Here is a 230,686-nt window from a genome sequence, read left to right as displayed (position 1 = left end):
GCGCGTGGGGCATGTTGTGGCTAGCCGCATGGAAATGCCTGCGCTGATGCGGTTGGTGACGCGCGGCATGGTCATGATTGCAGGCGTAACGCCGTCAGATGCGAGTCATGTTTTGGGGCGTGTCGACGTATGGGATGCTGCTGCGTCAGAGAAGGCGCTGACGTTATTTGCGCGAAGACGTATGGGGAGCGGTGATCGGGTCGCGTCTGGTGCTGCTGTGATGGCGCAAATGATTGTTGATCAGCTGACGGATCAGACAGTGGATTGTTTGTTGGAAGCGGCGTTTGATGAGGATGATCGCGAATGGGGGCAGAGTGTTGCGGGGCTTGCGCGGCATCCGTTGACGATGGCTGGCATGGATCAACATCGCGGGGTTGTGCAGGTTGATTTGAAGCTTGGTGTGCCTGTGATCGGGTTGGGCGCCTCGGCTCATGCATATTATGGTGCTGTGGGTGCGCGGTTAAACACGCGCATGGTATTGCCTGAGCTTGCGGGGGTGGCCAATGCAATCGGGGCTGTTGTGGGGCAGGTGTCGATGCATGCGTCTGGGACGGTGACAAGCCCGGGGGCAGGCGTATTTGCGGTGCATCTGCCGGATCGGGTTCAGCGGTTTAATGGTGCGTCAGAGGCGATGGACGTGTTGGAGGCAGCGTTGACAGTGGAGGCTGGCGATAAGGCGCGCGAGGCTGGTGTTGAAGAACTGCGGTTCACAACCGAAAGAGACATCAAGCAAGTTGATATCGAGAACCAGCCCATGTTCATCGAGGCGCACATCAAGGTCACGGCAAGTGGTAGGCCAAGGATCGCGACCGGGTAAGATTTCAGTTAGGTCGCGTAGCGTCACAATATTGTGGGGTTGATTGCGCAGTGGTGTGTGATCCGTCAAAATGGAAACATACATTGAAAGAATATCCTGATGCTGGACCGCTATGCCCGTCGATTAATTGATCCGCCGCTAAATTATGCGGGACGGATGATTGCGCTGCGTGGTGTGACGGCAAATGGTGTGACGTCAGTTGGCCTGTGTTTGGGTCTAAGCTCGGCAGTTATGATCGGGTTTGGCTGGACAGTTTATGCGTTAATTCCGTTGTTGTTGGGGCGTGTTGCGGACGGTTTGGATGGTGCGGTTGCGCGTGCGTCGCGCAAGACCGATTTTGGCGGATACTTTGATATTACTGCTGATTTTTTATTTTATGGGGCAGTGCCATTTGCATTTGTGGCTTTAGATCCCACCAACAACGGTGCAGCAGGCGCGTTTTTGTTGACTGCATTCTACTTTAACGGTGCCAGCTTTCTTGGATATGCTGTTCTGGCCGAAAAATATGGGGAAAGCACCGAGAGGCAGGGTCAGAAGTCGCTGTATTACTCAAACGGTATTCTGGAAGGGACAGAGACGATTGTATTCTTTGTCCTGCTTTGCCTGAACCCTGTCCACTTTGCCCTATTGGCGTGGATATTTGGTGCTCTATGTTTCGTGACGGCGCTGTTGCGCATCTATGCAGCATCTCAAAGTTTTATTGATTAAGGACATGACAATATGAAATATCTTGCGGTTTTAGCGACCCTGATTACACCTGTTTCGGCTTTGGCAGACCCTGATCCAAGCAATTGGGATGCAGTCGTGGCCGAGGCCAGTGGGCAAACCGTTTACTGGCATGCTTGGGGTGGATCGACCACAACCAATGCATTTATTGAATGGGTCGGTGACCGCGTTGCGGCAGATTACGGGCTCACATTGGAACATGTGAAACTGACAGATACTGCCGATGCGGTGACCCGAGTTTTAGCCGAGAAGCAGGTTGGCGAAGATGATGATGGCGCGATTGATATGATTTGGATCAATGGTGCAAATTTCAGTGCTATGAAGGGTGCGGATCTGCTGTTTGGCCCCTATGCAGAACAGCTGCCGAACTGGTCGATTGTGGATGTTGGTGGTAAAACGGTGCAGGCCGATTTTACTGTTCCGACAGAGGGGTACGAGAGCCCTTGGGCCATGGCGCAGGTGGTGTTTATCCACGATACGGCCGATTTGCCTGAACCTTTGGGCGATATGGCGGCGATATTAGAGTGGTCTGCGGGCAATCCAGGCAGGTTCACCTATCCGCAACCTCCGGATTTTTTGGGAACGACGTTTTTGAAGCAGGCACTGGTAGATGTGTTGGACGATCCTGCTGTGTTGGCGATGCCCGCGACGGATGCGAATTACGAAGATGTGACCGCGCCACTATGGGCATTTCTTGATGCATTAACGCCGACGCTGTGGCGTTCTGGACGTGCCTATCCTGCGACCGGTCCTGCGCAGTTGCAGTTGATAGCAGATGGCGAGGTTGATTTGGCGATCTCGTTTAGTCCGGGTGAAGCGACGGCGGCGATTGCAAATGATCAGCTTCCGGACACTGTGCGCACGTTTGTTCTGGATGGTGGCACTATTGGTAATGCGTCTTTCGTCGCGATCCCATATAATTCAGGTTCCAAAGCCGCTGCTATGGTTGTCGCGAATTTTCTTATGTCCCCGGAAGCACAAGCGCGCGCGCAAGATCCAGAAATTCTAGGCTACGGCACCGTGCTTGATATGGCGGCGATTTCATCAGAGGAGCGCGCGGTCTTTGATGCGTTAGAATTGGGTATTGCCACGTTGTCGCCCGCTGCATTGGGAACCGTGCAGGCCGAGCCGCATGCCAGTTGGATGACGCGTATCGCTGATGACTGGATGGACCGTTACGGTGTCACACAGTAAGGCAACGCGGCTGCTTCTTATTCTGCCCCTGCTTATGATCGGTGCCATGTTAGGGCCGATTATAGCGGGGCTGATTGGTACGATTTTGCCCGCGTTCGGGCATTTGCCTGCTGCGGGAATTACGGGGCCGTCATTAGAGCCTTTCGCGCGTGTGTTCGCATGGAACGGTTTTGTGCGGGCGGCGATGCTGTCGATATCGACGGGGGTGCTTGCGACCGGTATTTCACTGCTGATTGTAACCTTGCTGACTGCTGGCTGGTCTGGCATGCGTCCGTTTCGCATGCTTGAGCGGTTGTTGTCCCCGCTTTTATCAGTGCCGCACGCCGCCGCTGCGTTTGGTCTTGCGTTTTTGATTGCGCCTTCGGGGTGGATTGCACGGTTTTTATCGCCTGCGGTGACGGGGTGGGATCGTCCGCCTGACCTATTGATTTTGCAAGATAGTCTCGGGCTGTCTTTGACGGCTGGCTTGATCGTGAAGGAAGTGCCGTTTTTGTTGCTGATTACCTTGTCAGCCTTGGGGCAGTCGGATGCGCCGCGCAGTCGTGTGATTGCGCAGGCGCTTGGATACGGGCGCGTGACGGGGTGGCTAAAAACGGTTTTTCCGCGTGTTTACGCGCAGATACGATTACCTGTTTACGTCGTCTTGGCCTACGCAATGTCAGTCGTGGATATGGCCGTTATTTTGGGACCGAACACGCCGTCAACGTTGTCGGTTCAGGTCGTAACGCTAATGTCTGACCCTGATTTGACCATGCGACTGGAGGGCGGTGCGATGGCGCTGTTGCAGCTTGCTTTGGTGCTAATGGTGCTCGCGTTCTGGCGTGCCGGAGAATGGGTCGTTGCCGGACTGGGGCGGCGTTGGATCGCGTGCGGGTCGCGGGGAAAAACAGACACTATTGCGGCTATATTTGGCTTGAGTGCTGGCATAATTTGCGCGTTAGCCGTGTTATTGGGGCTGGCTGTCTTGGGGGTATGGTCTTTTGCTGGATATTGGGGGTTTCCAGATGCGATGCCAGATACAATCTCGCTCAAGAATTGGAGCCGCCACGGTGAAGGCACGATAGCGGCGCTGGGCGAAACGGTCCTTATTGCTGGCAGTGTAACCATTGTCGCGTTGGTGTTGGTCATTGGCAGCTTGGAGGCAGAGGTGCGTTATGGATTGCGCATGTCTTCGCGGGCCATATGGTTGCTTTATCTGCCCTTATTAGTGCCGCAAACGGCGTTTTTACCGGGATTACAGACGCTGATGTTAAGCCTTGGAATTGCTGTGGGGCGGGTCCCAGTGATGATGGCGCATTTGGTGTTTGTGTTGCCTTATGTTTTCTTATCATTGGCAGATCCGTATCGTGCGTGGGATGCGCGCATGGGGACGATTGCCGCGGCTTTGGGGGCACCCGCAGGTCGCGTGTTGTGGCGTGTGCGCCTGCCGATGCTTTTGCGGCCTGTATTGACGGCGACTGCCTTGGGGCTTGCGGTGTCTGTCGGGCAGTATTTGCCGACGCTATTGATAGGTGGTGGGCGGGTCGAAACCTTGACCACCGAAGCGGTGGCGCTTGCGGCTGGTGGTGATCGTCGCGCGATTGGTGTTTATGGATTGATGCAAACGGCGGCGGCGCTGGTGCCGTTTACGCTTGCATTGCTGGTGCCTGCGATTGTTTGGCGCAATAGAAGGGGGTTGCGGCATGGATAAAGGATTGGCGTTGCGTAATGTTGTCATCACCAAGGGTGGTGTGCCGTTTGTGTCATTATCGCGAGAGATTGCGTCGGGCGAGGTGTTGACGATTATGGGGCCGTCAGGCGTCGGAAAATCGACGCTGCTGGCGTTCATTACGGGCACGTTGACCAGCGACTTTGCTGCAAGTGGCACTGTGATTTTGGATGGGCATGAAATCACGCGCACCTCCGCGCATCAGCGGCATGTCGGGATATTGTTTCAAGATGATTTGTTATTTCCGCATTTGTCAGTTGCGCAAAATTTAGCGTTTGGGCTCCGTGCAGGCGGCACAATCAGCGGGCGCCGTTTGAAAATTGAGAATGCATTGGAAGAGGTCGGCTTGGCCGGGTTCGGGGATCGTGATCCAGCGACATTATCGGGTGGTCAAAAGGCGCGTGTTGCATTGATGCGAATGTTATTGTCGGAGCCTTGTGCATTGTTGTTGGACGAGCCGTTTGCACGTTTGGATGCGGAGTTGCGAGCGCAGGTGCGTGAGTTGGTTTTTGATCGTGCAAAAGTGCGCGGATTGCCTGTTTTGATGGTGACCCATGATCTTGAGGATGCGCAGGCGGCCGGTGGTGACATTGTCACGTTCTCGCCTATCTAGATCCCAAAATTGTGTCGGCGTGATCACGCATATAGATCCGCAGCCAAGGGGTGAAAATTTCGGGGCTTAACGCGATTTCGACGTTGAGCGCGTCGGGTGAAATCCATCTGACGGCCTGCACTTCGTCTGGGTTAGGATCGATTTTTAATAGGTCCGGTGCCTTTGCAAGATACGCGTCGACGACTTCATGCTCATACATTCCGCCCCCCACATCAGCGCGGTACTCAAGTTGACCGCGATGTGTGCATTGCAGGTCGGTTATTCCCAACTCGTCTTGTAGCCGACGCACTGCGCATTCTGCGGGATCTTCGTCCCAGTTGGGGTGCGTGCAGCAGGTGTTCGCCCAGAGATTTGGGGTATGATATTTATGAGCGGCCCTTTGTTGCAGCAGGATGCGACCTTGGTTGATCACAAATACGCTGACTGCTTTGTGCCGCAGGCCATGGGTATGCGCGTGCAGTTTATCGACGGGGGTAAGTATGCCGTCGACCCAAGTGGGGATGAGAATCGTATCTGTCATGCCGCGTGTCTAAATGGTTGGTAGGCGTTTTTGAACCTGTCAGTTTGTTACGCAGGTTGTGAGGCGTTGTTTGTAAGGCTGCGATCTTGCGTCCGATGTGAAAGAGGGTCAGTCTGATTGTCGTATATGGAAAGATTATTTTAATGCCTCAACCCCCGCAGCCTGCGATATTTTTCCACCCTGATGCAATTGAAAGCAAAGGTAAGGAACTGGTCGGGCGTCGTTCGTCGGGACAGTCGTTTCTGAAGGGGTTTTTAGCACATGTGCCGGGTGACATTGTTACGGCGGTGGCAGAGGGGCCGAATGGGGCCAAGGCGTTTGAGGCTGTGGCGCGACAATTGGGTGAGACCCGCGAGATCAGGACGCGAACGTTGCGCGGCCAAAAGGGCTTTCTTGATGCAGGCGCAGTGTTTTTCCCCGGACCCGGATATATGGGGGCGAGTTGGCGCAGACAGCGGTTTGATCCGACTGCGGGATCGTTGATTGGCGTCACCCACACGATGTCGACCCGTCGTGTGATCGAGAGTTTGCATACGTTATTGGCAGAACCGGTTGAGCCTTGGGATGCGATTATTTGCACGTCGCATGCGGTGAAGTCAGTTTTGCAAACGCAGATGGATCTAGAGGTGGCTTACTACCGTGCGCGTTTTGGTGCGTCCCGTGTGCCGGTGCCGCAATTGCCTGTGATCCCGTTGGGGATACATGTGGCGGATTTTGAGCGTTCCGATAAGGCGCGCGCGGCGATGCGTGCGAGGTTTGACACGCCTGAGAATGCGACGGCTGTGATGACGATGGGACGGTTTACCTCGGTCGAGAAGGCTAATCCTGTGCCTATGTTTTTGGCGTTGGAACAGGCGGCGCAAGCGACGGGCAAGCCTGTGCATTTGTGGATGGTTGGCTGGTCTAATCGCGAGGCGGAGATGGAGTTGCATGTGGACGGTGCCGCCGCACTTTGCCCTTCTGTGGTGACCCATGTGATTGATGGCCGTGCGCCCGAAGTGCGCCGTGATATTTGGTCAGGTGCGGATATTTTCACACTCCCTGTTGATAATATCCAAGAGACATTTGGCTTGGTTCCTGTGGAGGCGATGGCGGCTGGTTTGCCTGTTGTGATGCCTGATTGGAACGGTTTTAAGGACACTGTTGTGCATGGCCAGACGGGTTTTTTGATCCCGACGATGATGCCTGCCGGTGGCGCGGGGCCGTTGATTGCCCAGCGCTATGCCGATGGTACAGATGATTATCTGCGCTATTTGTCGATTGTTCAGCAGCAGACGGCGATTGATGTCCCGCAATATGCTCATGCGTTTGAGATTTTGATTAACGATCCAGAAAAGCGTCGTGCGATGGGAGCAGCGGGGCGTCAACATGCGGCGCGGACGTTTGATTGGTCCGCTGTTATTCCGCAATATCTGGATCTGGCCGCAGAGTTGGCATTGATGCGAAAAGGCGCGACATCGACCACGCCCCGTTTGTCGAAATCGGTTTTAAGCCCGATCGAGGTTGATCCGTTTACCTTATATCGTGGCTATGTATCGGGGTCTCCGACGGCGCAAAGCGTTGTCACCCATCGTCGCGTTTTGACTGCGGTGGACCTTGCTGCATTGGATAAGTTGAACGGCCGTGATTTATATGGGCGCCGCATTGTGGCGGATGAAACTGTGTTGCGAATCTGTGCCTTGTTAGAGACTGGGACGCAGATGACGATTGGCGATATTTCCGCCCAAACCGAGCTAGGGCTAGGTGTTGTGACAGCGTCCATACTATTTCTCGCAAAATTTGATTATGTGATCATTTCGGGGCTCCAGCCAAATTAACGCCGTATTTATCAATTATATGGCAGATGAAGCAGGCGTTCCCAAAGACCCTGAAACATCCGGGCTGGGTAATAAAGGAAGAGACAATGCAACTTTCTGTGCATTTCGAGAATACGGCTGGTACCGGCAAGGCAAGCGGACCTGTGACGGTTGGCTGGTTTTATAACCAGAAAAAAGCCAGCATTGTTTATTTCCCGCCTGAGCGTGTGCGTTCGGCCGAGATGAATAAGACCCATGCAAAGTCAGCGTCGCGTTGTCCTGCGGTGATTGGGATGGAGAGCCGTTATTTTATGGTGCGGTGCCCATTTGACCTGCATTTAGAGTTTGTGCGCGACAAGGATGGTCGTCCTGCCTTGCGTAATTTGAACGGCGATAAGTCGGGAATTCGTGCCAATAAGCTGCGTGAAAAACTGCATATCGCCGCCGAGCATGAATGGCGTTATCCCGGTGTGCCGACGTTGCAGTTACAACTTCCCTATGTGTTTATTTCTGACGAGCCGGTTTATGCCAGTCAGGTGGCCCCGTTTATGCATTACTCGCGCAATCCGATGCCCGGCACGATTTTTGGTGGTAGGTTCCCGATCAATGTCTGGCCTCGACCATTGATGTGGGCGTTTGAATGGCATGATACCGATCGTCCATTGAAAATTAATCGTGGTGATCCACTGTTTTATGTCACGTTTGAGACCATGCCGCAGGATCGTAGCATTGTCTGCGTCGAGACAGAGCTGACCGAAGAGTTGAACGACTATATGGAGATGATTTCGGGAGCGGTGAATTACGTTAACCAGACGTTCTCGTTATTTGAGGCTGCTGAGAAGCGCCGCCCCGAGACATTGATCAAGCCGGTGAAGCGGCGCGGTGCTGACTAAGGCGGTGAATATGTCCGAGACGATAAAAGACATGCGCGCGCGCGCTATCAAACTGCATCAGGCGGGTGAGCATGCGGAGGCGTTGATTGGTTATGCACGTTATCTCGCGCTTGTGCCGGATGATGCGGGGGCGTGGTCAAATTTAGGTGTGCTGCACCGTGTCAAAGGTCGCCATATGCAGGCATTGCGCGCGCAGGAACGCGCAGTGGCGATTGCCCCTGACGACGTGAGCTTGCGCAGTAACTATGCCAATATCCTGTCGGATGTTGGTCGGTATGAAGAGTCTATCGCGGCCCGTCAAACTATTCTGGCGCGTGAGCCTGACAGTTTAAATCACATCGCGATGGTCGGTCGCTGTTTGCGCGGTATGGGTCGTTATGATGAGGCTGAGGTCTATTTGACAGATGCGATTGCCCGTTTTCCTGCGGATGTCGAGTTAAAGATGCAATTGGCGTTTGCCCAGTTGGGTACCGGTGATTACCGTGCTGCGTTCCAAACCTATAAGGTCCGTTGGCAAGCGGGAGAGTTGAAACCACGCGATTTGCTATTTCCCGAGTGGGCGGGCGAGCCGTTGCAGGGTAAGACCGTTTTGGTCATGCCTGAGCAGGGTTTTGGTGACGCTGTTCTATTCGCCCGATTTATTCCGGTTCTACGTTCAATGGGTGCCAAAGTACATTGCTTGGTAGAGCGCCCTCTGCTGCATTTGTTCACCGCGTTAGACGGTGCGGATTGGGTGGGTCATTCACTGCCGCGAGAAGCAAGTTTTGATTACTGGGTCAACATGATGGATCTTGCCGCGTTGCATTTCACCACATCTGTTACGATCCCCGCCCCAACCGCGTTACATGTTCCGGCGCAAAGTAAGGAGCGAGCTGAGCGCATTGTTGCACCGTTTGCGAACAAGGTGAAAGTGGGCGTAATCTGGACCGGTTCTGTCACCTATAAGGGAAATGCCTTCCGCTCTTTTAGCCATACTGATTTCCTGCCGCTGACCCAGATCGCCGGGGTGCAGTTGTTTTCTTTGTATAAGGGGCCGATGTTAGAGCCTTATTTTGCGGATGGTAGTTCGTCGTTTATCGTGGATGCAGGAAGCGACGAGAGTGGTTTTGCCGATACGGCAGCGACGATGAAGGCGATGGATTTGGTGATTACCTCCGACACAGCGACGGCGCATATCGCGGGATCATTGGGCGTGCCGACGTGGACAATCCTGCATTGGGACCCGTTTTGGGTCTGGACGCACAAAGGTGACACAACGGGATGGTATCCGCAGATGCGCCTGTTTCGCCAGAAAACACCACTGGATTGGTCGGGCGTTATGGCGGAAGTTGAGGAAGCATTGGCATTGAAAATGAAAGTGGCATCATGAATGAAATTTTAGTGCCAACCGCGCCGGGTGAGTTGATTGACAAGCTGACGATCCTGCGGCTGAAATCCGAGAAGATATCGGATTCTGCAAAACTGGCGAATGTGCGTCATGAGATGAGCGTGTTGCAGCAGACGTCCGACGCTGCTGTGGAGATGACAGATGCGCTACGCAAGCTTTGGGACGCACTATATGCGATCAATGCCGATCTATGGGTGATCGAAGATGACATCCGTGCATTCGAGGCAGCGCGTGACTTTGGTCCCGGATTTATTGCATTGGCGCGCGCTGTTTACGTCACAAATGATGAACGGGCTCGTATTAAGAAGGAGATTAACCTGCTCCTTGGGTCCGCAATTGTAGAAGAGAAGTCGTATTATGATTTTGGAGGTCTGGCATGACAATTGAAGAACGCATCCGTGCAGCGCGTAAAGAACTTGCTGAGGTCCAAAGCGAGCTGGCTGCCAAAATTTCCACCGAGCGGACGCGCGCGCGTGGGCTTTTGACCCGTCAGCTTCATGAGGTACGTGGCTTGTTAAGCGCCGCATATTCGTATCCGTCGCAGGCCGGTCAGGATTGGGTTGTTGACCGCGTGATGAAGCAGAAACGCGGTGGCACCTTTGTTGATATCGGCGCCTATGATGGCGTAACTGGTTCAAATACCATGTTCTTTGAGCGTGACCGCGACTGGACTGGTGTATTGGTCGAGCCGGTCGCCGCGCATCGTGCCACGGCCGAAAAACTACGAAAGTCGCCCTGCCTGCCCTATGCGGTTGCCGATAAGAAAGGCAGCGCCAAGTTCATGGCCGTGACCGAAGGGTATACCCAAATGAGCGGTTTGGTGGACACATATGACCCGCGTATTCTGAGCCGTGTCCGCGCCGATAAACGGCATGCAGAGAAGGTGATTAGGGTGCCAACTCGTACGCTGTCACAGATTTTGGACGAAGCGAATATTCCGAACCCAGATTTTGTATCGCTGGATATCGAGGGTGGCGAGTTGGCCGCGCTGCGCCGGTTCCCTTTTGAAAAGCATAACGTCAAAGTTTGGTCGATTGAGAATAATCTTGGTGACCCTGCGTTACCTGCCCTGATGCGTGAAAAAGGCTATGATCTGATCGAATTCTGCGGCCCTGATGAAATTTATTCTAAATCTCGATAAAGTCCAATTCGTCTACAATTGAACCGTTAAGAACACCTTCATATGCCGCCCTTTAAGACAGAGGTGGGTGGACGAAAGGTGGTACTAAATGAGTGGAAATGCTCCAGTAATTATTATCAAACGCAAGAAGGTCATTGCGAGTGGTGGGCATCACGGTGGTGCATGGAAAGTTGCTTATGCGGACTTTGTGACCGCGATGATGGCGTTCTTTATGTTGATGTGGTTGTTGAATGCGACAACCGAACAACAGCGAAAGGGCATTGCAGATTACTTTACCCCGACGATCCCGATAATTCGTATCTCGGGTGGCGGTGACGGTATATTTGGTGGCGATGATATTTTCTCGCAAGATATGTCGGCGCGCGCGGGAATGGGGGGGGGTAGAGGCCGAAACTGAAGGTGACGCAGCTGCGCAATCAGCCGAGGTTGCCGCGTTGCAAGATATTGAAGAGGTTCTGCTTGGCATTGGTGGCGAGAGTGCGCTGGCCGAAGCTGCACTACGACATATCGTGACCCGTGTGACCGACGAGGGCTTGGTGATCGAAGTGTTCGACCTGCCTGATGCGTCTCTGTTTAAAGACGAGACTGCGGAGCCGATGCCTGTCACCCGAGAAATTGCTGCGCTTTTTGCCCGCCTTTTTATTGCGGTAGAAAATGATGTTGCGCTAACCGGTCATTTGCGCACGCGATCAATTTTGGTCTTGAACAACCCGATCTGGGACCTTTCCACTGATCGTGCGGCGATGATGCGCGTGATGCTAGAGGATGGGGGCCTTGATCCGGCACGCATAGCGCGCATCACGGGAACTGGCGATCGCATGCCTGTGGTGACTGATGCCACCGCATTGCGCAACAATAGGTTGGAAATTATTTTGTTGCGATCGGATGTCTGATTGGTCTTGTTAGGGAGCCGTTAAGGCAAAGTTGTTAGATCTATGGAAAGTTCACGTCATTTCCCGATCCTGAAAGGCCTTGCCATGACGATTTCATCTTCCTTAAATGCCAGTGTCGCCGGCCTTGCCGCCAATGCGACAAGGCTTGCAACGATTTCCGACAATATCGCAAATTCTCAAACCTACGGGTATAAGCGCGCAGAAACCGATTTCCATTCTATGGTGATCGAAAACGGGCGCGGTTCCTATTCCGCTGGCGGCGTTCGAACCACAGTTTCGCGCTTAATTGACCAAAGTGGCCCGTTGGTGGACACTAATAACCCGACTGATCTGGCGGTGCGTGGTCGCGGCATGTTGCCTGTCACAACAGCCGCCTCTGTTCAGGCTACCAATGGTGGAAATCCGATGTTATTGACTACCACCGGCTCATTTCGTGCCGATGATCAAGGGTATTTGACCAGCCCTGGTGGCTTGGTTCTGATGGGATGGCCGGCCAACGCGGATGGTAAAATTCCTACCTTTCCACGAGATTCGATAGACGGGCTGGAACCGATCAGAATTAACGCAAACCAGTTTGCTGGTGAAGCGACGACCCAAATCGGTCTGGCCGTGAACCTACCTGCTACTGCAACGGAGGCCGGTTCTAATGGTGATGCTGAAATTCTATCGATCGAATATTTTGACAACTTAGGTAAGCCCGCGAATTTAAGCGTAAATTTCACCCCAAATGTCCCAGGCACAGGTTCCTCAAACCAATGGACTATGGTGATCACAGATAGCGCGTCTGCTGGTGCTATAGTTGGCGAGTATACGTTGCAGTTTGACGATACACGGGGCCTAGGTGGAACACTGTTGTCTGTGACCGCGGTTTCCGGCGGTGCTTATGATCCTGCATCAGGCGCGATCGCTGTAAATGTCGATGGTGGACCTCTGGAAATTGAAATTGGTGAATTGGGTGAATCGACTGGCTTGACGCAGCTTTCGAATGCCTTTGCGCCTGTTTCAATAACCAAGAACGGGACCCCGGTGGGCAGCTTGATGGGTGTGGAGATCGATCCAAATGGTTTTGTACGCGCGTCTTTTGATACCGGAATTAACCGTGTTCTCTATCAAGTCCCGCTGATCGACGTCTCGAACGTCATTGGGTTAGAGGCATTGGATCAACAAAGTTACCGCGTCACACCTGATAGTGGCTCGTTCTTTATGTGGGATGCGGGCGATGGCCCTACAGGTGATATCGTCAGCTTCGCGCGAGAAGAGTCTGCAACGGATGTTGCCGGTGAATTGACTGATCTCATCCAGACGCAACGAGCCTATTCATCTAATGCAAAAGTCATTCAGACCGTGGATGAAATGTTGCAAGAAACAACGAACATCAAACGATAACCGGTTTTTAGAAAGGATGCTTTGATGAGCATTTCAAGCGCTCTAAACAACGCTATTAGTGGGCTGACGGCAACATCGCGCACCGCAGAAGTTGTATCAAGCAATCTATCGAACGCCCTCACCGAAGGTTATGGCCGCAGGCAGCTGGAGACATCTTCTGCAAATGGAGGCGTGCGGGTCGACGGCATTTCGCGCAACGTAGATAAAGGGCTCACTGGCGATCGAAGGTTAGCCGAGGCGCGACTGAACGCCGAACAGCGCACTTTAGATATGCTGAGTAAGGTAGAGAGCCTACTTGGTATTCCCGGGGATCCTGATGGCCTTGCTGGACAGTTGGCAAGCTTTGAGCAAGCACTCATTTCAGCGGCATCTGATCCTGCGTCCGATCAAAGGCTCTCTGTCGCGAATACGACACTGAAACGTTTGGTAAGTAGCCTGAATGACGGTTCCGCCGCCGTCCAGGTTATGCGACAGAGTGCCGATGCAGCAATCGTGCGCGATGTTAGCACGTTAAACACAAGCCTGCGGATGCTTGAGACCTTAAACGCGGATATCACGCGAGCAAAATCTGTGGGACAAGATCCGTCAAATTTATTTGACGCGCGGCAACAGGTCGTGGATGAAATTGGCGGTATCATTCCCGTGCGTGAACTGGATCGCGGAAACGGCCAGATTGGCTTAATGACGACGTCTGGGCTTATTTTGATCGATGGCACTTTCACTGAATTTGAATTCAATCCAACGCCGACGATTACACCTGATATGACGCTTGCGTTGGGCGGATTATCTGGGATTACGCGAGGTGGCATTTCGCTTAGCGACGACAATGGTTTCGGACGGCTATTGGGCGGATCACTAGAGGCTGCTTTTAAGTTGCGTGATGAAACTCTTGTCGCGACGCAACAAGGGTTAGATGATATTGCGCTTGATCTGATAACACGATTTTCTGACACATCTGTAGATCCAACTACGGGAGGAACCGGATTATTAACCGACGCGGGTAATCCAGCAGATCCAGCTGACTTTATTGGGTTATCTTCCCGTATTGCTGTTAATAGTTCAGTCGACCCAGCGCAGGGTGGCGATCTGTCAAAGTGGCGCGATGGCGTATCTGCAACTTCATCCGGCCCAACGGTAAACGCGGCCCAATTAGATAGATGGCATCGCGCGTTAACAGGAGATTTGGGTCCGATTTCGATGTCTGCTGCGGAACGGATTTCTCTGGTTTCATCCTCAGCGAGCCAGGACCGCGTTTCTGCGGAAAGACAGTTAAGTTTTACATCAGCGCGCTGGGATAGCTTACATAATGCCGAGCTCGCGGGCGGTGTTGACTCGGATGTTGAGTTGCAAATTTTGCTACGTGTCGAACAGGCCTATGCGGCAAACGCAAAGGTAATTCAAACTGTCAGCGCGATGATCCAACAATTAATGGAGATTTAATCATGCCAATTGTTTCGATAGGCGACATGTCACAACACTTTATGTCTTTGAAAAGTGGAGGCGCGATTAAATCTGATCTGGCTCGATTAGGGCAAGAACTTTCAACAGGAAAAGTGGCGGATATCACTGCGCACCTCGGTGGCGACACCAGGCAGTTTTCAGGAATCGTTCATAGTTTGAGTGTATTGGATGCCTACAAGGTTGCAGCGAAAGAAACCGCAACGACACTTGATCAAATGCAAATTGTTCTATCGCGTGTGGATGATAGCCGATCGGATGCAGCGGGAAAACTGTTGATGATCTCGGGTGATAGTCAGCCCGAACTTGTTGAGCAGGCCGGTGAAATTGCTAGGCTTGCATTCAGTGATATCGTCAATACGCTCAACGGACAGTTTGCTGGACGCAGTTTGCTGGGTGGTTCGAATGTCGATGCGGCGCCGTTAGCTGCACCCGATGCGATGTTAAATGACCTGTTGGCGGGCATCAGTGGCGTAGCAACTATTGCTGCAGTGGAGTTAGCGGTCGAGGCGTGGTTCGATGATCCAGCTGGCGGCTTTGCAACTTTTGCCTATCAGGGCGATGATGGCGAAATGCCGTCCAGAAGGATTGCCGAAAACCTAAAGATAGATATGGATGTCCGCGCTGATGACCCTGCAATCAAGGAATTGCTTAAGTCAGTCGCGTTAGGGGCAATAATGACAGAGCTGGGATCCAGCCTCTCCACACGCGACCGCGGGGTCTTGCTTAAAAAGGCAAGTATCGGGATGCTGGAGTATTCGGCTTCAATTATTGCGTTGGAAGCAAAGGTGGGCAATTTGCAATCGATCGTTTCAACGGGCCTGACGCGTCTGGAAGCGGAACGTACCTCCCTCAGTATCGCGCAAAATGGATTTGAAGCGGCTGATCCATTTGAGACTGCTACGCGCTTAGAGGCGGTTCAAACACAGCTTGAAATTCATTTCACCGTGACGTCGCGTCTGTCGCAGTTGAGCTTAGTGGAGTACATTTAATGGCCGTATTGCGTAGCCTTTCTGTCGCTGTCTTAATGGCCGCTCTACCTACCAGCTTGCTTGCATCCCCGATTAGATTGAAGGATCTGGTGGAGTTCGACGGTGTGCGATCAAACGATTTGGTCGGATATGGTTTGGTCGTTGGTCTAAACGGCACCGGGGATGGCTTGCGTAACTCTCCGTTTACCGAAGAAATTATGACGAATATTCTTGAGCGTTTGGGGGTCAATGTAACTGGTGAGCAGTTTCGCCCGAAGAATGTCGCTGCTGTTTTGGTCACCGCGAGCCTGCCTCCGTTTGCACGCGCCGGCAGCCCTATCGACGTAACTGTTTCGGCGATCGGAGATGCAAATAGTTTGCTAGGTGGCACACTTATTATGACACCTCTGAATGCGGCGGATGCAGAAATTTATGCCGTGGCGCAAGGCACGATCATTGCAGGAGGCGTTCCGGCGACCGGCGATGGTGCGCCAGTGGTGCAAGGTGTCCCGACCTCAGGTGTTATTCCCTCAGGAGCGACTGTTGAGCGTGAAATTGATTTTGACTTCGGGTCGCTAACGTCAGTGCGGCTTGCCCTCCGCACCCCCGATTTTACGACGGCTGGTCGGATCGAGAACGCTATCAATCAAAACTTTGGACGCGCTGTTGCCGTCATGTTGGATTCTGGAACCGTTCAACTCGATATTTTGGCTACAAAAATGCAATCACCAGCTCATGCGTTGGGACGGATTGAGAATATTATGGTCGAACCAGAGCGTCGTGCACGAGTTGTTGTTGATCAGCGTTCAGGCACAATTGTGATGGGCGAAGACGTTCGAATTAGCCGGGTTGCGGTGAGCCAGGGAAACTTAACACTTCGGATTGAAGAGGCTCCGTTGGTTGCACAACCTAACCCGTTTGCCCCCGGCGAGACAGTTGTTGTGCCCCGTACCACGGCGGCAATTACAGATGAACCAGGCATTGGTTTGGCGGATGTCAGGGGTGAAACGTCATTGTCTGAGGTCATTGCTGGTTTGAATGCACTTGGTGTCGCTCCGCGTGACATGATTGACATTTTGAAGAGCATCAAGGCGAGCGGCGCACTTCATGCCGAATTCATTGTCCGGTAGTCAATCAAGTGTAGCTTCGAACAAGACTTGCGGCAATTAATCCCCACCCGTCGGCGACGACGAAAAACGCCAATTTGAATGGAAGCGAGACAATTGCAGGAGGCACCATCATCATGCCCATGGACATCAGCACTGCTGCGACGACAAGGTCAATGATCAGAAAAGGCAAAAAAACCAAAAAACCGACCTGAAATGCGCGCTCAAGTTCACTTAACATGAAAGATGGTATGAGGACGGACAGTGGCGCGTCGGCCACTTCCAGATCTGGAAGCAAGTCGCTACGAAGTGCAGCGAGATCCTCAAAGGTTTGGGGGTCAACGCGATTCGACATAAACCCCTGAAGTGGTTCCATAGTCTTAGAAAAAGCCTCTTCAATTTCGAGTTCCCCCGCAAGAAGCGGCGCAACACCTTGTGTGTAGGCCGCAGATAGAACAGGCTCCATTACAAAATATGTCAAGAACAGTGCGAGTGACACCATGAGCATATTTGGAGGTGATTGCTGAAGTCCGATGGCTTGTCGCAAAATTGCCAATACAGTAACGATAAACGGAAAGCATGTTACCATGATTGCGATCCCCGGTACGAGACTAAGGACCGTAATCAAGGCAAAAAGCTGCACCGATTTTGTTGTTAACGATCCGTCGATTCCAAGGGAAGATGACAGATCTTGTGCTGCAACAGGCATCGCGGAAAATGCGAGTACTGCAAAAAATGCGATGAATGAAATCCGCATTTAATGGAAGTCCCCTTTGTGCGTTGCAACTTCGGTCAAGCGAATAGCAAGCTGGCCAGCTTCACCACCTTCCAGTTCCTGCAATTCGCCGCGGGCAATCAGACGATCACCGACATACAACTCGACAGGGTCATCAATTTTGCGGTCAAGTGGCAGCACTGCGTTTTCCTTAAGTTTGAGTAAATCCCGCACGAGCGGTCTGGCTTTGCCGACGGAAACCGTTACTTCGATCGGAATACTGTGCAGCGGGTGCTCGTCGTTAAGTGGATCCACTTTTGTGTGAAGGTCAGCCATGTTTTATTTTCCTTTCATGGGGATCAGAGTAAGCGCGCAGTGCGGTCTGCACGGCGGCAAAAGTATTTGCGAAATCAATCATCGAATCGTGGTCATTTACGGACAGCCATGCCGCATGGGATGACAGCGAAGGGTCCGCTAAAACCTTTGTTTTAGAAGGTAAACCCACAGCTAAAGCTGTGGATACCGCATCAAATTGGTCAGGGTGAACGCAAACTGTTGGCAAAGTTGATAGTTGCGATTCTGCTGCCCGCTCCAAAATTTCGCAAATTAGGGAGCTTAGCCCAAGTGTCTGAGTGGCCGGCAAAATGTGCGTCGTGATTGCCTCTAATAACGGAGCCAATTCTGACAAAATTGTTTGCCGCGCTTCGGTGAAAGTAAAATGTGCGTCCGCAATAGAGTTAACCAAGCTGGCATTGAGTTGCTGTTGCTCTGCTTCTGCACGCTCTTGCTCCGCCTTTACCCCCTCCTGAAAACCGCGTGTGTGTTCTGGATGTGATTGCGGCGTGCTGCCTAGATCGTGATCGAAAGATTCTAATGTAAGTGCGATAACCATTATACTTTCTCGACTTCGTCAGGCTGCTCCATCCAATCTTGTAGGATTTGTATGGTTTCGGTTTCACGTTCTGAAATCATTTGACGCAGTCGGCTCACAGGATCTACTTCGTCTTGCTGATGATCTGACAAGGCGTTGCCGAGCGCTAGTGCGCCCCCGGATTTCGAACCAGCCGAGGTGTTTCCTATCGAGAGTTGCGTCGCAGTTTGTTCCAGGATGTTTGCGCCAGATGGGGCTGGCAATGACGGTAGTCGTGATGGAGACAAAATCGGTCTGACGACAAACAGCCCCAAAACCAATGAAACAACGGCAAGCACTGCGATTTGAATGAGCCGCATTAAATTCAGAGGCGTCCCCGTAGATGAGACACCATCTGTGCCAAGGTCAGAAATTGGCTCAAATGCCATGGATCGAAGCGTGATTTCGTCACCACGTTCCGCATTGTATCCTACGGCAGACGCGACCAGCGCTTCGAGTTCTTCTGGGGGGCGAGGCGTTGTTGTTTGCACACCTTCCTGGTCGATGGTGACAACATCATTCACCAGCACGGCGACGGTCAATCGGCGAACATCACCCGGACCGCGCGTCAGTTGGCGTTGCGTTTCATTGACTTCGTAATTTGTCAGCGCACGGCTTTCAGTGTTCTCGTTGTTTGAGCTTCCGGATCCGCCAGCAGCGTCACCATCAGGTAAATTCGAGGCAACGGTAACATCACCACCACGACTATCTTGGGATTTTCCGGCGCTTTCGCTTACTTCGGTGCTAATCGCGACACGTGTGTCCGGATCGAATTTCCGTTCAGTTATCATTTCCGATTCGGTTACGGTTTCAACGGTCACTTCGACAACCGCATTGCCAGGCCCCACGCGTGCAGCGAGAAGGCGCTCCGCCCGGTTGCGCAATTCTATAGCGCGTTCATCTCCGTTTGTTCCGTTAGATTGTCCTTCCGTATCGGAGATGAGGCCGCCATTTCCATCGATAATTGCAACATTGGCTGGCTCTAACCCCTGCACGGCCGCGGCAACGAGGTATTGTAGTGCCTTGATATGGCGCGAGGATACCGAGCCGCCGGTTGTCGTTACGTTTACGGCGGCTGTCGGGGTTTCTTCGCGACGAAATGTGCGCGTGTTTGGTGTCGATATGTGAACGCGCGCAGTTCTAATCTGTGGGCTTGAAAGGATAGTGCGTGCCAGTTCGCCTTCTTTTGCACGCCAATAGGCAGCATCGAACATCTGTGAGGTAGTCCCGAAACCTGACAACGTATCAAGCAGTTCGTATCCTTGTGATCCGCTCGCGGGAAGTCCTTCGCCGGCCAAGGTCATGCGCAATGCATCTCTACTCGAACTTTCTACATAGATCGCGATCATCCAAACTTTGTGCGGATCGTCGTGGACGTCCCTAGAGGGTCTGATTGGTCTGTTGATCGTGTATCAGACGGATTTTCTGTTAAAGTTGAAGGCGTAACAGAGTACGAAACCGCTGATGTCTTTTCGCGTATTTCGACTTCACGAATAACCAAGATTGAGAATAAATTAGACTCGGGAAAACTGCTATTGTTTTCCGATTGTGATTGTCATGCGACAGCATTTTTGTGGAGACCCGACAAGCTCGTCATTGATGTTAATGACGGCCAAGCTTTGGCCGGAGCCATCAATGTGATTGAATCTACTCCCAAGCCAGAGGCATTAACTCTTCCTGTTTTGGCGTTATGGCCCACAGACTTAACTGCAAATGTTCTTAATTTCGCCCCAGTATTTGATTTCTCAGAACGTTCCAAAACGTGACGCAACTCGATGACCTTGAGCAGATTATTGTTGAAAGCCTCGCGCGCGCGACCACTCAAGGTTTGCTTGCACCGACGTCAAACTTAACGTCAGTGGAGGCAGCACCAATACATATAGACGCCCATTTCGGGAGAAATGAACCAGGGTTATCGGCTCATACCAGCATTGATTCGGCCATCACCCCATCAACGGCGGCAATTGACTCGTCAGGGACATGCTTGCCCCCAGAGCACTTTGATGTGTCTGACTGGGTGACCGATAAGACATTTGTAGATCGGGTAGCTCAAGCACGTGCGCATATTGTTAGCGAGTTTGACAAAACTGACCCAAATTTGGTCATTGAGCTTGCGCGGACATATTTGTTGTTTGGATTTGGGCGCGAAGCCAGGAGCGCACTTCTTGTCGACGGCGCAAACTCGAGAGAACGTGAGATTCTCATTCTTATGGGAACGATCGTCGACGGTGACGCGATCCTGCCAACGATGTTGAAACCCCAACTTAAGTGCCGTGGCGGTGAAGCCCTTTGGGCGTTTTTGGCGCAGCCCGCTGGATCAAGGGCTGTAGGTGATCGAAGCAGTATCCTTCGAGAATTCAGGCTGCTTCCCATGGATTTACAGAAACTCCTTGGCCCAGAATTGTCCAGCCGCTTTCGAAAGGTGGGTGATTTCGATGCTGCTGAAATGTTGCTAACGGCTCATTCCGACGAACTTGGCCAGACATTCGAGACAACAATTGCGAAGACCGAACTTCTGAACGATTTGGGAAAGAATGAAGAGGCCGCAGGAATTCTTGGTGAACTGGCGGCATCAGATTCTCGAATGACGCCAGAAGCGCTTATAGATTATCTTACTCATGCACCTGAAACAGAACTCGGAGTAGATCCCGAGGCAATCGCATTGGGCGACATTTTGCGCTATGAAAATAAGGGGAAATCTGTTGTTGGAGATTTAGCTGCGGCGCAAATCGAAGCACTAATTTCAATCGCAGATTTGAGTGCTGCTTTTCAGCTGCTGGAGGAGGAATCAGAGGCAATTGGCGCGCTGCGTAAAAATGAAATGAAATCCGCAGCGGTGCTTTCGGCGGCGGACAGCTACGAAGATGCCGTGTTTCTCGAATTTGCATTTTCTATGGATTTTGAAAATGTGGCGGCGGAGTCTCAAAATATCGTCGCAAGTAGATTGCTTGCTTTAGGGATGCCAGAACGCGCGGCAACGCTGGTAGATGGACCAGCGACAGGAACTACGATGATGGAGCGTCGCTATTTGCGAGCGCAAGCAGATGTTGATGTTGGTGACAGTAAAGCGGCCATGAGTGAACTGGCTGGTTTGTCAACTGAACGCGCTCAGAAATTACGTAGTCAGATTGAACTTGCCGCATCGGGACGCGAGGGGATTTCCCTAGTTGCTTATGGTGACGATTGGAAGTTGGGGAATTGGGCCGCGTTGTTGCAAGGCGATGATACGTTATTGCAAGGTATCTCACACTCAATGTTAAAAGAGATAGACCTCGCTGCTGACTCTGATGAGCCTCTCGCAGATGGGCGCCGCTTATTAACGCAAAGTTCCGAAATGCGAGATTTATTAGTCGATATGTTGTCTCGTTTTGAAGTCGTGGATTCAGACGCGCACCCTTAGCGAATTCCTTCGTTAGAAAATTATATCAGCCTTAGAGCTTATTTAGTCATTCTGAATCTGTCCCTTTGTCGTGACGTCGTAAGTGATCATTTTAGGCATCTTTCGTTTGATAGCGACAGGGCTTTTCCATTGAATGCTGAGTGCCGCCGCCTCGGACTTTAAACGCCATTGAAGTATTCGAAGATTGCCCCCTTAACCGAACGATGGGTTTCCTATGTATCGCGCCAGATCAATTCGGCCTTGATGGTTTTGACAAGCGTGAGGAAGATCAGGAACCCGTTCGGAAGATTGGTTCCACCAATGTAAAACAGCGTCGCTCTGTGCCCCGAATCTGGACTATTTTGAATTGGAGTTCCGACTGCTATTTTTGTGGCTGGAGCGTTGAAAGCATCCAAATTCACGGACGCCCAAAAGGCGGTTCTTGTTAAGTTGGACGATGAATTCACGACGGTTGCGGAGATTTGTCGCCTGTCTGGGATAAATCCGGCAACGTATTTCGATTGGAGTGTCGGTAGTAAAGAAAAGCGTCCTGTGGGCGGTTTTCCCGCCAAACAAATGTGAAAGAATGATGCCGTCAGAGATGCGCCGGTTGCGCGATTTGGAAGACGAGAAAAATCGGTTGAAAAGGATTGTCGCTGATCTGACGTTGGATAGAGAAATGTTGTGAGGCACGTTATCAAGCGAAACATCTAGGGCCGGATTGAAAGCGAGAGCCCGCCTTTCGAATGTGTTCTGATAGGCGGATATCGATCCGAAAGGCATGTAGTGTTTTGCGGTTTGACGGGCAGACATATCATGAGAAATCCCTTAGCACCGACCCGGCCGCGTTAAAAAAGCACATTAAGGGAATTTGCCGAACGGGTTTGCGATATGGATATCTGGTGTTCATTTTTTTGCTTCTATAAGAGGGTTGGCATGTGAATATTGAGAATACTTGTCGCATTTACAGTGAAATGGGGCTTCAATCGCGTAACAAAACGTCAAAGCTGCGGGTGAAAACCACGTTGCGAGATGACAGGCAAAATGCTGTCACAGGCAATGATGTTTGGGCGATGTGTTTTGTGCACGCCAGCTGGCAACGGGTCGCAACTTTACGCGTCCTGACGGTTTTCGACACATGTCGGTCATTACGTTCAAGTTATCGCGGCGAAGATGTCATAGACTCCTTGGAAAGGGTTGTCTTGAGATTGGTTGCCCCAAAACCATTCGCGTCGATGATGGGCCGGAATTCATCTCACGCGACTTGGATTTGTGGGCATATCACAAGGGCGTGGTTTTGGATTTTACCAGACCAGGCACGCCGACGTACGACGACTTCATCGAATGCTTCAGCCGCAAGCTCCGGCAGGAATGCTTAAATGCGCGTCGCCATTGTTGCTCGGACCAATCGCGTAACACTGACAGCTTCTTGAGCTTTGCTGAGGTGGCCGAAAAGTTGGAGCCTTTGCGTAAATAATACAATGAAGAAAGACCCTCATTGCGATCGGGAGCAAGTCACAGATCATGATCGTAAAATCAGAAGGTAAAGCCAACCCATCGATCTGACCAAAGCCGGAATTCTATCACCTACCTGTCGGCCCAGCCGCAAGTTGTTTGGGTGAGGACAGGAATTGAAGCACAGTCCTTTCGGGGTGTTTCGAAGGTATTCTCTTTGGCTGTGAGCGACGCTGGGTCTCCAAAAGCAGGACGGATTGATGTCACCTCGCCAGCGCCAGAAGGCCGGGCACGTCCAGATGCGCCTCCAGATGTTCGGCCAGCGCGTCGAGCGTTTCTTCGATGCGCAAGGCGTATGACGTGTTCGACGGTTGCGCACCAAGATCCGCCAGCCATGCGCGTCGAAACGCATCATCCGCGAACATGCCGTGCAGATAGCTGCCTGTAATGAGCCCACACGGCGATACCGCACCCTCTGGTCGTTCGTTCACATGGGCGAAGGGACGCGCACAGTCTGGTCCGTCGCTGCGGCCGATGTGGATCTCGTAGCCGGTGAAGGGCAGGTTCAGCATTGTATGATGTGCGCAAACTTCGGTCAGGCGTTTGTCGCCGCCCATAATGGTCGATATATTCAAGAGGCCAAGGCCCGGTGTGTCGCCCGGCGTGCCCTCAATGCCCATGGGGTCTGAGATGCAATTGCCCAGCATCTGATATCCGCCGCAGATCCCTAGAATGCGTCCGCCGCGCCTGTGATGTGCGATCAGGTCGATGTCCCAACCCTGAGCGCGCAGAAAGGCCAGATCACCGCGTGTCGACTTTGACCCCGGCAAAATGACCAGATCCGCGTCCGCCGGAATGGGTTGGCCTGTGGACAGTATTGTGACACGCACATTGGTTTCCTGGCTGAGGGGATCGAGATCGTCGAAATTAGCGATGCGTGACAGGCGCAGACAGACGATATGAAAACCCTCACCCCTCGACGTGTCCGCGATATCAAGCGCATCCTCCGCAGGCAGGCGCCACGCATCCGCAAACCACGGAGCGACTCCGAAACCGCGCCAACCGGTCATCTGCGAAATCGCCGCGTAGCCGTCGTCAAACAACGCGGGATCGCCGCGGAATTTGTTGATGATGAACCCCTTTATCCGATCTGCATCAGCTGTCGGCATCACCGCTTGCGTTCCGACGATCTGTGCGATCACGCCGCCCCGATCGATATCGCCGCACAGTACGACGGGGACGTCTGCGGCCTCGGCAAAGCCCATATTGGCGATGTCGGCCTGCCGCAGATTAATCTCGGCAGGGCTGCCGGCACCCTCGACAATTACCAGATCGTACTGCGCCCGCAGGCGTTGAAAACTGTCCAGAACGGCACCCATCAGCGCGGGCTTCAGCGCTGCATAATCGCGCGCTCGTGTCGTCGTCAGACGCTTGCCCTGTACCACCACTTGCGCGCCCATTTCAGTTTCGGGCTTGAGTAGGACCGGATTCATATCGGTATGTGCGGCCAACCCGCAGGCCATGGCCTGAAGCGCTTGCGCGCGTCCGATTTCGCCGCCATCTGCCGTCACGGCGGCGTTGTTGGACATGTTTTGCGGCTTAAAGGGCGCGACGGATAGGCCGCGCCGGCGGGCGGCACGGCAAAGCCCCGCCACCAGCATTGATTTGCCGACGTTCGAGCCGGTTCCTTGTATCATTAATGCGCGCGCCATGTCGCACTACATCTCGATGCCGTTTTGCGCCTTGATCCCCTCGCGGAAGGGATGCTTGACCAGCGCCATTTCGGTCACAAGATCGGCAGCCTCGATCAGCTCGGGCTTGGCATTGCGGCCGGTCAGGCACACATGCGTCATCGCGGGCTTTTGGTGCAGCAGAAAATCTACCACTTCGTCGATGTCCAGATAATCATAGCGCAGCGCGATGTTGATCTCGTCCAACAACACGAACTGAATTTCTGGCTTCAAGATCTGCTCTTTAGCGATTTTCCAGCCGTTTTGCGCAGCGGCGATATCGCGCTCACGGTCCTGCGTTTCCCAAGTAAAACCTTCGCCGGAAACAAAGAACTGGCATTCATCCGCGAAATGTTCACGCAAAAGGGTTTTTTCGCCGGTTTCCCAGTTTCCCTTGATGAACTGTACTACCGCGCAGGGCATGCCATGCGCGATGCAGCGCATAATCATTCCGAATCCGGACGAGGATTTACCCTTACCCGCGCCAGTATGGACCATGATCAGTCCCTTTTCTTCGGTCTTGGTTTCCATCATCCTGTCGCGAGCGGCCTTGATCTTGCGCATTTTTTCAGTGTGACGGGCGTTCAGATCAGTGGACATAGGATTTCCTTCGGCTTGACAGGGTGTTGGCTTTCGGCGAAAGCTGCGATTATGTTGGTGCCTGCCTCGGCAGGTGAAAAGGGAATGTGCAGCCGCGATGTGTCGCGGTCAAGTGCAGCCGCCCCCGCGACCGTGAACGGAAAGGCCGATCAACGCCACTGGCAACCGCCGGGAAGGCAGATCAGCCATAGGGCCACCCGCCCTGAATCCGTAAGCCGGGAGACCTGCCAGCACACGACGACGTAACCGGACGGGGTGTTCTGGTGTCGGGGTGATTCCGACTGTCGGAATATCCTCGCCATCTATACCTTCGTCCCATAATATGTGGGGCAGAGGACCATGAACGATCAGACAGAAACGCCAGTCAATCAAACTGAAGTGCTGGTTTGTGTCAAATGCCGGCGCGGCAGTGCCGAGCAGGGTGACGATCGCAGGCCCGGCCAGATGCTTTATGATGCGCTGGACGCTTTGCCGCTGCCCGAGGGCCTGCGCCTGACGCCGGTTGATTGCCTGCAAAACTGCGATCACGGCTGCACCGTTGCGCTGCGCGGTGGCGCGCGCTGGACTTATATATTCGCCAATGTCGACGAGATGGCAGGTCCCGCCATGATCCTTGACGGTGCGGCGCGATATCATGCGACCGCCGACGGGTTAATTCCGTGGCGCGAACGCCCCGAACATTTCAAGCGTAACTGCGTTGCACGCATTCCCCCATTGGAGACCACAAATGTCTGACCTTGCGAAACTCCCCGTCACAATCATCACTGGCTTTCTCGGCTCGGGCAAGACCACATTGGTGCGCCAGCTGATGCAGAATCCGGGCGGCAGGCGCCTTGCTGTGATCGTCAACGAATTCGGCGATGTGGGCGTCGATGGCGATATCCTGAAATCCTGCGCGATCCCCAATTGCCCAGCCGAAAACATCATAGAATTGGCGAATGGCTGCATCTGCTGTACCGTTGCCGATGATTTCATCCCGACTATCGAGGCGCTGATGGCACTCGACCCACGGCCCGATCACATCGTGATCGAAACCTCCGGGCTGGCCCTTCCCAAACCGCTGCTCAAGGCGTTTGACTGGCCTGACATCCGCTCGAAAATCACCGTTGATGGTGTCATAGCTCTGGCCGATGCCGAGGCGGTTGCGGCAGGACGGTTTGCGTCTAACGTGGCGCGCGTTGAGGCTCAGCGTCTGGCAGACGAGAGCATCGACCATGAAACGCCTTTGTCCGAGGTGTTCGAGGATCAGATTTCCTGCGCTGACATCATTCTTCTGACCAAACCTGATCTTGCCGGTCCCGAGGGCGTGGTCCGTGCGAAGGCGGTCATCGCGGCACAATCCCATCGCGTGGTCCCCGTGGTCGAAGTGGCCGAGGGTGTCATTGACCCGCGTATTATTCTGGGGCTTGAGGCTGCGGCCGAAGATGACACCGATGCGCGTCCCTCGCATCACGACGGGGCGGATGACCATGAGCATGACGATTTTGAAAGCATTGTCGTGGACATCCCCGAAGTCACCGATCCTGCCGACCTAGTCCGCGCTATCGAAGCGTTAGCCAATGACCATAATATCCTGCGCATCAAGGGCTATGCTGCTGTAGCGGGCAAGCCGATGCGCCTGCTGGTTCAGGCTGTGGGAGCGCGTGTGCGACATCAATTCGATCGCCCGTGGAAGCCAGATGAGGCTCGTGCAGGCCGGTTGGTCGTGATCGCCGAGCATCATGATATCAAAGCGGATGTGATTTGTGCGGCATTGGGCGCGGCGCGTACCGAGGCGGCTGAGTAACGCCATGCATGTTATATTCCGCGAAAGCCACGGGCTGGAAGAGACCGAAGCGCCAATGGATCTGGGGCAGATCGCCGCTGATCTGGTGGTGCTGTCGCTCTCGGATTCCGACCTCGGCGCTTTCGCGGAAGGCTGGCATCGCGGGGGAGGACCGGAGGGGCGGCTGCCCACGTTACGGCTGGCAAATATAGTCGCGCTCAAGCATCCGCTGTCGGTTGATACCTATGTTGAGCAGACGCTGAGCGGGGCCAAGGGGATCCTGATCCGCTTGATTGGCGGCGTGCCCTATTGGCCATACGGATTGCAGAGCATTCGGGCGCTGGCCCAGCAAAAAGGTATTGCGCTCGCCGTGTTACCCGCTGACGGTCGAACCGATACGCGATTGGACGAGATGTCGACGCTGCCGAAATCCACGCTGCGGCGGTTGGCGCATTTGTGCGACACCGGCGGCGCGGTCGCCGCGCAGGCGGCGCTGGCGCAACTCGCGCTAGCCGCAGGACTCTATGCCGGGCCTGTGCAGGGCACCAAATCATTGCCGCAGGTGGGGGCATGGACGCCCGAGCAGGGCGCATGCTGCCCGATTCTGGCGCTGGGCTCTGCACAGGCATTGGCGGGCCAGCCGCGCGTATTGCTAGTCTTTTACCGCTCGTATCTGGTGGCCGCCGATCTTGCGCCGATCACGGCTCTTTTTGACGCCTTCCGCGCGCGGGGCTTTGACGTGGTCGCACTCTTCGCGCCCTCGCTGAAATCGCCGGATGCTGCGGGCTGGCTGCGCCGCCAAATGGCCACGCTTGCTCCTGCAGCAGTCGTCAACGTCACAGCCTTTTCCGGCAAGGGGGCGGGTGGCACATCGCCGCTGGACGCCGCAGAGGTTCCGGTGTTTCAAGTGGCGCTGGCAACGTCCACGCGCAAGGCGTGGGCGGGGGCCGAGCGGGGTCTGTCGCCCGCCGATCTGGCGATGCATGTGGTGTTGCCAGAAGTGGACGGGCGCATCATGGGAGGTGTTGCCAGCTTTAAGGATCCGGGCAAGCGGGATGAGTATCTGCAATATTCCCGCTTTGCCCATCGCGCCGAGCCAGGCCGCATCGCGGCGATTGCCGACCGCGTTCAGGGCTGGACCCGTCTCGCGGCGCTACCTGCTGCTCAGCGGCGCGTTGCGCTGGTTCTTTCAACCTATCCCGGCAAAGATTGGAATATGGGCCATGCCGTTGGACTGGACGCGCCACAATCGGCGGAGGCGATTCTGGAGGACTTGCGCGGAGCAGGCTACAGTGTCGGGGCAAGTGGCGCATCGTTGCAGGAGGCGCTTTTGTCGCGCGTCACCGCTTGGCCGCTGGCAGATTACCAAATCGCTCTGGCGCGGCTACCCGAAGCTTTGCGCGATAGGCTGGTCAAAGACTGGGGCAATCCAGAGCAAGACCCAGATGCTCACGCAGGCGCATTTCACTTTGCCGCCACCCGCCGCGGCAATGTATGGATCGCGCTTCAACCCGAACGGGACACGCCCAAGGGTCGCGAAGACAGCTATCACGATTTAACCCGCACGCCGCGCCATGCCTATGTCGCCTTCTACCTTTGGCTGCAAAATCATACAGATGCGTTGGTGCATATTGGCGCGCATGGCACGCTGGAATGGCTGCCGGGCAAATCGGTGGCACTGTCTGACACGTGTTGGCCCGAGGTTCTCACCGGCGCGCTACCCGTGATTTATCCGTTCATCGTCAACGACCCCGGTGAGGCCGCGCAGGCCAAGCGGCGTATCGGTGCTGTCACGCTGGGCCATATCCCTCCGCCCCAGCGCACCAGCGGCACGCCAGAGAGGCTGGCCCGGCTTGAGGCGCTGCTGGACGAGTTTTCCAATGCCGATGGCCTTGATCCGCGCCGACGCGACCGGCTTCAGGGTGATATCCGGGACGAAGCGCAGGCGCAGGGGCTTGAGCAGGATCTGGGCCTTGATCGCGCCGGATGCAGCGCCGAGGCCATTACGCGGATTGACCGGTTCGTCTGTGATATCAAAGAAAGCCAGTTTGGCGAGGGGCTGCATATCTGGGGCCGCGCGCAGCAGGGCACGTCGCCCTTTGCCACAGCGCAATCGGTCGCGGGCGAGCGGCAGTCGCTGCTGGACGCGCTGGACGGGCGGCGCATTGCTCCGGGTCCGTCCGGCTCGCCCTATCGCGGTCGGCGCGATGTGCTCCCGACGGGCCGCAATCTTTACACCACTGATCCGCGCGCGGTGCCGACAAGGGCCGCACATGCGCAGGGCATTCGCTTGGCCGATGAGCTGATCCGACGTCATCTGCAGGACGAAGGTGACTGGCCACGCGGCCTGATCGTGGATCTGTGGGGTTCCGCCACGATGCGCACGGCGGGCGAGGAATTCGCCATGGCGCTGCATTTACTGGGGGTGCGGCCCGTTTGGGATGCGGGGTCCGAGCGTGTCTCTGGCATCGAAGTACTGCCGCTGGCCGAGATGGACCGCCCACGCATCGATGTGACGTTGCGCGTCTCGGGGCTTTTCCGCGATGTGTTTCCGACGCTGTCTGCGCTGTTTGCGCAGGCCGTACGCGCACTTGCTGCCCGCGACGAGGCACCTGACTGGAATCCTTATGCGGGGCAGAGCGATCCGACCCGCGTCTATGGCCCCGCGCCGGGGCAGTTCGGCCTTGGCATGGGCGCTGCACTGGACGACTATACCGATGCTGGCCGCGAAAAGGCGGGTCTGGCATGGCTCAATGCCAGTGCTTGGGCGCTGGATGGCGAGGCGGCGAAGCAAGATCTGGCCGGTATTCGTAGCCGTGTCGCGAAAGCCGACAGTTTCGTCCATCCACAGGATCTGCCGGAAACCGACCTCTTGCTAGCGAGCGATTACGCGGCGCATGAGGCCGGCTTTGCCGCAGCTCAGGCGATCACGGGTGGCAGGGCAGCTCTGTATCATTTGGACAATACTGATCCCGATCGCCCCCGCACGCGAAGCTTAACCGAAGAGATCGCCCGCGTCGTGCGTGCCCGCGCCGGCAATCGCGGCTGGATTGACGGCATGAAGCAGCACGGCTTTCGCGGGGCTGCCGAAATTGCGGCGACGCTGGATCACATGGCCAGCTTTGCGCATCTGGCGGGTGCTGTACCAGCGCATCTGTTTGACCTCTACCACGACGCGACATTGGGCGATCCGGAAACCGAGGGTTTTCTGCAGGACGCCAACCCCGAAGCGCACCGCGCAATGCAGGCGCGGTTTACCGCGCTGCTGGAAGCCGGGTTGTGGCAGACACGGCGCAATTCGGTGATGACCGGTTTGGAGGCGCGCGGATGAGCGTACCTATGGTAAAGGGCTGGTGCCCAGGCGCCTATCGCCCAATGATGGCAGCGGACGGGCTGGTCGTGCGCATCCGTCCGCGATTGGCGCGGCTGACGGCAGTGCAGGCGTTGGGCCTGTGCGATTTAGCACAGCATTTCGGTCATGGCTATCTGGACCTGACGAACCGCGCCAATCTGCAAATTCGCGGGGTGGCCGCAGGCGATCATGCAACGCTGTTGCACAGCTTGGGCGATCTCGGCCTACTCGATCCCGATCCCGCACTTGAGGGGCGCCGCAACATCCTTGTCACGCCGTTTTGGCAGACAGAAGACAGGACCCACCGCCTCACTCTCGCCTTGCTGGAGCGACTTAACGATCTGCCGGAGTTGCCTGCGAAGGTGGGCTTTGCGATAGATTGCGGAGCGCATCCGCTGTTGACAAACGACAGCGCAGATATCCGGATCGAGCGCGCTGCAGGCAGCTTGATCTTGCGCGCGGATGGTGCATCTATGGGGCGGGCAGTTACCGAAGAAAACGCAATCCCGGCACTGATCGAAATGGCGCATTGGTTGGCGAAACATAGCACGCCGGATCGGCGTCGCATGGCGCGCGTACTTGCCACGACATCATTGCCAACAGACTGGTGCGATGAACCCGCCCTGCCGGCCGCATCGCAACCGCAGATTGGCAAGCAAAATGGCGGCGCATTCATTGGCGCTGCATTTGGCCATGTGGATGCTGCCGCACTGGCGCGGGTGATCCGCGCGCAAAAGTTGACCGCAATTCGCCTCACACCGTGGCGCAAATTGTTTCTGGAGGGCGGTGCGCCCACGGATGAACCCGCTTTCGTCACCGATCCGGATGACCACCTGATGCGTGTAGACGCCTGCCCCGGCGCACCCTTTTGCCCCTCTGCTAGCGTCGAGACGCGCGCCCTTGCGCGGCGCATTGCGCCGCATGTCAGCGGCACGCTGCATGTCTCCGGCTGCGCCAAGGGCTGCGCACGCCAACGGCCTGCGGACCTGACGCTGATCGGGCGGGAGGGCAGGTTTGACATGCTGCGCCATGGCGTCGCAAGCGACACCCCCGAGCGATACGCGCTAAACTCCGACGAAATTCTTACCAAAGTGAGCGTAACAAGATGAGTTATAAATACCAGACTGATGGTGCCGCGATCTACGCGCAATCCTTCGCCATGATCCGCGCCGAGGCTGATCTGGGTCGTTTTAATCCCGATGAAGAGCCGATTGCAGTACGCATGATCCATGCGGCCGGAATGGTGGGACTGGAGCAACATATCCGCCTATCTGCGGGTTTTGCCCGCGCGGCTCGCGCCGCGCTTGATGCTGGCGCACCGATCCTGTGCGACGCGCGGATGGTCAGCGAGGGCGTGACGCGCACCCGTCTGCCTGCCGATAATCAAGTGATCTGCACACTCTGGGACCCCGCTGTCCCGGACCTGGCGCGCAAGATGTCGAACACCCGCTCTGCCGCAGCGTTGGAGTTGTGGCGCCCGCACCTTGGGGGTGCGGTGGTTGCCATCGGTAATGCGCCAACCGCGTTATTCCATCTACTGAACATGCTGGAGGATCCAGGTTGCCCGCGCCCCGCCGCGATCATCGGCTGCCCTGTCGGATTTGTTGGCGCTCGCGAGAGCAAGGACGCTCTCTGGGCCGATCAGCCGGTGCCTTGCTGCATAGTCGAGGGGCGGCTGGGCGGTAGCGCCATCACCGTGGCCGCGATCAACGCCATCGCGAGCCGCGCGGAATGAGCGGTACAACCCGGACAACCGGCACGATCTACGGCGTCGGGCTTGGCCCTGGCGATCCCGACCTGATGAGTGTGCGCGCCCACCGCCTTGTGACCAATGCCCGCCATATCGCGTTCTTCCGCAAAAAGGGACGGGCGGGCCGCGCACGCGGCATGGTCGAGGGGATGCTGCCCGAAGGCACTGTGGAGTTTGCTATGGAATATCCCGTCACCACGGAAATTCCGATAGCGCATCCTGACTACAACGCCGTCCTTTCGACTTTTTATGAGGACTGTACGGCCCATCTACGCAGTCTGGTCGAAAGTGGCGAGGATGTCGTTGTGCTCTGCGAGGGGGATCCATTTTTTTACGGCTCGTTCATGCATCTTTACACGCGGTTGAGCGGGGAGGTGCCCGTGCAGGTCGTTCCCGCAACAACTGGCATGTCGGCGGCGTGGACGGCCTCGGGCCAGCCAATCACATGGGGCGACGATGTGTTGAGCGTGCTGATGGCGACCCTGTCCGAGGATGACCTGAGCCGTCACATGGTGGCTGCCGATGCGCTGGTCGTGATGAAGATCGGGCGCAACATCGACAAGGTGCGTCGCGCCTTGCGCCGCGCGGGCAAATATGACGACGCGTGGCTTGTGGAATACGCCAGTATGGAAGGCGAGACCGTGCAAAAACTCTCAGACGCCGAAGGGCGTGTCACCCCTTATTTCTCTATCGTCGTCGTGCATGGCAAAGGGCGGCGGCCATGACCGGATCACTGACCATCGCAGGTCTGGGTCCGGGTGCAGATGATCTGGTGACACCGCAGGTGACTGGCGCGCTTGAACAGGCAACCGATGTCGTCGGCTACATTCCTTATGTGGCGCGCATCGCGCCGCGTTCAGGGCTGGTGCTGCATCCCAGCGACAACCGAGTAGAGCTGGATCGGGCGCGCCACGCGCTGGAAATGGCTGCGGCGGGCCGCCGCGTGGTTGTTGTATCCTCGGGCGACCCTGGGGTTTTCGCCATGGCAGCAGCGGTGTTCGAGGCGGTGGAGGCGGGGCCAGACATATGGCGTACCCTGAATATCGAGGTGCTGCCGGGCATCACCGCCATGCTAGCCGCTGCCGCGCGCGTCGGGGCACCTTTGGGGCATGATTTTTGCGCCATCAATCTCAGCGATAACATGAAACCCTGGTCGCTGATCGAAAAGCGCCTGCGCCTAGCCGCTGAGGCGGATTTTGCCATGGCTTTCTACAATCCGCGTTCAAAAGCACGCCCCGAAGGGTTCGCCCGCGTTCTGGACATTCTCAACGATGCCTGCCGCGATGCCCGTCCGGTAATTTTCGCCCGCGCAGTCTCGACGGAGGATGAGTGCATCCGCATCGTTGCCCTGCCGGACGCGCGCCCCGAGATGGCCGATATGCGCACCATGGTGCTGGTGGGAACATCGGCTACCCGGGTGATCGAAAGGGATGGCGCACCTTTCGTCTATACACCAAGGTCGGTGCCTGTATGACCCAACCACTTCAGTACTTCTTGCACGCAATGCGCTTCGGGCCGCGCCGGAAGGACGGGGCGGTCGATCATGAGGACGGGCAGACCCAACCGGCGAGCAGCGGCGATCTTGGCGAATGCGCCGGTGCCGCCGGAGTTTTTCGAAACAACAAGATTGATGCGGTGCTCGCGCATCAACGCCAGATCGCCCTCACTGCTAAAGGGGCCACGATCCTGCACGATCCTGCAGTCGGGAAAGGGCAGCGGCGCATCCGGCAGATCAATCATGCGCAGCAGGTAGAAATGCTGCTGGTTCACAGCAAACTCGGCCACATGCATGCGCCCGATGGCCAGCATGACGCGCAGCGCCGGACGGACCAGCGCCGCGACCGCGCCGGCAATATCCGGCACATGAGTCCACTCATCGCCTGGCTCGGCGTGCCATGCCGCGCGCGTAAGCGCGATCAACGGCACATTCGCAGCAGTGCAGGCGGCCACGGCATTGGCGCTCATCTGTGCGGCGAAAGGGTGGGTGGCATCGATCACATGGCTAATCGCGTGATCCTCAATGTAGCGCTTCAGCCCTGCTACACCACCAAAACCGCCGACGCGCTGCGGCAATGGTTGCCGCAGAGGTCGATTGACCCGGCCCGCAAAGGACACAGTGCCGTCGATTCCCGCCTCGCTCAGTCTTTGGCAGAGCGCTGTTGCCTCGGTCGTGCCGCCGAGGATCAGAAGGTTGTTCTTCATGGTTGACGCTCCGTGGTTGACCATCGTAGGAATGGGTGAAGATGCGCCGGACGGCCTGTCGCCTGCAAGTAATAACGCGCTGGCGGCGGCGGAAATCGTCATGGGGCCGCCAAGGCATCTAGGATTGCTGCCGGACCTCAAGGCGGAGACGATCGCATGGCCTGTGCCCTTCGTTGACGGCATAACGCGACTGCTGGAGTTGCGCGGGCGGCGCGTCGTGGCGCTGGCCTCGGGCGATCCGTTCTGGTTTGGCGCGGGCACTAGCATCACGCGGCATCTGACGCCGGGGGAGTGGACAGCTTTGCCCGGCCCATCGACTTTCTCGCTGGTAACCGCGCGGATGGGCTGGCCGCTGGAATACACTGAGTGCTTTGGTCTGCACGCAGCGCCGCTCACGCGGCTGCGCCCTGCGCTAGCAGATGGCGTTCGCATTATAGTGCTGCTGCGCGACGGTTCGGCACTGCGGGAATTGGCGGATTATCTGTGTCAAGCTGGGTTTGGCGCGTCTAATATGACTGTTTTCGAGGCTGTCGGCGGCCCACGCGAGCGGCGCACAGACAGTAAAGCGGCGGGTCTGCCGAATGTGGCTTTTGCCCATCCTGTCTGTGCCGCCGTTCAATTTTCTGGTGGAGGCGCTGCTCTGCCACTCGCCAGTGGAAGGCCAGATGTATGGTTCGACAGCGATGGCCAGATGACCAAGCGGCCGGTTCGCGCCCTTACCCTGTCGGCGCTGGCGCCGCGCCCGTTCGAGCATCTGTGGGACATTGGTGGCGGCTCCGGTTCGGTTGCCATCGAATGGCTACTGGCGCATCCCAGCCTCAATGCCACCACTATTGAACCACGCGCGGACCGCGCCGCGCGGATCGCGCAGAACGGGGCGAGGCTGGGCGTGGACCATCTGATCGTCGTGCAGGGCGCGGCGCCCGAGGTACTGTCAAATCTGCCTCTCCCCGATGTGGTCTTTGTTGGCGGAGGGCTGAAGCAACCGCTGTTGGACTGGCTAGTGGCGCATTTGCCCGAAGGCACAAGGATCGTCGCCAATGCCGTGACGCTGGAAACTGAGGCGTTGCTGACGCAAGCCCACGCGCGTCTGGGTGGCGATCTGTTGCGAATCGAGCTGGCTCAGGCGGCGCCGCTCGGGGCAAGAACTGGTTGGAAATCCAGCTATCCGGTCGTTCAATGGAACGCCACACTATGATCGTGGCTGGGTTCGGATTTCGCGTAGGGGTCGGCTTGGACAGCTTGCGTGCGGCGTTGGCTTTGGCGTGTGAAGGCGTATACCCTGACCTGTTGGCAACGGCGGCTGGCAAGGAGCACAACGCCGCGTTGCGGGCCTTGGCGGATGAGATGGGTCTCAGAATCCATCCTGTGATGCCCGAGCGACTTATAGCCCAGATGACCTGCACTCAGTCGCAAGTTTCACAAGCCGCCCATGGCACCGGCAGCGTAGCCGAGGCGGCGGCGCTGGCGGCGGCCGGCTTCAATGCGCGGCTGATTGCAGCGCGGCACATCTCACCCAATCGCATGGCCACCTGTGCCATGGCAGAAGGAGACGGACATTGACCATTCATTTCATCGGAGCTGGTCCCGGCGCGCCGGACCTTTTGACCCTTCGGGGGCGCGATCTGATCGCGTCCAGTCCGGTCTGCCTTTATGCTGGATCGCTGGTGCCGGAGGAGATCTTGGGCCATTGCCCGGAGGGCGCGCATATTGTCAACACCGCGCCAATGGATCTGGAGGCGATCATCGCTGAAATGCAGCGCGCGCATGGTGCGGGACAGGACGTGGCGCGGCTGCATTCGGGCGATCTATCCATCTGGTCCGCGATGGGCGAGCAGATGCGCCGCCTGCGCGCCTTGAATATTCCCGTGTCGGTCACACCCGGTGTTCCGTCCTTTGCCGCCGCTGCGGCCGCGCTGGGGGCCGAGTTGACGTTGCCGGGCCTTGCGCAATCGGTGGTGCTGACCCGCACGCAGGGGCGCGCATCGTCGATGCCTGAGGGCGAGACGCTGCTAAACTTCGCCGCTACCGGTGCGACGCTGGCCATTCACCTGTCGATCCAGAACCTAGACCATGTGACAGACAGCCTGACGCCCGCCTATGGCGCAGATTGCCCGGTTGCCATCGTGTTCCGTGCGTCATGGCCAGATGAACGGATCATACGCGGTACACTGGGCGATATCGCCGGACTGATGGATGCGGACATCACGCGCACGGCGCTGATCCTTGTTGGGCCTGCCTTGGGCGGGGAAGGGTTCGCGGAAAGCTGCCTTTACGCTAAGGATTACGATCGGCGCTACAGACCGCAAACTGCAGGTAGCCCTTGGACCAATTGGAGTGACAAAGATGAGTGATGCACCGGGAATCATGATTTCGGCCCCGTCCTCGGGGACCGGCAAAACAACGGTGATGTTGGGCCTTTTGCGGGCGCTGGCAGAGGACGGGATGCGGGTGCAGCCGTTCAAATCGGGGCCGGATTATATCGACCCGGCGTTTCATCTGGCCGCTGCCGGCCGCGCGTCCTTCAACCTTGACACATGGGCAATGGGGGAGGGATTGCTGAACGCCATCGCGGCGCAGGCCAAGGGAGCCGAGATTTGCGTCGCCGAGGGGGCGATGGGGCTTTATGATGGCGTCGCCACGCGTGGGCAGAGTGGCTTTGGCACCAGTGCTGAAACCGCGCTGCGCATGGGGTGGCCCGTGGTGCTGGTTGTCGATGTCAGCGGGCAAGCGCAATCGGCGGCGGCGGCGGCGCTGGGATTTCGGATGTATAACCCCGACGTTCCTTTTGCCGGTGTGATTTTGAATCGCGTCGCGTCGCCACGTCACGAGCGGCTGGCGGCAATGGGCATGGAAAAGGCCGGATTGAAGGTGCTGGGTGCCTTGCCAAGGCGCGGTGATTTGACCCTGCCCGAGCGGCATTTGGGCTTGATACAGGCAGTCGAGCATCCCGATCTGGAGGCAGCCATCGCGGGCTATGCCGTATTCCTGCGCGAATATGTAGATCTGGAGGCAATTAAGGCTGCGGCGCGCGGCAAGCCCGCTGGACAAGGAGGCGTGTTGCCTGCGCCGCCAGCACAACGCATCGCGTTGGCGCAGGATGCGGCGTTTTCCTTCACATATCCGCATCTGGTGGAGGGTTGGCGCGCAGCGGGCGCCGAGGTGTTGCCATTTTCGCCGCTAGCGAATGAAGCACCGGATCCCGACGCGGATTTGATCTGGTTGCCCGGCGGATACCCTGAACTGCACGCGGGTCGACTGGCGGCGGCAAATCATTTCCTTGCCGGTCTGCGGCGCCATGCCGAAACGCGGCCCGTCCATGGTGAATGCGGCGGCTACATGGCGCTAGGTGCGGCGTTGATCGACAAGGAGGGGCAGAGTCACGAGATGGCTGGACTTCTTGGGCTTGTGACTAGTTACGAGAAACGCAAATTCCATCTGGGTTACCGGCAGGCCGAACTGCTTGCGCCCGTTCCGGGATATCCGAAGGGGACGCGGCTGCGAGGTCACGAATACCATTACTCCACGATCCTTGAGCAGCCTGATGCGCTGCTGGCAGCAGTCGCAGACGCCGACGGCAATCCCGTGCCTGAAACCGGATCGCATCGCGGTCATGTTACCGGCACTTTCTTTCACCTGATTACGGCGGAGGGCGCATGACCGGTTTTGTTAGCTTCGTCGGGTCCGGCCCCGGAGATCCGGAGTTGTTGACGCTGAAGGCCGTGGACCGTTTGCGCCGCGCCGATGCGGTGCTGTTCGATGATCTGTCCTCGGGACCGATCCTGGGTCATGTGCGCCGCGGTGCGGATCTAATTGGCGTGGGCAAAAGGGCCGGCCGCGCCTCGCCGCGCCAGCATCATGTCAGTCGGCTTTTGGTAGAATACGCGCAGACCAATCAACGCGTTGTACGGTTGAAATCCGGCGATAGCGGACTTTTTGGCCGGCTAGAGGAAGAACTGATTGCACTGCGTGAGGCGGGCATTCCTTATGAAATCATTCCTGGCGTGCCATCGGCCATTGCAGCGGCCGCCGCCGCTGGCATTCCGCTGAGCCGGCGGCTGAGCGCGCGGCGGGTGCAATTTGTAACCGGTCACGACATCACGGGCCAGTTGCCCGAGGATATGAACCTGCCTGCACTGGCCGACCCTATGGCCTTAACCGTAGTTTTCATGGGTAAGCGCACGTTCCCCAAGCTTTATGAGGTGCTACACGCCCACGGTCTACCGGCCGATACGCCTGCGCTATTAGCCGAGGATGTCAGCGGCCCCGATCAGCAGCTGACCCGGATGAGCGTTGCCGCACTGGCGGATCAACTGAAGGCCGAGATTGGCGATGCGCCTGCGCTGATCCTCTACGGTCCGCTGGCGGAGGAGTGAATTATTGTTTGCGGGAGCCGGCAGTTTGTCGTAGCGTTAAATTACGGTGCCACACCTGTGGCTTCAAAGGGAATCGGGTTAAAGACCCGGACTGCCCCCGCAACTGTAAGCGGTGAGTGCAAAGGCGACACCACTGGCCGAAAGGCTGGGAAGGGCCCGCGCGTATCGACCCGCAAGTCAGGAGACCTGCCGTGAAACCGAAGGCCCGCTTGCCTTTATCTTATCCAACGTCGCCGGAGGGGCGGCATAACAAGGGACTTTCTCATGCATATCGAACCGGGCGTCGTTGACGGCGCCAAAATGGTATTTGCCTATGGCACCGCCGCAGCCGCTGCTGCCTACTCTGTCAAACTGGTCGTTGATGATCTGGCTGGACACAACATTGCATCTTTTGCCATCCGAACTTTGCTGGCTACGGTCGGCGTTTTTGTATTCTTTGAAGTGCTGCCGCATTTTGCCGTCGGCGTGTCCGAAGTGCATTTCATCCTTGGCACGACTTTGTTCCTGCTGCTCGGCGCTGCGCCATCGGCAATAGGGCTGGCGCTGGGCTTGCTGGTGCAGGGCATGTTCTTTGCGCCGTCCGACATGCCGATGTATTTCGTCAATGTCACAACTTTACTAGTGCCACTTTTCGCCATTTATTCGCTGACGCATCGCATCATTCCGCAGGATCGTGCTTATGTTGATCTGGCCTATGCGGACGTGCTCAAGTTGTCGGTCGCGTATCAAGGCGGTGTTGTCGCGTGGGTCGCATTCTGGGCATTCTACGGCCAGGGTTTCGGCGCGGATAATCTGAACGCCGTCTGGACTTTTGGCGCGGCCTATATGCTGGTTGTCCTGATCGAGCCAATTGCTGATCTGGCCGTTCTGGCAGGCGCCAAGGCACTACGCGGCGGCGGTATGCGGGAAATGTTCACGCATCGCCTATATAACGCGTCCTGATTTCAGGTTTTTATCTCCGGGTCCGGTAACGGGCCCGGTTTTTTTATGGAATGACACTATGATCCGAGATCTTTGGCTTATCGGAATCGGCACTGGTAGCCTCGGCCATGTGACTGGCGAGGGGATGCGGGCGCTGTGCGATGCGGCGACTATCCTTGTTCCGGAAAAAGGCGCGGGCAAAGATGATCTCGCAGAATTGCGCCGCCGCATCCTTACCGCGAGTGGCTCGGCGGCACGGATCGTTCCATTTGAGTACCCGCTGCGTGATCCGGACCTGCCCTATATCGCGCGGGTTTCGGCATGGCATGACCAGATTGCGGAGCGCTGGCAGACGGCTATGGGCAGTGCTGGCTCAGATGGCCCCGTCGCGCTGATGGTCTGGGGCGATCCATCGCTCTATGACAGTACCATGCGTATTGCCGCGCGCCTGCCTTCGCCGCCTCAAATCCGGGTGGTGCCGGGGATTACCGCAATTCAGGCCCTGACGGCGGCCCATGCTATCCCGCTAAACACGGTAAATGGCCCTGTGCAGATTACCACCGGGCGGCGCCTGCGCGATCATGGTTGGCCGAAGGACGCTGAGACGGTCATAGTCATGCTCGACAGTGAATGCAGTTTCCGAAATCTGGACGCCACAGGTATTGATATCTGGTGGGGGGCCTTTCTGGGGATGGCCGAGCAGGTATTGTATAGCGGGCCATTGGCGGATGCTGCGGATCGTATCGTTGATATACGAAGAGCCGCACGTGCTGAACATGGATGGATTATGGATACCTACCTGCTCCGCAAGAAGTGACGCATGTGCCTTTTGCGCACAAAGTAGTTGCGGTGATTTTACCCGCAGTGCTAGCGCAGACGCGAGAAGAGTTAGGCGTCCTGACCTAAGAACGCTAGCGTAGTCTAGGATAATTTAACGACAGCATAGATGATGTCATTATACTAAAGCGTAATAGGTCCAGTTTTTTAACAGTGAGTAAACAATACCAATTGATCAAAAGCGGGGGCTTTTGCACTTAAAGGCAGTAGCAACGCCGGATCATGTAGCGGAATGTTTTCCCATTTTGGGGCCAACGACAGCCCACGCGATTAGCGCGATTGCCAAAAATGCACCTACGACATTCACGAGCCTGCCCAGTTCCACGCCTTGCAGGGGCATCATTAAACATGAGGCGGCGATGATATAGAAGGTGCGCGCAATCGGCCCAAGCCGGCTTAGGCCGTATCCTATCACGCCCGCAGCACCCAGAGTTACGCCCACAACGGCCATCGAGACATCAACAGCAATGAGCCAGATTGGGCCTTGCAGTAGCAGGCTTGGTGATAATACGAACAGAAACGGTATGATGAAAACGGCCCAACCAAAACGTACCGCCTCAAAACCTGTCGCAAGCGGGTCTGCACGCGCGATGCTGGCCGCCGCAAAGGCACCAATCGCCACGGGTGGTGTGATCATCGACAAACAGCCGAAATACAGGATGAACAAATGGGCAGCCATCGGCTGTATGCCCATTTGAATGAGAGCTGGTGCGATAAGCGTTGCCAGTAGAATGTAGACGCCTGTTGTCGGCATACCCATCCCCAGAATGATGCATGCAACTGCTGAAATCATGAGCAATGCAATGAGGCTGCCGCCTGATAGCTGGACCATCGCAAGTGTAAGGCCGAAACCCAGACCTGTGTAGTTGAGAGTGGCGATAACAACCCCTGCCGCCGCCGCGACCATAAAGATATCCAGCACCTTAAGGCCTGTATCGCGAAAGATGAAAAACCAATCCGCAAGGTTTGGGCGCTTGCCACGAAAACCGAAGATTGTCGCAGTGATGACAACTGAACAGGATGCGAGCAAAGCGGCTGTTTCCGGGCGGTATTTTAGAACAAACAACGCTATGATCAGTACGATAAAGGGAACCGGAAAATACCATCCGGCTTTTAAAAGCTGCCGTCCGTCCGGGATTTCGCTAGGGTCAAGGCCCCGCATGTTAGCGCGCGCTGCCTCTAGATCGGCTTGGATGAACAATGCCATATAGAATAGAAGTGCCGGAACAAGAGCCGCCAGCGCTACAGCTGAATACTCCACCTGCAAGAACTCGGCCATCAGAAACGCGGTAACCCCCATCACCGGCGGCAATAACTGACCACCGGTCGAAGCTACCGCCTCGATTGCCCCTGCGAGCTGTGGTCTAAATCCTGCTTTCTTCATCATCGGGATCGTCACAACACCTGTGGTTACGACATTTGCGACTACTGAACCTGAGATCGATCCAAAGAGTGAAGACCCCAAAATGCTGATCTTTGCCTGCCCTCCTCGATACTTGCCCATCAAACTCGCTGAAGCATCAGTAAAGAAATCCGCACCCCCTGTTTTAAAAAGAACGGTGCCAAAGAACACAAATGCTACGACAATTGTTGTAACGATCGTCAGAACAGAGCCAAGGATTGCCGTGGAATCCCACAGCAGAAAATAGATGAAGTGGTCAGGCAGGATACGGCGTCCTGAAATTTCGGTGGGCAGGAGATGACCAACAAATGCGAGCACCAATGCGCCGAGGACGACTAGAGTGATGATCATGCCTGATGTCCGCCTGACGCCCTCTAGCAACATAGCAAGCATGATAATTGCCGGAATTAATCCGTCTAACGGGCGCTTTGCGGTCAGTTGCGAAAGGTCTGGAAAGCGAACCATGACGTATAAAGACAACGCGCAGCCCAGAACGGCCGCCAATATGTCAAACCATGGAACGCGGCGTTCGGCCTGACTGAACTCGTGTTCATCGCTGGCTTCTCCGTTCTTTGCCTTGCGCGCGGGCATCAGCAAGAAGATTAGCGGAAAGGCAAATGCCAATAGCAACGAGATATACTGTTCTGTGTAGACTGCGATCCCCACCAATCGAAGGATGTCAGCGGCCCAGATCAATGCGATCAACGTCATCATCGCAGCCATGGCATTCGTCAGTTTTGTCACGAAATTCTCCAGCAGATAAAGGCGTCGGAACCGAAATTCCGACGCTTACTTAAGTTATTAAAGGCGTCTTAATGTCCTAGGCTCTGATATCAGGGCCAGATGTTCTGTTCACGGTAAAACGCTTCTGCGCCAGGGTGGTAGCTTACGCTGGCATATGGTTTCGCCATTTGGTCAGGATCGAACAGGTCCAAGCCAGGGAATACCTCTAGAAGCGCTGCTTTGTTCGCATAGATCGTTGCCGTGATTTCCTGTACAACTTCGTCAGGGACATTGACGTTCGCAAACAAAACCAGATCGTTGACAAGAACATCAGTCGCTTCGGCAAAACCATCCAATGCGGGATTGGCTTCGACACCCATACCATAGATCTCAGGGACGATCTCTTGGGCTTTTTTGAGGGATTCTTCATCCGTCGGGAACGGCAATGCACGCAGACCGCCAACACTTGCTGCAACTTCTTTCACTTTACCCGCGCCGACCGCGAAATAAAAGGCATCGGACTGACCAGAGGAGAGTAGATCGGCAGAACCGGGAATGTTTTGCGTTGGCACACATTCGATGTCTGTTGTCTCAAATCCACCAACGGCGCGCACCACTTCGAGCATGGGATTTCCAGAAACCTGCGCTGCATATTCACAGGGCATACGGTTTCCTTTGATTTCGGCGTAGGTTGTGATGGGCGAGTCGGCGCGCACAAAAATTGCCCCCCGAAGCGCAGTCATGCGGGCCACGATCCGAAGGTCGGACTGGGGGCCATTTTCTGCGTAGTCGTTGGTGCCTGCGACGGCAAAGATAACATCGGGAATCGTGGTAATCCCAAAGTCGGCGATGCCTGCATTGATATCAGTTAGACCCGACGATTGCTGCGGCGTTATCACGGCGCGAACGCCGCCAGCATCACCAAGAACTTTGCCGATGGCGGCCCCTGTCGAGTTAGTGAACCCACCAGCTGCAGTGGTCACAATTGTAACGGTTTGCGCATTAGCCGCTGATACAGCCGCTGTTGCGAGAGTTGCCGCGAGCATACCAGCATATAGTTTATTCATTGTCATTGTCTCCTCCCAAAGGTTTTGCAGATTTGTGCGAACAGCATTTTGTGTGCTGATCGCCCGCCCCATGTTTGATGAGGATCTGACATACGAAACTTGACATGAAGTTTGCCATTTGCGCCAATCACAATATAGCGGTTATCCATAAGTAGAGCTAATGGAATTTATACTACGTTTGTCACGAATTTTTTGCCAGCAAGCCGGTGAGGTAAAACGCCCGTCATTTCAGAGGTCTCGGTCGAGCAAGCTGTGCTGCGTCAGGAAAATTCCCTGACGCAGCACAGCTTTAGTCAGTGGATGCAAATGGGCCGTATTCTGTGACAGTTTGGGTTTGCGGTTCGCATGACATCATCAGATCGAAATATGAAATCTCTGGCGGATTGCCGCCTGTCCGTGCCAAAACGCCCTCTCGCCATTTGTCATCATGCGCGCGTTGCGCCGCCTCTTTTGACGGCCAAAAATAAACTGCGCCGCCAAATTCGCCGTTACGGATAAAGTGCTTTGCGATCAGGTCGGAATTGGCAAGCCATGCCTGTGCGCCTTTCTGCGCGTCTGAATACTCTTGCTCGAGGGTGATCCCTTCGCGATTTTTGATAAGTACCAACTCAACGATCATTCAGTATCCTCCCGCATATTTTCGCCAGAATTTAGTCCCTCGCTGCCGAGCTTATGTACTGAGGCCCAGGTTCCAAATCCGCTTCACTTCTGACCAGTGTGTCTCGCCAGCCTGACGTGTTTTATCTGCGACTGCCGAAGGGATATGTTGGGCTATGGCGATCTCATAACTCGGGCGCGCTTTCATACGCTCAAGCCATCCGGTAACTTGTGACCCTTCGCTGTCCAACAGGCCAGAGAAGCCGAGCCGATCAAGGCGGTCAATGTAAGAAAGCAGCGCAATATCTGAAATGCCAAACTCTGCCGACGTGATCCATTCTTGTTCCGTCAAGGCAGTTTGCATATCTTTAAGAGCCCGCTGCAACTGCCCGAATGCCTGTGTCACATATGTAGAATTCAGCCCGTGCGCCAGTAAATCAATACGCTTCAACCGGGCAATCGGATCCGGCATCTTTGAAATCGACGAGGCAATTTCGTCTGGCGTTTTGCTTGCCAGAATCTGATCGCGCGCAGCGGTGCTAAAGGTGATCGTGTTGATTGCAGAATGAATTGCTAATGTACGCAACAGCCAGTGACGCGCGGTAGTAGCAAGCTTGCGATCCTTTGGGATCAATTTGCAGTCGTTGTAATATGTATCCAGATATTCAAGGATCAAGCTGGATTCGGTAACGACAAAACCATCATCAATAAGTGTCGGCACCACGCCATCGGGGTTGAGTTTCAGATAGGTTTCGCCATGCTGCTCGGATGATGAGAAATCGACTATCTTGCTTTCATAGTCCAAGCCAATTTCGGCCAAGCCCAGGCGGACTTTGATTGAACAAACACTAGTGGGCGTGTGGTATAGTTTCAGCATAAAGGCATCCAGTGCGGTCTGAGGTTATGGGTCATGAGCGGTCGGGGTATTCTTGTCGCAGGGCGAATGGCATGTCTACAATTTTCAAATGCCGTGCGGGTTTTGACCAAAAAGGGGCGCGTTCCTGCCACCGTTCGGGAGTCTTAGTCGCGTGCATAGCGCCCTAACAGACTAGTGGCCTTGAGGCCGTGGTCGGTGATTGCATTGAATAACTCCTCGCGGGTCATGCCCGCGTCCAAGGCGTCTGGTGCAAGATCTGTTGCAATCAGCACAAACTCGTAGTTATGAGGAACATCGCCGACGTCAGGGCAGGGGCCAAAGTAAGTAGGTGTATTAATACGGTTTGTACCCCCGATGTAATTGCCGTCGACGGGTTCGCTGCTAAATGCACCTTCGGCCAATGATGTTGTCGTGCCAGAAATACCGTATCCAACCCAGTGCGTGACACCTAAACCGTAGTTGCCAACGGCATCATGCATAACCACTGCAAAGGATTGGGTATTTTCGGGTGCGTTTGACCATTCGAGAGGAGGTGAAATATTTTCGCCATCACAATTACGCGGGCCACCTTTTGCCGCGTATTTTCTATCCAGAATATCATTATTGGCAAAGGCTGGCGAAGTTAGCGTGAAGGCGTCTTGAGCTAGCGTTGCTGTAGGTATCAATCCGCAAGCAGCAACCGTCGTCACAGCCACTATTTTTTTTAATGACGATTTGATCATGATTTAGTTTTCCCGTTTAGATTGACGCAAGCAGCGCCGGTTTTTCAAAGTTCAAAAATCTTCTTTTCGGTTTTATGCAGGCAAGCACCCGGCCCGTCCGCTTCAATCATATAGTTATCGCAGATCACGGCAAAGACGCGGCCGTCGTCATAACCGGGATGCACTGCCAGAAGCATACCTTCGGCCAATGGCATCGTTTCATCCTGCCGGATCAGCGGCCGTTCAACCATCTCGCACCCTTGCCCGTGCGCGTACAGACGGGTCTCTTCGGGTAAGCCTTTTTCGGCCATCCAGATGTTGTGCTTGGCAAAAATATCGGCAGGTTTTGCGTCGGGCTGCATCAATGAGAGGGAGTAGTTTTGGGCCGCCAGCACATTTTGAAAGGCCTGTAACAGATGGTCATCTGCCGCGCCCAACACCATTGTTCGGGCAATTTCCAGATAGTGGCCGCTCGGACCGTTGATTTCAATCAGCATTGACAGATGGTCGCCCTGTGCCAGTTCGCGATTTTGAAAATGCCGGCCCGCAAAGCGCGAAGGTGTGCCCAATTCGGCCGAGCATCCTAGGAAAATACCTTGGTCGCTTCCAAGGCGGCGGCCAACAGCTTCGGCGTGGGCCATCACATCGCGATCATTCAAGCCGGGGCGAATATAGTCACATACCTCGGCAAAAATTTGGTCTTGCAGCGATGCGGTCGCTTGGATCAGCTTGATCTCCTCCGCGCTTTTGATCGCTTTCACCCTGTCCATTTCATCAGTGATATCTTTGAGTCCGGACTGCGGCAGGCGTTCTCCAAGCATCTTGATCAAGGAATGCGGCATGGCGGCCCCTGCAAGCAGGCCAATCGATTTGACGCCGTGCTTTAGCAGATCTTTGACTGCCAATTCGGCATCATATTCAAGGGTCTGCAAAATCGATACAAAGGATGGCGTGCCAAATACCTTGTCAACACCGCGCATATCCTGGTTGGTGCCACCAAGTTCCCTCAGAGCGCCAAACGCTCCCATTTCGACAACGACCATAGGTGCATCAGCATAAAAAATGACCGTCTTTGGATAACCGTTCAGCGCGGGAACATCGGTGAACCAGCGGACATAACCGCCCATCCAATCCTCGCGTGCGTGCATGATGATCGCATCGACGCCAGTCTCTTTCATTACCTGCCGAGCCAAAGCCCAACGCCGCGCCATTTCATTGTCCGAGACAGGGGAAATCGTGGTCATAATATATTCTTTCGGTTACGTTTTACGAGACCACTTAGGGCCGAAGGTCCGCTAGCAGCAAAGGTGTCCAAATTGCGCACCACTAATGGCAAGGCTTGTTGTTTGTAGATGTCAGCCATGCCACCAATGTGTGGTGTGATAAGTATATTTGGTGCGGACCAGAGTGGATCGTCTACAGGGAGTGGCTCTTTGGCAAAGACGTCCAAACCTGCGCCAGCGATATCGCCATTGTGCAGTGCAGTCAGCAACGCGGCCTCATCCACACATCCTCCACGCGAGAGGTTAACTAAGTGTGCGTGTGCAGGCATTGCCGCAAAAACATCGGCGTCGATGATGTGGTGCGTGCTTGCGTCATACGGTGTCAGCACAACGAGAAAGTCACATTCTGCTGCGGCGGATGAAAGTGCGCTCCGCTTGACCATCTTATCGAAATTCGGTGCTGCGCCGCGGCCATCAGAAACACCAATCACCGTCATATCGAAAGCCTTGCAGCGTTTGGCCAAGCTCTCGGCGATAGCCCCTACGCCAACAATGGTTATGGTCTTATGAAATAACAAACGCTGCGGCCAGCGCTCCCAAGTTTTCTGGTCTTGGTTGCGGTTCATGCGCGGTGCATCACGGTTCAGGCTTAACATCATCAGGAAAACCAGCTCTGACATTTGCGGGCCGTGAAAACCGTTGCAATTCGAAAGTGTCACATCCGCGTGTAGCGCAGGCATAGCGAGCAAATTATCGACACCGGCAGTAAGGGCCTGCACCCATTTCAAGCGTGTTGCGGCGGCAATTAAACTCTGGTCCAGATAAGGCGCAAGCCCAATGATTATATCTGCCTTTTCGGCGTGTATAAGGGCGGTCTCGTTGTCGACGGCTGATATATAGGTGTATTGGGGACAAAGCTCTTTCAGCTGCCCAACATACCAGTCTGCATCCACATCTCGGATAAGAACAGTTTTATCAAAAGAAGCGCTCATGCTAATTTGACCGATCTGCCCGCAAACGGATAGTTTGCGGACTTGTCATCGGTCGGAGTAATAGCTTGGCGCGTACAATATGTGCTAAAGTTCACGGTATGCTCCCAGTATAACGTATTTTAGTTTGGCGCAGAAACGCCTCTTACAGAGATCCTGCAAAGCTGGAGAAAACGTCTGATCGTGGCCCCGTGGTTCAAACTTGACATGAAGGCTAGTATTTGTGCCAATACCAATATCGCGCATATCCATAAGTAGAACCAATGAACCTTGAATCACGCCAACTTCGACATCTTGCCGCAATCGGGCGTCATGGAACGTTCGTCAGTGCAGCAAAGGCGTTGGGAATGTCTCAACCGGCGTTGTCGCTCAGCATCCAGCGACTGGAAGATATTTTAACAGTGCCGCTTGTCGTGCGTGGTCGCAGCGGTGCGACATTGACAGATGCAGGGCGGTTGCTGGCCGGCAGGTCAGAGGAAATGGATGAAACGATTTCAGCCGTTGTGCGAGAAATCGAGTTGGCGTCGCTGGGCATCAAGGGCACGTTGCGTATCGGGGGCACGCCGCTTGCGACGCATAACATCATTCCGGCAACAATTTCACTTATTCTGGATCAAACCAAGGACGTGGCGTTTGAGATTGTAGAGGCTACGGACGAAGATCTTTTGGATTTACTTGACCGCGGCTTGCTTGACCTTGTCATCTGCGCTGATGCTCAAATTGCAAACGCTGGCACCCATTCGTTCACACCGTTGTTCGAGGCAAAAACCGTTGTTGCCATGCGCAGCGATAACCCGCTTGCCAAGCAAAGCAGTCTGTCTCTTGATGCATTGCAAAACGAGATCTGGGCATTACCACCAACTGGCGGCACGTTTCGCAAGCAAATCGAGGCGCTTTATGTGACGAACGGTTGGGCGTTTCCGAAACGGGTCATTCAAACCGCATCAATTGCCACCTTGCTAAAAATAGTAAAACTGACCGATGCGGTCTCGCTTCTTTCCGAGCAACTTATCCTCGATGAATTAGAGTTGGGTTTGATGAAATGTATCGAGATCAATCATCCTCTTGCTCCAAGGGTATTTGGGATATTGAGGCGCAATGACCGGATGCCAAACAACTTGGCCAACCTATTTTGTAGAACAGTTATCGATAAGGTTTGCCACTAGCTTTGCCCAATTTAATTGAATAAAACTCTACGCGGTTTTAAATCTATTTGAACCGGATTGATGACGGTGCGCTATGCTAACATGGGTTTTTTGAGTGATAAAAACGGTCGGCGGTTAAAATGAACAACTGTGATTAAACCTTACATCCAGCCTAGCTTAGAGCGGGACGAAGGGTCAAGACGTGGCGCACCAATGTGAACGTAGACTGGATAGCAGAGCACATTTGGTGCAACAGATCGACCATCTGGTCTTGTCCCGCTTACGGGCTGGTCTCTCGCCTCATTTATGTGGCCTTCCGCCCGAAAGCCAAGGGGCTTTTGCCTCGGAGCGATGAGTGGCGACGGCGTTGGTTCTAAACGCCGTTAATGTAGTGGAGTATCGCATCCTCGGCCTGACGGAGTGTTTCCCAACGGTGCCGCCAGATTAGCTTGGCCTTAATGGGCTTAAATAACGTTTCCACCAAGCGCTGCCTGGCAGGCGATTTGCATCGCAAATCTGCGAGAAGTGACTTGTCGTAACAATTGCCCCTGCCATCTCGACTTTATTTTTCCTTATACTCAGTCTAATGTACGTTCAAAATTCAGTTTATTTGTTGAGAGGACCGCTATGTCAGATGATGTCTTAAACAAAGGTAAATGTCCGGTGTCACACCTGACAACTGCCTTCGGTGCTCCGGTCGTAGATAACCAGAACTCGATGACCGCTGGCAAGCGTGGCCCTGTATTGGTGCAGGATATCTGGCTCAACGAGAAGCTGGCTAATTTCGTACGCGAAGTCATTCCAGAGCGGCGTATGCACGCCAAAGGGTCGGGCGCGTTTGGCACGTTCACTGTGACCAATGACATTACCCGCTACACACGCGCCAAGGTATTTGGTGAAGTAGGGAAGACGACCGAGATGTTCGCCCGCTTCAGTACTGTTGCAGGAGAGCGCGGTGCTGCGGATGCCGAGCGTGACATCCGCGGGTTTGCGCTTAAATTTTACACCGAAGAGGGTAACTGGGACATGGTTGGCAACAACACTCCCGTCTTCTTTCTGCGCGATGCTAAGAAATTCCCGGACCTCAACAAGGCTGTAAAACGCGATCCACGCACCAACATGCGTTCTCCCACAAACAACTGGGATTTCTGGACTCTTTTGCCCGAGGCCCTGCATCAGGTCACAGTGGTGATGTCTGATCGTGGTATCCCCAAAAGCTATCGCCACATGCACGGCTTCAGCAGCCACACGTATAGTTTCTGGAACGACGTGGGTGAGCGTTTTTGGGTTAAAATGCACTTCCGGACACTGCAAGGTATCGAGAACCTGACCGATGCCGAGGCCGCAGCAGTCGTGGCAGATGATCGCGAAAGCAATCAGCGTGATTTGTTCGACGCAATCGAACGGGGCGATTTTCCGCGCTGGAAGATGTTCGTCCAAATCATGCCGGAAGCCGAGGCAGAAACCTACGGTGTCCATCCGTTCGACCTGACCAAGGTTTGGTACAAAGGCGATTACCCGCTGATTGAAGTTGGCGAATTCGAGCTGAACCGTAATTCTGAAAACTACCACGTCGATGTCGAGCAGGCCGCCTTCTCGCCCTCGAACCTCGTCCCCGGTATCAGTGTTTCACCCGACAAAATGCTTCAGACGCGCTTGATAAACTATCCGGATTCGCAGCGTTACCGCTTAGGCGTGAATTACCAGCAGGTGCCTGTTAACGCCGCGAAATGTCCGGTTATGAGCAACCATCGCGATGGTCTTGGTCGTGCGGACGACAATTACGGCAGGTTGCCACACTATCAACCGAACAGCTTTGGCCAATGGGTCGATCAGCCCGAATATGTAGAACCGCCGCTAAAAATTGACGGCCATGCCGCGATGTTCGATTTCCGGGAGGACGACGACGATTATTACAGCCAGCCGCGCAAGCTGTTTCAGTTGATGTCACCGGAGCAACAGCAGGTTTTGTTTGAGAACACCGGGCGAAATATGGGCGATGCGCCGGATTTCATCAAGCAGCGTCACATCGACAACTGTACCCGTTGCGACCGCGCTTACGGCGAAGGTGTGGCCAATGCCTTAAGTATGTCTACCAAATCGCCAGAACAATTGTCTCCAAACCCTGAATTGGCTGAATAGCACCGCAGTTTAATTTTGGGCGGGATGCCTTTCAGCCCGTAGACGGAACATGTGGCGGAACGCTGGAATGTCACCATCGAAGGCGCCAACAGGCGCTTTCGGTGTAATGCTGACAATGTGCTGCGAGAGTTATCTGCCGGCTGGTAAACGTGGCTGGAAGGAATGGCGCAGGACCCATGCAGGACCTAAAACTTGGCGGAGCTATCATTATTTGGTCAACTAAGGTCGAACGCCCACTGCCGATGACTTTGACGTTTAAAGGGACATTTCGTTTCAGGCACTGAAATTCGATATCCTTGCATCATGAACCTTTGACGGATCTAGGACTCCCTAGAAAGCAAGAGGTTCGCGGGCATCCACATCTTGGCAATGTATTTAGGCAGGGCCGTACGGGGATTACACTCAAACGCGTTTGCCCCAGACCGTCCCTATTCAGCATTTCGGAAAATACCGCTCCAAACATTTCCCCTTTGCTTTAGCTATGCCTCCAAACGTGCAAGGATTGTCGTTCCAGTAGCACAATCATTCTTGGTCTTGCTCGATCAGCATCAGGTGCTGTGGATCCGATCGGGTTTCACCAGCCATTAAATCGCGTCGCAGGAAGCGTCTCGCGGAAAGGCACGGACAACGCCGCATTGCTGATAGTCATCGCACTTGATTGCCACCATTTCAATTGCAGGACCGTGCGACGGTGCCGTTTGATATCATGAAAGTGATGGGCGAGGTGGAGTTCTGCTTCCGGTCCCTTGAGCGTGGTCAAAATCGCTTCGGCAAAGCCGCTGGCGCCTTTTCCATCGCAATCTTGTGGAAGCCGCCCAAGGCTAAGATTCCGCTCTGGCGTCGATCAAGGACCGCGACCATTCGCGTATCATCCCGACAGGCGCGCACCAAGCGCACGCTGCCCGGATCAAGAAACATGGGTAGGTTCATGAGCCAGCCTAGCATCTCGTCCGCTTCCAGTTTTCCAACGGAAAGTCATCGACGGCTGTCTGGGCTATGTTCTTGGCAGAATGGGCCGCTTAAAACCGTCATCGGTGCCGTAGGCGATCAAGTCGCACCTATGATGGAGACGCGCTTTCAGTTCGTGGTTGTCGATGATTGCGACATCACTCCGCAGATCAAACATGGCGCGGACGAGGTTGAGGACAGCTCTTTTAGGGCAGCCATATTTATGAAGTTCCAAAAAAACGAGACGCCCCCTCCGGAGGTGCCAATGCTGAGTGGTCCGTCACGTAATAGAGCCTCAACAGGGTTTGCCTCAGGCGATCCATCTCAGCATTGATAGCGGGCATTATCGTCTTGAGTTACCACTCTGTGAGAGTTTGATATCGTATATGTTTATTATTTAATAAACTCCACTGCGAAGCTCTTATATCAATCGATAGCGTTGTCGCAAAACTGTAACAAAACGATAACATAATCGTCACAGAAGCTCGTTATCGAACAGGCATGGTCGCATTGGCGGCCTTTGCAAATCTAGGAGCAAATATGTCTTACTTGAAACTGACGGCGTCTGCATGTGCGGTTGTTGCCATCTCCACAACAGCGTCTTTCGCTCAAAGCCGTAACGAAGTTCGTATCGTGGGTTCATCCACAGTATTCCCATACACCCAAGCAGCTGCCGAACAGTTCGCTAACAATACTGGCTCCCCTTCGCCGATCGTTGAGTCCACAGGTACTGGCGGTGGCATGCAGATTTTTTGTGGCGGCATCGGTGAAGCTCACGCCGACCTCACAGGCGCTTCGCGCGCAATGAAAGCATCCGAGTACCAGCTTTGCGTAGATAATGGTGTTACTGACATCACAGAAGCTCTGATCGGATTTGACGGTTTGTCTCTCGCAATTTCTCGCGATAACGATTTCGCCTGGGATTTGACACTTGGTGAAATCTACCTCGCGCTTGGCGCACAGGTTCCTGTCGACGGTAAATGGGCTGATAACCCTTACAAAACGTGGAACGAGATCAACCCTGACTTGCCAGCAACCGCAATTCTCGCATACGGGCCGCCGCCAACATCCGGTACACGCGATGCATTCGTTGAACTTGCAATGCACGCTGGCTGTGAAGAGCTGGATTTTGTTGCGAACGGCGACTACGATGGTGACTGGGTTGGCGAGAACTGCTCGCGCATGCGCACAGATGGTCCATTCGTTGAAGCTGGCGAAAACGATAACTTGATCGTCCAGCGGCTTGATGCTGATGCAAACGCATTGGGTATCTTTGGTTATTCTTTCTTGTATGAAAACCTGGATAAGCTGAAAGGCGTTATGATCGAGGGCGTTGAGCCTTCTATCGACACAATTGCTGACAAGTCCTACCCAGTATCACGTCCGTTGTACTTCTATATCAAGAATGCACACCGTGGCGTTATCCCGAACCTCAACGAATTCATCGAAGAGTATATGTCCGATGATGCGCTGATGGCTGGTGGTTATCTGTCCGAGCGTGGTCTGGTTCCACTTGCCGAAGCCCGTATTGTTGAGCTTCAGGACGCTGTTCTTTCCAGCACCACGATGGAAGCTCCAGCAAAATAAGCTGAGGCAACTCTCCCAAAGTCCGGGTCGGATTGTGCCGACTCGGACAACTCTATTCAGCGAGTACTCCTAATGACGACTTTGGCCTTCGCTATTCTTTTAATTGCCTGCATGGCTGCTTACGCTCTTAACCGGCGTGCCGCGACGGGCATTCGGGACGGCGGGCAACGCCTTCACTCTGTGTCTGGCTACCATGGGCTTTTCGCTCTTCTCTTGATTTTAGTTCCGGTTCTTGTTATCATTCTGTTGTGGCTGATACTGCAAGGCGCCGTGGTCAACACATTGGTCATGTCCAGCCTGCCTGATGGAACGCTTAATGGCCTTGGAAAAGGTCAGATTGACCTGATCCTCGCAGAAATCCAGTCTATCGCCGGTGGCCGCATTTTTGGTGAACCAGAGCCATGGAAAATCGAAGCCGCTAATCGTTTTACGGGCCTCCTTCAAACTGCGTCACTTGGCATGGTTCTTGTGACAGCGTTGTTAAGCATCGCGATTATGTTGTTAGCGCGCAGCAAAGTTTCCGCCGACTTTCGCGCGCGCCAAGGTGTCGAAAAAATCATTTCAGGCCTAATGATCTTTTGCTCGGTTGTTGCGGTCTTCACGACCGTTGGCATCGTCGCCTCATTGGCCTTTGAAACTATCAAGTTTCTGAAACTTGTTCCGCTGACCGAGTTCTTGTTTGGCACAAGCTGGGAACCGCAAATTCCGATCCGCGCGGATCAGGTCGCAGCGAAAGGCGCCTTTGGCTGGCTTCCTGTAATTGTTGGCACAATAGTCATCACTATAATCGCGATCGTCATCGCTATCCCAATTGGCTTGCTGTCGGCGATCTACCTAAATGAATTTGCGCCCAAGGTCGTGCGGTCTGTTTGCAAACCGATCCTCGAAGTTCTCGCAGGTGTTCCAACAGTTGTGTACGGATTTTTCGCGATCCTTGTGGTGGCCCCTGCGATCCGTAGCCTTGGGGCCGCATGGGGGATTGATGTTGCACCCAACACCGCACTGGCGGCGGGTGGTGTGATGGGGATCATGCTGGTTCCTTTCATCTCTTCATTTGCCGATGATGCGCTTTCTGCAGTCCCGGGTTCGCTTCGCGACGGTGCGCTTGCGCTTGGAGCGACCCGCGCGGAAACGGTAATGAACGTGCTATTCCCCGCTGCGATCCCCGGCATTGTCGGTGGTGTGCTGCTGGCTGTTAGTCGCGCGATTGGTGAAACGATGATCGTGGTGATGGCCGCTGGCCTGATGGCGAACCTCACCCTCAATCCACTTGAAAGCGTCACGACCGTCACCGTTCAAATCGTCACGCTGCTTATCGGCGACACGTCCTTTGACAACCCCAAGACACTCGCCGCTTTCGCATTGGGGATGATGCTGTTCATCGTCACACTCATTATCAACATTTTCGCGCTCCGGATTGTCCGGAAGTATCGCGAAGCATACGATTGAGGCTCGATTTATGACCGATATTTCATCTGACTGCGTAGCCCTAACGACCACTGAAAAGGTGCAAGTATCTTTGGGACGCCGTCGCCGCAAACAATTCATCCTTCAAGGTTTTGGAATCGGCGCGATAAGCATCGCGTTCTTGATGCTCTTTATCCTTTTGTGGTCCCAAATCGCGACAGGCTACAAGGCCTTCATGCAGACCAACATAACTTTGGAAATCTTCATTGATCCTGAACAAGTTCCAACCGACGGCCTCCCGCTCGGCAATTATGATGATGTTCTGGCAGCGGCATTGATTGCAAACCTACCGGACGTAGACGCTTCAAACCGTGCGGCTGTTCGCTCGGCCAGCAGCATCCTTTCCAACGGTGCGCAATTCGATCTGCGCGACCGCATCGTCGAAGACCCCGCATTGATCGGGCAAACTATTACGATGCGCATGCCAGTGTCGGACCCCTACGATCAGCTTTACAAAGAGCTTCTTGATCGCAGCACGCCAGAAAAACTGCGCCGCCTGGATGACATCCAAATCGGAAACTTTGACAGATTGTTGGAAATCGGCGCGATCGGCTCGCGCCTAAATACCGGCCTGATCACCAACGCAGACAGCCGTTTTCCTGAACTTGCTGGACTTAAAGGCGCGTTAATGGGATCTTTCTGGGCGCTGCTGACATGTTTCGTTATCGCCTTCCCCTTGGGTATAGGCGCTGCGGTGTACCTCGAAGAATTCGCACCAAAGAACAAACTTAGCGACTTTATCGAGGTGAATATCAACAACCTTGCTGCCGTCCCTTCTGTTGTGTTCGGTCTTTTGGCGCTTTCGGTCTTTATCGGGTGGTTCGGCCTACCCCGTTCGGTCCCGTTCGTTGGTGGTTTGACCCTCGCCTTGATGACCATGCCGACGATCATCATCGCGACCCGCGCCGCATTAAAAGCGGTTCCACCATCTATCCGCGAAGCCGCTTTAGGTGTGGGGGCGTCCCAGCAACAGGTGGTGTTTGGCCACGTTGTGCCACTGGCAATGCCGGGTATCCTCACAGGAACCATCATCGGTCTGGCGCAAGCCTTGGGCGAAACGGCACCGCTTTTACTGATTGGGATGAATGCATTCATCACTTCCGCGCCGGGGTCGCCGTTCGACAGTGCAACTGCTCTTCCAACACAAATCTTTATCTGGGCAGATAGTCCCGAACGCGGGTTCGTCAGCCGAACATCGGCCGCCATCCTCGTTTTACTGACTTTCCTCATCATGATGAACGCAATCGCAATCTACTTGCGCAGCAAGTTTGAACGCAAATGGTAAACTCGAAAGGAGAGGCCGTGGACGACCTCAGAGCTATTAAGAACAATGTTGACACCAATGCCACCAAGATCAGCGCTAGAAACGTTCAGGTCTATTATGGTGACACTCACGCCATCAAAGACGTAAATGTCGAGATCAAGGAACACACGGTCACAGCATTTATCGGGCCGTCTGGCTGTGGTAAATCCACCTTTTTACGCAGCATTAACCGGATGAACGACACGATCGATATTTGCCGCGTTGAAGGTGACATTCGCATTGATGGTGAGGACATTTACGATCGCAACATTGATCCAGTGCAATTGCGCGCGCGTGTCGGCATGGTTTTCCAAAAGCCTAATCCGTTCCCCAAGTCCATCTATGATAACATCGCTTATGGCCCCAAAATCCATGGTTTGGCTCGGACCAAGGCGGACATGGACGATATCGTCGAAAAATCGCTGCGTCGCGGTGCAATCTGGAACGAAGTGAAAGACCGCTTGCACGCGCCCGGAACGGGATTGTCTGGTGGGCAACAACAGCGTCTTTGCATTGCTCGCGCTATCGCGACCGAGCCGGATGTATTGCTGATGGATGAGCCATGTTCGGCGCTTGACCCGATTGCCACGTCACAGGTTGAGGAACTGATCGATCAACTTCGCGAAAACTACACCGTCGTAATCGTCACGCACTCCATGCAACAAGCAGCCCGCGTGAGCCAAAAGACAGCCTTCTTCCATCTAGGCAATTTGGTCGAATACGGCACAACCGATGATATTTTTACGAACCCCAAAGATAGCCGCACCGAAAGCTATATCTCTGGCCGGATCGGATAGGAAAACACCAATGTCTACTCAACATATCGTCAGCGCGTTTGACCGCGACCTTGAAGGTGCGCAGGCCATGGTCATGAAAATGGCCGGCTTGGTAGAAAACGCGATGAGCCAATCTGCCCTAGCATTTGAAACCAGCGATCTGGAATTGGCAAAGAAAGTTCGTAGTAACGATAAGGTCATTGATCGCTTCGACGAGGACATCAAAACCAATTGCGCCCGCATCCTTGCGACCCGATCCCCGAATGCGAGTGATTTGCGTACAGTTTTGGTCGTCATGAGCATCAGTTCCAATTTGGAGCGTTGTGGTGACTACGCCAAAAACATCGCAAAACGCACTGCGGTGCTAGCCGATGTAAAGCAAATCGATGGTGTCTCGGCGGCCCTGCGTAATATGCAAAGCGCAGTCGCAAATATGCTTCAGGATGTTCTTGACGCCTTCATTAAACGCGACGTTGAGATGGCCGAAAATGTGCGTGCGCGGGACTATGAAGTCGACGAGATGTACAACACGTTGTTCCGATCATTGTTGACGCATATGATGGAAAACACGCATAATATTACGGCCTGTATGCACTTACATTTTATGGCCAAAAATATTGAACGCATGGGCGATCACACGACATCTATCGCGGAACAGGTAATATACTTGGTGACAGGTGAAATGCCTGACGACGATCGCCAGAAAAGCGATCTCATGTCGCAAATTAAACCCGAAGAGCGTAGCGGGGCATGAGCGTGGATCAACCCGTTGTCCTTGTTGTAGAAGACGAGGTCGCCCAACGCGAAGTCTTGGTGTACAACCTGCAAGCAGAGGGTTTTTCTGTCGTGATCGCGACGAATGGCGATAAAGCGTTGCTCGCTGTTGAGGAACACCAACCCGATTTGATAATTCTCGATTGGATGCTACCAGGCGTGTCTGGCATCGAAATATGCCGTAGGTTGAAGTTAAGGCCTGCGACGCGCGGCATTCCGATTATGATGGTCTCGGCCCGTGTGGAAGAAGTCGACCGTGTCCGAGGTCTGGAAACAGGGGCGGATGACTATATCAGCAAGCCATATTCCGTCGCCGAATTTCTAGCGCGTGTCCGCAACCAACTGCGCCGCGTTAGACCTGCAGCCGTCGGCATGTGTTTGCAATTTGAAGACATCACTTTGGACGGTGAAACCCATCGGGTTTTACGAGATGGAAATTCTTTAAAGCTAGGTCCAACCGAGTTTCGCTTGTTATCGACATTTATGGAAAAGCCAGCACGCGTCTGGAGTCGAGAGCAATTACTGGACCGTGTTTGGGGTCGCGATATCTATGTCGATACCCGAACTGTTGATGTCCACATCGGTCGCTTACGTAAGATCATTTGCCAGTACGGGGGACCAGATCCGATTAGAACCGTTCGCGGCGCAGGTTACGCGTTAGGGTAGAAAATAGCCCCTCCCATTTTGGCCTCAGACGCGTTCTGCTATCTGAAACAGGGTCTGATAGTATTGTCCGTCGGGGCCGCAGATAATTCTGGAATGCTCCAATCTGGTCTTAGTTAGCCTTTGTAAAAACGGGGCAAGAATTTAAAATAAGAATTGTATCTGTTACGGTTTGGCGCCCCTCTTTTGGTCACATTTACGACTACAAAGGAGGCGGACTATGGAATCGAAACCGACTGACGCATTGTGGCGCACGAGGACTTGGTCGTAACCTGATGCCGTCAGCGCCGGTTTGATCGTGTCAGTTACGTATTCGGGCCGCATGTTTGTGCAAAGCTTCCGAGCGATGATGTAACGGCTGTAATCGTCCAGAATCGTGCTGAGGTAATGTGCAAACACCACTCCGGTCCCGTGCGGATCATTTGGTACCTGGAGCGCTGTCACGGCATCGAGATATCTGACCCAACCATTTCGCGCATTTTGCGCCAGCATGGGCTAAACCGACTTCCACGTTGCACCGGCATGCGCAAAGTCCCGTAGCCTTATAACCGGGGCAGCACCCTGGGCGCGGCTTGCTGAACGCTACTTGGGCTAATCCAATTAATTCATCAAGAGGTACATCGTTCACCCCACAGTAGTTCTATTGGGTGCTGCAGACGGCAAAAGCGATGCGCAGGTGGCAACAAACTGGCAGAGAAGCGGTATGCGCGCACGTTCATGATGGGTTTCAGCACCAATTCCCTGGGCGGCCTAGAGTTTAGAACAAGATACCATGCAATCACCTCAATTCTGTCATCGGGGGCATTGACTGCAACGGTCCGTATGGTGGATGCAGCCGTTCGGCGGTGCGCGGAAAGTAATCGCCATATTCAAAGCACGGATGGCCAAGTCACGTTTCATCCGATTGCTGACTGCCCAACCGGTAGCGCGCCGTGAATGTAGGTCCAGGATCGCCGTCGAGTAAAGCCAATCGCAATCCATAACGGTGACCAATTTACATAGACCTCCATCTCAAACCATTTTATGTCGCAATGACGGACTTCAGCTGTCAGACACTAAATGGAATGAGCTTGAAGCGAATAAATAGGCTTTTTCTCGAATTTGTCAGCAAAAAATCTAAAGGGGAATAATGTGCTGAATCCATTGAACCTTCGCCCCACGCTGGCGCCCGAGAGACGGCACCCTCGTTTCTGCCGCGGATGGCGCCAATGAATGGCATCAATTCCGCTGAGTTTGCCGTCGATATGGGTTTTCGCTTAAGCGGATCGTAAATGGGGACAACTTAGCGGTTGAATGCCTCGCGGAATTGGGTGGACTAAATCTTGAACAACTGACAACGCTACTGTCTTGGACTGGGCAGACATTGGGAAATGAGCGCATGCCTTTTCGCAGTGAAGTATTTGTCACGCGCGCGCTCCGAGCCACAACAGTCAAGGGATGCCCCGTTTGCCTTCGGGAAGATGTTATCGCGACTGGTAGAGACCCGAGAACCGCCATAGCAATGCGCGGCGATTGACTATTGCGCAACATAAACCTTTGCTTACGGACCAGCACTCGCTCGTTGATCTGTGGTCAGTGGATTATCAACCTGACCGCTATGACACTGGATCTAGATTGTCTGAAATTCCTGCGATGATCTTAAATGGCGCCTTGGATCGATCTCACATAAGACCACAAGCATACGACCACTGGTTAGATCGGAGGCTCGAACATGGGACTAATGAAACTTGGCTGGCCAACCAGTTGCTCTATTCTGCTGCAACATTTTGCGAGCTTATTGGCGTGGCGATGCTGCATCCTGAGTTATCATCAAATACTCAGGACAACGATTTGGTCATAACCGCGCGCGCTATTGACTTTAATGTTACGCAACAGGGCGTAGGGGCAATAAGATCCGCACTTGATGACGTTTCTAATTCCGCTGGCGGAGCAAGAGGTGAGCCAAGTGGAGCTTTTGGCCAGCTATTCACCCAACTTTCTAGGGCTTATCGTGACGAAGAAGATTTTGCACTATTCCGAGACATTTTGCAAAGCTGTATTTTTGACACTTGGCCCATCGCCAAAGTTTTCGATGTCTTAGGTCAATCATTTTCTGAGCGTCGGCTACACTCTGTGTCAACAGCATCGGCCGAATTTGGCATCGGCAAGAAGCTTCTGACAGATATATCGAACTTGGTGGGACCGATTGAAATTCGCAAGGAAATTGGTGCAACCCGCAATCAATTCCACTCGCTTGTTAAAGACCCAATCATCGGACCAATGATAGACCTCCCGACGATCCAGTCACCTTGGCGAAGCGCCGACGGCACGACCCTCGTTGCCGCATTAACCGCATTTGCCATGGTCGTCCGTGTTGGTGACAAAAATGGGAGCCGATCCAGAGAGCCAAAAAACGATCTGGAATCTGCGTCGGGGAAATAATCCATGCAATTCGGGAGCGGCAAATCCAAGTGGGCCTTCATGCCGGGCAGGTGCGTTACTCTGCATTGTGCGTCCTCAGGGCGGAAATTGATTTGATGATAAAGGCAACGCCGCGGGTTAAGGGGCTTGATGATTTGACGGTAGCAGCCTTTGGCCGAAAAATTGGCATGCGAGACCACGGACGGTTTCTAGCACTCGTGGCTTCAGGTCATACCTCTGCGACGAGTAAACAGAACCCGCTCACGGGTTTGACGTAACTGTATATGACAAAAGACGATATTTTGGTGTTTCATTAGCGATACTTCACCCTGCCAACCATGGCTCTTGAGTATGGAAACGACAGACGGACACTTCTAACGCGCCTCAAATCATCAGATATTTATCCATTTAAGCCGAAAGGCGAGGATTACGGCTATCTCTATTTACGGATAGATGTCGATGCGGTTCCGAAGCAAGGCATCAATTAATCCATATCGACCGAAATGCCGCACCCAAACACCAACTTTTGTCGGAGAGTCGGTGTTTGGATGTCGGACGACATCCAAGACCTGTTCGGCCAGCAGCTTTTTGAGCTTACCGTTCTCGTCCTCCAAGGCGCGCAATTTCTTCTCATCTGAATATTCCATTCCGCCATACTTCGATTTGTATTTGTAAAACGTCGCGGAACTCATCCCGTGCCGTCGACACTCGTCAGCGGTCTTCTCACCAGATTTCTGCTCTTTGATCATTGCTATCATCTGTTCGTCCGTAAATTGTGCCTTCATTTGTCCGTCCTATTGTTGGGCGTACTTCTACACAAATCTGGAGGCGTTTTAAGGGCGCAGAGAGAATGGCGAATAAGGGCGACACTTGTCTAACGGTGGAAGATGCGAGTCAACAATAGGCCACCCTGTTTAACTATTTCGTTCCCCGTTTGAACGCGTACGCTGCGGTTGGCTGCGGCAAGGTACGGTTATAAAACGTTGATGGTTCAGGGGGGATGTCGCACCTATTGAAATCAAAGGACGGAGGCACTTCCGGTAGAAGCGGCTCACAACCTGAAGGTAGAAGGTTCAAATCCTACTCCCACAGCCAAATTTAGCGAACAAGCCGCATCCGAATAGGACGCTGCTTTATTGTGTCTGCAAAACTGAACAATCCCGATGGTTTGCCGGTCAGCTGGGCTGTGTGCCCACGTTCGGCGTCGTGCTGGATCGTAATGCTGTCGATTAGTCCTGCGGTAATCCTCCCCAAAACTAAGGGGATGCGGAAGTAGAATTTTCTCGGCAAGATATCTGAGGAGATTTTGATGAAGATGACGAGATATAGCGAACCCCAAATCCTTGCGATCCTGCGCCAAGCCGAAGGCGGTGTGCCTGTCTCTGAGCTGTGCCGCGAGCACGGCATGAGCAACGCGTCATTCTACAAATGGAGGTCGAAGTATGGCGGGATGGACGCATCGATGATTAGCCAGATGAAGGCCCTTGAAGACGAGAACCGGCGTCTCAAGAAGATGTATGCCGAGATGAGCATGCAAGCTGAGTTACTGAAGGAAGGCCTTGGAAAAAAGTGATCCGGCCAGCCCTGCGTCGGGGTCTGGCCGAGAAAGCTGTGGCGCGACACGGTGTCAGCATTGCGCTGGCCTGCCGCACCTTTGGCGTGAGTGAGACCTGCTATCGTTACAGCCCGCTCTTGAGCGACGGGAACGAAGAGATCGCCGATCTGCTGGTTGGGCTGACGACCGCCCGGAAGACGTGGGGGTTTGGGCTATGTTTCCTGCATCTACGCAATGTGCAGGGCCATCCGTGGAACCACAAACGCGTTTACCGCATCTACTGCGAACTGGAACTGAACTTGCGGATCAAACCTCGGAAACGGTTAAAGCGGGACAAACCCGATGCGCTGGCAGTGCCGGACGCACCAAACGTGACCTGGTCGATGGACTTCATGGCGGATCGCCTCGGGGATGGCCGGGCGTTTCGGCTTTTGAACGTGCTGGATGATTTTAACCGCGAGGGTTTGGGCATCGAGGTTGATTTTTCTTTGCCAGCCGAACGGGTTATTCGCAGCCTCAACCGGATCATCGAATGGCGCGGCAAACCAGAAACTATTCGGGTTGATAATGGCCCAGAATATATCAGTGGCAAGCTGTTAGAATGGGCTGAAAAACAAGGTATTAGCATCCAGCATATCCAACCCGGAAAGCCGCAGCAGAACGCTTACATCGAGCGCTACAATCGCACGGTCAGGCATGAATGGTTGGACCAACACATCATTGAAAACATCGAGGAGGCGCAAGACTTCGCCACACAATGGCTTGTCTTATAATGAACTTGGCTCCTGCTTTATAATGGGGCCACTGCCCGCCACGTCATTTGTGACAGGCAGTGGCGGCGGTTGGATCGTAAATGGCTGGGTCATGATGGACCGCTCCAGAGTTTGATCAACCGCCGTCTTCCCCAAAGGCCTGAACGGATACGCGTGCAACAAGTCACGTATGACAAGCATAGGATATGGAGAATATGACAGATCATAACATTGGCGTGGACATTTCTAAATCCCATCTGGACGTGTTTCGATTGGAAGACGACATGGCTAAACGCTTCGATAATTCAATCACAGGCTTCCGTGCTCTTATCAGATGGTTGGGCAAGGCGACCCGTGTAGCGAGGGTCGTTTACGAGCCGACAGGATCGTATCACAAAGCCTTTGAAGCGACACTTGGGAAGGTGTTACCATTGGTCAAGGTAAATCCTTTGCAGGCGCGCCGTTTTGCGCAGGCCCATGGTACGAGAGCTAAGACTGATGCAGTCGATGCTCGAATGTTGGCGCTTATGGGCGCGGCATTTAATCTTGAACCACAAGTGCCTCTCCCGAAAGAAGCAATTGACCTCAAAGACTTGCATGTTGCGCGGGCTGGGTTGGTCAAGGATCGCACCAGATTGCGCAACCGTGCTCAAATTCAGGGGTTATCTCTCCTGAAACGCCAAACCAAAGCGCGTCTCACGCTAGTGGAACGCCAGATCGTTGAGTTGGACGCCGAGATAGCAGCGCTGATCCAGGCGCGGGAGAGCACCGCACGTACGCATGATATTTTGCGTTCCATGCCCGGTGTCGGCGCTGTTTCTGCTGCCGCAATATTGACCCTGATGCCCGAACTCGGCACGCTAGATCGCAAACAAGTGGCCAGCCTGGCTGGTCTCGCCCCCATCACACGCCAGTCTGGATTATGGCAGGGCAAAGCGTCCATCGGAAGCGGGCGCAAGCCCTTGCGCGATGCCCTTTACATGCCCGCATTAGTCGCCATGCGCTGGAACCCAGACCTCAAAGCAAAATACGAACACCTACGAGACGTGGGAAAACCCGCCAAGGTCGCAATTGTCGCTATAATGCGGAAGCTAATCGAAATCGCAAATGCACTTGTCAAAGCTAATCGCAAATGGACACCAAAAACCGCTTGATCAAGACGGATACTCTCGACTTACAACAATGACCGCCCGAATATGGGCATCGGCGGCATCACACCCGCACAGAAACTAAAAATGGCCGCGTAAGTTCTACAGCCGCACCCCGTTAAAAATGGGGGGATTACCCTGCGAGGGGCTCGGACGCACGGCGCACCACATCGGGATCATTCAGTAGTCCTGAAATGCCCTCAATCGTAGCGCGGTGGAGTTCCGATAGGTCGGGCGAGATTTTAATAGCATTAGATCAATTTAGGGGTTGCGGGTAATGATTACTAACCTTAGAACCCCCCTTACCGGAGAGACACACAGTCAGACACGGGGCGCCAGACGGGCGGGACGGAACGGAAGCGGGACTGGAAACGGGAGGCTTTGGGACTGAACTGCTAGCGAGACGCGAGACGATATTTGGAGATACTATTGGCGGGGCGCGCTGAGTAATTAGCGCATCTTGTTAGTTTTTGTCTCCACGCTTTTTGAAATTGATATATCTGAAGAGATATGTGGGCGGTTTGGTTCAGTTCGATGGATCAGACGTCTGTATATCAACGCTACTAGGATTTAGGTCCGATGATGTAGTGTCAGCTTCACTGTTTGTATGGCTCTTGGTTAACTTTGTTAACTGAAAGTACATCAAACAGAATTAAGACGCCATGTGATTTCAGTAAGATCATGTGGTGGATGTGCAGAGGTTCGAACGTCAAGGACAGCAACGTAAGTTGCTTTCAACTTGAGAGTTTGATCCTGGCTCAGAACGAACGCTGGCGGCAGGCCTAACACATGCAAGTCGAGCGCTTACCTTCGGGTAGGAGCGGCGGACGGGTTAGTAACGCGTGGGAATATACCCTTCTCTATGGAATAGTCTCGGGAAACTGGGGGTAATACCATATACGCCCTTCGGGGGAAAGATTTATCGGAGAAGGATTAGCCCGCGTAAGATTAGATAGTTGGTGGGGTAATGGCCTACCAAGTCTACGATCTTTAGCTGGTTTGAGAGGATGATCAGCAACACTGGGACTGAGACACGGCCCAGACTCCTACGGGAGGCAGCAGTGGGGAATCTTAGACAATGGGCGCAAGCCTGATCTAGCCATGCCGCGTGAGTGACGAAGGTCTTAGGATCGTAAAGCTCTTTCGCCAGAGATGATAATGACAGTATCTGGTAAAGAAACCCCGGCTAACTCCGTGCCAGCAGCCGCGGTAATACGGAGGGGGTTAGCGTTGTTCGGAATTACTGGGCGTAAAGCGTACGTAGGCGGATTAGCAAGTAGGGGGTGAAATCCCAGGGCTCAACCCTGGAACTGCCTCCTAAACTGTTAGTCTAGAGTTCGAGAGAGGTGAGTGGAATTCCAAGTGTAGAGGTGAAATTCGTAGATATTTGGAGGAACACCAGTGGCGAAGGCGGCTCACTGGCTCGATACTGACGCTGAGGTACGAAAGTGTGGGGAGCAAACAGGATTAGATACCCTGGTAGTCCACACCGTAAACGATGAATGCCAGTCGTCGGGTTGCTTGCAACTCGGTGACACACCTAACGGATTAAGCATTCCGCCTGGGGAGTACGGTCGCAAGATTAAAACTCAAAGGAATTGACGGGGGCCCGCACAAGCGGTGGAGCATGTGGTTTAATTCGAAGCAACGCGCAGAACCTTACCAACCCTTGACATCCTTGGACCGCTAGAGAGATCTAGTTTTCTCGTAAGAGACCAAGTGACAGGTGCTGCATGGCTGTCGTCAGCTCGTGTCGTGAGATGTTCGGTTAAGTCCGGCAACGAGCGCAACCCACATCTTTAGTTGCCAGCAGGTTAAGCTGGGCACTCTAGAGAAACTGCCCGTGATAAGCGGGAGGAAGGTGTGGATGACGTCAAGTCCTCATGGCCCTTACGGGTTGGGCTACACACGTGCTACAATGGCATCAACAATGGGTTAATCCCTAAAAGATGTCTCAGTTCGGATTGGGGTCTGCAACTCGACCCCATGAAGTCGGAATCGCTAGTAATCGCGTAACAGCATGACGCGGTGAATACGTTCCCGGGCCTTGTACACACCGCCCGTCACACCATGGGAGTTGGATCTACCCGACGGCCGTGCGCTAACCTGCTTGCAGGAGGCAGCGGACCACGGTAGGCTCAGCGACTGGGGTGAAGTCGTAACAAGGTAGCCGTAGGGGAACCTGCGGCTGGATCACCTCCTTTCTAAGGATGTTTCTAGCAGTTTGAACTTGTTCTTACTCGTGAAACACTTAGCAGTGTCTGCAAACAAAGCAGACCAAATCAGGCACATCGTTTTCCTTCGATGTGACCTAGAGCCAGGCCGTCCTCATATCTCTTCAGTCTTTGTTCCCACCAAATGGAACATAACCTAATGGGGCGTTAGCTCAGCTGGGAGAGCACCTGCTTTGCAAGCAGGGGGTCATCGGTTCGATCCCGATACGCTCCACCAAGTTGGGTCGGTAGCTCAGGTGGTTAGAGCGCACGCCTGATAAGCGTGAGGTCGGAGGTTCAAGTCCTCCTCGACCCACCACGACGTTTGTTTGCAAACGGCGACGGGTGGCAGGTGAATGCGTCGCAATCACCGAGAGCCCTACAACGCGTCTTCAGGTAGAACAGAAAAACAAAAAGCATACAATTTGACCGTTAAGCAGCATCGCTGCTTTGCCGTCCAATTGGACGTTTTGATCTTCGGATCAAGTGACATCGTAAAGAGAGATACAACATCAGAATAGAGGCGCTCCGCGTTAGGAGTTAGCCAGATCTGGGGAGGGATCCGCATGGACCCCAATGATCCTTTGAAAATCTATTTTGTTCAAGTCAAGTACACTAACCGGAATGAGAGTAATCTCATTCGAATATTGACGGATACTGAACCAGTGGCCGTCAATACAATGTATGCATTTTTGATTAATGGGTCCTTTTACGTACAAAAGGGAGGACCCGCAGAAGAAGTCTGACTTTTTCTGGATCAAATCAAGCGCGAAAAGGGCGTTTGGTGGATGCCTTGGCAGTAAGAGGCGATGAAAGACGTGATACTCTGCGATAAGCCATGGGGAGCTGAGAATAAGCTTTGATCCATGGATTTCTGAATGGGGCAACCCACCTAATACTTTGTTATTATTGCAGCTCGCTGCACTTAATAACTTGGTAAACTAGGTATTTTTAACCTGAATACATAGGGTTAAAAAAGCAAACCCGGGGAACTGAAACATCTAAGTACCCGGAGGAAAGGAAATCAATAGATACTCCCCTAGTAGCGGCGAGCGAACGGGGACCAGCCGAGCCATGAGTGTGAATAGAATGTGTTGGAAAGCACAGCCATAGTGGGTGACAGCCCCGTATATGAAGCATGATTGGACGTATTAAGTAGGGCGGAACACGTGAAATTCTGTCTGAACATCGGAGGACCACCTTCGAAGGCTAAGTACTCCTTACTGACCGATAGCGAACCAGTACCGTGAGGGAAAGGTGAAAAGCACCCCGACGAGGGGAGTGAAACAGTTCCTGAAACCGAACGCCTACAAACAGTTGGAGGGTCCATGAGACCTGACAGCGTACCTTTTGTATAATGGGTCATCGACTTGGTCTCACAAGCAAGCTTAAGCCGTTAGGTGTAGGCGCAGCGAAAGCGAGTCTTAATAGGGCGAATGAGTTTGTGGGATCAGACCCGAAACCGAGTGATCTAGGCATGTCCAGGATGAAGGTAAGGTAACACTTACTGGAGGTCCGAACCCACACCTGTTGAAAAAGGTCGGGATGAGGTGTGCCTAGGGGTGAAAGGCCAATCAAACTCGGAGATAGCTGGTTCTCTGCGAAATCTATTTAGGTAGAGCGTCGGACGAATACCCTCGGGGGTAGAGCACTGAATGGGTAATGGGGGCCCACAGCCTTACTGATCCTAATCAAACTCCGAATACCGAGGAGTAATATCCGGCAGACACACAGCGGGTGCTAACGTCCGTTGTGGAGAGGGAAACAACCCTGACCTACGACTAAGGCCCCTAATTCATGGCTAAGTGGGAAAGCAGGTGGGACGACCAAAACAACCAGGAGGTTGGCTTAGAAGCAGCCATCCTTTAAAGATAGCGTAACAGCTCACTGGTCTAAATAAGTTGTCCTGCGGCGAAGATGTAACGGGGCTCAAGCCATGAGCCGAAGTCTAGGATGCAATTTATTGCATGGTAGCAGAGCGTAGTGTGACATAGTTCCATGCGTCTTTAGCCTTCTTCGGAAGGTGTTGGACGCAAGGAGCTTTCTGTGAAGCCGGCCTGTGAGGGATCCGGTGGAGAGATCACTAGTGAGAATGATGACATGAGTAGCGACAAAGGGAGTGAGAGACTCCCTCGCCGAAAATCCAAGGGTTCCTGCTTAAAGCTAATCTGAGCAGGGTGAGCCGACCCCTAAGGCGAGGCCGAAAGGCGTAGTCGATGGGAACCAGGTTAATATTCCTGGGCCATGGAGTGGTGACGGATCCCGGAAGTAGTTCATCCTTATTGGATTGAATGGGCTGCCAAGGGGTTCCTGGAAATAGCCCTCCTATAAGATCGTACCCTAAACCGACACAGGTGGATAGGTAGAGAATACCAAGGCGCTTGAGAGAACCACATTTAAGGAACTCGGCAAAATACCTCCGTAAGTTCGCGAGAAGGAGGCCCGGTAGATACGCAAGTGTTTGCCGGGGGCACAAACCAGGGGGTGGCGACTGTTTACTAAAAACACAGGGCTCTGCGAAGTCGTAAGACGACGTATAGGGTCTGACGCCTGCCCGGTGCCTGAAGGTTAAAAGGAGGAGTGCAAGCTCCGAATTGAAGCCCAGGTAAACGGCGGCCGTAACTATAACGGTCCTAAGGTAGCGAAATTCCTTGTCGGGTAAGTTCCGACCTGCACGAATGGCGTAACGACTTCCCCGCTGTCTCAAATGTGGACTCAGCGAAATTGAATTACCGGTCAAGATGCCGGTTACCCGCGGTTAGACGGAAAGACCCCATGCACCTTTACTATAGCTTCGCATTGGCATCAGACACAGTATGTGCAGGATAGGTGGTAGGCTTTGAAGCGGGAACGCCAGTTTCCGTGGAGCCACCCTTGAGATACCACCCTTATTCTGTTTGATGTCTAACCGCGGTCCGTTATCCGGATCCGGGACCCTGCGTGGTGGGTAGTTTGACTGGGGCGGTCGCCTCCTAAATTGTAACGGAGGCGCGCGAAGGTTGGCTCAGAGCGGTCGGAAATCGCTCGTTGAGTGCAATGGCAGAAGCCAGCCTGACTGCGAGACTGACAAGTCGAGCAGAGTCGAAAGACGGCCATAGTGATCCGGTGGTCCCGAGTGGAAGGGCCATCGCTCAACGGATAAAAGGTACGCTGGGGATAACAGGCTGATGGTGCCCAAGAGTCCATATCGACGGCACCGTTTGGCACCTCGATGTCGGCTCATCTCATCCTGGGGCTGGAGCAGGTCCCAAGGGTACGGCTGTTCGCCGTTTAAAGAGGTACGTGAGCTGGGTTTAGAACGTCGTGAGACAGTTCGGTCCCTATCTTCCGTGGGTGTAGGATACTTGAGAAGAGTTGCCCCTAGTACGAGAGGACCGGGGTGAACGATCCACTGGTGGATCTGTTGTCGCGCCAGCGGCAGTGCAGAGTAGCTATGATCGGACAGGATAACCGCTGAAGGCATCTAAGCGGGAAGCCCCCTTCAAAACAAGGTATCCCTGAGAGCCGAGGTAGACCACCTCGTCGATAGGCCAGAGATGTAAGCGCTGTAAGGCGTTCAGTTGACTGGTACTAATGGCTCGATAGGCTTGATTTGATCCAGTAAAAGTAAGACTTACTTTTGCTAGAACAAAGATACATACACACACAACACCATAAGCGTGTTTGACTTGAACAACGTTGTCCTCCCCTGCATAAGGGAGGGCGGCACTCTGATGTTGGCTTCTTTTTTGGTGTGGTGATCATAGCGCGAGCAAAACACCCGATCCCATCCCGAACTCGGCAGTTAAGTGCCGCTGCGCTGATGGTACTGCGTCTTAAGGCGTGGGAGAGTAAGTCATTGCCACACCTAATAAGAAGCCAAAACGTATCTCTCTACGATGAAAACAATACCTCTGTCGCGGGATGGAGCAGCCCGGTAGCTCGTCAGGCTCATAACCTGAAGGTCGTAGGTTCAAATCCTACTCCCGCAACCAATAAAAACCCAGTAATATCAACTAGTTACACGCCACCTTCGGGTGGCTTTTTGCGTTGGTGAAACTGCCGTGGAAGCACGCGGGGCAGGTTCATACGTGTGATTAACTCGCAACGGTGAATGCAGCGCGTTAAGGGGTGGAACGGCCAAATCGCTGAGGGATGGAACCACGTTTGGCTTGTAGCGGACCCCAGCCACTTATCACTGCGTTGCAACGTGAACATTTGTCGATACCTCAGTATTGCGCCGCAAATGAACGCCGGACTGCGGGGCGAAGCAAACTATCGACACTGCAGCGAATGCAAATGGGACAGCTGTTTGCACGTACATCACCGACGTCTTGGCAGCGCTGAAATCTCGCCAAACTGGCCATTCGAACCCTTCAGGGCAGGTGTATCACAGCGGGATTTTGCGTTTGTTGCGCAATTCTTCGATAAGCACGATTTAGAAGTTTGACTGTATGTCAATGAGGGCTTGGATTTGGGTGCTGTTATAGGGATCAACGTTCGATTGGCGTTTGCTCGCGGTGACAGTAATGCTGGGGAAAAATCCAAAATACGACAGATTGGTTAAGGCACCTTTTCCTCCAACCGTAATATAATCGTCGCGCCGTCCATCTAATGAGAGGGCGAATTCATCGTAATTCGTATGCCCGATGCTCGCCGCGACGGACCAATCGGTGTTCAAAAACTGGTGCGTAAAACTGTAGTTAAGTGAGCCGCTGATATCGCTGAAAGTACTTTCGTCGTTCTCCGCATCATTTAGAATACCAACTAAGGATAGCTGTAATCGATCGCCGTTTGGGCGCCGCGCCGCATAAGATGTGGTGAGGTTGTAAACCTTTGTGTCGGACACGATGTCGTTGCGCGCTATTTGATTTTGCACACTGGCCTGCACACTGAGAACCGCGTCTTTGCCAAGTGCAAACTCCTGACCCAAAATTAGTCTTCTATAATTCCACAGCGGCTCTCCGCTGAACTGGACGAGCCCGACTCCGCCGGAAAAAGTCGTCGGGCCAACACCATCAAACAAAAAACGCCGCTGGGTCAACGCGACCTCGGCCAACGCGAGGGCATAATCGCTTCCTTTCAGCCCGGGCACGCTGTCTTGGGTGGCGGCGGATAGCACGAAGCTGCGAGCATACACATGGGCATCGACGGTCGTGATCTGACGCGCATCCTGCGAAATTCGGTATGACAGTCGCAGATCCCCAGCATACTCAATGCCCGAAAGCGCCTGAGTTTCAGGGGGTAATCTGAACTCAATATCAATGCCCTCAAGACTAAGAAGGTCACTTTCAGCACCATTATTAATATTGTCAGTGGGTGCGATGCTTAGGTTCGCTTGTGCAGAAAACGGGTTGGTGCGTTGGATCCTTTGGAATTCTTGGGCAACCTTGGCCGCGTCTTCGGCCGTGTTCGCGTAATTTGCTGCAATGCGCAACCACCATTGCGCGCGGGTGTAGTGGCCTAGGCTGAAACGTGCGCCACCAACAAGCCGTGCTGCCTGCATACGTTCAGCATCATTTTGCGCTGCTCCATAGGCACGGGTTGCCACCTGCGCCGCGGCCTCGTCTTGCCCAAGATCGCTATGGGCGAGCGACATCAGGAAGAGCGCCGTGAAATCATTGGTGTTCTGCATGAGGATGTCTTGCGTCACTTCAACTGTTCGCGCAGGATTTCCATCCGACAATGCCTGTTCAGCGTCTTGCAATACCTCTGCCACGGGTTGGGCTGCTAGGGATGAAGAGATGCATGCCAGAACACATAGTGACCTTCGAAAAGACAGTTGCTGAAATGGGTTTTTCAATGAATTTCACCTGTTAAGTTTTGCTCTGTGAGCATTGACGACGGGTGGCGTTGTAACAAGAAAACGTGCGGTTCTCTGGCGTCGAGTGGCGCATTATTGCTTGAAATTACGGCCTTTTATCTTCGCGTTTACTGCACAGTAATTCTAAATAAATCCACAAAGGTGACATTACATAACCACATTATGATTTGAAGATGATCATAATGCGCAAAGTAAAAAAGTGAAGAGGTTTCAGAATGGTACATAGATCTTCTGTCGCAGCGGTCTTGCTGTTAACAGTTTGCGGTTGTTCTAGTGGGGTCGCCTTGCCAACCGTTGCATCTGCCCCAACCGCAGTTCTGGCAACCTCAACCGTTGCGCCGACGACCACATCACCGACGGCGCCGACGACCACGTCTTTAGCTGGATTGCTGAACGGCGCGCGTGCCGGAGAGGGTGCCGGTTCCGTCGTTTATGATTCTCGATTGGGTCAGGCAGCGCAGGTTCATGCGGATGATATGCTCGCGAATGGTTACTTCTCGCATACTGGCTTGGATGGTTCCGACGCTGGGGATCGCATTCGCGCGGCCGGGTATGTACCCAGAACCTGGGGTGAGAACATCGCGAGGGGCCAGCAATCCGAAGCCGAAGTTTTTGAGGCGTGGCAAGATTCCCCAGGACATCGGGAGAACAATCTGAACCCCAATTTTGAGGATTTTGCGTTGTCCAAAGCCGGGTCAGGGTCGGATTTGTATTGGGTTCTGGTATTCGCATCGGAGCAATAGCAAGTTGCTGGGTTGGCTTGATCAACGCATCAAAAGTTAGACACCTCCGCAATTGCGGCGAAGGTTTGCTTTCCGCCCTATTACCCCTCCAAACGATACCGCGCCTTCGCCTTTGCAATCCGCTCCCCTAGTGGCTTCGAATGCTCTTCAGTCCCGCGCATCAAGGCCGCAACATGTCCATCCATGAAGTCTTCAAAGCCGTCGGCCTGCACGCCTGAGATTGCAGCGCGGGTGACGAACAGGCCGCAAAGCTGCGCATCAAGCTCACGCATCTTGGCGGCGCGATTGGCGTAGATCACGTCGCTGGGCGTGACGCCGCAGCAATTATGCATGAGGTCGTTGGTTATGACGGCTTCAAAGAGTCGCCACAGGCTGTGGGTGGGCCAACGCGCGCGGTTGCGGTCATGTGACGGCTCGCAGTAGCGAATGCGCTTGGTGGCGTCTGTGAAGGCGTCTCCTATGGTGCTGCGAATATCTTGCCAGTTGCGCAGCTCAAATCGGTTGCGCAGTTGTTTGGCCCCAAGGCGCAGCTCAATGCGCCAAACTTGGCTGCTATCGCGGTCTTTTAGGTCGATTGGTGGATGGCCGCTGACCTTGCGCGCGTCGTTCCAGATTGTTAGCCAGCCGAGCTTGTTGCTTTGTATCACTTCAGCGCGTTTGTCGTAGATCGCGATTTGACGGTTTGCGATGGCCCCAGCGCGCAGACCCGTGACGCGTCCGCCGCTCGATACGGTCGCTGTTTCATCGACGCCCGTATATTCTGTCACTTTGGTTTTAGGTGGCACGACTAAGCAGTCGCGATCCGGTTCAAACCAAGGGGCGAGTAAATCAACGGCAAGGTCTGCACGCGCTACGCGAAGCTGTGTTTCAACGTAGGGAATGCCGAAGGCGGCCATACAGTCGCGAAAGTGCTTCTCTGCGCCGTCCAAGCCACCTGTCGCAAGTCCAAAGGCCCTGAAGTCAACGGTGACGGCAGGGTTGTTCGGGATAGGGTCTTCGGGGTCTTGGAACATCCAGACGGCGCCATGATCGCCAGTGTGAGCCGTAAAACCTCGCGCGCCCTTGTTCGTGACACTGAGTTTGATTGTGCCGAACTCCAAGACGCAATCGCTATGCGTGCTCTTTGCATGATCTTTTGCTGACGCCAGCTCGGCGCGTAGGGCAGGGGGAATGTCTGATTTGATGGTAAACTTCAGCCCATCAAAGCCGGAATGTAGAATGTATGCGTCCATGTGCGCTGGCCTTCGCTTTCGTATCCGTAGAGGGGGGTGTTACAAGACCCCCTTAATCGCGCCTATCTGGCGGTATCGTTTTTGGGGGGCGTTGGGAGTGCGCTGCGCGCCCGAATAAGAGCCTCCGGCGGGGCAGCTTTGGTTTTGGGGCCGAGCTAAAAGCTCGGCCTACAAGTTATTGGCGTTCACTGGCTTTGCGACTGACCCAAATCTCAGCGCGTTCAGCAACCTTCGCTAAGTTGAGTAAATCGCCCTGCGCAAAGCTGGCTGTGTTCTTCCAATCGCCGTCGCCTGATTTGTAAGAACGGGTGACATCCACAGAGTGAAAGCCGTCGTTGTCCCAAATGGTGGCCGTAATCAGGCCAATCTTGATTTTATGGGCGGGTTGGTTGGTCATGGTTGTAGTCCTTTGTGTGAGAAGTTGCTGGCAGACATAAGAAGGGCGCGAAGTGCGATACCTCGCGCCCCTTGTTGAAGCCGTCGGCCCCAAAATCCCGTCCGCCGTTGCCAACTGCGAACGGGCAAAACTGATTATTGAGAGGTGTGCGCCTTGCGCCGCGCTTCGACCCAATCGGTCAATTCGCGACGGCGATACCGAACCGAGCGCCCGAACTTATAGAATTGTGGTCCGGCCCCTGTGACGCGCCATTTCTGGATCGTGCGCACCGATTGGCAGAGAAAGTCTGCCGCTTCGGCTTCGGGGATAAAGCCGTCCCAAAATTTGTTGGATTGGCTTAAGTCTCTTACAGTTGTCTGTCTGTGCCTGCATGATGTTTCCCTTCCGTGCTCTGGCCTGCGATAGCCTTTGAATACGGGGGGAGGCATGCAGTTTGCACGTCCATTCGCTGGAAGAGTTACGCGTCGTTTTGCGGTGTAATTCTTCCAGTAGATTTTTCACGGGTGGCTTTGATGCAAAGTTTCATCTCCTGCAACACGCGGCTTGGCAGCGTTTCCGCACTGACGGGGGCAAAGGCCGCAACGCAAAATCGCGCCGCTTCGGAGATCGGCTCTCCTGTGGATGTGACATCGCGACTGAAGCTCCGGCCAAGCGTTTGCGTCCAGTAGGCTTCCACATTGGCGACCCACAGCTTTAAACCATGATCGCGCTTTGCGCCTGCCTGTCCTGCTGGCAGGTCCGCCGCCTGCAACGCCATGGCCGAGATATGCGCGACCAAACCATGAATGTCGTCTTGCTGTAGTTCAATAATTTGTTGCGATCCATCGGCCTGCGGAACACTAAAGGCCGCACCATGCGATATGGCGTCGTCGTTCATTGCTAAAACCATGGCACTGCCCGTGCTGGCATAGGTTAAACGTAGCGCGTCCTGCGCGGAGGGCGGCAAGTCACCGAGAGCTGTGCCGAGCTGGTCCGCGAGCTTGGCGACCCGCTGCAGAGCCGCAGCGGATTTAGCAGCCGTTCCGATTGCCGTGGCAGGCGGTTGCTTCCAACGCCAGATCGCCGCGAGGTCTTCTAGAAGCGGCCCCAGCCCGTCGCGCTGTGCGTCAGGTATGGCAAAGTCGCTAACCAGCTTTTCCAAATCAGCGGCGCGATACGTTGCTTTGTAATGATGGGCAGGCGCTGGCGGCAAGGTCAGGTATCCCTATGTAAAGTAATGTAAGGGCGGATCACACATTATTGGCCCTTACATTACTTTACATAGGGAATTCCAAGGGGGGCATTAGACCGACATGCGCCCTATGTAATGTTACATAAGGTATGGGGCTGGTTTTTGAGCTTGGCGCTGAAACTGATGAACGCCGCGTGGTACACAAATAACCGTTAACGCTGGGGCAAAAACCTTCAACAACAACATAGGTTTTGAACGGGGTTTGTGGTGGCGGTAAATGGGGTGATTTGCCCGCGTTCCAAAAACGAGCGTTTTTGGCATGGCATCTGAGGGCGTCGTCGTTGACAATGAAGGGCGCGGGGATCAGAGCATGGTTGTAAAACCTTAGAACGAGCACCAACTTATCCGCAGAATACATCTGCTGCGGCCCAATGATGTGAAGAGAAAGTTGGCGAATTTTCCTCTGTATTAAGCCTGCTACGAACCAATTAAAATTTTGCAATCAGCTAGTTCTGAATTCTGTTCCAATAGCTCCGCCGCACGCATCCGCCGTTCAGCATCGCTTTGATCAGTTACATCCAGACAGACGGCAATTTCAATCAGTCTGGTTGCAATAGGCTCAAAGTTGTCGCTGATCTCGGGTAGCTTTCCGGGGAAGTACTTTCTTGCGGTTAGCAACACGTTGCTTGCATATGGATAGGCGACCGCAATGTCACACAAATTCAACTCGCCTGGGTTAAACCCACCACGTACGCAAAAAACCGAATATTTGATAGGTGAATTCTTTGGGTAGACATATTCATCGAGATAGCCAAATGAAACGATGTCATGGCCATCCGCCATATATGCAGGATCATCCTCAAGTCTCTCAAGCTTACCCATTTCGGTAGGAAACTCGCCGACCAACTCCGTTGCGGGAACGCGGCTGCTAAAGAACTTTACAGATTGGTCCGATAAAAGCGGATCATTGTCCAAGAGTATCTTGAGCGGCAGTGCGAACCTAAAATCAAATTCCCATGAATCATCCCTAAAAGATTTCGTCAACTCACCCACAAAGAACTCACGATTTCCCACCGACACAATTCCATCTTTGTGTGGGAGGGCCGACACCACATATGGAGTCGACATAAGTGCCGCAACTAAAAGTAGTAGTTTCATCTTCACACTCATCCTGAGTAGTATCATTAATAATGAATCGAAGTTACTTGGAGTATGACCTCAGCGAAAGCGACTTCGTGTTCGCTTAGTCCCGCCATACTTCATGGAAAGCTGGTTGTGTATCTTTGGCTCCACCAGCCGACAAGCGAAATCCAGCATCAACGACCCGTTCCAAAAACCACCGTTTGTTGAACGGTTTAATTTGACCAAAAACTTTGGATCAAATTAGGCCGACGGTGACATGGTCTGCATGATGGCAACTCTATTTATAATCCACAACGTCCACTTAACGCACCACTCGCAAACGCGCACCCGATCCAGCCTGTGCTGGCGATATCAACCCGCTAAGCTGTGCCGCGTTTTGCTGCGCTGCTTCCAAGACGGGTTCGTCTGCAAGGTGGGCGTAGCGCATGGTGGTCTGCAATTGGGTATGGCCTAAGAGCCGTCCTACCATTTGGATAGGCATGCCGCCGGAGACTGCCATTGATGCATAGGTATGGCGTAGATCGTGAATGCGGGTTGTCGGCAATTCAGCGCGCGCGCGGATACGTCGCCATGGCCGCTGGAGGTCCGTAGCGTATGACCCTGCGAGCTTGCCTGCGATGATGTAGGGGTTGCATGACTGACAGGGCAGGGCGTCCAATACGTCTTGCGCAGCTTGGGGTAGCGGAATGCGCCTTGCTCCGACTTTACTGTCAGGCAGCTCGATATGGCGGGGCATGATGTAGTCCCATTTTAGCGTTTGAATTTCTCCCAAGCGGCATCCGGTCAAGATCAACAGTTTCAACCACGTTGCCACGGAGGTTGTGGGTCACAGAAGTAGACATCGATATTTGTGGCTATGGTGAACTTTTGATGCCCCGACATTTCAGACCCGCGGCCCCACGTCAGGGATTTGTAGAGCTCCTTGGGAAGCTTTCGTGCCTGTTTGATCAGGGCTGTGGTCACACTCTGGGTGTCTTTGTTCGCAACTTTCGCCAGCATCACAAAACGGGAATGACGCTCAACCAGCGTGGCGATGTAACTGTTGTTCGAGCCCGCAATCAAATCGCCCTCCCAATGGCCCGGAATGGCACGATCTTCGACCTCAGCTGGACGTTCGCTGATCGAAACAGCATTCTTGATTTTACGTAATTCAAGGCCCTTTTGGGTGGCATGCCTGGAGCGTCGTATCGCACGTCGACTGCGCAGACATTCCTGCAATTCCTTCTTCAAAACCCCTCGGGTTTGGACATAGAGGCTGCGATATATCGTTTCGTGTGACACGCGATTTTGCTCTTCATCAGGGTATCTTCGTTTGAGCCAGCCTGCAATTTGCTGCGGCGACCATTTCCGTCGCAGCTTGCGCGCTATCAACTGGCACAATGGATCATTGAATGAGAGCTGACACAACTTGGGCCGTGTTGCGCAGTCCCAAGCGCGCTGGTCTGAGTGGGTCGCGCGATAGGCTTGGCGTCCGCCATTTCTGCGAACCTCTCGGCTGATTGTCGAAGGCGACCGGTTCAGGTGTTGCGCGATTGAACGAAATGACTGTTCGGCGACAAGCCCTCGGGAAACGTCTTCCCGTTCAATAAGGCTCAAAGCACATCTTGACCGTGTACGATCAGCAGGTCGGATCCCACCAGTTCGCGCCAAATGAGGGAAGATCGAAGAAGACGCACGATTGAAGTGACGGCCAATCGACCCCATTGAATCGCCGCGTTGCCACCGATCCCACATCTCGGATTTCTGCTGGTCCGTATAAAACGTACGTGTGCGATACTTCATTATAAACACTCCATCTTTCCATAAAGATTAAAGTGTTGCGTCGACCCTTTAAAACCGCAGATCGACGTACTCACGGAAGCAAAGATTAAGATCAGCATGGATGGCAAAGGCGCGTGGCGTGACAATCGCATGGTCGAACGTCTATGGCGGTCGCTCAAATACGAATGCGTTTATCTGAATGCTTTTGAGACAGGTTCAGAAATGTGCCCCGGGATCGGCAAATGGCTGACCTACTACAACTCGGAGCGCCCGCAATCGACCCACGGCATATTGATTCCCGATGAGGCCTCTGTCAGCAAAATAGAACCAATGAGATTAGCAGCCTAAATGAAATCCTGATCCATCTTAACAAGGCTGCAAACTGGGCGAATAACTATGACCACCTCTGATGGTGATGCTTGGCGCGACCGAATTCGCACCCATTTTCAACGGATTACGCAGCCGATTCTTCGAATTAAATAGCGCGATTGCATTGTGGATTAATATCGATATAATCTTAAATATAAATAAATTATCGAGGTTGACATGCTGTTACTACATCACGCTAATCACTCTACTTGCAGCCAAAAAGTCCGTCTTTGCCTTGCAGAAAAGGGGCTCAAGTATGAAAGTAAACTGGTGAATCTCGGCACCAATGAACAGCTCGCGCCGGAATATTTGGCGATCAATCCTAATGGGGTGGTTCCAACACTGGTGCATGATGGCCGTCCTGTTCTGGATTCTGGGGTAATCTGTGAATACCTCGATGAGGTGTTCCCCGACAATCCGTTAATGCCAGTAGGTCCTGTTGAACGCGCACGGGTGCGCGCCTGGATTTGCTATATCGACGAGGTTCCTGTGCCAGCGATCCGTGTCCCGTCATTCAATATGGGGTTCCTGCCACGGTACGACGGGCTAGATGACGATGCCTTTCAAAAAGAACAGGCCGACGTGCGCCCGCTGCGCAAACATTTCTACGAAAAGATGGGCCGCAAAGGGTTTGACGACACAGAAGTCGACAACGCTATGGAACAGCTATCATCTTCGATTGCGCGTATGGAAAAAGGTCTCGTGGATGAGCCTTGGCTGTCCGGGCCCAACTTTGGTTTGGCTGACATCGTCGCCGCACCGTTTATGGATCGTCTTGACGATCTGGGCTTTTCTGACATGTGGAAAAAAGGGTCGCCCCGCGTTTCCGATTGGTTCCAACGACTCAGCGGACGTCCCGCCTACGCCGAGGCATTTTATCCAAAGTCACGCATGACGGAATTTTTGCCAATTGGTCCACTTTACCGGGAAAAAATGCCGAGATGAGCCATTCTTTGGATCACCAAAGTATCTAACATCCAGAATTTCGGATGATAACTATACTCGGAGACTTTGAACACCCGACTTTTGCATTGACGGACTGAGTGAATGAGATTCAGGTGTCTTGATGATCCGCCCTAATTTTCTTACCGCTGCAGACCGTCTTGAACTTTTATCTTGCGTGAAGTACCAGTTTGAGGATCACGATATCGCGCGGAGGGAGAATGCACTTTTTCTGCTGAATGGTGTGATGTCATGTGCCCAAATAGCAAAGGTTCCCCCTTCTGGACGACAACACAGAGCGCAGCTGGCACAAGAAATATCTGGCTGAGGGAGATCGTTTTGTGAAAAATGGCGCATGGGAGTTCTTACCTTACAACGACCCCAAATCTGCCCCCAAGACGCCGGAAGACTTTAAGAAAAATGTCCTGTCAGTTCGGCAGGATTTGTTGGGTTATGACGAGTCAAAACGCGAAATAGCGCTGGAAAACCTGAAGAAACTATATCGTCGTAGTTTTCCTGCAGGGCTTCAGAACGATCTTTCGCTGTCGCTCTACTCAGGGCCCGTGCCCCTAAGCCGTTGGAAAATGGAGACTGGGAGCATGGTGGAGCCGGCTCCGACCCCCTTAGCAGAGGTTCCAGCTCCGATCCTTTATACTGGTGATGGCAACTTCTCATCAAAGGCGCATTGGCTTCAATTGGCGAAATACCTGGGGGACAAACGAGCGAATGCCATTGCAACTTTCCAAGTGCCGCATCACGGCTCTCGGTATAACTGGAAGAATGGAAACACTGCCCTTGTCTCACCAACAATCAGTGTTTTTTCATCTGATCCGACACGGCGATATGAGGTGCCCCTAGATTTGTAGACGCTTTGCTTGGTAATTTTGGAACCAAGGAGAGACGGATATGACCAAAGGAATACGGTTTACAGACGAGTTCAAACAGGACGCTGTGGCGCAGGTTGTTGAGCGTGGATATGCGGTCAGCGAAGTCGCCGAGCGGCTGGGGATAAGCACCAAGTCGCTGTACACTTGGAAGGCGCAATTTGCGAAGTCGCCACGTGTCAGATCGGAGGTTGCGGAGCAGGCTGCTGAGATCAGACGGTTGAAGCGAGAGCTGGCCCGCGTCACCGAGGAACGCACAATCTTAAAAAAGGCGACCGCGTACTTCGCGCGAAAGTCTCAGTGAGGCACGCGTTTATTGAGGGTCATCGTGCGGAGTTTTCGGTGCGGTCGATGTGTCGTGTGCTGGCTGTGCATTTCAGCGGGTTCTATGCATGGCTTAAAGAACCGTTAAGCGTACGCGCGCTTGAAGATGCGCGGCAGACAGAGCTGATCCACCAAGCATGGACAGATAGCGGGAAGGTCTATGGCTATCGGAAGCTGGCCGATGATCTACGTGATGGTCTTGTCGCGTTTACGTTCCGGTCTCTCAGTTCATTTAGGCAGCCTTTCGTTCGAAGGCCAAGGGGCTTTTACCTCCTAACGACGAGTGCCAGCGTCGTGGATTGTAGAACCCATTGATATACTGAAATATCGCCCCTTCGGCTTGACGTCTGGTTTCCCAACGGTTGCGCCAGATCAGCTCAGCCTTGAGGGATTTGAAGAACGTTTCAACCATGGAATTGTCGTAACAATTGCCTTTTCCGCTCATCGATACTTCGAAGCCACGTTTGTTCAGGCGCTTCTGATAGTCGCCTGAACAATATTGCGACCCGCGATCCGTATGATGAATGCAGCCCTTAGGCGGCTGTCGCAGCGCGACAGCCATATCCAATGCCCGGATTGCCAGGTCCCTCTTCATACGATTGCTGACCGCCCAACCGATGACGCGTCGGGAGTATAGGTCGAGAATGACCGCCAGATACAGCCAGCCTTCACTGGTCCAGATATATGAAATGTCGCCTGCCCATTTCTGGTTTGGGGCATCAGCAGAAAAATCCTGATCCAACAGATTGGGGGCGATGTTAAAGGTGTGATTGCTGTCGGTTGTAGCCTTGAATTTACGAGTTCTGACAATCTTTATGCTGTTGTCTCGCATCAAGCGCCCCACACGCCGGTGGCCTACCGCCAGCCCCAGTTCCTGTAACTCTTCAGTCATCCGGGGGCGGCCGTAGCTTTGCAGGCTGAGACGGTGTTGGTCACGAATATGAGCTAAGATCACCATATCATCACGCTGTCGCTGACACATTGGGCGGACCCGCCACGCACGATACCCACGTGATGTGACCTGCATAACCCAGCACAGAAACTCAACCGGCCATTCTTCTCTCCAGGCGTCAATGAAGGTAAACCTCACCGACTTTGGCCTGCAAAGAAGATCGCCGCTTTTTTTAACACTTCCCTCTCCTAGAGGTGGTCGCGGATTTTCGGACCAGTTGTTAAGGTGGATCGCATGACGAAAGAAGTGATCCCAAATGACAAAACGAAAGAACCATTCGCCCGATTTCAAAGCCAAGGTTGCGCTTGAAGCAATCCGCGAGGAGATGTCGATGGCGGAACTGTCCAAAAAATATGGCGTTCATCCGACCCAGATAGGGACTTGGAAACGGGCGGCGATAGAGAATATGGCGACGGCATTTACGCGCAAAGGTTCAGCGCCCGATGGGGTAAGTGCCGTTGACGTCGACAAGCTGCATTCCAAGATAGGTCAGCTTGTTGTGGAGCGAGATTTTTTGGCGGATGCCTCGCAGCGCCTAACGGCCTCGGGATGCGAGGCAAAAAATGGTGAGCCGAGATCATAAGTTAAGCATGCGTAAACAGTGCGAACTATTGCAGTTGTCGCGTTCGCGGCTTTACTACCAGCCCGTCGGCGAGAGCGCTGAGAACCTGCGGTTCATGGAAATCATCGACAAACAGTTCCTGGAAACGCCTTGGTATGGATCGCGTCAGATGGCCCGGTACATGAAGCGCAACAATCACCAATGTGGCCGCCACCGGATCCGGCGCTTGATGCGGCTTATGCGTCTGGTTCCGATCTATCAGGAGCCCAACACAAGTAAAAAGCATCCGCATCACAAGATCTGGCCTTACTTGCTGAGGAATGCGGCAATTGACCGCCCAAATCAGGTTTGGTGCGCAGATATTACCTACATACCGATGCGACGCGGCTTCCTGTATCTCGTGGCGATCATGGATTGGCACAGCCGCAAAGTGCTTTCGTGGCGGCTGTCCAACAGTATGGATGCAGACTTTTGCGTCGAGGCTTTGAAAGAGGCGCTCGCCAAGCACGGCACGCCGGAAATCTTCAACACCGATCAGGGCAGCCAATTTACCAGCGGCGCTTGGATCGACGTGCTGGTCGACGCAGACATCAAGATCAGCATGGACGGAAAAGGCGCATGGCGCGACAATCGCATGATCGAAAGGCTCTGGCGATCGTTGAAGTATGAATGCGTCTATTTGAATGCCTTTGAGACAGGCTCGGAAATGCGGGCTGGGATCGGCAAATGGCTGACGTATTACAACTCTGAGCGCCCGCATTCAACTCACGGCATATTGACCCCAGATGAGGCCTATGTCAGCAAAACAGAACCAATGAGATTAGCAGCCTAAATAAAACCCAGATCCACCTTAACAAGGATGTAAACTGGTCTAAAATCTAGGACCACCTCTCCTCTCGCAGCACGCGGACTTCCTTGCGAAGGCGTTCGTTCTCCCGCTCCACATCTTCATGAGGACCCGACATCAAATCATCATGCTGGTGTTTCTGAACCCATTTGTTCAGGGTCGAAAGCCCAACACCCAAATCAGATGAAACCTGAGGGCGTGTTAAGCCGCTGGTCGTGGCGATGCGTACCGCATCACGTCGAAACTCGTCTGTGTATCTCGTTACCATTTCTTGTCTCCTTCATAGCAAACATTGCTCGAAAGAGACCGGAACTAAACCGGGACAAGACCAGTAGCCCGTAGCCTGCTCTCGACGCACACCGACATCATAGAGTGTGGTATTCGACCACCTTTCGCTCGCTGTCAGCTACTCGGTAAAAATCTACCGTCGGAAAAACGACACCGAGCACTCAGCAAGTCCGACTTTGAGAAAAAACCTTCAAAGGGTGAGGGCGCAAACTATTGGGTGAATCGCGCAAACCTTTGGGTGGAACGTAAGGTTATGCGCGATCCTACAAAGCGTCAAAAGTCCAGATTCTCAACTGACAGTGCGTTCTTTTGGATGAATTCACGGCGCGGTTCAACAACGTCGCCCATCAGTTTTGTGAATAAATCGTCAGCCTCGGCCAGATCCTCGACCCGCACCTGCAAAAGTGTGCGCGCATCAGGGTCCAGGGTCGTTTCCCATAGCTGCTCCGGGTTCATTTCACCCAATCCCTTATAGCGCTGCAACGACAAGCCACGTTCGCCCTCGTCCAAAATCGCTTTAAGCAGATCAAGCGGACCATGGATTAGCTGATTGCGGTCCTTGCGCACAAGCATTGCGGGCAATTCGTAAACGTCTTGCAATCCTTTGGTGAAAGAGCCTGTGCGTTTTGCTTCTCCGCCGCGCAAAATCTTACCATCAAGCGTGCGAACTTCTTCCACGCCGCGCAAAATACGCGCCAACCGCATCCCCATGTCTTGCGTGATACGGCCCTGCCAGCCGCGCTCCCACTCTTCGGCGATCAAGTCCAAACGCTTGGCCACGCGGTCGGCGGTGCCTTGCAAATCGCCATCAACCACGCCGGGAACAAAGGCACCGGCGATAGCCGCTTGTTCGAGAATGTGGCGCGGATAATGCGTCGGGAATGCATTAAGCAGGTTTTTGAATTGGCGGGCTTCGTCCACGACACGGCGCAGGTCAGCACCGCTAATTTCTTCGCCATTACCTTGGCGCAAGAAAGCACCCTCCGAGCCCTGCTCGATCAGGTAATCGTCCATCGCAGCTTGGTCCTTGAGGTAAACCTCGGACTTGCCGCGGCTGACCTTGTATAGCGGTGGTTGCGCGATGTAGAGATATCCACCCTCAATCAGCTCGGGCATCTGACGGAAGAAGAACGTCAAGAGCAGGGTCCGGATGTGCGCCCCGTCGACGTCCGCATCCGTCATAATAACGATCTTATGGTAGCGCAATTTTTTAATGTTGAACTCGTCGCGGCCGATACCGGTGCCCAGCGCCATAACTAGGTTGCCGATTTCCTGAGATCCTAGCATGCGGTCAAAGCGCGCGCGTTCGACGTTCAGGATTTTACCCTTGAGTGGTAAAATTGCCTGCGTCCCACGGTCACGGCCTGTCTGCGCAGAACCACCAGCAGAGTCACCCTCCACGAGGAAGACTTCGGTTTTGGATGGGTCTTTTTCGGAGCAATCCTTGAGCTTACCTGCAAGAAAATTCACATCCATTGCGGTTTTGCGGCGGGTCAACTCGCGAGCCTTACGCGCCGCTTCGCGGGCATGAGCCGCCTCTACGATTTTACCAACAACTTGACGGGCAATCGCAGGGTTTTCCTCAAACCACTCGGCCAGCTTTTCGGAAACAAGCCCCTCGACTGCTGGACGTACCTCCGAGGACACCAGTTTGTCTTTCGTCTGGGACGAAAACTTTGGATCAGGAACTTTGACCGACAAAACGCAAGTCAAACCTTCGCGTGCGTCATCCCCTGTAAAGCTAATTTTTTCCTTTTTCGCAATGCCCGAGGACTGTGCGTAGTTGTTAATCGTCCGGGTCAGGGCGCCACGGAAGCCCGCGATATGCGTGCCCCCATCGCGCTGCGGAATGTTATTGGTAAAAGGAAGAACCATCTCGTTATAGGTATCGTTCCACCACATTGCGACCTCGACCACGATATCGTCACGTTCACCAACCACATAAATCGGTTCTTCCATGACCGGTGTTTTAGAGCGGTCGAGGTATTTGACGAATTCCTTGACGCCACCCTCATAAAACAACTCGCTACGCAGGGCCTCAGCCGGACGCTCGTCTGTCAAAATGATCCGCACGCCAGAATTCAGAAATGCCAGTTCGCGAAGACGTTTTTCCAATGTCTCAAATGAATAGTTCCGGTTTGAGAACGTGCCTGTGGAGGCCATGAAGCGCACTTCGGTGCCTTTACGGCCATTTGCAGGACCTACAACCTCAAGCGGCTTCACTGTCAAGCTGTCTTCAAACCGGATGTAGTGTTCTTTATTGTTGCGCCAGATGCGCAGTTCTAGCCAGTCGGACAGTGCGTTTACAACCGAGATACCAACGCCGTGCAGACCGCCCGACACCTTATAAGAATTGCTATCAAATTTGCCGCCTGCGTGGAGCTGGGTCATAATAACCTCGGCGGCAGACATGCCCTCTTCTTTGTGCATATCAACCGGAATACCGCGTCCGTTATCCACGACGGAAATCGAGCTATCTGCATGGATTGTCACGGTGACATGGTCGGCGTGACCGGCCAGTGCTTCGTCAATGCCATTATCCACGGCCTCGTAGACCATGTGGTGCAGGCCAGACCCGTCATCGGTGTCACCAATATACATCCCCGGACGTTTACGAACGGCATCTAACCCCTTCAAAACTTTGATGGAATCTGCGCCGTAAGCGGCGTTTTCGGTATGTTCATCGGACATGCGGATTTTCCTGTTTTTCTATCCGCAAAACATAGCCATTTTAACGGGGATTGTCACGGCGAAACCCCCATATTTTGTGTTACATAAACGGGATTACCAGCCCGACAAGAATAAGCATTGTTCCTGCGGTTATATTGGTCCTGCGCAGTGCTATTGGGGACGTCAGAAACGACTTCATTCGGTCAATCGACGCTGCCAAAATGAGGTTGCCCACAAGTGGAACGAGCAACGATATAAAGCAAATTGCGGCGATGTCGGCACCGGTTAAAATGGTCAGATCAAAGAATCCCGGCAACATTCCCATGTAAAACAGGATCGCTTTCGGATTGCCTAAAATGACGACCAATCCTGCCAGAAAACCCGACCACATGCCAGGTTTTGTCAGCCGGCCATCAGTCGCGATGGTTTTGCCGGCATTGCGTAAAATCATGTAGCCCATGAACAACAACGTCGCGCAGGCCACCCACTTTAACGCCACCATAAACCCTGAAAAAACCGAGACGATCCACGTTAACCCTAAGATCGCAAAGAGCGGCCAGAGCACATCGCCGACCACCACGCCAAGAGCGAGCGGCCATGCGGCATGGAACCCACCCGACAGCGCCCGCGCGATCAGTGCGACCCAAACCGGTCCGGGTGTCGCAAAAAGCAAGCACAGGGCGCCCGCATATAATAACAAGTCTGACGCAGAAATTGTCATCTCAGGCATCAAAACTTGAAACCCAAAAGGGCAACATAACCAGTCACATCCCAAATCATTGCGCCCATCGCCAAAACCATTAAATCACCCAACCCATCAGAAACTCCAAGTGCGATTGCCCTACATCACCAACCCCTGCCAGAAAGAGTTCTATAATTTGTGCTTCTTCGTCGGCGATCAGTCGCACTTCCTCGATGTGTTCAACTTGCATCGGGAATCGTCAAACTACCGTCAACGTTCAGCGTCCAGAACGGGTTCATCGCAAGCTCCCAAACGTGACCGTCGGGATCCGCATAATAGCCAGAGTAGCCGCCCCAGAACACCTTTTCGGGCGCTTTCATTGCTGTCGCCCCTGATTTCACAGCAAGCGCGTAAGCTGCGTCTACTTCGGATTCAGTTTCGAAATTCTGCGCCAATGTCATGGCACCGGTTCCTAATTTGGCATCGGGGCGTCCTTGATCTTTGGCAAGTGGTTCAAGTCCGAAAAAACCCAATGCCAAGCCGTTCATTTGATAGAACACAACAGACCCCTGCATTTCGCTGGTCGGGGTCCAGCCAAGTGCGGCGTAAAACGTTTTTGCGCGGTCAAGTTCAGCCACGCCAAGAGTGATTAAAGTGACACGTTGCGGTGTCATATCAGCCCCCTATCATTTAGCGACGAGAGGCCGCTTATTTCGGTTACTTCTACGAATTGGGCACGACTGCCCAATTCCACGAACAATTCAGGTCCTGTACCTGTCATAAAGGCCTGCGACCCCAATGCGCATATCTCATCATAAAGCGCGGCCCTGCGCGTGGCGTCAAGGTGTGCTGCAATCTCATCCAAAAGTAAAATAGGCGGCGCGCCAAAGTCACGGATCAAGGCGCGTCCGTTGGCGAGGATCAGGCTGATAAGCAGCGCCTTTTGTTCGCCAGTGGAACAGTCTTTCGCAGCAATCCCTTTGTCCGCAAATACCGCTGCGAGATCAGCACGATGCGGGCCGACAAGGGTGCGTCCAGCGGACATATCGCGCGGCCTGCTTTTCGCAAGTGCGGCGGCTATGGCCTCGGGATCGTCCGGTGCGTCAATTGCAGGATCGGCATGAATAAGTGAAAGAGCCGCCGTTGGGAAAGCTGTTCTGGTTGCGTTCTGTGCAACCATCAGCGCGGCAATCGCGGCGGTGCGATTTTGGTGGATTTTCGCACCAGCGTCGGCCATTTGGCGTTCCAATGAGGTATACCAATGGGCGTCACGCACCATATCTTTCAGCAGGCGGTTCCGTTCTCGCATCGCTTTCTCATAGGTCAGAACCGCGTCGGCGTGGGTTGGTTCAAACGACAGAGTAGCACGGTCTAAGAACCGTCTGCGCCCTTCTGCCCCCTCGATCCAGAGGCGGTCCATCGCAGGGACCAGCCAGAGGATACGGGCAATCCGTCCCAGCGCATTTTGAGGAGTTGATTTACCGTCTATACGCACGTTTCGCGACGATTGCGGCTCTGCCCATGTTTCGATTTCGTGGGTTTGATGTCCGGTTGAAAGGACGCTTGTGACCTTCCAGCCAAGCGCTTCCGGTTTACGGATCAGGTCTTCGGGTGCGGCGCGGCGTAGCCCACGGCCGGGTGAAAGCAATGATACCGCTTCAAGAAGGTTGGTTTTACCAGCACCGTTTGGTCCGTAAATTGCTACGGGTCGCCCGTCGCAAGCCATGACAGCGCGCTTGTGGGATCTGAAGTGCGAGAGTGTCAGCTCAGATAAAGAGAGGGGCGACATTCACCGACCCCCTTAAAAATTATGCAGAGCGTAGGAAACCAAAACGCCCTAGACGCGCATCGGCATGACGACATAGATCGCGGAAGTGTCATTCCCTTCGCGCATCAAGGTAGGGTCGCCACTAGAATTGAAAAGGAAAACGGCGTTTTCCCGATCAACCTGACTGGCGATTTCCAGCAGGTATTTTGCGTTAAAGCCGATCTCCAGACGCTCGTCGCTATAGGCTACTGCAAGTTCTTCTTCGGCAGCACCACTGTCAGGAGCATTCACCGAAAGAATCAAACGATCCTCATCAAGGGAAAGTTTCACAGCACGCGACCGCTCGGATGACACAGTTGCTACGCGGTCAACAGCGCGCGCAAATTCTGCGGCGTCGACTTCAAGTTTGCGAGTGTTGCCCTGCGGGATGACGCGGGTGTAATCAGGGAACGTGCCGTCGATCACTTTTGATGTTAATGTAATATCGGGTGTCGCAAAGCGTATCTTTGTTTCGGACACTGACACAGCGATTTGCATATCATCGTCGTCGAGAAGTTTGCGCAACTCACCCACGGTCTTGCGCGGCACAATCACACCTGCCATATCGCCTGCACCCGCAGGTAGGTCTGCATCAATGCGTGCAAGGCGGTGCCCATCGGTCGCCACACAGCGCAGCACTTTACCGCCATCACCATCAGCGACGTGCAAGTACACACCGTTCAAGTAGTAGCGGGTTTCCTCGGTGGAAATTGCGAATTTTGATTTGTCGAAAAGGCGACGAAGCACAGGCGCAGGTGCGGAAAAATTTACAGCATATTGAGAAGAGGCCATCACGGGGAAATCTTCTTTTGGCAAAGTCGCCAAAGAGAAGTTAGAACGGCCTGCTTCGATCGTGAGACGGCCCGTTGCACTGTCTTCTGTGAGGGTCACCAGTGCGCCATCAGGCAGTTTGCGCACAATCTCATTCAGTGTCACCGCGGAAACGGTGACTGCACCTGCGCGGGTGACTTGCGCGGGCGCGCGGTCAACAACCTCTATATCCAAGTCGGTCGCGCGGAAATGCACGCTATCCTCTGCGGCCTCTATCAGCACGTTCGCCAGAATAGGGATCGTATTGCGGCGCTCGACCACGGATTGGGCCTGTGCGACTGCCTTTAAAAGGCTTGCGCGTTCAATACTTAATTTCATGTCCCATGCTCCGCATATCTTGTTGGGCCGACGCCGTTCGAAGTTGCAAGCTACCGCATTTTTCAGCGGCCTCAAGCCGTTAATGCAAACAGTCTGCGAGTGTTGCGCGATGGTCAAGCCAATTGACTATTCCTCAAGGGCGCGACGCAATAATTCCAGATCATCCGCAATCTGGCTGTCGATTGCTTTCAGCTCTTCAATGCGCTTGACGCCGTGCATGACGGTTGTGTGATCACGACCACCAAAACGGCGGCCAATTTCTGGCAGGGACCGACTGGTCATGTGTTTAGCCAAATACATCGCCATTTGACGCGGGCGGGCATAGTTGCGCACGCGCTTAGGTCCAATCATCTCGGACAAGCGAATATTGTAATGCTCGGATACTTTGCGTTGAATTTCCTCGACTGTCACCTTGCGATCAGAGGCTTTCAGCACATCCGAGAGGCAATCTTGGGTCAGTTCCAACGTGATTTCACGCCCTACAAGTGAGGCAAACGCGAACAAACGGGTCAGAGCACCCTCAAGGACGCGCACGTTGGTCGAAATACGGTGCGCGAGGAATTCCAATACACCGGTTGAAATCGTCAAGCCGGGATATTGGTTACGGTAAACCTCTACTTTGGATTGCAAGATGCCCAAACGCAACTCGTAGTCTGTCGGGTGTAAATCAACAACGAGACCGCACTGCATGCGCGATTTGATTCGCTCTTCGAGATCTTTGATTTCGCCTGGCGCCCGGTCCGCGGAAATGATGATCTGCTTTTTTGCATCCACAAGGGCGTTAAACGTGTGAAAGAATTCTTCCTGAGTACTGTCTTTGCCTGCCATAAACTGCACATCATCAACCATCAGAACGTCAACAGAGCGAAACAGCTGTTTGAAATCCATCATCTTGCGTTCGCGCAGGGCGGTGATGAACCGGTACATGAACTGTTCGGCTGACAGATAAAGTACGTTTAATTCGGGGCTACGACGCTGCAATTCATGTGCAATCGCGTGCATCAAGTGTGTTTTACCAAGACCAACGCCGCCGTAGAGAAACAAAGGATTAAACGTTACGGGACCACCTTCCGCAACGCGGCGCGCGGCGGCATTTGCCAGCTCGTTGGGCTTACCCACAATGAAGGTGTCAAAAGTAAAGCGCGCATCGATCGGCGAACCTGCGATATCATCGACACGGGTGGCCTTCGGTGCGTCGTTTGCGGGTTTTGCAGCAAGCCGTGCCGCACCCGTGGCTGTGAATGTCAGACGGTTTACGCTGGTGCCGGCACGGTTCATCTCATAGATGATCTGCTCGCCAAAATTCTGCTGAACGTAATTACCGATGAACGTTGTGGGAACTTTGAACGTCACGACAGAACCGGACAGTGCAACAAACTCGAGCGGTTCGATCCAGTTCGAAAAATTGTTTGCGCCCACCGTTGTCTTCAACGTGTCCAGAATTTTACCCCACATGTCGTTCGTCATTCTGGTCCCGTCACTCTATCCAACTCTACATTGACGCAGCAATCGCTGCGCCGCGTTCACATGCAAAACGCACACAAAATTACATTCGCTCGAGGGTGTTCCTCCCCGGACGCGCGTATCTTGCGCAAATTTCCAAAGCTTCGGTGACACGCGCAGTTGTTAGGACTACTGGCACGGCTCGCCTCGGCAAACTCCGAGATGTGGGATTCTGATGTTCGCGGCATAGATGCCCGACACCAGAGACACAGAAGCATTTGGCCATTCTGGCTGTCTGCTCACTGCATGAGTAATCGAGCCACGACGCAATAAATCTGCGTCCAATTTGCGACTCGATCCACTCATGTCCCCCCGGAACGATGTGAATCGCATGGCTAAGTTAGCCCGCAGTTGGTGGGGTCTTCAACACAACATCGTGCTTGACTCTGATCTAGGTCCAAAAGAATCTATGACCCCTTTGAAAACGCGTGAAAACCTTAGGTTATGTCAGAAAAGCAAAAAGCGCGCTGGGTTCAGCGCGCTTTTAAATCTGTGTATTCAGGCAACATATTGCCCACGAAACTATCGCTTATGCGATTGCCTTAACGCGGGAAGATAGGCGCGACATTTTGCGCGCTGCGGTGTTCTTGTGAACGACGCCTTTGGTTACGCCGCGCATCAATTCAGGCTGTGCTGCCTGCAATGCTTTTGCGGCTGCGTCTTTATCACCGGCCGCGATTGCTTCTTCTACGCTGCGCAGGAATGTACGGATGCGCGAACGGCGCATTTTGTTCACTTGAAAACGTGCTTCATTCTGGCGGGCGCGTTTTTTAGCTTGTGGAGTATTTGCCATGTGTCAGGTCCCTCTTTCGGGTCAATAAAAATTTATCTGCGCAATTGGCCCGACCGGGTTTTAGGAACCGGCTGATTCTGGTCAAGCGGACCTCGCGCGCATGTATTCGTTTCCTTTAAGGGAAGCGCGCGCGAAAGAAAACCCCCAACTTAGCGGTCGCGAAACTGGGCTTCACGTTTTTCCAAGAACGCAGCCATACCTTCTTTCTGATCTTCTGTCGCAAACAGCGAATGAAACAAACGGCGCTCGTAATTCAGGCCTTCGGCCAGCGTCGTCTCGAAAGACCGGTTCACCGCATCTTTTGCTGCGATTGTCGCGATCTGTGACTTCTCAGCGATCTTTTCTGCGCTTGCGCGTGCTTCTGCCTGTAACTTCGCAGCAGGGACCACGCGACTAACAAGCCCGCACCGTTCTGCCTCGGCGGCATCCATAAAACGGCCTGTCAGGTTCATGTCCATCGCTTTGGACTTTCCGACAAAGCGCGACAGCCGCTGCGTTCCGCCAAGACCTGCAATCACTCCGAGGTTTATCTCGGGTTGACCGAATTTTGCCGTCTCGGCAGCAATGATAAAATCGCACATCATCGCAAGCTCGCAGCCACCGCCCAGTGCGTAGCCGGAAACAGCCGCGATAATCGGTTTGCGGGTGTTGTTAAAGCGGGTGGTCTCGGCCGCAAAATAATTCTTGGTATACATGTCGACAAAGGACTGATCGGCCATCTCTGTGATGTCGGCGCCTGCGGCAAATGCTTTTTCAGATCCGGTCAGAATAATGCAGCGCACTTTGCTGTTGGAATCCGCGGCCTCTAGCGCTGCGCAGACCTCGTCGAGCAATTGCGCGTTGAGCGCGTTGAGCGCACTCGGGCGGTTCAAAGTGATTGTTGCTATCTCGTCGGCGATATCAACGATGATCGTTTCATAGGCCATGTTTTTATCCAATTTCATGCATTTCGGTGTTAGTGATTACGCAACGCAGCGTTTGGATCAAGTTATCTTTGGCATTGTGGGCAAAAGAAAGATGATCGACCTGATTGCACGATTCGAGTTATTTTGCTTTCGCATGAGGGAGTTGGGCAAGGGTTACCCTCTTGATCGTAGACTGCGAAACGGTGTTGGAAATATCCCAATTCGCCGTCCGCTTGACGAAAATCCTTTAGTGAAGAGCCACCTGCGTCAATTGCCTCGCCCAAAACGTCGCGGATGAGAGGCACAAGCGACGCAATACGCCGTGCGCTTATTTGCCCCGCCTTGCACGTTGGATGGATCCCTGCCCGAAAAAGCACCTCGCAGACGTAAATGTTTCCGAGCCCCGACACAATTCGCTGGTCAAGCAATGCTGATTTGATCGGGGTATTTCGACCCTTCAGGCGTGCCGTCAAGTAGCTCTCGTCGAATTCATTTCCTAAAGGCTCTGGCCCCAAGTCGCGGATCAGCCAGAAATCTGCCTCGGCTTCAGTCTGCATTAAATCCATCGCACCAAAGCGCCGCGCGTCGTTGAATGTAATGCGGGTGCCGTTCTCCATGTTAAATACAACATGATCGTGCTTCGCGGGAACAGGGTGCGGATGATGGAAGCCTCCGATTGTCTGCCCCGAAATCGTCATGCGACCTGACATGCCCAGATGGATGAGCAATGTCTCGCCGCTATCCAGATCAGCAAGGATGTATTTTGAGCGGCGTCGTAGCCGCAAAACCCGTTTGCCAGCCAGTCGCGTAGCCATATTTTCCGGAAATGGCCAACGTAGATCGGGGCGGTTTACCTGTGCTTCCACAATGACGACGCCCTCCATTACAGGGGTCAACCCGCGACGAACCGTCTCTACTTCGGGTAATTCGGGCATGGAGCACTTTCTATAAGGGGCGGGGCGCGATATATGCCATTGTAACGGCCCTATAGTCGCGGCCAACGCAGAGGACGGCAAGCCCAGATGACCGAAAATACCACACACTTTGGTTTTGAAACCGTACGCGAAGACGAAAAAGCGGGACGCGTGCAGGGGGTATTCACCTCCGTGGCCGGCAAATATGATATTATGAACGACGTAATGTCTGTCGGCATCCATCGCATCTGGAAAGAAGCGATGATGGATTGGCTGGCGCCGCATGCAGGGCAAAAATTGCTCGACGTGGCAGGCGGCACTGGCGATATCTCGTTTAAATTTCTTGGTCGCGCTGGGTCGGGTCATGCCACCGTCTGTGATATCACCGAATCAATGCTGATTGCGGGACGTAAACGCGCCGAAGCTGAAAGCATGTCCGACAACCTTGATTGGGTCGTGGGCGACGCAATGGCGCTACCGTTTTCGGACAATACGTTCGACGTTTACACAATCAGTTTCGGTATCCGTAATGTGACCCGACCGCAGGAGGCGCTAAACGAGGCCTACCGCGTGTTAAAGCCTGGTGGGCGATTGATGGTTCTGGAATTCAGCCAATTACCAAACGCAATGATGCAGTCAGCTTATGACGCTTATTCCTTTAATGTGATCCCCCGTATGGGCAAACTGATCGCGGGCGATAGCGAGAGCTATCAATATCTTGTGGAATCGATCCGAAATTTTCCTGATCAGGATACCTTCCTCGAAATGTTGCGAGCGGCAGGCTTTGAACAAGCCAAATACCGCAACCTGTCGCTGGGAATCGCCGCACTTCATTCCGGTTGGAAACTGTAAGTGCGCGGACCTCACAATATCATCCGGCTGATCCGGACCGGTGCAACTTTTGAACGCACGGGTGCGATGAAAATTGTGCTCGACGCATTTGAGGCGCCGAAACTCGTGCGCATTGCCATTCGCAGCCTCGTTTGGCCATTTAAGTGGTTAGGTTACAAAGGTGACCCGTCAATGCCCCCCGCGCCGCGCGCGCTAAACGCACTTGGGCCAGCATATATTAAATTTGGGCAAGTTCTCTCTACCCGCCCCGATGTTGTCGGCAGTGATATGGCGGTTCAGTTGCGTGTATTGCAAGACAAGTTGCCGCCGTTTTCAATGGCGCTTGCCAAGGCCGAAGTGCTTCGTGAATTGGGTCAGCCTGTAGACGCGATTTTTAGCAGCTTTTCCGAGCCCGTTGCTGCCGCATCATTGGCGCAGGTTCACAAAGCACATTTGGCCGATAGCGATGAAGCGGTTGCCGTCAAAATCTTGCGTCCGGGCATTGAGCGTGCATTTCGCAAAGACATTGACGCGTTTTATTTTGCCGCGCGCACCGTCGAAATTTTGTCCCCTTGGTCCCGGCGGTTGCGCCCAATGGACGTTATCACACACTTTGAAGGTGTTGTGGCTGGCGAACTGGACTTGCGTCTTGAAAGTTCCGCGGCTTCCGAATTCGCGGCCAACACTGAAACCGACGAGGGCTTTTCTGTGCCGCGGGTCCGCTGGAGCCTGTCCTCGCGGCGCGTCATGACGATGGATTGGGTGGAGGGAGAAAGCATTGGTGACAATGATGCCCTCGACGCCGCAGCACACGACCGCGAAAAACTCGCGACACGCGTGTTACAACTCTTTCTAAGTCATGCGCTTAGAGACGGTTTCTTTCACGGCGACATGCACCAGGGAAACCTGAAAATTGCAGCGAATGGTGATATTATCGCTTACGATTTCGGCATCATGGGACGGATCGATGAATACACGCGTCGCGTCTACGCCGAAATTTTATTTGGATTTATTCGCAAGGACTATAAACGTGTTGCACAAGTTCATTTTGAGGCTGGTTATGTCCCGCCACACAAAGACGTAGATGAGTTTGCTCGTGCGCTTCGAGCTGTGGGTGAACCGATTTTCGGTATGGATGCGAGCAACATCTCGATGGCGCGCCTGCTATCTTATCTCTTCGAGGTGACCGAGCGGTTTGGTATGGAGACCCGCACAGAGCTGATTTTACTTCAACGCACTATGGTTGTTGTTGAAGGGGTTGCGCGATCACTGGACCCACATATGAACATTTGGCAAGTCGCAAAGCCAACAGTTGAAGATTACATCAAAGATTCTATCGGACCAAAAGCGCTGCTCAAGGATATGGCGGAAACTGTTCGTATTCTGGCACGCTTTGGTCCACTGCTACCGGCAATTGCACAAGCTGCACTGATCAAACAAAATAATCCCTATAAACCCACGCCGTCTAATAATCGAACAGCATGGATTTTTTGGATGAGCCTTGGGGGTGCGATTACCGGTGTTACGATCTGGTTGTTTCAGGTGATCTAAAGTGTCGGATCACGCAGCGCACTGACTTGACCCGATGAAATAGTGACGCCACCCTTGAGCAGCAATAGGGTCTCTCCGCCCTGACTGCGGACCTCAGTCACTGTGTTATAAACCTGCACAGGATCCTGTGCGATCGCTTCGGTGCCGCTGAAACTGACCAATTCAAAACGGTATAAACCAAGATCACGTGGAAATCCGCTAGAATCTAACCCAGACCAAGAGACCTGCTCGCCACCCAAAGGGATGTCAAAACGCTCAACCTCTTGCCCGCTTTTATCGGTCACGACAATTTGGGCCCGATCTGCGAAACTCACGGGAACAGGTGCCATAGTTATTGGATCACCATCAAAGTATGCGGCAACTGGCGCGCGCGCCTCTTTGCCGACCCAACCCGCCATTTGGGCCATCCCGTTGGTTCCCAAAATTTCAGTAAGGCCTTTCAACAGGTCATTGGTCTGCACTTGCTGCTCGACTCCCGAAAATGTGGCTAATTGGACGGCGTAGTCCGATGAATCAACTGGATTCAAAGGATCCTGATTTTGCATCTGCACTGTCAACATCTTGAGGAATGTTTCAAAATCAGAACTAATTTCTGCACTTTTACCTGCATCTATTTTTGCAGCAGTTGTTTGGGCAGTTGACGACGTTGTCGTTTGCGAAATTTCCATATTTATGTCCTTTTAGAGCCTTAAATCTAAGTTACCGGTTCGTACATTCTGGCCCGCTGACGGTATTGGCTCCGCGTCAGACATTGCGATATTGATGTCCTGTCGTTGCGCCCCTTCCTGCTGATCGTTCTGGCCTTGCTCATGAAACGAAAAACTAACGTCATCGAATCCAAGCTCGCGAAATTCCTGTGCGAGCGTTTCAATATGTCTCCGCATTAAATCTAAGGTCTCGGGTCGTTCCGTCGTTATAGTCATGGACAAGACCCCGTCATGAGTTGTCATTGACAAACTGACTCTCCCAATCTCCGTTGTATTCAATACCAATTCAGTTGCACCACCCGAATTCTTTTGGACGGCGACCGCAAGCTGTTGTGCCACCGCCGTAGCGACTTGGGCCTGAGACGCAACTTTTGCATCACTTACGCCAAATGATATTATCCCGTTGCGTTCACCTCCGCCCATAGGGGCAAAGTCACGGTCGCCGGACCCCTCAAGTTCAATCTCAGATTGCAGCACAAGGTTAGAAACCTCGAGTGTATGATTATTCATCTGAGGGACTAATGTTGATTTTGACTGCGGCATCTCGGTTTCAATGTTGGGTAAATGGCTCACCGCAGACTCACGAGGAAATGGCGGTTCTAACTTCGCTTTCACCGCGGCACCTTCAACGCCATTTAAGGTCCCAACTTGGCTTGAGATTTCAGTTGTATTGACCCCTGCACTTTGAAGAACCGCTGACGCTAGCGGCTGGCCTTGAGATACAACGCTTTGACCAGATTTATTGACTTCACGCGCAAGAGGATCAACAATTTCACCTAAACTGCCAACCGTCCCAATGTGTGATGGCATTTCTTGGGGTCCGCGTTTTTCAGCAATGCTTGTTGGTAATATATCCCCCGCTGCTGGCGCAGTTGCAGGCTGTAAAACCAGTTGATCAGGTGGGGCAGCTGTCCATCCATGTGCAACAAAGGCAGGTGGAATCGACGCGTGCGTGTTTGATTTCGCTATAGCCGAACCAGCACCATCTCTTGGCGCATCAACAACCTGCTTTACGTTGATCTGTATCGGTTCAACCGCTTCTGAACCTGCCGATTCGTCTTCACTTGGATCTTTAGGTTGATCTTCTTCAACGAGATCCTCTTTTTCAGTTAAAGAAATATCGGCAATTCTCGACGCACCGGACTTCGGCGCAAGTTCATGCATGACCTGCGCGAAAGTATCAGTTGCGCTCACTTTTAAAGCTGTCGTTTTTTTCAAGTGGCTCGCTTGCGCATCAAGGGTCACAAAAATCTGCATCGAATCTCCACCTAAATAATCTCTCTTACTTTTGGACCAAAATAATTACCGATTGTTTACTGGTTTGTGGGCATGGTGAAAAAAATTACGATGGAAACTCCTATGACAATGATCCCTGTCCTTCCCGCACCCCACCAAGCACCACGTGTAAACATGGCGAGCTCAACTGACGAAAAACTACGAGAAGCCGCTCAAAAACTGGAAGCGACGTTTCTGTCTGAAATGCTGAAATCAGCAGGTTTCGGCGCACCGAGAGAATCGTTTGGAGGTGGAATCGGAGAAGATCAATTTAGCTCGTTTCTGCGTGACGAGCAGGCCCGCGCAATGGTTGAAGCAGGAGGTATCGGTCTCGCCGAATCCCTTTTTGAAGCAATGAAGGAAAGAATGGATGCATAGAAAGCTGATTGAACTCCTTGAACTGGAGCGAGCCGCGATCATTAGTGCCGATTTTGACAAAATTGATTTGCTGGCCTCATCAAAGCAGGCATTGTTTGGCCGCTTATTGGCGCAGACCAAAGATAAGAAGAGTCTCATCGAGATTCACACAGCGTTATTGCGCAATCAGTCATTATTTCAGTCCGCGATCGATGGCGTATCTGCAGCGCGCACGCGTTTGGGTGCCCTGCGTGAAGTTCGCGATAACCTAAGGGTTTACGATCAAAGCGGGCGCATGGCGCAGGTTGTGGCGCGGTCTCCCGACTTAAGTAAACGTAGTTAACGTCATAATTTGGTTCAAATTCGAATTATCTTAAGGGCCGCCATTAACGCCATCTTCAGCTTCATCACAGCATCCTAAATTCAATCCAGAATGGATACTCTGAGAGAGAATAGAGCAACAGTCAGAATGGCTTTCGACGCGCAAACATATCGTCTGCGCATCCTTGAAAAATCAGGCGCAAAATGCGCCATCACAATTTAAAGGCCAAAAAATATGTCCAGTATTCTGACAAACAACAGCGCAATGGTTGCGCTTCAAACTCTTAAATCCATCAACTCCAATCTTGCTGATACACAGTCTGTCATCTCGACAGGCAAGTCGGTCTCATCTGCAAAAGACAACTCTGCCGTTTGGGCGATTTCAAAGGTTATGGAAGCCGATGTCAAAGGCTTTAATGCTATTTCCGACAGCCTGAACCTGGGAAGCTCGACAGTCGCCGTTGCACGCAATGCCTCCGAAACAGTGACTGACCTTCTAACTGATATCAAAGGCAAGATTGTTGCTTCGCAAGAAGCGAACGTCGATCGCAGCAAAATCCAGACAGATATCAAAGCACTGACCGATCAAATCAAATCAGTTGTCGGCGCAGCGCAGTTCAACGGTCAAAACCTCGTTAATGGTTCAAATATTGCCGCCAACGGCAATAGCAACGGCAATGCAGGTATCGATATTCTGTCATCGCTAGATCGCAACAGCTCTGGTGGTGTAATTTCAAGTTCTATTGGGGTGGATGCCCAAAACCTGTCAACTGGCGCTGGCATCAACATCACTGCTGGTGTGGGCACGGGTGCTGCTGACGTTGCAGTCTTAGCGGAGAGCGGTGGCGCCGATACGGTGACTATCACAGGCTTTGCATTCCTACAGGACGATGGCAACGCGGTTGGGGCATCTGCCTTGAAAGCTAGCACGGCTGGGGTCCTTAACACGAACACAGCCGGTCTTGTTGTCGGAGATGCGGTCGATCTTCAGATTGGCGACATCAAGGGTTCTTACCGGGTGCGTGAGGGGGACAATGCATCGTCTATCACCACCGGTCTAAAGGACGTGATGCAAAACGCAGGTCTTTCGACAGATGACTTCGCATTTGATCTAAGCACGGCTGGAACGCTTACCATCGAAAACTTGACAAGTAACGCTGGTATTGAAGTAGCATACGGCGTGTCTCGCGGCGCGGGAACATTGTCCGGGCTTGAAGATATTGATGTGACCACCGATCCTGCGTTGGCACTTTCCGCCATCGAAGGCATGATCAACGGTGCGATTGATGCTGCTGCCTCTTTTGGTTCGGCCCAAGGCCGCATTGAATCGCAGAACGACTTTATCAGCAAGCTCACTGACAGTCTGACGGCAGGCATCGGTTCGATGGTTGATGCGGATATGGAAGAAACGTCGGCGCGCTTGCAGGCTTTGCAAGTTCAGCAGCAATTGGGTGTCCAGTCCCTGTCGATTGCGAACCAAGCACCGCAATCTATCCTTTCACTGTTCCGTTAACAGACCTAGAGGGTGCCGCAAAATGCGGCGCCTTCACTCTCTCATCCTCGCGGTAAAACCGTGTCTCGTTCTACATTGTCCCGGAAGGACCTCCAGTGAACGTCATCGAACAAGCCCGGCAAGCATATGCCCCAAAATATTTCCCACTGCGCACTCCGCGTTCCATAGAAGCGGAATTGATCAGTCAAATCACTGCAAAACTCAAAAAAACCTCAGCCGATCACAAAAAGAACTTTCCTGAATTCGTGGCGGCTTTGTCCGACAATCGCAAACTTTGGACTACCATGGCGGCAGACGTTGCTGACAACCTCAATAGCCTCCCCTCCCCTCTAAGAGCTCAAATTTTTTATCTCGCCGGATTTACAGAACATCACAGCGCTAAAATCCTTAAAGGAGAGGCTGACAGCGAAGTCTTAATCGAAATCAACACTGCAATTTTACGCGGATTGAACAAAGTAGGAACTTCGTGATGTCAGGACTGGTTTTAAAACTCAACCCAAAAGAGCGTGTGCTCGTAAATGGTGCAGTAATTGAAAACGGCGACCGCCGAAGTAGGCTGTCCATTCTCACGCCGAATGCAAACATTCTAAGGTTGCGCGATGCAATTCGACCCGATGAAGTCAACACACCGGTGCGGCGCGTTTGCTATATCGCGCAGCTTGTTCTATCCGGTGACGTTGCGGAAGAGGATGCGAAACTACAAATCATCCGGGGTATCGAGCAATTGAGCCAAGCCCTCCGCGATGATGACAGTCGTCAGCTTTTAGATGCAGCCACAAGCTCGGCCCAAGTGCATGACTTCTATCGCGTTCTAAAAAACTTGCGCAATCTCCTCCCACGTGAAGCTCGACTTATGACTGGGGGCTGTTGACGTTCATTTTACTTTTATGATCGTTTCGGCGGTAGAGATTGACCTGCGCCCCTAAAATGCCTCCAAATTTGTGTAGAAGTCCGGCCAACAATAGGACGGACAAATGAAGGCACGATTTACGGATAAAAAGATGAAAGAGATGATCAAGGGACAGGGATCTGGTGAGAAGACCGCTGATGTAAGTCGGCGGCACTGGATCAGTTCTGCGACATTCTACAAATACAAATAGAAGTATGGCGCGATTCAATCCGTTATGCGGAACAGGTTGCCAAGCGTAATGACGGTTGAGCCTGAGGCCAATTGGCCAATGCGCGCGGTGTCCTGGGTTGTTGGGCGGTTGCCTATCAAAAAGGTATCTTTGCGTTTATAAGATTGGGACGGTTCATGTGAAGTTAAGCATACCCATTTATTGGAGGACGCTCTGACGAGGTTTTTGAGATTCTTTGCACCTAGTGATCTGTCTCAGGCGGTCGCTTAGCCGTGTAAAAAAGTGGACGTCAATTATCTATAATAATTAAGCGGTTGCATCCCATCTCCAATAGGATACCCACAGGCCTGAAAGCGACATTATCTGTCGCAAATCGGCATTCTCCGTTTCTTGAAAAAGAGTGAGCGGTTTGACTGCTTGAATGGCGATTGCGGCGTTAATGGGCTTTGAGTGAGGCCGCCAGAAGTCTGGCTTTGACCCGCCTCGATACGAAAATAAAAGGAGATACGCCCTATGAAGAGCCTAATATTTGGCGCTGTATTTGCAGCAGTCGCGGCCCCCACAGCGGTCCTCGCCCAAGAGCAATGCGGCGAAGTTACAATCACTCAGATGAACTGGGATTCTTCCGCCATTGTGACGTCGGTTTCCAAGTTTCTGATGGAACAAGGCTATGGTTGCGATGTGACGGCTGTGCCGTCTGACACCACACCGGCGATGACGTCCCTGTCCGAGAACAACGAGCCGGACATCGTGACCGAGCTCTGGATCAACTCTGCCGGTGATGCGTACCAGAAGCTGAAAGCGGACGGTAAGACCGAAGAACTTGGCAGCGTGCTTGATCCGGGTGGTGTCGAGGGCTGGTGGTTGCCGACCTATCTGGTCGAAGCGCATCCAGAGCTGGCAACAATCGAAGGCGTGATGGCTAACCCCGAGCTCGTTGGCGGCATGTTCAACAACTGCCCTGATGGCTGGGGCTGCCGCATTGTGAATGACAATCTGATCCGCGCGTTCAATCTTGAAGACAGCGGCATCGAAGTCTTTAATCACGGGTCGGGCGAAACACTCGCGACGTCAATGGCAGCGGCTTACCAAAGCGAAGAGCCTTGGTTTGGCTACTACTGGGGCCCGACGACGCCACTTGGCATGTTCGATATGACAAGTATTGATCTGGGCGAATATGACGCCGAGACATTTGCATCCTTGCAGAACGCTGATGCGCCTAACCCCGAGCCATCGTCCTTTCCGGCAGCTCCAGTGCTGACGATTGTCACTAAGGACTTTATGGAATCGCATCCTGATATTGCGGAGCTAATGGGGAACGTGACCTTCAAGACGGACACTATGAGCAAACTTTTGGCCTGGAAGCAAGAGAACAACGCCTCGAACGAAGAAGCGGCTGTTTATTTCCTGAAAAACAACCCTGATGAGTGGAGTGGCTGGATCAACGAGGCCGCAGCAGAAAAGCTGGCACCCCTGTTGAAATAAAAGCTGAGGGGCGCGCACTTTTGGTGCCGCCCTTTGCCAATTTTATGGTGACCGCACATAGGTGCTGACATCACTGGACTACCAGCTGACGGGGCCGGGATCACATGATCCGGCCCTTTCAGGGATGAAACATATCAATAGGAAAAGGGCCGCAATTTAAGCCCGGGTGAGGGATGAATGGCGACGTACGATTTCGTATTCGACGGGCTTGGCCTGCGCAACTGGTGCGGCAGCAGCGGAGATGACAGCGGTGGCATGATGTCTATGGCCCAACTGCTTGCCCAAACATCGGATGGCGAGGTTGAAGCATCGCCGTGGGAAACGCCGTTTCCGTCCATGGATGCGCTTCATGAAGCCTGCACCGCCTTTCCGCAATCGCGCGAGCTGACCAGTGGACTTGAGAATGGATTTCTGGCCATCAAAGACAGTCTGAAGGTTGTCGTAGACCCTCTGACACAGCCGCTGAGCTGGGCGCTGAACGAAGCGCTTTGGGTGATGCAGGCAGTGCCATGGTTCATCATGATCCCTCTCTTGATGCTGGTCGCCTGGGTGGTGAGCCGACAAATGAAACTGGTCGGGCTGGTCGTGATCTGCTTCGGCTTTCTGGGCTTTGTCGACTATTATACCTACACGATGCAGACACTCGCGATCATCTTTGTCTGCGCGGCAACCTGTGTGTTGCTTGGCGTGCCCATTGGCATTGCTATGTCGCGCAGCGATAGAGTGCAGCGCATAATGATCCCTATTCTTGACATGCTCCAGACCCTGCCACCTTTCGTTTATCTGATCCCGTTGATCTTCCTGTTTTCTGTAACCGAACCAAAGCTATACGGGATCGCCATTATCCTTTACGCGATTGTGCCAGTGGTCCGCCTAACCGATCTGGGCATTCGTCTGGTTGACCCCGATGTCATCGAGGCGGCAGACGCCTTTGGTATGACTAACACACAAAAGCTATTTAACGTGCAAATCCCGCTGGCGCTGCCCAATATTATGGCGGGCGTGAACCAAACAATCATGATGAGCCTTGCGATGGTTGTGATCGCATCGCTGGTGTCTGCCCCCGGTCTGGGTGTGCTCGTACTGCGCGGCATCCGGTCGCTAGAGCTCGGCGTTGGCCTTCTTTCAGGGCTGGGTATCGTCCTTCTCGCGATCATTCTCGATCGCGTGACCAAGGCGGCACTTGCCCGCATCAATGTCAGCCAGTCGCGATAGAGGATACCGGATATGACCGATACAGAAATCAAAATCTCGATCCGCAGCCTATACAAGATTTTTGGCGACGATCCTTTGCCCGCCTTGGAATATGTCAAAGACGGGTTGAGCAAGTCGGACTTGCTGGAGTTGCACAATCACGTGCTTGGCCTGAACGACATCAATGTTGATGTGCCTGCGGGACAAACCACAGTGATCATGGGGCTGTCGGGGTCGGGTAAATCGACGCTGATCCGGCACCTGAACCGCCTGATCGAACCGACGGCGGGTGAGGTGTGGGTCAACGACGACAACATCCTCGAATACAACGAAGCCCAGCTGCGAGAGCTGCGCAAGCACACCATGTCGATGGTGTTTCAAAAGTTCGCCCTTTTGCCGCACCGGACCGTTTTGCAGAATGCGGGGCTTGCCCCATCAGTCGAGGGGCAAAGCGAGCGGCAATACGCGGACGAGGCCCGCAAATGGCTGGACCGCGTCGGTCTGCAAGGGCAGGGGGAGCAGTACCCGCATCAGATGTCAGGGGGAATGCAGCAGCGCGTTGGAATCGCGCGTGCGTTGACCAGCAACTCCGATATCATGCTCATGGACGAGGCATTCTCGGCCCTTGATCCGCTGATCCGGACAGACATGCAGGGCCTGCTGATTGAGTTGCAGGCAGAATTGAAAAAAACCATCGTGTTCATTACGCATGACTTGGACGAAGCGCTAAAATTAGCTGACCATCTGGTGATCCTCAAGGACGGCTCTGTCGTGCAACAAGGTGAACCGCAGCATATCCTGCTTAACCCGGCCGCCCCCTATATCGAAAAATTCGTCAGCGACATCAATCGCGCGCGAGTTCTGCGAGTCCGGTCTGTCATGACCAAGAAGCCGGATGCGGTGGGCGAACTGGCGGGCATAATTAATCACGATGATACACTGGAATCTGTGATTGCACTGTCTGAAGGCGACACATCTCGTAGCTACCGGGTTATGAAGGATGGTAAATGTGTTGGGGTCTTGGATATGCGAAATCTGGTCCGTGCTCTGGTTCCGTCACAACAAGCCGACGACACGTAACGAACCTACCGGAAGGCGATTGCGTCAGTGCCGAAGTGGTCTTGTCGCGTTTACGTTCCGGTCTCTCAGTTCATTTAGGCAGCCTTTCGTTCGAAGGCCAAGGGGCTTTTACCTCCTAACGACGAGTGCCGGCGTCGTGGATTGTAGAACCCATTGATATACTGAAATATCGCCCCTTCGGCTTGACGTCTGGTTTCCCAACGGTTGCGCCAGATCAGCTCAGCCTTGAGGGATTTGAAGAACGTTTCAACCATGGAATTGTCGTAACAATTGCCTTTTCCGCTCATCGATACTTCGAAGCCACGTTTGTTCAGGCGCTTCTGATAGTCGCCTGAACAATATTGCGACCCGCGATCCGTATGATGAATGCAGCCCTTAGGCGGCTGTCGCAGCGCGACAGCCATATCCAATGCCCGGATTGCCAGGTCCCTCTTCATACGATTGCTGACCGCCCAACCGATGACGCGTCGGGAGTATAGGTCGAGAATGACCGCCAGATACAGCCAGCCTTCACTGGTCCAGATATATGAAATGTCGCCTGCCCATTTCTGGTTTGGGGCATCAGCAGAAAAATCCTGATCCAACAGATTGGGGGCGATGTTAAAGGTGTGATTGCTGTCGGTTGTAGCCTTGAATTTACGAGTTCTGACAATCTTTATGCTGTTGTCTCGCATCAAGCGCCCCACACGCCGGTGGCCTACCGCCAGCCCCAGTTCCTGTAACTCTTCAGTCATCCGGGGGCGGCCGTAGCTTTGCAGGCTGAGACGGTGTTGGGCACGAATATGAGCTAAGATCACCATATCATCACGCTGTCGCTGACACATTGGGCGGACCCGCCACGCACGATACCCACGTGATGTGACCTGCAAACCCAGCACAGAAACTCAACCGGCCATTCTTCTCTCCAGGCGTCAATGAAGGCAAACCTCACCGACTTTGGCCTGCAAAGAAGATTGCCGCTTTTTTTAACACTTCCCTCTCCTCTCGCAGCACGCGGACTTCCTTGCGAAGGCGTTCGTTCTCCCGCTCCACATCTTCATGAGGACCCGACATCAAATCATCATGCTGGTGTTTCTGAACCCATTTGTTCAGGGTCGAAAGCCCAACACCCAAATCAGATGAAACCTGAGGGCGTGTTAAGCCGCTGGTCGTGGCGATGCGTACCGCATCACGTCGAAACTCGTCTGTGTATCTCGTTGCCATTTCTTGTCTCCTTCATAGCAAACATTGCTCGAAAGAGACCGGAACTAAACCGGGACAAGACCAGTCCGGTTTTCGTGCGAATTTGGCAGCGTATTAATGAAGTGTTCGACGAAGCAAACGGTGACGCCGAATTGTTTCAGCGATATCTCGCGGAAACATTTGGCATTTCGGAGAGCGATGTAGATCCTGCCATGCCTACGATGATCGCTATTCTTACCGGATACCCATATGGGAAATTGGGACGATACACACGCTTGGCTCCCGAATCCGTGATAGACAAGGAGGCTGAGGACGCGTTTGACTTAGACGATGTGACCGAAGAACCCCTTCTTGTACGTATCAAATTGAAAGGTTTCCGAAGAAAGCATTGATTTCGTTGCATTACTGATGCGAAATTGAAAAAATCCACGGAACACAGGGTACCCCTCGCTTTGTTGATGGGGTTCATTTGTACAATTCATGAGGCCTTTTTCGGTTCACTAACAATGATCGCGCGGCAGGACGAAAGTTATGATCGCAAAACGGTTATAAGCGCCTCGCTCGAAATCGTCTCAAAGTTGCGATTGGATCACGGTAGGATTCAGTCGACATTTTGCACGTGCTGATGTGTACACGTTTCCGGTAAAGGCGCATATATGGCCAATTAACCTTTCTTAAATCGAGCGAGTTCAGTCTATACAAGTGACCCCTCTCCCAATCTCCAACCCTGCACCTGCTTCTCGAGAGACGGTTTACTCGTATCTTTCGCGCCTTGCAGCGACGTGGCAAACTGAAGTCAGCGAACTTGCCTATGATATGGGAGCCCCGTTCAAAAGATTTCTTGATCAGGATCCGGAAGCCTTTGACACCCTCGCTGATTGGGCAGGTCTTAATCAGCAGCAGTTGGATGAAATGTTATCTTGGACCGGGGTCCGAGCTGGAAATGTAAGGATGCAATTCCGCGGAGAACTATTTGTGTCGCGGACACTTCGCAATCCAGTCGTGCGGGGATGTCCTGCATGCCTACGTGAGGATGCAACGCAGCAAGGCGGCCAAGGGGTCGCAAACATGGTTATGCGTGGAGACTGGCAGTTGCGAGACGTCATTACCTGCATCCAGCATCGTCAGCCTCTGGTTCCTCTATGGAAATCTGACAAGCCTCGGGATCGGCATGACATCCAAGCACGCCTGCGCGAGGTTGAGGACGACATCATGTCAGGGAGACTTGACCGGCCGGAAACACCCCTTTCTGACTACGACCTATGGCTGGATGGTCGGCTTCAGAAGGATCGTGACGCCACCTGGTTCATGGAACAGCCACTATTTGCTTCGACAACTGTTTGTCGATTACTTGGGGAGGCCTTCTTGCGGAAGGGTCAAATCGAAGATGCGCCTATCGGCGGTACGGCGCATGCGGCCGGTTTCGATATTGCGCAGCACGGCGAAAAATCCATCCTACAAGCACTCGACCAGATTGTCGCCTCGTACACGGGACACCTTGATGAACCTAATAAGGCCTTCGGTGCGATGTTTAGGGATTTTAACCGCAACAATGCTGTAGAGGATGAGTTTGTCCCGTTCTTAAACATCTTGCGTGAGTGCATTCTCGATCACTGGCCCATCGCGCCGGGCGAAACGCTACTGGGAGAAGTCTTAACAGAGCGCCGCCTGCATTCCCTCGTCACAGCGGCGAACGAGATAGGCATCGGCGTACAGGTTATCGAGCACTTTTTAATTGAAGTTGGCGCTCTACCCGAACAAGATGATCGCCCCTCGAGCCGTCGCGTGTTTGACGCGCAGAAGTATGCCGAGTTGTTGGCAGAAATCCCCACGCTTGTAGGGCCAAAGGCCATGCGTGAAGCCATGGGGGCGACATTACGTGAACTTGTGGCGCTTGAGGATGAGAACTTCTGATCCCACGCACACGCATCGCCAAGGTTAAGAAACCCTGGCGTCTTTCAGACGGAACGGCTTTCGTCGCAAAACTCCGAATTGGCGCGGTCCCTGTCGTTGAGCGCGACAAGAATTGGGAAACCCTGCTCCTTGCCCGCAGCCGGTCAGGAGTGGGACTCTCGGTTTTGATCCAAGCTGTCCGAGAGAAACAGATATCTGTTGGGCAACGATTGGAGGTCTCAGGTTTTCACGGGATCGTCGTCCACAATAGCCAAGTCGACCTACTCGTCTCGTCGCGCTCAAAGCCCAATAACCCCAACGAGATGCTGCCATTTGGAGAGATAAGTGCTGCCGAGTTTGGTTGCGCCGTCGGTCTGCGAGATCATGGTAGCTTCATTGCATTGGTCAAGGCTGGCCAGACTCCTGCGCTGCAACGTACGCACCCTCGCACAAAACGCGTTCAATATCGCCTCCGCGCCGAAGACATCTCATCCTTTCACCGCCGTTTTGTGACGTTGACTACGTTGATCGAGGAAACTGGGTACCACCGCAACACACTAAAGAGCCTTCTCGCGGCAGCCCATGTTAATCGCTTTTCTCCAGATGGTCAGGATTTTGGTCCTGTCTATCTAAGGAAAGAAGCCATCAAAGCGCTCAAGTAGCGGAGTGAACGTCGATCGGTACAGTAGCACGCTTGACCAGCTCTATTTTTCGATGAATCCACAGAGGATTTCAAGAGAAAGAGGGAAATCTATTTATTTCAGATGGTTAGCTATAATCACATAAATATCGATAGTATTTCTTGACAGGGGTGCGCACGCGAAACGGGCATATTGCGCACACTTATGCCCCATCCACAACACTAAATCGGAAAAATGGCGCCCACGGGAGGACTCGAACCCCCAACAGCCCGATTAGAAGTCGGATATTCTATCCAGTTGAATTACGTGGGCGCACTTGTTGATCTTCTATGCAAGTTCCTACTGGTGTCAACCAGAAGACCGGAGACTTGGTGACGACTTTGTATGCATACTACCTAAAAAGCCGAGCCATCTAATGGTTTTACACACACGGTAGTTGGTAGGGAGGTATTTACGCTCTATCCGGCTGAGCTACGGGATCATTGTTGTTTGAATTACAGCCACGGCTAACAACAGGATTTTAGGGTATAATCTCAACACCTTAATTTGAAATTTGCGCCATCTCTCCCTATTGTAGCATGAGACCAGGGGTCACAATATGTGCCGGGCATGTCTATTGGGTCGAAGGTTAATTTCTACACGTCCACCACCAACGCGGGTGTTACGATTAACTTACGGTTAAATTTAGCCACTTCAGGGTGCATTTCGTCGCGACGTGATTCCGTAGGAAATCAGGCGGTCAAGCTTTGAAAATCGTTCCGCAATAGGCGCGTTATCGTCGCCACGCACTCTCACTCTGCAATCATGATGTGGAGCGAAACGAACGCATCGGAACCCATCAGATCTGTGTGTCACAGCCAACATGCGACGAAACAAGATCGTGAAATCTTCGCCTGCCGCAAACGGATCACACTGCGCGCGCTCAACAACGGTCGCGATCAGGCCCTCAAAAGCGCGGATCTCAACTGCTTCTTTATCGGCAAAATAAAAATAAACTGTCGAGCGGGCAATTTTTCACGCGCCGCAATGATCTCGGCAGGGCGCCCTTCCATATCAATCAGCCAAAAACCTACCACAGATATGCTTCCGCTTGAGGGAGACGGCAAAGGGGTGGTGAAGCCCAAGCCGCTCTTGCCCGCGCCACGTAAGCATTGCGCGATGTCGAGCGTAGCTTGGCCACGCTCACTCGCTACGGCCAGACATCTGACACCGCTCAGGCACATATCGCTGTGGCCGTGGGTAATGTGGCCGCCGCCATTGTTGACGTGAACTAGATGACCACAAAACTTGAGCTCGCCGCTGTGATTGCACCGATCGACGGTAGCATCTGAAAACCAACAATCGCTTCTCGGAAGACAGGCGAACACTCGCATCCTCGACATGGGCGACACCAGTCAAATGGTCGTCGAGACCGAGGTTTACCAGACTGTGATCGGGCCCGTGATGATTGGCGATCCGGTCGGCATCACCGCCGACACATTGGACGTGACTCGGATGGGCATTTTTTACGCAATCGGGTTGGAAATCCATCACCTCTGACGACCCTGCGGCCAACACCGATGCGCGGGTCGTCGACGTCATCATCTGGCTTGGTGCAACCTCAACATATCGCGCTGCACGGTTCACCAATCTGGAAGCCGTAGTGCGGATTGAGGCAAGCATTACGCCATGAACAGGTCCTCACTGCGCTATTCGGCAGCTTACCCATTGGCGGGATGCAACTGAACCACCCCAAAATACATTTTGGGGCAGGTCTCGTGGCGGTCTCCTTCGCCACGTTTATGGTATTTATGCAATTCGCGATCTTTGGCGCTTTGAACACATCCACTGTCGCCCCTACAACTTTTTCAACGCCGACATCGTAGTTTCTGCGGACCTGTTCAATATGTTGACTGATGTCAGCAACCTGGCGCGCACCCGGATGTTCCAGGCCCTCAGCTTCGCAGGGGTGGCGCGCGCGCCGTGGTCTTAATGCTGAAATCGATGGGTCAAGCGACCGGATTCACCACCGCGATGGTCACCGGCGACAACCGAATATTGGAACTCGACGACGGGATCATCACGCTAGTAGGGGCGCAGGACCGTAAAAGACGTGCTCCACCTAAGAGGATTGCGCTACGGCAATCGCCGCCATCTGCATGATCGCCTCGCGTGAATTCGCCACCGCAATGAACCGCGCGTTATGGCAGAATTTTGCGCCCGCTACACCGCTGGCCTCTTCCAGAGCGGCATCGGTCAGTCCGGCCCACGCCTCGGGTAAATCCGCACGCTGGTCAAAGGTATCGTGCGACAGCTTGATACCGTTCAATGTCCAATCACCGCCACGCGGGTTGACCACAAACAAGATGTGATCCGCTTCGGCCTTATCAAGTGCAGAACGATACGGCATACCCATCGGCAACTCCAAAATAGCACCGGTACCCGCCGCCACAATCGCTGCCTCAACAATGCCTTGCGCACGATATTTGGCCGCTAGATTCTGCACTAACGCTTCGACAAAACGTGCCGCAATCGGCAAGGCCGCGAAAAACGCATCGTCATCGGCCGTAGGAGACGGATCATCAAACACCGGTTTGAGACTACCCAACAACTGCGGCAACGTCATGATCGATAACGGCCCCGCGACCGAGGGTTCCATCGCGCCATTGTCCAGCAGGTCAATTGGCAGCACAAATTTGGTGTCAAACGTGGTGTGGATCGGCTCTATATCATCCGCAGGCACATCCATCGCCGCTAGATAATCGCGGCCATACTGTGCCCAGATCAGTCCAAACGAACTATACGGCTGGTCGTCAACGCGCAGCGGACTGGGACGTTGGTGGTGGTCAAAAATCTGAAGGTCAGCGTTAAAGTCACCACCAACATCATAAATAATTTTATGCGGCGCGGGGGTCAGCACCTCGCGGTCACGACTGCGCACCAAGATCGTCTGCGGGAATAAACGGGTCAAAATAACCGACGACAACAATTCATCCGCATGAAAGCCGCCGGAATGGGTGACAAGGTGAGTGATCGGCATAGGTGGCTCCAACGGGTCAGAAATAAGAAAAGGCGACCAGCGCGGCCGCCCTTCAAAATGGTCTTAATCAGTACAGCGAGTGTTGTGAACGCCCATCGAGTTAGCGTCAAGTCCCATATTTTACGTTATTTATCAGTTTGTTAAGGTGGTGTGGAGTTCTTAGTCATTTAAGTCTCGGCCAATTTATAACAAAGATACAGCCAAACGGTGCCCTAAACAAGAAAATGGCCCGAGAACGTGGGCCTAAATGTGGACATGATTAGGGCTATTGGTGGGATCAACCATGAAAGGCTACCCGCCTTATGGAATAATTCTGCTTGTAACTTGGAGGCGCCCAAGTGTTCTGGACCATCACGTAGCGGAATTACAGGGCCATAGTCCTTGACCTGCGCCCCTAAAACTCCTCCAAATTTGTGTAGAGTCCGCCCAACAAAAGGACGGACAAATGAAAGCATTATTTACAGACGAACAGATCATCACGATGATTAAGGAGCAGAAATTTGGTGAGAAGACCGTTGACGTGTGTCGACGGCACGAGATCAGTTCGGCGATGTTCTACAAAAACAAATCGAAGTATGGAGGCATGGAGCCGTCTGCTGCGAGGAGATTGCGCGCGTTGGAGGACGAGAACGGCAAACTGAAGAAGCTGTTGGCAGAACAGATGTTGGACAACGCTATGTTGCGAGACATCAATTCAAGAAATGGTGACGCCCGTGGCAAAGCGGAATGCTGTCGTCCACCTGTGCAGGATGCACGGTGTGAGCCAGCGGCGGGCCTGTGATATGCTGCAGATGGATCGGTCAACGGTGCGGTATCTGTCGCGCCGTGGCGATGATTTGGAATTACCAGGCGCAATCAAACTCGTTTCGAGGGAGCGGCATCGGTTTGGTTGCCGCCGCGTCCATGTGATGATTGCGCGGGATGGTTTCGAGGTGAACCACAAGAAAGTGAAGCGCATCTACTGTGAAGAGGAGCTTCAGGTGCGGCGCAGACGTGGTCGAAAGCCCACTCTGTCCTGCGGTTTCAACGGGTCGTTGCAACACAGGCTTCAAATTTCTCTGCTGGTGTCTGGTATTGCAAGGTTTTTCTTGGCCGCTCGTTTAGCTGACGTGCGACTGCGCTAAGTTTGGCTTGACTGAACCCTGATATATCAGTGCCTTTTGGAAAGTACTGTCTGAGAAGGCGGTTGGTGTTTTCATTGCTCCCACGTTGCCACGGAGATTGTGGGTCACAGAAGTAGACATCGATATTTGTGGCTATGGTGAACTTTTGATGCCCCGACATTTCAGACCCGCGACCCCACGTCAGGGATTTGTAGAGCTCCTTGGGAAGCTTTCGTGCCTGTTTGATCAGGGCTGTGGTCACACTCTGGGTGTCTTTGTTCGCAACTTTCGCCAGCATCACAAAACGGGAATGACGCTCAACCAGCGTGGCGATGTAACTGTTGTTCGAGCCCGCAATCAAATCGCCCTCCCAATGGCCCGGAATGGCACGATCTTCGACCTCAGCTGGACGTTCGCTGATCGAAACAGCATTCTTGATTTTACGTAATTCAAGGCCCTTTTGGGTGGCATGCCTGGAGCGTCGTATCGCACGTCGACTGCGCAGACATTCCTGCAATTCCTTCTTCAAAACCCCTCGGGTTTGGACATAGAGGCTGCGATATATCGTTTCGTGTGACACGCGATTTTGCTCTTCATCAGGGTATCTTCGTTTGAGCCAGCCTGCAATTTGCTGCGGCGACCATTTCCGTCGCAGCTTGCGCGCTATCAACTGGCACAATGGATCATTGAATGAGAGCTGACACAACTTGGGCCGTGTTGCGCAGTCCCAAGCGCGCTGGTCTGAGTGGGTCGCGCGATAGGCTTGGCGTCCGCCATTTCTGCGAACCTCTCGGCTGATTGTCGAAGGCGACCGGTTCAGGTGTTGCGCGATTGAACGAAATGACTGTTCGGCGACAAGCCCTCGGGAAACGTCTTCCCGTTCAATAAGGCTCAAAGCACATCTTGACCGTGTACGATCAGCAGGTCGGATCCCACCAGTTCGCGCCAAATGAGGGAAGATCGAAGAAGACGCACGATTGAAGTGACGGCCAATCGACCCCATTGAATCGCCGCGTTGCCACCGATCCCACATCTCGGATTTCTGCTGGTCCGTATAAAACGTACGTGTGCGATACTTCATTATAAACACTCCATCTTTCCATAAAGATTAAAGTGTTGCGTCGACCCTTTGAAACCGCAGCACAAAGACGCCAATGGTGCTGCCCCCCCTGCAATGGATAGCCTAAATCAACGCTGGAGCTTGGATTTTGTTTCCGATGCGCTGACAGACGGCCGCAGGTTTCGCATTTTGGCAGTCGTTGATGACTTCAGTCGTGATACCTTAGTTCTGATGGCTGATATAGCGAAGTCCGGACACCGCCTTGCACGTGAGCTGGACAAGGTGATCGCAGAACGTGGCATGCTGGACCTGTCACGGCTTGATGCCGCTCCTTTGATAGCATTTACTGCAACAAAGGAGATGAACTATGGGGCTGAAACGAACAGACGAATTTAGGTAAGATGTGGTGCGTGTCGCACTGACCAGCGGACTTACACGTAAGCAGGTGGCTGACGATCTTGACGTCGGTTATCGACGCTGAAAAAAATGGATTACAGCGCACCGAGACACGGATGTGGTGTCGAAGGAAGATTTGGGGCTGGCTCAGAAGCATGACCGGCTTAGACGTGAAAACCATATCCACAAGGAGGAGCGGGAAATCCTAAAAAAGGCCACGGCGCACTTACCGGCAGGGGAATGCGGAGCAATCCCCTGAGAGGGATTTTCGCGCGCCAAAAGCCGTGAGGTTTGGATTCATCCGCTGCCCGGCAGTCGAAACGCAGTTTCGATGAGAGGAGAAGAACACCAATTTGCATTTTCCACTGGACGGATGTGCCATGTCATGAATGTCAGCGCGCGCGACTTACGGGCGTTCCGTAGCCGCCCAGCCAGTCGCAGACAGCGATCTGATTTGGTTACGCCGGCGCACATCAAAAACAGTCCCGCCTCAGCCTTGGCAGCTATAGGAGGCCGCGCATGACTGAAGAGCCGAAGGAGATCGCCTGAATATTGGCCATCGTCGCGTGGGGCGTTTGATGCGTCAGAACAGTATATCTGCGGTTAGAACGCGCAAACATAAAGCCACGACCGACAGCAATCACAAGTTCAACATTGCGCCGAACTTGCTGGACCGTGAGTTCTCAGCGGACCAACTAAACCACAAATGGACCGGTGACATTACCTAAATTTGGACGCGTGAGGGATGGCTGTACCTCGCTGTGATACTGGACCCGCATTTAAGGCGCGTGATCGACTGTGCCATCAGTAAACGCATGAAACGCGATCCGCTGCCCGGCAGGCGAATTGGCAAAGCCAAATCGGCCGAGAGGGGGCGATCTGGGCATTGAACATGGCCATAGCCTTCCGGGCGCCGCCAAAGGACTGCATCCATCACACGGATCGCGGGTCGCAATATTGTTTACACGATTATCAGAAAGTCCTGTGCCAGTACGGCTTCAAAGTGTCCATGAGCGGCAAAGGGTAATTGCTATGACTGTGAGTATGGTATTGCGGCTTGATGGCCTGACCCATGCTACGATTGACTGCGTGTCATTGCGTTGACGTGTCGACCGTCAAGTCGCCCCGGCAACGGGCGAGATGTGACTTTATAGGAGCCTGACGGTCAGCGTACCATCACAGTCCTGTCCCCTCGGATCGGTGCCTGGGCATTCTTAGCAATGAGGGCATCATGAAGACTACACATCCAATCATTATTGGCATCGACACACACAAAGCAACACATGTTGCCGTCGCAATCGATACGCAAGGCACCCGTTTGGCCGCATTATCTATACCCACCAATCCCAAAGGGTATTTGGAGCTGGAACGCTGGTCACAGTCTTTTGGGGACGTTCTAGTATTCGGAATCGAAGGGACTGGTTCGTATGGTGCGGGCCTATCCCGGTCTTTGTTGGCTCAAGGCCACAATGTCATTGAGGTCACACGACCAAACCGACAGCTGCGATACACGCAAGGTAAAACAGACAGTTTGGACGCAGAGGGCGCTGCACGATCCGTTCTTTCTGGGCAGGCAACAGCGCGACCCAAGACACAAACAGGGTCATCCGAAATGATCAGACATTTGAAGATTGCACGCGATACTGGCGTTAAATCACGCTCACAGGCGATGGTAACGCTGAAGACGTTGATCATTAATGCACCTGCTGATCTTCGGGAGGCACTGGATCCAATTCGAGGGAAAGTCGCGTTGATCCGGCATATTGCGGCCTTTCGGCCTGGCGATATCGACACGCCATTGGCCTCAGCAAAAGCCGCCATGCGGGCATTGGCGCGCCGGTGGCTGTGGCTGCATGAAGAAATTATTGCCCACGACAAGGAACTGGAACGCCTTGTCACCGAACGCGCACCAGACCTGATGGTATCTCATGGGATAGCAACACTGACAATCGCAGAGATGCTAATCCTCGTTGGCGACGACCCAACGCGCATCCGTTCGGAAGCAGCATTGGCAAAGCTCTGCGGTGTTTGCCCAATCCCAGCTTCCAGCGGCAAAACACACCGCTTCCGGTTAAACAGAGGCGGCAATCGACAGGCCAACGCAGCACTCTATCGTGTTGCTATCGTTAGAATGCGAAGCCACCAACCGAAACTTGCATATGTCAAGAAACGCACGAAAGACGGGAAGAGCAAAAGCGAGATAATTCGATGCCTGAAACGCTACATCGTCCGCGAAATCTACAGCCAGCTCTGTGTATCGAAAACAGATCAAATCGCAACTTGACGAATATAGGAGCTTCAATGCGGTTGTCGAAACGTTCTTCAAAGCCATCAAAGTGAACTGATCTGGCACTGATTTTGGAAAACCCGCAGGCAGGCCGAGATTGTGAGCTTTGAATACATCAACGGGTTCTACAATCCGCGAGGCCGTCACTAACATTGAGCCGGAAAAACCCTGTCGCTGTCGAAGGGATGGTAACTTAACCGAGCACTTGGAGCTGCACGAAAGCGCGACAGGTCCAGCTTGCAAACTAGATTGGAAATATTTTTACTCCGATGGCGGGGTCTTGCGTCGCGCCAGTATGAAAATAAAGGGGGCGATTCCGATGACTAAAGTGATCCGAATAATGTGTATGCTGGACACATAAGCCACATCTTGATTTATCGCCAACGTCAGCAAGGCCATTTCGGTTAAGCCGCCGGGGGCATAGGCCAAAAACGCTTGGCTAAGTGACATATGCGCAGACCAGGCGATCACTGCGGCGAACCCTACGGAGATGACCAGCATCATACTTGTAGCCAGTACGGCCAGCCCTGCGTCGCGGCGAATTTCGGCAAGTGTGGCGCCTGCAAAACGCGTGCCGATACTTGTGCCGATAACCATTTGCGCAACCACTATAAACACCGTTGGCGGCGCGATTGCGACCCAGCCGGCCATATGGAACGCACCGCTCACAAGCATCGGGCCGAAGACAGGTGCTGCGGGTATACGAAGTGTTTTTGCAAGTGGCACACCGATTATCGCGGCGAGGAGCAAAAGTGTATAGTCACTGATACTTGGGGCGCTTAATGGAATCCAGTTACTCCCGCCCAATCCTGATCTCACGCCAAGAAACACGCCAAAGAACAGTGCAACAAACAATATTACAAGAAGTACGCGTGCGGCATGGGCAAGTGCAATTTTACGTTCGTCACCGCCCGCCTCCGCGCCCACAATCAGCATTTCGTTCAGGCCACCGGGTGCCGCAGAATAAAACGCCGTGACCGGATCATAATTCCCGATGCGACGGTACACAAAAAACGATGACCCTGCTGCTATTAACAAATAGGGTGGCAGCAAAATAAGCGTATACATCCAACCGCTTAATTGGTTAAATATCTCGATCGTAATTGCAGACCCCAACATGACACCAATCGCCGGCATCACAAGCGGGCGCAATTTGTCGGGGCCAATAACAGGCACGCCCGCCATCGCCAGCGCGGTATTCCCGATCATCGGCCCTAACATCCACGGTAGGGGCAATCCGGCCAGATAGCCACCGACACCACACACCAATCCGACCACCAACGCAGTCAGTTGCGCTTGCAGGCGAGGCGTCCAGATCACTTAGGTCAGTCCACCAATGTGATGCGTGCCGCGCTTCTTGGCCAAGGCGATTTGCTTTTGACGTTCGCGGAAACGGCCACGATCCTCCTCGGACGTCTCGTCGGCGCAGTGATGACAGGCGACGCCGTCTTCAAACTCGGGGCGATTGCGGTCTTCGGGCAGGATCGGTTTGCGGCAGGCATAGCAGAGCTGGTGTGGCCCCTCTGTTAACCCATGGCCCACACTGACTCGCGCATCAAATACAAAGCATTCTCCGTCCCAAGAACTGTCTTCTTGTGGCACCTCTTCAAGGTATTTCAAGATACCACCCTTCAGGTGGTAAACATCGCTAACACCTTGCCCCAACAGGTAGTTGGTCGATTTCTCACAGCGAATGCCGCCCGTGCAGAACATCGCAATTCTCTTGTTATGGAAACGGTCCTTGTTCGCCTCCCACCACGCAGGAAACTCGCCAAAGGATTTGGTTTCAGGGTCTACAGCGCCCTCAAACGTACCAATCGCCACCTCGTAGGCGTTACGCGTATCAATCACGGCAACATCCGGAGACGCAATAAGCGCGTTCCAATCAACAGGATCTACATAGTTGCCAACGCTAGCTGTTGGATCAACATCAGGCTGCCCCATCGTTACGATCTCACGTTTCAAGCGCACTTTCATGCGGTGGAATGGTGGCACGTTTGCAGTGCTTTCCTTCCAGATGAAATTAGCACAGCCCGGCAAGGCGCGGATATACGCAAGCACTGCGTCGATGCCCGCACGGTCACCGGCAATAGTGCCATTGATTCCCTCAGGCGCCAACAACAGCGTCCCGCTGATTCCGTACGCCTTACAAACCGCCAACAGAGGATCGCGAATTTTGCTGGGATCATCAAAGCGCGTGAAGTGATAAAGTGCTGCAACTGTAAACATAGCTGTCAGATACGCCTGTTTGTAGATGCGTTCAAGCCTAGCTAAGCCCCTTTGCCGCAGCAATCGCAAGCCCGTTAGCCACCGCTGTAAATGCATCGGATCGCTCAAGCTGTGCATGGGGAAACAGGTCCACCATTGTTTCTTCGACAACCGACATCAGGCTCGATCCGCCAACAAACACGATCTGGCCGATATCATCATGCGTCATTTGCGCCTGCGTTAACGTCTCTTGGGCGGCCGCGTGAATCGTACGCGCATGGTCGTCGAGAACGCGGCGTAAATCTTGTGCTGACATGCGCACCCGAAGTTGCTTTTCAATCACCTGTAAGTCAATCGCAGCGTCTTGTGCATCCGGCGTGTTTACACGGATTTTACCTGCCTCAACGGCAAAAGCGATATCATGCCCCAACTCTAACTCCAGCGTATCTGACAACCGCTTGAATAGCGCGGGCTGAACGCCCAGCTTGTGAAACCGCTCTGCCAATCGGCGCATCTCGCCCGTATAAAGAAATGGAATTTTCTCCCACGAAGCCAGATCATTGTAGATGCCATTGGGCGCAGTGTGCCGCCCGTCACCCATTTCGTTTTTGATCTCTGCGCCATGCCCTAACAACGGCATCACCTGCGCAATGCTGATTGCCTTGTCAAAATCGGTGCCACCCACGCGCACCCCGTGACTGGCAATAATCCGCGTGTCGTTGCCGTTGCGTTCAAAAATTGAAAAATCGGACGTGCCGCCACCAATGTCAATTATCAGCCCTAGTTTCCCCGCGGGCAACGGACCTGCTGCAAGTGCCGCCGCTTCCGGTTCATACATAAACGAGACATCATCGTATCCCGCCAGCAAATAAGCATCGCGCAAGTCAATCTCGGCCTGCACATTACGCGCATCATCCGCCGAATGAAATTTGACAGGACGGCCCGAAAGCGCTGTATTGAATGTTACACCCGTCGATGCCTCCGCCCGTTCGCGGATAGTGCGCAAAAACTGCGCAACCACCTCTAATAACGTTGTTTTCTCATAGGCAATCTGACGCTTTTCGCGCATCAAGGGGGTGCCAAGAACCGACTTGAGCGCCCGCATGAACCGCCCCTCGCGCCCTTCAATCAACGCAGCATTTGCAACCGATCCATAGGTTGTGATTTTGCGATCATAATCAAAAAACACCGACGTCGGCAGCGATGTGCGTCCCGGCTCGACCTCGATCAAATGCGCACGCTCACCAACCAGCACGGCGGCGGCGGTGTTGGACGTTCCGAAATCAATGCCAAGGGTCTGTGTCATGATCTGCCTCATTAGGTGAAGCGGGGGCAATAGGCCAATCAGCGGGCAGTGCCAAGCCCTCTATCTTGCCAGTTCGTGGTCGGTGTCATACCCATAGACAAAGAAATTCAGGAGACCGCCAATGCATGCGCTTTTAATCATCGACGTTCAGAACGATTTTTGCCCGAACGGGGCGCTTGCGGTGACAGGCGGGGGTGACATAGTGGCGGGCATTAACGCCTCTATGGAAAATTTTGACGCCGCGATCCTGACGCAAGACTGGCATCCCGCAGGCCATTCATCTTTCGCCAGCAGCCATGATGCCGCCCCAATGAGCGTGATCCAAATGCCTTACGGGTCTCAAGTGCTCTGGCCCGATCACTGCATCCAAGGGTCAAACGGCGCGGCGTTTCACCGCGACCTCAACACCAGTCGCGCCGATACGATCGTGCGCAAAGGCTATAACCCAGCCGTCGACAGCTATTCTGCGTTTTTCGAGAACGACCGAAAGACACCTACAGGGCTCGAGGGATATTTGCGGACACGCGGGATCACGACATTGACTTTAGTCGGTCTCGCCACAGATTTCTGTGTGAATTATTCTGCAGTCGATGCGGCAAAACTTGGGTTTGATGTAAAGGTTGATTTAGAGCTGTGCCGTGCAATCGATTTTGATGGATCTCTTCATTCTGCCCTTGCGGGAATGACCGCCGCAGGTGTCACATTATTGAACGCAGGGGACCGTTAAATGCTTGTTGTAATCTCACCGGCAAAATCACTGGACATGCAGCCCACGGATACCGCTGCGACCCAACCGCAATTTCAGGCAGATGCCGTGCGTCTGGCAAAAACCGCCAAAAACCTGACACTCGGTGATCTGAAAAAACTGATGAGCATTTCTGACGATCTTGCGCGCCTGAACCGCGACCGTTTTGCAGTTTTTGCTGCGGATTCTGACGCTGGTACAACCAAACCTGCTGCCCTTGCGTTCAACGGTGATACCTATCAGGGGCTAGAGGCGAAAACGCTGTCAGACGACGATCTGGAATGGGCTCAAACCCACCTTGGTATTCTGTCGGGCCTATACGGAATTTTGCGCCCGTTGGACGCAATCCAACCCTACCGGCTTGAGATGGGAAGCCGTCTGAAAACACGCCGTGGCGTATCGCTTTATGACTATTGGGGCGATACAATTGCTAAAACGCTGAACGCACAAGCCAAAGAGGTTGGAACCGAAGTTCTGGTTAATTGCGCGAGCCAAGAGTACTTTGGCGCAGCAGATCGCAAAGCTCTGAAATTGCGCGTGATCACACCGCAATTCATGGAAGTGAAAGACGACAAGCCCCGCATCGTGTCGTTCTTTGCGAAGCGCGCGCGCGGTGCAATGACGCGGTTTATTATCGAGAATAGATTGACCGACCCAGAGTCTATCAAGGACTTTTCCGCCGGTGGGTATGCATTTGACCCCGACCTTTCAGACGGGGACAAATGGGTGTTTTTACGCGACTATCCGTCCTAAATCCGCTCGATTGCCAAAGCAATACCCTGACCGCCGCCGATACACATCGTAATTAACGCGCGCTTGCCGCCTGTGCGTTCTAACTCGTACATCGCCTTGACCGTAATGATTGATCCGGTGGCGCCGACGGGATGCCCCAGCGCAATCGCACCACCATTCGGGTTCACGATGGCCGGATCAAAACCTAACTCTTTGCTGACCGCCAGCGCTTGGGATGCAAAGGCTTCGTTGCTCTCGATGACATCAAAGTCAGATGCTTTCAGTCCCGTTTTAACCAGCAAATTGCGCACGGCTGGCACGGGCCCAATCCCCATCACTTCGGGGCGTACGCCGGCGTGGGCATAACCCAGAACACGGAATTTTGGCGTCAGCCCCGCAGCCTCTGCTGCATCAGCGCGGGCCAGCACAATCGCCGCTGCGCCATCGTTCAAACCTGAGGCATTACCCGCTGTCACGGTGCCGTTCTTTTCTAATACAGGGCGCAGATCACCCAACGCCTCAATTGTCGTGGCCTTTGGATGCTCGTCGCGGACAAAATCAACCATATCGCGCTTCACACGGACCTGCACAGGCACAATCTGGCTGTCGAAGCGCCCCGCCGCAATCGCTGCTGAGGCACGCTCCTGACTTTGTACCGCAAATGCATCCTGCTCGGCGCGACTGATCCCGTTTTCACGCGCCACATTCTCGGCTGTTACGCCCATGTGCCCAGTCCCAAACGGACAGTTTAGCGCGCCTAACATCATGTCACGTGTTGTCGCATCGCCCATCTTTGCGCCCCAGCGCTGCTCGGAAATAATAAATGGACTGCGACTCATATTCTCGGCACCACCCGCCAAAGCGAACTGCGCATCACCCAGCATTAACGCCTGCGCCATCGACACAATTGATTGCACGCCCGACCCGCAAAGGCGGTTCACGTTCATCGCAGGAGTACTGTCCGGCACGCCCGCTTGCATCGCAGAAACGCGGCTCAAATACATATCGCGCGGCTCTGTATTGATGACGTGACCCATCGCGACATGACCAATTTGCGCAGGCTCAATACCGGCACGACGCATAGCTTCCGTCGCTACAATCGCGCCCAGCTCAATCGGCGGCGTCCCAGCCAGCGCCCCGCCAAAAGCACCAATCGCAGTGCGCGCGCTACCCAAAATAACAATATCCGTCATCGCTTTCTCCCTGTTTTGTAAAGCCTATCAAACTCAAATGCGGCGAACAGCAAAACCTTGGGTCATTTCGCTAGGAAGTTGCGCACCGGACGCCTAAGTTGGGGTAACAAGGGGACCCAGATGAGTAAATTTCTTAACGATATTGCAGGCCAACTTGCGGACATCCGCGCTGACGGCCTTTGGAAAACCGAGCGACTGATCACAACGCCGCAGGCAGGTCAAATTGGCGTGGCCGGTCGGGATATGATCAATCTTTGTGCCAATAATTATCTTGGTTTGGCTAACCATCCGACGCTGATTGAAGCGGCTAAAACGGCAATGGACACGCATGGGTATGGCATGGCGTCAGTACGTTTTATCTGCGGGACACAGGACTTGCATCGGCAGTTGGAGCAGCGGTTAGCAACGTTCCTCAACCATGACGACACAATTCTATTTGCCGCTTGTTTTGATGCAAATGCCGCCGTGTTCGAGCCGCTTTTGGACGCGCAGGACGCGATCATTTCCGATGCGCTTAACCATGCGTCAATCATTGACGGTATCAGATTGTGCAAGGCAAAACGCTACCGATACGCAAACGCCGATATGACCGATCTAGAGGCGCAGTTAAGCGCGGCCCGTGCAGACGGAGCACGTCATATCATGATCGCGACTGACGGCGTATTTAGCATGGACGGATATCTCGCACCGTTGGATGAAATCCGCGCTTTGGCTGACAAATACGATGCTCTTTTGATGGTCGACGACTGCCACGCGACAGGCTTCATGGGGCCAAAAGGGGCAGGTACACCTGCGCACTTCGGAATTACCGCCGACGTGCTGACCGGCACACTTGGCAAAGCTATGGGTGGGGCGATTGGTGGGTATATCGCAGGGCCGCAGCCCGTGATCGATCTGTTACGACAGCGCGCACGGCCTTATTTATTCTCGAACGCTTTACCGCCCGCAGTCGTTGCCGCAGGGCTAAAAGCGATTGATCTGGTCGAGGCGGGCGACGACCTGCGCCACCAGTTATTCGAAAACGCTGCTTATTGGCGCGCGGGTCTGATCGACGCGGGTTTTGATCTGCTTGATGGCGAACACCCGATTATTCCTGTGATGCTGTACGATGCAGACAAAGCACAGGCGCTCACCGCACGTTTATTCGAGCTGAACATCTACGTTTCAGGTTTCTTTTTCCCGGTTGTACCCAAGGGACAGGCACGGATCCGCACACAAATGAACGCGGCGCTGACCCGCGATGATCTGGACACCGCATTGACCGCTTTCAAACAGGCCGGCAAAGATACTGGAATACTGTCATGAGTAACGAAATGAAGGCTCTATCAAAAACAAAACCTGAGGTCGGTCTGTGGATGACCCGCGCGCCTGTGCCTGAAATCGGTCCCGATGACGTGCTGATCCGGATTAAAAAAACAGGCATCTGTGGCACCGATATCCACATTTGGAATTGGGACGCATGGGCGGCGGGAACGGTGCCTGTACCGATGATCACAGGTCACGAATTTGCCGGCGAAATCGTAGAGTTGGGACGGAATGTGACCGACTTGGAGATCGGCCAGCGATGTTCGGGCGAGGGGCACCTGATCAACAAAACCAGCCGCCAAAGCAGGGCAGGCAAATTCCATCTTGACCCCGGAACGCGCGGCATTGGCGTGAACGAGCAGGGCGCATTTGCTGAATACTTGCGGCTACCTGCTTTCAACGTGGTTCCACTTCCTGACGCGATTGATGATGAAATAGGGGCAATCCTTGATCCGCTTGGGAACGCTGTGCACACCGCACTTTCATTCGATTTGATCGGCGAAGACGTGCTGATCACTGGCGCGGGCCCCATCGGGATTATGGCCGCTGCTGTGGCGCGTCACGTCGGCGCGCGCCACGTGGTCGTCACTGATATTAATCAAGATCGGCTCGATCTCGCCGCTCGGGTGGCAGACGTAATTCCTGTCAACGTCACAACCCAAGACCTACGCGAAGTGACAAGTGGGCTTAAAATGAAACAGGGTTTTGACGTCGGTTTGGAAATGTCTGGCAGCCAACAGGCAATGGATCAGATGGTCGAAAATCTAGTGATGGGCGGCAAGATCGCGCTTTTAGGTATTCCACCGGGGAAAAGCCCTGTCGACTGGTCACATATCGTCTTCAAGGCAATCACAATCAAAGGCGTTTATGGCCGTGAAATTTTCGAGACGTGGTATAAAATGATCGCCATGCTAGAAAACGGCTTGGACGTGCGTGATGTCATTACGCATCGGTTCAAAGTTGATGATTTCCATGATGGTTTTGATGCCATGCTGTCGGGCGCGTCGGGCAAGGTTGTGCTGGATTGGACATAAGGGGCGAACGCCTACTCGCTGGGGTGTTACACAACTCTCCGCGACCTGACCGTTTGTGGCCGCGCTCGTCTCAGCTACGGTAACTCTTTAGCAACGGAGAAAGTGATGCTGCTGATTGCGAAAAACGTACAAAAAACCTACCAGACAGCTGATGGACCTTTTGCTGTTTTACGCGGTGTGGACCTGTCATTGGCAGGAGGTGAAACGCTTGCACTAACGGGCGAAAGTGGCAGCGGGAAAAGCACGCTTTTGCATTTGATCGGCGGTCTAGACGTGCCGGACAACGGGTCGATTAATATTGATGGCACAGACATTGCAGCGCTTGACGATACGGGGCGTGCAGCGATGCGGCGCGGTGTTGTCGGTGTGGTGTTTCAGCAGTTCAACCTGATCCCAAGCCTGCGAGTGCGCGAGAACATCACGTTTCAGGCGCGGCTTGCGGGGCGGCATGATCCCGATTGGGAGGCGGCACTCGCAGAGCGCCTAGGCCTCACCGCACAACTCGACAAGTACCCCGAACAACTCTCGGGCGGGCAGCAACAGCGGGTGGCAATCGCACGCACCCTAGCACCACGACCGCGGCTTGTGCTGGCAGACGAACCAACGGGCAACCTTGACGAGGCAACGGCCAGCACTGTGATGGACATCTTGCTTGCTTTGGCGGCCGAGACGGACGCAGGTCTTTTGATGGTCACACATTCCACAATATTGGCCGCGCGCATGGGGCGGCGACTACATTTGCGCGCAGGGCTTGTCGCATGACACGGGTCACATTTGCGGCGCTGTTCGGGCATTGGCGGCGCAATCCACTTCAGCTTTTCACGCTGCTCGCCGGTTTGGCCCTCGCCACAGCACTTTGGGCGGGTGTGCAGGCGATCAACGCAGAAGCACGGGCAAGCTATGACGCTGCCGCCGCGACCTTGGGCGAAGGGCAATTCGACAGACTGACCCGCCGCGACGCGCAACCAATTGCCCAAGACACCTATGTCGCATTGCGGCGCGGCGGCTGGCTCGTCAGTCCGGTCATAGAAGGGCGATTGGACGGCGTGCGGATCATCGGGGTCGACCCCCTAACCGCGCCAGGCCAGTTGGCACCCTCTACGATCACCGGCACTGGCGATTTTGTGGGCTTCATATCCGGGCAAATTTTCGCAGCGCCTGACGTGACATTAAATGGTGCAATCACCGACGCAACTCTTGCACCAGGCACCGCCATCGCCGATATCGGAACTGCGCAAAACCTGTTGAACCGCGTAGGCGAAATCGACATGCTGATCGTGGCTCCAGTGCAACCGATCACCCAAGCCAACCTGCAAGCACTCGCGCCAGATTTGCGCCTAAATGTGGCGCAGGCGGGCTCCGACATTGGCCGACTAACCGACAGCTTTCATTTGAACCTCACCGCCTTTGGGCTACTCTCTTTTGCCGTTGGAATTTTTATCGTGCATGGAGCAATCGGGCTGGCATTTGAACAAAGACGCGGCACCGTGCGAACCCTGCGTGCACTTGGGGTGCCACTAAGACTGATGGTGGTCCTTATGGCAATCGAACTCATGGGCTTCGCAATAATCGCAGGGTTCATCGGCATTGGGATGGGGTATCTGATTGCAGGTGCGCTGCTACCCGATGTTGCCGCAACCCTTAGCGGGCTTTACGGAGCAGAGGTCTCGGGCGCGCTGCAACTGCGACCTGTTTGGGTGCTGACGGGCATGGGGGTCGCCGTAGGTGGTACGGCTATCGCAGCAGGCGGCGCGCTTTGGAAACTCTCTAAAATGCCTCTACTGGAAACCGCCCAACCCCGCGCATTGGCCGTGGTCGCAGGGCGAGGCGCGAAACTACAAGCGTTCACATCCATCGGATTACTTGCTCTCGCAGGTCTGATTACACTCACAGGTGGGGGCGTTATCGCTGGCTTTGCGCTCCTTGGATCACTGCTTTTGGGGTCAGCTTTAGCACTCCCTATGCTGCTATCACTCGCGCTAAAATTTGTCAGCAACCGTGCAAAAGGCGTGATCACCAGTTGGTTCTGGGCCGATACGCGCCAGCAATTGCCGGGCTTATCACTCGCGCTTATGGCCCTTTTGCTAGCGATGGCCGCCAATATCGGAGTCTCTACAATGGTAAGCTCGTTCAGGCTAACCTTTGTCGGCTTCCTCGATCAACGTTTGACCTCCGAGCTCTATGTGACTGCCGACACGCCCGATCAAGCTGCGAAAGTCATTGCCTTTGCAGCATCTAACGCTGACGCCACCCTGCCGATCCTCACAACTCCCGTGACGATCAACGACCACCCGACCGAGCTTTATGGCAATCGCGATCACGCCACATACCGCGATAACTGGAAATTTCTTGATGCGACCCCCGCGCCTTGGGGCAGCGTCCATCAAAATGATGCGATCCTGATCAACGAGCAACTGGCGCGGCGCGCGAACTTGGGCATCGGCGACACCGTGACGATCAATAAAAACCCCTTCAAGATTGCGGGCATTTATGGCGATTACGGCAACCCGATTGGACAAGCGATCATCGACGAGACACATTTCCGAACACTTTACCCCGATGTGACCGCTGACAGGTTTGGCCTGCGCATGGCCCCGGAAAAAGTTGCGGATTTTGCAGCACAAATGACGCGCGAAACAGGCATCCCTGCTACAAACATGATCAACCAAGCAGGCATCAAAGCCTTCTCGCTAGGCGTGTTTGACCGCACCTTCACCGTCACCGCAGCCCTGAACATCCTCACACTTGCGGTGGCAGGGTTCGCCATATTGATGAGCTTGCTGACCCTGACCGCCATGCGGGTGCCGCAACTGGCACCAGCTTGGGCAATGGGACTGACGCGGCGCAGCTTGGGCGCATTAGAGCTGTCACGCACACTTTTGCTTGCGTTGTTCACGGCTCTACTCGCATTACCATTGGGGCTGGCGCTGGCTTGGGTTCTGCTCGCGGTGATTAATGTTGCAGCTTTCGGTTGGCGACTTCCGATGTATCTATTCCCCGCAGATTACGCACAACTTGGCGGCTTCGCGATCCTTGCGGCAACACTCGCAGCGCTCTGGCCCGCACTCCGGCTCGCACGCACCCCGCCTGCTGACCTTCTCAAGGTGTTTTCCAATGAGCGCTAAACTTGTCCTAATTCTTCTTTGGTTGCCCTGCGCCAGCCTTGCCCAAGGGTTCGCAGGATTAGGCAACGACGCCAAAGGATTTTCTATTCCTGAACGTGGCTACAGCTTTGATTTCCCCACCGACGAGGGCACGCATAACGACTACAAAATGGAATGGTGGTATCTCACGGCAAATCTGACCGACGCAGATGGAGTCGATTACGGCCTGCAATGGACACTGTTTCGCAGAGCTCTCGCCCCGGTCGCAGGCAGCGGATGGGGCGCACCGCAACTGTGGATGGGCCACGCCGCTGTAACCACACGAGACGCGCATTTTGTATCCGAACGACTAGGACGCGGCGGCATCGGCCAAGCGGGTGTCACGCCTGATCCCTTTACAGTATGGATCGACGACTGGACCTTCTCGAACACAACTCTCACTGCAACGGGTCCTGACTTTGGCTACACCATGAGTTTGGGGGGGCTGGGTCCAACTGTACTCCACGGTGACGCTGGGTACTCGATCAAATCGGGGTCAGGTCAGGCGTCCTACTACTACTCCAAACCCTTCATCGACATCAGCGGCATACTATCGCTCCCGCAAGGGGATATCGCGGTCACAGGCCAAGCATGGCTCGACCGCGAATGGTCGTCGCAGCCCTTGGCCGCGGATCAAACAGGCTGGGACTGGTTCTCGCTGTCTTTTGAAAGCGGAGCGAAACTGATGGGGTTCCAATTGCGCGGCGATGACACCTACACATCCGGCACATGGATAGAGGCAGACGGCACACCAACCTCGCTCGAGAATGGCGATTTCCAAGCAGAACCTTTAATCCGTACAATGGTCGCAGACAGACAAGTGCCAACAGTCTGGCGGGTCACACTCCCGCGCAAATCGCTCGACGTGACCGTGCGCGCAATGAACGATCTCGCATGGATGGACACCAGCGTCCCCTACTGGGAAGGACCCGTCAGCGTGACAGGCAGCCACATAGGGCGCGGCTACCTCGAAATGACCGGCTACTAACCTGCTTCACGCCTTGGTGAACCTGACCTAGAAGCGCTGGGCAGGCCCACACCCATCAGTTAAGTGTAGGGGATGATGCAAAGTACACTCCCCCTGACCCGAGATCTGGTGCTGCTTGGTGGCGGGCATACCCATGCGCTTGTACTACGCAAATGGGGGATGAATCCGCTTGCCGGTGCGCGATTGACTTTGATTAATCCTGGACCAACCGCACCCTATTCAGGGATGCTGCCGGGCTTTGTCGCGGGTCATTACGAGCGTGATGATCTGGATATTGATCTGGTGAAACTCTGCCGTTTTGCTGGTGCACGGCTGATCCTTGGCGCGGCGACTGGTGTAGACCGCGCGCGTGGTGTAGTGCATGTGCCAAACCGCCATGATGTCGCTTATGACGTGCTTAGCATCGACGTCGGCATCACCTCGACAATGCCCTCGCTCGACGGGTTCACAAAACATGCTGTCCCTGCAAAACCACTCGGCACATTTGCAACCCGATGGGACGCTTTTCGTGACAGCGGCGGGCGCGACGTTGCGGTCATTGGTGGCGGTGTTGCAGGTGCAGAGCTGGCCATGGCAATGCGGTTTTCCCTCGGCGCAAAGGCCAATGTAAGGCTTATTGATCGGGGCATTATCCTTAAAGATCTCGGCGAAACTGCGCAGCATAAAATCCGCAACGCGCTAATCACCTCAGGCGTCGAAATCATCGAAAACGCAACAGTTCAGTCGGTAGACGCCACAGGTGTGACCCTCGCGAGCGGGCGCAAAATCAAGGCGCAATTCGTGAACGGCGCTGCAGGGGCAAAACCACACGACTGGCAGGGACAAATCGGATTGGACATGCATGAAGGTTTCATCAAAGTGAACCGCGCCTTGCAATCCTCGGACCCTGCTATCTTCGCGGTCGGCGATTGCGCACACCTGACCGACAATCCGCGGCCCAAGGCAGGCGTCTACGCCGTGCGACAAGCGCCGATCCTCACCAATAATCTGCGTGCCGCTTTGTCGGGCGGAACGCTACGCGAATACATCCCGCAAAAAGACTATCTCAAACTAATCTCTATGGGAAAAAAACACGCACTGGCCGAACGGTTCGGCACCGCTTTTCAGGGACCACTTTTGTGGAAATGGAAAGATCACATCGATCAGAAATTCATGACCCAATTTCGAACGCTCCCCGAAATGCGGCAACCCAAACTGCCCACGCACATGGCCGATGGTGTGATCGAAGCGCTGGGCGATAAACCAATGTGCGGCGGTTGCGGAGCCAAAGTCGGACGCGGGGTATTGCGTGACGTGTTGGCTGATATGCCCAAAACCACCCGCACTGATATCGATAGCACTGCCGGGGATGACGCAGCAGTTTTGCGGACTGGCGGGCAGATCCAGATCCTGACAACAGACCACTTACGCAGCTTTACCAATGACGCCGTCATAATGACCCGCATCGCCGCGATCCACGCTCTTAGCGATGCATGGGCGATGGGCGCCGCCCCGCAAGCGGTCACCGCAAATCTGATCTTGCCGCGCATGTCGTCAGAATTGCAACGGCGCACACTCGCTGAAATCATGCAAACAGCCCACGAGGTTGTGACACAGGCGGGTGCCGCAATCGTTGGTGGCCACTCCTCGCTTGGCGACGAATTGACGATTGGTTTTTCAATCACTGGCCTGTGCGAAAAACCCCCGATCACCATCGCAGGCGCAAAAGCGGGCGACGTGATCATACTGACGAAACCCATCGGTAGCGGCGTGATTATGGCAGGCGAAATGGCAGGTCGTGCGCGCGGCGCTGATGTCGCAGCGGCAATTAATGTGATGACGATGGCCCAAGTCAAAGCCTCCGAAATCCTGACAGACGCACACGCGATGACCGATGTGACCGGTTTTGGTTTGGCAGGGCATATGAGCGGAATTTGCGAAGCCTCGGGCGTTGGGGCCACGATAACTGTCAATGCGATCCCGTTCATGCAAGGGGCTGTCGATCTGGCAGCCTCTGGCACGCGGTCCAGCCTGTTCAAAGATAACCGCGCCTGCGCAGGGCCCGTTTTTGGCGCAACGGGAGCAAGAGGTGATCTGTTGTTTGACCCACAAACCGCTGGCGGTCTGCTGGCTTGCGTTAGTCCCGCCACTGCGCACACCGTGCTTCGGGCGCTTATTGATGCTGGCTACCCCGCCGCAATCATTGGTGAAATCACCGCTGATGCGTCCAGCATAAAGGTTACTTGATTACCGCAAGTATCGCATCAGCCAATGCGTCCTGACCCGCATCGTCCAGCGTTTCCGACCTGATCTGCGCCAAGGTCGCGTGCGTATCATGCGCACGGGATTTAGCATATGCCGCATCGTAATGCTGTTCCATCAAAGCGGTGGCCAACGCGCGAAACTTGCCCGCTGCCAGCAAGGAAAGCCAATCCTCAACAACTGCATGTCCGCGAATATAACGTAGCGGGGCCAAACGATTTGCCAACTCTTTAGGATCAGCAATCACGTCGGCATATGCCGTTTCTAAGAACGCGGCACGGGCAGCGATAGGTGCAGAAATCATAATGCTCGGGGCGTTGATCATCGAATACCACACTTGCGGCGGCAGATTGATCTGCCCGATCTTGGAGCTTTCAGCTTCGACAATCACAGGGCGGTCAGGGTCAAGTTTTGATAGTGCCAACGCCAATGCCGTCTCGAATTTCTTTTGATTAGGCTGGCCGCCCTCGGTCGCGCCCAGCAGCGACCCGCGATGCCCCGCAAGCCCTTCAAGGTCCAAAACCTGCACGTCACGCGCCGCCAGTCGTGCCAAAATCGCGGTTTTTGCAGTGCCTGTATTCCCGTCCAACAAGATAAAGCGATGCGGCAGCGGCGTGTCATATAACGTTCGCTTCACCAACCTGCGCCACGCCATGTAGCCGCCATCAACAGTTTGCGCACGCCAGCCGATTTGCTGCATGATGATCGCAAACGATCCCGACCGTTGCCCGCCACGCCAGCAATACACCAGCGGACGCCAGCTTCCGTCAAAATTAGCCAAGGGCCCGTCAACATGATCGGCGACATTACGAGCGACCAATGCTGCGCCCATCTTGCGTGCCTCAAACGGGCTGACCTGTTTGTAAATCGTGCCAATATGCGCGCGCTGCTCATTCGACAACGCAGGCAGATTGATCGCGCCTGGTACATGGTCAATCGCAAATTCGGCAGGCGAGCGTACGTCAATCAAGGCGTCAAAACCGTGATCTAGCATCGTCTCCAGCGTATCAAATGTGACGGGCATCCTTAGGGAAGCACGGCAACGCGCCCCGCCTTTGTCAATGCCCAGCAATCGCCGCCTTCAAAAACCACGGGAACCAACGGGCGACCATAACCTGCACCACAATCAATATCGATCCGGTTGCCAAAATGTGTGGGTTCTTCAAGCGCCGTGTGCCCATGCACAACAAGGCGACCAAAATCGTGCCCCGTTTCCAAAAACCCGTCGCGGATCCACAAGAGATCTTCAACATCTTGATCTTCCAGCGCAACATTCGGGCGCAAACCCGCATGCACAAAAATCAGGTCTTCGGTAGCAATGGTCATCGGCAACGTCATAAGAAAATCAAGATGGGCCTGCGGCACAGCCTCGCGCGCTTCAATCGCAATCTTGTCATGTGAAATCATATCGCCATCGCGGGTATAATGCGTCAGCGTCTCAAATCCGTTCAGCGGATGCGCAAAATGCGGTTCGCCCAATACGCCGTAAGAGGCAAGCGTCGCAGCACCGCCAAGACGCGGATTCACCCATGAAATGTTGGATTTCACCTTGGGATCATGCTCGATAGCATCGTTAACATAATCGCAAAACATACGGTCGTGATTGCCCAACAAAAACGACCAATTCCGCCCTGCGGCCTTGCCCTCGATCAGCATGTTAATAACGCCAGCGCTGTCAGGGCCACGGTCCGTATAATCACCCGTGAACACGACATGCGCATCGGGCCCGCCATCTTGCGTGATTAACCCAAGCGCATGGTCCAGCATCGCTTTTTGTCCGTGAATGTCGCCGATTGCATAGATCATCCGTCTATCCTTTGCCTCTTTTGGCCAAGACATAACAGCTATGTAGGGTTGTGGAAGGGGGGATTGCGCATGGTCTGCGCGTTGTTGCCTTTTAGCAGGCAAGCGGCGCGCGACTAATCGCACGCCGCGTTTGCTTTAAACGTCGAACGTCAGCGGCTTCACCTGACGGAACATACCCGTATCGCAAAGCGTTTTGATGGCCGCGGCTGGCACAGGTTCGTCAACATACAGCAGAGCAATCGCCTCGCCCTTTGCTTCTGAGCGGCCAAGGGTAAAGTTCGCGATGTTGACGCCGTGACCACCCATCGACTGACCCAAGGTGCCGATGATGCCTGGAACGTCATCGTTGGTTGTGTACAGCATGTGCGCGCCAATTTCAGCGTCGACATTGATTCCCTTGATCTGGATAAACCGAGGCTTGCCGTCGCTAAACACAGTTCCCGCAACAGAGCGCTCGCGTTTGCCCGTCACAACTGTCACCTTCACATAGCCGTCAAACGAACCAGAGCGATCCTGCTTGGTTGTGGAAATCTGAATGCCACGCTCTTTTGCGATCACAGGCGCAGAAACCATATTGGTGTCAGGGTTCGCCTTTTTCATGATACCCGCAATCGTCGCGGCAGTGAGCGCCTTGAGGTTCATGTCCGATACAACACCGTCAAACAGAATGTTAATGGCTGTGATCGGCTCGTCGGTCATCTGGCCAGTGAAGTTGCCAAGGTGACCTGCAAGCTTTATCCATGGCCCCATGATCTTCGCTTCTTCCGCCGTGACAGACGGCATGTTCAGCGCGTTGGTCACGGCACCTGTCAGCAAATAATCAGACATTTGCTCAGCAACCTGCAAGGCCACATTTTCCTGCGCCTCAGTCGTGGCAGCACCAAGGTGCGGTGTGACAACGACATTTGGCAAGTTGAACAACGGGCTTTCAGTGGCAGGCTCAACTGCAAAAACATCAAAACCAGCACCGGCAACATGACCGGATTTCAACGCTGCGGCCAAGGCTTCCTCGTCAACCAAACCACCGCGGGCACAGTTGATGATACGCACGCCTTTTTTGGTCTTCGCAATATTTTCAGCCGACAGAATATTCGCCGTCTGATCGGTGTATGGCACATGCAACGTGATGAAATCAGCGTTGGCCAGCAACTCGTCCAGCTCGACTTTCTTCACACCCATTTGGTCGGCTTTTTCTTCACCAAGGTAAGGGTCGTAGGCCATGACTTTCATTTTCAACGCGCGGGCCCGGTCGCAAACGATGCCGCCGATATTGCCCGCACCGATCACGCCCAACGTCTTGCCTGTCAGCTCAACACCCATAAATTTGGATTTTTCCCATTTACCGGCATGTGTCGACTCGGAAGCTTCTGGAATTTGACGCGCAACCGCAAACATCATCGCAATCGCATGTTCCGCAGTCGTGATCATGTTACCAAAGGGGGTGTTCATCACGATGATACCAGCCTTGGATGCAGCCTCTTTATCGACGTTATCCGTGCCAATCCCTGCGCGGCCAATGACCTTCAGGTTCGTCGCCGCCTCAATCAGCTTTGCCGTGGCTTTGGTGGCCGAACGGATCGCAAGGCCGTCATAGTTGCCAATGATTGCGGCCAGCGCGTCTTTGTCCTTGCCAAGGTTCGGTTGAAAATCAACATCGATCCCTCGGTCGCGGAAAATTTGAACAGCAGCTTCGGAAAGGCTGTCAGAGATAAGTACTTTAGGTGCCATGAGTTTGGTCCTTTGATGTAAATAGGGGGCGGGCCAAGAGTTTAAGCTAAAACTCTTAAGACCCGAACTTTTTAGAAAATTCTGATTACGCTGCGAGTTCGGCTTCAAACGCCCATGTCAACCAAGGCAACATCGCCTCAACATCAGAGGTTTCAACCGTCGCACCGCACCAAATCCGCAAACCAGCAGGGGCATCGCGATACGCACCAATATCCAGCGCAATATTTTCGTCGGCAAGACGCTTAGCTACGCCTTTCGCAAACGCCGCACCGTCAGTGATCCGCTCATCAGTGAACTTCAGACAAACAGACGTGTTTGACCGTGTTGCCGGATCAACAGCAAGGTTGGCAATCCAAGGGTTCGCCGCACAGAAATTCCAAACAGCCGACGCATTGGCATTTGCGCGCATCTTCAACGCATCAAAGCCACCAATGGATTTCGCCCATTTCAGCGCCACAAGGTAATCTTCAACAGCCAACATCGACGGCGTGTTAATCGTTTCACCCTTGAAGATGCCCTCAATCAGCTTGCCGCCTTTGGTCATGCGGAAAATCTTTGGCATCGGCCATGCAGGTGTGTAGCTTTCCAATCGCTCAACTGCGCGTGGCGACAAGATCAACATGCCATGCGCCGCTTCGCCGCCCATAACTTTCTGCCAAGAGAATGTGGTGACGTCCAACTTGTCCCATGGTAAATCCTGCGCAAAAGCCGCAGATGTCGCATCACACAATGTCAGACCCTCGCGGTCGGCAGGGATCATATCGCCATTGGCCATACGCACACCGGACGTTGTGCCGTTCCATGTAAAGCAAACATCGTTGTCGTAATTCAACGTCGCCATATCCACGATGTGACCATAGTCAGCAATGTGGCTCGTCGCTTCAATCTTTAACTGCTTGACCACATCAGTGACCCAGCCTTCGCCAAAGCTTTCCCATGCAACCATCTGCACAGGGCGCTCGCCGAGCATTGACCACATCGCCATTTCAAAGGCACCCGTGTCAGAGGCAGGCACAATCCCAATGCGGTAATCCGCAGGGATATCCAAAATTTCGCGGGTCATATCGATGGCTTCGGCCAGCTTGGATTTACCAACAGCGGCACGATGCGAACGACCCAGCGGGGCGCCCTCTAAATCCGATAATTTCCATGTAGGGGGTTTGGCACAGGGGCCAGAAGAAAAACGCGCATTTGTTGGTCGCGCTGTAGGCTTAGTCATAACCATCACTGGTATCCTCGCAGATAAATGCCCTTCGTTGGGGAAGGGTGTCCCACTGCAACTCCTAGGCCGCTGCTTTTGCTTTCACAAGCCGCAAAATGACGCTAGACCGCCGCATAAGGTGCATTCTGCGAAGAACAATGCGCCTATCGGAAACTTGGCTCACAATACCCAGCTATGCCTACAAGGAGATTAAGACTTGTTTTACGTGACCATGTTGACCGACCCTTCTCGCCCCATTTTAGACCCGACCCTTGTTGAAAATTTGCGTAATGCATGGGGCGGCGGCGATGCTGTGTGGCTATCACTGGAAGAAGCAGCCGAATTTGCCGTGCAGATCAAGCCCGACAATATCGCGCAAGTCTGGGATGATTTACAGAAAACCGGAGTTGATCTGGTTGTGCTTCCCGCCGAAGGCCGCCGCAAAAGGATGCTACTCGCCGATATGGACAGCACCATGATCCGCCAGGAATGTATCGACGAACTGGCCGCAGAGGCAGGTGTTGGTAATCACGTGGCAGGTATCACTGCGCGAGCCATGAACGGCGAGTTGGACTTTGAAGCGGCATTGATTGAACGGGTCGGCCTGCTTGCCGGCCTTGATGTAGCTGTCATCGATCACGTTTTAAACACACGCATCACCCATATGCCGGGCGGCTATGAGCTTGTGCAAACAATGAAAGCAGCAGGCGGCTACGCGGCTTTAGTTTCAGGCGGCTTCACTGCCTTCACCACACGAGTCGCAACCGCGCTCGGCTTTGACGAAAGTCGCGCAAACACCCTCATCGCGACCGATGGCAAACTAACCGGGGATGTCGGCCGCCCCATCTTGGGGCGCGAAGCAAAAGTCACAGCCCTTGAAGAAATCACCAAACGCTTGGGCATCTCCGAAAATGACGTCATGGCTGTGGGCGACGGGGCGAATGACCTTGGCATGCTAACCCGCGCAGGCACAGGCGTCGCACTTCATGCAAAACCCGCTGTGCAAGCGCAATGCGATGTGTGCATCAACCACGGCGACCTGTCCGCGCTTCTGTTCATCCAAGGCTATGCTCGCTCCGAGTTTGTGACCTAAATGTTTGAAGTCACGTACGAAGTCCTCGCCCTGCTCATGGCCGCTGCTTTCATCGCAGGACTGGTCGACTCTATTGCAGGCGGCGGCGGGTTGATTACGTTGCCAATCCTGATCCTTGCGGGCGCGCCCCCCGTCACGGCCATCGCAACCAATAAGGTGCAGGGCGTCTTTGGCGCCGGCATGGCAGCATTGGCTTATGCGCGAGGCGGGCATGTCGATTTACGCAAACAAATCAAACCTGCATGCGTCGCATTTGTCGCGGCAGTTTTCGGCGCGCTTCTCACGTCCTACCTGCCAACAGACGTGATCCGCTTAGGTTTGCCGGTGCTGCTCATCGGCATCGCACTCTTCTTCGCCTTCAAACCGGGCCTCAACGATCTGGAGCGCACCGAACGGTTCACTCCTTTCGTCTTCTCCCTCACAATCGTGCCACTCGTCGCCTTCTACGACGGGCTGATCGGGCCTGGGGCAGGGGCGTTTTACATGATTGGGTTTGTGGCACTGGGCGGCTACGGGGTCCTTCGCGCAACAGCACATACCAAACTGCTCAACTTCGCCTCAAACGCAGGCGGCATCGCAACATACGCGCTAGTGGCACAGCCGTGGTGGGCCGTCGGTTTAGCAATGGGCATGGCGCAAATCGCAGGTGCTTGGGTCGGCTCCAAGCTCGCCATGCGGGTTGGCTCAAAACTGATCAAGCCCGTGTTGGTAACAGCCGCAACAGCACTTGCGCTGCGGCTCGTCTGGGACCTTTGGGCTTAGGCCTCTTGGGTCGGACCACCGGCAGTTTTCCAATCAGACAAACCGCCGACATTGGTCACATCAGTATAGCCCATATCCTTGAGCGTCTTACCCGCGAGCGCCGCTTGACCGCCAGCACCGCAAACAAGGTAATACTTGCCATCAGGTTTCATGAAATCCTTGTGGAACTGAGATGCAGGATCCGCCACGAACTCGATAAAGCCGCGGGCCACATGATGCGCACCACGAATTGTCCCCGACTTGGCAATATCGCTGCTATCGCGCACATCAATCCAAACGCCATCGTCCTTGCCATATAGGGCAACGGCTTGCTCGGAACTGATGCGTGGCACGGCGGCATTGGCCGCATCAAGATAATCTTTAGACGTTTTCATAGGTTTATCCTCTCATAGATCTCATTGGTTAGGCGACCAAACGATAGCCGCCCTGCTCTGTGACTAACAAACGGGCATTCGATGGATCCGCTTCGATCTTCTGGCGCAGGCGGTAAATATGGGTCTCTAGCGTGTGCGTCGTTACCCCCGCATTATAGCCCCAAACCTCATGCAGCAAAACATCACGCGGCACGACCGCATCTGTAGAACGATAAAGAAACTTCAAGATATTTGTCTCTTTCTCGGTCAAGCGTACCTTTTTGTCGTCCTCGGTGATCAGCATCTTCTGCGAAGGCCTGAACGTATAAGGCCCCATCTGAAAAACGGCATCCTCGGACTGCTCATGCGTGCGCAACTGACTGCGAATACGCGCCAATAAAACCGGAAACTTGAACGGCTTGGACACGTAATCGTTCGCGCCTGCGTCCAGCCCGTAAATCGTATCGGCATCGCTATCTTGCGCGGTCAGCATCACAATCGGACACTTCACACCTTGCTTACGCATCAGGCGGCACAGCTCTCGGCCATCGGTATCAGGCAAGCCCACATCAAGGATCATCAGATCGTAAAGCCCTTCTTTGGCCTTTACCATCGCGCTAGCCCCGTCGTCCGCCTCGAAAACATCAAAGTCCTCGGTCATCAATAACTGCTCGCCCAGCGCCTCGCGCAGATCATCGTCGTCATCGACAAGTAAAATTCTTTTGAGTTGTCCCATGACAGCCTCCTTTGCTACTGCATTATAGATGTGGTGAAGACACGGTTCGGACAAGTTGTCCGCACACAAATTCACACGCTCGTGTGAACTAAACGTCAATTGTTTCAATTTACGGCGGTCACGCCTATCAATAGGCAAGAAAAGGATCACTAATTCATGTCATTTGCCCCCGATGTTACAGAATGTCTTGCCCGCGCCCGCGCCGATCTACGTATGGGCGTGCCTGTTGTGCTTGTCGAAGGGGCTGTGATGCTCGCAGCCGAAACGCTTGATGCGGGGCGTTTGGCGCATTTGCGCGGTTTGGGCGGCGCCCCTGTTTTGGCCGTTACAGGCTGGCGCGCGCAAACATTAAAAACGCCCGCATATGACGGCGACGTAGCACGGATCACCTTGCCGCAAGACGCCACCTTAAAATGGATACGCGCCATTGCCGACCCCGCCGATGACTTGAACTCGCCAATGAAGGGGCCGTTTCGCATGCTGCGCGAAGGGTCCGCGGACCTGCACCGCGCCGCAATCGCCCTGACCAAAGCGGCGCGGCTTCTCCCCGCTGCTCTTCTCTTGCCGGTCGCCGATCCTGCCGCCTTCGCGGCTGAGCACAACCTGACGCTCATCTCCGCCGTCGCCGCGCGCGACACAGAGCTAAGTCCGCTGAACCCGATCATCTCGGCGCGCCTCCCGCTTGAGGTCTCCGAGGCAGGCCGCCTACACATCTTTCGCCCCGATGATGGCGCCGAAGAACACTATGCCGTCGAAATCGGCAACCCCGACCGCGCAACCCCTGTCCTGTCGCGCCTCCACTCCGCTTGCTTCACAGGCGACCTGCTCGGATCTCTTAAATGCGACTGCGGCCCACAGTTGCGCGGCGCTCTGGCACAAATGGGAACCGAGGGCTCAGGCGTCCTGCTCTATCTCAACCAAGAAGGACGCGGAATCGGCCTTGCCAACAAAATGCGCGCCTACTCCTTACAAGACCAAGGATTCGATACCGTCGAAGCAAACCACCGTCTGGGTTTTGATGACGATGAACGCGACTTCAGGATTGGCGCAGAGATCCTCAAATGCATGGGCTTCAACGCGGTGCGTCTACTCACCAACAACCCCGCCAAAGTGGCGCGTATGCAAGACGCAGGAATCACCGTGACCGAACGTGTCCCTCTCAAAGTCGGTGAAAACCCTCACAACCACGGCTATCTCGCGACCAAAGCTGCAAAATCAGGCCACCTGTTATGACCCCCGCCGATCTGGTCGTGACATCAACCCACGTGCGGTTCATGGGCCGAAAATTCCCGCGCACTATAGGGCGCGGCGGGCTGACAAACCGCAAAGCTGAAGGCGACGGAGCGACTCCGCGTGGCACCCACAACATCGTCGGCATGCTCTACCGCCCCGACCGTATGGCGCGCCCCGCTGACTGGGCCGTGCCTATCGTGAACGGTGATCTGTGGTCCGACGATGTGCGCGATCCCGACTACAACATGATGGTGCGCGCGCCGCACGCCTATAGCCACGAACGCCTGCGCCGCGCCGATCCAATGTATGATCTCGTGCTGATCACCGACTGGAATTGGCCTAACGCCGTCAAGGGGCGCGGCTCTGCGATTTTCATACATGCATGGCGGGGTAAGGGGCGGCCAACAGCAGGTTGCGTCGCCTTCCGCCCTGATCATCTGGCATGGATTGCGCCCCGAATTACCATCGGTAGCAAGGTTGTTATCGCATAGCGGCTGGACCTTTGACATCAATTCGGTGCAAACCCAGAGGGAATCCCGATGAAACACCAAGGCCCATTTATGACATCCGAACACATATCGACCCTGCCATACCGTCCCTGCGTTGGGATCATGTTGGTGAATACGCGCGGCCATGTCTTTGTGGGCCAGCGGATCGACCGCGACACCGACGCTTGGCAAATGCCGCAAGGTGGTGTCGACAAAGGCGAGAAAACCCGCGACGCCGCCTTGCGCGAGCTATGGGAGGAAACCGGCGTGACCGAAAAGCTGGTCACAATCGAGGCCGAAACCCGTGGGCTTATCCCTTACGATCTACCCGCCGATCTGGTCCCCAAAATCTGGGGCGGCAAGTATCGCGGGCAAGAACAGAAATGGTTCCTGATGCGCTTCCACGGTGCCGACGACCAAGTGAATATTGCCACCAAACATCCAGAGTTTTCCGAATGGAAATGGCTGCCCAAGGACCAGCTGGTCGCAAATATCGTGCCATTCAAACAGGAAGTCTACACCAAGGTCCTCGCCGAATTCGAGAGTAAACTATGAAGCGGATTGTCAGCGCGGCAATCAGCATCCTCTTTGCAGGGCAAGCCGCGGCCCTCAGTTGTCTACCACCAGACGCGGTGCAGACCTTCAATACCCTGTCCGCAGACGAGGCCAATTACTTCGTGCTCTATGGGGCCCTTGATTTCGACACCGAAAAGCAGCCGCAAGGCGTGGTCAATGAACCGCGCAACCCAGATCCCGTCCCTGCACGTTTCACGGGCAAAGGGCTGACAGAAACGGGTTTCGACAACGACTTCATCCGCGACGTCACACTGCAACCTCTCTGTGCTGGGCCGTGGTGCGGCAGCGCGGCTGCGCAGGTGCCATCGCTGATTTTCGCCAAAGTTGCAGGCGACAACATCATCATCGAGGTTTCGCCATGCGGCGGCACAATCTTCCCCGAACCCAGCCCCGCTACGCTTGAAAACATGACCGCTTGCATGGCGGGTACCTGCGTTTCAGCGGAGCCGCTCCAATAACGACACTGACGCAAAACCATCAGCAGGTAACCCCTGCGCCTGCTGATAGGCGCGAATAGCACGCCGCGTCGCAGGCCCGATCCTCCCGTCAATCCCTGCCGTATCATGGCCCGTCTGCGTCAGCCGCTCCTGCAATTCACGCCGCTCGGCGCGAAACAAAGTGCGCTCGCCCTCAGGCCACGCCATCTGCAACGGGCCCATCCCTGCAATGCGATCACCCAGATGCCCAACACTAATCATATAGGCCTCGGCGTTGTTATATCGCCCGATCACACCAAAATTGCCAAACACCAAAAACGCAGGACCACCCCCGCCCGTTGGGGTAATCAACGACGCCTCGCCATGATCAGGCACCGCCTTACCATTAACACCCAACACCCCGATCCGCGCCCACTGCGCCCCTGTCATAGCACGATCACCCGGTAAGAAATCAAACCCGTCAGGCAATCGAACCTCAACACCCCAGGGCTGGCCCAATTCCCAACCAAAACGGTTCATATAAGCGGCGGTCGAGGCCAGCGCGTCTGTAGGGTCATCCGACCAAATATCACGCCGTCCATCGCCAGTAAAATCCACGGCGTAGGCCTCAAACGACGTTGGGATAAACTGGGTATGACCCATCGCGCCCGCCCAGCTTCCGGACATCTGGTCTGCTTCAATATCACCCCGCTGCAAAATTTTTAGCGCCGCAATCAACTGCGCCTCAAAGAACCGGCCGCGCCGGCCGTCAAACGCTAGCGTTGCCAGCGTGCTGATTAACGGCACATCGCCGCGCTGCGCGCCATAATTGCTCTCCATTCCCCAGAACGCGATCAAAATATGTGGCTCAACACCGTATTCCGTCTCCAGCCGCGCTAACAAATCAGCATGAATGCGCAGCATTTCACGACCGTTCGCCACCCGCGCATCCGACGCAGCAGTCCCCATATATTCCGCCATAGGCTTGATAAACTCGGACTGATTGCGATCCCTGCGTACCGTCTCGGGCAGATATTCAACCCCCTCAAACGCCGCCTTGAATGTTGCCTCTCTAATCCCTTGGGCACGCGCTCGCGCCTGAAATCCTCTGACCCAAGCGTTAAAGCCGTCGGCATGCTCCTGCACCAAATCAGTCTGAGCAAAAGCTGCCCCGACGGGATTCATCCCCAGCAGAAGCACAACAGAAATGGCTTTGGCAATAAACATCAACGACACCCAAATATACTTAATGAAATACAGCATAACGGTAAATTATTTAGATAGGTCATCCCAATTTATCACACGCGATATTCCGCCTTGTCGAACGGTTTTGCCATCATGGCGGCAATCGCATCACGCAACATCGTGACACGGCGGGGGCGAAAACTGCTACCCGTCGGCTTAAAGCTCACGATCCGATCAAGCCGGAAAGCACGGTGATCTTGCCGCAAATGACACCACGCGATCAAAGCATTGTTATGCTCGAACCGGACAATCCCCAGCGGATCAATCTCGCGGTCCGTCGGTGTGCCGTTGGCATCACAATAGGAAATCGAAAGGGTCAATTCATCCCACGTTGCCCGCCGCAGCGCGCGCAGATCAATTGTCGTCGGCGTAGCCTTGCGGTAAGTGGCTACCGCTAGAACGGCGTGCTCCAACCTGTTTGCTTGGGCATGGGGCAGGCGGGCTTGCAACTTCGATAGCGCCGCCGCTGCCGCCGCAGCCAATGCATTATCGCCAATCGCCTGCACTTCGCGCAATCCTAACACCAATGCCTCGATTTCCTCGTCGTCAAACATCATCGGCGGCAGGGCGGCATCCTCGGTCAGGATGTAGCCATAGCCCGCCGTGCCATCAATAATCGCTCCCATCCCGCGCAGGCTTTCAATATCGCGGTATAGCGTGCGCAACGACACGCCGGTATCATCCGCCAACTGCCATGCAGTCACAGGCGGACGACGATTACGAAGCGCTTGCATCAGCGCAAAAAGGCGGTTTGTTCGTGTCATGGTTTGAAATCAAGCGATCATTGCTGACAATTTATGACAGTAGGCTGATTTAATGATAGGTCAATATAATTGGAGACCCTAATGATTACCATGTGGACCTATGCCCCTGTTGTCTACGAACCGTCCGGCAAACCGTTCTGCGTACAGGCGATAAAAGATCTACTAACGGCCCGTTTCCTGTTCGGCGATACACCGACTGCCGCAGGCATATCAGTTGCACCGCAACTCGGCGCCATGATGGCCATTCCTTTGCCAACCTTGCTTGGCGATAGACTGCGCGGTGATCAAGAATTGGTGGACTATGTTGCTCATGTCTACGAGGCTCTGTTATGAGCCCTGACGTGCAAGCCGCGGTTGATGCGGCCTCACCCGAGGCACGGCAAGGCATGCTGAAACTGCGCGAGCTCATCCTGGGCATCGGCAATGACCTGCCTGAAATCGGCACCCTGACCGAAACACTCCGCTGGGGTCAACCCGCCTACATCACATCCAGGCGGGCAGGGGCATCACTGCGCTTGGGTATCCCCAAAACGGGTGGTTTTGCACTCTACACCCACTGCCAAACCTCGCTAATCGCCGATTTTGCAGCAGCTTTCACGAACATGGACACCGTTGAGGGCACCCGTGCAATTCATTTCACCGATGCATCCCAGATCGACCCAATCCGCCACGGGATGCTGATCAAATCAATTCTGACCTACCACCTCTAGCCACGCGAACGTTTCACCTTCTTGGCGATCTTCGCAGACTTCTTTTTACCTGACCCGAACTTGCGACGCGGCGGCTTGCCGCGACCGCTATTTACACCCTTGGGCAAGGTCCGCTGGTCCAAGGTCACGATCTCGGCAATCAAGCCACCCGTCACAGGGGCGGCCTCTAATAACTTGACGACAACCTTCACGCCCAGTCCGATCATGATGCCCGACTTGGACCCCATCAACGTCTGACTGGCCTGATCGTAATCAAAGTACTCGTCGCCAAGCGAACGGATCGGCACCAGCGCATCTGCACCCGTTTCATCCAGCTTCACAAACACACCAAACTTGGCAATGCCGCTAATGCGACCGGGCATTTCCGCCCCTAGCCGCTCCGACAAAAACGCCGCCAAATAGCGATCCGTGGTATCGCGCTCTGCTGTCATCGACCGACGCTCGGTATCCGAAATCTTTTGGCCGGTCTCACCCATCATTTCAACATCAAACGGCGTCAATCCGTCGTCACCCCAGCCATGCGCAGTGATCAGCGCCCGATGCACAATCAAATCGGCATAGCGACGAATAGGCGACGTGAAATGCGCATAGGCCTTCAATGCCAATCCAAAATGCCCAAAGTTTTCAGCGTTATAATAGGCCTGCGTCATGGACCGCAGCGTCGACATATTCACAACCTCCGCATGATCCGTGCCACGCGCCTGCTCTAACAACCGGTTCAAATGCGCGGTCTGCAAAACCTGCCCCTTGACTAATTGCAAACCCGACGCATTGGCAACCTCACGCAAGGCCTCCAGCTTCTCGGGGCTCGGCTCTTCATGCACACGCAACAAATGCGGCGTCTTTTTCGCCAACAACGTTTCGGCCGCGGACACATTCGCCAACACCATGAACTCTTCAATCAAGCGGTGCGCGTCCAAACGCTCTTTGTAATTGACCGAACTCACCTTACCCATATCGTCCAGAACGATCTGTCGCTCGGGCAAGTCCAACTCCAACGGCTGACGCACAGCCCGCGCAATTTTCAATGCCGCATAGGCCGCATATAGCGGGCGAATAATCTCGCTGACCAGCGGGGCAACCTTTTCGTTTGGCGCCCCATCCATCGCCTCTTGCACCTCTTCATAGTTCAACGAAGCTTGCGATTTCATCAACGCACGATGAAACTCATGCGACAGCTTGTTCCCTTCGGCATCAATCCGCATCGCAACAGCTAAACAGGCGCGCTCAACACCCTCGTGCAAAGAACACAAATCACCCGACAAAACATCAGGCAACATCGGCACAACACGGTCAGGGAAATACGTCGAATTGCCGCGATTACGCGCTTCGCGATCAAGCGCAGACCCGCCCGTCACATAATGCGCCACATCCGCAATCGCGACCCAAATTGTCATCTCGCCGTTATCATGCGTCTCGACATAGCAGGCATCATCGTGGTCACGCGCATCCCAAGGATCAATCGTGACCAACGGCATATCCCGCAAATCCAGACGCTTACCCAACTTGGTCGGCAATGCCGCATCGGCCTCTGCCACAACCTCGTCAGGGAAATGATCGGGAATCCCATGCTGGTGAATAGCAATCAGCGACACCGCACGCGGCTCGTTCGGATTGCCCAATCGCGCCACAATACGCGCATTCGGTAACCCCATGCGCCCCTTGGGTCCCGCCTGTTCCGCCTCAACCAATTCGCCGTCTTTGGCGCCACCCGTGGCACCTTCGGCAACCGCCCATTCCTTGTCGTTACCCTTATCAATCGGCAACACGCGACCACCCTGCGACCCCACACGAAACACACCCAAAATGCGCAATGGATTAGTGCCAATACGGCGGATCATACGGGCGGTGTGGCTGAAATCTTCTGTCGGATCGACCGTCAGGCGCGCCAGAATCCGATCACCCTTCCCAAGTGCCGGATCACCATCGCGCGCCAGCATCATGATCACAGGCTCGGCACCTTTGCCGCCCCATTCCAGCGGCCTCGCAAACAAATCACCCTCCGCGTCAGGACCAGTAATCTCCAGCACCGACACAGGCGGCAATACCTCGGCGTCACGGTAACTGGATTTGCGTTTGGTCAGCTTACCGTCATCCTCCAACTCGCGCAGCACGCGCTTAAGATCAATGCGCTGCGCGCCCTTGATGCCAAACGCCTTTGCGATGTCACGCTTGGCGGCTTTTGAGGGATGATCGGAAACCCATGACAGGATCTCGGCTTTGGAAGGTATCTGTTTCATACGCCCCACCTACCATGCAGGCGGGGGCGCGTCATCGCAATTCTACGCGAAGTAATCGCTCAAAATGCGCCCATAGATCGATTTCAACTGACCGATCTGCGCGACAAGAACCCGTTCATCGACCTGATGCATGGTTTTACCCACCAAACCAAACTCGACCACAGGACAATGGTTCTTCACAAACCGCGCATCCGACGTGCCTCCAGAGGTCGATAACTCTGGCTTGCGCCCGGTTTCCGCCTCAACGGCCTTCGCTATCAAATCCGACAAATCCCCAGGAGGCGTGATGAAACTCTCACCCGAAATCTTGATCTTCACCGCAATGTCCAGATCAAATTGCGCCGCAACCTTCTCCGCTTCGGTCTCTAACCACTCCGAAATCGACGCACCAGAATGTTGATCGTTAAACCGAATATTCACCGCCGCCGTCATTTGCGCAGGGATCACGTTGGTCGCAGGATTGCCCGTATCAATCGTAACCACCGCCAGCGACGAGGGATCAAAGTGCGCAGTGCCCTGATCCAATTCATGTGATGCCAGACGATCCAACAACCGCGTGCCCGCATGCAACGGGTTCTTTGCGCGGTGCGGATAGGCCGAATGGCCTTGCACACCCGTCACGGTAATCCATGCCGTCAACGACCCACGACGCCCAATCTTCATTGCCTCGCCCATTTCGTTCGGACAGGTCGGCTCTCCCACCAAACACACCGACATCGCTTCGCCATTGGCATCCATCCAATCGAGCAACGCCACGGTGCCATCCTCGGCCACATCTTCCTCGTCACCGGTAATCGCCAGAACCACGGCACCATCAGGCGGCGTATTGCTCACAAAATCAATCGCTGCGGCGGTAAAGGCCGCAACGCCAGATTTCATATCCGTCGCCCCGCGGCCATACAAATATCCGTCCTTAATCTCGGCCCCAAACGGCGGCATCGTCCACGCGGCCTCGTCGCCCAGTGGCACAACATCGGTATGACCGTTGAACCCGAATGTGCGATTGGCGCCCTGACGTCCCCAGCGGGCATATAAGTTACAAATGCCACCCCGATCCACACGGGTGCAGTCAAACCCCGCCTCCGTCAAAATTTCCTCCAACAGCACCAACGCACCACCCTCAATCGGCGTAACAGAAGGGCAGCGCACAAGCGCAGCCGTCAAAGCAACAGGATCGGTATTCACAGGCATTTAAATCTCCAAATATTTAGGCGTCGTCATCATCGCCAAAGAATGGCGTCATCTGGGCAACAATCACGCTATTCTCATCTAGCGCGCGCTGCATCAGTTGGCGTTCCTCATCGGGTATCTCGTGACCCTCGGCAAGCCGCTCTTCCAAAGTGCCGTACCCGCTCACATCCAGCGGCGACAGGTCCGCCTGCTTTAAAATCGCAACCGTTTCACGCACCGCTTCAGCCTCATCGATCCCGGACGCATAGCACATCAACGCAGCCCCAGTCGCCGCCTCAGGCAAGCCATCGTCCGCACTGCGACCAACCTCGACAAGCAAGGTAAACACTTTCTGGCGGCTCGGTTTTTTGGTCATTTTAGGCACCTAATATTGCGGCTATGCGCGTCCGGTATTTTGTCATCTCACATGGTTTCGCACATTGTCGCGTACGGGACAAGAATTGGGGCGGATTCAATGCAGCATATTTATCGGGCGCTCGTTACGCCTTGTATAGCCGTTGGGCGGATCTCTTGCGATTGCGCAGGACCGATAATAACCTGCGCAAAGCGGGGACTTACCACGAGCTTGTAATTAAGTCGTTCGGGCCCGTTTGTCTGAGGCGCTAAACATCATCAATCCAACGCGATTTAGCAGCCCACATCGAAGATGTTATCAGCACAATCTGCATGGGAATAAAGTAAATTGCAAAAAGTGCAGCATAGACCCACGCACCTTTGCTTTCAGCCAGCCCGCCGACAATCATCGGGGCGGACAGGCCCGCAATACCAAAAAATAGCACCGCATCCGCGATCACCGGACCCCATGCACCCAACCCGCTAGGGCGAACCCCTGCGGCAACGCGCTTACGGGCAAGGGTCCGGCTGATCAACATCAGTCGCGCAGCAATTCGTTGACGCCCGTCTTGGAGCGCGTCTTGGCGTCCACGCGCTTCACGATCACAGCGCAATACAGGTTAATCCCGTTTTTCGACGGCATTGATCCTGCCACAACCACCGAATAGGGCGGCACTTCACCGTACATTACTTCACCGGTTTCTCGGTCCACAATTTTGGTGGACTGGCCGATAAATACACCCATGCCCAGCACAGACCCTTCACGAATAATACAGCCCTCAACCACTTCCGACCGCGCCCCGATAAAGCAGTTATCCTCAATAATCGTCGGCCCCGCTTGCATCGGCTCAAGCACGCCACCAATGCCAACACCACCAGACAGATGCACGTTTTTACCAATCTGCGCACACGATCCAACAGTGGCCCAACCGTCAACCATCGAGCCTTCATCGACATAGGCACCCAAGTTCACAAAACTTGGCATCAAAATAACGCCTTTCCCGATGAATGCAGAGCGGCGCACAATAGAGCCAGGCACCGCACGGAAACCAGCTTCACGCCACTCCTTATCACCCCAACCTGCAAATTTTGACGGAACCTTATCCCACCAAGACGACCCGCCATTGCTGCCTGAAATCTGTTCCATATCATTCAGACGGAACGACAACAAAACCGCTTTCTTGGCCCACTGGTTCACATGCCAATCACCATTTTCGCGACGTTCGGCGACCCGCAACTTGCCACTATCCAGCGCGTTCATCGTATCGGTGATCGCATCACGCACCTCGCCTTTGGTATCAATGGTAATGGTATCGCGCACATCCCATGCGGCTTCAATTGCGGTCTCGAGGGCAGCATTGGACATATATAAGTCTCCGTCAGGCTATGGATTTGACCGCAGCTATACTGACTTACGGTCAATCTGGCAATGCAGCGGGTTTGCATCCGGTTTCATTTCAGGCAACTGTTAAGGCAACCAAATAAGAGAGTATACTTTATGATCGACGATCACCGCCGCCACCCGTTTCGCGATAGCCATCAAGACCGCAAAGAGGCCAAACAAGTCCCCGACACGCCCCAAACCAGCGCTCCAGAATATCGGTTGGCCTTTGCTGACGATGATTTCCTGTGCCGCGACGAATTGCGTCCCGTACGCCTGCAACTGGAATTGCTGAAACCGCAAATGTTGATGGACGAAGCTGGCATCGAAAGCACCATTGTCATGTTCGGCGGCGCACGCATCCCCGAACCCGCGAAAAAAGACAGCGCTCGGACAAAAACCCTAGCCGACCTGTCAAAATACTACGACGAGGCGCGCAAATTCTCCGAAATCATGACGCGCAAATCCATGGCCAACGGCGGACACGAAAACGTCGTCGTCACTGGCGGCGGCCCGGGCGTGATGGAGGCCGGCAATCGCGGCGCTATGGACGCAGGCGGCAAATCAATCGGGTTGAACATCGTGCTGCCCCACGAGCAAGCGCCGAACGAATACGTCACCCCAGAACTTTGCTTTAACTTCCACTACTTCGCGATCCGCAAAATGCACTTCCTGATGCGCGCCTCGGCGATCTGCGTCTTCCCGGGCGGCTTTGGCACATTGGATGAAACATTCGAGGCGCTCACCCTGATCCAGACCGGCCGCATGGCGCGCGTGCCATTCCTGCTTTTTGGCGAAGACTTCTGGCGCGGCATCATTAACTGGGAAAAGCTCGCTGAAGCAGGCACAATTTCCGATGACGACCTCAGCCTCTTCCGCTTCGTCGAAACCGCAGAAGAAGCCGTATCCGCCTTTGAAAACTGGGAAGGCAAAGGCGAAAAACGGGACGTCATTCCGGGACGTTAAGCGCCGCCGGTCTCTGCTGCAATCTGGGCGCGGGATTTACGCTCGCGCTCGGTTGCGGACTTCAACTGACCGCAAGCAGCCATAATATCTTCGCCACGCGGTTTGCGAATGGGCGATGCATACCCCGCGTTATGAATGATCTCGGCAAAGGCCCGAATGCGGTTGTTGCTAGAGCGCGTATAAGGCGCACCGGGCCATTCGTTAAACGGGATCAGGTTGATCTTGGCCGGAATACCCTCGATCAATTTCACCAAACGGTGCGCATCCGCGTCGCTATCATTCACGCCATGCAACATCACATATTCAAACGTAATTCGCTCTGAATTAGACACATTCGGGTAGTCGCGCAGCGCTTGCAATAGCACTTCTAATGGCCATTTCTTATTGATCGGCACCAGCTTGTCGCGCACCTCATCGGTCGTCGCATGGAACGAAATTGCCAACATACAGCCAATCTCTTCAGCCGTGCGGGCAATCTCTGGCACCACACCAGAGGTCGACAGCGTAATGCGACGGCGCGATAGCTGGATCCCCTCGGGGTCCATCGCAATCTTCATCGCGTCACGCACGTTCTCGAAGTTATAAAGCGGCTCGCCCATGCCCATCAGCACGACGTTAGACAACAAACGACCTTCATTCACCGGCGCACCGGGCACAGGCCATTCGCCCAAATCGTCACGCGCGATCATGATCTGGCCAACAATCTCGGCGCTCGTCAGGTTGCGCACCAGTTTCTGCGTGCCAGTGTGACAGAACGGGCACGTCAGCGTGCAGCCCACTTGACTCGAAATACACAGCGTGCCCCGATCTTTCTCGGGAATATAAACTATCTCGACTTCATGACCGCCCGCAATCCGCACAAGATACTTGCGCGTGCCATCGTCAGACACCTGACGGGTCACAACCTCTGGCATCGCGATCACAAAATTTTCTTCCAGCATGGCGCGGTAATCTTTGGACAGATTGGTCATCTCGCCAAAATCGCGGACGCCCCAATGATACAGCCACGCCCAGACTTGGCTCATCCGCATTTTAATCTGTTTTTCAGGCGTGCCAGCAGCAATCAACGCCTCGCGTAATTTATCGCGAGACATCCCGATCAGGTTTGGCAAGCCAACTTCCGCCTTGCGGGGAATGGTCATCACATCTTGGGTGATCGGGGATGTCGCGTCCATTGTGGCCTACCTTAATTGAGGATCAAACACATCATATAGGCAAAAGAGGCGGCTCCCGCAAGAAACCGCCTCCATTCTTATAAAACTGTGTCGAATGCGCCTACTGGCAGCGGCTTGCAGCCTCGTCAACAGCAGCCGTAAAGCCCAATAAACTAAATTTGTCCGCCGTCTGCGTGCCACGACCCGAACGTGCGGTCAGCGTGGTCTCGGACCCGCGCTTCATCGCTGCCACGATCTTGGCGTCATCTTCGGGTGTTGCAGGCCACGCCCACTCGCCCTCGGTAAACAACTGGAATGTCGTGCCGCCAATATCCATGGCTGCGGTCGATCCGCTTGCAAACGGATAACCGCCTGTGAACGCGACCTGACCCTGCACCGCCGCACCGGGGCGGTAGAAAACAAACAGTAAAACCTCGCCGCGCTGCACCGATACGGATTGCCCGTCTTTGGTGTTCAGGGTCTCTTTTGGTGCGGATACGCCCCAGCATTCCTTGGGGCTATCTTCGACAAAGACGCTCCAGTCCGTGTTGGACGCGACCTGATTGCTGCTGGTCTGCGCCACGCTAGTGCTTGCCAACGCGCAAAGTGCTAACGCGCCCAAAACGCCCGAAATCTTAAAAATCATACTTACAGCCTCCAAGCCGTGCTTGCCTCTGGATACCCCGATGTGCCTTGGTGAATCTTATGACACCATTTATGCGAACGGGATTTGTTTCAACTCGATTGCTGTTATGGTAGCAAAAAATCGCTTGGTTGGGAAAGCCCTGATTTCGGACATCCGCAGGACCCCGCCACAATATAGGAATTGACGCATGAACACCCCTGTAAATCTTGTCGAAATCTGGCGCAACGACCTGTTGGAATCCGTGCATCAAGGACATGCGGTGGTCTGCGACGAGGCGGGCGAAATCATCCACGCTTGGGGCGACCCTACGGCGGTGATCTTTCCTCGCTCGTCGTGCAAAATGATCCAAGCTCTTCCCTTGCTCGAATCCGGTGCAGGCGCACACCTTACGACGGAACAACTGGCTCTGTCCTGCGCATCACACCAAGGGGCGGCGATCCATACCGACCGCGTAAGCGCTTGGCTCTCTGATCTGGGCTACACCGACGACGACTTCCGCTGCGGCCCTCAAGCCCCGGGCGACAAAGAGGCTCGCGAAAAACTGATCCGCGCAGGCGAACAACCCTGCCAAATGCACAACAACTGCTCTGGCAAACACACGGGCTTCCTGACGCTGAACAAACACATCAAAGGGCACGCCGACTACGAATTACTCGACCATCCCGTGCAAATGATGGGCAAAGCGGCATTCGAGGAAACTACAGGCGAGACCAGCCCGCACTACGGCATCGACGGCTGCTCCGCACCAAACCACGCCTGCACCGTTCACGGCCTTGCCCGCGCCATGTCATTTTTCGCAGCCGCCAAAGAATCAGGCGACCTGCGCCAACAGGCCGCCGTCAAACTGCGAAACGCTATGATGACCTACCCCGAACTTGTCGCGGGCGAGACCCGCGCGTGCACCGATCTGATGCGCGCAATGGATCACAAAGTGGCGATCAAAACAGGGGCCGAAGGTGTGTTCGTCGCCATCATCCCCGCCCTGAAGATGGGCGTTGCCCTCAAAATCACCGACGGGGCCACCCGCGCATCCGAGGCCGCCATCGCTGCGATCCTCGTCAAACTCGGCGTGCTCGACATCAACCACCCTGCTACCGTCCAACGCATGTCGCTCGATATGAAAAACTGGCGCGGCACCCACGTCGGCTACACCCGCCCCTCCGCTGCACTTCTTTAAGGAAACCAAATGTCTTTTACCCTCGCCACTTGGAACATCAACTCGGTTCGCCTGCGCGAAGATATCGTCGCACAGCTGATGCGCGATGAAATGCCGGATGTTCTCTGCCTGCAAGAATGCAAAAGCCCCGTCGACCTGATCCCGCTCGAAAAGTTCCAAGCCCTCGGCTACCACCACATGATCGCACGCGGACAAAAAGGCTATAACGGCGTCGCAATCCTGTCTAAAATGCCGATTGAGGAAACAAGCGCCGCAGACTACGCAGCCCTCGGCCACGCCCGTCACATCGCTGGTCGCTTGGCCAACGGTGTCACGATCCACAACTTCTATGTGCCCGCAGGCGGCGACAAGCCCGACCGCACTATCAATGAAAAGTTCGGTCAAAAACTCGACTACCTCTCCGAAATGCGCGATGCCTTCCACGCTGACAAACCACAAAAATCCATCCTCGTCGGCGACCTGAACATTGCACCACGCGAAGACGACGTTTGGGACCACAAAAAACTGCTGAAAATCGTCAGCCACACCCCCATCGAAGTCGAAGCCCTCGCTGAAGTCCAAGCCGCAGGCGACTTTATCGACGTCACCCGCGCAAATATCCCCGACGGCAAACTCTATAGCTGGTGGTCCTACCGCGCCGCCGACTGGGACACCGCCGACAAAGGACGCCGCCTCGATCACGTCTGGGCAACCAGCGACATCGCAGCATCAGGCCACTCTTCTCGCATCGTGCGTCACACCCGCGGTTGGGAAAAACCCTCCGACCACGCACCGGTTTTTGCAACCTTCGATCTGTAACATACTCTTGCCCAAAGGCGGCATCATCCACATATAGACGATAACATGACATTCAGGAGACGCGATAAATGCTCGGACTAGGCGAAACCAAACCCGCACCAACAGACGCAAACATCATCGACGGGACTGATGCATCCTTCGTGCAAGACGTGATCGAAGCCTCGCAAGACATCCCCGTTATCGTCGATTTCTGGGCACCGTGGTGCGGCCCGTGCAAAACCCTCGGCCCCGCAATCGAAGCGGCCGTGACCAAAGCCGAAGGTCGCGTCAAACTGGTGAAAATAGACGTCGACGCCAATCCGGGCTACGCAGGTCAACTGCAAGTGCAGTCGATCCCGACGGTCTACGCCTTTTACCAAGGTAAACCCGTTGACGCCTTCCAAGGCGCACTCCCCCCCTCGGAAATCAACGCATTTGTCGATAAAATCGTCGCCATGGGGCCAGAACCTGACAACGGTCTCGAGGACGCAGTCGCAGCAGCCGAAGAAATGCTGACCGAAGGGGCCGCCGCCGACGCCGCCGAAACCTTTGCCGCCATCCTGACGGAAGATGAAAACCACATTGGCGCCTACGCTGGGCTCGTGCGATCCCACCTCGCGCTTGGCGACATTGACCAAGCCGAAGCGATCCTCAACGGGGCACCAGCCGAAATCTCAACCGCCCCCGCACTAGAGGCAGCGCACGCACAAATCACCCTCGCTCGCAAAGCCGCCGGCGCCGGACCTGTCGACGAACTCACAGCCAAGGTTGACGCCAACCCCGATGACCATCAGGCGCGCATTGATCTCGCAAATGCCCTGATGGCCAACGAAGATACACAAGGCGCTATCGACCACCTTCTCGAACTGTTCCGCCGAGACCGCGAATGGAACGATGGGGCAGCACGCACCGAACTTTTCACCATTTTCGATGCCTTGCCCGCCAAAGATCCGCTGGTTCTGAACGGTCGGCGAAAACTTTCTTCAATGATATTTGTCTGACGGAAGAAACGGCCTAGGTTAGGGATATGACAAAACGCGCACCCCTCCCCGAGACGATCCCTGTGTTCCCGCTTCCGGGCGCGCTCTTGTTGCCGCGCTCACGGCTACCGCTGCATCTGTTTGAACCACGCTACCTGCAAATGCTGGATGACATTCTGAAAACCGACCACCGGCTGGTCGGCATGATCCAGCCCTACGGCCCGGCTGGCCAGTTGCATAAAATCGGCTGCGCCGGGCGGGTCACATCCTTCTCTGAAACCGAAGACGGGCGCTATATGATCACCATGTCAGGTGCCTCGCGGTTCCGGATTGTGGAAGAGATCAAAGCAGACACGCCCTACCGCCAATGTCGGGTGTCATGGGACGGGTTCTCGCGCGATCTCGCCGGTGCAGAAACCGACCCAAAATTTGACCGGTCCACATTCATGCACACACTTAACCGCTATTTCGAGGACGAGAACCTTTCGACCGATTGGGACAGCTTGCAAGATACCGGCGACGAGCTTTTGATCAACTCGCTCTCAATGCTGTGCCCGTTCGATCCCGAAGACAAACAGGCGCTCCTCGAAGCTCCGTGCTTGACGACGCGCCGGGAAACGCTCACGACCTTGATCGAGTTTTCCCTACGCGGCGGTAATGCCGAGGAGTTTATACAATGAGCGACAATAGCTTTGATCCGAAAATGCTAGAAGCACTGATCTGCCCGCAAACCCGCGGCCGGCTCGACTATGACGCGAAAGCCCAAGAGCTGATCTCGAAGGGCGCAAACCTCGCCTTCCCGATCCGCAACGGTATTCCCGTCATGCTCTTGGACGAAGCACGCAGCCTCGAATAATCCTGCGTCTATTATCAATAGTATAATCTGCCCCGTTTATCTGGGCGGATTAACCTGATCAGGCATATATGATCATAAAAAACTCGCCCCGCTGACAACCACGCGAAGCGTTCTCGCTGTGCGGATTTCTTGGCGACACCTTGCCGTGTAACGGCGACACTGCAATTGTCGAAGTGCCCATATTGCTCCAGCAAGCGATTTCTACCCGACAAACTGCCGACCACGATTTTGAAAAACGCGGCGTATTGCGGCGTCAACTACGTCGAACATATAGGGATGCGAAACCGCCGCTAACCGCGCATCAATTTTGGCAGATCTCCGGTCAACCCTGCGGCCTCGCGGATGAACTTGCGGCGCAAGGATGGCGCACCATTTACCAACCCCATGCCCAAATCACGCGCTGCACGTAAGATAGGGTTATCGTTAGAAAACACTTTGTTAAACGCGTCAGTCGCCAAGGCTAGCGTCGCGGTGTCAAATCTGCGCCACTGCTGGTAACTGGCCAGTGTTTGCGATCCACCCACGTCTTCACCCCGCGCACGGGCTTCCGAAATCACATCCATCAATGCTGCCACATCACGCAGTCCGGCGTTCAACCCTTGCCCCGCAATCGGATGCATCCCGTGGGCCGCGTCACCAATCAATGCTGTGCGCTCGGCAATGAAACTATTCGCCAGCGTCAAACCGAGCGGATAGGTAAACCGCGCACCCGTTAATCCGATCTCGCCCAAAAAACTACCGAACGCAGGCCGCAAAGCATCTAAAAACCCTGAATCATCCAGTGCCATAACCTCGGCAGCACGCGCCGTTGTCTCAGCCCAAACAATCGACGACCGGTTTCCCGTCAGCGGCAAAATCGCCAATGGCCCATGTGGCATGAAAAACTGATGCGCAATACCGCCATGACTACGCTCATGTTCCACAGCACAAACAATCGCGGTCTGGTCGTAACCCCAACCTGTGCGCTTAATTCCCGCCCGGACAGCCGTGCCACTTTTGCGGCCATCCGAGCCAATCAACAACGCTCCCGAAACCGTCCCGCCACTGGCCAGCGTCACCGTGACGCCCGCGTCGTTCACATGCTGGGCAACGACAGTTTCCCCATCAATCTGCGTAATATTGCGATGCCGATCCATTGCGGTCAAAAATGCACCGCGCAAATGGCGATCCTCAACCATAAACCCCATCGGGCCTTCTTCAATCTCGGAGTGGTCAAAATGCAACATCCAGGGTGCCGCACCTTCACCCGCGCGCCCGTCAGTCACCTTAATCTCCAGCATCGGCTGGGCATGCTCCGCAACATCCGCCCACACACCAATACCCTGCAACAACCGCTTGGACGCCAAGGCCAGCGCATAAGACCGCCCGTCAAAATCACGCGTTTCGCGCACCGCTTTTGGCAGGCTATCAATGATACTGACGGTAAACCCCGCATCAGCGGCGGCAATGGCAAGGGCAGGGCCGTTCAGCCCACCTCCCACAATGATAAAATCAGTTTTCATGCAGCTAATTATGGTCTTTCACACGGGATTGTCCATGCGCTGCTTGGTCGCTAGGTTGTGATAAATCAAAACAGGAGCGGCGCGATGCAAGACTGGCTATGGATGACTGCAGGCGACCTTGGGCGCGGCATTGGCGCGGGTGAAATCGATCCTATTGCGCTGACGGAAACCTATCTTGGCGCCATTGACGCACACCCCATGTCGTCTCGCATCTACGCCCGCGTGACCCATGAACGCGCCCGCTCAGAAGCCGCCGCCGCCAGCGCGCGCGCCAAATCAGGCAACCGCTTCGGCCCGCTCGATGGCGTCCCGATTTCTTGGAAAGACCTGTTCGATACCGCAGGCATAGGGACCGAAGCAGGCACAAAACTGCTCGAAGGCCGCATCCCCTCCGAAGACGCCGAAGTCGTCAAAACGGCCACCGCCGCAGGCCTCGTCTGCCTTGGTAAAACCCACATGTCCGAAATCGCCTTCAGCGGCTTGGGTCTGAACCCGATGACAGCCACGCCGCCCTGCATCAACGATGAAAATGCCGTACCGGGGGGCTCTAGCTCCGGTGCCGCAGCCTCCGTGGCTTTCGGTTTAGCTGCCGCGGGTATCGGTAGCGACACGGGCGGCTCCGTGCGTATTCCTGCCGCATGGAACGATCTGGTCGGCCTGAAAACCACCCACGGGCGGCTCTCGCTACAAGGCGCCGTGCCGCTCTGCCTTACCTTTGATACTGTCGGCCCACTGTGCCGCTCCGTCGAAGACGCCGCACTTTTACTGTCCGCACTGGAAGGCAGCAAACCAATCGACCTGCAAAATGCCGACCTCAAGGGCATGCATTTCGCCATCCTCGACACAATCGTCATGGATGACATCCGCGACGCCCCAAACGCGGCATTCCTTAGCGCAGTCACCAAACTCAAGGCGGCAGGCGCGGAAATTACACATATCGACATCCCCGAACTCAACGATGCATGTGATAACGCCTTCACCCTTTATGCCGCAGATTCATACGGTTATTGGAAAGATAAAGTCGAAGCCGCCCCTGAAAAAATGTTCCCACAAATCTTGGAACGGGTACGCGGTGGAAAAAATATCTTGGCTGCCGATTACGTCGCGGCATGGATCCGCACCCATGAAATCCGCAAAATATACGCCGCAGCTACGGCTCGCTATGACGCAGTCCTGATGCCAACCGCGCCGACCTTGCCGCCTTGCGCGGAAAAGCTCCTCACAGACGACACTTATTACAAATCCGAGAACCTGCTGGCCCTGCGCAACACGCGGGTCGGAAACCTGATGGGGCTGACCTGTTTGACCCTGCCCGCGGGCACGCCATCGTGCGGGATTTCGTTTAACGCGAGGCACAACAGCGAGGCACAACTGCTACGGATCGGGGCGGCTGCCGCCAAGGCTTTGTCCTAAAAGACACAATTCGGTCACCCAAGGGCAAAAATTGTCCCGCTTATTGTGGACAGACGACCGCTTCGCGGGCTAGTTTACATAAAAGTTGGACGACAATGATCCGGCAGTTGAGGCAGTTATGGTATTCTCCGAGCGGTTTTCGAACCTTCCGGTTGCAACTTGGCCACGTTTGCGCGCCCTTTTGGATGTGCCGACACAGGCCGACGAGGTGATCAATATGACGATTGGCGAGCCACGCCATGCGTTCCCCCCATTCGTGGGCGACGTTTTGGCGGCCAACCTCGCGTCATTCGGCAAATATCCCAGCAACGACGGCACGCCAGATCTGTTATCCGCAATCGCGGGCTTTGTGCAGCGACGCTACGATGTGACGCTGTCCAACGATCAGATCCTCACGCTGAACGGCACACGCGAAGGGCTTTATAACGCCGCAATGGCGCTTTGCCCTGAAACGAAAAACGGCCAAAAACCCGTTATTCTCATACCAAATCCGTTCTATCCGGTCTACGCCGTGGCCGCACTTTCGGTTAACGCAGAGCCGGTCTTCGTGCCTGCAACCGCCGAGACAGGCAACCTGCCAGACTTTACCAACCTGTCTGACGACGTGCTGAACCGCACCGCAATCGCCTACATCTGCTCGCCCGCAAACCCGCAGGGCGCAATGGCCGATGCGGCCTATTGGCAGACCCTGATCGCATTGGCCGAAAAACACGACTTCATCATTTTCGCCGACGAATGCTACTCGGAAATCTACCGCGAAACGCCGCCCGTCGGTGCATTGCAAGCGGCCAAAGACATGGGCGCCGACCCCGAACGTGTGGTGGTTTTCCACTCGCTTTCCAAACGCTCCAACTTGCCGGGCTTGCGCTCGGGTTTCTGCGCCGGCGGCATTGAAAGCATCAAACGCATCCGCGCACTGCGCGCCTACGCGGGCGCACCATTGCCCGAACCGCTGCAAGCCGTGGCAACCGCCGCGTGGAACGACGAAGAACACGTTGTCGAAAACCGCGCACTCTACGCCGCCAAATTCAAAATCGCCGACACTATCTTTGCAGGCGTGCAAAATTACGACAGCCCTAAAGGCGGCTTCTTTCTCTGGCTACCCGTCGACAATGGCGAAGCCGCAGCCGTCAAGCTCTGGACACAAACCGGCGTGCGCGTCTTGCCGGGCTCGTACCTAAGCCGCGACGTAAACGGATCCAATCCGGGCGCTAAATTTATTCGGGTGGCACTCGTCGCCCCGACACAAGAAATGCAACGCGGACTGACGTTAATCCGCGATTGTTTATACGACTGAGGGAATTAATCATGGCTTCTTACCAATCACGCGGACGCGACCCCTTGCTAGATAGCACAACTCAGGCAGCGATTGAAAAACGCGGCAAGGAACTGCTTGGCATCGGGTTGGTAATCTGCGGCGTCTTACTGGCGATGATGGTAGGTAGCTACACAGCGGCGGACCCATCATGGATGTCAGCCACCGACGCACCAGTTCAGAACTGGCTGGGACGGTTCGGCGCATCAACTGCGGCGCCATTGATGATGGTCGTAGGCATCGGCATCTACGCATTACCCGCCATCCTGATGACGTGGGGCGTGCGCTTCACCGGACACAGGGGCGAAGAACGGGCCGCTAGCCGCTTGATCTTTGCACCAATTGCAATCGCGATGGCCTCAATCTACGCAGTCACACTGTCGCCGGGCCCAACGTGGCCTACAAACTTCGGCCTGGGCGGTATGTTCGGCGATACAGTTCTGGCGCTGGTCCTAACAATCCTGCCATTCGGCACCGGGTTCGCGGTCAAACTGTTCTCGCTCCTGTCTGGCCTCGTCTTTCTGGCAGTTTTTGCCTTTGTGCTGGGCTGCACCAAGCCCGAAATCAAATGGTTCTTGCGCTTTCTCTTTATCGGCGTGATCGTCACCTACGCAAAGCTCCTGAGCCTGCTTGGCAAAACCGCTGAAGTCTCCGCAAAAGCAGCGCAAGGCGGCATGGCAACCCTGCAAGCCAAGCGCGAGCTTTCCCGACAGCACCGCGAAAATCTGGCGGTCTACGCCGAGCAGGAAGCCGCAGCACAACAGTTTTACCCCGATCCCGAACGCAAGGCACGCGCCGCCGCAGTTGTGCGGGCAAACCCTGCAATGCCCACACGCGCTGCCGCCCCGCTGCCGCCATCTGACGGGCGCAAAATGCCGCCAATGACAGGGCAAGCCGCTGCCCCTGTCGCAGCTCCCCAAATGACCGCCGCTCCGATGGTCGCCCCGCAACGCGCAAACCCAGCACCGCAAACGGGCGGTTTTCTGTCGGGCCTGCTCAAACGCAACGAACCAATGCCGGAACCTGAACTGGTCGTATCTGCAACCGTGGACCATGACGCGCCCGCGCTGGACGGAGAGCGCGTCAAAGCCCGCATTTCAGACGCAATCCGCGCCCGCAAAGACGCCGTTGTCACGCCACCTTCCGTGTCGCGCATCGAGCCTACGCTGACTGCCGGACGCGGCCCGCGCCCGCTGATCTTGAACCTGCAAAACGACGATCAGGACATCGCTGAACTGATCGAAATCGAGGACGAAATCGAGGAACCGGTCGCAGTAGCCCCGCGCTCTTTCGCACCTGTGCCGGTTTTGCGTGCCAGCACACCACCACCACCGCCCACCCCAGCCGCGCGGATCGTGATCCCGACACCAGAGCCGAAAAAGGTCGTGCAGCACTCGCTGAAACGCGCCGTGATCCCTTCCAAACAGGCCCAAGCCGAAGCACAGCCGAACCTGAAGTTTGACGATAAATACGCCGACTACGAACACCCGCCACTCAGCCTGCTGGCCAGCCCCTCCGCGATCGAGCGCCACCACCTGCCAGACGAAGCACTGGAAGAAAACGCGCGCATGTTGGAAAGCGTGCTCGACGATTATGGCGTGAAAGGCGAAATCGTCTCGGTGCGCCCTGGCCCCGTCGTCACGATGTATGAACTCGAACCCGCGCCCGGATTGAAAGCGTCCCGCGTGATTGGCCTCGCTGACGACATCGCCCGCTCGATGTCGGCCCTCTCCGCACGCGTCTCCACCGTGCCGGGTCGCTCGGTCATCGGCATCGAATTGCCAAACGAGAAACGCGAAATGGTCGTGCTGCGCGAAATGCTCGCCGCGCGTGACTTTGGCGATAGCAACATGAAATTGCCGCTCGCTCTGGGCAAGGACATCGGCGGCGAACCCATTATCGCCAACCTTGCAAAAATGCCTCACCTTTTGATCGCAGGGACTACTGGTTCGGGTAAATCCGTCGCAATCAACACGATGATTCTGAGCTTGCTTTACAAGCTGACGCCAGAAGAATGCCGGATGATCATGATTGATCCGAAAATGCTGGAACTGTCAGTCTACGACGGCATCCCGCATTTGCTCTCGCCGGTCGTAACAGACCCTAAAAAGGCCGTTGTGGCCCTGAAATGGGTCGTCGGCGAGATGGAAGAGCGCTACCGTAAAATGTCCAAAATGGGCGTCCGCAACATCGACGGTTACAATGGCCGCGTGAAAGAAGCGCTCGCAAAAGACGAAATGTTCAGCCGCACCGTGCAAACAGGGTTCGACGACGAAACCGGCGAGCCGATCTTCGAGACAGATGAATTCACACCAGAAGTGCTGCCTTATATCGTCGTGATCGTGGACGAGATGGCCGACCTGATGATGGTCGCAGGCAAAGAAATCGAAGCCTGCATTCAGCGCCTCGCACAGATGGCGCGGGCATCTGGCATCCACCTGATTATGGCAACGCAGCGCCCGTCGGTCGACGTCATCACTGGCACAATCAAAGCAAACTTCCCGACCCGCATTTCCTTCCAAGTGACGTCCAAAATCGACAGCCGCACGATCCTCGGCGAAATGGGCGCAGAGCAACTCTTGGGCATGGGCGACATGCTTTACATGGCAGGCGGCGGTAAAATCAGCCGTATCCACGGCCCGTTCTGTAGTGATGAAGAGGTCGAAGAAATCGTCAACTTCCTCAAAGGCTTCGGCCCACCCGAATACATGTCAGGCGTAGTCGAAGGGCCATCCGACGAAGCAAGCTCGAGCATCGATCAGGTGCTTGGCCTAGGCGACGGCAACGAAACCGAAAACGCACTCTACGACACCGCCGTGGCCATCGTCATCAAAGACCGCAAATGCTCCACCTCCTACATCCAACGCAAACTTGCGATTGGGTATAACAAGGCGGCACGCTTGGTCGAACAGATGGAAGACGAAGGCGTCGTGTCCTCGGCAAACCACGTCGGAAAACGCGAAATTCTGGTTCCAGAACAGCACCAACAATACTAACCATAGTGGCGCCTACTGGCACATCATGTAACCACCACCAGATTGTCTCGGCGAACGGGGCCTTGGCCGAAGCCCTCTATTTTGGGTCGCAATGCGCGAGCCTGATGCCCGCCGAGACGATCTAGGAAATCTCGCTTTTGTTCGCGCAGCTGGCAAATACCGCATATTTCGGCGCGCGCCCGTTCATCGAAGGTAAACAATATAAGCAATTTTCTGCACGCCATGCGAAAACAGACCACGCACTACTCGAAGCGACAACAACAACCGCAAACATCTAACTCCTCCTAAAATTTCGTCTCATGCGTGACCGATCTTTCAAACGCGGGGTAAAGACACAAAATGCACCGCCCAAACAAAAACCCCGCCTGATCACTCAGACGGGGGCTTTGCAGTTTTCAAAACGAGGATCGGGCTGCTTTACAGCATACCTTCACGCTGGAGCTTCTTCCGAGCCAGCTTACGCTGACGGCGGATCGCTTCTGCTTTCTCGCGTGCTTTACGCACGGACGGTTTCTCGAAATGCTGCTTAAGCTTCATCTCACGAAAAACGCCTTCACGCTGAAGTTTCTTTTTCAGAGCACGCAACGCCTGATCGACGTTGTTATCACGAACACTAACCTGCATGTGGTTTTCACCACCTCTCTAGTTAAATTTGCATTATTGCAGGAAGGTGCCGCATAGCAAAGTTGCGCGATTCTGTCTAGTGTTGCCGCAAGACAGGAGAACGAGATCATGACAGCAACCAAAATTGACAGTCTACTTGACGCGATATTGCCACATGTGGCTTTTGACGGCTGGTCTCAAACCAGTTTTGACGCGGCCCGATCAGACACGGAAATCGACGCGGCCACCGCCAAAACGCTCTGCCCGCGCGGGGCCCTCGATCTGGCCGTGGCCTACCACAAACGCGGCGACGCACAAATGGCCGCCGCCATGGCCGCCGCTGACCTGACCGACATGCGCTATTCTGACAAAGTTGCCCACGCGATACGCCTACGCCTGGCCGCCGCAGCCGACAAAGAAGTGGTTCGTCGCGGCTCATCACTCTTCGCGCTGCCAACCCATGCGGGTGAAGGAGCAAAACTGATCTGGGGCACCGCTGACGCAATCTGGAACGCACTAGGCGACACATCGACAGACGCGAACTGGTATAGCAAACGCGCAACATTATCAGCAGTATATGGCTCCGTTGTGCTTTTTTGGCTCGGCGATACCGAAGACGCAACCGACGCGTTCATTGACCGGCGCATTGCCAACGTCATGCAGTTCGAAAAACTCAAAGCACAAGTCAACAAAAGCGCACTCCTCAAACCCATCACCGGCCCACTTGGCAAGTTGATGAGCGCCGTAAAAGCCCCGAACCACACACCAAACCCTGACCTTCCAGGCATCTGGATCGCGGAGGACAAACAATGAAAGCGGTCGAAATCACCAAGGCAGGCGGCCCCGATGTCCTGAAACTTACTGACCGTCCAATGCCCACGGCGGGCTACGGCGAGGTCGTGATCAAAGTCGCCTACGCAGGCGTTAACCGCCCCGATGCTTTGCAACGCGCAGGGCTCTACAATCCACCCGCATCGGCCAGCGACCTCCCCGGCCTAGAGGCATCAGGCGAAATCGTCTCTATTGGCGCGGGCGTCACTGGTCTGGCGACAGGCGACCTCGTTTGCGCACTCCTACCGGGTGGCGGTTACGCAGAATTTGTCGCCACACCCGCCGCCCACTGCCTGCCAATTCCCGATGGCCTCTCGCTGAAACAAGCCGCTTGCTTGCCCGAAACGTTCTTCACTGTCTGGTCCACCGTCTTCATGCGCGGCGGCTTACAAGGTGGCGAACGGTTCTTAGTACACGGCGGCAGCTCCGGTATCGGCACGACAGCAATCCAACTGGCGCGGGCATTCGGCGCGCGCGTCTTCACAACCGCAGGATCTGACGAAAAATGCGCCGCCTGTCTGGCCCTCGGTGCAGAGCAAGCCATCAACTATCGCTCCGTGGATTTTGTCGAGGTAATGCGCAATGCAGGGCGCGCGGATCTGATCCTCGACATGGTCGGCGGCTCGTATATGCAGCGCAATATCCAAGCCTTGGCCAATGACGGACGCATCGTGCAAATTGCGTTCTTGCAGGGGCCAAAAGCAGACTTGAACATGATGGAAATCATGACCCGCAGACTGACAATCACAGGCGCTACCCTGCGTCCTCAATCGGATCTGTCCAAATCGCGCAGCGCAGACCAGTTGCGCGCAAAGGTCTGGCCACTGCTCGCGACAGGTAAAATCGCCCCCGTGATGGATCAGGAATTTGCACTCGCTGACGCCTCTGCCGCCCATACCCACATGGAATCCGGCGCTCATATCGGAAAAATCTTCCTGAAGGTCGACGGCGAATGAGACACAGCCTACGCACAAAAATCATCACGACCTGCGACGCCAAAATCGCGGCTAAGGGACCAACCGTTGGTCTGTCATTCTACGCATTCTTCGCCAATAAAAACGACGATCCCGATCTGCTTTTAGAGGCTGCGACATGGTGGATCAAAACCCACAGGCTCAACCATTTTGAAAAAGCCGCGATGATCAAAGATATTGCAATGTCCGGTCGGTAATTACTGGCGCGGTGGAAAGCTTTTATAAACTGGCAAACGCCAGCCGAACGCGATGCTCCCACCGCGCAATATAAATGTTGCAGCACCGCAAACCAGCAGGCTTTCAAGGGGCGAAAACCCCGTCTCCAAGGCGATCAACGCACTCGCAGCACCAACCAACGCGCAAGTCACATACAACTCGCCCTGACGCAAAATGAACGGCACTTCGTTACAAACAACATCGCGCATCAACCCGCCAAAACACCCCGTCGTAATGCCCATAATAATCACAATTGCATGCGGCTGATCCATACTGGTCGCCACCAATACCCCCGCAGGCACAGCCACAGCCAAGGCCGCGGCATCCAGCCAGACAATACTGCGCGCGCGACTCTCCAACAAATGCGCCATGAAAAAAACCAGCAGCGCGGCAACTGTAGCAACCCCGATAAACATCGGGTTTGCGACCCAAAACACATCACGATTCAAAATCACATCACGAACCGTGCCACCACCCACCGCCGTCAAACTTGCAATAAAAACAAAACCGATCACGTCCAATTGCGCACGACTGGCAACCAGCGCCCCCGTCAGCGCAAAAATAAACACCGCCCCGTAATCCAGCCCTTCAACCAAGGTCATGTCTTAAACGGCTCCATTCCCGCGCGGGCCAATTCGTCCGCACGCTCGTTTTCTGGATGACCCGCGTGGCCCTTGACCCACTTCCATGTCACGTCATGCATCTGCGTCGCTGCATCAAGACGTTTCCACAAATCCTCATTCTTCACAGGTTTATTCGCCGCCGTCTTCCAGCCACGCTTTTTCCACCCGAAAATCCACGCAGTGATTCCATCCTTCACATACGAACTATCGGTCACAATCGTTAAACTTGTCTTACGCTGCAACGCCTCCAACGCCGAAATCGCGGCCATCAACTCCATTTTATTGTTGGTCGTATGGGCCTCGCCACCGTTCAATTCGCGGGTTTTCACAACCGCGTTCCCATCACGCGCAATCATCAACACACCCCAGCCACCAGGGCCGGGATTCCCCGAACACGCACCATCGGTATAGGCAAATAGATCAGTCATTTTAGCGCGCCCTCACACTGATATAGGGGGTAGCTGCGCCACCACAAAACTCATTCGTCTTTTCGGCGGACATACTAAGCTGTCTCCCGCAATACGCGCGGCACCTTGAATTCGACATTTTCCACAGCAGTTTCCACCATCTCGACCGTCACATCATAACGGTCGCGAAAGGCGTCAATCACCTCGTTGATCAAAACCTCAGGTGCCGATGCTCCCGCCGTGATCCCCATCGATGTGATACCATCCAGCGCGCGCCAATCAATATCCGTGGCACGTTGCACCAGTTGCGCATATGCACAGCCAGCGCGCGCGCCAACCTCGACCAAACGGCGCGAATTACTGGAATTAGGCGCGCCCACAACCAACATTGCATCACACTTCGGCGCCATCGCTTTCACGGCTTCCTGACGGTTGGTCGTGGCATAACAAATGTCTTCTTTATGCGGGCCAACGATTGCAGGAAAACGGGCGTGCAGCGCGGCAACAATCTCAATCGTATCGTCCACCGACAATGTGGTCTGCGTCACAAACGCCAGCTTGCGCACATCACGTGGCGCAACAGCCGCCACATCCTCAACAGTCTCGACCAGCAACACCTCGCCATCGGGCAATTGCCCCATCGTGCCAACCGTTTCAGGATGCCCCGCATGGCCAATCATGATCATCTGCAACCCTGCATCCGCATGACGCTGTGCCTCGATATGCACCTTGGACACCAACGGACAGGTCGCATCAACATAAACCATATTGCGGGCTTCGGCGGCATTCGGCACAGATTTCGGCACCCCATGCGCCGAGAAAATCACAGGGCGATCAGGCGGACATTCATCCAGTTCCTCGACAAAAATCGCACCCTTATCGCGCAGCCCATCCACCACAAATTTGTTATGCACAATCTCGTGGCGCACATAAACAGGCGCGCCCCATTTCTCGATCGCCATTTCAACGATCTTGATCGCGCGGTCGACGCCAGCGCAAAAACCGCGTGGCGCGGCAAGATAAAGGGTCAGCGGGGGATTGGTCATATCATGCTCCAAAGGTTGCCCTAGACCTAAGGCGTGAAACACCCCGCGTCCAGTGTTTGGCGCATGAAGAAATGGCCGGGTTTTACCCCGACCACCTATCATTTAGTCCGCGTCAGCAGTTGCCAGCTGATCATCCTCACGCGGCTCACGGGTCGGACGACCCACAACATCGCGCAATTCATCAAGCTCGATGAAATTATCGGCCTGCCGGCGCAATTCATCCGCAATCATTGGTGGCTGGCTCCGGATCGTAGATACAACCGAAACACGCACACCTTTACGCTGCAATGCCTCTACCAACGGGCGGAAATCCCCGTCACCAGAGAATATAACCGCATGGTCGATATGTGGCGCAAGCTCCATCGCATCGACCGCTAGCTCGATGTCCATATTGCCTTTTACCTTACGCCGACCCATGCTGTCGGTGTATTCTTTCGCCGGCTTTGTCACCATGGTGAAGCCGTTATAATTTAACCAGTCAACCAAAGGGCGGATGGGCGAGTACTCGTCATTTTCCAAAAGCGCAGTGTAATAAAACGCCCGTAGCATTTTGCCACGTCGCATAAACTCTGCCCGTAACAATTTGTAGTCGATGTCGAACCCTAGCGACTTTGCAGCAGCATAGAGGTTTGATCCATCGATGAAGAGCGCAAGACGCTCGTCACGATAAAACATAAATGGTCCTTCCGAATGTGTGTCCTGTGGGTGGTCGTACGAATGTGAGTGGTCTAATAACAGGGACACTCTAAATGTAGGTACAATCTAATATGCCGCAAGCCCAGATCAAATCAATGACAGGCAATAATGCGCTGATTGCCCTTGGCAGTAACGCTAATTCACTTTGGGGTGACTCTACAGAAACTATACAAAAGTCTATGCTCATCGTGGGTATCGCCTTGGCCGGAAACGTCGAGCAAAGCGCACTTTACACAACCCCTGCATTCCCTGCGGGCACCGGTCCCGATTTCGTGAACGCAGCGATTCGGGTGCAGACAACCCTGAACGCCGCCGCAATCATGCAGGCCCTCCACGACATAGAGGCCGATGCCGGACGCAAAAGGGTGGTGCGCTGGGGGCAACGCACGCTTGATCTGGATCTGATTGCTTTGGATGACATGGTACGTCCAGACGCAGACACGCATCAAAAATGGCGGGATTTGCCTCTCGATCAACAAGTAAAAACCACACCAGATCAACTCATTATCCCGCATCCGCGCCTGCAGGACCGTAGCTTTGTGTTAGTACCTCTGGCCGACATCGCCCCCGATTGGGTGCATCCGCTGCTTAATCTCTCCGTCACTCAGATGCGCGATGCGCGGCCTCTGGACGAAATCGCCGGTGTCAGGCCGATCTAGCGCCCGCTAGCCCTTGTCATTTTACAACAAAGCGCATAGTGGAGAGCTTTCTGAAGTCATGTCCGATTGATTGGAGTACGCCAATGGCCCGCGTTACCGTAGAAGACTGCGTCGATAAAGTTCCGAACCGTTTTGAGCTTGTGATGCTTGCGGCGCACCGTGCCCGCGAAATCGCCGCCGGTTCCCCGCTGACCGTAGCGCGCGACAACGACAAAAACCCCGTTGTGTCACTGCGTGAAATCGCCGACGAGACCCAAGGGGCTGACGATCTGCGCGAGCGCATGATCGAAGCAAACCAGACCCAGATCGAAGTCGACGAACCAGAAGAGGACAGCATGTCCCTCCTGATGGGCGCCGAATCCGACAAACCTGCCGACGACGACATGTCCGAGGAAAAGCTGCTGCGCGCTCTGATGGACGCACAAGGTCAGCGTTAAACACGAGATGATATAGATGCCGGACCAGATAAACACGACAGCCGACGATCTGGTTGCACTGGTCCGCATCTATAACCCTCGTTCAAACGAAAAACTGCTACGTGATGCATTTGCCTTTGGCGATGCAATGCACGAGGGGCAGTTCCGCCATTCAGGCGAAAAATACTTCACACATCCTGTTGCTGTCACGGTCATCCTCGCTGAAATGCAGATGGACGACGCCACGCTTGTTACGGCTTTGCTGCACGACACGATCGAAGACACCAAAGCAACCTACGCCGAAGTCGCCACACGCTTTAGCCGTGAAATCGCCGAACTTGTTGATGGCGTGACCAAGCTGACCAATCTACAGCTCAACAGCACCCAAACCAAACAAGCCGAAAACTTTCGCAAACTGTTCATGGCCACCAGCCGCGACCTGCGGGTAACGCTGGTGAAACTGGCCGACCGCTTGCACAATATGCGCACGATAAAATCCATGCGCCCCGACAAGCAGGTGCAAAAAGCCCGCGAAACGATGGACATCTACGCGCCGCTCGCAGGGCGCATGGGTATGCAATGGATGCGCGAAGAGCTGGAAGATCTGGCCTTCAAAGTGCTGAACCCCGAAGGACGCAATTCCATCATCCGGCGGTTTATCTCCCTGCAACGCGAAGCGGGCGACGTGGTCGAAAAAATCACCGCTGATATGCGCGTAGAGCTGGAAAAAGTCGGCATCGAAGCATCGGTCATGGGGCGGGCGAAAAAACCCTACTCGATCTGGCGCAAAATGGAAGAAAAGGAACTGTCGTTCAGCAGGCTTTCCGACATCTACGGCTTTCGTATTCTCACCGCGACCGAAGCCGACTGTTATCGCACATTAGGCGCAATCCACCAACGCTGGCGGGCTGTTCCGGGACGGTTCAAAGACTACATCAGCCAGCCCAAATCCAACGGCTACCGGTCGATCCATACTACGGTGTCAGGACGCGACGGCAAACGGGTCGAGGTGCAAATCCGCACCCGCGAAATGCACGAAGTTGCCGAAACGGGCGTCGCTGCCCACTGGTCCTATAAAAACGGCGAACGGGTCGAAAACCGCTTTGCCGTGGACCCCGTGAAATGGATCGCGCAACTGACCGAACGGCTCGATGAAAGCCACGATCACGACGACTTTTTAGAAACCGTGAAACTGGAAATGTATCAGGACCAAGTGTTCTGCTTTACCCCCAAAGGCGACGTCATCAAACTGCCGCGCGGTGCCACCCCCATCGATTTTGCCTACGCAATCCACACGCGGATCGGCTCTGGCTGTGTCGGGGCAAAAGTCGACGGTATCCGCGTGCCGCTCTGGACTCGCATCAAAAACGGCCAGTCGGTCGAGGTCATCACCGCAGAGGGGCAAACACCCCAAGCGACATGGATCGACATCGTGGTCACAGGCCGCGCCAAAACCGCCATCCGCAGATCCTTGCGCGAAGAAGACCGCGACCGCTATGTGCGCTTGGGGCGCGAACTCGCCCGCGTGGCCTTTGAAAACGTCGGTAAAAAATCGACTGACAAAGCCCTGCGCACCGCCGCCAAAGCCATGGCCATAGAAGACGCAGAAGAAATGCTGGCCCTGCTTGGCAGCTCTGAATTGACCTCACATGAAATCGTGCGCGCGATCTACCCCGAACTGGTTGAAAAACAAGGCGACGAAATCGACGAAAAACGCGCGGTTGTCGGCCTCGATGCGGACCAGAACCACAAACGCGCCAAATGCTGCCAACCGCTTCCGGGTGAACGGATCGTGGGCATCACCTATCGCGGCCAGGGCGTCGTCGTCCACGCCATCGACTGCGAAGCCTTGGTCGACTTCGAAGATCAACCCGAACGCTGGATCGACTTGCAATGGCAAGAAGGCACACATAGGTCGGTCAATACCGTGACGTTTGACGTAACAATCACCAATGACGCAGGTGTTCTGGGACGGATATGCACACTCATTGGCGAACAAAACGCAAATATCTCGGATCTGACATTTATTGACCGCAAACCTGACTACTTTAGGCTGTTAATTGATATAGACTTACGTGACAGCGAACACATGCACCGCGTATTCAAGGCGCTTGATGCAGATAGCAATGTCTCGTCACTTGAACGACACAGGGACCCGGGACTGGCCAGCGCCGTTCGGGCATAATGCACTGAGAGGACGAGTGGATTGGTTTTCAAACGGAGGGATAGACGGACGGTCGGCGAGATCGTCGGCAGGGCGCTCTACCCACGTGGCGGCTGGGCTCGCGCGTTTGAATACGTCAAACACCGCGTGCGGCGGCTGCCCGACACCCCCGAAAAAATCTCACGCGGCATCTGGGCAGGCGTGTTCACCACATTCACGCCCTTCTACGGATTGCACTTTGTCGTAGCCGCAATCGTGGCCAAACTCATGCGTGGCAATATCCTCGCGGCTCTGCTCGCAACCTTCTTTGGCAACCCGCTGACTTACTTGCCCATCGGTATCGCGTCGCTGACCACAGGGCACTTCCTGCTCGGCATCCGGCCCAAGCACGGCCCCATTGATTCCTCGCTGGGCGATAAATTTGCAGGTGCAGGTGGCGATTTGTGGCACAATCTACACGCGCTCTTTACCTTTCAGAAAATGGACTGGAGCAATCTCGCCGTCTTCTACAACGAGCTGTTTTTCCCCTACATGATCGGCGGCATCATTCCCGGCGCTGTGGCGGCAACCGTCTGCTACTACATTTGCGTCCCGCTCATCCGCGCTTATCAAAACCGCCGACGCAATGTGCTGCGTTCCAAACTCGACCAACTCAAGAAAAAAACCACAACACCGGATGACGCTGATCCAACTTCACGCTAGGCTCTCATCAAGCCCGCAACCATAGGACCGCTGACATGACACCTGACCGCTTGCGCCTTGGCGTGAACATCGACCATGTGGCCACCGTGCGTAACGCGCGGGGCGGCAATAACCCCGACCCCGTACGCGCTGCCTTGATCGCACAAGACGCAGGTGCCGACGGCATAACCGCCCACCTGCGCGAAGACCGCCGTCACATCATCGACGCCGATATCGACGGGCTGATGGCTTCGCTGAAAATCCCGCTCAACTTCGAAATGGCCGCCACCGCAGAAATGCAAGCCATCGCCCTGCGCCACAACCCTCATGCCATCTGCCTTGTCCCTGAAAAACGGGCCGAAGTAACCACCGAAGGCGGGTTAGAGGTCGCCGCACAAGATAACGTTCTTGCAGTCTACATCGCGCCATTCATCGCCGCCGGCAGCCGCGTGTCAATGTTCATCGGCGCGGACAAACGGCAAATCGACGCCTGCGCGCGCATCGGTGCCCCCGTGATCGAATTGCATGCAGGGGCCTACGCCGATGCTTGGGCCGAACAACGCTGGGATGATCGCGACAGCGAACTTGCCAAAATCACCGACATGGCCGCCTATGCCCATGAACTCGGTCTCGAAGTCCACGTCGGTCATGGCCTTACCTATGACAGCGTCACGCCTATCGCGGCCCTGCCGCAGGTGGCTGAACTCAATATCGGCCACTTCATCATCGGCGAAGCGATCTTCCGCGGCCTCGGTCCCGCCATTTCCGAAATGCGGCGGCTCATGGACGCGGCGCGGACATGATCAATCAACTGGCCCTGCTTGCAGTCCTTGCGTCACCGCTTGGCGCACAATCGATCAACCCCTGCGACTGGCAGGCTTCCGCCCAAGCGTTGGTAGAACCGTGGGAAGACAACACGCGCCTCTTTGCAAACGGGGCAGTGCGTCTGGCCGCCCTCGATACAATAGAACCCGCCATCGCGGCCGCTTATCTGCTGGTCCTGTCACCGCCCTACGACGAAGTTGGCGGGCGGCAATGCAGGGTGATCGGGCTCACCGACACAATGGGATTTGCGTCCATCGACTTCGCGACGCTCACCTCGCGCTACGACCCCGCAATCGGCCTCATCTTCGACATCCCTGTGCAAGCGATCGACGCGAATACCTCCCTCACAACGATGGACGCCCTGACACTCACCCTCAATCAGTCCACAGGGGCACTGACCACTGCAATAAAACCTGCACGCGAATGATCCTTGGCATCGGCACCGACCTCGCAAACATCGACAGAATCGCAAAAACACTGGACCGGTTCGGCGACAGGTTCCGCAACCGCGTCTTCACCGATATCGAACAAGCCAAGGCCGAACGAAGACGAGACGTCGCCGGCACCTATGCCAAACGCTGGGCCGCAAAAGAGGCGTGTTCCAAGGCGCTGGGCACCGGCCTCGCCATGGGGATCGCATGGAAAGATATGTCCGTCACCAACTTGGCGTCAGGCCAACCGACAATGCAGGTCACAGGCTGGGCAAAGGACAGGCTCGACCAGATGACACCGGCAGGGCATCACGCCGTAATTCATGTCACTCTGACCGATGATCACCCTTGGGCGCAGGCATTTGTGCTGATCGAGGCCTTGCCAATAGCGCCATAGGTTGACAGGACAGGGGCGGGGGCGCATATCGACGCGATGTATAAAAAGGTACGAAACAATGGCTGGTAATGCAAAAGGCAACGAAACAGGCGGCTTTATGGCAAGTATCAAGGAAACAGTGAAAACTGTGGTCTGGGCGCTGCTGATCGCTGGTGTGTTCCGTACATTGTTCTTCCAGCCGTTCTGGATTCCGTCAGGCTCGATGAAAGACACGCTGTTGATCGGCGACTTTCTGTTCGTGAACAAAATGGCCTACGGCTATTCCTACGCCTCCTGCCCGTCGATCCGCATCCCTGCGGTGGGCATCGACATTGGTGCCGATGATTTCTGCGGTGTATTTAAAGACGCCGATAGCCGCCTGTTCGGCTCAGATCCAGAAATGGGCGACGTTGTGGTCTTTCGCCATCCGGTCACAGGCGCCGATTTTGTCAAACGTCTGATCGGCACACCGGGCGACCGCGTCCAGATGAAAGACGGGCTACTTTATATCAATGATGTCGCGGTGACGGTCGAAGACGCGCCAGATTTCATTGAACCCTACGGTTTCCAAGGACCGCAGCGCAACGAGACCCGCTGCGCGAACGGCGCGGTTGGCGAAGGGGCCGACTGCATCAAAGGCCGCCAATACGAGACCCTGCCAAACGGCGTGCGGCATTCGGTCCTGAACATCGGTGACCGACAGCTTGATAACACAGGCGTCTTCACCGTGCCCGCCAATGAATACTTTTTCATGGGCGACAACCGCGACAACTCCACCGATAGTCGGGTGGCGCAGCAGTTGCGCGGCGTGGGCTTCGTGCCACGCAATGATATCGTAGGCCGCGCCGACCGCGTGATGTTCTCGTCTGCTGGCCGTTCCATGCTGGCATTCTGGACATGGCGCTCCGACCGCTTCTTTAAGGCTATCGAGTGAAACTATCCGCCGATCTTAAAGCCTTCTGCGGGCGTCTGGGCTATGATTTTATCAAGCCCGACTTCCTTGTGCGCTCCGTCACCCACTCATCGATGGTCTCCCCGCACCGCGACGACAACCAGCGCCTCGAATTCCTTGGCGACCGCGTGCTGGGGCTCGTCATGGCCGAGGCCCTGCTGAAAGCCGACCCTAGCGCTCCCGAAGGGCTGCTCGCCCCGCGCTTTAACGCGCTCGTGCGCCGTGAAGCCTGCGCCGACGTGGCGCGCCAGATCGACCTTGGCGCTGTCCTGAAGCTCGGTCGCTCCGAGATGAAATCAGGCGGACGGCGCAAAGAAGCTCTGCTCGCCGACGCGATGGAAGCCGTGATTGCAGCCGTCTACCAAGATGGCGGTTTTGATTCCGCCCGCCGCGTGATCCTGCACCTCTGGGGACACCGCGTCAGCAACGTCGCCGAAGATGCACGCGACGCAAAAACATCACTGCAAGAATGGGCGCAAGCGCGCGGCGAAGTCCCGCCGCTCTACGTCGAAGTAAACCGTACAGGCCCCGACCACCAACCGGTGTTCACCATTGAGGTCCGCTTGGCCTCTGGACCCTCCGCACAAGCGACAGCAGGCTCCAAACGCCACGCCGAACAGGCCGCTGCCACCGCTCTTTTACAGAAAGTAGAACTGTCATGACCGACGCGCCCACCAAAGCAGGCTTTGTAGCCCTGATCGGCGAGCCCAACGCGGGCAAGTCGACCCTGATGAACAAAATGGTCGGCGCGAAAGTGTCGATTGTCACGCATAAAGTGCAAACCACCCGCGCCCGCATCCGTGGCGTCGCAATCGAAGGCCAATCGCAACTGGTCTTCGTCGACACGCCTGGCATGTTCAAACCCCGCCGCCGCCTTGACCGCGCTATGGTCAAAGCAGCATGGGGCGGTGCCGCCGACGCCGACGTTGTTGTGCTGCTGATCGAGGCCCACCGCGGCCGCTCGGAAGGCGTGAAAGCCATCATCGAACGCCTGAAAGAACACGCAGGCAAATCCCCCGTCGCGCTTGCCATCAATAAAATCGACAAGGTCAAAGCCGACAAACTCTTAGGCCTCGCCGAAGAAATGAACGAAGCATTCCCCTTCGTGCAAACCTTCATGATCTCGTCCGAACGCGGCCACGGCGTCGACGCCCTGCGCGAATGGCTGTCCCACCAATTGCCGGTCGGACCATGGCTCTATCCCGAAGACCAGATCGCCGATTTGCCCCTGCGCATGATCGCCGCCGAAACCACCCGCGAAAAACTGACCCTCCGCCTGCACCAAGAATTGCCCTACCAGCTCACGGTCGAAACCGAAAACTGGGAAGACCGCAAAGACGGCTCCTGCCGCATCGACCAAATCATCTACGTCATGCGCGACGGCCACAAGGGCATCGTTCTCGGCAACAAGGGCGAAACCATCAAGGCCGTCAGCACCGCCTCGCGCATCGAACTTGAAGAATTCCTCGACCGCCGCGTTCACCTGTTCTTGCAGATCAAAGTGCGGCCAAACTGGCTAGAAGAATCAGAGCGCTACTCCGAAATGGGCCTCGACTTCAAAGACGGTAACATATGAGATTAACAGCGGAAATCTGGGTTTCCGCTTACCTCACGCGGCTGCGCCTGACTGACATTCCCGCCTTTGTCGTCAAACACGGCGACAACACAGCGGGGGCTGTTCTGGTCAAACTCAACACGCTCGACGGCAACGCACGCTGCTTCCAGCGCTCATTCGATCTGATGACAGGCGAGCGTAAATGGATCACCCTGACCGACGGCTTGGAAGCCACAGTCGACGCCTCAATCGCCAAACAGCGCAGCTTTGATCCCGACCTCTGGGTGATCGAGGTCGAAGACAAACAAGGCCGCCACCTGCTCGATCAGGATGGTCTCGAATGAACTCCGTGAAAAACGCGAGGCGAGGCGCGCCCACATGATCACTTGGTCCGACGAAGGCGCACTGCTGAACGCTCGCCCCTTCGGCGAGACCTCCATGATCATCGACGTTTTCACCCCGCAGCACGGACGCCACACGGGCGTCGTGCGCGGCGGCATCAGCCGAAAAGTGGCCCCGCACCTACAACCCGGCGCACAGCTTTCCCTCACATGGAAAGCACGGTTAAACGACCACATGGGGTCCTTCTCCATCGAGCCAATCCGCAGTCGCGCCGCCACTGCCATGGGCGACCGCCTCGCTCTCGCAGGACTGAACGCGATCTGCGCAATCCTCTCCCGTGTCCTTCCCGAACGCGAAGCACATCTCCCACTCTATCACCGCACAATCGCCCTGCTCGACCTCCTCGGCCAATCCGGCGTCTGGCCCTTGGCCTACCTGCGCTGGGAACAAGCACTGCTCGACGAAATGGGTTTCGGCATGGACTTGTCAGCCTGCGCTGTGCGCGGCGTCAACGAAGATCTGGCCTTCGTTTCTCCCCGCACAGGACGCGCCGTCAGCCGCGATGCAGCAGGCGAATGGGCCGACCGGCTGCTCTTGTTACCGCCGGTTCTGGCAGGCAAAGGCGACGCAGATAATGCTGAGATCGGCATCGCCCTCGGCACCACAGGCTACTTCATAGAGCATCGGCTGATCAAAAGCCTCGGCGACCGCCCCATGCCCGCCGCACGACAACGGCTCCTCGACGCAATCAAACGTCAAGGCACCTGAAACACCATCTCACGACCAGCGGTATTGCTTAAAATCAACGTCGCTTTATGCGCCTCGGCTAAGGTCATGTCACCCAACGCCGCAAAAAACGCACTCTCCAACGGCAAATCAGGACAGGCCATGCGCGTCGCGCCAATCGGCCCCACCTCAAACCACGGATAGTCGGTCAATTGATCCGCAAAATAACTGTTGCAAGGCGCGCGCCCCGTCACCTTACCCACCTGCGAAACATTGATCGTTGCCACCCCGCCAAACGGTGCACCATCCAATGAAACCATAGCATAGTCACCATCAAACGGCGCATAGGCACTCACACTCTCGTCGCCCCAACAGGCCGCCAAAAGCACAAGCAATAAAATGGCGCGCAGCATGTTAATCCAGTAACCTACGCGCAATCACCTGCGCCTGAATTTCAGCAGCACCCTCAAAGATATTCAAAATACGCGCATCACACAAAATACGGCTCACCTTATACTCCAACGCAAACCCATTCCCACCATGGATCTGCAACGCATTATCCGCACAGGCCCACGCCACACGCGCACCCAGCAGTTTCGCCATGCCCGCCTCCAGATCACAGCGACGGTCATTGTCTTTCTCATGCGCCGAAAAATATGTCAGCTGCCGCGCCACCATAATTTCCACCGCCATCATCGCCAGCTTACCCGACACTCGTGGAAAATCTATTAACGCCTTGCCAAATTGTTTGCGATCGCGTGCATATTGCATCCCAACATCCAGTGCAGACGCGGCCACCCCAATCGCACGCGCCGCCGTTTGAATCCGCGCGCTCTCGAACGTCTGCATTAACTGCTTAAACCCTTTGCCCGTCTCGCCGCCCAACAGGTTCTCGCCCTTGACCTTAAATCCGTCAAACGCCAGCTCGTATTCCTTCATGCCGCGATACCCTAGGACCTCAATCTCGCCACCCGTCATACCTGACGTCGGGAACGGATTGGCGCAATCTCCGGGCGTCTTTTCGGCTAAAAACATCGACAGACCCTTATAGTCCGTTGTGTCAGAATCCGTGCGTGCCAGCAGCGTCATCATATGCGTGCGCGACGCATGCGTGATCCAGGTTTTATTGCCCGTCACTTCCCAATCATCGCCAACCTTGACCGCGCGCGTACGCAAACTGCCCAGATCAGACCCCGTATTCGGTTCGGTAAATACAGCTGTGGGCAGCGTCTCGGCGCTCGCCAAACGTGGCAGCCATTTCTGCTTTTGCTCTTCGGTGCCGCCACAAATAATCAGTTCGGCGGCAATCTCGGACCGCGTGCCAAGTGACCCCACGCCAATATACCCACGCGACAATTCCTCAGACACAACACACATCGCAGATTTCGACAGTCCAAACCCCCCGTATTCCTCGGGGATCGTCAGGCCAAACACACCCATCTCGGCCAATTCCTCGATGATCTGCATCGGGATCAACTCGTCTTTCAAATGCCATTCATGCGCAAACGGCTCGACCTTCTCGACAGCAAATCGGCGGAATTGCGCGCGGATCATCTCCAACTCATCATCAAGCCCGGCAGCGCCCACGGTGATATTGGCCGATTGTTCCTGCATCAACTCCACCAGACGGGACCGGGCGGCTTGCGTATTGGCGTTCCGCGTCAGCGTCGATTCGGCCTGCGTCATGCGGACATCAAATACACCCATATCGTGCAGGCGGATCATCTCGCCTTGGTTCATCTGAATGCCGCCATGCACCTGCGCAATGTACTCTCCAAAAGCGATCTGATGGATCAATTGCTCGACCTCTCCAAACTTGCCTTCGGCAACCAAATGTTCCGCCCATGCCTGCATCTGAGTCAACGCCTGCACATAGGTCGCGAGCCACGCTACACCATGCGCAGCGGTCTGGTTTGCCTCAATCAACGCCCCCGAAATTCGACCTGCATCCGTCACCAGGCCGCGCAACGCCTGCTTCGCGGCGAGCAAAATTGCATCAACAGCAGGCAAGGCGGCCTTGGTCGTGACCAGCAAATTCTCAACAAGGGGGCTCTGCGTCATTGTGGTATCCTGTCCGTCATGTGCCATCGGGCGTCTCCAGTATTATGCAGGTGCAGAGATATATACTTTGCAACCGCAGCGCAATAATCATATCATTATTTACACAAATTTGAACAAAAATGTCGCGATGAAACAAGGCGCACAACCAGCGCAGGTTACGACAACAACTCCTCGAACCCGCAAACCCCAGCCAGCTCAGGCACCTGTTCAGGCGGGACCACCTCAAAACTCGCGCGATATAGCACCGTGTTGCCCTGCATCGCCTGCATTTGCCAAATGCCCGTAACCAACTCATAGTCAAAATCAAACTGGTAAAAGCTCATAGACGGCACATCGCCACGGATAAGACTGCCAAACGACTGGTGTGTCGCACCGCTATCGCCCATCGGCGGGTGCGTGATCGTCATCGTGACACCCTGCATGCCCAACGGATCAACAGCCCGCGCCTTCACCCCAAATCCAACACCAACCACGGCTGGCACAAGGGGACCCCGCGACACAAACGGCGGATCAATATCAATCAAATGCGTCGTGCCAGCAACGGTATCTGGCGCGGTACTCTCGCCTGTCGTAGGCGGCGCACAAATTACACCAACCTCAAACGCGGCGATCTGCACTCCAGCCTTATCAGGCTGCACAGCCACCTGAGCCGCCAAAGCCACCGGAAAAACGACAAAGAAAAAGGTGCGCCACATCATCATGGGCGCACCTTAACAGTCTTTTGTTTAACGAAAAGTGCTTAACCGATCGCGGCCGCTTTCACGTCGTCATCAATGTATGGCAGATACTTTTCAAAGTTATCGCTAAACATCGCAACCAACTTGGCCGCCTGCGCATCATAGGCCGCCTTATCACTCCACGTCTCGCGCGGATCCAACAACGTCGCATCTACACCATCGCAGGTTTTTGGCACCTCAAACCCGAAATTCGGATCCTTCTGAAACTGGTTCTCAACCAACGTCCCATCCAGTGCTGCTGCCAACAACGCGCGTGTGGCCTTGATAGGCATCCGCGACCCTGTGCCATATGCCCCACCAGTCCAACCGGTGTTCACCAACCAACAAGTCGCACCATGCGACGCAATCTTCTTGCGCAACAGGTTACCATAGACCTCAGGACGACGCGGCATGAACGGCGCACCAAAGCAGGTAGAGAATGTAGGCTCAGGCTCGGTCACGCCCCGCTCTGTTCCAGCAACCTTAGACGTGAAACCACTTAGGAAATGATACATCGCCTGCGCAGGTGTCAAACGACTGATCGGCGGTAGCACACCAAAGGCATCGCACGTCAGCATAATGATGTTCTTAGGATGCCCGCCCAACGCGGTTTCCGACGCATTGCCGATATACTCTAGCGGATAAGCACAGCGCATATTTGCCGTCAGACTATCATCATCAAAATCCAGATCAAACGTCTCGGGATCATAAACCATGTTCTCGATCACAGTATGCGGCATCGATGTTGTCGCATAAATCTCCGGCTCGGCCTTAGGGTCCAAGCCTATCGTCTTGGCATAGCAGCCGCCCTCAAAGTTAAAGGTGCCGCGATCCGACCAGCCATGCTCGTCATCACCAATCAAAACGCGGCTAGGGTCCGCAGACAGTGTGGTTTTGCCCGTGCCAGACAGACCAAAAAACACAGCCGTATCCACCGGATTACCGGGCGCGTGGTTGGCCGAGCAATGCATCGGCATGATACCTTTTTCAGGCAACAGATAGTTAAGAAGCGAAAACACCGCCTTCTTATTCTCGCCCGCATAGCCGGTGCCACCGATCAATATCAGCTTGGCATCAAAATTCATCGCAATTACGGTCTCGGTCCGGCAACCATGCCGGGCAGGATCGGCCTTAAACGTGGGGCAGTTGATAATGGTAAAGGCGGGCACGAACGTGTCCAGTTCGGCCGCGGCGGGACGACGTAGCAGGTGACGGATGAACAACCCGTGCCACGCAAGCTCGGTCACAATGCGCACATCCAAGCGGTACGCGGGGTCCGCACCAGCATAAAGGTCCTGCGCATCATAAGTGCCACCCTTCATATGCTCCAGCATATCGGCGTGAAGGACGTCAAACTTATCCATTTCCATCGGCGCGTTGTTATCCCACCAGATGGTGTCTTTCACCGACGGCGTGGCAACAACAAACTTGTCCTTGGGGGACCGGCCTGTGTGCTTGCCCGTGGTTACCAAAAACGCGCCACCTTTGCCTGTGACACCTTCGCCTGCGGCAACCGCAGCATCCTGCAATTCGGCTTCAGAGCGGTTATAATACACAGAACCCAAGCCCTTGATGCCCTGATCTTCTAGCTTCATCGATGGGTTGACCTGTCCTTGGTCCATGGGTTCGCTCCTTGATAGGGGGCACATGGCGGCCCCGATGCCTATCCATAACACCATGTTTTTCATGGCTGAAACCCCAGATTGTCGCAGTTAGCGCAACCAAATCACTGTTAGCGCAACCATAGGCGGTGCTTGGCGTGGTCTTCGCAATAATTGGTGCATTTTAGTCATTACTTATCACATTCTGGCGAAAATAAGGCACGCCCAACGGACGATTCGTACTTGAGGGTTGATTCGCTGCCTGAAATTGCGGAAAACAAATGAAAAACAGGCAAATAATAATTGAGCAGTAAGGGTAAACTCCCATGTCAAGAATCGCATTGGTAGACGACGACAGGAATATCCTGACGTCGGTGGCAATGACTCTCGAAGCCGAAGGCTTCGAAGTCGAAACATATAACGACGGCCAGGCCGCACTTGACGGTTTTAACAAACGCATGCCCGACATGGCTGTGCTGGACATTAAAATGCCCCGTATGGACGGCATGGATCTGTTGCAACGCGTGCGGCAAAAATCCTCGATGCCGATCATTTTTCTGACGTCGAAAGACGATGAAATCGACGAAGTTCTGGGCCTGCGTATGGGTGCCGACGACTACGTTAAAAAACCGTTCTCACAGCGTCTGCTGGTCGAGCGCATCCGCGCATTGCTGCGTCGTCAGGACGCGCTTGCTGGCGAAGACATCGAAGAAACCGAAGAAACCAAAGTGATGATGCGCGGTGAACTGACAATGGATCCGCTGCGTCACGCGGTGAAATGGAAAGGCAATGATGTGTCCTTGACGGTCACAGAATTCCTTTTGTTGCAGGCACTCGCACAGCGCCCCGGCTTTGTGAAATCGCGCGATCAACTGATGGATGTAGCCTACGACGATCAGGTCTATGTCGATGACCGCACCATCGACAGCCACATCAAACGGCTGCGTAAAAAGATGCGCAACACCGATGATACATTCAGCGCCATCGAAACTCTTTACGGTATCGGCTACCGTTATAACGAAGAGTAAATAGTGACAGTGGCCCCGAAAATAGACATCCACAATCTGGAGTCTGTCAGGGCTGCGGCCATAACGCCCGACCTTGTGTTGGGCGACGACTGGGTTGCGCCGCAACCGCTTGGCGAACATGAATTGGGCGATAAACGGCGCAAGCGTAACCTGCTTGCGCTGCGCAGCTCGCCGATCGCCCGCAAAATCATCACCTTTAACCTGATCGCAATGATGCTGCTGATCGCAGGTGTATTATTCATTAACTCATCGCGCGATACGCTGGCGTATCAACGCGCCACGGGACTGGTTTCCGAGACACAGCTGATTGCGGACGTCTTCGAGGCCCAACTGCCCGCTGCGGCCCCTGTGAATATGGTCACAGGCGACGGGATCGACGTGCGGGCGACGCTGGACGGATTAAGTCTGCATGCCGGTGTTGTCGTCGGGGTTTACGACCCGCAAGGCAATCTGGTCGCGCAGTCCAAAGGGGTTGATCACGGGCATGAAGTTGCGGGGCTGGACCGCGCCGAGGGTAAAACATACCTGACAGATATTCTGAACGCCGCATGGAATAGCGTGGCTAGCCTGTTCGGAAAAGAACAGCAATCGGCCACTGTAACCGAGGTTCTGGACGCCGAAATCGCAAAGTTCGCCAGCGACGCTTTAGCTGGTGGCACACAGTTGAAAACGGTGACCGAGCAGGGCGATATACGCTATATCGTGACGTCGCCGATCATGCAGGGCGCAAATGCAGTGGGGGTTGTTGCTGTGCAAGGGGCCGCGGGCGAGTTGGATGCGCTGGTGCGCCGCGAACGTGAAAAAGTGCTGCAACTGTTTCTGGTCGGTTTGGCAATCAGCATCGTTTTGAGCCTTATTCTGGCATCGACAATCGCTAATCCGCTGGCAGATCTGGCTGCTGCTGCTGAAATTGGCCGTGATAAAAACGCCCGCAAAATGTCACCAACCCGCGTGCGTATTCCGGATCTTAGCGCGCGGCCCGACGAGATTGGCCGTCTGTCGAGCGCGCTGCGGGGCATGGTTTCGGCGCTTTACGAGCGTATCGAAGGTAACGAACAATTTGCGGCGGACGTGGCCCATGAAATCAAGAACCCGCTGGCATCGCTGCGGTCCGCCGTGGGGACGTTGCGGGTCGCAAAACGCGATGACCAGCGCGAGACATTGCTGAATGTGATCGAGCATGACGTGCGCCGTCTGGACCGTTTGGTCAGTGATATTTCCAATGCTTCGCGGCTGGATAGTGAGTTGGTCAAGGAAGAAGAAGAGGCCTTTGACCTGTTGCATATGCTGCGCAATATCAATGATTTTCTGGGGCGTGAGGCCGAGAGCAAGGGCATCGATTATATTGCTGATCTGCCCGAAGACCCTATTCAGGTTCTAGGGCTGGAGGGACGTCTGGCGCAGGTGTTTGTCAACCTGATAACCAATGCAATTTCGTTTTGCGAAGATGGCGATGCGATCCGCGTTTGGGCGCGCAAACGTGAGAACCGCGTGTTGATTGTCGTCGAGGATACCGGCCCCGGCATTCCCAACGAGGCGTTGATAAAGGTTTTCAAGCGGTTCTATTCCGAACGCCCTGCAGGGCAATTTGGCAATAATTCGGGCCTTGGGTTGGCAATCTCGAAACAGATTGTCGAGGCCCATGGTGGCGTGATCTGGGCCGAGAATATTCGCCCGACCGAGGCCGATATGACCTCGGAGCCGTTAGGCGCGCGCTTTGTTGTCGGTCTGCCGGTTTAGGTGAAAACCTTATCCGCGGATAAGTTTGTACATGGCAGCTGTGTTGCAGTTGATGGCGCTGCGGTGCTGATTTTAGGACAAAGTGGTGCGGGTAAATCGGCCTTGGCCCTTACGTTGATGGCGTTTGGCGCACGGTTGGTTGCGGATGATCAGGTGGATTTGCGGTTGGACGGAGGGCGCGTTGTGGCCAGTGCCCCGGCGCAGATCAGGGGCTTGGTCGAGGCGCGGGGCGTCGGGGTTTTAAATGCTGAATGTAGTGATACCGCACCGCTCGCACTGGTTGTTGACATGGATGTTGAGGAGCACGACCGCGTCCCGATGTCGCGCTGGATTGCGATACTGGGGTGTGAACTGCCCTTGCTACACCGCGTAGATGGCCTACATTTCGGGCCAGCGATTCTACAATTTTTGCGAGCAGGCAGGAGTGACCGGTGACTGATATTGAGAATACCCTACACCCCAATCTAGTGTTGGTGACCGGCCCGTCGGGTGCCGGGCGGTCGACCGCGATCAATGCGCTGGAAGATTTGGGCTATGAGGTGATCGACAACTTACCACTGTCGCTGCTCGACGGTTTGTTGAGCGGCCCTGCGCCAAGCGGCCCGCTTGCTTTGGGACTAGATGTGCGCAACCGCGATTTTAGCACCGATGCGCTGGTCGCTGCGATTGATAAGCTGGCGCTGCGACAGGATTTGAACGCGCAGGTGCTATATCTGGATGCTGCCGAGGAAATTCTGGTGCGCCGGTATTCCGAGACGCGGCGTTTGCATCCGCTAGCGTCGGGCGGACCGCCGTTGGCCGGTATTGCTCGCGAGCGCGAGTTGCTGGTCCGTATTCGCGCCCGCGCCGATGTGCTGATTGATAGTGGTGGCTTGTCGCCGCATGATTTGCGCGCCGAGATCGAGAAGTGGTTTGCCCCAAGCGCGGGCCGCGTGTTTGGTGTCACGGTACATTCGTTTTCCTACAAGCGCGGCTTGCCCCGTGGCCTGGATATTGTGATGGACTGTCGGTTTTTGCGCAATCCGCATTGGGATGACAGCCTGCGCAGCATGGATGGTCGTGACGCGGCGGTTGATGCATATGTCACGGCGGATCCGCGTTTTGCGCCTTTCTTTGAGAAAATCAAAGACTTGGTTGATTTTTTGCTGCCTGCCCATAAAGAAGAGGGCAAGTCGCATCTGTCGATCGGGTTTGGCTGTACCGGCGGTCAGCACCGTTCTGTCACAGTTGCACAAAGACTTGCCGAGGCTCTTGCGAAGGACGGATGGCAGGTATCTAAGCGGCATCGGGAAATGGAACGTCGTGATGCGCAGGCATCATAGGTAGTCGAGGGTAGTGGCTTGATCGGAATTGTGATCGTCGCACATGGCGGATTGGCAGGAGAATATCTGTCAGCGGTTGAGCATATCGTCGGTGCGCAGGCAGGAATGTTGAGTATTGCGATCGGCCCTGACGATGATCGTGCGGCAAAGCAGGACGAGATTTGTGAAGCTGCCGAGGCGGTCGATGTGGGCCATGGTGTTGTCATTGTGACCGATATGTTTGGTGGGTCACCATCTAACCTGTCGCTGCGTGCCTGTAGTCCGCAGAACCGCCGTATTCTATATGGGGCGAACCTGCCCATGTTGATCAAGCTTGCGAAATCCCGTCATTTGCCAGTGCCGGACGCAGTTGACGCGGCGTTGCATGCCGCCCACAAATACATAAACAGCCACAGCGTAGGACAGCCATAATATGACAGAGCGCAGGCTTAAAATCGTGAATATCAAAGGATTGCACGCCCGTGCATCTGCCAAACTGGCCGCTGTTGTCGAGGAATTTGACGCCACCGCCACCGTGTCCAAGGATGGAATGGACGCCAACGGCGACAGTATTATGGGGCTTTTGATGTTGGCAGCCTCTATTGGAACTTTTATTGATGTGACCACGAGTGGTGCCGATGCGGACCTGTTGGCGGATGCCATCGAGGCGCTAGTTGCTGACAAATTTGGCGAGGGCGGTTGATCTTTTGACAGATAAGAGTTCGGATTTTACCGCTCCGCGTGTGTATGATCGCGCCAGTCTGACCTATTCCAACACATTTGACAGTCCGCTAAAGCGTCAGATTATTCGTACGATCGAGTTGTTGACGGGCAAAATCAAGATTGCCGGACTGGTCCGTCGTTTCGAGAGGATGGGCACGTTTAAGGGGCAGTCGTTCTGGCGTGCCACGTTGGATGTGATGGGGATTGATCTGCTGACGCCAGTGGATCAGTTGGCGCATATTCCAGCCACGGGACCGGTGATTTTTGTCGCCAACCATCCGCATGGTTTGGTTGATGGTATGATTTTGGCGGATTTGATTGGTCGCAGGCGTAATGATTATCGTATTTTGACGCGGTCGCTGTTGACGGGGATTGATGAGGATGCGGCCAGTTACATGATTCCCGTGCCGTTTCCGCACGAGCCGGATGCGCAGAAAAAGATGGTTGCGATGCGTCAGGCGGCGATGGAGCATTTGAAGGCGGGGGGGCTGGTGGCGTTGTTTCCGTCGGGGGTTGTTGCCAGTTCTGATAGTATGTTTGGCCCTGCGATTGAGCGTGATTGGAATGTGTTCACCGCCAAGATGATCCGCAATTCGGGGGCTACAGTTGTGCCTTGTTTCTTTCCGGGATCAAATTCGCGGGTCTACCAGATTGCCAACCGTATTTCCGCGACATTGAGGCAAGGGTTGTTACTGCACGAGATTGTTCATGCGCTGAACAAGCCGCAGAAACCGGTAGTGGGTGTGCCGATTGCACCGGCCGAGATTGCTGCACGCGGGGCTGATCCGCGTGCGTTTATGGCGTGGTTACGTGCGCATACGCTTGGATTGGGCGACTAGCGGGTCGGGACGGGCACTTCGCCGCGATAGTCGTAGAAGCCGCGTTTGGTTTTGCGGCCTAGCCAGCCGGCCTCGACGTATTTTGTGAGCAGGGGGCAGGGGCGGTATTTGGTGTCGGCCAGCCCGTCATGCAGCACGTTCATGATCGCAAGGCAGGTATCTAGCCCGATGAAGTCTGCGAGTTCCAGCGGTCCCATCGGGTGATTTGCGCCGAGTTTAAGGGATGTGTCGATGGATTGGACCGAGCCGACACCTTCGTAAAGGGTGTAGATCGCTTCGTTGATCATCGGCATCAGGATGCGGTTGACGATGAAGCCGGGGAAATCTTCGGAGGCGGTGCTGGTTTTGCCCAGTTTGGCCACAACGTCCTGGCAGGTTTTGAAGGTTTGTTCGTCTGTCGCGATGCCGCGGATCAGTTCGACAAGTTGCATGATCGGGACGGGGTTCATAAAGTGGAAACCCATAAACCGTTCCGGCCGGTCGGTGCGCGACGCAAGGCGGGTGATGGAAATTGAAGAGGTGTTTGACGTGAGAATCGTGTCGGGTTTCAGGTGGGGCAACAGATCTTCGAAAATAACTTGCTTGATCGCTTCCCGCTCTGTTGCAGCCTCAATGATCAAATCGGTTTGTCCAAGGTCGGGGAGCGTCTGGGTCGTGCCAATGCGCGCCATGGCGTCGGCTTTTGTCGCTGCTTCAATCTGGCCTTTGCCGACCTGACGTTCCAGATTGCGATCGATCAGATCAACAGCCGCTTTTAACGCATCGCCACTGATATCATTCAACAATACCTCGTAGCCGGCCAGCGCAAAAACATGTGCGATGCCGTTGCCCATCTGGCCTGCGCCAACAATACCTACGCGTTCTACTGTCATGGTGGTCCCCTTCGTGTTGGCTGCACCATATGCGCCATGTGCGGGGGGCGGCAAGGCACTTGAGCCGTTAAAAGAAGCCTCAAGTTTTCTCTTTAGCTAAATCGAAAGGGCTTTCGGTGATTCTAGCAAAAGGAATCAAAATTCGTTGAAAGCTGTGACCCATGAAACATGAAACCAGAGATGGCAGTAGTCTGACATATGCGCCCTGTCGTTACGGAATGTCGCGCATTTTGTTTCGCGGGCCACGTCGTAAACTGGATGCGCCCTATCTCGCGTTTATTGGCGGGACCGAAACATTCGGCAAATATATCGACAGGCCGTTTCCGGCGTTGCTAGAGCAGGTTGTCGGAAAAACCTGCGTGAATTTCGGGTGCGTTAACGGTGGTGTTGATGCTTTTGTGAATGATCCGACGATTATGTCGGCCTGCCATGATGCAAAACTGACCGTGGTGCAGATTATGGGCGCGAATTTTCTATCGAACCGGTTCTATTCGGTGCATCCACGCCGCAATGACAGGTTCTTGCGCGCATCAACGGTGTTACAGGCGATTTATAACGAGGTGGATTTCTCGGACTTTACCTTTACCCGTCACATGTTGAATGCGTTGTACCGCCTGTCCCCCGAACGGTTTGATATTGTTGTGTCCGAGCTGCGTGAGGCATGGGTGGCCCGCATGAAGAATATGTTGGTGCAAATCGGGCCAAGGTCGGTTCTCTTGTGGTTTTCCCGTGCGCCGATTTCTGATGCGCGCTGGCAGGCGGCCCTAAATCCGATGCAGGTGGATCCGTTATTTATCACCAAAACGATGATCGACGAATTGCGCGGTTTGGTTTTGGATGTTGTGCAGGTGGTGCCATCCGAGTTTGCCATCGGGGTTGGCACACGAGGGATGCATTTTTCTGGGATGCAGGCCAAGGCGGCGTCAGAAATGTTGGGGGTTGCCTGTCATGCCGAGGCAAATAGTGCGCTTGCGTCGGTGATAAAGCGGCACCTATGAAAAAGCCCGCCCTTTTAGGGGGCGGGCCAGATCGGGATTTATAGTTTGGAGGTCAACTCTGGCACAGCATCAAAAAGATCAGCGACCAAGCCAAAGTCGGCGACTTGGAAAATTGGCGCTTCCTCGTCTTTGTTGATTGCGACGATTATTTTAGAGTCTTTCATACCAGCAAGGTGCTGGATCGCGCCTGAAATGCCGACTGCGATATAAAGGTCAGGCGCCACGACTTTGCCGGTTTGCCCGACTTGCCAGTCGTTCGGTGCGTAACCTGAATCGACTGCGGCCCGCGACGCGCCAACGGCTGCGTTGAGTTTGTCGGCCAGTCCTTCAATGATTTTGAAGTTGTCTTCGGATCCGATGCCGCGCCCGCCCGAGACAACAACACCTGCCGATGTCAGTTCGGGACGGTCCGATGATGCAACCTTGTCGGCGACCCATTCGGACAGGGCCGGATCAGCGGCAGCGCCGATGTTGGATACGGCCGCGGACCAGCCCATACCTGCGGCGTCAAAGCCTGCGGTGCGGATGGTCATAACCTTGGTTGCGTCGGTTGATTTCACGGTTTGGATCGCGTTGCCCGCGTAAATTGGCCGCTCGAATGTGTCAGCGTCGATGATGCCGGTGACTTCCGAGATGACCATGACGTCAAGCAAGGCTGCGACGCGTGGAATCACGTTTTTCGCGTCTGTTGTGCCGGGGGCCGCGATGTGTGTGTAGTCGCCCGCGAGAGAGACAATCAAAGCCGCTGTAGGCTCGGCAAGACGGTGGCCAAGGCTTGCGTCTTCGGCGCAAATCACGGCTTTGACACCGTCGATTTTTGCGGCTTCTGCCGCTGCTTCCGATGCGTTTGCGCCTGCGCAAAGCACGGTGACATCGCCGAGTGATTGCACAGCCGAGACGGCTTTTGCGGTTGCGTCAACGGACAATACGCCGTCGGTGACTTCGCCAATGAGGAGAACAGCCATGTTATACAGCCCCCGCTTCTTTGAGTTTTTCGATGAGTTCATCAACCGATTTGACGATGATGCCGGCTTTACGTGTGTTCGGTTCTACGGTGCTGACGACGGTCAGGCGCGGGGTGATATCAACGCCGTAGTCGGCAGGCGTTTTCTCGTCCAGCGGCTTTTTCTTGGCCTTCATGATGTTCGGCAAAGAGGCGTAGCGCGGTTCGTTCAGGCGTAGATCAACAGTCACGATTGTTGGCATTTTGACTTTGATGGTTTGCAAACCGCCATCCACTTCGCGGGTTACGGTGGCGTGGTCGCCGTCGATGTCCAGCTCGGAGGCGAATGTGCCTTGGGACCAGCCCAAGAGCGCGGAGAGCATTTGGCCGGTGGCGTTCATGTCGTTGTCGATCGCTTGCTTGCCTGCGAGGACGAGGCCGGGGGCTTCTTCCTTGACGATGGCCGCGAGGATTTTGGCGACGGCCAGCGGCTCGATGTCGGTGTGCACGTCGTCGGTTGCAACCACGAGGATTGCACGGTCGGCACCCATAGCGAGGGCGGTGCGCAGTGTTTCCTGGCTTTGTTTTACGCCGATTGAGACCGCGATTACTTCTTCGACTTTACCTGCTTCGCGCAGGCGGATCGCTTCTTCGATAGCGATTTCATCAAAGGGGTTCATCGACATTTTAACGTTTGCAAGATCAACACCGCTTCCGTCCGCTTTGACGCGCACTTTCACGTTATAGTCGATCACGCGTTTGACGGGTACGAGGACCTTCATCGCGGTTTCTCCTGTTAGGTTTATTTACTCTGGGAAATTGTTAGCGCGATGGGCGCGGGGAGGACAGTGTAAAATCGACACGGCGTGGATCAGGGACGCCACGTTGCGGGGGAAGGGGCTTAGCGATTTGCGCCCGGCACCCACAGAACATCATCTTTGCCGTTGTTATTGGCGATGCGCGAGGCCTGAAAAAACCAGTCGGACAGGCGGTTGAGGTATTTAATCGCGGCAGGGTTCACGGATTCGGTTGTGGCGAGTTCAACAGTCAGCCGCTCGGCGCGCCGTGATACGGTGCGGCACAGGTGCAGGCGTGCGGCGAGCGCGGAGCCGCCCGGCAGGATAAAGCTACGCAGGGGGGCGACCATTTTGGTCATGGCGTCGATTTCCGCCTCGAGCCGCGCCACTTGGCTGTCGGCCATACGCAAGGGAGGGTATGGGGCTGTGGCGTCGTTTTCCATGTCAGGTGTGCAAAGGTCAGCGCCCAGATCAAACAGGTCGTTCTGGATCATCATCAACTGCGCGTCGAAATCACCGGTTGCGTGCAGGCGTGCCATGCCAACGGTTGCATTCGTTTCATCCACCGTGCCGTAAGCGGTGACCCGCGCCGCGTGTTTTGCGACCCGCGCGCCGTTGCCCAAGGCGGTTTCGCCTGCATCGCCGGTTTTTGTATAGATTTTATTCAAAACAACCATTTTGACGCTCCTTTAGCCGCGCAGATAAACAAATAGTAAAATGAGAGCGACGGCGACGGCCTGCGCGCCAATCCGCCAGCGCATGATGCGGTTGGCATGTTTTTTGTTAAAATCGCCGCCTTTGCCAAAGGTGCCAATGCCGAACAGCAAGATGCCAAGCACGATCAGCACGGCGAGTGCGACCAGAATGAAAAGTGGATCTGAGGCCATTGTCATCGTCCCTTATTTGATTTGATTTATGTAGCAGAGGTGGCGCAAAAAGAAAGGGATCACCCGCGCCCGATAACTGCGTCAAGTGCGCACGTGGGCAGAATGCGTCGCAGTATCCCTGCGAAGTAGGTGGGTTTTGTAACATAATAGCGTGGCTTTGGTCGTTTGGACGTCGCTGCATGGATCAGTTTTTTAGTGACTGCGCTGGCGGGTCGTTCAAATTTGTCTGGTCCGCTGCTGGTATATAATCTGTCGCGTAGGGTGATGTATTGCGCGGCGCGTGCAGAGCCTTGCCAGTCGATCCAACGCTCGAAATGCGGGATTGCGTTGGCGCGGATATCGGAGGTGATTGGGCCCGGTTCGATCAGAATGATTTTGATCGCGGTATCGGCCATTTCCATGCGCAGCACGTCGGTTAACCCTTCGAGGGCGAATTTCGTGGCGACGTAAGCGCCGCGCCATTTAAGGCCCACGAGGCCAAGCACGCTGGAGCAGTTGATGATCCGTCCGTGGTCTTGGGCGCGCATGACGGGGATCACGAGGTTGGTGAGTTCAAGGTAGCCAAACACGTTGACTTCAAAGATCGCGCGAAGTGCGTCGCGTGGCAGGTCTTCGACGGCGGCAGGGCAGGCGAAGGCGCCGTTGTTATAAAGCACATCAAGCGTGCCGCCTGTGGCTGTTAAAACCTGCGCCAGTCCGTTCTTGATTGTGGCGCTGTCGGCGTAGTCGATCAGGGGGCTGTCAAAGCCCAAGCCGATCAGGCGGTCACAATCGGCCTGTTGGCGGCAGCTTGCGAAAACGCGCCAGCCAAGGGCGCGAAACCCTTGGGCAGCGTCAAAGCCGATGCCCGAAGAGCAGCCTGTGATGAGGATGGTTTTTTGTGTCATATGGCACGACATACGCCACTGCGCGGCGCAAACAAGGGCTTAGCTGTTGGACAAAAGCCGCGCTGACATCCAGCCGATCTGGTTGGTGTCTGTCACGCGCACACGCGCCCAGCCTTCTGGTGTCAGTTCGATCACTTGGGTTTGTGTGCCAAAGGTCAGCGTGTCCAACACGCCGTAATCGATGCCCGGCCCCGAGCGCATATTCACGCGCCGGCCTGTCACCTGACGCAGGTCGGCGATAACGGCAGCCTGAACCGGCGTTGTGGTCAGTGATGCTTGCGTAACTTTAGCCTCCGAAATCTGTGGTGTTTCGGTGACGTTGGGCAGCGCCCTCAGTGCTGCGCGTGTTATCTGCGGTGCGTCGAATGGCACAACGGGCGCGGTCACGACGGTGGTTTGAGCAGCGGGGCGGGGTTCTGGCGCAAAGTCCGCGCCGCCCGACATTTCGTAAAAACCGAAGCCCAGCATCATAAATGAGAGTAAAATAAATTTGTTCATGGCAGCGTGATCCCCCCGGATCGATCAGAAATTGTGATCGTTGCACCCTTATAATACCAGCTATGTAAGAATAACGCAGGGAAAATCTTCGACCTGTTCCCCGTATTGGCATCTTTACGACCCTGATCGGCACGGTTACACCACACCTTATGAGTGACGATATTATAGATCCGGATACACCCAGCTTGGAAACCACCGAGCCGTTGCGCCGCGCCATTGGCGAGCGTTACCTGACCTATGCGTTATCGACAATTATGCACCGTGCCTTGCCGGATGCGCGTGACGGGCTGAAGCCTGTGCATCGCCGTATTCTGTACGCGATGCGCGAGTTGAAGCTGGCGAGTAATGGCGGGTTTCGCAAATCAGCAAAGATTTCCGGCGATGTGATGGGTAACTATCACCCGCACGGTGATGCCGCGATTTATGATGCGATGGCCCGTTTGGCTCAAGAGTTTAACGTGCGGTATCCACTGGTGCATGGTCAGGGGAATTTCGGCAATATCGATGGCGATAACCCTGCCGCGGCCCGTTATACCGAGGCCCGCATGACCGCCGCCGCCGAGGCGTTGATGGAGGGGCTGACCGAGAACGCGGTTGATTATCGCCCCAACTATGATGGCACCCGCGAAGAGCCTGTCGTGTTTCCTGCGGCGTTTCCGAACCTGCTGGCCAATGGATCAACGGGGATTGCGGTGGGGATGGCCACCAACATTCCGCCGCATAACCTGCATGAGTTGATTGATGCCTGTCTGCATATGATCAAGACGCCTGATGTGCGTGACGAGACATTGTTGAATTATATTCCCGGGCCTGATTTTCCGACCGGTGGCACGATTGTTGAACCTCCCGAGAATATTGCCGAGGCGTATCGCACGGGGCGTGGTTCATTCCGGTTGCGCGCCAAGTGGGAGGTTGAGGATCTGGGACGTGGTCAGTGGCAGATTATTGTCACCGAGATTCCGTATCAGGTTCAGAAATCCAAGCTGATCGAGAAGCTGGCCGAGTTGATTAACCTTAAGAAGGTGCCGTTGCTGGCCGATGTGCGCGACGAATCGGCTGAAGATATTCGTATGGTGCTTGAGCCACGGTCCAAGACAGTGGACCCCGAGATGTTGATGGGGATGTTGTTTCGCAACTCTGATCTCGAGACCCGTTTCAGTTTGAATATGAACGTGTTGATTGACGGTTTGACGCCGAAGGTTTGTTCGCTCAAGGAAGTGTTGCGCGCGTTTCTGGATCATCGCCGCGAGGTATTGATCCGCCGCTCAACACACCGGATGGAAAAGATAGATCACCGCTTGGAGGTGCTAGAGGGCTTTATCGTTGCCTTTTTGAACCTTGATCGTGTGATCGATATTATTCGTTATGATGACGAGCCCAAGCGTGCGTTGATGATCGAGGATTGGGGTCGCGAGCATCCGCGTGCGTTCTCTGAAAAAGAATATGTTTCGCCAATTGTGGCTGGAGCGGACCCTGAGATTTCGTTGACCGAAGTGCAGGCCGAGGCGATTTTGAATATGCGCCTGCGGTCGTTGCGCCGGTTGGAAGAGATCGAGCTGGTGAAAGAGCGTGATGCCTTGATGCTGGAGCGTGCAGGGTTGGAAGATCTGCTTGAAAGTGATGATGTGCAGTGGTCGACGATTGCCGAGCAGCTGCGCGAAACCCGTAAGCAGTTTGGCCGCGAGAGCATTGGTGGCGCGCGGCGCACCCAGTTCGCGATTGCCGCCGAGGTGGTCGAGGTGCCGCTGGAAGCAATGATCGATCGTGAGCCGATTACGGTTGTTTGTAGTCAGATGGGCTGGATCAGGGCGATGACGGGTCACATTGATCTGACTCGCGAGTTGAAGTTCAAGGATGGTGATGGGCCGCGCTTTATCTTCCATGCCGAGACTACGGACCGGTTGTTGGTGTTTGGCACAAACGGGCGGTTCTATACGGTTGGCGCGGCGAGCCTGCCCGGCGGACGCGGCATGGGTGAACCGTTGCGGCTGATCGTCGATTTGCCCAATGAATGCGAAATTGTGGATATGTTTGTGCATCAAGCTGGCATGCGTTTGATCGTGGCGTCTGATGCGGGCAACGGATTTATCGTGCCGGAAAACGACGTGATTGCGCAGACCCGCACAGGCAAACAGGTGTTGAATGTCGGGGACGGGGTCGCCAAGACCTGCATCCGCATGAACGGGGATCATATTGCTGTGATTTCCGAGAACGCCAAACTGTTGGTGTTTTCGACCGATGACCTGCCCGAAATGGGACGCGGCAAAGGTGTGCGTTTGCAGAAATACAAGAAAGCTCCGAGCCGTCAGGGGACCTTGGAAATCGACGGCGGGTTGTGTGATCTGACCACGTTCCAGTGGGCCGACGGGTTATCATGGCAAATGGGCGGCGGTAAAACCCGCACGGAGCCGGATATGTCGGAGTGGAAAGCGGCGCGTGGCGGTATGGGCAAGCGGCCTCCGCATGGTTTCCCCAAGAACAACAAGTTCGGATAATGCAGCATTTGTTTGCCTATTGAAGAGTCTTGTTCGTTGGTCGAAATAGCCTAATCCCCTTGCATTTTCCCCCGTTTCAGAATAGATCGCCCGCGATGTTGGAACGGGCCCACGTGGCCCCTCAGAATTAAGGGCGCTAGCAAAATGGCTAAGGCAAAGTTTGAACGTAATAAACCACACGTTAACATCGGCACAATCGGCCACGTTGACCACGGTAAGACAACACTGACAGCAGCGATCACCAAGTATTTTGGTGATTTCCAAGCGTATGACCAGATTGACGGCGCGCCAGAAGAAAAAGCACGTGGTATCACGATTTCGACTGCTCACGTTGAGTACGAAACCGAAGCACGTCACTACGCACACGTTGACTGCCCAGGTCACGCCGACTACGTCAAGAACATGATCACCGGTGCTGCCCAGATGGACGGCGCGATCCTTGTTGTGAACGCAGCAGACGGTCCAATGCCACAGACACGCGAGCACATCTTGCTTGGCCGTCAGGTTGGCATCCCGTACATGGTTGTTTACATGAACAAAGTTGACCAAGTAGACGACGATGAGTTGTTGGAATTGGTTGAAATGGAAATCCGTGAGTTGTTGTCCAAGTACGACTACCCTGGCGACGACATTCCTGTGATCCCTGGTTCCGCTCTGCACGCGATGAACGGCACACAGCCAGAAATCGGCGAAAGCTCCATCATCGCGTTGATGAAGGCTGTTGACGAGTACATCCCGACACCAGCACGCGCAGTTGACCTGCCGTTCTTGATGCCAATCGAGGATGTATTCTCGATCTCTGGCCGTGGTACTGTTGTGACTGGTCGTATCGAGCGTGGCGTATTGAACGTTGGTGAAGAAATCTCCATCGTTGGTATCCGTGACACGAAGAAAACAGTTTGTACTGGTGTTGAAATGTTCCGCAAGCTGCTTGATCGCGGTGAAGCTGGCGACAACGTTGGCGCATTGCTGCGCGGTATCGACCGTGAAGGTGTTGAGCGCGGTCAGGTTCTGTGTAAGCCAGGTTCGGTTAACCCGCACACTGACTTTGAAGCAGAAGCCTACATTCTGACCAAAGAAGAAGGCGGTCGTCACACACCGTTTTTTGCGAACTACCGTCCACAGTTCTACTTCCGTACAACTGACGTGACCGGCACTGTTGTTCTTCCAGAAGGCACAGAAATGGTCATGCCTGGCGACAACTTGAAGTTCAACGTTGAGCTGATCGCACCAATCGCGATGGAAGACGGCCTGCGTTTTGCGATCCGCGAAGGCGGCCGTACCGTCGGCGCTGGTGTTGTGTCCAAGATCGTTAAGTAAGCTTTGTAGGGTGTGCGTTTATGCGCACCACTGCCAAGACAAAGAAGGCCGCTTCCGAAAGGAGGCGGCCTTTTTGTTTAGGTCTCGACGCTCTATAAGGGCTGTATGACCAATTTTGCATCCCCCGATACGCTGCACCCTGTCATCTTGCCTGATGGCACAGCCCACGCCGGCACGGTTTTTCTGCGCCCTGCGACTTTGGCGCATCCACAGTTTCATGTGGGTGATTATAGCTATGCCAGTGCCCATGTCGCCCCTGATGATTGGGCCGCGCATTTGGCCCCGTATCTGTATCCGTTTTCCCCAGAGTATCCGTCTTGATCAAGCGGTTTTTGGTGTCCATTTGCGATTAGCTTTGACAAGTGCATTTGCGATTTCGATTAGCTTCCGCATTATAGCGACAATTGCGACCTTGGCGGGTTTTCCCACGTCTCGTAGGTGTTCGTATTTTGCTTTGAGGTCTGGGTTCCAGCGCATGGCGACTAATGCGGGCATGTAAAGGGCATCGCGCAAGGGCTTGCGCCCGCTTCCGATGGACGCTTTGCCCTGCCATAATCCAGACTGGCGTGTGATGGGGGCGAGACCAGCCAGGCTGGCCACTTGTTTGCGATCTAGCGTGCCGAGTTCGGGCATCAGGGTCAATATTGCGGCAGCAGAAACAGCGCCGACACCGGGCATGGAACGCAAAATATCATGCGTACGTGCGGTGCTCTCCCGCGCCTGGATCAGCGCTGCTATCTCGGCGTCCAACTCAACGATCTGGCGTTCCACTAGCGTGAGACGCGCTTTGGTTTGGCGTTTCAGGAGAGATAACCCCTGAATTTGAGCACGGTTGCGCAATCTGGTGCGATCCTTGACCAACCCAGCCCGCGCAACATGCAAGTCTTTGAGGTCAATTGCTTCTTTCGGGAGAGGCACTTGTGGTTCAAGATTAAATGCCGCGCCCATAAGCGCCAACATTCGAGCATCGACTGCATCAGTCTTAGCTCTCGTACCATGGGCCTGCGCAAAACGGCGCGCCTGCAAAGGATTTACCTTGACCAATGGTAACACCTTCCCAAGTGTCGCTTCAAAGGCTTTGTGATACGATCCTGTCGGCTCGTAAACGACCCTCGCTACACGGGTCGCCTTGCCCAACCATCTGATAAGAGCACGGAAGCCTGTGATTGAATTATCGAAGCGTTTAGCCATGTCGTCTTCCAATCGAAACACGTCCAGATGGGATTTAGAAATGTCCACGCCAATGTTATGATCTGTCATATTCTCCATATCCTATGCTTGTCATACGTGACTTGTTGCACGCGTATCCGTTCAGGCCTTTGGGGAAGACGGCGGTTGATCAAACTCTGGAGCGGTCCATCATGACCCAGCCATTTACGATCCAACCGCCGCCACTGCCTGTCACAAATGACGTGGCGGGCAGTGGCCCCATTATAAAGCAGGAGCCAAGTTCATTATAAGACAAGTCGTTGTATATTGGGAAATTCTGCCAGATTGCGGATGGGGTTCAGTTTATAACGGCCTCTGCCAATCATCGCTACGACGGGTTTTCCAGCTATCCGTTTGGTATTTTTGGTGGTGGTTTGGCGGGGTCGCCTGCGATGCCTGACGCGGGACCTGATACGCGTATTGGCAATGACGTATGGATCGGGCAGGGCGCGCGGATATTGCCGGGGGCTGTGATTGGTAATGGCGTGATTGTCGGGGCTGGGGCCGTTGTTGCGGGGGTGGTGCCTGATTATGCGATTGTGGCAGGGAACCCTGCAGTGGTGAAGCGGATGCGGTTTGATGCGGCAACGATCACAGCCCTGAACGGGATCGCATGGTGGGACTGGCCGATTGACACAATCCGCGCGCATGAGGCGGAGATTGTTGGCGCAGATATCGCGGCGCTGAAAGCAATCACCATCGTGTAGGGTGCGCGTTTATGCGCACTGCCGTCATTGGTTATATATTCGCGGCCAACTCATCCGCGTCCCGCATCACTTGTGTCATCAAAGCGCCGATTTCTTCGCGTCCGCTGTCGCCTTTGCGTGGGATTGTGACTGAGAGTTTTGCGAAAACTTTGGCACCGCGTGTAAACGGTAGTGGTAGCATCATTCTGTCCCAGCTGCCGAGTATTTTGTGCCGTTTTGTGCTGAAGGCATAGGCAAAGACGGGCATGCCTGTGATCCGCGCCCAGTCGAGAGGCGCGTCTTTGACGACCTGTGCCGGTCCTGTTGGCCCGTCGCCTGTCAGGCCGATGCAGGCGCCTTCTTTCATGCGTCGCAGGATCATGCGCGAGGCGGCGATGTTGGACCGTTTGTTTGACATTTCCATTGGCAGCAAGCCCAGCCGCGTGTGAAGCGCGCCGACCACCCGTGCAATTGGCGAGGTGTCGTGCAACGTCGAGAGCTGTCTTGCGTCGCGTGGCCAGTGGTGTCCGACGAGGAGCAATCTGCCATGCCAGAGAACCAACAAGACAGGGCCTTCTGCCAGTGCGCTGCGCAAGGTATCTTCGCCGCGCACCTCCCATTTTGTGGTCCGGTTACACAGCGAAAGGTAGCCCCCCGCGATGACCCCCAAGAGCCACGCGAGAAATTGCGATTTTTCGATCTGTTTGCGAAATGCCATAGCTGCGATCCTTGTTATGCGCATTGTTTCGACATTTCTGTGCCTGAATACAAGGTTGCGTTGCAATCCCCCTTGATCCTGCGCAAATATCGGGCTAATCGACAGGCGGTCTTAGGGGTGTAGCTCAGTTGGTAGAGCGACGGTCTCCAAAACCGTAGGTCCACGGTTCGAACCCGTGCGCCCCTGCCAAGACCACATGATGCGATGCCCTGTAATTAGGATGACCCGCCCCATGAACCAACACCCCGCGAGATCAATTGCCTTGCATATCGGCGCGCATAAAACTGCGACATCGCATTTGCAGCGATCGTTTGCGGTGCAGCGGCAGGCTCTCAGTGCGGCGGGTGTGCAGTATTTTGGGCCCGATACGCTGCGCAAGCCGCGCCAGACGCTGATCGATTTGTTTGACCTCAAGATCACCGATACATCTGCACAGCCCACACGCACACGCGACGCGCAGTTAGATCATATGTTTCAAGACGGGCATCGGTTGATCCTGAGTGACGAGAATTTCATCGGGGTGATGCACCGGCCTGATGGCAATATGCGCTCGCCGCTTTATCGCGGAGCCGAAGAGCGGGTGAGTGCCTTTGTGGCGGCTGTTGCGCCCTGTCCGGTTGATGTGTTCATTGGTATTCGCAGTCCTACCGGGTTTCTCGGCTCGGCTTACGGGCAGGCGTTGATGGGGCATGGGCCAATCGCGTTTGACGATTATCTGTCGAAGAATCCGCTGTCGCTTGTGCGCTGGGCCGGATTGATCGCGGGGCTGCGCCAGATCTCCGGGGTCGGGCGCATATTCGTTTGGCAGCAGGAAAAATACCGCTGGCGGTTTCACAAGGTGACAGGGGCAATGATGGGCGAGGGTGTGGATATGCGCATCATGCCATTCCCCGATAAAGTGCATGTCGGGTTGTCGCAGCGTGCGGTCGATCATGTGTTGGCGCATACAGGTGGGCCTGTGCCCGTGGACCTGGGTGATGCGGCGCGGCGGGCCTATCCAGTATCGGCGCAAAACCCTGCGTTTCGTCCCTTTACTATGCAGCAGGTCGAAACGGCCGATGCGCATTATGCCGTGCAGCTGGCCGAGATTGCGGCGATGGAGGGTGTAACGTTGCTGCGGGCTTGAAAAGCGCGCGCCAAACCCGTATGTCCGCCTTATTCCGCCAAGAGGTAATAGAACATGGCCATCGCCAATCCTGTCAAGTTTGCACAAGAAGTCCGTGCAGAAGTCGCCAAAGTTGTTTGGCCAACCCGCCGTGAAGTGGTCCTGACCACAATCATGGTTTTCATCATGGCCACGCTGACCGCGATTTTCTTTTCGCTGGTTGATATGGCGATTCGTTTCGGCCTGACCAATGTGCTGAGCTATTTCGGTTCTTAATAAGTTGCGCGGGTTTTTACCCTTACCCACTTGAAAACAACGGGTAAGGGCGGTAATAGCCCCAGACTCCTAGAGATGGCGTGTTGCGAATCGTGCAGCGCGCCGCATTTTATTTTCTGGGATAGACGGGTTAACTACCTGATTTAAATGGAATTTGCGCCCTTCGGGGTGCTGGCGGCTGAGGTATCGGATCACATGGCGAAACGTTGGTATTCGGTAAGCGTTCTCTCGAATTTTGAGAAAAAGATCGCAGAAACCATTCGACAGAAAGCTGAAGAGCAAGGTTTGAGCGATCAAATCGAAGAAGTACTGGTGCCGACGGAAGAAGTAATTGAAATCCGCCGCAACAAGAAAGTGACCGCCGAGCGTCGCTTTATGCCGGGCTATGTGCTTGTGCGTATGGAGTTGTCGGACGAGGCGTACCACTTGGTGAACTCGATCAACCGCGTCACTGGTTTCTTGGGCCCACATGGTCGCCCGATGCCAATGCGCGACGCAGAGGTTCAGGCGATTCTCGGTCGTGTTGAAGAAGGTCAGGATGCACCACGCACATTGATCCACTTCGAGATTGGCGAGAAAGTAAAAGTCAACGAAGGGCCGTTTGAAGATTTCGACGGCATGGTTGAAGAAGTTGATGAAGAGAACGCGCGCCTTAAGGTGACGGTCTCTATCTTTGGTCGGGCAACACCGGTCGAATTGGAATTCACGCAAGTAACCAAGCAAGGTTAAATGCGTGCATCAGAGGTGGGAGGCGCAAGCTGAACCACCGCAAAGCGCCCCTCGCGGGCATTGTAGGGTGGGTCCTTGACCCATCGCTGAAATGAAGGAGACGCCTTATGGCTAAAAAAGTAATGGGATCGCTCAAGCTGCAAGTTAAAGCAGGCCAAGCCAATCCATCCCCACCCGTCGGTCCAGCACTGGGTCAGCGCGGCATCAACATCATGGAATTCTGTAAAGCGTTCAACGCAAAAACAGCTGACATGGAGCCAGGTGCGCCTTGCCCGACCGTGATCACATATTACGCTGACAAATCTTTCTCTATGGAAGTGAAGTCCCCACCCGCATCGCATTTCATCAAGAAAGCGGCCAAGCTGAAAGCCGGTTCTAAAGAGCCAGGCAAGACAGTTGCGGGTACGATCACTGGTAAGCAGGTGCGTGAAATCGCCGAAGCCAAGATGAAGGACCTCAACGCGACGTCCATCGAAGGCGCAATGCTGATCATCGCGGGCTCTGCTCGCTCTATGGGCATCGAGGTGAAGTAAGATGGCAAAATTTGGTAAGCGCACAACTGCTGCTCGCGCAGCATTCGCAGGCAAAGAGCTTGTAAAAGTAACCGAGGCTGTGTCTTTGGTTAAAGGCAACGCAACTGCAAAGTTCGACGAAACAGTCGAGATTTCCTTGCAGCTTGGTGTTGATCCACGTCACGCAGACCAGATGGTTCGCGGCACAGTCACATTGCCACACGGCACTGGTAAAACTGTTCGCGTTGCTGTTTTTGCGCGCGGCGATAAGGCTGACGAAGCAAAAGCTGCTGGTGCAGACATCGTTGGTGCAGAAGACCTGATGGAAACCATTCAGGGCGGCACAATCGACTTTGATCGTTGCATCGCGACACCTGACATGATGGCTATTGTTGGTCGTCTTGGTAAGGTTTTGGGCCCACGTAACCTGATGCCAAACCCACGTGTTGGCACAGTGACAATGGACGTCAAGGCGGCTGTTGAAGCGGCTAAAGGCGGCCAGGTTCAGTTCAAAGCTGAAAAAGCTGGTGTTGTTCATGCTGGTATCGGCAAAGCATCTTTCTCTGCGCAGCAGATTGAAGAAAACATGCTGGCATTTGTTGATGCGGTGCAAAAAGCACGCCCAACTGGTGCAAAAGGCACATACATGAAGAAGATCGCTGTATCTTCGACAATGGGCCCTGGCGTTTCTGTTGACATCGCAAGCGCGACTGGCAACTAAGAAAAAAACAGGACGGGCTTAGGTCCGTCCTGAAAGAGATTCGCATTCCATACGGGGTGCGTTTAGCGGGATCAGATGATCGATCCCGTTCTGTCCGAGACGGAGGGTGCAATCGCAAGTGCGCATAATTCCTTCCTGAGATGGGAAACGAGAACTAGTTTACCGCGGGTTTAGACCCTCGGGCGAAATTGGCCTCGGGACCCTGAAATTGGACCCGAACTGGGTTTGGCATTAGCCAGATCCGAAATGAGCTGGGGGGTAACCCCCGAATTTGGAGTGAAACTGTGGATAGAGCACAAAAAGAACAGTTGGTCGACGATCTCGGCCAAATCTTTGAAAGCTCTGGCGTCGTTGTGGTTAGCCGCTACGAGGGTATGACAGTTGCCGAAATGCAGGACCTGCGCGCGCAAATGCGTGAAGTTGGTGGGTCTGTTCGTGTTGCCAAAAACAAGCTCGCCAAGATCGCCCTTGAGGGTAAGCCATGCGCAAGCATTGCTGCATTCCTTGATGGCATGACCGTGTTGGCCTATTCCGAGGATCCTGTCGCTGCTGCGAAGGTCGTCGATGCATATGCTAAGAAAAACGACAAGCTCGTTATTCTTGGTGGTGCAATGGGTGATACAGCACTGGACGTCGACGGTGTTAAGGCCGTGGCACAGATGCCAAGCCGCGAGGAGCTTATTGCTTCTATCGTGGGTTGTATCGGTGCACCTGCTTCCAACATCGCCGGGGCCATTGGCGCGCCTGCTTCCAACATCGCGAGCATTCTCTCGACTATCGAAGAGAAAGCTGCCTGAAGCATCTGAAATATCCGACTGGGCAAATCTTGCGTACGTTGGAACACACTTAAATCGAATGGAGATAGCATAATGGCTGATCTTAAGAAAATGGCTGAAGAGATTGTTGGTCTGACCCTTCTCGAAGCACAAGAACTGAAAACCATCCTGAAGGATGAGTATGGCATCGAGCCTGCAGCCGGTGGCGCAGTCATGATGGCTGGCCCTGCGGCTGGCGGCGAAGCGGCCGAAGAGAAGACAGAATTCGACGTCGTTCTCAAAGACGCTGGCGCATCCAAGATCAACGTCATCAAAGAAGTCCGCGCGATCACAGGTCTTGGCCTGAAAGAAGCAAAAGACTTGGTTGAAGCCGGTGGCAAAATCAAAGAAGGCGCTTCCAAAGCAGAAGCTGATGAAGTCAAAGCAAAGCTGGAAGCAGTTGGCGCGACTGTAGAATTGGCTTAAGCTACTTCTCTAGGGTCAATTTGTCCCTATATATAACGGCTGGGTGCGTGTATGCGCGCCCGGCTAAACCTGTCTTAGAAGGATGTTCTGCGTGAACATCCGTCTTGGGTAGGTTTCATTGTCGGGAGGCGCCGGTGGGACGGTTGCCACGAATAGACATGAAACCCCCTGTCAAATGGGTGTATTTTCGCGGCCCGGGCGAAGGTACATTCGGTTAGACAAATATAAGGTGACATTACACATGGCTCAGTCCTTCCTCGGTCAGAAACGCCTGCGTAAGTACTACGGAAAAATCCGTGAAGTTCTTGAAATGCCGAACCTCATTGAGGTTCAGAAATCTTCTTACGATCTATTCTTGCGCTCTGGCGACAGCCCCACCCCGCTTGACGGCGAAGGCATCAAAGGTGTCTTTCAGTCGGTATTCCCGATCAAAGATTTCAACGAAACCGCTGTTCTCGAGTTCGTAAAGTACGAGCTGGAGAAGCCGAAATACGACGTTGAAGAGTGCATGCAGCGCGACATGACTTATGCCGCACCGCTGAAGGTCACTCTCCGTCTGATCGTGTTTGAAGTGGACGAAGACACAGGCGCCAAGTCTGTAAAAGACATCAAAGAGCAAGACGTGTTCATGGGCGACATGCCATTGATGACGCCAAACGGTACGTTTGTTGTGAACGGTACCGAGCGTGTGATCGTGTCCCAGATGCACCGCTCACCTGGCGTGTTCTTTGACCATGACAAAGGCAAAACCCATTCTTCGGGCAAGCTGCTGTTCGCTTGCCGGATTATTCCATACCGTGGCTCTTGGTTGGACTTCGAGTTTGACGCCAAGGACCTTGTGTTCTGCCGGATTGACCGTCGTCGTAAGCTGCCGGTAACTACGTTGTTGTATGCGCTTGGTCTTGACCAAGAGGGCATCATGAATGCCTATTACAAAACTGTCGACTTTAACCTCGACAAAAAGGGCGATGCCTGGACCACCAAGTTCTTCCCACAGCGCGTTCGTGGCACCCGTCCATTGGCTGATCTGGTTGACGCGGCGACTGGCGAAGTCATCGCAAAAGCCGGTGAGAAAATCACCCCGCGTGCGGTTAAGAAATTGATCGACGAAGGTAACGTGACGGACCTGTTGGTGCCGTTCAACGATATCCTTGGCAAGTTTGTGGCCCGCGATATCATCAACGAAGAAACCGGTGCGATTTACGTCGAAGCTGGTGACGAATTGACGGTTGAGCTGGACAAAGCTGGCGACGTGATCGGTGGCACATTGCGTGAATTGGTTGATGCGGGCATCACATCAATTCCTGTGCTGGATATCGATAACGTCAACGTTGGCGGCTATATGCGCAACACGATGGCGGCGGATAAAAACCTGAACCGCGAAACCGCGTTGATGGATATCTACCGCGTGATGCGTCCGGGCGAGCCACCCACTGTTGATGCGGCATCTGCGCTGTTTGATACGTTGTTCTTTGACGGCGAGCGTTACGATCTGTCTGCTGTCGGTCGTGTGAAAATGAACATGCGTCTCGATCTGGATGCTGACGATTCGATGCGCACGCTGCGCAAGGAAGACATCGTTGCATGTATCAAAGCGCTGGTAGAATTGCGTGACGGCAAGGGCGATATCGACGATATTGACCACCTTGGTAACCGTCGTGTGCGGTCTGTTGGCGAGCTGATGGAAAACCAGTACCGCGTTGGCCTGTTGCGTATGGAACGCGCTATCAAGGAACGTATGTCCTCTGTCGAAATCGACACTGTGATGCCACAAGACTTGATCAACGCGAAACCAGCGGCTGCTGCTGTGCGCGAATTCTTTGGCTCGAGCCAATTGTCACAGTTCATGGACCAAACCAACCCGCTGTCGGAAGTCACGCACAAGCGTCGTCTTTCTGCATTGGGCCCAGGTGGTTTGACCCGCGAACGTGCCGGCTTTGAGGTTCGTGACGTTCACCCGACCCACTATGGTCGTATGTGTCCGATTGAAACGCCCGAAGGACCGAACATTGGTCTAATCAACAGCTTGGCTACTTTTGCACGTGTGAACAAGTATGGTTTCATCGAGACACCGTATCGCAAAGTTGTTGACGGCAAGGTAACTGACGATGTGCAGTACATGTCGGCGACCGAGGAAATGCGTCACACTGTGGCGCAGGCCAACGCGAACATGAACGAAGATGGTTCGTTTAACAACGAATTGGTATCGACCCGTAAGAACGGTGACTACACACTTGCCCCACGCGAGAATGTTGACTTGATCGACGTATCGCCAAAGCAGCTGGTGTCTGTTGCGGCGTCCTTGATCCCGTTCCTTGAAAACGACGATGCGAACCGTGCCTTGATGGGCTCGAACATGATGCGTCAGGCTGTGCCATTGCTGCAGGCCGAGGCTCCACTTGTGGGCACCGGGATTGAAGAAGTGGTTGCACGCGACTCTGGTGCGGCGATCATGGCAAAGCGCCAAGGGATCATCGACCAAGTTGATGCGCAGCGTATCGTTATTCGCGCGACGCATGACCTTGAGTTGGGTGATGCAGGCGTTGATATCTACCGTATGCGGAAGTTCCAGCGCTCGAACCAGAACACATGTATTAACCAGCGCCCTTTGGTGAAGGTTGGTGATATTGTTCTTAAGGGCGAAGTTATTGCCGACGGTCCATCCACAGATATGGGTGAATTGGCGCTTGGTAAAAACGTGGTTGTCGCGTTTATGCCTTGGAATGGCTATAACTATGAGGACTCCATCCTGATCTCCGAGCGGATTACTCGTGACGACGTATTCACTTCGATCCACATCGATGAGTTTGAAGTTGCCGCACGTGACACGAAGCTTGGGCCTGAGGAAATCACACGCGATATTCCAAACGTGGGTGAAGAAGCGCTACGTAACCTCGACGAGGCTGGTATCGTTTACATCGGTGCGGAAGTTGGCCCTGCGGATATTCTTGTGGGTAAGATCACACCAAAAGGCGAAAGCCCGATGACGCCAGAAGAAAAGCTGCTGCGCGCCATCTTTGGTGAGAAAGCATCCGATGTGCGTGACACATCCTTGCGTCTGCCCCCAGGTGATTTCGGCACGATTGTCGAAGTGCGCGTTTTCAACCGCCATGGCGTTGAAAAAGACGAGCGTGCGCTGCAGATCGAGCGTGAAGAAGTCGAGCGTCTGTCGCGCGACCGTGACGACGAGCTGATCATCCTGGATCGCAACATCTATGCCCGTTTGAAAACAACGATCATGGGTAAAATTGCGGTAAAGGGTCCGAAAGGATTCAAGTCCAATACTGAGATCACCGAAGAAACATTGTCTGAGGTTTCTCGTGGTTTGTGGTGGCACTTTGCCCTCAAGGATGAAGCTGACGCGCAAATCGTGGAAGCGATGAACGAGCAGTACGAGATCCAGAAGCGTGCAATGGATGCCCGTTTTGAGGACAAAGTCGAGAAAGTCCGTCGCGGCGATGATTTGCCACCAGGTGTGATGAAGATGGTTAAAGTCTTTGTCGCGGTGAAGCGTAAGCTTCAGCCAGGTGATAAAATGGCGGGTCGTCACGGGAACAAAGGTGTTATTTCCAAGGTTGTACCGATGGAAGACATGCCGTTCCTTGCGGATGGGACACCAGTCGACTTCTGTTTGAACCCGCTTGGCGTGCCTTCACGTATGAACGTTGGTCAGATTCTCGAATGTCACATGGGTTGGGCCGCACGCGGTCTGGGCATGAACATTGACGAAGCATTGGGTGAATTCCGTCGTTCCGGCGATTTGACACCTGTGCGTGAAGCGATGCGTTTGGCTTACGGTGACGACGTTTACGAAGAGGGTCTTGCCAATATGACCGAGGTCGAGCTTGTTGAAAGCGCGGGCAACGTCACACGCGGTGTGCCAATCGCGACGCCAGTCTTTGACGGTGCGAAAGAAGCAGACGTAAACGACAGCTTGAAGCGTGCCGGTTTTGATACCTCTGGTCAGTCCATCTTGTTTGATGGCCGGACTGGTGAACAGTTTAGCCGTAAGGTGACTGTCGGTATGAAATACCTGCTTAAGCTGCACCACCTCGTGGACGATAAAATCCACGCACGTTCCACAGGACCATACTCCTTGGTCACGCAACAGCCGCTGGGTGGTAAAGCCCAATTCGGTGGACAGCGTTTCGGGGAAATGGAAGTCTGGGCACTGGAAGCATATGGCGCGGCGTATACGCTGCAAGAGATGCTCACAGTCAAGTCCGATGACGTTGCTGGCCGTACCAAAGTGTACGAGAGCATTGTTAAGGGCGAAGACAACTTTGAGGCAGGTGTCCCAGAGTCGTTTAACGTGCTTGTGAAAGAAGTCCGGGGCCTCGGCCTCAACATGGAACTCCTGGATGCGGAGGATGAGGAATAGGAATTTTCTAGAAAATTCTCGGGGGGCGGTTTGTTGAAACCGGCTCCCGCCTCTCCCCACTGCACCCCAATTCAAGGAATTGAAGATGAACCAGGAACTGACAAACAACCCGTTTAACCCGCTTACACCGGCGAAAACGTTTGACGAAATCAAGGTCTCTTTGGCCTCTCCAGAGCGGATCCTTTCATGGTCCTTCGGTGAGATCAAAAAGCCGGAAACCATCAACTACCGTACGTTCAAGCCAGAGCGTGACGGCCTGTTCTGCGCGCGCATCTTTGGCCCGATCAAAGATTACGAATGCCTGTGCGGTAAGTATAAACGCATGAAGTATCGCGGCGTTGTCTGCGAGAAATGTGGTGTTGAAGTAACGCTGCAAAAGGTCCGTCGCGAGCGGATGGGCCACATTGAACTGGCAGCACCTGTTGCGCACATCTGGTTCCTCAAGTCGCTGCCATCCCGCATCGGTCTGATGCTGGACATGACGCTGCGCGATCTTGAGCGTATTCTTTACTTTGAAAACTACGTCGTAATCGAACCGGGCCTAACCGACCTGTCGTACGGCCAGTTGATGACCGAAGAAGAGTTTTACAACGCACAAGACGTGTACGGCATGGATGCGTTCCAAGCGAACATCGGCGCGGAAGCGATCCGTGAAATGCTGTCCTTGATCGACCTTGAAGGCGAAGCAGAAACACTGCGCGCTGACCTTAAGGAAGCGACTGGCGAATTGAAGCCTAAGAAGATCATCAAGCGTTTGAAGATCGTCGAGAGCTTTATCGAGTCTGGCAACCGTCCTGAGTGGATGGTTCTGACAGTGATCCCTGTGATTCCGCCTGAGTTGCGTCCACTGGTCCCACTGGATGGTGGTCGTTTTGCGACGTCCGATTTGAACGATCTGTATCGTCGTGTGATCAACCGTAACAACCGTTTGAAGCGTCTGATCGAACTGCGTGCGCCTGACATTATTGTCCGCAACGAAAAGCGCATGTTGCAGGAATCTGTGGATGCGTTGTTCGACAACGGCCGTCGTGGTCGTGTGATTACGGGTGCGAACAAGCGTCCGTTGAAGTCGCTGTCGGACATGTTGAAGGGTAAGCAAGGTCGCTTCCGTCAAAACCTTTTGGGCAAACGCGTCGACTTCTCCGGCCGTTCGGTCATTGTGACTGGCCCAGAACTCAAACTGCACCAGTGTGGTCTGCCGAAAAAGATGGCGCTCGAGCTGTTCAAGCCGTTCATCTACTCGCGTCTTGAAGCCAAGGGTCTGTCTTCCACAGTGAAGCAAGCCAAGAAACTGGTTGAAAAAGAGCGTCCGGAAGTTTGGGACATCTTGGATGAAGTGATCCGTGAGCACCCAGTGATGCTGAACCGTGCGCCGACGTTGCACCGTTTGGGCATTCAGGCGTTTGAACCTGTTCTGATCGAAGGCAAAGCTATTCAGCTGCACCCGCTGGTTTGTTCCGCGTTTAACGCCGACTTTGACGGTGACCAAATGGCGGTTCACGTACCGTTGTCTTTGGAAGCACAGCTTGAAGCACGCGTCTTGATGATGTCGACAAACAACGTGTTGTCGCCAGCAAACGGCGCGCCGATCATTGTTCCATCGCAGGATATGATTTTGGGGCTCTACTACTCCACGATCCACCGCGAAGGCATGAAAGGCGAGGGCATGGCCTTCTCGAATATCGAGGAAGTCGAGCACGCGCTGGTGTCTGGTGAAGTTCACCTGCACGCAAAGATCCAAGCCCGCATGATGCAGATCGATAGTGAAGGTAACGAAGTGATGACTCGCTTTGAAACCACACCTGGTCGTCTGCGTCTGGGTGCGCTTTTGCCGCTGAACACAAAGGCGCCATTCGCGCTGGTCAACCGTTTGCTGCGCAAGAAAGAAGTGCAGCAGGTTATTGACACTGTGTACCGTTATTGCGGCCAAAAAGAGTCGGTTATCTTCTGTGACCAGATCATGACCATGGGCTTCCGTGAAGCGTTCAAGGCGGGCATCTCGTTCGGCAAGGACGACATGGTTGTTCCAGACACAAAATGGCCACTGGTTGAAGAAACACGCGATTTGGTCAAAGACTTTGAGCAGCAGTACATGGACGGCCTGATCACTCAGGGTGAAAAGTACAACAAAGTTGTTGATGCATGGTCAAAGTGTAACGACAAAGTCACCGATGCGATGATGTCGACCATTTCGACAACGGGTCGTGCTGATGATGGGTCTGAGAATGAACCGAACTCGGTTTATATGATGGCTCACTCCGGTGCGCGTGGTTCTGTGACGCAGATGAAACAGTTGGGCGGTATGCGCGGTCTGATGGCCAAGCCGAACGGCGAAATCATCGAGACACCGATCATCTCGAACTTTAAAGAAGGTCTGACCGTTCTTGAGTACTTTAACTCGACACACGGCGCCCGTAAGGGGCTGTCCGATACCGCGCTTAAGACAGCGAACTCCGGTTATCTGACACGTCGTCTGGTTGATGTTGCCCAAGACTGCATCGTGCGCGAAATCGACTGTGGCACAGAGCGTGCAATCACAGCCGAAGCTGCGGTCAACGATGGTGAGGTTGTATCAAGCTTGGCCGAGCGCGTCCTTGGTCGTGTATCTGCGGATGATGTGCTCAAGCCGGGCACCGATGAAGTGATTGTGTCCGCTGGCGAGTTGATCGACGAGCGCACTGCCGACTTGATCGACATCGCAGCGGTTGCGAAAATGCGTATTCGTAGCCCGCTGACCTGTGAAGCCGAAGACGGCGTCTGTGCCATGTGTTACGGTCGTGACCTTGCACGCGGTACACGGGTAAACATCGGTGAAGCTGTCGGCATTATTGCGGCACAGTCCATCGGCGAACCGGGCACACAGCTGACAATGCGGACGTTCCACATTGGTGGTGTTGCGCAGGGTGGCCAACAGTCGTTCCTGGAAGCATCCCAGTCGGGTGAAATCCGGTATGACAACGCGGTTCTGCTTGGCAACGATTCGGGCGAAAACGTCGTTATGGGCCGGAATATGACCCTGACGATTTTGGGCGAGAATGGCGAAGAACTGGCGAACCACAAGGTTGGCTATGGCTCTAAGGTATTCCCGAAAGACGGCGAAAAAATCCTGCGTGGCGATAAGCTGTTTGAATGGGATCCATATACGCTGCCAATCATCGCAGAAAAGTCCGGTGTTGCGAAATACGTCGATCTGATCAACGGTATTGCGCTGCGCGAAGACACAGATGATGCAACTGGTATGACCCAGCGCATCGTGTCCGACTGGCGTGCCGCACCAAAAGGCAACGAGCTTGCACCAAAGATCATCGTGGTCGGTGCCGATGGCGAAGTGATGCTCAAAGACGACGGCAACCCTGTTTCCTACGGCATGTCCGTTGATGCGGTTCTGTCGGTTGAGGATGGCCAAGACATCAAAGCTGGTGACGTTATTGCGCGTATTCCGCGTGAGGGTGCCAAGACCAAGGACATTACCGGTGGTTTGCCACGGGTTGCGGAATTGTTTGAAGCACGTCGTCCGAAAGATCACGCAATCATCGCCGAGATTGATGGTTATGTGCGCTTTGGCAAGGACTACAAAAACAAGCGTCGTATCGCGATTGAGTCTGCTGATGATGCGGATATCAAAGTCGAATACATGGTGCCAAAAGGTAAGCACATTCCTGTCGTCGAAGGTGACTTCGTCCAGAAGGGTGATTACATTATGGACGGCAACCCTGCTCCGCACGATATTCTTGCGGTTATGGGTGTCGAGGCGCTTGCTGACTATATGATCGACGAAGTCCAGGACGTTTACCGTCTGCAGGGCGTGAAGATCAACGACAAGCATATCGAAGTGATCGTGCGTCAGATGCTCCAGAAATGGGAAATCCAGGACAGCGGTGACACGGTTCTGCTGAAGGGCGAGAACGTCGATAAGGCCGAGTTTGATGAAGCCAATGCAAAGGCAATCGCACGCGGCGATCGTCCTGCAACTGGCGAGCCTATCTTGTTGGGCATCACCAAAGCGTCCTTGCAGACACGTTCGTTCATCTCTGCGGCGTCGTTCCAAGAGACAACCCGTGTTCTGACCGAGGCATCTGTCCAAGGTAAGCGCGACAAATTGGTTGGTCTCAAAGAGAACGTCATCGTTGGTCGTTTGATCCCAGCGGGTACTGGCGGTGCTACAAGCCAGATGCGCAAGATCGCAGCTGGCCGTGACAGCGTTGTTGTTGAAACCCGCCGCATCGAAGCTGAAAAGGCGGCTGCGCTTGCAGCACCGGTTAAGACCCCTGATGTGGTTGGCGCAGACAACTATGACAACGTGTTCAAATCCGACACAGAGAGCCGCGACGAGTAATCGTCAGGCATAAAATTAAAAAGGCCTCCGATGAAAATCGGGGGCCTTTTGCGTTAATGGACAGTGTTTTTCGCGGTAGCGATATGATGTTGAAATCGGGGGTCGCCGGTCGGGTCATCGCCCCGTTTGTCGGCCATCGCCGCCACATAATCCGCGCAGAAAAGATGGTGCAGCCGCTGGATGTCGGGCAGGGCCATTGCTTCAGCGTGGACCTGCGAAAAGCGTTCTTTGAACCGTAACGCGGTCACGTCACGCATTCAGTTCCGGTTGTGTCGTTCGAAAAATTCATCGGTGTAGCGATCTTTCAGGTTTCCAGCTGCGGGAGTGCCTTTTTTATACGCGTAGCTTTCTTTCGAACGCAGGATGTAGTGGTTCATCTGCGCGACACTGTGGTCGATCTGATCCTGTTCAATAAAGCGGATCGCGCGGTCCCCGTCTTCTTGGAATTGCGGCAGGATCTTGCGGTTTGGTGTGACCACGCGGTTATCGGGCGCGTGCCAGTCGCCTTGGAAACCATGCGGGAAATGGGCGCCTAACCGCTGGTATTCTAACGGCTTGCGCAGGATTGTCTTTATTGAGCGGTTAAACATCAGATGCCCCATGCCGCAGCGTTGAAACTGTTGATGGACGAACCCGTCTTCGTAGGTTTCCCAGCTACCTTGGCCAAAACATTTCCAGTTGAATACCATTGCTTGGAAATCGTAGGGCGGTTGCCCCATCAGGTCATTGATCGTGTCGTGTTGATGCAGGACCAGAAATTCGTCGGTATCGCAGTGCAGCACCCAATCGGCGGCGGCGGTCAGCGGATGTTCGATGACTTTGCGCAGGGTTGAGCGCTGCGGCGGTTGGCCTGCATGGGGCTTATGCGGCACATGGGTCAGCCAGCCAGCGTCGGCAAATGCGTCCAGCAACGCGGGCGAATGGTCGGTGCAATCGTTGGTGGCTATCAGGATATCGAACCCCAACATGCGATACCAGCAGACCCATTCAACGATGAACGGACCCTCGTTGCGCATGCCTGTTGCGACGAGAAATTTTTGCTTTTGTGACATAACGTCAATCAAGCACGCGGATTTGCTGGCGTCTATGCACAACCACTGCTAGCGATGTGGGATGGTGGATATTTCTGACAATATGCGCGGTGCCGCACTGATGACGGGGTCGATCGTGGCCTTCACGATCAACGACACGTTTATGAAGGGTCTGGCCGGCCAAATTCCGTTGCCCCAAGCCCTGCTTATTCGCGGCACCGGCACGGTGATTTGCCTTGCAATTCTGGCGTATTTTTTGGGTCAGCTCGACTTTAGGCAAACCAAGCGTGATTGGTTCATGATCATCTTGCGCGCACTTGCAGAGGTTGGCGGCGCGTTTTTCTTTATTACTGCGCTGTTCAACATGCCTCTCGCCAACGCAACTGCAATCTTGCAGGTACTACCGCTGACCGTGGCGCTGGCGGGCGCATTGTTCTTGCGCGAAGCCTTGGGCTGGCGGCGAATTTTGGCGATTATCATCGGGTTTATCGGGGTGCTGCTGATTGTGCGACCGGGCAGCGACGGGTTCAATATCTATAGTATTTACGCGCTATCGGCGGTGGCCTGCGTGACGCTGCGCGATCTGGTGGTCCGCCGCATGTCCCGCAAGGTGCCGTCGGTTTTTGTGGCTCTGGTTGCGGCGTTTTTTGTTGCAGCATCGGGTGGTATCGGGACGCTGATGCAGCCGTGGGTGCCAGTGCAGATGCACGAAGGATTGCTGTTGCTTGGTGCGATGGGTTTTGTAATCTTTGGTTATGTATTTTCGGTTGCGGCAATGCGCACGGGCGAATTGGGGTTCGTGGCGCCGTTCCGTTACACCAGTTTGATTGCGGCACTCATTCTGGGGTGGGTTGTGTTTGGCGACTGGCCGAGTGAACTGACATTCCTCGGTGCGTTTATTGTTGTGGCGACAGGCATCTTTACTTTGTACCGCGAGCAAGTGGCGGCGCGACGCCTGCGAAAGCTGTCAAAATCTGCGCAGGGTTGATCGCAAATCGGGTTTGAAATGCCTGCGCTTCTGAGTCGGTCAATGCCGCAAACTGGATCGGGCGACGCTGGCTGGCTGCTGAGTCGTTATAGCCGTTGTAGGATTCGATCCACATCGGTTTACCCGAGAAACTCACCATCGGCATAAATTGATCCAGCTTGGTATGCGCAAAATTCATGATCGTGAACGGGGACCCGCCGCGCACATGCACGCCTAATGCGGCGACATATTGTTTGACCTGAATCTGTTTGGCAACAATCCCGTCCTGGCTGAACTGGGCCGCATATCCCACGCTCCAGTCATAGCCTACGATCGGGTGTTTGGCGTTCAGGCTTGCGCAATCGGTCGCGGCCTCGCGCAGCCGTTCAATAAAATCAATCGCCACTGCGTCGTCGTCGTCATAGCGGAACTGCAAACAGGGCTTGGACGGGTCCTTGCGCGCCTTGTTTAAAACCTCTTTCATCACCTCGCGCTGGGGCCGTGGATTGTGCGACTGGATGCTGATCTGCGGGATATCCGCCACAATATCATGCAGGCGGTCCCGATGGTGGGGCGGCAAGCTGGGTCCGATCACGATGATCATTTCCCAGTCCTCGTTGGTCTGGGCACGCATACAGGGGATCGCTACAGTTTCGAACAAGCGGAACCGCTCTTCAAGCCGCTCTTCGGCGTAGAGGAATGCGATCCGGTCTTCGGTCGAGTCGTGCTGGATCTGGAAACCGCCCAAAGCCGGATAAGAAAACCTACATAGTCCAATGGCTTGCATCACTGTGCCCTTTCATTGCGTTGGTGCAACTATGGGGCGCGATGCGGGGAAGTTTCAAGCGGGCCTAATGCTGGCCCGCTTGTATTTGCTTACTGTGATGTCGCAAAGAAGCTGCCGTCAGAAATATTGATGTAGAAGTCGCCATCGCCATAGCCGGACAGGCTACCCGACAGGGTGTCGGCGTTCGCCGTATCGGTCTGCATATTGCCCGCCATGTTCAATGTCACACTACTGGAGCCACGCACGCTTTCGTCGCCAACCGCAGACAGATTTCCCGTCGCCGTTGCCGAGAGCGCGCCGTTCGTTTCTGATCCCGCGATCGTCAAGCTACCACCCAAAAGTTGCTCGGGGATATCGTTGTCGTCAATCAGGTTCACATTGTCGATGCCGCCCGTGATCGTGTTGCCGGTAAAATCGGCACTCATTGTCATGTCACCAAGGAATGATCCTTCGGCGTCACCGGACGCAAGCCCACCAGCATAGCCGACAAAATCCGCCGTTCCACTGGGCAGGTTTGCCTGAGGTGCCCCTAGATTTGTAGACGCTTTGCTTGGTAATTTTGGAACCAAGGAGAGACGGATATGACCAAAGGAATACGGTTTACAGACGAGTTCAAACAGGACGCTGTGGCGCAGGTTGTTGAGCGTGGATATGCGGTCAGCGAAGTCGCCGAGCGGCTAGGGATAAGCACCAAGTCGCTGTACACTTGGAAGGCGCAATTTGCGAAGTCGCCATGTCAGATCGGAGGTTGCGGAGCAGGCTGCTGAGATCAGACGGTTGAAGCGAGAGCTGGCCCGCGTCACCGAGGAACGCACAATCTTAAAAAAGGCGACCGCGTACTTCGCGCGAGAGTCTCAGTGAGGTACGCGTTTATTGAGGGTCATCGTGCGGAGTTTTCGGTGCGGTCGATGTGTCGTGTGCTGGCTGTGCATTTCAGCGGGTTCTATGCATGGCTTAAAGAACCGTTAAGCGTACGCGCGCTTGAAGATGCGCGGCAGACAGAGCTGATCCACCAAGCATGGACAGATAGCGGGAAGGTCTATGGCTATCGGAAGCTGGCCGATGATCTACGTGATGCTGGCGAGACCTGCTCCGAGAACCGTGTGGCACGATTGGCTAGCCTTGCGGGCATCACAGCACAGATCGGTACAAGCGTCGGCCTAGTCGCTATGGCGGCAAACCTGCTGTTGTCGCTGACAACACGCTGGACAGACAGTTTGAGGTTGCGGCACCTGACGCGGTTTGGGTGACCGACATTACCTACATCAGAACCCATGAAGGCTGGTCATATCTCGCTGTGGTCATCGATCTGTTTTCACGACGTGTCGTTGGTTGGTCGATGCAATCTCGCATGACAACTGACCTGGCCTTGCAAGCCTTGTTGGCTGCTGTTTGGCGGCGCAAACCAAAGCAAAAAGTCATGATCCATTCAGACCAAGGTTCACAGTTCACTGGCAAAGAGTGGCAGTCGTTCCTTAGCAAACACAATCTGGTTGCCAGCATGAGCAGACGTGGGAATTGTCATGACAACGCGGTCGCAGAAAGCTTCTTCCAGCTTTTGAAGCGGGAGCGCATTAGGCGGCGAACATACCTCACACGCGACGCCGCAAGGCAGGATGTGTTCGATTACATCGAGATGTTTTACAACCCTACACGCAAGCACACGAACAACGGCATGCTGTCACCGGTTGACTATGAAATGAAACAGCAGAAAATGAACGAGGCAGGCGTCTAGGAAGTTAGGGGCACCTCAGCCGGTGCTGTCATGGGCAGGGTCTCGATACGTTCAAATTCTGTCACGACATCCTGGACGTGCTACGCGGAAATCGACGGTGGAGTCGGGCTATCGCACGCTGCAAGTCCGGCGAGTGAAAGGGCTGGGATAATAAAAATATATCTCATAATGGTCTCCAAAAAAATCGCGCTTAAAAAAGTGCCTAAAACGTGGCATGTATTTCGCAGTGTTTCAATAAATTAGTTGACGTTGGGTAAGACGAGGCTGTCACGTCAGGCTGACGGGCGTAGTTGACAGCGTTGGGATGAACACTTATACGCCGCTCATCCGGGCTTGGAATCTGTTCCATATGTCCTGTTATCAAAGCTGAAGTGGTCATGAATTCGACATCTTGCGTCTAGTTCCTCTGCCGACCCACCGCACCAATCCTCCGGTAAGGGATTGACTGCGGAATTTTTGTTTTGCGCCTATGGCGACCAAAGACCGTGCAACGCGACCGGCGTAGAGCACACCGTAATCATCCTGTAGTCCCTATTTTTGGGTCTGCGCCACCAAGTGAATAGATGGGAACATCAAACGATGCCAACGATTCAGCAGCTGATCCGCAAGCCGCGCCAGCCAAAAGTCAACAAATCCAAGTCGCTGCACCTTGAGGGTTGCCCTCAGAAACGTGGTGTTTGCACACGCGTTTATACAACGACTCCTAAGAAACCAAACTCCGCTATGCGTAAGGTTGCCAAAGTGCGCCTGACTAACGGTTTTGAGGTCATCAGCTACATCGGTGGTGAAAGCCACAACCTTCAGGAGCACTCTGTGGTTCTGATCCGTGGCGGCCGTGTAAAAGATTTGCCAGGTGTGCGTTACCACATCCTGCGCGGTGTACTTGATACACAAGGCGTTAAAGATCGTAAGCAACGTCGCTCGAAGTACGGCGCGAAGCGTCCTAAGTAAGGAATAGAGAAATATGTCACGTCGTCACGCCGCTGAAAAACGCGTAGTTCTGCCAGACGCAAAGTTTGGTGATATTGTTCTGACTAAGTTCATGAACAACCTTATGGTTGATGGTAAAAAAGCTGTCGCCGAGCGTATTGTTTACAACGCATTCGATCGCGTTGAAGCAAAACTGAAGAAATCCCCTGTGGAAGTCTTCCATGAGAGCCTTGAGTTGATCAAGCCATCCGTCGAAGTGCGTTCGCGCCGCGTCGGTGGTGCGACATACCAGGTGCCTGTTGAAGTGCGCCCCGAGCGCAGAGAAGCATTGGCGATCCGTTGGTTGATCGCTGCTGCGAAAAAGCGCAACGAGAACACCATGGAAGAACGCCTTGCTGGCGAGCTGATGGATGCGGTCAACGGCCGCGGCACAGCCGTTAAAAAGCGCGAAGACACCCACAAAATGGCCGATGCAAACAAAGCATTCAGCCACTATCGCTGGTAAGAGGAAGCACCAAATATGGCACGCGACTACCCCCTCGAAAGATACCGCAACTTCGGCATTATTGCGCATATCGATGCAGGTAAAACGACCTGCTCCGAGCGCATTTTGTTCTATACAGGCAAAAACCACACCATGGGCGAAACCCATGACGGTGCTGGCACGATGGACTGGATGGAGCAAGAGCAGGAGCGCGGTATTACAATTACCTCTGCTGCGACGACGACATTCTGGGAGCGCACTGAGACAGGCACCGAGCCTGATTCAGAAAAGCACCGCATGAACATCATCGACACGCCGGGCCACGTTGACTTCACAATCGAAGTCGAGCGTTCTTTGGCTGTTCTCGATGGTGCGATTGTTGTTCTTGACGGCAACGCCGGAGTTGAACCGCAGACTGAAACTGTTTGGCGTCAGGCTGACCGGTATAAAGTTCCGCGTATGGTTTTTGTCAACAAGATGGACAAAATCGGCGCTGACTTTTTCAAGTGCGTTAAGATGGTTGAAGACCGTACCGGTGCGCGCGCGATCCCGATCGCGTTGCCAATTGGCGCGGAAACCGAGCTTGAAGGTCTGATTGATCTCGTTACCATGGAAGAATGGTTGTGGCAGGGCGAAGACCTTGGCGCATCATGGATCAAAGCACCGATCCGTGAAAGCCTTCTTGATGAAGCAAATGAATGGCGTGAAAAGCTGATCGAAGCTGCAGTCGAGCAAGACGACGCTGCGATGGAAGCCTATCTGGACGGCACCGAGCCGGACGTGAAATCATTGCGCGCAATGATCCGTAAGGCCTGCCTGAGCTTGTCATTCGTGCCTGTTTTTGGTGGTTCTGCGTTCAAGAACATCGGCGTTCAGCCGTTGCTCAACGCTGTTGTTGATTATCTTCCATCACCTTTGGACGTTGTTGACTACATGGGCTTTAAGCCTGGCGACGAAACAGAGACACGTAACATTCCACGTCGTGCTGACGATACAATGGCGTTCTCTGGCCTTGCGTTCAAAATCATGAACGACCCGTTTGTGGGTACTCTGACATTTACACGGATTTATTCGGGTACTTTGTCCAAGGGTGACAACATGCTGAACTCTACCAAAGGTGGTAAAGAGCGTGTTGGTCGTATGATGATGATGCACTCCAACGACCGTGAAGAAATCAGCGAAGCATTTGCTGGTGACATCATTGCGCTTGGTGGCCTCAAGAACACGACAACTGGTGACACGCTTTGCAACCCGCAAGAGCCTGTTATTCTGGAAACAATGACGTTCCCTGAGCCGGTTATCGAAATTGCGATCGAGCCAAAAACCAAAGGTGACCAAGAGAAGATGAGCCTTGCGCTTCAGCGTCTCTCGGCCGAGGATCCTTCCTTCCGCGTGGAAACTGACATCGAATCCGGTCAGACCATCATGAAGGGCATGGGCGAACTTCACCTCGACATTCTCGTTGACCGTATGCGTCGCGAGTTTAAAGTTGAGGCGAATATCGGCGCACCACAAGTGGCATACCGCGAGACTATTGGTCATGCGGTTGAGCATACTTACACCCACAAGAAGCAGTCCGGCGGGTCCGGTCAGTTTGGTGAAGTGAAGTTGTCGATCATGCCAACAGAGCCAGGCGAAGGGTTCTCGTTTGAATCCAAAGTTGTTGGTGGTGCGGTTCCAAAAGAGTACGTTCCCGGCGTTGAAAAGGGCATTCGCTCTGTCATGGATAACGGCCCATTGGCTGGTTTCCCTGTGATCGACTTCAAAGTGGAATTGCTTGACGGTAAGTACCACGACGTTGACTCGTCCATCATGGCATTCGAGATCGCTGCGCGTATGTGTATGCGTGAAGGGATGCGGAAAGCTGGAGCCAAGTTGCTTGAGCCTATCATGAAGGTCGAAGTGATCACGCCGGAAGAGCACACTGGTGGTATCATCGGTGACCTCACATCCCGTCGGGGTCAGGTTCAGGGTCAGGATACACGCGGCGTTTCCATTGCTATCGAAGCAATGGTGCCACTGGCAAACATGTTCGGCTACATCAATACGTTGCGTTCCATGTCTTCGGGCCGCGCGAACTTCTCGATGCAGTTCGACCACTACGAGCCGGTTCCACAGAACATCTCTGACGAGATCCAGAAGAAATTTGCATAAATTGCGGTGCGCCTTCGGGCGCACCCGTTCACATCATATTGAATACCTAAGGAGGCCATTATGGCTAAGGCAAAGTTTGAACGTAATAAACCACACGTTAACATCGGCACAATCGGCCACGTTGACCACGGTAAGACAACACTGACAGCAGCGATCACCAAGTATTTTGGTGATTTCCAAGCGTATGACCAGATTGACGGCGCGCCAGAAGAAAAAGCACGTGGTATCACGATTTCGACTGCTCACGTTGAGTACGAAACCGAAGCACGTCACTACGCACACGTTGACTGCCCAGGTCACGCCGACTACGTCAAGAACATGATCACCGGTGCTGCCCAGATGGACGGCGCGATCCTTGTTGTGAACGCAGCAGACGGTCCAATGCCACAGACACGCGAGCACATCTTGCTTGGCCGTCAGGTTGGCATCCCGTACATGGTTGTTTACATGAACAAAGTTGACCAAGTAGACGACGATGAGTTGTTGGAATTGGTTGAAATGGAAATCCGTGAGTTGTTGTCCAAGTACGACTACCCTGGCGACGACATTCCTGTGATCCCTGGTTCCGCTCTGCACGCGATGAACGGCACACAGCCAGAAATCGGCGAAAGCTCCATCATCGCGTTGATGAAGGCTGTTGACGAGTACATCCCGACACCAGCACGCGCAGTTGACCTGCCGTTCTTGATGCCAATCGAGGATGTATTCTCGATCTCTGGCCGTGGTACTGTTGTGACTGGTCGTATCGAGCGTGGCGTATTGAACGTTGGTGAAGAAATCTCCATCGTTGGTATCCGTGACACGAAGAAAACAGTTTGTACTGGTGTTGAAATGTTCCGCAAGCTGCTTGATCGCGGTGAAGCTGGCGACAACGTTGGCGCATTGCTGCGCGGTATCGACCGTGAAGGTGTTGAGCGCGGTCAGGTTCTGTGTAAGCCAGGTTCGGTTAACCCGCACACTGACTTTGAAGCAGAAGCCTACATTCTGACCAAAGAAGAAGGCGGTCGTCACACACCGTTTTTTGCGAACTACCGTCCACAGTTCTACTTCCGTACAACTGACGTGACCGGCACTGTTGTTCTTCCAGAAGGCACAGAAATGGTCATGCCTGGCGACAACTTGAAGTTCAACGTTGAGCTGATCGCACCAATCGCGATGGAAGACGGCCTGCGTTTTGCGATCCGCGAAGGCGGCCGTACCGTCGGCGCTGGTGTTGTGTCCAAGATCGTTAAGTAAGCTTTGTAGGGTGTGCGTTTATGCGCACCACTGCCAAGACAAAGAAGGCCGCTTCCGAAAGGAGGCGGCCTTTTTCTTATGTCGAGAAAGCTTGTTGCTGGCCTGCTCGGGGTGGCGTATTTGATGCGCCATGAATATTAGAACTTTTGCGGCCCTTTTGGTCTGTGTGCCTACGACCCCTGCCTTGGCGCACCCACATATCTTTGTAGACGTGTCCGTCGCAGTTATTTTCGACAACGATAACGCTGCTGCAGTGCGCTTGACGTGGACCTATGATTCCTATTTCTCGTTACTCTTAACGACCGATCTTGGCATTGATCTGGATGGAGACGCGATCCTGTCTGCGGAAGAAGCCGAGATACTTTCAGCTTCGGCGCTGGCTTGGCCAGACGGTTATGAAGGTGACCTTGAAGTCTTGCAGGGTGGCAGCCCTATGGCCTTGGGTCCGCGCGTCGATCACACAGTCAGCTTTGACGGTGGTGTCGTCCAAGAGGTTCACACCCGTCCTTTGATCGCAGGCGTGGATCACAGTATGCCGCTAGAAATTCGCACATATGATCCTGGCCATTACGTCGCTTATGACGTGACGGGCTCTATTACAATTGAGGGTCGGGATGGGTGCGTTAGTACGCTGATTGCGCCTGACCTCGTCACCGCGAACGCTCGCGTTGCGGAGCTATTAGGCGGCCAATCCGCCTCTGAAGTCGGCCCAGAGGAAGCTTTCCCCGAAGTGGGCAATCTTTTTGCGCAAACGGTGACAATCACATGCAGCGATTAATGCTTTTTATACTTTTTGGTTTCGGTGCCATCGTTGTATGGCTTTGGGGGTTTGGTGGGTCTGATGTTGTTATGCGGTTTGCCGCAAGCGCCCAACGCGAAACCCAAAACGCCATGGCTACAAGCCTGCGCGCGATCAAGGCGGGGCAGGCGGGTGCGTTACTTAGCCTCTGGGGGCTTTGCTTTACCTACGGGTTTGTTCATGCTGCAGGGCCGGGTCATGGCAAACTGATCATCGGCGGCTATGGTGTCGGCGCCAGAGTGGCTGCAAGGCGGCTCGTCGGGTTGGCATTTGCTTCATCCTTGGCACAATCCCTTTGTGCGGTCGCTGTGGTTACTTTGGCGCTTTGGGTGCTTGGCTGGGGCCGGGCGCAGCTGACCGACCTTGCCGACAAAACGATGGCGCCGTTGAGCTACGCTTTGATCGCAGCTTTCGGTATTTGGCTTATGTCACGCGGGCTGCGTAGGGCGTGGGCGTTGCGCAAGCCGTCCCATAATCACCACGCTGACGGAGTTTGTAATAGTTGCGGCCACGCCCACGGGCCGACCCCGGAACAAGCCGCGAAGGTTCACTCTTTTCGCGAGGGGCTGGCCGTTGTTCTGAGTATCGCAGTACGCCCCTGCACTGGCGCCATCTTTCTGCTGATACTCACACATGGTTTGGGTATTATGTGGGCGGGTATTGCGGGGGTGTTCATCATGGGGCTTGGCACTGCGCTTTTCACGGCGATCGTCGCTCTCGCGGCAGTGAGTGCGCGCGAAAGTGTTTTGGCACAAACCGCAAGTGGCCCCTTAACCGCAAAGCTTATCATCGGTGCCGAGGCTATCGCTGGCGCCACGATCACGTTGGTTGCGCTGCAATTGCTAGCAAAGGCAATCTGAAGCGGTCATCGAATGGGAATACCCCCTTGCTTTCTATCCCGACTCCCCCTAAACGACCCAAGTCTGACTAAGGGTGCGCCTCGCGTGCCCTTATTCTATTCGAGATAAAGACGCGATGAGGGCCCCCGATGAGCGGCGGTCTTCCTCTCCGATCTAGGCCCTAATCTAGGGGTGATGAACATGGCAGCCAGCCAGAACATCCGTATTCGCCTGAAGGCGTTTGATTTCCGGGTGCTTGATGCAAGCACAGCAGAAATCGTTTCCACAGCAAAGCGCACAGGGGCGTCCGTTCGCGGTCCGATCCCGCTTCCGAATAAAATCGAGAAGTTCACTGTTTTGCGTGGCCCACACGTTGACAAGAAATCCCGCGACCAGTTCGAGATCCGCACACACAAGCGTCTCTTGGACATCGTAGACCCAACACCACAAACAGTGGACGCGCTGATGAAGCTCGACCTTGCTGCTGGTGTTGACGTCCAGATTTCCGTGTAAGGGAGGATATTTAATATGCTCCGTTCCGGAATTATCGCAAAAAAGATGGGCATGACCCGTTTGTTTATGGAAGACGGTCGTCAGATTCCCGTGACCGTTCTGTCCTTAGAAAACCTGCAAGTTGTTGCGCAGCGCACTGTTGAGAAGGACGGCTATGTTGCTGTTCAACTTGGTGCCGGCACAGCAAAAGTGAAGCGCGTATCACAAGCGATGCGTGGCCACTTTGCAGCAGCAAAAGTTGAACCGAAGCGTAAAGTTGTCGAGTTCCGCATTGCACCAGAAAACATGATCGATGTTGGTGAAGAGTTCACTGCAAACCATTACTTTGAGGGCCAGTTCGTTGACGTATCCGGCATCTCGATCGGTAAAGGTTTTCAGGGTGCGATGAAGCGTCACAACTTTGGCGGTTTGCGTGCGACACACGGTGTGTCCGTATCTCACCGTTCGCACGGTTCCACTGGTCAGTGTCAGGATCCTGGTAAGGTTTTCAAAGGCAAGAAAATGGCTGGACACATGGGCAACGCCCGCGTGACTACGCAGAACTTGCAAGTGATCCGTACCGATGTTGACCGTGGCGTGATCATGGTCAAAGGCGCTGTTCCTGGCTCCAAAGGTGGTTGGGTCACTGTTAAGGATGCGGTTAAGAAACCAACATCCGAAAACACAATGTATCCAGCTGGCTTGTTGTCCTTGAACAAAGAAGCAAACCGTCTGGCAGAAGAAGCAGCATCCGCCGCAGCAGCCGAAGCAGAAGCCGCAGCAGTAGAAGCTGCAGCAGCAGAGCAGGCCGCAATGGAAGCCGCTGAAGCAGATGCGCCAGCAGCAGGAGGCGACAACAATGAAGGCTGATGCAATCAATCTTGACGGCAAGTCCGCAGGGTCCGTCGAACTGAACGACGCGATCTTCGGTCTGGAAGCACGCGCAGACATTCTGCACCGTGTTGTCCGTTGGCAGCGTAACAACGCTCAAGCGGGTACACACTCCACGCTTGGTCGCTCTGAAGTGTCTTACTCGACCAAAAAGATCTATCGCCAAAAAGGCACCGGTGGCGCACGTCACGGGTCCCGTGGTGCTCCGATCTTCCGTTCGGGTGGTATCTACAAAGGTCCAAAGCCACGTAGCCACGGCCACGACCTGACCAAGAAGTTCCGCAAGTTGGGCCTCAAGCACGCTCTGTCCGCGAAAGTGGCAGCAGGCGAGCTCGTGATCATCGATTCCGTGAACATCAAGGGCGCGAAAACCTCTGCTCTGGCCAAAATGGTCGGGTCGTTGGGTTGGAAGCGTGCATTAATCATCGATGGTGCAGAAATCAACGCTGATTTCATGCGTGCCGCGCGTAACATCGCAACAATCGACGTTTTGCCAACGATGGGCGCAAACGTCTATGACATCCTGAAGTCTGACACACTTGTCATCACAAAGGCTGGTCTTGAAGCATTGGAGGCTCGTTTAGCATGAGCGCGAAAGCAGAACACTACGATGTAATCCGCAAGCCGATCATCACCGAAAAAGCCACAACAGCGTCTGAAAACAACGCCGTGGTTTTTGAAGTGGCAATCGACGCCAACAAACCAACCATCAAGCAAGCTGTTGAAGCTCTGTTTGGTGTGAAGGTCAAAGCGGTGAACACGACAATCACCAAGGGTAAAGTGAAACGCTTCCGCGGCTCACTCGGTACTCGTAAGGACGTTAAGAAGGCATATGTTACGCTTGAAGAAGGTAACACAATTGACGTGTCCACTGGCCTGTAATTAGGGTTGGTTAGAAATTGGAGGGGCCCTGCGCAGAAATGCGCGGGGCCTTTCCGTTGAAAGGCCCCAGTGCCTTTCAACGCGTGCGCAAGGCGCGTTTGCTCGCAAATGCGCAGCGTCACCCAGTGGTTAGCTGGGCGCCTTCAGCACTAGCTAACTTGACGCAAGACGGGCGAGCGGCGGCCCGTGGGGTGACGCTGTAACGTATGTAACGCAGTGCTTTATGTCAGCTAAGTTCATCTTTCATAACTGAGCTACACACCCGCAGCCAAAGCGTCAGCCCGCCCGAACGATCGGATTTCATTTTCGGAATCTGATAAAAGCGAAAATCCAATTGGTAAGGGTCGACTAGTTATCCAATCACCAAAGGAACTCGCCAACAATAAAACCCCACTTGCCACCTCCCCCCCTCCAAGCTATACGCCACAAATCGCCCAGCCTCGGATTCGTCCGGGGCTGCGCTTTTATGGTCAAGACGGTGCGCATGAACGCGCACCCTACGGGCAGGTAGGATGTGCATTGCGCATCTCACCACACCAAAAGGGCACCTACGGGGGCCTATAACATCAGGCTCCCATTACGCGGGGGCCGCCAAGCAAACGGAAAGTAGCTAATCATGGCACTAAAGTCGTATAAGCCGACGACGCCAGGCCAGCGCGGGCTGGTGCTGATTGACCGTTCGGAGCTTTGGAAAGGACGCCCAGTTAAGGCCCTCACAGAGGGTCTGAGCAAGTCGGGCGGCCGGAACAACACCGGACGGATCACAATGCGTCGCATTGGTGGGGGTGCTAAGCGCCTTTACCGTATCGTAGATTTCAAGCGCAACAAGCTGGACGTTCCAGCGCATGTTCTGCGTATTGAGTATGACCCTAACCGGACAGCATTTATTGCGTTGATCCAATACGAAGATGGCGCCCAGACATATATTCTGGCACCACAGCGTTTGGCAATCGGCGACAAGGTGATTGCATCCAAGAAGGCAGATATCAAGCCGGGCAACGCAATGCCTTTCTCTGGTATGCCAATCGGGACAATCATCCACAACATCGAGATGAAAGCTGGCAAAGGCGGTCAAATCGCTCGTGCTGCTGGTACATACGCCCAGTTCGTTGGTCGTGATGGTGGTTACGCGCAGATCCGTTTGTCTTCGGGCGAATTGCGTCTGGTTCGTCAGGAATGCATGGCCACAATCGGCGCTGTATCCAACCCTGACAACTCCAACCAGAACTTCGGTAAAGCGGGCCGCATGCGTCTTAAGGGCGTTCGTCCTTCTGTGCGTGGTGTCGCGATGAACCCGATCGATCACCCACACGGTGGTGGTGAAGGTCGGACATCTGGTGGTCGTCACCCGGTTACTCCTTGGGGTAAACCAACTAAAGGTGCACGCACACGTAACAAGAACAAAGCATCGCAGCGCCTTATCGTGCGTTCGCGTCATGCCAAAAAGAAGGGTCGTTAAGAATGGCTCGTTCCGTATGGAAAGGCCCCTTTGTGGATGGCTATGTCTTGAAAAAGGCAGAAGCAACCAAAGAGAGCGGCCGCAAAGAAGTGATCAAGATCTGGTCACGTCGATCTACAATTTTGCCTCAGTTTGTTGGTCTCACCTTTGGTGTGTACAACGGCAAGAAGCACATCCCTGTTAACGTATCCGAAGACATGATTGGTCAGAAGTTTGGTGAATATTCACCAACTCGGACCTATTACGGTCATGCTGCGGATAAAAAAGCGAAGCGGAAATAAGCCATGAGCAAGGATAACAATCCCCGCCGCGTGGCCGATAACGAAGCACGTGCAAAACTGCGCATGCTCCGCACTTCGCCACAGAAACTGAACCTCGTAGCTGCGTTGATCCGTGGCAAGAAAGTCGAGCGGGCTTTGACCGACTTGACGTTCTCGAAAAAGCGGATCTCGGATGACGTGAAGAAATGCCTTCAGTCAGCCATCGCAAACGCGGAAAACAACCACAATCTCGACGTTGACGAGTTGGTCGTTGCAGAAGCTTACTGCGGTAAGAACCTGATCATGAAACGTGGTCGCCCGCGTGCTCGTGGTCGTTTCGGCAAGATCATCAAGCCATTTTCAGAGATCACAATTGTGGTTCGCCAAGTCGAGGAGCAATCTAATGGGTAATAAAGTCAACCCAATCGGTATGCGTCTTCAGGTCAACCGTACCTGGGATAGCCGCTGGTATGCAGACACCAAAGACTACGGTGATCTTCTGCTTGAAGACCTGAAGATGAAGGCCTTCATCAAGAAAGAATGCGCTCAGTCCGGCGTAAGCCGCGTGATCATCGAACGTCCGCACAAAAAGTGCCGCGTTACGATCCATGCAGCCCGTCCAGGTGTTATCATTGGTAAGAAAGGTGCAGACATCGAAGGCCTGCGCTCCAAGCTTGCCAAGTTGACCAAGTCTGAACTGCACCTGAACATCGTCGAAGTGCGCAAGCCCGAACTGGACGCAGCTCTTGTTGCTGAATCCATCGGTCAGCAGCTTGAGCGTCGTGTGTCCTTCCGT

Annotated in this window: 218 protein-coding genes, 5 tRNA genes, 3 rRNA genes, 16 pseudogenes and 2 riboswitches (2 of these 244 only partly in view); of the genes and pseudogenes, 156 read left to right on the top strand and 86 right to left on the bottom strand. The window is 54.5% G+C overall.

The features are described 5' to 3' along the window. From ACXLHR_RS13925 to ACXLHR_RS13905, 5 genes are all read left to right on the top strand, one after another. A protein-coding gene (locus ACXLHR_RS13925; RefSeq protein WP_458791994.1) for a hydantoinase/oxoprolinase N-terminal domain-containing protein crosses the window boundary here: on the top strand, window positions 1–817 show its 3' portion. 1,190 nt of this gene lie to the left of the window's left edge; the window shows 817 of its 2,007 coding nt (coding positions 1,191–2,007); its start codon lies off the left edge, out of view; its stop codon occupies window positions 815–817. Window positions 818–916: 99 nt separating this feature from the next. After that, entirely contained in the window at window positions 917–1,525 is a 609-nt protein-coding gene (locus ACXLHR_RS13920; protein ID WP_458791993.1) for a CDP-alcohol phosphatidyltransferase family protein, read from the top strand. A gap of 12 nt (window positions 1,526–1,537) precedes the next feature. After that, a complete protein-coding gene (locus tag ACXLHR_RS13915) occupies window positions 1,538–2,737 on the top strand; it encodes an ABC transporter substrate-binding protein (RefSeq protein ID WP_458791992.1) in 1,200 nt (399 codons plus the stop codon). A 34-nt stretch (window positions 2,738–2,771) separates the two neighbouring features. Continuing rightward, window positions 2,772–4,427 carry an ABC transporter permease gene (locus ACXLHR_RS13910; RefSeq protein WP_458792557.1) on the top strand — a complete coding sequence of 552 codons (1,656 nt, stop codon included), beginning with the start codon at window positions 2,772–2,774 and terminating at the stop codon, window positions 4,425–4,427. Continuing rightward, entirely contained in the window at window positions 4,420–5,058 is a 639-nt protein-coding gene (locus tag ACXLHR_RS13905) for an ATP-binding cassette domain-containing protein (RefSeq protein WP_458791991.1), read from the top strand. Before ACXLHR_RS13910 ends, ACXLHR_RS13905 begins: the two co-directional genes overlap by 8 nt. On the opposite strand, the gene idi is transcribed toward ACXLHR_RS13905, so the two are convergent. Next, on the bottom strand, window positions 5,051–5,578 hold the full coding sequence (gene idi, locus ACXLHR_RS13900; protein ID WP_458791990.1) for an isopentenyl-diphosphate delta-isomerase: 528 nt from the start codon (window positions 5,576–5,578) through the stop codon (window positions 5,051–5,053). The two genes, ACXLHR_RS13905 and idi, sit on opposite strands and share 8 nt — an antisense overlap. Before the next feature lie 143 nt (window positions 5,579–5,721). On the opposite strand from idi, the gene ACXLHR_RS13895 reads away from it, so the two are divergent. The 11 genes from ACXLHR_RS13895 (at window position 5,722) to ACXLHR_RS13845 (ending at window position 16,633) form a co-directional block, all read left to right on the top strand. After that, window positions 5,722–7,395, top strand: coding sequence for a glycosyltransferase family 4 protein (locus tag ACXLHR_RS13895; protein WP_458791989.1), 1,674 nt, complete (start codon window positions 5,722–5,724; stop codon window positions 7,393–7,395). Between the two features lie 86 nt (window positions 7,396–7,481). Further along, the gene (locus ACXLHR_RS13890) at window positions 7,482–8,267 is read left to right on the top strand and encodes a hypothetical protein (protein ID WP_458791988.1); all 786 of its coding nucleotides are present in this window, start codon (window positions 7,482–7,484) and stop codon (window positions 8,265–8,267) included. A 10-nt stretch (window positions 8,268–8,277) separates the two neighbouring features. Continuing rightward, window positions 8,278–9,636, top strand: a complete 1,359-nt coding sequence (locus ACXLHR_RS13885) for a tetratricopeptide repeat protein (protein ID WP_458791987.1) — start codon at window positions 8,278–8,280, stop codon at window positions 9,634–9,636. Further along, window positions 9,633–10,034 (top strand): DUF6165 family protein, encoded by a 402-nt coding sequence (locus tag ACXLHR_RS13880; protein WP_458791986.1) that lies wholly within the window; start codon window positions 9,633–9,635, stop codon window positions 10,032–10,034. The genes ACXLHR_RS13885 and ACXLHR_RS13880 overlap by 4 nt, the downstream gene beginning before the upstream one ends. Further along, entirely contained in the window at window positions 10,031–10,795 is a 765-nt protein-coding gene (locus ACXLHR_RS13875) for an FkbM family methyltransferase (protein WP_458791985.1), read from the top strand. The genes ACXLHR_RS13880 and ACXLHR_RS13875 overlap by 4 nt, the downstream gene beginning before the upstream one ends. Before the next feature lie 88 nt (window positions 10,796–10,883). Further along, window positions 10,884–11,192: a flagellar motor protein MotB gene (locus tag ACXLHR_RS13870; RefSeq protein WP_458791984.1), complete on the top strand. Its 309-nt coding sequence runs from the start codon at window positions 10,884–10,886 to the stop codon at window positions 11,190–11,192. 37 nt (window positions 11,193–11,229) lie between these two features. Further along, complete coding sequence (locus tag ACXLHR_RS13865) at window positions 11,230–11,688, top strand: OmpA/MotB family protein (RefSeq protein ID WP_458791983.1); 459 nt, start codon at window positions 11,230–11,232, stop codon at window positions 11,686–11,688. A gap of 84 nt (window positions 11,689–11,772) precedes the next feature. Continuing rightward, on the top strand, window positions 11,773–13,074 hold the full coding sequence (locus ACXLHR_RS13860; RefSeq protein ID WP_458791982.1) for a flagellar hook protein FlgE: 1,302 nt from the start codon (window positions 11,773–11,775) through the stop codon (window positions 13,072–13,074). Between the two features lie 24 nt (window positions 13,075–13,098). Then, window positions 13,099–14,514 (top strand): flagellar hook-associated protein FlgK, encoded by a 1,416-nt coding sequence (gene flgK, locus ACXLHR_RS13855; protein WP_458791981.1) that lies wholly within the window; start codon window positions 13,099–13,101, stop codon window positions 14,512–14,514. Between the two features lie 2 nt (window positions 14,515–14,516). Continuing rightward, the gene (locus tag ACXLHR_RS13850; RefSeq protein WP_458791980.1) at window positions 14,517–15,524 is read left to right on the top strand and encodes a flagellin; all 1,008 of its coding nucleotides are present in this window, start codon (window positions 14,517–14,519) and stop codon (window positions 15,522–15,524) included. Between the two features lie 35 nt (window positions 15,525–15,559). Continuing rightward, window positions 15,560–16,633, top strand: coding sequence for a flagellar basal body P-ring protein FlgI (locus tag ACXLHR_RS13845; RefSeq protein ID WP_458792556.1), 1,074 nt, complete (start codon window positions 15,560–15,562; stop codon window positions 16,631–16,633). A 4-nt stretch (window positions 16,634–16,637) separates the two neighbouring features. Here ACXLHR_RS13845 and fliP read toward each other — a convergent pair whose 3' ends face one another. From fliP to fliF, 4 genes are read right to left on the bottom strand one after another with little or no spacing between them, the layout of a single operon-like run. Further along, the gene (gene fliP / locus ACXLHR_RS13840; protein ID WP_458791979.1) at window positions 16,638–17,366 is read right to left on the bottom strand and encodes a flagellar type III secretion system pore protein FliP; all 729 of its coding nucleotides are present in this window, start codon (window positions 17,364–17,366) and stop codon (window positions 16,638–16,640) included. Further along, on the bottom strand, window positions 17,367–17,660 hold the full coding sequence (locus tag ACXLHR_RS13835) for a FliM/FliN family flagellar motor switch protein (protein ID WP_458791978.1): 294 nt from the start codon (window positions 17,658–17,660) through the stop codon (window positions 17,367–17,369). Then, a complete protein-coding gene (locus ACXLHR_RS13830) occupies window positions 17,653–18,216 on the bottom strand; it encodes a FliH/SctL family protein (protein WP_458791977.1) in 564 nt (187 codons plus the stop codon). Before ACXLHR_RS13830 ends, ACXLHR_RS13835 begins: the two co-directional genes overlap by 8 nt. Beyond that, a complete protein-coding gene (gene fliF, locus ACXLHR_RS13825) occupies window positions 18,216–19,583 on the bottom strand; it encodes a flagellar basal-body MS-ring/collar protein FliF (RefSeq protein WP_458791976.1) in 1,368 nt (455 codons plus the stop codon). The genes ACXLHR_RS13830 and fliF overlap by 1 nt, the downstream gene beginning before the upstream one ends. 21 nt (window positions 19,584–19,604) lie before the next feature. Between fliF and ACXLHR_RS13820 the strand changes: the two genes are divergently transcribed. The 3 genes and pseudogenes from ACXLHR_RS13820 to ACXLHR_RS13810 all read left to right on the top strand — a co-directional run bounded on the left by ACXLHR_RS13820 (window position 19,605) and on the right by ACXLHR_RS13810 (window position 23,179). Further along, window positions 19,605–20,000, top strand: a complete 396-nt coding sequence (locus tag ACXLHR_RS13820) for a hypothetical protein (RefSeq protein ID WP_458791975.1) — start codon at window positions 19,605–19,607, stop codon at window positions 19,998–20,000. Further along, on the top strand, window positions 19,997–21,634 hold the full coding sequence (locus ACXLHR_RS13815; protein WP_458791974.1) for a hypothetical protein: 1,638 nt from the start codon (window positions 19,997–19,999) through the stop codon (window positions 21,632–21,634). The genes ACXLHR_RS13820 and ACXLHR_RS13815 overlap by 4 nt, the downstream gene beginning before the upstream one ends. Before the next feature lie 381 nt (window positions 21,635–22,015). Further along, a pseudogene (locus ACXLHR_RS13810) lies at window positions 22,016–23,179 on the top strand (integrase core domain-containing protein). 152 nt (window positions 23,180–23,331) lie between these two features. On the opposite strand, the gene ACXLHR_RS13805 reads toward ACXLHR_RS13810, so the two are convergent. Both ACXLHR_RS13805 and cobO read right to left on the bottom strand, forming a co-directional pair. Then, window positions 23,332–24,780, bottom strand: coding sequence for a cobyric acid synthase (locus ACXLHR_RS13805; RefSeq protein WP_458791973.1), 1,449 nt, complete (start codon window positions 24,778–24,780; stop codon window positions 23,332–23,334). A gap of 6 nt (window positions 24,781–24,786) precedes the next feature. Further along, complete coding sequence (cobO, locus tag ACXLHR_RS13800) at window positions 24,787–25,398, bottom strand: cob(I)yrinic acid a,c-diamide adenosyltransferase (protein ID WP_458791972.1); 612 nt, start codon at window positions 25,396–25,398, stop codon at window positions 24,787–24,789. A gap of 38 nt (window positions 25,399–25,436) precedes the next feature. Next, window positions 25,437–25,644: riboswitch (cobalamin riboswitch) on the top strand. Window positions 25,645–25,737: 93 nt separating this feature from the next. Here cobO and ACXLHR_RS13795 point away from each other — a divergent pair. From ACXLHR_RS13795 to cobJ, 7 genes are read left to right on the top strand one after another with little or no spacing between them, the layout of a single operon-like run. Next, complete coding sequence (locus ACXLHR_RS13795) at window positions 25,738–26,133, top strand: DUF1636 family protein (protein WP_458791971.1); 396 nt, start codon at window positions 25,738–25,740, stop codon at window positions 26,131–26,133. Next, the gene (gene cobW, locus ACXLHR_RS13790) at window positions 26,126–27,184 is read left to right on the top strand and encodes a cobalamin biosynthesis protein CobW (protein ID WP_458791970.1); all 1,059 of its coding nucleotides are present in this window, start codon (window positions 26,126–26,128) and stop codon (window positions 27,182–27,184) included. The genes ACXLHR_RS13795 and cobW overlap by 8 nt, the downstream gene beginning before the upstream one ends. Window positions 27,185–27,188: 4 nt before the next feature. Beyond that, on the top strand, window positions 27,189–30,494 hold the full coding sequence (gene cobN / locus ACXLHR_RS13785; RefSeq protein WP_458791969.1) for a cobaltochelatase subunit CobN: 3,306 nt from the start codon (window positions 27,189–27,191) through the stop codon (window positions 30,492–30,494). Further along, window positions 30,491–31,624 (top strand): cobalamin biosynthesis protein CobG, encoded by a 1,134-nt coding sequence (locus ACXLHR_RS13780; RefSeq protein ID WP_458791968.1) that lies wholly within the window; start codon window positions 30,491–30,493, stop codon window positions 31,622–31,624. The genes cobN and ACXLHR_RS13780 overlap by 4 nt, the downstream gene beginning before the upstream one ends. Beyond that, window positions 31,621–32,250 carry a precorrin-8X methylmutase gene (locus ACXLHR_RS13775; RefSeq protein ID WP_458791967.1) on the top strand — a complete coding sequence of 210 codons (630 nt, stop codon included), beginning with the start codon at window positions 31,621–31,623 and terminating at the stop codon, window positions 32,248–32,250. The genes ACXLHR_RS13780 and ACXLHR_RS13775 overlap by 4 nt, the downstream gene beginning before the upstream one ends. Continuing rightward, window positions 32,247–32,990 (top strand): precorrin-2 C(20)-methyltransferase, encoded by a 744-nt coding sequence (locus ACXLHR_RS13770; protein WP_458791966.1) that lies wholly within the window; start codon window positions 32,247–32,249, stop codon window positions 32,988–32,990. Before ACXLHR_RS13775 ends, ACXLHR_RS13770 begins: the two co-directional genes overlap by 4 nt. Beyond that, the gene (gene cobJ / locus ACXLHR_RS13765; protein ID WP_458791965.1) at window positions 32,987–33,739 is read left to right on the top strand and encodes a precorrin-3B C(17)-methyltransferase; all 753 of its coding nucleotides are present in this window, start codon (window positions 32,987–32,989) and stop codon (window positions 33,737–33,739) included. Before ACXLHR_RS13770 ends, cobJ begins: the two co-directional genes overlap by 4 nt. On the opposite strand, the gene ACXLHR_RS13760 is transcribed toward cobJ, so the two are convergent. After that, entirely contained in the window at window positions 33,712–34,467 is a 756-nt protein-coding gene (locus ACXLHR_RS13760) for a cobalt-precorrin-6A reductase (RefSeq protein WP_458791964.1), read from the bottom strand. The genes cobJ and ACXLHR_RS13760 overlap by 28 nt on opposite strands. On the opposite strand from ACXLHR_RS13760, the gene cbiE reads away from it, so the two are divergent. The 7 genes from cbiE to cobF all read left to right on the top strand — a co-directional run bounded on the left by cbiE (window position 34,466) and on the right by cobF (window position 40,581). Beyond that, window positions 34,466–35,665: a precorrin-6y C5,15-methyltransferase (decarboxylating) subunit CbiE gene (gene cbiE, locus ACXLHR_RS13755; RefSeq protein ID WP_458791963.1), complete on the top strand. Its 1,200-nt coding sequence runs from the start codon at window positions 34,466–34,468 to the stop codon at window positions 35,663–35,665. The genes ACXLHR_RS13760 and cbiE overlap by 2 nt on opposite strands. Beyond that, entirely contained in the window at window positions 35,647–36,030 is a 384-nt protein-coding gene (locus ACXLHR_RS13750) for a cobalamin biosynthesis protein (protein ID WP_458791962.1), read from the top strand. The genes cbiE and ACXLHR_RS13750 overlap by 19 nt, the downstream gene beginning before the upstream one ends. After that, window positions 36,027–36,821 (top strand): precorrin-4 C(11)-methyltransferase, encoded by a 795-nt coding sequence (gene cobM / locus ACXLHR_RS13745; protein WP_458791961.1) that lies wholly within the window; start codon window positions 36,027–36,029, stop codon window positions 36,819–36,821. Before ACXLHR_RS13750 ends, cobM begins: the two co-directional genes overlap by 4 nt. Further along, window positions 36,814–38,127 (top strand): cobyrinate a,c-diamide synthase, encoded by a 1,314-nt coding sequence (locus ACXLHR_RS13740; RefSeq protein WP_458791960.1) that lies wholly within the window; start codon window positions 36,814–36,816, stop codon window positions 38,125–38,127. The genes cobM and ACXLHR_RS13740 overlap by 8 nt, the downstream gene beginning before the upstream one ends. Continuing rightward, window positions 38,124–38,843 carry a uroporphyrinogen-III C-methyltransferase gene (cobA, locus tag ACXLHR_RS13735; protein WP_458791959.1) on the top strand — a complete coding sequence of 240 codons (720 nt, stop codon included), beginning with the start codon at window positions 38,124–38,126 and terminating at the stop codon, window positions 38,841–38,843. Before ACXLHR_RS13740 ends, cobA begins: the two co-directional genes overlap by 4 nt. A 27-nt stretch (window positions 38,844–38,870) precedes the next feature. Continuing rightward, window positions 38,871–39,051: riboswitch (cobalamin riboswitch) on the top strand. 56 nt (window positions 39,052–39,107) lie between these two features. Continuing rightward, window positions 39,108–39,785: an energy-coupling factor ABC transporter permease gene (locus ACXLHR_RS13730; RefSeq protein ID WP_458791958.1), complete on the top strand. Its 678-nt coding sequence runs from the start codon at window positions 39,108–39,110 to the stop codon at window positions 39,783–39,785. A 58-nt stretch (window positions 39,786–39,843) separates the two neighbouring features. Continuing rightward, window positions 39,844–40,581 carry a precorrin-6A synthase (deacetylating) gene (gene cobF / locus ACXLHR_RS13725; protein WP_458791957.1) on the top strand — a complete coding sequence of 246 codons (738 nt, stop codon included), beginning with the start codon at window positions 39,844–39,846 and terminating at the stop codon, window positions 40,579–40,581. Between the two features lie 240 nt (window positions 40,582–40,821). Here the strand turns inward: cobF and ACXLHR_RS13720 are convergent, their stop codons facing one another. The 7 genes from ACXLHR_RS13720 to ACXLHR_RS13690 form a co-directional block, all read right to left on the bottom strand. Next, entirely contained in the window at window positions 40,822–42,747 is a 1,926-nt protein-coding gene (locus tag ACXLHR_RS13720) for a TRAP transporter permease (RefSeq protein WP_458791956.1), read from the bottom strand. Between the two features lie 89 nt (window positions 42,748–42,836). Continuing rightward, window positions 42,837–43,793 (bottom strand): TAXI family TRAP transporter solute-binding subunit, encoded by a 957-nt coding sequence (locus ACXLHR_RS13715; protein ID WP_458791955.1) that lies wholly within the window; start codon window positions 43,791–43,793, stop codon window positions 42,837–42,839. Between the two features lie 289 nt (window positions 43,794–44,082). Further along, window positions 44,083–44,412, bottom strand: a complete 330-nt coding sequence (locus tag ACXLHR_RS13710; RefSeq protein WP_458791954.1) for a hypothetical protein — start codon at window positions 44,410–44,412, stop codon at window positions 44,083–44,085. Between the two features lie 51 nt (window positions 44,413–44,463). Next, window positions 44,464–45,267 carry a glutathione S-transferase family protein gene (locus ACXLHR_RS13705; protein WP_458791953.1) on the bottom strand — a complete coding sequence of 268 codons (804 nt, stop codon included), beginning with the start codon at window positions 45,265–45,267 and terminating at the stop codon, window positions 44,464–44,466. Window positions 45,268–45,410: 143 nt separating this feature from the next. Next, window positions 45,411–45,989 (bottom strand): YbhB/YbcL family Raf kinase inhibitor-like protein, encoded by a 579-nt coding sequence (locus ACXLHR_RS13700; protein ID WP_458791952.1) that lies wholly within the window; start codon window positions 45,987–45,989, stop codon window positions 45,411–45,413. Window positions 45,990–46,033: 44 nt separating this feature from the next. Beyond that, window positions 46,034–47,212, bottom strand: coding sequence for a M24 family metallopeptidase (locus ACXLHR_RS13695; RefSeq protein ID WP_458791951.1), 1,179 nt, complete (start codon window positions 47,210–47,212; stop codon window positions 46,034–46,036). Then, window positions 47,209–48,183 carry a D-2-hydroxyacid dehydrogenase gene (locus tag ACXLHR_RS13690; RefSeq protein WP_458791950.1) on the bottom strand — a complete coding sequence of 325 codons (975 nt, stop codon included), beginning with the start codon at window positions 48,181–48,183 and terminating at the stop codon, window positions 47,209–47,211. The genes ACXLHR_RS13695 and ACXLHR_RS13690 overlap by 4 nt, the downstream gene beginning before the upstream one ends. Window positions 48,184–48,443: 260 nt before the next feature. Between ACXLHR_RS13690 and ACXLHR_RS13685 the strand changes: the two genes are divergently transcribed. The 9 genes from ACXLHR_RS13685 (at window position 48,444) to phoB (ending at window position 58,988) form a co-directional block, all read left to right on the top strand. Further along, window positions 48,444–49,346, top strand: coding sequence for a LysR family transcriptional regulator (locus ACXLHR_RS13685; protein WP_458791949.1), 903 nt, complete (start codon window positions 48,444–48,446; stop codon window positions 49,344–49,346). Window positions 49,347–49,952: 606 nt separating this feature from the next. Beyond that, entirely contained in the window at window positions 49,953–51,467 is a 1,515-nt protein-coding gene (locus ACXLHR_RS13680) for a catalase (protein ID WP_458791948.1), read from the top strand. A gap of 691 nt (window positions 51,468–52,158) precedes the next feature. Beyond that, the gene (locus tag ACXLHR_RS13675; protein WP_458791947.1) at window positions 52,159–52,749 is read left to right on the top strand and encodes a hypothetical protein; all 591 of its coding nucleotides are present in this window, start codon (window positions 52,159–52,161) and stop codon (window positions 52,747–52,749) included. A 206-nt stretch (window positions 52,750–52,955) separates the two neighbouring features. Continuing rightward, a complete protein-coding gene (locus tag ACXLHR_RS13670) occupies window positions 52,956–54,002 on the top strand; it encodes a substrate-binding domain-containing protein (RefSeq protein WP_458791946.1) in 1,047 nt (348 codons plus the stop codon). A 72-nt stretch (window positions 54,003–54,074) separates the two neighbouring features. After that, window positions 54,075–55,451: a phosphate ABC transporter permease subunit PstC gene (gene pstC, locus ACXLHR_RS13665; RefSeq protein WP_458791945.1), complete on the top strand. Its 1,377-nt coding sequence runs from the start codon at window positions 54,075–54,077 to the stop codon at window positions 55,449–55,451. 10 nt (window positions 55,452–55,461) lie between these two features. Beyond that, window positions 55,462–56,754, top strand: a complete 1,293-nt coding sequence (gene pstA, locus ACXLHR_RS13660; protein ID WP_458791944.1) for a phosphate ABC transporter permease PstA — start codon at window positions 55,462–55,464, stop codon at window positions 56,752–56,754. Between the two features lie 17 nt (window positions 56,755–56,771). Beyond that, window positions 56,772–57,569, top strand: coding sequence for a phosphate ABC transporter ATP-binding protein PstB (gene pstB / locus ACXLHR_RS13655; protein ID WP_458791943.1), 798 nt, complete (start codon window positions 56,772–56,774; stop codon window positions 57,567–57,569). 10 nt (window positions 57,570–57,579) lie between these two features. Continuing rightward, a complete protein-coding gene (phoU, locus tag ACXLHR_RS13650) occupies window positions 57,580–58,302 on the top strand; it encodes a phosphate signaling complex protein PhoU (protein WP_458791942.1) in 723 nt (240 codons plus the stop codon). Beyond that, entirely contained in the window at window positions 58,299–58,988 is a 690-nt protein-coding gene (gene phoB, locus ACXLHR_RS13645; RefSeq protein WP_458791941.1) for a phosphate regulon transcriptional regulator PhoB, read from the top strand. Before phoU ends, phoB begins: the two co-directional genes overlap by 4 nt. A 243-nt stretch (window positions 58,989–59,231) precedes the next feature. Here phoB and ACXLHR_RS13640 read toward each other — a convergent pair. Continuing rightward, window positions 59,232–59,372 (bottom strand): annotated as a pseudogene (locus ACXLHR_RS13640) (IS3 family transposase); the annotation flags it as partial. 417 nt (window positions 59,373–59,789) lie between these two features. Further along, a pseudogene (locus ACXLHR_RS13635) lies at window positions 59,790–59,954 on the bottom strand (DDE-type integrase/transposase/recombinase); the annotation flags it as partial. A 295-nt stretch (window positions 59,955–60,249) separates the two neighbouring features. Here ACXLHR_RS13635 and ACXLHR_RS13630 point away from each other — a divergent pair. Then, on the top strand, window positions 60,250–60,501 hold the full coding sequence (locus ACXLHR_RS13630; RefSeq protein WP_458792555.1) for a TniQ family protein: 252 nt from the start codon (window positions 60,250–60,252) through the stop codon (window positions 60,499–60,501). Further along, entirely contained in the window at window positions 60,498–61,406 is a 909-nt protein-coding gene (locus ACXLHR_RS13625) for a hypothetical protein (protein ID WP_458791940.1), read from the top strand. Before ACXLHR_RS13630 ends, ACXLHR_RS13625 begins: the two co-directional genes overlap by 4 nt. Window positions 61,407–61,939: 533 nt before the next feature. Here ACXLHR_RS13625 and ACXLHR_RS13620 read toward each other — a convergent pair. Next, window positions 61,940–62,170, bottom strand: a pseudogene (locus ACXLHR_RS13620) (transposase); the annotation flags it as partial. A gap of 524 nt (window positions 62,171–62,694) precedes the next feature. On the opposite strand from ACXLHR_RS13620, the pseudogene ACXLHR_RS13615 reads away from it, so the two are divergent. From ACXLHR_RS13615 to ACXLHR_RS13580, 8 genes and pseudogenes are all read left to right on the top strand, one after another. After that, window positions 62,695–63,704: pseudogene (locus ACXLHR_RS13615) on the top strand (IS3 family transposase); the annotation flags it as partial. Window positions 63,705–63,907: 203 nt separating this feature from the next. After that, the gene (locus ACXLHR_RS13610) at window positions 63,908–64,846 is read left to right on the top strand and encodes an IS110 family RNA-guided transposase (protein ID WP_458789636.1); all 939 of its coding nucleotides are present in this window, start codon (window positions 63,908–63,910) and stop codon (window positions 64,844–64,846) included. A gap of 729 nt (window positions 64,847–65,575) precedes the next feature. Then, window positions 65,576–67,044 (top strand): 16S ribosomal RNA (locus tag ACXLHR_RS13605). A gap of 171 nt (window positions 67,045–67,215) precedes the next feature. Then, a tRNA-Ala gene (locus tag ACXLHR_RS13600) sits at window positions 67,216–67,291 on the top strand. A gap of 4 nt (window positions 67,292–67,295) precedes the next feature. Continuing rightward, a tRNA-Ile gene (locus ACXLHR_RS13595) sits at window positions 67,296–67,372 on the top strand. A 441-nt stretch (window positions 67,373–67,813) separates the two neighbouring features. Further along, a 23S ribosomal RNA gene (locus ACXLHR_RS13590) occupies window positions 67,814–70,648 on the top strand. 137 nt (window positions 70,649–70,785) lie between these two features. Further along, a 5S ribosomal RNA gene (rrf, locus tag ACXLHR_RS13585) occupies window positions 70,786–70,900 on the top strand. Together the 16S, 23S and 5S rRNA genes with 3 tRNA genes alongside form the textbook arrangement of a ribosomal RNA operon. Window positions 70,901–70,950: 50 nt before the next feature. Further along, window positions 70,951–71,027, top strand: a tRNA-Met gene (locus ACXLHR_RS13580). A 443-nt stretch (window positions 71,028–71,470) separates the two neighbouring features. On the opposite strand, the gene ACXLHR_RS13575 is transcribed toward ACXLHR_RS13580, so the two are convergent. Beyond that, a complete protein-coding gene (locus ACXLHR_RS13575; protein WP_458791939.1) occupies window positions 71,471–72,751 on the bottom strand; it encodes a hypothetical protein in 1,281 nt (426 codons plus the stop codon). Window positions 72,752–73,140: 389 nt separating this feature from the next. Here ACXLHR_RS13575 and ACXLHR_RS13570 point away from each other — a divergent pair, with 389 nt between their 5' ends. Continuing rightward, the gene (locus ACXLHR_RS13570) at window positions 73,141–73,599 is read left to right on the top strand and encodes a CAP domain-containing protein (RefSeq protein WP_458791938.1); all 459 of its coding nucleotides are present in this window, start codon (window positions 73,141–73,143) and stop codon (window positions 73,597–73,599) included. A gap of 80 nt (window positions 73,600–73,679) precedes the next feature. On the opposite strand, the gene ACXLHR_RS13565 is transcribed toward ACXLHR_RS13570, so the two are convergent. The 7 genes and pseudogenes from ACXLHR_RS13565 to ACXLHR_RS13535 form a co-directional block, all read right to left on the bottom strand. After that, window positions 73,680–74,831 (bottom strand): hypothetical protein, encoded by a 1,152-nt coding sequence (locus ACXLHR_RS13565; protein WP_458791937.1) that lies wholly within the window; start codon window positions 74,829–74,831, stop codon window positions 73,680–73,682. A 175-nt stretch (window positions 74,832–75,006) separates the two neighbouring features. Then, on the bottom strand, window positions 75,007–75,228 hold the full coding sequence (locus ACXLHR_RS13560; RefSeq protein WP_392338314.1) for a hypothetical protein: 222 nt from the start codon (window positions 75,226–75,228) through the stop codon (window positions 75,007–75,009). 134 nt (window positions 75,229–75,362) lie between these two features. Then, window positions 75,363–75,656: a helix-turn-helix transcriptional regulator gene (locus ACXLHR_RS13555; RefSeq protein ID WP_458791936.1), complete on the bottom strand. Its 294-nt coding sequence runs from the start codon at window positions 75,654–75,656 to the stop codon at window positions 75,363–75,365. 29 nt (window positions 75,657–75,685) lie between these two features. Then, a complete protein-coding gene (locus tag ACXLHR_RS13550) occupies window positions 75,686–76,420 on the bottom strand; it encodes a hypothetical protein (RefSeq protein ID WP_458791935.1) in 735 nt (244 codons plus the stop codon). A 456-nt stretch (window positions 76,421–76,876) separates the two neighbouring features. After that, window positions 76,877–77,557: a hypothetical protein gene (locus ACXLHR_RS13545; RefSeq protein WP_458791934.1), complete on the bottom strand. Its 681-nt coding sequence runs from the start codon at window positions 77,555–77,557 to the stop codon at window positions 76,877–76,879. A gap of 286 nt (window positions 77,558–77,843) precedes the next feature. Beyond that, window positions 77,844–78,341, bottom strand: a pseudogene (locus tag ACXLHR_RS13540) (site-specific integrase); the annotation flags it as partial. Window positions 78,342–78,343: 2 nt separating this feature from the next. Continuing rightward, a pseudogene (locus ACXLHR_RS13535) lies at window positions 78,344–79,324 on the bottom strand (IS30 family transposase); the annotation flags it as partial. 63 nt (window positions 79,325–79,387) lie between these two features. Here ACXLHR_RS13535 and ACXLHR_RS13530 point away from each other — a divergent pair. The 4 genes and pseudogenes from ACXLHR_RS13530 to ACXLHR_RS13515 form a co-directional block, all read left to right on the top strand. After that, window positions 79,388–79,651 (top strand): annotated as a pseudogene (locus ACXLHR_RS13530) (integrase core domain-containing protein); the annotation flags it as partial. 198 nt (window positions 79,652–79,849) lie between these two features. Then, window positions 79,850–80,617 (top strand): glutathione S-transferase family protein, encoded by a 768-nt coding sequence (locus ACXLHR_RS13525; protein WP_458791933.1) that lies wholly within the window; start codon window positions 79,850–79,852, stop codon window positions 80,615–80,617. A 338-nt stretch (window positions 80,618–80,955) separates the two neighbouring features. Further along, window positions 80,956–81,480: a hypothetical protein gene (locus tag ACXLHR_RS13520; protein WP_458791932.1), complete on the top strand. Its 525-nt coding sequence runs from the start codon at window positions 80,956–80,958 to the stop codon at window positions 81,478–81,480. A gap of 40 nt (window positions 81,481–81,520) precedes the next feature. Continuing rightward, window positions 81,521–82,011: pseudogene (locus ACXLHR_RS13515) on the top strand (transposase); the annotation flags it as partial. A gap of 43 nt (window positions 82,012–82,054) precedes the next feature. On the opposite strand, the pseudogene ACXLHR_RS13510 reads toward ACXLHR_RS13515, so the two are convergent. Beyond that, window positions 82,055–82,951: pseudogene (locus tag ACXLHR_RS13510) on the bottom strand (IS3 family transposase); the annotation flags it as partial. A 79-nt stretch (window positions 82,952–83,030) separates the two neighbouring features. Here ACXLHR_RS13510 and ACXLHR_RS13505 point away from each other — a divergent pair. Further along, window positions 83,031–84,168 (top strand): IS3 family transposase gene (locus ACXLHR_RS13505; RefSeq protein ID WP_458790733.1). Its coding sequence is split into 2 segments (ribosomal slippage): window positions 83,031–83,324 and window positions 83,326–84,168, totalling 1,137 coding nucleotides; the frame shifts between segments, so codons are not numbered across the junction. A gap of 55 nt (window positions 84,169–84,223) precedes the next feature. Here ACXLHR_RS13505 and ACXLHR_RS13500 read toward each other — a convergent pair. The 11 genes and pseudogenes from ACXLHR_RS13500 to mutM form a co-directional block, all read right to left on the bottom strand. Continuing rightward, window positions 84,224–84,451: pseudogene (locus tag ACXLHR_RS13500) on the bottom strand (transposase); the annotation flags it as partial. 293 nt (window positions 84,452–84,744) lie between these two features. Beyond that, window positions 84,745–87,162 (bottom strand): DNA topoisomerase (ATP-hydrolyzing) subunit B, encoded by a 2,418-nt coding sequence (gyrB, locus tag ACXLHR_RS13495; protein ID WP_458791931.1) that lies wholly within the window; start codon window positions 87,160–87,162, stop codon window positions 84,745–84,747. Between the two features lie 79 nt (window positions 87,163–87,241). Continuing rightward, the gene (locus tag ACXLHR_RS13490) at window positions 87,242–87,862 is read right to left on the bottom strand and encodes a LysE family translocator (protein ID WP_458792554.1); all 621 of its coding nucleotides are present in this window, start codon (window positions 87,860–87,862) and stop codon (window positions 87,242–87,244) included. 79 nt (window positions 87,863–87,941) lie between these two features. Continuing rightward, window positions 87,942–88,073, bottom strand: coding sequence for a hypothetical protein (locus ACXLHR_RS13485; RefSeq protein WP_458791930.1), 132 nt, complete (start codon window positions 88,071–88,073; stop codon window positions 87,942–87,944). Then, window positions 88,063–88,497, bottom strand: a complete 435-nt coding sequence (locus ACXLHR_RS13480; protein WP_458791929.1) for a VOC family protein — start codon at window positions 88,495–88,497, stop codon at window positions 88,063–88,065. Before ACXLHR_RS13480 ends, ACXLHR_RS13485 begins: the two co-directional genes overlap by 11 nt. Beyond that, window positions 88,494–89,612, bottom strand: coding sequence for a DNA replication/repair protein RecF (gene recF, locus ACXLHR_RS13475; RefSeq protein WP_458791928.1), 1,119 nt, complete (start codon window positions 89,610–89,612; stop codon window positions 88,494–88,496). The genes ACXLHR_RS13480 and recF overlap by 4 nt, the downstream gene beginning before the upstream one ends. Before the next feature lie 48 nt (window positions 89,613–89,660). Next, window positions 89,661–90,779: a DNA polymerase III subunit beta gene (gene dnaN / locus ACXLHR_RS13470; RefSeq protein ID WP_458791927.1), complete on the bottom strand. Its 1,119-nt coding sequence runs from the start codon at window positions 90,777–90,779 to the stop codon at window positions 89,661–89,663. Between the two features lie 126 nt (window positions 90,780–90,905). Further along, window positions 90,906–92,246 carry a chromosomal replication initiator protein DnaA gene (gene dnaA, locus ACXLHR_RS13465; protein WP_458791926.1) on the bottom strand — a complete coding sequence of 447 codons (1,341 nt, stop codon included), beginning with the start codon at window positions 92,244–92,246 and terminating at the stop codon, window positions 90,906–90,908. Window positions 92,247–92,811: 565 nt separating this feature from the next. After that, a complete protein-coding gene (rpsT, locus tag ACXLHR_RS13460; protein ID WP_458791925.1) occupies window positions 92,812–93,075 on the bottom strand; it encodes a 30S ribosomal protein S20 in 264 nt (87 codons plus the stop codon). Between the two features lie 149 nt (window positions 93,076–93,224). Continuing rightward, a complete protein-coding gene (locus ACXLHR_RS13455; RefSeq protein WP_458792553.1) occupies window positions 93,225–94,001 on the bottom strand; it encodes an enoyl-CoA hydratase in 777 nt (258 codons plus the stop codon). A 62-nt stretch (window positions 94,002–94,063) separates the two neighbouring features. Then, complete coding sequence (gene mutM, locus ACXLHR_RS13450) at window positions 94,064–94,915, bottom strand: bifunctional DNA-formamidopyrimidine glycosylase/DNA-(apurinic or apyrimidinic site) lyase (protein ID WP_458791924.1); 852 nt, start codon at window positions 94,913–94,915, stop codon at window positions 94,064–94,066. Window positions 94,916–95,002: 87 nt separating this feature from the next. On the opposite strand from mutM, the gene ubiE reads away from it, so the two are divergent. Further along, complete coding sequence (gene ubiE / locus ACXLHR_RS13445) at window positions 95,003–95,746, top strand: bifunctional demethylmenaquinone methyltransferase/2-methoxy-6-polyprenyl-1,4-benzoquinol methylase UbiE (protein ID WP_458791923.1); 744 nt, start codon at window positions 95,003–95,005, stop codon at window positions 95,744–95,746. Then, window positions 95,747–97,276 (top strand): 2-polyprenylphenol 6-hydroxylase, encoded by a 1,530-nt coding sequence (gene ubiB, locus ACXLHR_RS13440; RefSeq protein WP_458791922.1) that lies wholly within the window; start codon window positions 95,747–95,749, stop codon window positions 97,274–97,276. On the opposite strand, the gene ACXLHR_RS13435 is transcribed toward ubiB, so the two are convergent. Together ACXLHR_RS13435 and fliK are read right to left on the bottom strand one after the other, a co-directional pair. After that, window positions 97,273–97,944 carry a flagellar hook capping FlgD N-terminal domain-containing protein gene (locus ACXLHR_RS13435; protein WP_458791921.1) on the bottom strand — a complete coding sequence of 224 codons (672 nt, stop codon included), beginning with the start codon at window positions 97,942–97,944 and terminating at the stop codon, window positions 97,273–97,275. The genes ubiB and ACXLHR_RS13435 overlap by 4 nt on opposite strands. A gap of 12 nt (window positions 97,945–97,956) precedes the next feature. After that, window positions 97,957–99,240, bottom strand: coding sequence for a flagellar hook-length control protein FliK (gene fliK, locus ACXLHR_RS13430; protein ID WP_458791920.1), 1,284 nt, complete (start codon window positions 99,238–99,240; stop codon window positions 97,957–97,959). A 153-nt stretch (window positions 99,241–99,393) separates the two neighbouring features. Between fliK and ACXLHR_RS13425 the strand changes: the two genes are divergently transcribed. The 9 genes from ACXLHR_RS13425 to ACXLHR_RS13385 all read left to right on the top strand — a co-directional run bounded on the left by ACXLHR_RS13425 (window position 99,394) and on the right by ACXLHR_RS13385 (window position 106,287). Beyond that, on the top strand, window positions 99,394–99,636 hold the full coding sequence (locus ACXLHR_RS13425; RefSeq protein ID WP_458792552.1) for a rod-binding protein: 243 nt from the start codon (window positions 99,394–99,396) through the stop codon (window positions 99,634–99,636). Then, complete coding sequence (locus tag ACXLHR_RS13420) at window positions 99,629–99,958, top strand: flagellar protein FlgN (protein WP_458791919.1); 330 nt, start codon at window positions 99,629–99,631, stop codon at window positions 99,956–99,958. Before ACXLHR_RS13425 ends, ACXLHR_RS13420 begins: the two co-directional genes overlap by 8 nt. Window positions 99,959–100,171: 213 nt before the next feature. Next, on the top strand, window positions 100,172–101,449 hold the full coding sequence (locus ACXLHR_RS13415) for a flagellin N-terminal helical domain-containing protein (RefSeq protein ID WP_458791918.1): 1,278 nt from the start codon (window positions 100,172–100,174) through the stop codon (window positions 101,447–101,449). Between the two features lie 95 nt (window positions 101,450–101,544). Beyond that, window positions 101,545–101,919 (top strand): flagellar biosynthesis regulator FlaF, encoded by a 375-nt coding sequence (gene flaF / locus ACXLHR_RS13410; protein WP_458791917.1) that lies wholly within the window; start codon window positions 101,545–101,547, stop codon window positions 101,917–101,919. Continuing rightward, the gene (flbT, locus tag ACXLHR_RS13405; RefSeq protein ID WP_458791916.1) at window positions 101,919–102,320 is read left to right on the top strand and encodes a flagellar biosynthesis repressor FlbT; all 402 of its coding nucleotides are present in this window, start codon (window positions 101,919–101,921) and stop codon (window positions 102,318–102,320) included. The genes flaF and flbT overlap by 1 nt, the downstream gene beginning before the upstream one ends. 103 nt (window positions 102,321–102,423) lie before the next feature. Continuing rightward, on the top strand, window positions 102,424–102,549 hold the full coding sequence (locus tag ACXLHR_RS13400) for a hypothetical protein (protein ID WP_458791915.1): 126 nt from the start codon (window positions 102,424–102,426) through the stop codon (window positions 102,547–102,549). 492 nt (window positions 102,550–103,041) lie between these two features. Beyond that, entirely contained in the window at window positions 103,042–104,013 is a 972-nt protein-coding gene (locus tag ACXLHR_RS13395) for an ABC transporter substrate-binding protein (protein ID WP_458791914.1), read from the top strand. A 177-nt stretch (window positions 104,014–104,190) separates the two neighbouring features. Then, window positions 104,191–105,228: an ABC transporter permease gene (locus ACXLHR_RS13390; RefSeq protein WP_458791913.1), complete on the top strand. Its 1,038-nt coding sequence runs from the start codon at window positions 104,191–104,193 to the stop codon at window positions 105,226–105,228. Between the two features lie 12 nt (window positions 105,229–105,240). Continuing rightward, window positions 105,241–106,287, top strand: coding sequence for a quaternary amine ABC transporter ATP-binding protein (locus ACXLHR_RS13385; protein ID WP_458791912.1), 1,047 nt, complete (start codon window positions 105,241–105,243; stop codon window positions 106,285–106,287). A 74-nt stretch (window positions 106,288–106,361) separates the two neighbouring features. Here ACXLHR_RS13385 and ACXLHR_RS13380 read toward each other — a convergent pair. Next, window positions 106,362–107,490 (bottom strand): annotated as a pseudogene (locus ACXLHR_RS13380) (IS3 family transposase). 681 nt (window positions 107,491–108,171) lie between these two features. On the opposite strand from ACXLHR_RS13380, the gene ACXLHR_RS13375 reads away from it, so the two are divergent. Together ACXLHR_RS13375 and ACXLHR_RS13370 are read left to right on the top strand one after the other, a co-directional pair. Next, window positions 108,172–109,383, top strand: a complete 1,212-nt coding sequence (locus ACXLHR_RS13375; RefSeq protein WP_458791911.1) for a TniQ family protein — start codon at window positions 108,172–108,174, stop codon at window positions 109,381–109,383. A gap of 164 nt (window positions 109,384–109,547) precedes the next feature. Beyond that, complete coding sequence (locus ACXLHR_RS13370; RefSeq protein WP_458791910.1) at window positions 109,548–110,024, top strand: hypothetical protein; 477 nt, start codon at window positions 109,548–109,550, stop codon at window positions 110,022–110,024. 214 nt (window positions 110,025–110,238) lie between these two features. Here ACXLHR_RS13370 and ACXLHR_RS13365 read toward each other — a convergent pair. Beyond that, window positions 110,239–110,315 (bottom strand) — tRNA-Arg (locus tag ACXLHR_RS13365). Window positions 110,316–111,383: 1,068 nt separating this feature from the next. Here ACXLHR_RS13365 and ACXLHR_RS13360 point away from each other — a divergent pair. Continuing rightward, entirely contained in the window at window positions 111,384–111,542 is a 159-nt protein-coding gene (locus ACXLHR_RS13360) for a hypothetical protein (protein WP_458791909.1), read from the top strand. A 562-nt stretch (window positions 111,543–112,104) separates the two neighbouring features. Here the strand turns inward: ACXLHR_RS13360 and ACXLHR_RS13355 are convergent. After that, window positions 112,105–113,022, bottom strand: coding sequence for an MYG1 family protein (locus ACXLHR_RS13355; RefSeq protein WP_458791908.1), 918 nt, complete (start codon window positions 113,020–113,022; stop codon window positions 112,105–112,107). A 445-nt stretch (window positions 113,023–113,467) separates the two neighbouring features. Here ACXLHR_RS13355 and ACXLHR_RS13350 point away from each other — a divergent pair, with 445 nt between their 5' ends. Beyond that, complete coding sequence (locus ACXLHR_RS13350; protein WP_458791907.1) at window positions 113,468–113,803, top strand: transposase; 336 nt, start codon at window positions 113,468–113,470, stop codon at window positions 113,801–113,803. After that, entirely contained in the window at window positions 113,724–114,146 is a 423-nt protein-coding gene (locus tag ACXLHR_RS13345) for an IS3 family transposase (RefSeq protein ID WP_458791906.1), read from the top strand. Before ACXLHR_RS13350 ends, ACXLHR_RS13345 begins: the two co-directional genes overlap by 80 nt. On the opposite strand, the gene ACXLHR_RS13340 is transcribed toward ACXLHR_RS13345, so the two are convergent. Continuing rightward, entirely contained in the window at window positions 114,046–115,206 is a 1,161-nt protein-coding gene (locus ACXLHR_RS13340) for an IS30 family transposase (protein ID WP_458791905.1), read from the bottom strand. The two genes, ACXLHR_RS13345 and ACXLHR_RS13340, sit on opposite strands and share 101 nt — an antisense overlap. A gap of 87 nt (window positions 115,207–115,293) precedes the next feature. Between ACXLHR_RS13340 and ACXLHR_RS13335 the strand changes: the two are divergent. From ACXLHR_RS13335 to ACXLHR_RS13320, 4 genes and pseudogenes are all read left to right on the top strand, one after another. Then, a pseudogene (locus ACXLHR_RS13335) lies at window positions 115,294–115,485 on the top strand (hypothetical protein); the annotation flags it as partial. Window positions 115,486–115,588: 103 nt separating this feature from the next. Next, window positions 115,589–116,618: pseudogene (locus ACXLHR_RS13330) on the top strand (IS3 family transposase); the annotation flags it as partial. A 194-nt stretch (window positions 116,619–116,812) separates the two neighbouring features. Further along, entirely contained in the window at window positions 116,813–117,865 is a 1,053-nt protein-coding gene (locus ACXLHR_RS13325) for an IS110 family RNA-guided transposase (RefSeq protein ID WP_458790725.1), read from the top strand. Between the two features lie 16 nt (window positions 117,866–117,881). Continuing rightward, window positions 117,882–118,065: pseudogene (locus ACXLHR_RS13320) on the top strand (IS3 family transposase); the annotation flags it as partial. 64 nt (window positions 118,066–118,129) lie between these two features. On the opposite strand, the gene ACXLHR_RS13315 reads toward ACXLHR_RS13320, so the two are convergent. The 3 genes from ACXLHR_RS13315 to ACXLHR_RS13305 are packed head-to-tail and all read right to left on the bottom strand — an operon-like array spanning window position 118,130 to window position 121,382. Further along, window positions 118,130–119,188, bottom strand: a complete 1,059-nt coding sequence (locus ACXLHR_RS13315) for an AbrB family transcriptional regulator (RefSeq protein ID WP_458791904.1) — start codon at window positions 119,186–119,188, stop codon at window positions 118,130–118,132. Next, complete coding sequence (gene trhO / locus ACXLHR_RS13310) at window positions 119,189–120,097, bottom strand: oxygen-dependent tRNA uridine(34) hydroxylase TrhO (protein WP_458791903.1); 909 nt, start codon at window positions 120,095–120,097, stop codon at window positions 119,189–119,191. Between the two features lie 37 nt (window positions 120,098–120,134). Beyond that, window positions 120,135–121,382, bottom strand: coding sequence for an Hsp70 family protein (locus ACXLHR_RS13305; protein ID WP_458791902.1), 1,248 nt, complete (start codon window positions 121,380–121,382; stop codon window positions 120,135–120,137). A 121-nt stretch (window positions 121,383–121,503) separates the two neighbouring features. On the opposite strand from ACXLHR_RS13305, the gene pncA reads away from it, so the two are divergent. Together pncA and yaaA are read left to right on the top strand one after the other, a co-directional pair. Continuing rightward, window positions 121,504–122,109, top strand: a complete 606-nt coding sequence (pncA, locus tag ACXLHR_RS13300) for a bifunctional nicotinamidase/pyrazinamidase (RefSeq protein WP_458791901.1) — start codon at window positions 121,504–121,506, stop codon at window positions 122,107–122,109. Then, entirely contained in the window at window positions 122,110–122,880 is a 771-nt protein-coding gene (gene yaaA, locus ACXLHR_RS13295; RefSeq protein ID WP_458791900.1) for a peroxide stress protein YaaA, read from the top strand. Here yaaA and ACXLHR_RS13290 read toward each other — a convergent pair. Continuing rightward, window positions 122,877–124,052, bottom strand: a complete 1,176-nt coding sequence (locus tag ACXLHR_RS13290; protein WP_458791899.1) for an acetyl-CoA C-acyltransferase family protein — start codon at window positions 124,050–124,052, stop codon at window positions 122,877–122,879. The genes yaaA and ACXLHR_RS13290 overlap by 4 nt on opposite strands. Window positions 124,053–124,172: 120 nt before the next feature. On the opposite strand from ACXLHR_RS13290, the gene ACXLHR_RS13285 reads away from it, so the two are divergent. The 6 genes from ACXLHR_RS13285 (at window position 124,173) to selD (ending at window position 132,748) form a co-directional block, all read left to right on the top strand. Beyond that, window positions 124,173–125,357 carry a glycine C-acetyltransferase gene (locus ACXLHR_RS13285; protein WP_458791898.1) on the top strand — a complete coding sequence of 395 codons (1,185 nt, stop codon included), beginning with the start codon at window positions 124,173–124,175 and terminating at the stop codon, window positions 125,355–125,357. Then, window positions 125,354–126,391, top strand: a complete 1,038-nt coding sequence (gene tdh, locus ACXLHR_RS13280) for an L-threonine 3-dehydrogenase (RefSeq protein WP_458791897.1) — start codon at window positions 125,354–125,356, stop codon at window positions 126,389–126,391. Before ACXLHR_RS13285 ends, tdh begins: the two co-directional genes overlap by 4 nt. A 105-nt stretch (window positions 126,392–126,496) precedes the next feature. Continuing rightward, the gene (locus tag ACXLHR_RS13275; RefSeq protein WP_458791896.1) at window positions 126,497–127,153 is read left to right on the top strand and encodes an ABC transporter ATP-binding protein; all 657 of its coding nucleotides are present in this window, start codon (window positions 126,497–126,499) and stop codon (window positions 127,151–127,153) included. Further along, window positions 127,150–129,516 carry an FtsX-like permease family protein gene (locus tag ACXLHR_RS13270; protein ID WP_458791895.1) on the top strand — a complete coding sequence of 789 codons (2,367 nt, stop codon included), beginning with the start codon at window positions 127,150–127,152 and terminating at the stop codon, window positions 129,514–129,516. Before ACXLHR_RS13275 ends, ACXLHR_RS13270 begins: the two co-directional genes overlap by 4 nt. Then, a complete protein-coding gene (locus ACXLHR_RS13265; RefSeq protein ID WP_458791894.1) occupies window positions 129,506–130,522 on the top strand; it encodes a lipocalin-like domain-containing protein in 1,017 nt (338 codons plus the stop codon). Before ACXLHR_RS13270 ends, ACXLHR_RS13265 begins: the two co-directional genes overlap by 11 nt. A gap of 72 nt (window positions 130,523–130,594) precedes the next feature. After that, a complete protein-coding gene (selD, locus tag ACXLHR_RS13260) occupies window positions 130,595–132,748 on the top strand; it encodes a selenide, water dikinase SelD (protein ID WP_458791893.1) in 2,154 nt (717 codons plus the stop codon). On the opposite strand, the gene mnmH is transcribed toward selD, so the two are convergent. The 4 genes from mnmH to ACXLHR_RS13240 form a co-directional block, all read right to left on the bottom strand. Further along, window positions 132,741–133,787, bottom strand: coding sequence for a tRNA 2-selenouridine(34) synthase MnmH (mnmH, locus tag ACXLHR_RS13255; protein ID WP_458791892.1), 1,047 nt, complete (start codon window positions 133,785–133,787; stop codon window positions 132,741–132,743). The genes selD and mnmH overlap by 8 nt on opposite strands. A gap of 2 nt (window positions 133,788–133,789) precedes the next feature. Further along, window positions 133,790–134,569, bottom strand: coding sequence for a metallophosphoesterase family protein (locus tag ACXLHR_RS13250; protein WP_458791891.1), 780 nt, complete (start codon window positions 134,567–134,569; stop codon window positions 133,790–133,792). 135 nt (window positions 134,570–134,704) lie between these two features. Then, window positions 134,705–136,297 (bottom strand): phosphoglycerate dehydrogenase, encoded by a 1,593-nt coding sequence (gene serA, locus ACXLHR_RS13245; protein WP_458791890.1) that lies wholly within the window; start codon window positions 136,295–136,297, stop codon window positions 134,705–134,707. Window positions 136,298–136,382: 85 nt separating this feature from the next. Further along, window positions 136,383–137,522 (bottom strand): phosphoserine transaminase, encoded by a 1,140-nt coding sequence (locus tag ACXLHR_RS13240; protein ID WP_458791889.1) that lies wholly within the window; start codon window positions 137,520–137,522, stop codon window positions 136,383–136,385. Between the two features lie 208 nt (window positions 137,523–137,730). Here ACXLHR_RS13240 and serB point away from each other — a divergent pair, with 208 nt between their 5' ends. Both serB and ACXLHR_RS13230 read left to right on the top strand, forming a co-directional pair. Next, on the top strand, window positions 137,731–138,591 hold the full coding sequence (gene serB, locus ACXLHR_RS13235) for a phosphoserine phosphatase SerB (protein ID WP_458792551.1): 861 nt from the start codon (window positions 137,731–137,733) through the stop codon (window positions 138,589–138,591). Beyond that, complete coding sequence (locus ACXLHR_RS13230) at window positions 138,592–139,353, top strand: TSUP family transporter (protein WP_458791888.1); 762 nt, start codon at window positions 138,592–138,594, stop codon at window positions 139,351–139,353. It abuts the gene before it with no gap. On the opposite strand, the gene ACXLHR_RS13225 is transcribed toward ACXLHR_RS13230, so the two are convergent. Together ACXLHR_RS13225 and ACXLHR_RS13220 are read right to left on the bottom strand one after the other, a co-directional pair. Beyond that, window positions 139,350–139,727 carry a rhodanese-like domain-containing protein gene (locus ACXLHR_RS13225; RefSeq protein ID WP_458791887.1) on the bottom strand — a complete coding sequence of 126 codons (378 nt, stop codon included), beginning with the start codon at window positions 139,725–139,727 and terminating at the stop codon, window positions 139,350–139,352. The two genes, ACXLHR_RS13230 and ACXLHR_RS13225, sit on opposite strands and share 4 nt — an antisense overlap. Before the next feature lie 28 nt (window positions 139,728–139,755). Further along, window positions 139,756–140,442, bottom strand: coding sequence for a response regulator transcription factor (locus ACXLHR_RS13220; RefSeq protein ID WP_458791886.1), 687 nt, complete (start codon window positions 140,440–140,442; stop codon window positions 139,756–139,758). 156 nt (window positions 140,443–140,598) lie between these two features. Here ACXLHR_RS13220 and ribA point away from each other — a divergent pair, with 156 nt between their 5' ends. The 4 genes from ribA (at window position 140,599) to ACXLHR_RS13200 (ending at window position 143,197) form a co-directional block, all read left to right on the top strand. Continuing rightward, the gene (gene ribA, locus ACXLHR_RS13215; RefSeq protein WP_458791885.1) at window positions 140,599–141,675 is read left to right on the top strand and encodes a GTP cyclohydrolase II; all 1,077 of its coding nucleotides are present in this window, start codon (window positions 140,599–140,601) and stop codon (window positions 141,673–141,675) included. Then, the gene (locus ACXLHR_RS13210) at window positions 141,672–142,166 is read left to right on the top strand and encodes a L,D-transpeptidase family protein (RefSeq protein ID WP_458791884.1); all 495 of its coding nucleotides are present in this window, start codon (window positions 141,672–141,674) and stop codon (window positions 142,164–142,166) included. Before ribA ends, ACXLHR_RS13210 begins: the two co-directional genes overlap by 4 nt. Window positions 142,167–142,235: 69 nt before the next feature. After that, entirely contained in the window at window positions 142,236–142,718 is a 483-nt protein-coding gene (locus tag ACXLHR_RS13205; protein ID WP_458791883.1) for an RNA pyrophosphohydrolase, read from the top strand. Continuing rightward, window positions 142,715–143,197 (top strand): hypothetical protein, encoded by a 483-nt coding sequence (locus ACXLHR_RS13200; RefSeq protein ID WP_458791882.1) that lies wholly within the window; start codon window positions 142,715–142,717, stop codon window positions 143,195–143,197. Before ACXLHR_RS13205 ends, ACXLHR_RS13200 begins: the two co-directional genes overlap by 4 nt. Here the strand turns inward: ACXLHR_RS13200 and ACXLHR_RS13195 are convergent. Further along, window positions 143,177–144,418 (bottom strand): lytic murein transglycosylase, encoded by a 1,242-nt coding sequence (locus ACXLHR_RS13195; protein WP_458791881.1) that lies wholly within the window; start codon window positions 144,416–144,418, stop codon window positions 143,177–143,179. The two genes, ACXLHR_RS13200 and ACXLHR_RS13195, sit on opposite strands and share 21 nt — an antisense overlap. Before the next feature lie 35 nt (window positions 144,419–144,453). Then, window positions 144,454–145,164 (bottom strand): helix-turn-helix transcriptional regulator, encoded by a 711-nt coding sequence (locus tag ACXLHR_RS13190; protein ID WP_458791880.1) that lies wholly within the window; start codon window positions 145,162–145,164, stop codon window positions 144,454–144,456. An 81-nt stretch (window positions 145,165–145,245) separates the two neighbouring features. Here ACXLHR_RS13190 and ACXLHR_RS13185 point away from each other — a divergent pair, with 81 nt between their 5' ends. Together ACXLHR_RS13185 and ACXLHR_RS13180 are read left to right on the top strand one after the other, a co-directional pair. Beyond that, window positions 145,246–145,497, top strand: a complete 252-nt coding sequence (locus ACXLHR_RS13185) for a glutathione S-transferase family protein (protein WP_458791879.1) — start codon at window positions 145,246–145,248, stop codon at window positions 145,495–145,497. Then, window positions 145,494–145,874: a DUF1801 domain-containing protein gene (locus ACXLHR_RS13180; RefSeq protein WP_458791878.1), complete on the top strand. Its 381-nt coding sequence runs from the start codon at window positions 145,494–145,496 to the stop codon at window positions 145,872–145,874. Before ACXLHR_RS13185 ends, ACXLHR_RS13180 begins: the two co-directional genes overlap by 4 nt. On the opposite strand, the gene rnr is transcribed toward ACXLHR_RS13180, so the two are convergent. The 5 genes from rnr to dapD all read right to left on the bottom strand — a co-directional run bounded on the left by rnr (window position 145,871) and on the right by dapD (window position 151,004). Continuing rightward, window positions 145,871–148,114, bottom strand: a complete 2,244-nt coding sequence (rnr, locus tag ACXLHR_RS13175) for a ribonuclease R (RefSeq protein ID WP_458791877.1) — start codon at window positions 148,112–148,114, stop codon at window positions 145,871–145,873. The genes ACXLHR_RS13180 and rnr overlap by 4 nt on opposite strands. A 42-nt stretch (window positions 148,115–148,156) precedes the next feature. Beyond that, window positions 148,157–149,305 carry a succinyl-diaminopimelate desuccinylase gene (dapE, locus tag ACXLHR_RS13170; protein WP_458791876.1) on the bottom strand — a complete coding sequence of 383 codons (1,149 nt, stop codon included), beginning with the start codon at window positions 149,303–149,305 and terminating at the stop codon, window positions 148,157–148,159. A gap of 16 nt (window positions 149,306–149,321) precedes the next feature. After that, a complete protein-coding gene (locus ACXLHR_RS13165; protein ID WP_458791875.1) occupies window positions 149,322–149,660 on the bottom strand; it encodes a hypothetical protein in 339 nt (112 codons plus the stop codon). A 247-nt stretch (window positions 149,661–149,907) separates the two neighbouring features. Continuing rightward, window positions 149,908–150,177: a hypothetical protein gene (locus ACXLHR_RS13160; RefSeq protein ID WP_458791874.1), complete on the bottom strand. Its 270-nt coding sequence runs from the start codon at window positions 150,175–150,177 to the stop codon at window positions 149,908–149,910. Beyond that, entirely contained in the window at window positions 150,177–151,004 is an 828-nt protein-coding gene (gene dapD / locus ACXLHR_RS13155) for a 2,3,4,5-tetrahydropyridine-2,6-dicarboxylate N-succinyltransferase (protein WP_458791873.1), read from the bottom strand. Before dapD ends, ACXLHR_RS13160 begins: the two co-directional genes overlap by 1 nt. Window positions 151,005–151,136: 132 nt before the next feature. On the opposite strand from dapD, the gene ACXLHR_RS13150 reads away from it, so the two are divergent. Continuing rightward, the gene (locus ACXLHR_RS13150; RefSeq protein WP_458791872.1) at window positions 151,137–151,985 is read left to right on the top strand and encodes an LOG family protein; all 849 of its coding nucleotides are present in this window, start codon (window positions 151,137–151,139) and stop codon (window positions 151,983–151,985) included. Here the strand turns inward: ACXLHR_RS13150 and rlmN are convergent. Continuing rightward, on the bottom strand, window positions 151,982–153,160 hold the full coding sequence (gene rlmN / locus ACXLHR_RS13145) for a 23S rRNA (adenine(2503)-C(2))-methyltransferase RlmN (RefSeq protein WP_458791871.1): 1,179 nt from the start codon (window positions 153,158–153,160) through the stop codon (window positions 151,982–151,984). The genes ACXLHR_RS13150 and rlmN overlap by 4 nt on opposite strands. 100 nt (window positions 153,161–153,260) lie before the next feature. Then, a complete protein-coding gene (locus ACXLHR_RS13140) occupies window positions 153,261–153,785 on the bottom strand; it encodes an invasion associated locus B family protein (protein WP_458791870.1) in 525 nt (174 codons plus the stop codon). A gap of 187 nt (window positions 153,786–153,972) precedes the next feature. Here ACXLHR_RS13140 and ACXLHR_RS13135 point away from each other — a divergent pair, with 187 nt between their 5' ends. The 5 genes from ACXLHR_RS13135 (at window position 153,973) to ACXLHR_RS13115 (ending at window position 157,575) form a co-directional block, all read left to right on the top strand. Beyond that, window positions 153,973–154,962: an asparaginase gene (locus ACXLHR_RS13135; protein WP_458791869.1), complete on the top strand. Its 990-nt coding sequence runs from the start codon at window positions 153,973–153,975 to the stop codon at window positions 154,960–154,962. A gap of 9 nt (window positions 154,963–154,971) precedes the next feature. Continuing rightward, window positions 154,972–155,760 carry an exodeoxyribonuclease III gene (locus ACXLHR_RS13130; RefSeq protein WP_458791868.1) on the top strand — a complete coding sequence of 263 codons (789 nt, stop codon included), beginning with the start codon at window positions 154,972–154,974 and terminating at the stop codon, window positions 155,758–155,760. Between the two features lie 68 nt (window positions 155,761–155,828). Further along, entirely contained in the window at window positions 155,829–156,740 is a 912-nt protein-coding gene (locus tag ACXLHR_RS13125; RefSeq protein WP_458791867.1) for a tetratricopeptide repeat protein, read from the top strand. A 26-nt stretch (window positions 156,741–156,766) separates the two neighbouring features. Next, the gene (locus tag ACXLHR_RS13120; RefSeq protein ID WP_458791866.1) at window positions 156,767–157,399 is read left to right on the top strand and encodes an LON peptidase substrate-binding domain-containing protein; all 633 of its coding nucleotides are present in this window, start codon (window positions 156,767–156,769) and stop codon (window positions 157,397–157,399) included. Next, window positions 157,396–157,575 (top strand): Trm112 family protein, encoded by a 180-nt coding sequence (locus tag ACXLHR_RS13115; RefSeq protein ID WP_458791865.1) that lies wholly within the window; start codon window positions 157,396–157,398, stop codon window positions 157,573–157,575. The genes ACXLHR_RS13120 and ACXLHR_RS13115 overlap by 4 nt, the downstream gene beginning before the upstream one ends. 290 nt (window positions 157,576–157,865) lie before the next feature. Here ACXLHR_RS13115 and ACXLHR_RS13110 read toward each other — a convergent pair whose 3' ends face one another. Then, window positions 157,866–159,077 carry an FAD-dependent monooxygenase gene (locus tag ACXLHR_RS13110; RefSeq protein WP_458791864.1) on the bottom strand — a complete coding sequence of 404 codons (1,212 nt, stop codon included), beginning with the start codon at window positions 159,075–159,077 and terminating at the stop codon, window positions 157,866–157,868. Between the two features lie 84 nt (window positions 159,078–159,161). Here ACXLHR_RS13110 and ACXLHR_RS13105 point away from each other — a divergent pair, with 84 nt between their 5' ends. The 3 genes from ACXLHR_RS13105 (at window position 159,162) to ACXLHR_RS13095 (ending at window position 164,801) form a co-directional block, all read left to right on the top strand. Further along, window positions 159,162–160,490 (top strand): amidase, encoded by a 1,329-nt coding sequence (locus tag ACXLHR_RS13105; RefSeq protein WP_458791863.1) that lies wholly within the window; start codon window positions 159,162–159,164, stop codon window positions 160,488–160,490. A 118-nt stretch (window positions 160,491–160,608) separates the two neighbouring features. Next, window positions 160,609–161,787, top strand: coding sequence for an aminotransferase class I/II-fold pyridoxal phosphate-dependent enzyme (locus ACXLHR_RS13100; protein ID WP_458792550.1), 1,179 nt, complete (start codon window positions 160,609–160,611; stop codon window positions 161,785–161,787). 11 nt (window positions 161,788–161,798) lie between these two features. Further along, window positions 161,799–164,801 (top strand): DNA translocase FtsK, encoded by a 3,003-nt coding sequence (locus tag ACXLHR_RS13095; protein WP_458791862.1) that lies wholly within the window; start codon window positions 161,799–161,801, stop codon window positions 164,799–164,801. Window positions 164,802–165,218: 417 nt separating this feature from the next. On the opposite strand, the gene rpsU is transcribed toward ACXLHR_RS13095, so the two are convergent. Continuing rightward, a complete protein-coding gene (rpsU, locus tag ACXLHR_RS13090; RefSeq protein WP_100367708.1) occupies window positions 165,219–165,425 on the bottom strand; it encodes a 30S ribosomal protein S21 in 207 nt (68 codons plus the stop codon). A 108-nt stretch (window positions 165,426–165,533) separates the two neighbouring features. Between rpsU and ACXLHR_RS13085 the strand changes: the two genes are divergently transcribed. From ACXLHR_RS13085 to ACXLHR_RS13075, 3 genes are read left to right on the top strand one after another with little or no spacing between them, the layout of a single operon-like run. Beyond that, window positions 165,534–166,217, top strand: a complete 684-nt coding sequence (locus ACXLHR_RS13085; protein ID WP_458791861.1) for a COQ9 family protein — start codon at window positions 165,534–165,536, stop codon at window positions 166,215–166,217. Further along, window positions 166,214–167,191: an NAD(P)H-quinone oxidoreductase gene (locus tag ACXLHR_RS13080; RefSeq protein WP_458791860.1), complete on the top strand. Its 978-nt coding sequence runs from the start codon at window positions 166,214–166,216 to the stop codon at window positions 167,189–167,191. The genes ACXLHR_RS13085 and ACXLHR_RS13080 overlap by 4 nt, the downstream gene beginning before the upstream one ends. Further along, window positions 167,188–167,406: a DUF6500 family protein gene (locus tag ACXLHR_RS13075; RefSeq protein WP_458791859.1), complete on the top strand. Its 219-nt coding sequence runs from the start codon at window positions 167,188–167,190 to the stop codon at window positions 167,404–167,406. Before ACXLHR_RS13080 ends, ACXLHR_RS13075 begins: the two co-directional genes overlap by 4 nt. On the opposite strand, the gene ACXLHR_RS13070 is transcribed toward ACXLHR_RS13075, so the two are convergent. The 4 genes from ACXLHR_RS13070 to ACXLHR_RS13055 form a co-directional block, all read right to left on the bottom strand. Further along, complete coding sequence (locus ACXLHR_RS13070) at window positions 167,407–168,027, bottom strand: trimeric intracellular cation channel family protein (protein ID WP_458791858.1); 621 nt, start codon at window positions 168,025–168,027, stop codon at window positions 167,407–167,409. Further along, window positions 168,024–168,476 carry a ribonuclease HI gene (gene rnhA / locus ACXLHR_RS13065; protein WP_458791857.1) on the bottom strand — a complete coding sequence of 151 codons (453 nt, stop codon included), beginning with the start codon at window positions 168,474–168,476 and terminating at the stop codon, window positions 168,024–168,026. The genes ACXLHR_RS13070 and rnhA overlap by 4 nt, the downstream gene beginning before the upstream one ends. Before the next feature lie 74 nt (window positions 168,477–168,550). Then, entirely contained in the window at window positions 168,551–169,501 is a 951-nt protein-coding gene (gene ispH / locus ACXLHR_RS13060; RefSeq protein WP_458791856.1) for a 4-hydroxy-3-methylbut-2-enyl diphosphate reductase, read from the bottom strand. A gap of 102 nt (window positions 169,502–169,603) precedes the next feature. Beyond that, window positions 169,604–170,176: a LabA-like NYN domain-containing protein gene (locus ACXLHR_RS13055; protein ID WP_458791855.1), complete on the bottom strand. Its 573-nt coding sequence runs from the start codon at window positions 170,174–170,176 to the stop codon at window positions 169,604–169,606. A gap of 92 nt (window positions 170,177–170,268) precedes the next feature. On the opposite strand from ACXLHR_RS13055, the gene folK reads away from it, so the two are divergent. The 12 genes from folK to recO all read left to right on the top strand — a co-directional run bounded on the left by folK (window position 170,269) and on the right by recO (window position 179,366). After that, the gene (gene folK / locus ACXLHR_RS13050; RefSeq protein ID WP_458791854.1) at window positions 170,269–170,856 is read left to right on the top strand and encodes a 2-amino-4-hydroxy-6-hydroxymethyldihydropteridine diphosphokinase; all 588 of its coding nucleotides are present in this window, start codon (window positions 170,269–170,271) and stop codon (window positions 170,854–170,856) included. 83 nt (window positions 170,857–170,939) lie between these two features. Then, window positions 170,940–171,293, top strand: a complete 354-nt coding sequence (gene rpoZ / locus ACXLHR_RS13045) for a DNA-directed RNA polymerase subunit omega (RefSeq protein WP_458791853.1) — start codon at window positions 170,940–170,942, stop codon at window positions 171,291–171,293. Window positions 171,294–171,309: 16 nt separating this feature from the next. Continuing rightward, a complete protein-coding gene (locus ACXLHR_RS13040; protein ID WP_458791852.1) occupies window positions 171,310–173,457 on the top strand; it encodes a RelA/SpoT family protein in 2,148 nt (715 codons plus the stop codon). Window positions 173,458–173,478: 21 nt separating this feature from the next. Then, complete coding sequence (locus tag ACXLHR_RS13035) at window positions 173,479–174,138, top strand: DUF2062 domain-containing protein (protein ID WP_458791851.1); 660 nt, start codon at window positions 173,479–173,481, stop codon at window positions 174,136–174,138. A gap of 35 nt (window positions 174,139–174,173) precedes the next feature. After that, window positions 174,174–174,920 (top strand): pyridoxine 5'-phosphate synthase, encoded by a 747-nt coding sequence (locus tag ACXLHR_RS13030; RefSeq protein ID WP_458791850.1) that lies wholly within the window; start codon window positions 174,174–174,176, stop codon window positions 174,918–174,920. Further along, the gene (locus ACXLHR_RS13025) at window positions 174,917–175,369 is read left to right on the top strand and encodes a hypothetical protein (protein ID WP_458791849.1); all 453 of its coding nucleotides are present in this window, start codon (window positions 174,917–174,919) and stop codon (window positions 175,367–175,369) included. The genes ACXLHR_RS13030 and ACXLHR_RS13025 overlap by 4 nt, the downstream gene beginning before the upstream one ends. Next, window positions 175,366–175,770, top strand: a complete 405-nt coding sequence (acpS, locus tag ACXLHR_RS13020; RefSeq protein WP_458791848.1) for a holo-ACP synthase — start codon at window positions 175,366–175,368, stop codon at window positions 175,768–175,770. The genes ACXLHR_RS13025 and acpS overlap by 4 nt, the downstream gene beginning before the upstream one ends. Window positions 175,771–175,828: 58 nt before the next feature. Beyond that, the gene (gene lepB / locus ACXLHR_RS13015; RefSeq protein WP_458791847.1) at window positions 175,829–176,683 is read left to right on the top strand and encodes a signal peptidase I; all 855 of its coding nucleotides are present in this window, start codon (window positions 175,829–175,831) and stop codon (window positions 176,681–176,683) included. Then, on the top strand, window positions 176,680–177,363 hold the full coding sequence (gene rnc, locus ACXLHR_RS13010) for a ribonuclease III (protein WP_458791846.1): 684 nt from the start codon (window positions 176,680–176,682) through the stop codon (window positions 177,361–177,363). Before lepB ends, rnc begins: the two co-directional genes overlap by 4 nt. Beyond that, on the top strand, window positions 177,360–178,277 hold the full coding sequence (gene era / locus ACXLHR_RS13005; RefSeq protein ID WP_458791845.1) for a GTPase Era: 918 nt from the start codon (window positions 177,360–177,362) through the stop codon (window positions 178,275–178,277). Before rnc ends, era begins: the two co-directional genes overlap by 4 nt. Then, a complete protein-coding gene (locus tag ACXLHR_RS13000) occupies window positions 178,274–178,600 on the top strand; it encodes a DUF1491 family protein (protein ID WP_458791844.1) in 327 nt (108 codons plus the stop codon). The genes era and ACXLHR_RS13000 overlap by 4 nt, the downstream gene beginning before the upstream one ends. A 34-nt stretch (window positions 178,601–178,634) precedes the next feature. After that, the gene (gene recO, locus ACXLHR_RS12995; RefSeq protein ID WP_458791843.1) at window positions 178,635–179,366 is read left to right on the top strand and encodes a DNA repair protein RecO; all 732 of its coding nucleotides are present in this window, start codon (window positions 178,635–178,637) and stop codon (window positions 179,364–179,366) included. On the opposite strand, the gene ACXLHR_RS12990 is transcribed toward recO, so the two are convergent. The 4 genes from ACXLHR_RS12990 to ACXLHR_RS12975 form a co-directional block, all read right to left on the bottom strand. Beyond that, window positions 179,354–179,737 carry an META domain-containing protein gene (locus tag ACXLHR_RS12990; RefSeq protein ID WP_458791842.1) on the bottom strand — a complete coding sequence of 128 codons (384 nt, stop codon included), beginning with the start codon at window positions 179,735–179,737 and terminating at the stop codon, window positions 179,354–179,356. The two genes, recO and ACXLHR_RS12990, sit on opposite strands and share 13 nt — an antisense overlap. Before the next feature lies 1 nt (window position 179,738). Continuing rightward, window positions 179,739–181,412 carry an acyl-CoA dehydrogenase family protein gene (locus tag ACXLHR_RS12985; protein WP_458791841.1) on the bottom strand — a complete coding sequence of 558 codons (1,674 nt, stop codon included), beginning with the start codon at window positions 181,410–181,412 and terminating at the stop codon, window positions 179,739–179,741. A 128-nt stretch (window positions 181,413–181,540) separates the two neighbouring features. Then, on the bottom strand, window positions 181,541–182,086 hold the full coding sequence (locus ACXLHR_RS12980; protein ID WP_458791840.1) for a DUF3859 domain-containing protein: 546 nt from the start codon (window positions 182,084–182,086) through the stop codon (window positions 181,541–181,543). A 38-nt stretch (window positions 182,087–182,124) separates the two neighbouring features. Next, window positions 182,125–183,723 (bottom strand): phosphoenolpyruvate carboxykinase, encoded by a 1,599-nt coding sequence (locus ACXLHR_RS12975; RefSeq protein WP_458791839.1) that lies wholly within the window; start codon window positions 183,721–183,723, stop codon window positions 182,125–182,127. A gap of 305 nt (window positions 183,724–184,028) precedes the next feature. Between ACXLHR_RS12975 and ACXLHR_RS12970 the strand changes: the two genes are divergently transcribed. The 7 genes from ACXLHR_RS12970 to ACXLHR_RS12940 are packed head-to-tail and all read left to right on the top strand — an operon-like array spanning window position 184,029 to window position 189,333. Further along, entirely contained in the window at window positions 184,029–184,730 is a 702-nt protein-coding gene (locus ACXLHR_RS12970; protein WP_458791838.1) for a response regulator transcription factor, read from the top strand. Window positions 184,731–184,733: 3 nt separating this feature from the next. Next, complete coding sequence (locus ACXLHR_RS12965) at window positions 184,734–186,470, top strand: sensor histidine kinase (protein ID WP_458791837.1); 1,737 nt, start codon at window positions 184,734–184,736, stop codon at window positions 186,468–186,470. Further along, complete coding sequence (locus ACXLHR_RS12960) at window positions 186,471–186,905, top strand: HPr kinase/phosphorylase (protein WP_458791836.1); 435 nt, start codon at window positions 186,471–186,473, stop codon at window positions 186,903–186,905. After that, a complete protein-coding gene (rapZ, locus tag ACXLHR_RS12955) occupies window positions 186,902–187,792 on the top strand; it encodes an RNase adapter RapZ (protein ID WP_458791835.1) in 891 nt (296 codons plus the stop codon). The genes ACXLHR_RS12960 and rapZ overlap by 4 nt, the downstream gene beginning before the upstream one ends. A gap of 18 nt (window positions 187,793–187,810) precedes the next feature. Beyond that, on the top strand, window positions 187,811–188,203 hold the full coding sequence (locus ACXLHR_RS12950) for a PTS sugar transporter subunit IIA (RefSeq protein WP_458791834.1): 393 nt from the start codon (window positions 187,811–187,813) through the stop codon (window positions 188,201–188,203). 1 nt (window position 188,204) lies between these two features. Continuing rightward, window positions 188,205–188,474 (top strand): HPr family phosphocarrier protein, encoded by a 270-nt coding sequence (locus ACXLHR_RS12945; protein WP_458791833.1) that lies wholly within the window; start codon window positions 188,205–188,207, stop codon window positions 188,472–188,474. A gap of 4 nt (window positions 188,475–188,478) precedes the next feature. Then, complete coding sequence (locus tag ACXLHR_RS12940; protein WP_458791832.1) at window positions 188,479–189,333, top strand: lysophospholipid acyltransferase family protein; 855 nt, start codon at window positions 188,479–188,481, stop codon at window positions 189,331–189,333. On the opposite strand, the gene ACXLHR_RS12935 is transcribed toward ACXLHR_RS12940, so the two are convergent. Then, window positions 189,330–190,205 carry a 3-hydroxybutyryl-CoA dehydrogenase gene (locus ACXLHR_RS12935; RefSeq protein ID WP_458791831.1) on the bottom strand — a complete coding sequence of 292 codons (876 nt, stop codon included), beginning with the start codon at window positions 190,203–190,205 and terminating at the stop codon, window positions 189,330–189,332. The two genes, ACXLHR_RS12940 and ACXLHR_RS12935, sit on opposite strands and share 4 nt — an antisense overlap. Window positions 190,206–190,366: 161 nt before the next feature. Here ACXLHR_RS12935 and ACXLHR_RS12930 point away from each other — a divergent pair, with 161 nt between their 5' ends. Then, a complete protein-coding gene (locus ACXLHR_RS12930; RefSeq protein ID WP_458791830.1) occupies window positions 190,367–191,203 on the top strand; it encodes a DUF6473 family protein in 837 nt (278 codons plus the stop codon). 38 nt (window positions 191,204–191,241) lie between these two features. On the opposite strand, the gene ACXLHR_RS12925 is transcribed toward ACXLHR_RS12930, so the two are convergent. The 6 genes from ACXLHR_RS12925 to ACXLHR_RS12900 form a co-directional block, all read right to left on the bottom strand. Then, a complete protein-coding gene (locus tag ACXLHR_RS12925) occupies window positions 191,242–192,168 on the bottom strand; it encodes an electron transfer flavoprotein subunit alpha/FixB family protein (protein WP_458791829.1) in 927 nt (308 codons plus the stop codon). A gap of 1 nt (window position 192,169) precedes the next feature. After that, window positions 192,170–192,928, bottom strand: a complete 759-nt coding sequence (locus tag ACXLHR_RS12920) for an electron transfer flavoprotein subunit beta/FixA family protein (RefSeq protein WP_458791828.1) — start codon at window positions 192,926–192,928, stop codon at window positions 192,170–192,172. 119 nt (window positions 192,929–193,047) lie between these two features. After that, window positions 193,048–193,620, bottom strand: a complete 573-nt coding sequence (locus ACXLHR_RS12915; protein WP_458791827.1) for a cob(I)yrinic acid a,c-diamide adenosyltransferase — start codon at window positions 193,618–193,620, stop codon at window positions 193,048–193,050. 12 nt (window positions 193,621–193,632) lie between these two features. Beyond that, on the bottom strand, window positions 193,633–193,830 hold the full coding sequence (locus ACXLHR_RS12910; protein ID WP_458791826.1) for a twin transmembrane helix small protein: 198 nt from the start codon (window positions 193,828–193,830) through the stop codon (window positions 193,633–193,635). 59 nt (window positions 193,831–193,889) lie between these two features. Further along, the gene (locus tag ACXLHR_RS12905) at window positions 193,890–194,717 is read right to left on the bottom strand and encodes an SDR family NAD(P)-dependent oxidoreductase (RefSeq protein WP_458791825.1); all 828 of its coding nucleotides are present in this window, start codon (window positions 194,715–194,717) and stop codon (window positions 193,890–193,892) included. A gap of 39 nt (window positions 194,718–194,756) precedes the next feature. Next, window positions 194,757–195,215 (bottom strand): SH3 domain-containing protein, encoded by a 459-nt coding sequence (locus ACXLHR_RS12900; RefSeq protein WP_458791824.1) that lies wholly within the window; start codon window positions 195,213–195,215, stop codon window positions 194,757–194,759. Between the two features lie 149 nt (window positions 195,216–195,364). Between ACXLHR_RS12900 and ACXLHR_RS12895 the strand changes: the two genes are divergently transcribed. The 3 genes from ACXLHR_RS12895 to ACXLHR_RS12885 all read left to right on the top strand — a co-directional run bounded on the left by ACXLHR_RS12895 (window position 195,365) and on the right by ACXLHR_RS12885 (window position 199,351). Then, on the top strand, window positions 195,365–197,710 hold the full coding sequence (locus tag ACXLHR_RS12895) for a DNA topoisomerase IV subunit A (RefSeq protein WP_458791823.1): 2,346 nt from the start codon (window positions 195,365–195,367) through the stop codon (window positions 197,708–197,710). A 144-nt stretch (window positions 197,711–197,854) separates the two neighbouring features. Then, window positions 197,855–199,030: an elongation factor Tu gene (gene tuf / locus ACXLHR_RS12890; protein ID WP_458791803.1), complete on the top strand. Its 1,176-nt coding sequence runs from the start codon at window positions 197,855–197,857 to the stop codon at window positions 199,028–199,030. Between the two features lie 105 nt (window positions 199,031–199,135). Then, window positions 199,136–199,351, top strand: a complete 216-nt coding sequence (locus tag ACXLHR_RS12885) for a hypothetical protein (protein ID WP_458791822.1) — start codon at window positions 199,136–199,138, stop codon at window positions 199,349–199,351. Here ACXLHR_RS12885 and ACXLHR_RS12880 read toward each other — a convergent pair whose 3' ends face one another. Further along, a complete protein-coding gene (locus ACXLHR_RS12880; protein WP_458789636.1) occupies window positions 199,352–200,290 on the bottom strand; it encodes an IS110 family RNA-guided transposase in 939 nt (312 codons plus the stop codon). 209 nt (window positions 200,291–200,499) lie between these two features. On the opposite strand from ACXLHR_RS12880, the gene ACXLHR_RS12875 reads away from it, so the two are divergent. Beyond that, the gene (locus ACXLHR_RS12875; RefSeq protein WP_458791821.1) at window positions 200,500–200,946 is read left to right on the top strand and encodes an LbetaH domain-containing protein; all 447 of its coding nucleotides are present in this window, start codon (window positions 200,500–200,502) and stop codon (window positions 200,944–200,946) included. 31 nt (window positions 200,947–200,977) lie between these two features. On the opposite strand, the gene ACXLHR_RS12870 is transcribed toward ACXLHR_RS12875, so the two are convergent. Beyond that, a complete protein-coding gene (locus ACXLHR_RS12870) occupies window positions 200,978–201,643 on the bottom strand; it encodes a lysophospholipid acyltransferase family protein (RefSeq protein WP_458791820.1) in 666 nt (221 codons plus the stop codon). Between the two features lie 113 nt (window positions 201,644–201,756). Here ACXLHR_RS12870 and ACXLHR_RS12865 point away from each other — a divergent pair. From ACXLHR_RS12865 to rpoC, 10 genes are all read left to right on the top strand, one after another. Further along, a tRNA-Trp gene (locus ACXLHR_RS12865) sits at window positions 201,757–201,832 on the top strand. A gap of 43 nt (window positions 201,833–201,875) precedes the next feature. After that, window positions 201,876–202,769, top strand: coding sequence for a hypothetical protein (locus ACXLHR_RS12860; RefSeq protein ID WP_458791819.1), 894 nt, complete (start codon window positions 201,876–201,878; stop codon window positions 202,767–202,769). 54 nt (window positions 202,770–202,823) lie between these two features. Then, window positions 202,824–203,024: a preprotein translocase subunit SecE gene (gene secE, locus ACXLHR_RS12855; protein ID WP_458791818.1), complete on the top strand. Its 201-nt coding sequence runs from the start codon at window positions 202,824–202,826 to the stop codon at window positions 203,022–203,024. Window positions 203,025–203,219: 195 nt separating this feature from the next. Further along, window positions 203,220–203,753, top strand: a complete 534-nt coding sequence (gene nusG / locus ACXLHR_RS12850; RefSeq protein ID WP_458792549.1) for a transcription termination/antitermination protein NusG — start codon at window positions 203,220–203,222, stop codon at window positions 203,751–203,753. A gap of 107 nt (window positions 203,754–203,860) precedes the next feature. Next, window positions 203,861–204,286, top strand: coding sequence for a 50S ribosomal protein L11 (gene rplK / locus ACXLHR_RS12845; protein ID WP_458791817.1), 426 nt, complete (start codon window positions 203,861–203,863; stop codon window positions 204,284–204,286). A 1-nt stretch (window position 204,287) separates the two neighbouring features. Continuing rightward, window positions 204,288–204,986: a 50S ribosomal protein L1 gene (rplA, locus tag ACXLHR_RS12840; protein WP_458791816.1), complete on the top strand. Its 699-nt coding sequence runs from the start codon at window positions 204,288–204,290 to the stop codon at window positions 204,984–204,986. Window positions 204,987–205,270: 284 nt separating this feature from the next. Continuing rightward, window positions 205,271–205,783 (top strand): 50S ribosomal protein L10, encoded by a 513-nt coding sequence (rplJ, locus tag ACXLHR_RS12835; RefSeq protein WP_458791815.1) that lies wholly within the window; start codon window positions 205,271–205,273, stop codon window positions 205,781–205,783. Window positions 205,784–205,855: 72 nt separating this feature from the next. Next, window positions 205,856–206,227, top strand: coding sequence for a 50S ribosomal protein L7/L12 (gene rplL / locus ACXLHR_RS12830; RefSeq protein ID WP_458791814.1), 372 nt, complete (start codon window positions 205,856–205,858; stop codon window positions 206,225–206,227). A 241-nt stretch (window positions 206,228–206,468) separates the two neighbouring features. Then, complete coding sequence (gene rpoB / locus ACXLHR_RS12825; RefSeq protein ID WP_458791813.1) at window positions 206,469–210,608, top strand: DNA-directed RNA polymerase subunit beta; 4,140 nt, start codon at window positions 206,469–206,471, stop codon at window positions 210,606–210,608. Between the two features lie 85 nt (window positions 210,609–210,693). Beyond that, window positions 210,694–214,944, top strand: coding sequence for a DNA-directed RNA polymerase subunit beta' (gene rpoC / locus ACXLHR_RS12820; protein ID WP_458791812.1), 4,251 nt, complete (start codon window positions 210,694–210,696; stop codon window positions 214,942–214,944). Between the two features lie 53 nt (window positions 214,945–214,997). On the opposite strand, the gene ACXLHR_RS12815 is transcribed toward rpoC, so the two are convergent. After that, window positions 214,998–215,201, bottom strand: coding sequence for a hypothetical protein (locus ACXLHR_RS12815; protein ID WP_458791811.1), 204 nt, complete (start codon window positions 215,199–215,201; stop codon window positions 214,998–215,000). Next, the gene (locus ACXLHR_RS12810; RefSeq protein WP_458791810.1) at window positions 215,202–215,996 is read right to left on the bottom strand and encodes a glycosyltransferase family 2 protein; all 795 of its coding nucleotides are present in this window, start codon (window positions 215,994–215,996) and stop codon (window positions 215,202–215,204) included. A 61-nt stretch (window positions 215,997–216,057) separates the two neighbouring features. Here ACXLHR_RS12810 and ACXLHR_RS12805 point away from each other — a divergent pair, with 61 nt between their 5' ends. Further along, a complete protein-coding gene (locus tag ACXLHR_RS12805) occupies window positions 216,058–216,963 on the top strand; it encodes a DMT family transporter (protein WP_458791809.1) in 906 nt (301 codons plus the stop codon). On the opposite strand, the gene ACXLHR_RS12800 is transcribed toward ACXLHR_RS12805, so the two are convergent. Then, on the bottom strand, window positions 216,896–217,729 hold the full coding sequence (locus ACXLHR_RS12800) for a putative rhamnosyl transferase (protein WP_458791808.1): 834 nt from the start codon (window positions 217,727–217,729) through the stop codon (window positions 216,896–216,898). The genes ACXLHR_RS12805 and ACXLHR_RS12800 overlap by 68 nt on opposite strands. Before the next feature lie 89 nt (window positions 217,730–217,818). Then, entirely contained in the window at window positions 217,819–218,160 is a 342-nt protein-coding gene (locus ACXLHR_RS12795; protein WP_458791807.1) for a hypothetical protein, read from the bottom strand. A gap of 150 nt (window positions 218,161–218,310) precedes the next feature. Here ACXLHR_RS12795 and ACXLHR_RS12790 point away from each other — a divergent pair. The 15 genes and pseudogenes from ACXLHR_RS12790 to rpsC form a co-directional block, all read left to right on the top strand. Then, a pseudogene (locus ACXLHR_RS12790) lies at window positions 218,311–219,464 on the top strand (IS3 family transposase). 579 nt (window positions 219,465–220,043) lie between these two features. Beyond that, window positions 220,044–220,415, top strand: a complete 372-nt coding sequence (gene rpsL, locus ACXLHR_RS12785) for a 30S ribosomal protein S12 (protein WP_458791806.1) — start codon at window positions 220,044–220,046, stop codon at window positions 220,413–220,415. Between the two features lie 13 nt (window positions 220,416–220,428). Then, the gene (gene rpsG, locus ACXLHR_RS12780; RefSeq protein WP_458791805.1) at window positions 220,429–220,899 is read left to right on the top strand and encodes a 30S ribosomal protein S7; all 471 of its coding nucleotides are present in this window, start codon (window positions 220,429–220,431) and stop codon (window positions 220,897–220,899) included. 15 nt (window positions 220,900–220,914) lie between these two features. After that, complete coding sequence (gene fusA, locus ACXLHR_RS12775; protein ID WP_458791804.1) at window positions 220,915–223,032, top strand: elongation factor G; 2,118 nt, start codon at window positions 220,915–220,917, stop codon at window positions 223,030–223,032. A gap of 60 nt (window positions 223,033–223,092) precedes the next feature. Next, on the top strand, window positions 223,093–224,268 hold the full coding sequence (gene tuf / locus ACXLHR_RS12770) for an elongation factor Tu (protein WP_458791803.1): 1,176 nt from the start codon (window positions 223,093–223,095) through the stop codon (window positions 224,266–224,268). 130 nt (window positions 224,269–224,398) lie between these two features. Next, window positions 224,399–225,046 (top strand): DUF1007 family protein, encoded by a 648-nt coding sequence (locus ACXLHR_RS12765; RefSeq protein ID WP_458791802.1) that lies wholly within the window; start codon window positions 224,399–224,401, stop codon window positions 225,044–225,046. Beyond that, on the top strand, window positions 225,046–225,927 hold the full coding sequence (locus ACXLHR_RS12760; RefSeq protein ID WP_458791801.1) for a nickel/cobalt transporter: 882 nt from the start codon (window positions 225,046–225,048) through the stop codon (window positions 225,925–225,927). The genes ACXLHR_RS12765 and ACXLHR_RS12760 overlap by 1 nt, the downstream gene beginning before the upstream one ends. A gap of 180 nt (window positions 225,928–226,107) precedes the next feature. After that, window positions 226,108–226,419 (top strand): 30S ribosomal protein S10, encoded by a 312-nt coding sequence (gene rpsJ / locus ACXLHR_RS12755; protein ID WP_090194803.1) that lies wholly within the window; start codon window positions 226,108–226,110, stop codon window positions 226,417–226,419. Window positions 226,420–226,434: 15 nt separating this feature from the next. Beyond that, entirely contained in the window at window positions 226,435–227,268 is an 834-nt protein-coding gene (gene rplC, locus ACXLHR_RS12750) for a 50S ribosomal protein L3 (protein ID WP_458791800.1), read from the top strand. Further along, window positions 227,258–227,878: a 50S ribosomal protein L4 gene (rplD, locus tag ACXLHR_RS12745; RefSeq protein ID WP_458791799.1), complete on the top strand. Its 621-nt coding sequence runs from the start codon at window positions 227,258–227,260 to the stop codon at window positions 227,876–227,878. The genes rplC and rplD overlap by 11 nt, the downstream gene beginning before the upstream one ends. After that, complete coding sequence (locus tag ACXLHR_RS12740) at window positions 227,875–228,171, top strand: 50S ribosomal protein L23 (protein WP_458791798.1); 297 nt, start codon at window positions 227,875–227,877, stop codon at window positions 228,169–228,171. Before rplD ends, ACXLHR_RS12740 begins: the two co-directional genes overlap by 4 nt. A gap of 616 nt (window positions 228,172–228,787) precedes the next feature. After that, the gene (gene rplB / locus ACXLHR_RS12735) at window positions 228,788–229,630 is read left to right on the top strand and encodes a 50S ribosomal protein L2 (RefSeq protein ID WP_458791797.1); all 843 of its coding nucleotides are present in this window, start codon (window positions 228,788–228,790) and stop codon (window positions 229,628–229,630) included. A 2-nt stretch (window positions 229,631–229,632) separates the two neighbouring features. Beyond that, window positions 229,633–229,911, top strand: a complete 279-nt coding sequence (gene rpsS / locus ACXLHR_RS12730) for a 30S ribosomal protein S19 (protein ID WP_458791796.1) — start codon at window positions 229,633–229,635, stop codon at window positions 229,909–229,911. A 3-nt stretch (window positions 229,912–229,914) separates the two neighbouring features. Next, complete coding sequence (gene rplV / locus ACXLHR_RS12725) at window positions 229,915–230,301, top strand: 50S ribosomal protein L22 (protein WP_458791795.1); 387 nt, start codon at window positions 229,915–229,917, stop codon at window positions 230,299–230,301. Further along, window positions 230,294–230,686: the 5' portion of a 30S ribosomal protein S3 gene (gene rpsC / locus ACXLHR_RS12720; RefSeq protein WP_458791794.1), read on the top strand. 309 nt of this gene lie beyond the right edge of the window; 393 of the gene's 702 nt are visible here — the first part of the coding sequence; the start codon lies at window positions 230,294–230,296; its stop codon lies beyond the right edge, outside the window. Before rplV ends, rpsC begins: the two co-directional genes overlap by 8 nt.

The organism is Yoonia sp. MH D7 (genome assembly GCF_054439475.1).
This window is presented reverse-complemented; position numbering and strand designations above follow the sequence as displayed.

Coding starts and splice junctions, on each gene's coding strand:
- ACXLHR_RS13490 (WP_458792554.1), bottom strand. CDS start 87,862: ATGACAATTTCTGCGTCAGACTTGTTATTATATGCGGGCGCCCTGTGC.
- cobF (WP_458791957.1), top strand. CDS start 39,844: ATGATCCGAGATCTTTGGCTTATCGGAATCGGCACTGGTAGCCTCGGC.
- ACXLHR_RS13305 (WP_458791902.1), bottom strand. CDS start 121,382: ATGACACAGACCCTTGGCATTGATTTCGGAACGTCCAACACCGCCGCC.
- ACXLHR_RS13270 (WP_458791895.1), top strand. CDS start 127,150: ATGACACGGGTCACATTTGCGGCGCTGTTCGGGCATTGGCGGCGCAAT.
- fliK (WP_458791920.1), bottom strand. CDS start 99,240: ATGCAGATTTTTGTGACCCTTGATGCGCAAGCGAGCCACTTGAAAAAA.
- ACXLHR_RS13880 (WP_458791986.1), top strand. CDS start 9,633: ATGAATGAAATTTTAGTGCCAACCGCGCCGGGTGAGTTGATTGACAAG.
- ACXLHR_RS13190 (WP_458791880.1), bottom strand. CDS start 145,164: ATGACACGAACAAACCGCCTTTTTGCGCTGATGCAAGCGCTTCGTAAT.
- ACXLHR_RS12895 (WP_458791823.1), top strand. CDS start 195,365: ATGAGTGACGATATTATAGATCCGGATACACCCAGCTTGGAAACCACC.
- ACXLHR_RS13115 (WP_458791865.1), top strand. CDS start 157,396: ATGAGCGACAATAGCTTTGATCCGAAAATGCTAGAAGCACTGATCTGC.
- ACXLHR_RS13275 (WP_458791896.1), top strand. CDS start 126,497: ATGCTGCTGATTGCGAAAAACGTACAAAAAACCTACCAGACAGCTGAT.
- tuf (WP_458791803.1), top strand. CDS start 197,855: ATGGCTAAGGCAAAGTTTGAACGTAATAAACCACACGTTAACATCGGC.
- ACXLHR_RS13110 (WP_458791864.1), bottom strand. CDS start 159,077: ATGAAAACTGATTTTATCATTGTGGGAGGTGGGCTGAACGGCCCTGCC.
- ACXLHR_RS13610 (WP_458789636.1), top strand. CDS start 63,908: ATGACAGATCATAACATTGGCGTGGACATTTCTAAATCCCATCTGGAC.
- ACXLHR_RS13240 (WP_458791889.1), bottom strand. CDS start 137,522: ATGGTTATGACTAAGCCTACAGCGCGACCAACAAATGCGCGTTTTTCT.
- ACXLHR_RS13290 (WP_458791899.1), bottom strand. CDS start 124,052: ATGACGGATATTGTTATTTTGGGTAGCGCGCGCACTGCGATTGGTGCT.
- ACXLHR_RS13750 (WP_458791962.1), top strand. CDS start 35,647: ATGGAACGCCACACTATGATCGTGGCTGGGTTCGGATTTCGCGTAGGG.
- ACXLHR_RS13455 (WP_458792553.1), bottom strand. CDS start 94,001: ATGGCCTATGAAACGATCATCGTTGATATCGCCGACGAGATAGCAACA.
- ACXLHR_RS12900 (WP_458791824.1), bottom strand. CDS start 195,215: ATGAACAAATTTATTTTACTCTCATTTATGATGCTGGGCTTCGGTTTT.
- ACXLHR_RS13120 (WP_458791866.1), top strand. CDS start 156,767: ATGACAAAACGCGCACCCCTCCCCGAGACGATCCCTGTGTTCCCGCTT.
- rplK (WP_458791817.1), top strand. CDS start 203,861: ATGGCTAAAAAAGTAATGGGATCGCTCAAGCTGCAAGTTAAAGCAGGC.
- ACXLHR_RS13770 (WP_458791966.1), top strand. CDS start 32,247: ATGAGCGGTACAACCCGGACAACCGGCACGATCTACGGCGTCGGGCTT.
- rpsJ (WP_090194803.1), top strand. CDS start 226,108: ATGGCAGCCAGCCAGAACATCCGTATTCGCCTGAAGGCGTTTGATTTC.
- fusA (WP_458791804.1), top strand. CDS start 220,915: ATGGCACGCGACTACCCCCTCGAAAGATACCGCAACTTCGGCATTATT.
- mnmH (WP_458791892.1), bottom strand. CDS start 133,787: ATGCCCGTCACATTTGATACGCTGGAGACGATGCTAGATCACGGTTTT.
- ACXLHR_RS13340 (WP_458791905.1), bottom strand. CDS start 115,206: ATGAAGTATCGCACACGTACGTTTTATACGGACCAGCAGAAATCCGAG.
- ACXLHR_RS13525 (WP_458791933.1), top strand. CDS start 79,850: ATGCTGTTACTACATCACGCTAATCACTCTACTTGCAGCCAAAAAGTC.
- ACXLHR_RS13690 (WP_458791950.1), bottom strand. CDS start 48,183: ATGAGCGCTTCTTTTGATAAAACTGTTCTTATCCGAGATGTGGATGCA.
- cobA (WP_458791959.1), top strand. CDS start 38,124: ATGACCGGTTTTGTTAGCTTCGTCGGGTCCGGCCCCGGAGATCCGGAG.
- ACXLHR_RS13180 (WP_458791878.1), top strand. CDS start 145,494: ATGAGCCCTGACGTGCAAGCCGCGGTTGATGCGGCCTCACCCGAGGCA.
- ACXLHR_RS13885 (WP_458791987.1), top strand. CDS start 8,278: ATGTCCGAGACGATAAAAGACATGCGCGCGCGCGCTATCAAACTGCAT.
- ACXLHR_RS13740 (WP_458791960.1), top strand. CDS start 36,814: ATGAGTGATGCACCGGGAATCATGATTTCGGCCCCGTCCTCGGGGACC.
- ACXLHR_RS13265 (WP_458791894.1), top strand. CDS start 129,506: ATGAGCGCTAAACTTGTCCTAATTCTTCTTTGGTTGCCCTGCGCCAGC.
- ACXLHR_RS12880 (WP_458789636.1), bottom strand. CDS start 200,290: ATGACAGATCATAACATTGGCGTGGACATTTCTAAATCCCATCTGGAC.
- ACXLHR_RS12760 (WP_458791801.1), top strand. CDS start 225,046: ATGCTTTTTATACTTTTTGGTTTCGGTGCCATCGTTGTATGGCTTTGG.
- rlmN (WP_458791871.1), bottom strand. CDS start 153,160: ATGGACGCGACATCCCCGATCACCCAAGATGTGATGACCATTCCCCGC.
- ACXLHR_RS13085 (WP_458791861.1), top strand. CDS start 165,534: ATGACAGCAACCAAAATTGACAGTCTACTTGACGCGATATTGCCACAT.
- era (WP_458791845.1), top strand. CDS start 177,360: ATGACCGACGCGCCCACCAAAGCAGGCTTTGTAGCCCTGATCGGCGAG.
- flbT (WP_458791916.1), top strand. CDS start 101,919: ATGTCAGGACTGGTTTTAAAACTCAACCCAAAAGAGCGTGTGCTCGTA.
- ACXLHR_RS12930 (WP_458791830.1), top strand. CDS start 190,367: ATGAAACATGAAACCAGAGATGGCAGTAGTCTGACATATGCGCCCTGT.
- ACXLHR_RS13805 (WP_458791973.1), bottom strand. CDS start 24,780: ATGGCGCGCGCATTAATGATACAAGGAACCGGCTCGAACGTCGGCAAA.
- tdh (WP_458791897.1), top strand. CDS start 125,354: ATGAGTAACGAAATGAAGGCTCTATCAAAAACAAAACCTGAGGTCGGT.
- cobW (WP_458791970.1), top strand. CDS start 26,126: ATGTCTGACCTTGCGAAACTCCCCGTCACAATCATCACTGGCTTTCTC.
- phoU (WP_458791942.1), top strand. CDS start 57,580: ATGTCTACTCAACATATCGTCAGCGCGTTTGACCGCGACCTTGAAGGT.
- ACXLHR_RS13715 (WP_458791955.1), bottom strand. CDS start 43,793: ATGAATAAACTATATGCTGGTATGCTCGCGGCAACTCTCGCAACAGCG.
- ACXLHR_RS12810 (WP_458791810.1), bottom strand. CDS start 215,996: ATGTCACAAAAGCAAAAATTTCTCGTCGCAACAGGCATGCGCAACGAG.
- mutM (WP_458791924.1), bottom strand. CDS start 94,915: ATGCCCGAATTACCCGAAGTAGAGACGGTTCGTCGCGGGTTGACCCCT.
- folK (WP_458791854.1), top strand. CDS start 170,269: ATGCCGCAAGCCCAGATCAAATCAATGACAGGCAATAATGCGCTGATT.
- rplB (WP_458791797.1), top strand. CDS start 228,788: ATGGCACTAAAGTCGTATAAGCCGACGACGCCAGGCCAGCGCGGGCTG.
- idi (WP_458791990.1), bottom strand. CDS start 5,578: ATGACAGATACGATTCTCATCCCCACTTGGGTCGACGGCATACTTACC.
- rnr (WP_458791877.1), bottom strand. CDS start 148,114: ATGAAACAGATACCTTCCAAAGCCGAGATCCTGTCATGGGTTTCCGAT.
- ACXLHR_RS13875 (WP_458791985.1), top strand. CDS start 10,031: ATGACAATTGAAGAACGCATCCGTGCAGCGCGTAAAGAACTTGCTGAG.
- ACXLHR_RS12920 (WP_458791828.1), bottom strand. CDS start 192,928: ATGAAGGTCCTCGTACCCGTCAAACGCGTGATCGACTATAACGTGAAA.
- ACXLHR_RS13555 (WP_458791936.1), bottom strand. CDS start 75,656: ATGCCTCCCCCCGTATTCAAAGGCTATCGCAGGCCAGAGCACGGAAGG.
- ACXLHR_RS13705 (WP_458791953.1), bottom strand. CDS start 45,267: ATGCTGAAACTATACCACACGCCCACTAGTGTTTGTTCAATCAAAGTC.
- ACXLHR_RS13480 (WP_458791929.1), bottom strand. CDS start 88,497: ATGACACCGCAACGTGTCACTTTAATCACTCTTGGCGTGGCTGAACTT.
- ACXLHR_RS13670 (WP_458791946.1), top strand. CDS start 52,956: ATGTCTTACTTGAAACTGACGGCGTCTGCATGTGCGGTTGTTGCCATC.
- ACXLHR_RS12925 (WP_458791829.1), bottom strand. CDS start 192,168: ATGGCTGTTCTCCTCATTGGCGAAGTCACCGACGGCGTATTGTCCGTT.
- ACXLHR_RS12970 (WP_458791838.1), top strand. CDS start 184,029: ATGTCAAGAATCGCATTGGTAGACGACGACAGGAATATCCTGACGTCG.
- rplD (WP_458791799.1), top strand. CDS start 227,258: ATGAAGGCTGATGCAATCAATCTTGACGGCAAGTCCGCAGGGTCCGTC.
- ACXLHR_RS13485 (WP_458791930.1), bottom strand. CDS start 88,073: ATGCAAGTTGAACACATCGAGGAAGTGCGACTGATCGCCGACGAAGAA.
- ACXLHR_RS13915 (WP_458791992.1), top strand. CDS start 1,538: ATGAAATATCTTGCGGTTTTAGCGACCCTGATTACACCTGTTTCGGCT.
- ACXLHR_RS13565 (WP_458791937.1), bottom strand. CDS start 74,831: ATGGACGCATACATTCTACATTCCGGCTTTGATGGGCTGAAGTTTACC.
- ACXLHR_RS13835 (WP_458791978.1), bottom strand. CDS start 17,660: ATGGCTGACCTTCACACAAAAGTGGATCCACTTAACGACGAGCACCCG.
- ACXLHR_RS13040 (WP_458791852.1), top strand. CDS start 171,310: ATGCCGGACCAGATAAACACGACAGCCGACGATCTGGTTGCACTGGTC.
- ACXLHR_RS13400 (WP_458791915.1), top strand. CDS start 102,424: ATGAAGGCACGATTTACGGATAAAAAGATGAAAGAGATGATCAAGGGA.
- ACXLHR_RS12800 (WP_458791808.1), bottom strand. CDS start 217,729: ATGCAAGCCATTGGACTATGTAGGTTTTCTTATCCGGCTTTGGGCGGT.
- ACXLHR_RS13030 (WP_458791850.1), top strand. CDS start 174,174: ATGACACCTGACCGCTTGCGCCTTGGCGTGAACATCGACCATGTGGCC.
- rpsT (WP_458791925.1), bottom strand. CDS start 93,075: ATGGCAAATACTCCACAAGCTAAAAAACGCGCCCGCCAGAATGAAGCA.
- rnhA (WP_458791857.1), bottom strand. CDS start 168,476: ATGACTGATCTATTTGCCTATACCGATGGTGCGTGTTCGGGGAATCCC.
- ACXLHR_RS13905 (WP_458791991.1), top strand. CDS start 4,420: ATGGATAAAGGATTGGCGTTGCGTAATGTTGTCATCACCAAGGGTGGT.
- ACXLHR_RS13890 (WP_458791988.1), top strand. CDS start 7,482: ATGCAACTTTCTGTGCATTTCGAGAATACGGCTGGTACCGGCAAGGCA.
- yaaA (WP_458791900.1), top strand. CDS start 122,110: ATGCTTGTTGTAATCTCACCGGCAAAATCACTGGACATGCAGCCCACG.
- ACXLHR_RS13200 (WP_458791882.1), top strand. CDS start 142,715: ATGAAGCGGATTGTCAGCGCGGCAATCAGCATCCTCTTTGCAGGGCAA.
- ACXLHR_RS13700 (WP_458791952.1), bottom strand. CDS start 45,989: ATGATCAAATCGTCATTAAAAAAAATAGTGGCTGTGACGACGGTTGCT.
- ACXLHR_RS12990 (WP_458791842.1), bottom strand. CDS start 179,737: ATGCTGCGCGCCATTTTATTGCTTGTGCTTTTGGCGGCCTGTTGGGGC.
- trhO (WP_458791903.1), bottom strand. CDS start 120,097: ATGTTTACAGTTGCAGCACTTTATCACTTCACGCGCTTTGATGATCCC.
- ACXLHR_RS13545 (WP_458791934.1), bottom strand. CDS start 77,557: ATGAAACTACTACTTTTAGTTGCGGCACTTATGTCGACTCCATATGTG.
- dapD (WP_458791873.1), bottom strand. CDS start 151,004: ATGTCCAATGCTGCCCTCGAGACCGCAATTGAAGCCGCATGGGATGTG.
- ACXLHR_RS12805 (WP_458791809.1), top strand. CDS start 216,058: ATGGTGGATATTTCTGACAATATGCGCGGTGCCGCACTGATGACGGGG.
- ACXLHR_RS13205 (WP_458791883.1), top strand. CDS start 142,236: ATGACATCCGAACACATATCGACCCTGCCATACCGTCCCTGCGTTGGG.
- ACXLHR_RS13000 (WP_458791844.1), top strand. CDS start 178,274: ATGAGATTAACAGCGGAAATCTGGGTTTCCGCTTACCTCACGCGGCTG.
- phoB (WP_458791941.1), top strand. CDS start 58,299: ATGAGCGTGGATCAACCCGTTGTCCTTGTTGTAGAAGACGAGGTCGCC.
- rplC (WP_458791800.1), top strand. CDS start 226,435: ATGCTCCGTTCCGGAATTATCGCAAAAAAGATGGGCATGACCCGTTTG.
- ACXLHR_RS12915 (WP_458791827.1), bottom strand. CDS start 193,620: ATGGTTGTTTTGAATAAAATCTATACAAAAACCGGCGATGCAGGCGAA.
- ACXLHR_RS13070 (WP_458791858.1), bottom strand. CDS start 168,027: ATGACCTTGGTTGAAGGGCTGGATTACGGGGCGGTGTTTATTTTTGCG.
- acpS (WP_458791848.1), top strand. CDS start 175,366: ATGATCCTTGGCATCGGCACCGACCTCGCAAACATCGACAGAATCGCA.
- ACXLHR_RS13795 (WP_458791971.1), top strand. CDS start 25,738: ATGAACGATCAGACAGAAACGCCAGTCAATCAAACTGAAGTGCTGGTT.
- rpsU (WP_100367708.1), bottom strand. CDS start 165,425: ATGCAGGTTAGTGTTCGTGATAACAACGTCGATCAGGCGTTGCGTGCT.
- cobN (WP_458791969.1), top strand. CDS start 27,189: ATGCATGTTATATTCCGCGAAAGCCACGGGCTGGAAGAGACCGAAGCG.
- ACXLHR_RS13080 (WP_458791860.1), top strand. CDS start 166,214: ATGAAAGCGGTCGAAATCACCAAGGCAGGCGGCCCCGATGTCCTGAAA.
- tuf (WP_458791803.1), top strand. CDS start 223,093: ATGGCTAAGGCAAAGTTTGAACGTAATAAACCACACGTTAACATCGGC.
- rpsG (WP_458791805.1), top strand. CDS start 220,429: ATGTCACGTCGTCACGCCGCTGAAAAACGCGTAGTTCTGCCAGACGCA.
- ACXLHR_RS13390 (WP_458791913.1), top strand. CDS start 104,191: ATGGCGACGTACGATTTCGTATTCGACGGGCTTGGCCTGCGCAACTGG.
- ACXLHR_RS13845 (WP_458792556.1), top strand. CDS start 15,560: ATGGCCGCTCTACCTACCAGCTTGCTTGCATCCCCGATTAGATTGAAG.
- ACXLHR_RS13225 (WP_458791887.1), bottom strand. CDS start 139,727: ATGAAAACGTCTAAAGATTATCTTGATGCGGCCAATGCCGCCGTGCCA.
- ACXLHR_RS13360 (WP_458791909.1), top strand. CDS start 111,384: ATGGGCGACACCAGTCAAATGGTCGTCGAGACCGAGGTTTACCAGACT.
- ubiE (WP_458791923.1), top strand. CDS start 95,003: ATGACCGAAAATACCACACACTTTGGTTTTGAAACCGTACGCGAAGAC.
- ACXLHR_RS12795 (WP_458791807.1), bottom strand. CDS start 218,160: ATGACAATGAGTGCCGATTTTACCGGCAACACGATCACGGGCGGCATC.
- ACXLHR_RS13105 (WP_458791863.1), top strand. CDS start 159,162: ATGCAAGACTGGCTATGGATGACTGCAGGCGACCTTGGGCGCGGCATT.
- ispH (WP_458791856.1), bottom strand. CDS start 169,501: ATGACCAATCCCCCGCTGACCCTTTATCTTGCCGCGCCACGCGGTTTT.
- ribA (WP_458791885.1), top strand. CDS start 140,599: ATGTCATTTGCCCCCGATGTTACAGAATGTCTTGCCCGCGCCCGCGCC.
- secE (WP_458791818.1), top strand. CDS start 202,824: ATGGCCATCGCCAATCCTGTCAAGTTTGCACAAGAAGTCCGTGCAGAA.
- ACXLHR_RS12870 (WP_458791820.1), bottom strand. CDS start 201,643: ATGGCATTTCGCAAACAGATCGAAAAATCGCAATTTCTCGCGTGGCTC.
- ACXLHR_RS13135 (WP_458791869.1), top strand. CDS start 153,973: ATGAACACCCCTGTAAATCTTGTCGAAATCTGGCGCAACGACCTGTTG.
- ACXLHR_RS13100 (WP_458792550.1), top strand. CDS start 160,609: ATGGTATTCTCCGAGCGGTTTTCGAACCTTCCGGTTGCAACTTGGCCA.
- ACXLHR_RS13130 (WP_458791868.1), top strand. CDS start 154,972: ATGTCTTTTACCCTCGCCACTTGGAACATCAACTCGGTTCGCCTGCGC.
- fliP (WP_458791979.1), bottom strand. CDS start 17,366: ATGCGGATTTCATTCATCGCATTTTTTGCAGTACTCGCATTTTCCGCG.
- ACXLHR_RS13710 (WP_458791954.1), bottom strand. CDS start 44,412: ATGATCGTTGAGTTGGTACTTATCAAAAATCGCGAAGGGATCACCCTC.
- ACXLHR_RS13910 (WP_458792557.1), top strand. CDS start 2,772: ATGATCGGTGCCATGTTAGGGCCGATTATAGCGGGGCTGATTGGTACG.
- ACXLHR_RS12765 (WP_458791802.1), top strand. CDS start 224,399: ATGAATATTAGAACTTTTGCGGCCCTTTTGGTCTGTGTGCCTACGACC.
- ACXLHR_RS13760 (WP_458791964.1), bottom strand. CDS start 34,467: ATGAAGAACAACCTTCTGATCCTCGGCGGCACGACCGAGGCAACAGCG.
- ACXLHR_RS13355 (WP_458791908.1), bottom strand. CDS start 113,022: ATGCCGATCACTCACCTTGTCACCCATTCCGGCGGCTTTCATGCGGAT.
- ACXLHR_RS12980 (WP_458791840.1), bottom strand. CDS start 182,086: ATGATGATGTGGCGCACCTTTTTCTTTGTCGTTTTTCCGGTGGCTTTG.
- pstC (WP_458791945.1), top strand. CDS start 54,075: ATGACGACTTTGGCCTTCGCTATTCTTTTAATTGCCTGCATGGCTGCT.
- ACXLHR_RS12935 (WP_458791831.1), bottom strand. CDS start 190,205: ATGACAGTAGAACGCGTAGGTATTGTTGGCGCAGGCCAGATGGGCAAC.
- ACXLHR_RS13830 (WP_458791977.1), bottom strand. CDS start 18,216: ATGGTTATCGCACTTACATTAGAATCTTTCGATCACGATCTAGGCAGC.
- ACXLHR_RS13095 (WP_458791862.1), top strand. CDS start 161,799: ATGGCTTCTTACCAATCACGCGGACGCGACCCCTTGCTAGATAGCACA.
- flgK (WP_458791981.1), top strand. CDS start 13,099: ATGAGCATTTCAAGCGCTCTAAACAACGCTATTAGTGGGCTGACGGCA.
- ACXLHR_RS13345 (WP_458791906.1), top strand. CDS start 113,724: ATGGTGACGCCCGTGGCAAAGCGGAATGCTGTCGTCCACCTGTGCAGG.
- ACXLHR_RS13125 (WP_458791867.1), top strand. CDS start 155,829: ATGCTCGGACTAGGCGAAACCAAACCCGCACCAACAGACGCAAACATC.
- ACXLHR_RS13560 (WP_392338314.1), bottom strand. CDS start 75,228: ATGACCAACCAACCCGCCCATAAAATCAAGATTGGCCTGATTACGGCC.
- ACXLHR_RS13695 (WP_458791951.1), bottom strand. CDS start 47,212: ATGACCACGATTTCCCCTGTCTCGGACAATGAAATGGCGCGGCGTTGG.
- selD (WP_458791893.1), top strand. CDS start 130,595: ATGATGCAAAGTACACTCCCCCTGACCCGAGATCTGGTGCTGCTTGGT.
- ACXLHR_RS13185 (WP_458791879.1), top strand. CDS start 145,246: ATGATTACCATGTGGACCTATGCCCCTGTTGTCTACGAACCGTCCGGC.
- lepB (WP_458791847.1), top strand. CDS start 175,829: ATGGCTGGTAATGCAAAAGGCAACGAAACAGGCGGCTTTATGGCAAGT.
- ACXLHR_RS13220 (WP_458791886.1), bottom strand. CDS start 140,442: ATGGGACAACTCAAAAGAATTTTACTTGTCGATGACGACGATGATCTG.
- pncA (WP_458791901.1), top strand. CDS start 121,504: ATGCATGCGCTTTTAATCATCGACGTTCAGAACGATTTTTGCCCGAAC.
- ACXLHR_RS13055 (WP_458791855.1), bottom strand. CDS start 170,176: ATGTTTTATCGTGACGAGCGTCTTGCGCTCTTCATCGATGGATCAAAC.
- recO (WP_458791843.1), top strand. CDS start 178,635: ATGATCACTTGGTCCGACGAAGGCGCACTGCTGAACGCTCGCCCCTTC.
- ACXLHR_RS12860 (WP_458791819.1), top strand. CDS start 201,876: ATGAACCAACACCCCGCGAGATCAATTGCCTTGCATATCGGCGCGCAT.
- ACXLHR_RS12975 (WP_458791839.1), bottom strand. CDS start 183,723: ATGGACCAAGGACAGGTCAACCCATCGATGAAGCTAGAAGATCAGGGC.
- ACXLHR_RS13025 (WP_458791849.1), top strand. CDS start 174,917: ATGATCAATCAACTGGCCCTGCTTGCAGTCCTTGCGTCACCGCTTGGC.
- ACXLHR_RS13395 (WP_458791914.1), top strand. CDS start 103,042: ATGAAGAGCCTAATATTTGGCGCTGTATTTGCAGCAGTCGCGGCCCCC.
- ACXLHR_RS13285 (WP_458791898.1), top strand. CDS start 124,173: ATGAGTAAATTTCTTAACGATATTGCAGGCCAACTTGCGGACATCCGC.
- ACXLHR_RS13730 (WP_458791958.1), top strand. CDS start 39,108: ATGCATATCGAACCGGGCGTCGTTGACGGCGCCAAAATGGTATTTGCC.
- ACXLHR_RS13415 (WP_458791918.1), top strand. CDS start 100,172: ATGTCCAGTATTCTGACAAACAACAGCGCAATGGTTGCGCTTCAAACT.
- ACXLHR_RS13210 (WP_458791884.1), top strand. CDS start 141,672: ATGACCCCCGCCGATCTGGTCGTGACATCAACCCACGTGCGGTTCATG.
- rplA (WP_458791816.1), top strand. CDS start 204,288: ATGGCAAAATTTGGTAAGCGCACAACTGCTGCTCGCGCAGCATTCGCA.
- pstA (WP_458791944.1), top strand. CDS start 55,462: ATGACCGATATTTCATCTGACTGCGTAGCCCTAACGACCACTGAAAAG.
- rplV (WP_458791795.1), top strand. CDS start 229,915: ATGAGCAAGGATAACAATCCCCGCCGCGTGGCCGATAACGAAGCACGT.
- ACXLHR_RS13920 (WP_458791993.1), top strand. CDS start 917: ATGCTGGACCGCTATGCCCGTCGATTAATTGATCCGCCGCTAAATTAT.
- ACXLHR_RS12985 (WP_458791841.1), bottom strand. CDS start 181,412: ATGGCACATGACGGACAGGATACCACAATGACGCAGAGCCCCCTTGTT.
- dnaA (WP_458791926.1), bottom strand. CDS start 92,246: ATGACGAACGACATGTGGGGTAAAATTCTGGACACGTTGAAGACAACG.
- ACXLHR_RS13775 (WP_458791967.1), top strand. CDS start 31,621: ATGAGTTATAAATACCAGACTGATGGTGCCGCGATCTACGCGCAATCC.
- rpsS (WP_458791796.1), top strand. CDS start 229,633: ATGGCTCGTTCCGTATGGAAAGGCCCCTTTGTGGATGGCTATGTCTTG.
- cobO (WP_458791972.1), bottom strand. CDS start 25,398: ATGTCCACTGATCTGAACGCCCGTCACACTGAAAAAATGCGCAAGATC.
- ACXLHR_RS13850 (WP_458791980.1), top strand. CDS start 14,517: ATGCCAATTGTTTCGATAGGCGACATGTCACAACACTTTATGTCTTTG.
- ACXLHR_RS13870 (WP_458791984.1), top strand. CDS start 10,884: ATGAGTGGAAATGCTCCAGTAATTATTATCAAACGCAAGAAGGTCATT.
- ACXLHR_RS13165 (WP_458791875.1), bottom strand. CDS start 149,660: ATGACCAAAAAACCGAGCCGCCAGAAAGTGTTTACCTTGCTTGTCGAG.
- ACXLHR_RS13780 (WP_458791968.1), top strand. CDS start 30,491: ATGAGCGTACCTATGGTAAAGGGCTGGTGCCCAGGCGCCTATCGCCCA.
- rpoZ (WP_458791853.1), top strand. CDS start 170,940: ATGGCCCGCGTTACCGTAGAAGACTGCGTCGATAAAGTTCCGAACCGT.
- ACXLHR_RS13425 (WP_458792552.1), top strand. CDS start 99,394: ATGGCGAGCTCAACTGACGAAAAACTACGAGAAGCCGCTCAAAAACTG.
- recF (WP_458791928.1), bottom strand. CDS start 89,612: ATGTCGCCCCTCTCTTTATCTGAGCTGACACTCTCGCACTTCAGATCC.
- serA (WP_458791890.1), bottom strand. CDS start 136,297: ATGGCACCTAAAGTACTTATCTCTGACAGCCTTTCCGAAGCTGCTGTT.
- ACXLHR_RS13895 (WP_458791989.1), top strand. CDS start 5,722: ATGCCTCAACCCCCGCAGCCTGCGATATTTTTCCACCCTGATGCAATT.
- ACXLHR_RS13435 (WP_458791921.1), bottom strand. CDS start 97,944: ATGGAAATTTCGCAAACGACAACGTCGTCAACTGCCCAAACAACTGCT.
- ACXLHR_RS13860 (WP_458791982.1), top strand. CDS start 11,773: ATGACGATTTCATCTTCCTTAAATGCCAGTGTCGCCGGCCTTGCCGCC.
- ACXLHR_RS12945 (WP_458791833.1), top strand. CDS start 188,205: ATGACAGAGCGCAGGCTTAAAATCGTGAATATCAAAGGATTGCACGCC.
- ACXLHR_RS13195 (WP_458791881.1), bottom strand. CDS start 144,418: ATGCTGTATTTCATTAAGTATATTTGGGTGTCGTTGATGTTTATTGCC.
- ACXLHR_RS13385 (WP_458791912.1), top strand. CDS start 105,241: ATGACCGATACAGAAATCAAAATCTCGATCCGCAGCCTATACAAGATT.
- dapE (WP_458791876.1), bottom strand. CDS start 149,305: ATGCCTGTGAATACCGATCCTGTTGCTTTGACGGCTGCGCTTGTGCGC.
- ACXLHR_RS13420 (WP_458791919.1), top strand. CDS start 99,629: ATGCATAGAAAGCTGATTGAACTCCTTGAACTGGAGCGAGCCGCGATC.
- rpoB (WP_458791813.1), top strand. CDS start 206,469: ATGGCTCAGTCCTTCCTCGGTCAGAAACGCCTGCGTAAGTACTACGGA.
- ACXLHR_RS12910 (WP_458791826.1), bottom strand. CDS start 193,830: ATGGCCTCAGATCCACTTTTCATTCTGGTCGCACTCGCCGTGCTGATC.
- ACXLHR_RS13230 (WP_458791888.1), top strand. CDS start 138,592: ATGTTTGAAGTCACGTACGAAGTCCTCGCCCTGCTCATGGCCGCTGCT.
- cbiE (WP_458791963.1), top strand. CDS start 34,466: ATGGTTGACGCTCCGTGGTTGACCATCGTAGGAATGGGTGAAGATGCG.
- ACXLHR_RS13680 (WP_458791948.1), top strand. CDS start 49,953: ATGTCAGATGATGTCTTAAACAAAGGTAAATGTCCGGTGTCACACCTG.
- ACXLHR_RS13685 (WP_458791949.1), top strand. CDS start 48,444: ATGAACCTTGAATCACGCCAACTTCGACATCTTGCCGCAATCGGGCGT.
- ACXLHR_RS13075 (WP_458791859.1), top strand. CDS start 167,188: ATGAGACACAGCCTACGCACAAAAATCATCACGACCTGCGACGCCAAA.
- ACXLHR_RS12815 (WP_458791811.1), bottom strand. CDS start 215,201: ATGCGTGACGTGACCGCGTTACGGTTCAAAGAACGCTTTTCGCAGGTC.
- gyrB (WP_458791931.1), bottom strand. CDS start 87,162: ATGTCCGATGAACATACCGAAAACGCCGCTTACGGCGCAGATTCCATC.
- nusG (WP_458792549.1), top strand. CDS start 203,220: ATGGCGAAACGTTGGTATTCGGTAAGCGTTCTCTCGAATTTTGAGAAA.
- rplL (WP_458791814.1), top strand. CDS start 205,856: ATGGCTGATCTTAAGAAAATGGCTGAAGAGATTGTTGGTCTGACCCTT.
- fliF (WP_458791976.1), bottom strand. CDS start 19,583: ATGATCGCGATCTATGTAGAAAGTTCGAGTAGAGATGCATTGCGCATG.
- serB (WP_458792551.1), top strand. CDS start 137,731: ATGTTGACCGACCCTTCTCGCCCCATTTTAGACCCGACCCTTGTTGAA.
- dnaN (WP_458791927.1), bottom strand. CDS start 90,779: ATGAAATTAAGTATTGAACGCGCAAGCCTTTTAAAGGCAGTCGCACAG.
- ACXLHR_RS13140 (WP_458791870.1), bottom strand. CDS start 153,785: ATGATTTTTAAGATTTCGGGCGTTTTGGGCGCGTTAGCACTTTGCGCG.
- ACXLHR_RS12905 (WP_458791825.1), bottom strand. CDS start 194,717: ATGACACAAAAAACCATCCTCATCACAGGCTGCTCTTCGGGCATCGGC.
- ACXLHR_RS13250 (WP_458791891.1), bottom strand. CDS start 134,569: ATGATCTATGCAATCGGCGACATTCACGGACAAAAAGCGATGCTGGAC.
- ACXLHR_RS13350 (WP_458791907.1), top strand. CDS start 113,468: ATGAAAGCATTATTTACAGACGAACAGATCATCACGATGATTAAGGAG.
- ACXLHR_RS13160 (WP_458791874.1), bottom strand. CDS start 150,177: ATGTTGATCAGCCGGACCCTTGCCCGTAAGCGCGTTGCCGCAGGGGTT.
- rpsL (WP_458791806.1), top strand. CDS start 220,044: ATGCCAACGATTCAGCAGCTGATCCGCAAGCCGCGCCAGCCAAAAGTC.
- ACXLHR_RS13150 (WP_458791872.1), top strand. CDS start 151,137: ATGATCGACGATCACCGCCGCCACCCGTTTCGCGATAGCCATCAAGAC.
- cobJ (WP_458791965.1), top strand. CDS start 32,987: ATGACCGGATCACTGACCATCGCAGGTCTGGGTCCGGGTGCAGATGAT.
- ACXLHR_RS12885 (WP_458791822.1), top strand. CDS start 199,136: ATGACCAATTTTGCATCCCCCGATACGCTGCACCCTGTCATCTTGCCT.
- ACXLHR_RS13325 (WP_458790725.1), top strand. CDS start 116,813: ATGAAGACTACACATCCAATCATTATTGGCATCGACACACACAAAGCA.
- ACXLHR_RS12740 (WP_458791798.1), top strand. CDS start 227,875: ATGAGCGCGAAAGCAGAACACTACGATGTAATCCGCAAGCCGATCATC.
- rpoC (WP_458791812.1), top strand. CDS start 210,694: ATGAACCAGGAACTGACAAACAACCCGTTTAACCCGCTTACACCGGCG.